The organism is Telluria sp. AZSoR62 (assembly GCF_058111565.1).
Window position 1 is genome coordinate 56,415 of the sequence record NZ_JBYTST010000005.1, and the last position, 226,150, is coordinate 282,564.

The following is a 226,150-nucleotide window of genomic DNA, read 5'->3' on the forward strand; positions in this document are numbered from 1 at the left end:
CCACGCCGACGATGCCGTCCCAGGCGCCACCAAGGTCGTGGTGGTAGTCTTCGCCGTCGTCGCGCAAGACCAGCACCGAGGCGACGTGTCAGGAAGTGTTAGATCGGCAGGAGGAAGGCTGCGCCCGGCCCGGTATTTATTCGAGCTCCGCCAGCACCTTCAGGTGCGCCACCACGCTGCGCCCCAGGGCCGACAGCGCATAGCCGCCCTCGAGGCAGCTGACGATGCGGCCCTGCGCATGCTGCCTGGCCACCTCCATCACCTGGCGCGTGATCCAGGCGTAATCGGCTTCGACCAGGCCGATGCCGCCCATGTCGTCCTCGCGGTGGCCGTCGAAGCCGGCCGACACGAAGATCATTTGCGGCCGGTGCGCATGCAGCGCGGGCAGCCAGTGCTCCAGCACCAGCGTGCGCACCGCTTCGCCGTCGCACAGCGCCGGCACCGGCACGTTGACGCTGGTGGCCGTGATCGGCTCCGGGTCGCAATACGGATAGAAGGGATGCTGGAACAGGCTGGCCATCAGCACGCGCGGATCGGTGCGGAAGGCGTCCGCCGTGCCGTTGCCGTGGTGGACGTCGAAGTCGACGATGGCCACGCGCTCGAGCCCGTGCACTTCCATCGCATGGCGCGCCGCGACCGCGACGTTATTGAAGAAGCAAAACCCCATCGGCTCGCTTGGCGTCGCGTGGTGGCCCGGCGGGCGCACCGAGCAGAACGCGTTGTCGACTTCGCCACGGATCACGGCGTCGGTCGCGGCCACCGCCGCGCCGGCCGCGCGCAGCGCCGCCTGGTAGCTGTGGTGGCACAGGATGGTGTCGCCGTCGAGCGGATAGTAGTCGCCTTCCGGCGGCACGTGGTCGCGCACCAGCGCCACCGCGCCAGGCGTGTGGTTGCGCAGGATGTCGGCCATGTCGGCCAGCGGCGCGCTGCGCTTTTCCAGCAGGCCGTCGATGCGGGCCAGGATCAGCTGGTCGTCGATTGCCTGCAGGCGCGCGGGCGACTCGGGGTGCCAGTCGCCCATCTCGTGCCGCAGGCAGTCGGGGTGGCTGTAGATTGCTGTGCTCATTGTGCGTGTTCCGTGCCTGCCTGTTCGTGCCGGACCGCGCATGCGCCATGCATGCGCGGCCGCGCCTGTTCACTCGCGCGCCCGTTCTCGCATAGAATCGATGCGAAGGCTTGTTGCCGACGGAGTATAAAGCTTGCCAATGGCGCTAATCTACCATGCCGGCGCCAGGCTTCGCGCGGCGCCCCGTATCGAATGAATCACCGGAACCCAACCATGTTCAATCAATTGCATGCCGCCGCGCGCCAGGTGTCCCAGGTCGTGGTCGGGAAAGACCAGCAGGTGCGCCTGGCCATCACCTGCCTGCTGGCCGGCGGCCACCTGCTGCTGGAAGACCTGCCCGGCGTGGGCAAGACCACGCTGGCGCATGCGCTGGCGATCTCGCTGGGCCTGAAGTTCAACCGCGTCCAGTTCACCAGCGACCTGCTGCCGGCCGACGTGGCCGGCATCTCGGTCTACGAGCGCGAAAAGAACGACTTCGTGTTCCACCCCGGCCCGATCTTTACCCAGGTGCTGCTGGCCGACGAAATCAACCGCGCCACGCCCAAGACGCAATCGGGCCTGCTGGAAGCCATGGAAGAACGCCAGGTCAGCGCCGACGGCGTCACCCGCGCCCTGCCCGAGCCCTTCTTCGTCATCGCCACCCAGAACCCGGCCAGCCAGGTCGGCACCTTCCCGCTGCCCGAATCGCAGCTCGACCGCTTCCTGATGTGCCTGTCGCTGGGCTATCCGGACGCCACCGCCGAGCGCGCCCTGCTGATGGGCGAAGACCGGCGCGCCATGCTGCGCAATCTGCAGCCGGCGATGCAGCCGACCGAACTGGCCCAGGCCCAGCGCGCGCTGAAAGAAATTCACGCATCGAGCTCGCTGGTCACCTACGTGCAGTCGCTGGCCCAGGCTTCGCGCCAGAACGGCCTGTTCGCCGAAGGCCTGTCGCCGCGCGCGGCCATCGCCCTGCTCCAGGCCGGCCGCGCCTGGGCGGCGCTCGAGGGACGCGACCACGTGATCCCGGAAGACATCCAGGCCGTGCTGGTGCCGGTCTGCGCCCACCGCCTGCGCCCGCTCAAGGCCGCACAGGGCATGGCGCTGGCCAGCCGCGACCTGGTGCTGCAGCTGCAGAAGTCGGTCGCGCTGTAGATGGCGGCGGAGCTGGGACAGTCCATGGGCGGCCTGCGCGGCTGGGCGCGCCGCACGACCGGCAAATGGCTGCCGCGCGGCGGCACGCTCGATACGGGCGAAGTGGTGCTGGGCCAGCACCGCATCTTCATCCTGCCTTCGCGCGCCGGGATCGGCTTTGCCGCACTGCTGCTGGTGCTGCTGATCGGCTCGATCAACTACACGCTCGGCCTGGGGTTTGCCCTGACCTTCCTGGCGCTGTCCTGCGCCCTGGTCGACATGGTCTTCACCTACCGTAACCTGGCCCACCTGGCGCTGCAGCAGGGCCGCGTGCCCGCGGTCTTCGCCGGCCAGGAAGCCCAGTTCGAACTGCACCTCGCCAACCGCAGCGCGCTGGCGCGCTATGGCGTCTGGATCGATTTCGCCGGCATGCGCGAGCCGCGCCACGTCGCCGACATCGCCGCCCACGGCAGCGCCGCGGTGCTCCTTGGCGTGCCCACCAGCGCGCGCGGCTGGCTGCAGGCGGAGCGCGTGGTGCTGTCCACGCGCTTCCCGCTCGGCCTGTTCCGCGCCTGGAGCTACTGGCGCCCGGCCGCGCGCGCCCTGGTGTATCCGCGTCCGGAAGAAGGCGCGCCGCCCCTGCCCTCGAGCGGCAGCGGCGCCGGCAGCGGACGCGTGGGCGGCAACGACGACTTCGCCGGCGTGCGCAATTACCAGCCGGGCGACTCGCCGCGCCAGCTGGCCTGGCGCCAGATCGCCCGGCTCGACCCGGCGCTGGGCGGCCAGCTCGTCACCAAGCATTTCGAAGGGGGCGTGAGCGACGAGCTGGTGCTCGACTTCGCCGCCCTCCCCGCCAACCTCGACCTGGAGCTGCGCCTGTCGCGCATGACGCGCTGGGTGCTGGACGCCGAGCAGCGCGCCCTGCCCTATGCCTTCCGCCTGGGCGCCACCCACTACGATGCCGCCGCCGGCGCGGCCCACCAGGCGGCCTGCCTGCGCGCGCTGGCACTGTACGGCGCCAGGGAAGCCGCATGAAGGCGCTGGCCGCATTCAAGGCGCTCCCGCGCGACAAGGCCGACACCCTGCTGCTGCTGGCCAGCGCGGTGCTGGTGCTGGCGCCGCACGCCGCCCACCTGCCGCTGTGGGTGTCGCTGCTGTGCGCGGCCACCCTGGTGTGGCGCGCCGCCGTCACGCTGCGCGGCAAGCGCATGCCCTCCACCCTTGTGCTGCTGCCGATCGCCGCCGCCGCGATGGCGGGGGTGCAGTTCAGCTACGGGACCATCCTCGGGCGCGACGCCGGCGTGGCCATGCTGGTGCTGCTGGTCGCCTTCAAGATGCTCGAGATGCACGCGCGCCGCGACCTGTACGTGGTGATCTTCCTGTGCTTCTTCCTGGTGCTGACCAACTTCTTCTACGCCCAGGGCATCGGCAGCGCACTCCTCATGGTGGCCGCGGTGCTGGCCCTGCTCACGACCCAGCTGTCGTTCCAGTTCACGGGCGCCGTGCCGCCGCTGCGCGCGCGCCTGGGGCTGGGCCTGAAGATGCTCTTGTTCGCCGCGCCGATCGCGGTGGCGCTGTTCGTGGTGTTCCCGCGCCTGGGCGGGCCGCTGTGGAGCATGCCGGGCAGCGGCGGCGGTGGCGGCAGCGGCAAGTCGGGCCTGTCGGAGCGCATGGCGCCGGGCTAGATGTCGAACCTGGCGATGTCGAACGAACCGGCCTTCCGGGTGCGCTTCCATGGCCGCGTGCCCGCCAAGGGGCAGCTCTACTGGCGCGGCCTGGTGCTGGACGCCTTCGACGGCGTGGCCTGGACCCGCGGCGGCTCGGTGCCCACCGGGGCCAGCGTGCCGCTGCGCGTGCGCGGCGAGCCGCAGCGCTACGACGTCACGCTGGAGCCGTCCGACACGCGCTGGCTGTTCACGCTCGAGATGCCGCGCCACCTGCCGCTGGTGCCGGGACACAAGGTCAGCGTCTCGCACCAGCTCGAGTTGAGCAGCAGCCGCCCGCTGGCGCAGCGCGCGCGCTACACGATGGTCTCCTATCCCGACTACACGCTCGACCGCGCCGATGTACTGGAGGACCCGAGCCAGTGGCTGCTGCTGCCCTATGGCTTCAATCCACGGGCGCTGGCCGCCGGCCTGGCGCTGCGCCGCGAACCCGAACCTGCGCGCCGCGTGAATGCCGTGCTGCGCCAGTTCCGCGAGCAGGCGTTCAGCTATACGCTCGAGCCGCCCCTGCTCGGGCGCCACTCGATCGACGAATTCCTGTATGGGACGCGTGCAGGCTTTTGCGAGCATTACTCGGGCGCCTTCGTGTTCCTGATGCGCGCGGCCGGCATCCCGGCGCGCGTGGTCACCGGCTACCAGGGCGGCGAGCTCAATCCGATCGACGGCTACGTGACGGTGCGCCAGTCCGACGCCCACGCCTGGGCCGAAGTCTGGATGCAGGGGCGCGGCTGGGTGCGGGTGGACCCGACCGCCGCCGTGGCGCCGGAACGGGTGCGGCGCGGCCTGGCGTCGGCGGTACCGGCGCCGGCGCCCTTCGGCATCGACGCCTTGCGCGGCCTGTCGATGTTCGACCTCGGGCGCGATTCGGTGCTGGGACGCCTGCGCGATGCGATCGGCGCGGTCAACAATGGCTGGAACCAGTGGGTGCTGAACTACACCCCTGAGCGCCAGCGCGGCGTGATCAAGAGCCTGCAGGCCGGCCTGGGCGGCTGGCGTTTTATCGCCCTGATAACGTTTGCCCTGATAGTGTTGCTTTTGGGCAGATTTTTGCTTCGCCGCCGGGAAATTGATCCTATCGAAGCGGTATACTCTTCCCTATGCAAGCGCCTAGCCCACCTGGGCCTGGCCCGTGCAGCGGACGAAGGGCCCACCTCTTATGCGGCCCGGATCGCGGCCACCGGGCAGCTGGCGCCGCCATCACGTGAAGCCGCCGCCGAGTTCTTGCGCCGCTACAGCGCATGGCGTTATGCGCCACCCCAGCCCCAGGCCAACCTGCGGCTGGCCGCTACCTTGAAGAGCCTATTGTCGCAAGTTAGATGAAATCCATTGTTCCCCTGTTTGCCGCGCTGGCGCTGGCCTTTGCCCCGATCGGGCAAGCCGATGCCGGCGTGAAGGATCCGCACGCTCGTAGCGCGCAAGCCAAGGCCAAGGCCGCCAAGACCACCGCCAAGGCCAAGCGAGCGAAAGCCGGCCGGCAGGTCTCGGTCAAGTCGAGCCGCATCATCAAGGCTGCGCCTGCCGCCGCCGTGATCGACTACGACGGCGAGCACAGCAATTTCCTCGAATGGCAGGCCATGCGCGCGTTCATCGACGAGATGGTCAGCCAGCACGGCTTCGAGCGCGCCTACCTGGAGTCGCTGTTCGGCCAGGCCCGCTTCATCGATTCGGCGGTGCAGCTGGTCAAGCCCATGCCGCCGGGTAAGCCGAAGAACTGGCAGGTCTACAGCAGCCGCTTCATCGAGCCGATCCGCATCAAGGCCGGCGTGCGTTTCTGGAACGAGCACGCCGCCACCCTTGCGCGCGCCGAAGCCGCCTATGGCGTACCGGCCGAAATCATCGTCGGCATCATCGGCGTCGAGACCATCTATGGCCGCGACACCGGCAAGTTCCGCGTGCTCGATACGCTGGCCACGCTCGCCTTCGGCTATCCGGACACCCCGAACCGCGCGAGCCGCATGCAGTTCTTCCGCAGCGAACTGGCGCAAACCCTGCTGTTCGCGCGCGAGCACAAGATCGACCCCTTCTCGCTGCTCGGTTCGTTTGCCGGCGCGGTCGGCATGCCGCAGTTCATGCCGGGCAGCATCCTAAAATTCGGCGTCGACTTCAATGGCGACGGCCAGATCGACCTGCGCAATTCGGCCGAGGATGCGATCGGCAGCGTCGCCAATTTCCTGGTCCAGCACGGCTGGAAAACGGAGTACCGCGACCCACCTGCCGTACCGGCCGACGTGTCGTCCAACCACGCCTGGGAAAAGCTGCTGGATCGCGGCCTTGCCGCCACCCTGCGTCCGGAAGAGCTGCGCGCAGCCGGCGTGACGGTGGCCTCGCCCCTGCCGGCCGAGCGCCTGTATGGCCTGGTCGACTTGCAAAACGGTGCCGAAGCGACCGAATACTGGGTCGCGAACGATAACTTCTTTGCCATCACCAAGTACAACCGCAGTTATTTCTATGCCATGTCGGTGATCGAGCTGGGCCGCGCAGTCAGGCAATCACGGGCCGATTAAGCCTTGCTTGGCGGGAAAGTTTGTATCGAGTTGTAACGCTCCAGCTTTGTTGCAGCCGCATTAACACACTACGCTCAGGTGCATACCCCCCGGGGGTATGTACCATTCTAGTCTCGATTCTCCCCAGAAACATCCCCGTCCCTTCCATACTCCCCGTTTTGTTGCAATCCTGTCAGGCTTTCCCATACTGTGCGGCATCAGCGCCCAGATGGTTCTACACTCACGCTTAATCAAAAAACAATTAATATTTCCGTGACTTTATGAGAGAATTGCATTGGGGCTATTGTTGCGTTATGACAACAATACTCAGGATAGCTGTCTGATTCTTGTTGCTAGTGAGTATCAGATTAAAATTAGTTGTACAATTGAATAGATAATTACGAAATACAAATTCGGAGTCGAGCGCCGCATGGGGGCTCCGTCCAACCCAAAATAGGATATTGAATCATGACAAACCAAGTCGGCATCGATATGAACAGCGATTCGGAGTCCGATGAACTCCTGCAATACAATCCGAACCGCCTGCTCGACACCCTGATCGAGAACCTGCGCCTGAAGAACGACGCAGCACTGTCGCGTGCCCTGGAAGTGGCGCCGCCGGTGATCTCGAAGATCCGCCACCACCGCCTGCCGGTCGGCGCTTCGCTGCTGATCCGCATGCACGAAGTCAGCGACCTGTCGATCCGCGACCTGCGTTACCTGATGGGCGACCGCCGCGCCAAGTTCCGCATCAGCGACAAGCAGTTCAAGCCGAAAGAAGGCGCATCGCCATCGAAAGAGGCGTGATCGCCGGCGGGGCCGGTTGACGGGCCACGGTCCGCTGCTTGCCCCGTCTGCCGTAGCTTGGCTATCGAAGATCGCGAGACGCATCCTGTGCTCGCGTGCATCGGCATCCCGGCTCCAGACAGCAAAAAAGCCATCCGTCGGATGGCTTTTTTATTGGCTGAGCGTGGCGTCAAGCGGGGAATACACCCGTCGACAGGTAGCGGTCGCCGCGGTCGCACACCACGAACACGATGGTCGCGTTCTCGACCGTCTGCGAGATGCGCAGCGCCACCTCGCAGGCGCCGGCCGCCGAGATGCCGCAGAAGATCCCCTCCTCGGCCGCCAGGCGGCGCGCCATCTGCTCGGCCGCGGCCTGGCTTACCGGCTCGACCTGGTCCACGCGCGCACGCTCGTAGATCTTCGGCAGGTAGGCTTCCGGCCACTTGCGGATGCCCGGGATCGACGAGCCTTCTTCAGGCTGGGCGCCGACGATGCGGATCGCTTCGTTCTGTGCCTTCAGGTAGCGCGACACGCCCATGATGGTGCCGGTCGTGCCCATGGCGCTCACGAAATGCGTGACGCGGCCGTCGGTGTCGCGCCAGATTTCCGGGCCGGTGCTCTCGTAGTGGGCGCGCGGGTTGTCCTGGTTGCCGAACTGGTCGAGGATGATGCCCTCGCCGTTCTTCTGCATCTGCTCGGCCATGTCGCGCGCGTATTCCATGCCGCCCGACTTGGGCGTGAGGATGATCTGCGCGCCGTAGGCGGCCATGCTCTGGCGGCGCTCGATCGACAGGTTGTCCGGCATCAGGAGCACCATCTTGTAGCCGCGGATCGCGGCCGCCATTGCGAGCGCGATGCCGGTGTTGCCGCTGGTCGCTTCGATCAGGGTGTCGCCCGGCTTGATCTGGCCGCGCTCTTCGGCGCCGCGCAGCATCGACATGGCGGCGCGGTCCTTCACCGAACCGGCCGGGTTGTTGCCCTCCAGCTTGCCAAGAATGACGTTGTTGCGTGCTTCGGCCTCCGCGCCGGGCAGGCGCACCAGGCGCACCAGCGGGGTATTGCCGATCGTGTCTTCGATGGTCTTGTAAGCCATTCCTTGCTCTCTCGCGATTTCCTAAACCGCTATTCTAATCCGGACGGCAGGGTGGCGTACGAGGCCGGCCTCTAGGGCGAGGCCGGCTTCCAGTGCTGCAGGCTTGCGCTGGATCAGCGCTGCGGCAGCGGGTAGGTGGCGACGCTGACGTTGCCGTCCTTGTCGACCGCCTGCACGCCGAAGAACACATTGTCCTTCGACAGGTCGACCGTGGCTTCCACCACGTTGCCGACCCACTTCGCACCCTGCCAGTTGGAGGCGGTGGTCTCGCGCCACACGATGCGGTAGCCTGCCAGGTCCGGCTCGGCATTGGCCTGCCAGACCAGGGTCGAATCGTTGGTCAGCTTGTCGGTGCGCAGCTTGACGTTCGTTGGTGCGGCCGGGGCCAGTGCCAGCGAGGCCAGCGCGGCCGCATTCACCTTGGTCACCTTGGCGATGTAGTCGTAGTCGTTGAACTGGACCAGGTCGCCGTAGACCTTGCCGTTTTCGGTGCGCAGGTCCTGGTGCTGGTGCGCGAAGTCCTCGGCCGGCTCGGTAAAGCGCAGCGCCGCATAGCCCTGTTCCAGGAACGGCATGTGGTCGCCCCCGCGCAGGTAGCGGTCGGCGCGGTGGATCACCGACACCTTGAAGCCCTTGACGTAGCGCTCGCCCTGCTCCTTGGTATGGCGGGCCAGCTGCCGCGAGAGCGAATCGCTGTCGCCGCCGGTGGCCACCAGCTGGCGCACGGCCTCGCTCATTTCCTTGGTGGCCGGAATGCTCTGCGAGAACAGGCGCACCTGCTTGTTGTCCACCTTGCCATTGTCGGCGCGCGAGCTGCCGATGATGTCGTTGGTGTACATGCCGGCGATGTTCAGGTTGTTCTTGCGCGCCTGCTCGGCCCAATGGCGCGCGCCCAGCAAGCCTTGCTCTTCGGCGGCCACCGCCATGAACACGATGGTGGCGTCGAACTTGTACTTGGCCATGACGCAGGCCAGCTCCATGGCGGCGGCGGTACCCGAGGCATCGTCGTTCGCGCCGGGCGCGTCGGCCGTGTAGTTCATGACGTCGGTCACGCGCGAGTCGTAGTGGCCGCTGGTGACATAGATGCGGTCCTTCGAGGCCGCCTGGGTGCCCGGCAGCGTGGCGACCACGTTGACGATCTCGGTCGGGCGCGAGATGCGCGCCGAGACCGGGGCGATGTGGCTGTCGAAGGCCACCTGCAGGGGCGTGCCGGCGCCGCAGCGTTCCAGCTCGGCCTTGATCCAGCGCCGCGCCGCGCCGATGCCGCGGGTCTCCGATTCGGTTTCCGACATCGTGTGGCGGGTGCCGAAGCTCACCAGCTTGGCGACATAGCCTTCGATGCGCTTGGGCGAGATCTCGGCGATGATCTTGTTGATCTGGGGTTGCTGGCGCTTGAGGTCGGGGGCGGGCGGCGCGGCCGGACCGGCCGGGGCGGCGACGGCCGGGGCGGCAACGGCGCCGAGTGCGGCGGCCAGCAGCGAGGAACGGGCGAAGGAAACGGTGCGTGCGTGAGGCATGACTACCTTTCTGATTGTGGGAGCGGACAGCGCCCATCTTCTCATGCGGTGTAGCCGCTGTCAGTCAATACAGGCGGCGCGTGCGCCGCCACGCATCCATGCAGGGCTAGACGGCGCTGCGGTTCCTGCCGCCGGCCTTGGCGCGGTACAGGGCGGCGTCGGCCAGGGCCACCATGGCGGCGCCGCTGCCGGTATCCGGTGGCACCGCGGCGTGGATGCCCAGGCTGATGGTGACCACGCCGCAGGGGGCATCGGGATGGACGATCGCGCAGGCCTGGACTTCGGCACGGATGGCCTCGGCCACCTCCTGCGCGCCGTCCAGGTCGGTGTCGGGCAGCAGCACCACGAATTCCTCGCCGCCGTAGCGCGCGGCCAGGTCGCCGCCGCGGCGCAGCACGCGTTCGATGGCATGCGCCACCGCGCGCAGCGTGGCGTCGCCGGCCTGGTGGCCATAACGGTCGTTGTACTTCTTGAACAGGTCCACGTCCAGCATGACCAGCGCCAGCGGTGCCTGGTTGCGCACGGCGCGCCCGAGCTCTCGCTCGAGCGCCTGTTCATAGTAGCGTCGGTTGAACAGTCCGGTCAGGCCGTCGATGTAAGCCATGGTCGTGAGCGCCTGGTTGGCCTTTTCCAGCCCGGACTTGGTCGCCATCAGTTCGCGTTCGAGCTGGTCGCGCAGCAGCACCTGGCGCACCACGCGCCGTCCCAGCGCGAACAGGCCGGCCACCAGCGTCAGCACGGCCACGCTGGCCAGCATGGCGGAATGCCACCAGCCCGCCAGCACGCTGTCCTGTTCCTGCACCACCGCGATACTGGCCGGATAGCCGCCGATGCGCGCATGGGTGCCGATATGCAGCTCCCCATGGATCAGCGCGTCGCGCTTGCCGTTCGGCCCGCGCTGGCTGGCCTGCCACTGGAACAGCGGGTCGGACGAGATGTTGCGCCCCAGCTCGGCTGTTTCCATGGGTGCGCGCAACAGCAGGGTGCCGTCGTCGAGCGTCATCAAGACCTCGCCGCCGGCGCCCAGGTCCAGGCTCTCGTACAGCTTGCGATAGTAATCGATCCGGATCGTGGCCAGCGCCACGCCGGCGAAGCTGCCGTCCGGATGGTCGATGCGGCGCGACACCGGCAGCACCCACAGGCCGCTGGTGCGTCCGATGACGGGTGCGCCGATGTGCACCCCGCGATCGGGCGTGTGCTGGTGATACTTGAAATAGGCGCGGTCGGCGTTGTTGCGGCCGTCGAAGTTGCGGCCCGCCGAATTAGCGATCCAGCGCCCGGTTTCGTCGTAGACGAACAGGCCCTGCAAGGCCGGGAGGTGGGCCATCTGCCTGGCCATCAGCAGCCGCAGGCGCTCGGCATTGCCCTCGCCCCAGCCTTCGCCCTCGATCCGGTCCACCAGCGCGACCAGCACGGTGTCGGCCACGCTGAAGGATGCATTGGCCTGGTTGGCCAGGGTCAGCGCGGTATTCGATACGGCGATCCGGGCGTTTGCCATCTGCAGCTGGCGGGTCTGGACGATGTTCCAGGCCAGCATCGCCAATGCACACAGGCAGGCCAGCAGCACCAGGCCGGCGGTGGCTGCGGCCAGCGGGCGGCGCTTGCGGTAGAGCGAGCCCACGCGCGAGCCATCCGCCGCGCGCGCCGGTGTGCCTGTATTGTCGCTAGCCGTCATGCCTGCCCGCCCCGTTCGTTTCGTCCATCCTGTATGACACCAGTTTATTGCATCAACACAATAGAATGTGCTTACGGGGCAAGATAGAATGCAGCGTTACAACAGTATTCGCCGGATGGCCGGGCTCAGGCCGCCAGCGCCAGCCGTGCCGACGCGCTGGCCGGCTGCCGCGCCGCATCGAGGCGGAACACGCTCACCACCTGCGCCAGCTGCTCGGCCTCGGCTTCCAGGGCGGCGGCCGACGCCGTCGCCTGCTGCACCAGCACGGCGTTCTGGCGCGTGGCTTCGTCCATCTGGCCGATCGCGTCGTTGACCTGGCCGATGCCGGTGCTCTGCTCGGCGCTGGCGTGGGTGATGTCGGCCATGATGTCGGTGACGCGGCGCACCGAGCTGACGATGTCGTCCATCGTGGTGCCGGCTTCGTCGACCAGGCGCGCGCCGGCGTCGACGCGCTCGACCGAGCTGCCGATCAGTTCCTTGATCTCCTTGGCCGCTGCCGCCGAACGCTGCGCGAGGCTGCGCACTTCGGTGGCGACGACGGCAAAGCCGCGGCCCTGCTCGCCGGCCCGGGCCGCTTCCACGGCGGCGTTCAGCGCCAGGATATTGGTCTGGAAGGCGATGCCGTCGATGACGCCGATGATATCGACGATCTTCTTGGACGACGCATTGATCGAGGCCATGGTCTCGACCACCTGCGACACCACGGCGCCGCCGCGCAGCGCCACTTCCGAGGCCGATTCGGCCAGGGCATTGGCCTGGCGCGCATTGTCGGCGTTCTGGCGCACGGTGGCGGTGAGCTGCTCGACCGAGGCGGCGGTCGCCTCGAGCGTGCCGGCCTGGCGTTCGGTACGGCCCGACAGGTCGCGGTTGCCGTTGGCGATCTCGGTCGACACGCTGGCGATGCTCAGGGTGCCGTTACGGACCTGCTCGACGATGCCTACCAGGCTGTCGCGCATGCCCTTCATGGCGAACAGCAGGCTGGCCTGGTCGCTCGGCGCGGTCTCGATCTTCACACCCAGGTCGCCGGCGGCGATGGCGCCGACGATCGAGGCGGCGTAGTCCGGCTGGCCGCCGAGCTGGCGCAGCAGGCCGCGTGCGATATACCAGGCGCCCAGTGCGCCGGCCGCGATGGCGCCCACGCACAGCAGCACCATCCAGCCGAAGAAGCCGGACGCCACGGCGCGCGCGCCGGCGGCGTCATCGTTGTTCAGTTTTTCCTGCAGGTCGATGAAGCGGTTGATGCTGGCCAGCCAGTCCACGAAGGCAGGCGCCGCCTGCTGCGCCAGCAGCGCATTGGCTTCCTGCACCTGGCCTGCGGCCTGCAGCGCGGTGACGCGCTCGATCAAGGGCTTGGTGCGGCGTTCCTGGTCCTTGATTGCGGCCAGTGCGTCCTTCTCGGCCGGCGAGATTCCCTCGAGCTCACGGAACAGCTTGTCCATCGGCCCTGCCGAACGCGCGTAGTTCTCGTCGAGCGTCTTGATCAGGGCAGCCGGCGCAGCGGCGGCGGCCGCGTCGGCCGCCAGCACCACGTCGCGCAGGGCGATGGCCCGGTCGTGCACGCTGCCGCGGAAATTGATGGCGTAGCGCTGCTTGACGTTGTTGACGTCGTTGATCCGGTTGAGCGTCTGGTCGATCTGCCCGACACGGCTGATTGCCAGGCCGGTGAGGACGATCATCAGGAAGAATACGGCGCCGTAGCCGATTGCGAGGCGGGCGCCGATAGTCAGGGACTTCTTTGTCATGGCAGGTTGGTTGTTCGTGAATGGGTTGGCCTGAGGTTTAAATAGTTTCCAGGCGGCAAGCAAGAGAATAGCACGAACGTGAAATTATTGACGAATTCGTCAACAAAGTTGTTCAAATCCAACATGCCTCCCAATTATCGGCAGATCGAATTGGGCTAAAGTGACGAAATTGAGCGCCTCTTACCCAAACATTGCGATATCCGCGGGCCCTGTCCATAAAAAAAACCCGCGTCTCCGCGGGTTCGGGTTTGCTTCGTACACGCTTACATCGCTGCCTTCTGCTCCGCCGGCTTGCCCTTGGCGTCGCTCTTGGCCGAGGTTTTCTCGGCCTTGGCCGCGGCCGGCTTGGCCGCCGCGCCTTCCTTGGCCTTGCCGTTGACCTGCAGGCCGGCTTCGGACAGCTTCATGGCCTTCTTGTCGCCGACGCCCTTCACGCGCTGCTGGAAATCGGCCCAGTCCTTGAACTCGCCCTTGGCGCGTTCGTCGAGGATCATTTTCGACATGCTCGGGCCCACGCCCTTGACGCCGTCCAGCGCGGCCGCGTCGGCCTTGTTCACGTCCACCTGGGCGAAGGCGAAGCTGGTCGAGGCGACCAGGGCGGCGACAGCAAGCATCAGTTTCTTGATCATTGAATGGTTCTCCGTTGGTTTTCGCAGGATGGACGACGACGCCGCCCATCCCTGCACTAACGAAGCTGCCCGGCCGCCGTTGACGGCCTGGGTTTGACCAGGCTCAACCGGGGAACAGTTCCTCGCGGGTGACGGTCGCCGTGCCCAGCTTGCCGACCACGATGCCGCCGGCGCGGTTGGCCGTGGCCAGCGCTTCGGCCAGCGGCGCGCCCGCGCCCAGCATCGCGGCCAGGGTGGCAATCACGGTGTCGCCCGCGCCGGACACGTCGAACACTTCGCGCGCGTCGGCGTGCACGTGCAGCACTTCGTTCGCGCTGTACAGGCTCATGCCCTCTTCCGAGCGCGTCAGCAGCAAGGCGTCCAGGCCCAGCTCCTTGCGCAGGCCCTGGGCTTTCTCAAGCAGCTGCGCCTCGGTCTTCCAGGTGCCGACCACGCGCTGCAGCTCCGAGCGGTTCGGGGTCAGGATGGTGGCGCCCTGGTAGGGCGAGAAATCGTCGCCCTTGGGGTCGACCAGCACGATCTTGCCGGCCGCGCGCGCGGCCTTGACCATCTCGGCCACGTTCACCAGCGCGCCCTTGTTGTAGTCGGACATGATGATCACGTCGTAGTCGGGCAGCAGGGCCTTGAACTGGTCGAGCTTGTCGCGCAGGATGGTTTCGGTCGGGGCGTCCTCGAAGTCGATGCGCACCATCTGCTGCTGGCGGCCGATCACGCGCAGCTTGATGATGGTGGAGATCGCGTCGTCGCGTTTCAGGTAGCTGTGGATCGCGGCGCCCTTGAGGAGCTTCTCGACTTCGTCGCCCGCCTCGTCGTTGCCGGTCACGCCCAGCAGGCCCGTATGGGCGCCCAGCGCGGCGGCATTGCGCGCCACGTTGGCCGCGCCGCCCAGGCGCTCTTCGCGACGCTCGATGCGCACCACCGGCACCGGGGCTTCCGGCGAAATGCGCGAGACCTCGCCGAACCAGTAGCGGTCGAGCATGACGTCGCCGACCACCAGCAGGCGGACGCTCGAGAGTTGCGGGGCCGCCTGCTGGCGGAAGCTGTCAGCCGCCAGCAGGCGGCTCGGGGTCAGGTCGGTCATAAAGTCATTCAGGATGCGGCAAGCCGCATCAGTTCATCACGTTGAGTTCTTCGGTACGGCGCGGCGGGTAGGTCTCCCAGCGGCTGCAGCCCGGGCACTGCCAGTAGAACTGGCGCGCCTTGAAGCCGCAGTGGCTGCACTGGTAGCGCGCCAGCTTCTGGGTATAGCGCTGCACCAGGTTCTTCACCATCGACAGCTCTTCCCAGACGTGGGCCGGGGCGTCCATCAGGCGCGCTTCCAGCAGCTTGTCCAGGCCGAGCAGGGTCGGGTTGCGGCGCAGTTCCTCGATCACCAGGCCCTTGGCCGCTTCCACGCCGTCGAGTTCGATCACGGCCTTGAACACCACTTCGATCAGATCGATCGAGGATGCTTCGGCCAGGTAGGCGCGCAGCAGGTTGACGCCTTCCTGCGGGCGGCCGACCTTGCGGTAGCCGTCCATCAGGCGTGCGGCCACCAGGGCCACGTGCGGCACGCTCTGGTGCTCCACGCGGCGCCAGGTCATGATCGCGGCCTCCACGTCGCCCTGGGCCAGCTGGGCGTCGCCATACAGGATGGTGGCGCGCACGCTCGAGCGGTCGACCTGCAGGGCCTTGTCGAGCAGCTGCATGGCTTCGAACGGCTGCAGGTGCACGATGGCGTCCTGGGCCAGCTCGCAATAGAACTGGGAGATCTCTTTCTGGCGCGCGCCGGCGCCCGACTCCTGCAGGCCGACGGCAACGTCGATCGCGCGGCGCCATTCCTTTTCGCGCTGGTAGATTTCCAGCAGCGCGCGCCGCGCCGGCACCGCATAGGTGGTGTCGACCAGCAGGTTGAAGGTCTCTTCGGCGCGGTCGAGCAGGCCGGCCTTCAGGTAGTCCATGCCGAGTTCGTACTGGGCCTGGGCCTTCTGCTCGGCCGGCAGGTCGGGACGCGAGAGCAGGTTCTGGTGGACCCGGATGGCGCGCTCGGTCTCGCCGCGGCGGCGGAACAGGTTGCCGAGGGCGAAGTGCATGTCGGCCGATTCCGGGTCGAGCTTGACGATCTCGATGAAGGAGTCGATCGCCTTGTCCGGCTGGTCGTTGAGCAGGTGGTTCAGGCCCTTGAAATAGCCGCGCGGCAGGGAGCGCGATTCGGACACGATCTCATTGATGTCGACGCGGGCGGCGATCCAGCCCAGGCCGAAGAAAAAGGGGATGCCAAGCAGCATCCAGATTTCGAATTCCATATGTTCTTATTCTTTGTGGCGAGTAAGCAGGCTTACAGCGCCGGGTTCACGGCATCCGGCTGCGGCTGGGCGGCGCCGGTGCCGGCGGCGCTTTGCAGGGCCTGGATGGTGTTCTTGTGCTGCGAGGTCTGGCGGCGCTGGCGGAACACGGTCGGGGTCAGGGCCAGGATGCCGAGGGCTGCGCCGGCAATGAAGAAGGCCAGCAGCATCAGCACGAGCGGGCCGCGCAATTCATAGTTGAGGAAGAAATGCAGGTCGACTTCCTGGGTGTTCTTCAGGGCGAAGCCGAAGAACAGCACGAACAGGATGAAGCCGGCGATGGTCGAAACGAATTTCATCGGGAATGGCCGCTGGTTGAGTGCGCAATGGCGCAGTGTCGCATATCCAACATGATATTTCAAAAGGCGAGCTGGTGCCGGGCGGATGAGCCGATACGCAGGCACAAAAAAAACGGCATCCCCGAGGGGACGCCGTTCTTGCCTGCCAGCTCGCAGACGATTTCAGTCTTCGATGATCGGTTGCCCGACCATGGCGTCCACCCGCTCGCGCAACTGCTTGCCCGGCTTGAAGTGCGGCACCCGTTTTTCGGGCACCATCACCTTGTCGCCGGACTTCGGGTTGCGGCCGATGCGCGGAGGCCGGCTGTTCAGCGCGAAGCTGCCGAAACCACGGATCTCGATGCGCTGCCCGGTCGCCAGGGCGTTGGTCATCGCATCGAGGATGGTCTTGACGGCGAACTCCGCGTCTTTCGCCACCAGCTGGGAATAACGCTCAGCCAGTCGGTTGATCAGCTCGGACTTGGTCATCTGGTCGCCTCAAGGACTATTAGTTCTTGTTGTCGAACTTGGCCTTCAGCAGTGCGCCCAGGCTGGTGGTGCCGGTGGCAGCGCTGTTGTCGTTGGCCAGCTTGCTCATTGCTTCCTGGGTCTCGACATTGTCTTTCGCCTTGATCGACAGCTGGATGCTGCGAGCCTTGCGATCGATGTTGATGACCAGAGCTTCGACCTTGTCGCCCACTTTCAGGTGGGTGCCAGCGTCTTCCACGCGGTCACGCGAGATTTCCGAAGCGCGCAGGTAGCCTTCGACTTCATCGCTCAGGGCGATCACGGCGCCTTTTGGCTCAACCGATTTCACGGTGCCGGTGACCAGGGTGCCCTTGTCGTTCAGCGACGAGAAGTTGTTGAACGGGTCGCCTTCCAGCTGCTTCACGCCCAGCGAGACACGCTCGCGCTCGACGTCGATTGCCAGGACCACGGCTTCCAGCTCGTCGCCCTTCTTGAAGCGACGCACGGCTTCTTCGCCGGCTTCGGTCCACGACAGGTCCGACAGGTGGACCAGGCCATCGATGTTGCCTGGCAGGCCGATGAAGACGCCGAAGTCGGTGATCGACTTGATCGAACCCTTGACCTTGTCGCCCTTCTTGTGGGTGACGCCGAAGTCGTCCCATGGGTTCGCCTTGCACTGCTTCATGCCCAGCGAAATACGGCGACGCTCTTCGTCGATTTCCAGGACCATGACTTCCACTTCGTCGCCCAGCTGGACAACCTTGTTTGGAGCCACGTTCTTGTTGGTCCAGTCCATCTCCGACACGTGCACCAGGCCTTCGATGCCCTGCTCGACTTCGACGAACGCGCCGTAGTCGGTGAGGTTGGTGACTTTACCGAACAGGCGGGTGCTCTGTGGGTAACGACGCGACAGGCCGGTCCAAGGATCGTCGCCCAGCTGCTTGACACCCAGCGAGACGCGGTTCTTTTCCTGGTCGTACTTGAGGACCTTGGCGGTGATTTCCTGGCCAACCGACAGCACTTCCGACGGGTGACGCACGCGACGCCATGCCAGGTCGGTGATGTGCAGCAGGCCGTCGATGCCACCCAGGTCCACGAACGCGCCGTAGTCGGTGATGTTCTTGACGACGCCGGTAACCACGGTGCCTTCTTTCAGGGTTTCCATCAGCTTCTGGCGCTCTTCGCCCATCGAAGCTTCGATGACGGCGCGGCGCGACAGCACGACGTTGTTACGCTTGCGGTCGAGCTTGATGACCTTGAATTCCAGGGTCTTGCCTTCGAACGGGGTGGTGTCCTTGACCGGACGGGTGTCGACCAGCGAACCCGGCAGGAATGCGCGGATGCCGTTGGTCAGGACGGTCAGGCCGCCCTTGACTTTACCGTTGACGGTACCGGTGACGATCTCGCCCGATTCCATTGCTTTTTCCAGGGCCAGCCACGATGCCAGGCGCTTGGCCTTGTCGCGCGACAGGATGGTATCGCCGAAACCATTTTCCAGCGATTCGATGGCCACGGAAACGAAATCGCCAACAGCGACTTCCAGTTCGCCCTGGTCATTCTTGAATTCTTCGATTGGGATGAAGGCTTCCGACTTCAGGCCAGCGTTGACGATCACGAAGTTGTGATCCAGACGAACGACTTCAGCGGAGATGACTTCGCCCGAACGCATGTCTTGACGCGACAGCGATTCTTCAAACAGGGCGGCAAAGCTTTCCATACCGGTTGCTTCGGTGGTTGCAGTAGACATAAAGGTTATTACTCGAGTGAGCCCAGCAGGCCGGCGATAATGCGGACTGAACTGGGGTTAGGTTGAAACACACCTGCGAGCACGGAATTGTGTTCGCAGGCACCCTACGCGGACGATGTGCTGTGGTTGGGGGTGATGTGCCAGGAGCATGAACTTCCGCCACCTGTCATATTCGCCACCTGCCCCGGCACGTCGTCCCGGCGCAAGCCGGGACCCAAGTTACTGTGCGTTTCCCGCGGCGATGACTCGAGCCAACGATGACGCAACAAGCTTGGATTCCGGCCTTCGCCGGAATGACGGTCTGAAAGCTAGCTACTCTTTCAAACCGCCATTTCAGAACTTTTCAAGACAAAACTACGCATCCGCATACCACGCCAGGACCTGCTCGACTGCTTCCGCAGCCGTCATGTTCGAGGTATCGAGGAGATGCGCATCTGCCGCGGGGACCAGCGGGGCGACTGCGCGATGCGTGTCGCGCTCGTCTCGCGCCTGCAAATCCGCCAGCAGATCGTCCATATTAGCAGAAATTCCTTTGTCAATCAATTGCTTATACCTGCGCTCGGCACGTGCCTTGACGCTTGCGGTCAAGAAAACTTTTAACTTCGCGCCGGGAAAGATGACGGTGCCCATGTCGCGCCCGTCGGCCACCAGGCCGGGAGCTTCCCGGAAGCCCAGCTGCAGTGCGAACAGCGCCTGGCGCACGGTCGGCAGCGCGGCGATTTTCGATGCCATGTTGCCAACTTCCTCGGCGCGGATGGCCGCCGTCACGTTCTCGTTGTTCAGGAAGATGTCGCCGCCGTTGAAGCGCGCGGGCAGGTGCTCGGCCAGCTTGGCGATGCCGTGCTCGTCGCGCAGCTCCAGGCCGCGGCGCAGCGCCTGCAGGGCGGTCAGGCGGTACAGGGCGCCCGAATCGAGCAGGTGAAAGCTCAGGCGCTCGGCGACTTTCGATGCGACCGTGCCCTTGCCCGAAGCAGTGGGCCCGTCGATGGCGATGACAGGAATAGGATTGTTCGGCATAGGGAGGGTGTGTTGTGGGCGGCAGGCCGCCCACAGGTTAATGGAATTAAAACAACTCGTTCTTGGCGATGCCGGCGAAGGCTTCGAAATATTCCGGGAAGGTCTTGGCCACGCACTTCGGGTCGTTGATGCGCATCGCGTTGCCGCGCCGCGCCTTGCCGTCCAGCGAAGCGAGCGAGAAGCACATCGCCATCCGGTGGTCGTCATAGGTGTCGATGGTGGCCGGCTTCAACTGCTCGGGCGGGGTGATGCGGATGTAGTCCGGCCCCTCCTCCACCTCGGCGCCCACCTTGCGCAGCTCGGTCGCCATCGCGGCCAGGCGGTCGGTTTCCTTCACGCGCCAGCTGGCGATATTGCGCAGCGTGCTCGGGCCGTCCGCATACAGCGCGGCCACGGCAATCGTCATCGCGGCATCGGGAATATGGTTGAAGTCGGCGTCGATGGCTTTCAGGACGCCATTCGAGCGCGCCTCGATCCAGTTCTCGCCGCGGGTGACAATCGCGCCCATGCGCTCGAGCGCATCGGCAAAGCGCACGTCGCCCTGGATGCTGTGCTCGCCCACGCCTTCGACCCGCACCGGCCCGCCGCCGATCGCGCCGGCCGCCAGAAAGTACGACGCCGACGAGGCGTCGCCCTCGACGTGGATGCTGCCCGGCGAGGTGTAGCGCTGGCCCGGATGAACCGTAAACGAGGCCCAGCCGTTCTGCTCCACCGTCACGCCGAAGCGGCGCATCAGGTTCAGGGTGATCTCGATATAGGGCTTGGAAATGAGCTCGCCCACCACGTCGATCGACACCGCGTGGGTCGTGGCCATCAGGGGCGCGGCCATCAAGAGCGCGGTCAGGAACTGGCTCGACACATTGCCGCGCACCGCCATGCGGTGGGCCGTGATGTGGCCGCGGCGGATGCGCAGCGGCGGGAAGCCCGCTTCGCCGGTGTACTCGATCTGGGCGCCCACTTCGTTCAGGGCTTCCACCAGATCCTTGATGGGCCGTTCGTGCATGCGCGAGACGCCATGCAGGGTGTAGTCGCCGCCGATCACGGCCAGGGCCGCGGTGAGCGGCCGGATCGCGGTGCCGGCATTGCCCATGAAGAGGTCCGCCTCGTGCACCGGCAGCACCCCGCCGTTGCCATGCACAATCACGGTGCGCTCGTCGACCTCGTCCCATTTGATGCCCAGCGAGCGCAGCGCGCCCAGCATCACCATGGTGTCATCCGAGGCCAGCAGGTCGTGGATCGTGGTCGTGCCTTCGGATAGCGCCGCCAGCAGCAGCGTGCGGTTCGAAATGCTCTTGGAGCCCGGCAGGCGCACCGATCCTTCGACGTGGATGACCGGCTCCAGGTCGATATGTTCGGGGTAGTGTTTAGACTGCGTCATTCTGTGTCCTGATGGTGCGGCGGGGGCGAGCCGGCCTCGATCGCCTCGATCCATTCGCGCCGCGCGCGCTGCGCGTTGGCGTAAACGGCTTCGAGACCGGGACCGTCGGCGGCTGCTAGGGTAGCCCGCAATGTCGTTAATTGTGCCAGATAAGCATCGAGCTCGTGGAGCAAGGCGTCGCGGTTGGCCAGGCTGATGTCGCGCCACATCTCGGGCGAGGACCCCGCGATGCGCGTGAAGTCGCGAAAGCCGCTGGCGGCATACTGGAACAGCATGCCGGCGTGCGGTTTGCCAGCGATGTCGTCCACCAGCGCATAGGCCAGCAAATGCGGCAGGTGGCTCACCGCCGCGAACACGCGGTCGTGGTCCTGGGGACTCAAGGTATGGACGAGCGAGCCGCACAGGCGCCAGGCGCCGGCGACGCGCTCGACATCGGCGGCGGCGTTTTCCGGCAAGGGCGTAAGCACGGTCTTCTTGCCGCGGTACAGGCCCGCCATTGCCGCATCGGGGCCGTTCGACTCGCTGCCGGCGATCGGGTGGCCCGGCACGAACTGGCGCACGCGCTCGCCCAGCGCCGTGCGCGCCGCCGCCACCACGTCGCACTTGGTGCTGCCGGCGTCGGTGATGAGTGTCGATGGCTCGAGGTAAGGCAGGAGCGAATCCAGGATGGCGCCGGTCTGCCCCACCGGTGCTGCCAGCAGCACCAGGTCGGCGCCGCGCATGGCTTGCTCGGCACTAGCGCAGACTTCATCGACGATGCCCAGTTCCAGGGCCCGCGCCATCGCCTCCGGCGACCGCCCCAGGCCAGCAACGGTGCGCACCGCGCCGGCCTGTTTCAGCGCCAGCGCGAACGAGCCGCCGATCAGGCCGACGCCGACGATGACGAGCCGTTCGATCATCAAGCCTGCGCGCTCGCGCCTGTCAGCGCTCGCTTCAGCGCTGCGATGAAGGTGGCGTTTTCCTGCGGCAGGCCGATCGAGATGCGCAGCCATTGCGGCAGGCCGTAGTTGCCGACCGGGCGCACGATCACGCCCTGCTTGAGCAGCGCCAGGTTCACGCGCGCGCCGGCGGCATCGTCGCTGCCGACCTTCACCAGCACGAAGTTGCCGAACGAGGGCACGTATTCCAGGCCCAGCTCCTCGAAAGCGGCGACCATCTGCCGGTAGCCCTCGGCATTGTTGCGGGCGCCCTTGTCCAGGAATGCCTTGTCGTTGAGCGCGGCGATCGCGGCGGCCTGCGCCAGCGAGTTCACGTTGAAGGGCTGGCGGATGCGGTTCATCAGGTCGGTCACCGTAGGCTGGGCGATGGCGAAACCCACGCGCAGGCCGGCCAGGCCATAAGCTTTCGAGAAGGTGCGCGACACCACCAGGTTCGGATACTTGCGCACCCAGCTGCTGGACTCGAACTGGTGTTCCGGCGCCAGGTATTCGTTATAGGCTTCGTCCAGCACCACGACCACGTTGGCCGGTACCTTGTCCAGGAAGGCTTCGATCTGCGCAGCCGAAATAAAGGTGCCGGTCGGGTTGTTCGGGTTGGCGACGTAGACCAGGCGGGTGTCGGATTCGATTGCCGCGGCCATCGCATCCAGGTCGTGGCCGTATTGCTTGGCCGGGACCACGATCGCGCGTCCGCCCACGCCTTGCGTGGCCAGCGCATACACGGCAAACGAATACTGCGAGTACACCACCGACTCGCCTTTTTGCACAAAGGCGTGGGCGGCGATTTCAAGGATGTCGTTGCTGCCGTTGCCCAGGGTGATCCATTCGGCTGGCACGTCGTAGCGGGCCGACAGCGCGGCCTTGAGCTCGAAGCCGTTGGCGTCCGGGTAGCGGCCGAGGTCGGCGGCCGCCTGCGCCATCGCGGCGCGGCTCGATTCGGGCACGCCGAACGGGTTCTCGTTCGAGGCCAGCTTGACGATATTGGCTTCGTCGAGGCCGAACTCGCGGGCCACTTCAGCGATGGGTTTGCCGGCCTGGTAAGGGGCGATGGCGCGAACGTAATCTGGACCGAATTGGGACATGGGATTCTCGAAAAATAGTAAAAGGGTTCAGAGGCTTTGCGGGTAGGAGCCCAGCACCTTGAAGAAGGCGGCATTGTCTTTCAGCTCGGCCAGGGCGCGCGCGACTGGCGCGTCGATCACATGGCCTTCGATGTCGACATAAAAATAGTATTCCCAGGTGCCGATGCGCGCCGGGCGCGACTCGAAACGCGTCATCGACACGCCGTGTCTCGCCAGCGGCGCCAGCAGGTTGTAGACGGCGCCGGCCTTGTTCGGCACGGCCAGCACGACCGAGGTATGGTCGCGGCCCGACGGGCCGGTCTGCAGGCTCCCGATCACGGCGAAGCGGGTGCGGTTGTGCGGGTCGTCCTGGATATGCGCCTGCACTACCCCCAACTGGTACTGCTCGCCCGCCATCTCGCTGGCGATCGCGGCAACCGTCGGATCCTTGCTCGCCAAAATCGCGGCTTCCGCATTGGACGCCACGGCGCGGCGTTCGATGCCGGGATGGTGCAGGTTGAGCCAGACCTGGCACTGGGCCAGCGCCTGCGAGTGCGCGCAGACGACCGTCACGCCATCCATCGAGCCGGTTTTCGTCATCAGGCTGTGGTGGACGGGGATGGAAATCTCGCCGCTGATGACGGTGGTGGTGGCCAGCATCAGGTCCAGCGTGCGGTTGATCGCGCCTTCGGACGAATTCTCGACCGGGACCACGCCGAAGTCGGCAGTGCCCGCCTCGGTGGCGCGGAAGACTTCGTCGATCGACACGCAGGGCAGCGTCTCGATGGCGGTGCCGAACTGCTGGAACACGGCCTGCTCGCTGAAGGTGCCGGACGGGCCGAGATACGCCACCGTGACGCGCTTTTCCAGCGCGCGGCAGGCCGACATGATCTCGCGGAAGATGGTCTGGACGTCCTGGTCCTTCAGCGGACCCGGGTTGCGCTCGGCCACGCCGCGCAGCACCTGGGCTTCGCGTTCGGGGCGGAACACCGGGGCATTGGTTTCGGCCTTGACGTGGCCGACCTCTTGCGCGACGCGGCCGCGCCGGCTCAAGAGGTCCAGGATTTGCGCGTCGATCGCATCGATCTGTTCGCGCAGGGGGGTGAGTTTTTCGGACATGTGGTTCAACCAGAAATCGGGCGTTGAGTGATGCGCGGCGGCGCAGGCGTTCGTCGAACGCGCGGCCGGCATTGCCGGCCGCCCTGCTGCCTTATCGTCCCGCGAATTCGTTCAAATAATCGACGAGGGCTTGCACCCCCTCGAGCGGCATCGCGTTGTAGATCGATGCCCGCATGCCGCCGACGGACTTGTGGCCCTTCAGTTGCAGCAGCCCGCGCGCCTTCGCGCCGGCCAGGAATGGGTCGTTCAGGGATTCGTCGCGCAGGAAGAACGGTATGTTCATGCGCGAACGGTATTCCGGCGCCACGCGATTCTGGTAAAAATCGTCGGCGTCCAGCGCCGCGTACAGCAGGCGCGCTTTCTCGATATTGATCTGTTCCATCGCCGCCACCCCGCCCTGGCGCTTCAGGTGGGCGAACACCAGCCCGGCGATATAGATCGCATAGGTCGGCGGCGTGTTGAACATCGACTCGTGCTCGGCCACCGTCTTGTAGTGGAAGGCCGAGGGGCAGTCCGGCAGCGCGTCGTCCAGCAGGTTGTCGCGCACGATCACGATGGTCAGGCCGGCCGGGCCGATGTTCTTCTGGGCGCCGGCGTAGATCACGCCGTATTGCGAGACGTCGATTTGCCGCGACAGGATGTGCGAGGACATGTCGGCCACGATCGGCAGGCGCGGATCGACCCTGGGCACGAAGTTGTACTCGACGCCGTCGATGGTCTCGTTGGTGCAGATGTGCAGGTAGGCCGCGCCGGGGGTCAGGCGCCAGCTTTCCTGCGGCGGCACCGCGGTGAAACCGCCCGCTTCGCCGGAAGCGGCGATGTTGACGTTGGCGTAGCGCTTCGCTTCCTTGATCGACTTGCCCGACCAGGTGCCGGTATGGACGAAGTCGATGGTGGCTGGCTGGCCGCAGCAGCCGGCCAGGTTCATCGGGACGATGGCGTTCTGCGCCAGTCCCCCGCCCTGCATGAACAGGATCTTGTAGTTGGCCGGGACCGCGAGCAGTTCGCGCAGGTCGGCCTCGGCCTGCTGGTAGATCGAGACGAATTCCGGACCGCGGTGGCTCATCTCCATCACCGACATGCCGCTGCCGTGCCAGTCGAGCATCTCGGCAGCGGCTTGTTGCAGCACTTCCTTCGGAAGCACGGCCGGGCCGGCCGAGAAGTTAAAGATCTGCGTGGGTTGGGCCATGCGGCGGTCCTTTTCTTAGGCGTTACGGTTTCTGTGCGTCCTGCATCACATCTTGCATCAACTTGCCCAGGCGCGGGGTGACGACACGCTGGCCGATGGCCATGCCTTCGGCCGAAAGCTTGGGGGCCAGCGTCATCATCTTGCGGCCTACCGGGGTCTGGTAGAAGGCGGTCAGCTGCTTGATCTCGGCAATCGTGTAGTTGTTGGCGTAGAGCGGCACCATTTCGGTGATCATCTCGTCGATCAGGGCCGGGTCGCTGAAAATCTTGCTTACTGCCTGGGACACGCCAGGGAGCATCTTCTCGACTTTGGCCGCGGCGTCCTTCTTCTGCTCGGCGCCCAGCTTGGGGTCGGCCTGGATCATGGCGATCGCCTGCTGGCGCATGATGGCCGGCATGGCCTTCTGCATCTCGGCGGCCATGGCGTTCATGTTCTTGCGCATCTCCATCGCCTCGAGCATGGCCTTCACGGCAGCGGTGGCCTGCGGGTCGGCGCCGGGCGCGGCCAGGGCGAACGATGGGAGGACTGCGAAAGCGGCACTGGCAGCCAGGGCGAGGACAAGCTTCTTCATTGGATTGGTGCGGGCCGGTACGCCCTGTATGAGGTCATGCGCGGCAGGCTTACCAGGCCTGGCGATAAAAAAACGGGCCGCGTCGATGCGGCCCGTCTTGATGCTGTTACTCAGGCGCCTGTTCGAGCTCGACCTCTTCGAGGTCGGTCTCGACGATGCGCTGCAGGCCGGACAGCTTGGTGCCGTCTTCCACGGCGATCAGGGTCACGCCCTGGGTCGCGCGGCCCATCTCGCGGATCTCCGACACACGGGTGCGGATCAACACGCCGCCGGTCGTGATCAGCATGATCTCGTCCGTGGTATCGACCAGCGTGGCGGCGACCACCTTGCCGTTACGCTCGGAGGTCTGGATCGCGATCATGCCCTTGGTGCCGCGGCCGTGGCGGGTGTACTCCGTGATCGGGGTACGCTTGCCGAAGCCGTTCTCGGTTGCCGTGAGCACCGACTGCTGCTCGTTCTCGGCCACCAGCAGCGCGATGACCTGCTGCCCTTCTTCCAGGTTCATGCCGCGCACGCCGCGCGCGGTACGGCCCATCGGGCGCACGTCGTTCTCGTCGAAGCGCACTGCCTTGCCGCCGTCCGAGAACAGCATCACGTCGTGCTGGCCGTCGGTGAGGGCCGCGCCGATCAGGAAGTCGCCTTCGTCCAGGTCGACGGCGATGATGCCGGCCTTGCGCGGGTTGGAGAAGTCGCGCAGCGGCGTCTTCTTGACCGTGCCGAGCGAGGTCGACATGAACACGTAGTGGTCTTCCGGGAAGGTCCGGTTCACGCCCGACAGCGGCAGGATGACCGTGATCTTCTCGTTGTCCTGCAGCGGGAACATGTTGACGATTGGTTTACCGCGCGAGTTGCGCGAGCCCTGCGGCACTTCCCATACCTTCAGCCAGTACATGCGGCCGCGGTTGCTGAAGCACAGCATGTAGTCGTGGGTGTTGGCGATGAACAGCTGGTCGATCCAGTCTTCGTCCTTGGTCGCCATCGCCTGCTTGCCACGGCCGCCGCGCTTCTGGGCGCGGTATTCGGCGATCGGCTGCGACTTCATGTAGCCGGTGTGCGAGAGCGTGACCACCATGTCCTGCGGGGTGATCAGGTCTTCGGTTTCCAGGTCGCTGGCATTGTGCTCGATGACCGAACGGCGGGTGTCCTTGCCGTTCTCGGCGTAGTCGCTCTTGATCTGCACCATCTCGTCGCTGATGATCGTCGTGACGCGCTCGGGGCGGGCCAGGATGTCCAGCAGGTCGGCGATGTGGGTCATCACTTCCTTGTACTCGTTGACGATCTTGTCCTGCTCCAGACCCGTCAGGCGCTGCAGGCGCATCTGCAGGATTTCCTGGGCCTGCTCGTCGGACAGCTTGTACAGGCCATCCGGCTGCATGCCGTAGTGCTTCGGCAGGTGCTCGGGACGGAAGGCCTCGATGCCGCCGGCGCCGGCGGTCTCGGTGCGGCCCAGCATCTCGCGCACCAGGGACGAATCCCAGGCCTGCTGCATCAGCTCTACTTTTGCTACCGGCGGGGTCGGCGCGGCCTTGATGATGGCGATGAAGTCGTCGATGTTGGCCAGCGCGACGGCCAGGCCTTCGAGCATGTGGCCGCGCTCGCGCGCCTTGCGCAGCTCGAACACGGTGCGGCGGGTGACCACTTCGCGGCGGTGCGACAGGAAGCACTCGAGCATCTGCTTGAGGTTCAGCAGCTTCGGCTGGCCATTGACCAGCGCCACCATGTTCATGCCGAAGGTGTCCTGGAGCTGGGTCTGCTTGTACAGGTTGTTCAGCACCACTTCCGGCACTTCGCCGCGTTTCAGTTCGATGACCACGCGCATGCCGGACTTGTCCGACTCGTCGCGGATGTCGCTGATGCCCTCGAGCTTCTTGTCGCGCACGTTCTCGGCGATGCGCTCGAGCAGCGACTTCTTGTTCACCTGGTACGGCAGCTCGTCGATGATGATCGCGATGCGGCCGCCATCCTTGCCATATTCCTCGAAGTGGGTCTTGGCGCGCATCACCACGCGGCCGCGGCCGGTGCGGTAACCGTCGCGCACGCCCGAGACGCCGTAGATGATGCCGGCGGTCGGGAAGTCCGGCGCCGGGATGATCTCGATCAGCTCGTCGATCGTGCAGTCCGGGTTGCGCAGCAGGTGCTGGGCGCCGTTGATGATCTCGGACAGGTTGTGCGGCGGGATATTGGTCGCCATGCCCACAGCGATGCCCGACGAACCGTTGATCAGGAGGTTGGGGATCTTGGTCGGCAGGACGGTCGGCTCTTTTTCCTTGCCGTCGTAGTTCGGCTGGAAGTCGACCGTGTCCTTGTCGATGTCGGCCAGCAGTTCGCTGGCGATCTTATCCAGGCGGCACTCGGTGTAGCGCATCGCCGCGGCGCTGTCGCCGTCGATCGAGCCGAAGTTGCCCTGCCCGTCCACCAGCGTGTAGCGCAGCGAGAAGTCCTGGGCCATGCGCACCAGCGTGTCGTAGATCGACGCGTCGCCGTGCGGGTGGTACTTACCCATGGTATCGCCAACCACGCGCGCGCACTTCACATACGGGCGGTTGAAGTTGTAATTGCTCTCGTGCATGGAGTACAGCACGCGGCGGTGCACCGGCTTGAGGCCGTCGCGCACGTCCGGCAAGGCTCGCCCCACGATCACGCTCATCGCGTAGTCGAGGTAGCTCTTGCGCATTTCTTCTTCTAAGGAAATGGGAACTGTTTCTTTTGCGAATTGATCCATTGGGCGGGTCGACTGCTTTCAGGCTGATGGTTATGTTTACTAACTCGTGATTCTACCATGCACCTCTTATTGCCAGCACAATTCCTCTACAACTGGAGGGAGCCAGGCGAGCCTTCCAGTATTGTCGATACGGACATAGTGCTTTTGACCCAATGTTGCGGTAAAACAACGTGCTAGAGAAATATGCATGAAGTTTGATTTAGGTGCAGTCGTACGATTTTGGTCCGTGTGGCAAAATGGACAGGAAATTAATTGTTTGTTTCACAATGCGAAACTGACCACAGCTGTGGCGTGTTAGTATCTTGACCACAACGCCCCGCTGCATAACGCATTGCCGCACGGAATTCACCGAAAGGAAAAGAATATGAATAAACTGGCAACCCTCCTGCTGCTCGCCTCGGCCCTGGCAGGCAACGCGTTTGCACAAAGCGCGCCGCCGTACGCTCCGCTGACCACCGACATCAAGGCCCGCACCCCGCACAGTGCCTATGTCCAGGACAGCCGCGGCGTGATTGCCCGCAATCCTTTTGGCCTGTGCTGGCGTACCGGCTACTGGACCCCGGCCGATGCCGTGCCGGGCTGCGACGCGCCGATCTGCGTGCCGCCAGAAAAGCTGGAAAACGGCAAGTGCGTCGCCCCACCGCCACCGCCGCCACCTGCCGTCGTCGAGCAGGCGCCTGCCCCGGCACCTGCACCGGCGCCAGTGCCGACCTCGGAAAAAGTGTCGTACTCGGCTGACGCCTTCTTCGATTTCGACAAGGCCGTGCTCAAGCCAGCCGGCAAGGCGGCACTGGACGACCTGAGCGCGAAGCTGGGCGACATGAACCTGGAAGTCATCATTGCCGTCGGCCACACCGACTCGATCGGCACCGACGCCTATAACCAGAAGCTGTCGATCCGCCGCGCTGAAGCCGTCAAGACTTACCTGAAGGGCAAGGGCGTGGAAGAAAACCGCATCTACACCGAAGGCAAGGGCGAAAAGCAGCCGGAAGCCAGCAACAAGACCGCGAGCGGCCGCGCCAAGAACCGCCGTGTGGAGATCGAAGTCGTCGGTACCCGTACCGTCAACAAGTAATCCCGGCAGCTGTGCCACAAGCCCCGCTTCGGCGGGGTTTTTTTTCGCGGATCGGTCCCGATCTTGTCCGGAAAGCAGCGACAAATTTTCCGTGCGCCATCTCGTCACGCCCCGCATTTCCAGTATGATCCGCCTATGACTACGAACGCAGACCCTTTAGAAATCCAGAAATTCAGCGAGCTGGCCCACCGCTGGTGGGACCCGACGTCCGAATTCCGTCCGTTACATGAAATCAACCCGCTGCGCCTGGAGTGGATCAATGCGCGCGCCCCGCTGCTGGGCAAGAACGTGATCGACATCGGCTGCGGCGGCGGCGTGCTGTCCGAAGCGATGGCGCGCAAGGGCGCCAAGGTCACCGGCATCGACCTGTCGAAAAAGGCTTTGAAGGTCGCCGACCTGCACAGCCTGGAGTCCGGCGTCGAGGTGCGCTACAAGCACATCGCGGCCGAAGAAATGGCCGATGCAGAAGCCGGCCAGTTCGACGTCGTCACCTGCATGGAAATGCTCGAGCACGTGCCGGACCCGGCCTCGATCGTGCAGGCCTGCGCCAAGCTGGTCAAACCCGGCGGCCACGTGTTCTTCTCGACCCTGAACCGCAATCCGAAGTCCTACCTGTTTGCCGTCATCGGCGCGGAATACATCCTGCGCATGCTGCCGCGTGGCACCCACGATTATGGCAAGTTCATCACGCCGGCCGAGCTGTCGCAATACGCGCGCCTGGCCGGGCTGCAGGTCGACGGCCTGAAAGGCCTGACCTACAATCCGCTCACCAAGATCTATTCGCTCAACAACGACACCGATGTGAACTACATGGTGGCGTGCAGCAAACCTCTCTGATCCGGTTTCTCCCATGACTCTCCCGACCGTCCTGCCGGCACCGCGTGCCATCCTGTTCGACCTCGATGGCACGCTGGCCGACACCGCGCCCGACCTCGCGGCCGCCGTCAACTGGCTGCGTACCGAACGCGGCCTGGAGCCTACCCCGTATGCGGTGTTGCGCCCCACGGCCTCGGCCGGCGCGCGCGGCATGATCGGCGCCGCCTTTGGCCTGGGCCCGGGCGACGAGGGCTATGAAGAGCTGCGCCTGCAGTGGTTCGACCGCTACCAGGACCACATGGCCGTGCACAGCAGCTTGTTCGGCGGCATTGTCGAGCTGCTGCAGGGCATCGAGCAGGCCGGCATGGCCTGGGGCGTGGTCACCAACAAGCCGGCGCGCTTTACCGATCCCCTGATCCCGCAGATCGGCCTGGCGCACGCCGGCTGCATCGTCTCGGGCGACACCACGCCGCGCGCCAAGCCGCACCCGGATCCCCTGCTCGAAGGCGCGCGCCGCCTCGGCGTCGATCCGCAGCATTGCTGGTACGTGGGCGACGACAAGCGCGACATCGAAGCAGGCCAGGCCGCGGGCATGGTCACGGTCGCTTGCAACTGGGGCTATTGCGGCAGCATCGAACCGTCCACCTGGGGCGCCGACTACCTGCTCGACACCCCGACAGACCTGCTGCAAACCCTGCGCACCGTGGTGGAAACCGCACGCCTGGCCGAGAACGCGGCCTGATTCTCCGAGCGGGCCGCCCGGCTCGCTTACATCTCATTACGATTGATACAGGGTTCGGTCTATCTCCGGGTCGAGCCTGCAAGTAATCTACTCCCATACGACAACACATTGTCTTCTAGGAGCAGAGCATGGAAACCACCGCACGCCTCAACCGCATTCATCCCCTGATGGCCGCCGCCGCCGCATCGGTCGTGATCGTCAGCCTGACCGGCGCCGCCGCCATCACCGGCCTGCTGCCGACCTCGAACAGCGCCCCCGATACCCAGGCAGCCCAGGCCGCCCTGGCAGCGAACCAGGCTTACAACTACCAGCAGCCAGGCATGGTCCCGATGACCAACGCCCAGGGCCAGGTGGTGATGGTGCCGGCAGCAGCCGTGCAAGGCCAGGTGGGCGCCCCGCTGGCAGCCCATCAGGTGACGCCTCAGATGGCGATGCAACTGGCCGCGGGCAACCAACCCTACCCGCAGATGGCGATGCCGCTGGCAGGCCAGCAGGTCGCCTACACGCAGCCGGCAGCCCAGCCAGCGCCGGTGGTGGTGAAGGAAGTGATCAAGGAAAAGCCGGTGGTGCGCGTGGTCGAGAAGACCCGCGTGGTGCACCATCACCACACTCCGAAGGCCAGCCGCGCCAGCGAGCCGCGCTACTATGCGCAGCAGCCTGCCCCGGCGCCAAGCCAGCCTAACTACATCGGCATCGGCACCGGCGCCGTGATCGGCGGCCTGATCGGCAACCAGGTCGGCGGCGGCAACGGCAAGAAGCTCGCCACCGTGGCCGGCATCATCGGCGGCGGCTACCTCGGCAACGAGATCGCCAACCGCAACCGCTAAGCGGCACTGCCCTTCCCCCAAAAACCGCAGGCGCGATCAGCCTGCGGTTTTTTTTCGGAAAATGCAGACGATGATGTCGCTCGGGAAGATGCGCAGCACGGGAATCGCGCACAGGATGGCAAGGTATTGCACCCACAGCGACAGCGGCGACACGTTGCCCGCGCAGCTCAGGCGCTCGCGCAAGCCCTTGGCGCGCAGGGCCGGCAGCTCGGCGCTGTCGACCAGTTTGAAACCGCGGCCCGCGACCAGTTGCGACAGGTTGTGCGGGCTGAAGTAATGTACATGGGGCGACGGCAGGTCTTTCTGCCACAGGCGCTCGAAGGGCGTGCGCCAGCCCATACGGGCGATGACTTTTGACAACTGGTAAAAAAATCCGCGGCTGCTGGGCAGGTTGAGGATCAGGATGCCCTCGTCGTCCAGCCGCTGACGGCAGGCCTCGAGGGCGCTGCCGATGTCCGGGATGTGTTCGATGACGTCGTTGAAGACGATCACGTCGAAACGTTCGTCGTCGCGCAAGACATCCGGGAAGAAGCCGGCCCTTACCGGCAGGCCACGCGCCGCGGCGCGCGAACCGACCACCGCGTCGGGCTCGACGCCGAGCACGTCGAAATCCTCGCGCGCGGTTTCCAGGAACCAGCCATGGGCGCTGCCCACATCGAGCAGCCGCTTCGCGCCTGGGTGCGCATGGCGCTTGGCATACTGGACGATCGCCCGGAAATTCTCGAGCCGCAGGGCTTTCAGACCCGCTTCGCGTTCGGCCTCGTTGACCTCGGGACCGGTGTGTTCGTTGATCGCTACAGAGAGCGCCGCGCTTTCATAGCGGCAGGCTGGACAGGTCGCATGCCAGGCCGCGAGCCCTGCCGTTTGACGATTACCGCAGACGATACAGACCATTGCCATTCCTTGTCGAAAGAACACATGCAGACCGTGTAACCCGACCATGATATGGCAGTTTTGACATGCTTTGAGCATAACTTCGGACCACTTGACATCCGCCGCGATATGCGCCGAAGCGCTGCATGCGCAGACAAATTGGAGTACAATGGAAGTTCGTTGGGGGCGACCTGGTTTCGACGTGGGTTGCGAAGCAGCGCAGGGCATACCGAGGACTGGTTACCTCGTAAATACATCCAGAAAATCAATAACTGCAAACGATAACTCGTACGCACTCGCAGCTTAATTGCTGCTAGCTCTACAACACCTCGCCCCTGGGGTGGCCGCAAGGCAGTAGAGTCATTTACAGGGGCTCGCAGTAGGCTGGGTTACTTAGTCGACTGTTAAATAATAGGTAACTCGCTTGTACAAAGGGTGCACATCCCCGTTGTCCAGGTTAAATTAATTGATAGTGCTAAGTATGTAGAACTGTCTGTAGAGTGCTTGCGGACGCGGGTTCGATTCCCGCCGCCTCCACCAACGTATCCAAAAAAACCGCCTCGGCGGTTTTTTTTCGCCTGCGCAAATGGCGGCGGGGATCGAACCCGCGGGACGCGGGGGATTTCCGGGAATTCGGGGAGCACTGCTCCCCGCCGGAAATCCGACTTGCGCTTGCAAGCGCAAGGCTCTCCGATTCGCCTGACCAGGGGCAAGCGCGCAGCGCTTGCCTTCCCCCCACGTATCCAAAAAAACCGCCTCGGCGGTTTTGTTCGCCCACGCCCACTGCGGCGCGAGGAAACTGCGAGACGCTGCGGATTCGCGTGCGCTAGCCTCGCGCCTCGCAGTGAAGCGCTCATGTTGGAAGCACAGAACCTACACCCTGCCGATGCCGCCCTGCCATCCGGCAGGAGTTCAACCGACACGCAAAACAACCACCAGAAATCAACGCTTCCTTGATCACCAACGGTGTCACTCGACATTTCCCCAAAGCCGTCAAAGGTGCTGTCCCTGCCCTCCACTACATTAAGCATCTCATCCAGGTAGAGAGGAGCTGCGCATGAACATCGTCGGATGGATCCGCACGGGCGACCAGGCAGCCTGCGGCGGTACGGTGGCCGAGGGCGAACCGACGTTCACGCATGAGGGACGAGCCTTCTCCTTCCAGGGCGCGAAAATGTCCTGCCAAAAAAACTGTGTGATTGCCGAAGGATTTTCTGGCTCGATACTCACCAACTCTCGCTGTCGGGTCCTGCACGGCATGAAGACCGCGGCAGGCTGCCCCCTTCTCTCTACCCTCAACGGCCGGGACGGCATCAGCCAGGCATCCGGCGAAGCGCCGCCCGTGCGATTTGTAAAGAACGAGTCAGGGGAATGGGCAGGCAAGACCAATGAAGGATACGACCAGCATTTCCTGCTACGTGACCAGCAAACTGATGAACCTCTGCCGAATCGTCATTACCGTCTCACTTTCAATGGGCAAACGATCGAAGGAAAAACTGACGCGGACGGAAAAACCGCCAAGGTCGCAGCCGATGACCCATCCGAAGTGTCGATCGAAATAATGCCCGAGGGATACAGCGGAGCAGCTGTATGAGACCCGGGCCGGTTTCATATACCACGGCGAAAGCTGCGATGACATTGAAATCTGACACTACGCCCATCACGATCAAGGTTAATAAGCCGCGAGGAACAATCTATTGGGGCGGAGCAGGATTGGATGGCCCATATATTTCCGATCAGCTTGCTGCGTTACAAACTGTCGGCATTCAACATGTTTTTCGAGGAACCAGAACTTATAGCATGCCGGTCGACTCCATACGTTCAGGCCTGAGCGTCCGGTACCGGGATAGCCCGATCGACGAAGACTGGCATATTCACGGAATGGAAGATAATGCTGCTTCGCAGTTCAATATGGTAGGCTATTCCTACGGAAGTCTGGTCGCCGCCCAGACGGCTCAGTTTTATGCCCACAACGGGCATATCGTCGACCATTTGATTCTCGTTGCTAGCCCAATCGATAGAGAGTTTCTGGAACTCTTAAAGAAGCAAAGAAATATCAAAAAGATTGTCGTCAAAGACCTCAAGGAGCATGGAGACCCAATATACGCGGGAATCCCACAGGTTCCGCTTTTGCTTTCTGTACCCCTCCTCTACCGCCAGATGAGGAAAACCAAGAATAGCGGCGAGGGAACCGGTCATTTCTACTACGCGAGCCCAAGTACAGATGGATCGAGAAGAAGGCTCGATCTAGCGAAATTCATCTACAGCCACGGACTCAGATGAATACGAAGTTTGCACTAAAGGCAGTTGGCATAGCCTTGGCCTCCGTGAGCTTCGTGCTGCAATTTTACGTCGTATTGGTTGTCGTATCCGAGCTGTTTACCTTTGGAAGTGTAGGTTTTCCTTCAGGGCTCGCATACGGCGCAAGTCTGCCATTCTCATTGACTACTTATTTAAGCGCGTGGGCAATCATGTATAGCGCGCGTATTGAAATTGCCCTGAAAAAAATTCACGCAATATTCTTTGGCTCGCACGTTTTTATATGGCTTTGCATGTTTTCCTTTCCCGGCACATTTGCTCCGCAATAAAGCACCCATTCGGCACCACGAGGTTTTCCGTGAAAAGCTGCAGCTTGCTTGATATATCAACCTGATAAATGCGGCTCTTGCCGAATGCAACTCGGGAGGATTCTTGCGCAAGACAATATTCAGCTTCGTGAGGCTATCGATTACAGCCCGAATGATCAGACACATGTTGATCATAGGGCTAGTCGCGCCAATGCTGTTCATCAGTCTAGGATGTCAAACCCGCGCGCTGTATTTCGTCGCGCATGACAGCTTGCAACCGGCAAAGTCCATTTTGGCGCCGTGTTCGCATTCATCGCAAGCCTGCCCCTATCCGTACCGGCATATCTCGTTGCGAGCGCGGTTGTTCACCACACCAGAGCTGCTTTTCCCCAAATTCAACATCTCGTCGGCTTGACGCTATCTGCTCAGTTCTGTACCGAAAGTTCATCTTAGAAAGTGTTTCGTAACTGAAAACAGCAAACGCGCACCACAAACAACATGGCGTCCGGTTTCCCAAGACGCCATTGACACGACTGACAGAGCGGCAGCCTACGACGTCGGCCCCGGATCCGACCCCGCCAGCTGCATCACCATCAACTCCTTCATCAGCGCATCGTTAAACGCCGGAATGTCGGCCGGCTTGCGGCTCGTGATCAGCTTGCCGTCCACCACCACTTCGTCATCGGTCCACTCGGCCCCCGCGTTGACGAAGTCATCCTTGATTTCCGGATAGCTGGTCAGGTGCTTGGATTCGGCAATGCCGGCATCGATCAGCAGCCAGGGACCGTGGCAGATCGCGGCGATCGTCTTGTCCGCCTCGTCGAAGGCCTTCACAAAAGCGATCGCTTCCGGCATCTGGCGCAATCGCTTGGGGTTTTCCTCGCCGCCCGGCAGCAGCAGCGCGTCGAAGTCGGCAGGGTCGGCCTGCGCGAGGCTCAGCTCCACCCTGAACCGGTCGCCCTGCTGGTCGTGGTTCATGCCCTGGACTTCCTCGCCGGCCTGCTTCGGCGAAATCAGGGTGACCTGCACGCCCTTCTGCTCGAGGAAACTGCGCGGGCCGGTGTATTCGACCTGCTCGACGCCATCGGTCATCAGGACCGCCACGCGCCGTCCCTTCAGGTCTTTTTCGCTCACCAGGTCTGCTTCTTCACCCATATATCCTCCTGTCGGTGTCATTCAATCGTTAGAAACGATTGTAGGTCGCCCGCCTTGCAGGCGTCGCGCGCAAGACTCCGAAAAGGGGACTACAGCAGGTAGCAGACGTCGTCGCGGTCGCGCCGATTGGCACGGGTGCTCAGGAAGCCGTCCAGGCCAAGGCGCATGCTGCCGTCCAGGCTGGCCCCAGCGACGTCCTCGCGCCGCAACACCACCTGCAGCTCCCGGTAAGGGATGTCGATGGCGAAGCGGTCGAGCATGGCGGCAATCCCGCGCGCGCCGCTCGCACCCGGCAAGAAGCGCTGGAACACGGCCCTGGGCAGCGGCCCCACCCGAATCCGGATGCCGAGCTCGGGCCGCGGCAGCCGGTCGCCGAGGGTGGCGCCGATGCCGGCTTCGCAGTTGTTCTTTCCTAGTTGGCTGCGCTCGCCCGGGCCGAGCACGTCCCAGCGGCCGGTGAACTGCTCCACCGTCACCGGCACCTGCAGGTAGTCGCCCAGCACGCCCGCGATCAGGCCGGCCGAGACCACGCGGCTGCGCAGCTGGGCGGCAAAATAGGCCAGGCTCTCGAAGGAGAGCCAGGCTTCGGGTTCGCCGTGGCCGGCGACGCCGCCCAGTGCGGCCAGCTGGGCCAGGAAGCGGTCGCGATTGTGCTCGTCCGGCCCGCCGCGCACACGGTACTTGCACCAGGCGCGGTAGAACAGCGCCACCTGCCGGTTCGAGAAGGCGTCGTAGAAGGCGCGCGGGCCTTCGTCGTGGGTTGCATGCTCCCACTCGCCAATGCGCTCGGTATAGTGCAGCGGCAGCGTGCCGTTCACGCCGAGCAGGCCCATGACCGCGGTGCGCAGGCGTACGCGCGTGGCGCCATCTTCCGGCGCGTCGAGGCTGAGCCGCTCGATTTCGCTGGAGGGAAAGGCGAGCGACAAGCTGTTCTCGAAACGGATGCTGGACTCCAGCGAGCCGCCTCCTCCATGGCGCCTCAGCCAGCGCGCCAGCAGCTTGACCGCCTGGAACAGCTCGACCTGCCAGGGTTCCTCGAGCAGGCGCTCGATCACACCAGGGTCAGGCTGCCGTTGCGGGGATCGCATCGCAGGAGTTCCCTGTCGGACTGGCTTGAGCGCACCACCAGCCGGGTGAAGCTGTTGATGTGCACATACAGGCCGAAGAAGCGGTTCACCACTTCGGCAAACACCACCAGGCTGGCGCCGGCAAAGGCTTCCTCGTCGACCGTCATGCGCACCTCGAGGCCGTGCACCAGCGTGGCGCCGATCTTGTTGCGGATCCAGGCGGTGGACGGCAGGGTCTGCAACGCCGTAATGCCGGCGATCTGGCGCTGGGTCGCGGCCGAGCGCGAGACGTCGTACAGCGTCAGCACTTCGCGCAGCGCGTCCAGGTCGCCCAGCGAGCGGTGGTTCAGGGCCAGCTGCGCCACGAGGCGCCAGTGCGCGCCGCCGGACGAGGGAAAGCGGTGCGGCGGCGTGGGTTTGCGCAGCAGGTGGATCGGCAGGCCGCAAGTCGCCGTCTCGCTCATCAGGTCGCCCCCCGGCGCGCCTACCCCGGTGGTGGTCGCGTGCAAGCCATTGGTGCAGGTCAGGTCGATCGAGGCGACGCATTGTTCGTCCGCCGTCAGCGAAAAGCCGGCATCGGTAAAACCGATCTTCATGCGGTGGCGGTGCAGGCCGCGGTCGTCGCGCCGCGCGAACCAGTAGCGCTCGCGCAGCTCGCCGCCTTCGCCATGGCGCAAGCCGTAATACGGGCGGTACTCCAGCGACTGCACCCTGCCCTCGCTGGTTCGCAGCACCTTGACGGCGTCGATGCTGTAGACCTCGACGTCTTCTTCGTGGCGGCCCGGAACGACGTCGTACATGGCCGTGCGGTGGGTAATGCGCACCGGCATGGCGGCCTGCTGGAACAGGTTGACCACCGGGGCGCAGCCGGGCGCCAGGTGCGGCGCGCCCAGGGTGCCGAGCAGGCGCGCGGCGCCCGTGTCGCCGTGCAGGCCGTTGACGACCAGGTGCAGGGTGAAGCGGTGCGCCGCCGGCGGCAGCATGGGCGCGAGCTTGCCCAAATCGATGTCGATGAAGTGGAATTTTTCCGGGAAGGCGAAGTATTCGCTCAGCAGCCGGTAGGCGCCATGCTCGCTCTGGCGCAGCGGCACCAGGGCGTCGTCGTCGCCGAAGCCGCCCAGCGCCAGCGGCATGCGCTCGAGCGGACGCCATGCGCCGCCGTCGCCCGCCTCCAGGTAGCTGGCGCCGACCCGCATGAACAGGGTGTCGAGCAGCGCGGCCGCCAGCAGCGGGTCGGCGTCGAGATACAGGCGCAGGCGCGGCATGCCTTGCTGGTGCAGCAGCCGCACCGGCGCCGCGCTATCGATGGTGAGCGCGACTTGCCCGGTGGCGCGCGCCGGCAGGCGCACGTTGGCGGGCGCATGCACCACCGGCTCGTAGCGGGCGCGCGTCACGCTCAGCGGCGCCAGCGTGACCGGGCTGGCGGTGCGGAAGCGGCAGGCCGTGCCCTTGCCGTGCAGGGCGCTCATCTCGGTACCGCGCGGGACCGCATGCACCCCGTCCCCCTTGCCGGACCCATGCAGCCCCGGCTCCATGCCCACGTGCGCGATCGAGCACGAGGGTATGCCCTGCAGGAAGTAGGGATACAGGCTGCCCAGCAGGGCTTCGGTGAATTCCGGATAGTCGTCGTCGAGCTTTTTCGCCGTGCGCGCATTGAGCAGGGCGCAGGCCTGGATCAGGCGGCGGATATGCGGGTCTTCGCTGCCGTCGGCGCCCATGCCGAGCTCATTGGCCAGGCGCGGATACTGGTTCGCCAGCTCGCGCCCGACCGTATTCAGGTAGACCAGTTCACGCTCGTAATACGGCAGCAGTTCTTCCATGGTGCGCTCCTGTCGAGTCTCCTAAGGTCGTGCAGTTTTGCGCTAGCGTTCTTGTTTATGCTCAAGAACAGATGAGCAATTGATTTATCCTCTGTGCATGGCGCCAAGGCAGGTGCGCCCGGCACCCGCTCGACGGACGCCCGAACTTGCCGCTTAGTCAGTAAAATGACGGGCTCCAGATCCCGTCCCCTGCCTCCATGACCGCCGCCATGTCCCCCGCCACCGCCGCCACGCCGGTCCGTACCGAAATCGCCACACTGTGGCGCCTGTCCTGGCCGATGCTGGTCGGCCAGCTCGCGACCGTGGGCATGGGCGTGGCCGACGTGGCCATGACCGGGCACGTCAGCGCCGAGGAACTGGCCGCGGTCTCGCTCGGCACCTCGGTGTGGTCGATCGTGCTGGTCACCGTCATGGGCACGATGATGGCGATTAACACCGTCGTCGCCCACGAGATCGGCGCGGCGCGCCACGACCAGATCCCGCATTCGGTGCGCCAGTCGCTGTGGAAAGGCGTGATCGTCGGGCTGGTGGCCTGCCTGTTCGCCAACCTGTGCACCCTGCTGTTCGACCACGTCGGCCTGGACCAGCACGTGGCCGACCGCGCCGCGCTGTTCCTGCACGTGATCAGCCTGGGCATGCCGGCCTTTGCCTGCTACCGCGCGCTGTACGGCTACACCACCAGCATCAACCAGACCCTGCCGATCATGTGGATCGCCATCTTCGGCCTGCTGTTCAACGTCGCCTCGAACTGGCTGCTGGTGTACGGCAACTGGGGCTTCCCGGCACTGGGCGCGGTGGGATGCGCGGTCTCCACTGCCGTGGGCATGTGGCTGATGCTCGCCGCCATGGTGTTCTGGGTGCGCTATTCCCCGGCCTACCGCCTCACCTACCCTTTCACCGGCTGGGAAGGCCCGCACTGGCCCGAGATCGGCCACATGCTGCGCCTGGGCGTGCCGATCGGCGTCACCTATTTCGCCGAAGTCAGCGCCTTTGCCCTGATCAGCCTGCTGGTGGCGCGCTTCGGCGTGGTGGCCGTGTCCTCGCACCAGGTGGCGCTGAATTTCGCTTCGCTGGTGTTCATGGTGCCGCTCAGTTTTTCGATCGGCATGATGACGCGGGTCGGCCAGGCCATGGGCGAAGGCAATCCCGAGCGCGCCCGCTTTGCCGGCTGGGTGGGCGTGGGCATGTCGGTGGCCTTCGGGGCGCTGTCGGCGCTGTGCATCGCGCTGTTCCGGTGGGAGATCGCGGCGGCGTATACCTCGGACCCGGCGGTGCAGGCGGCCTGCGCCCACCTGCTGCTGTTCGCGGCCTTGTTCCAGCTCTCCGACGCCACCCAGGTGGCGACGGCCTCGGCCATCCGCGGCTACCAGGTGACGCGCCCGCCGATGCTCATCCAGCTGGTCGCTTTCTGGGGCGTGTCGCTGCCGCTGGGCTGCATCCTGGGGCTGGCGCCGCAGTGGTTCCCCTGGATCCCGGCAGCGCCCATGGAAACCACCGGATTCTGGATCGGCCTGGTCGTGGCTTTGACCATTGCCGCGGTGCTGCTGACCTGGGCCTTCGAGAAGATCGCACGCCAGCGCATCCGCGAGGGGGCGGCGCTGAAAGTCCCCGCGTAATTACAGCTTTTCGAGGGGGACTCTGGTATCGTTCCGCAGTTGTAGCAAATTAACTTATACCAGAGACACTCATGCGCCCTCTCCTGCTCCTCCTGGCCGCGCTCGCGGCCGCTCCCGCATCGGCCGAACGCCTGACGCTGGACCGTATCTACGGCGACCCGGCCCTGGCCGGCGCCAGCGTGAAGAACCTGCGCGTGTCGCCCGACGGCGAACGCGTCACCTTCCTGCGCGGCCGTGCCGACAACCAGTACCAGCAGGACCTGTGGGAATACAACATGAAGACCAAGCGCACCCAGCGCCTGGTCGACTCCAAGCGCCTGGTGCCGAACGAAGAGCTGTCGCTGGAAGAGAAGGCACGGCGCGAGCGCGCCCGCACCGCCGGCCTGTCGGGCATCATCGCCTATTACTGGTCGCCGGACGGCAAGCAGCTCCTGGTGCCGATCGGCGGCGACCTGTTCCTGGTCGATGCCGCCAAGCCGGATGCGCCGCGCAAGGTCGCCTCGGGCAACGTCACCGACCCGAAGATTTCGCCAAAGGGCCGCTACGTCTCGTTTGTCCGCAACCAGAACCTGGTGGTGATCGATTTGCAGACCGGCGCCGAGCGCCAGCTGACCACGGACGGCAAGGGCACCATCCACAACGGCGAAGCCGAATTCGTCGCACAGGAAGAGATGGACCAGCACACCGGCTACTACTGGGCGCCGGACGACTCCGCGATTGCCTACCGCCGCTATGACGAAGCCCCGGTGCCGGTCGCGCGCCGCTTCGAGATCTTTGCCGACCGCACCGAGGTGATCGACCAGCACTACCCTGCCGCGGGAGATCCGAACGTGCTGATCGAGCTGATGGTGGTCAACCCGGCCACCGGCCAGCAACGCAAGGTGGACCTCGGCGCGGAGAAAGACATCTACCTGGTGCGCGCCGACTTCAGCGCGGACGCAAAAACCCTGGTGTACCAGCGCCAGACCCGCGACCAGAAGCGCCTGGACCTCGTCGCCGTCGACGTCGATACCCTGGCCCAGCGCCCACTGCTCACCGAAACCTCGAAGACCTGGGTCGAGATCAACAACGACCTGCGCTTCCTGAAGAACAAGAAGGCCTTCATCTGGGCGTCCGAGCGCAGCGGCCGCAAGCACCTCTACGTGTACGGGCTGGACGGCAAGCTGCAGTACCCGCTGTCGCAAGGCGAATGGGGCGTGGACAACATCCTGGCCGTCGACGAAGCGGCGGGCCGCGTCTACATCTCGTCGGGCAAGGACGCGATGATCGACAAGCAGACCTATGCACTCAAGCTCGACGGCAGCAATGCCGGCAACCCGGCCCGCATCACGGCCGGCGACGGCTGGCACGAGGCCGCCTTTGCAGGCAATGGCAAGATCTTTGTCGACACCTACTCGAACCCGACGACCCCGCCCCAGGTGTCGATCCGCCGCGCCGACGGCACGATGGTGCAATGGCTGGAAAAGAACGAGCTCAACGCTACCCACCCCTACGCCAAGCACATCGCCGACCACCTGCCGACCGAATACGGCACGATGAAGGCCAAGGATGGCCAGACGCTGCACTACTCGATCATCAAGCCGGCCAATTTCAACGCGACCAAGCGCTACCCGGTCTTCCTGTTCACCTACGGCGGCCCGCACTCGCAGCGTGTGACCCGCGCCTGGGGCAATTACTTTGACCAGTACATGGCGCAGCAGGGCTTCGTGGTGTTCCGCCTGGATAACCGTGGCTCCGGCCGCCGCGAGCGCGCCTTTACCGATGCGCTCTACAACAATCTCGGCAAGGTCGAGGTCGAAGACCAGGTGGCGGGCGTCGACTGGCTGGCCCAGCAGAGCTTTGTCGATCCGAAGCGCATCGGCGTATTCGGCTGGAGCTACGGCGGCTACATGACCCTGCGCCTGCTGGCGGCCGCCTCCGACAAGATCGCGATGGGCGTCTCGGTGGCCCCGGTCACCGACTGGGCGCTGTACGACACCCACTACACCGAACGCTACGTCGGCGGCACGCCGAAATCGGACCCGGAAGCCTACAAGCGCAGCGGCGTGTTCGCCCACCTGGACGGCATGAAGTCGCCCCTGCTGCTGATCCACGGCATGGCCGACGACAACGTCCTGTTCACCAACACCACCCGCCTGATCGACGAGCTGGTCAAGCGCAACGTGCGGTTCGAGCTGATGACCTATCCGGGCGCCAAGCACGGCATCTCGGGCAAGGTCAACCAGCGCCACGTGTACGGCATGATCGAGAACTTCTTCAAGAAGAACCTGGGCGGCGTGCAGGCAAAATAAGCCGCCTGCAACGGTCCAGCACGAAGCAGCCGCGCGCAGTCCGCGGCTGTTTTTTTGCCTTTACTCCGTCTTTCCATGCTGCCGATCCGATTCACCCGCCTGCTGCACGCCTTGCTCGACCGGGACGAGCGCGCGAGCGCGCCGCGCCTGGCGCCGGTGGCCGCCAGCCTGCCGCGCCCGGAAGGCGAGCGTCGTTACCTGATCGCCACGCCGGACGCGCCTGCCACGGCCGGGCGCGCCCTGGTGGTGGTGCTGCACGGCGCCGGCGCGTCGCCCGAGCAGGTGCTCGGACAGGCGTTTCCCGCCTCGCCCCTGTCGCTCTGGCTGGACATCGCCGCACGCGAGGAGCTGGTGGTGCTGGCGCCCGCGGCGGGCAAGGCCGGCTGGAGCGATTGTTTCGCCAGCCCCGCGCGCGTGGCCAGGCAGGACGACGTCGCCTTCATCGGCGCGCTGATCGACCTGGCCATTGCCTGCCATGGGGTCGATCCGGCACGCGTCTACCTGATCGGGGTCTCGCGCGGCGGCCACATGGCTTACCGCGTGGCCGCCGAACTGCCGCACAAGCTGGCGGCATTCTCGGCGGTACTGGCCTCGATGCCGCCACCCGGATGCGGCCCCAGGCCCGCCACTCCCCTGTCGGCCCAGATCGTCGGGGCGACGCGCGACCCCTTGATGCCGTATGGCGGCGGCAAATATGTTTATACCCTGTGGTTTGCCGATCCGGTCGGCAGCATCGAGGACAGCGCCAGGCAATGGCGCGCGCTGGCCGGCCTGCCGGACGTCGCGCAAGTCCATCCGGTCGCCAAGGCCAATGGCTGGGACAAGACCCGCGCCACCCGTTTCGTCTGGGGAGCGGCGCCTACCGGTATTCAGGTGGAATTGATCAGGATCGAAGGCGGCGGCCACGTGGAGCCGAGCCGGCGCAGGCGCTATCCCGGCTTCGTCCAGGCGCTGGTGGGCCGGCAGAATGCCGATGTGGAAGTCGCGGAAGCCGCGTGGGAATTTTTCAAGGACAAGCGCTCGGGAACGAACGCCTGACCCATCAGGCGAAACAGCCGCCTCATGGCGGCTGTTTCTCATTACGCCGATAAACCGGCGTTATGGACGGCGGGTCGTCGTCGTGGTCGTGGTGCGGCCGTCGGTCGCATCGTCCAGCGCCTCGCGCACGTCACCCAGTTTCTTCTGGGTCTTGCCTTCGACCTGGTTTGCCAGGCCCTTGGCTTCCTGCTCCGGGCTGTCGATCGCATCGCCGAACTCTTCCTGAATCTTGCCGCCGATGTCCTTCAGCTTGCCCGCAACTTGGTCCTTGTTCATGGTCTTCTCCTTAAGAAAACATGCCCGGATGGCCATGCATTGAGTTCAGAATAGACCGGACTGTCCTGGCCTTCTGTACGCGTCCGCACACAGCACGGCAACGCCTCCCGCGCGACATTTTGCCTTGGTGAATGCTAATCTTTTGTCAACGCGGCGCTGCTGCTTAACAAGGGTTTGCCATGACCAGCCAGGAACAAGAACTCTCCGCCGATCCACCCCAGGTCAAGCGCCGCGTCGCGCGCCGCATGACGATGATTAGCGGCATCGCCGTGCTGTTCGTCGCAGGCGTCGCCGCCATCGTGCTCGCAGCCGACGCCCTGTTGCTGGTGTTCGCCTGCATCCTGTGCGCCATCCTGCTGTACAAGCTCAGTGAAGTGCTGGCGCAGCGCCTGGGTATCAACCGCAAACTCGCGCTGGGCATCGTCGTGCTGCTGCTGGCCGCGGTCATCGGCCTCGGAGGCTGGGCCATGGCGCCCCGGATCGCCGAACAATCCAGCAAGCTGGCCAAGGAAGTGCCGGCGGCAGTCGAACGCCTGCAAAGCGAAGTGCAACAGCATCCCCTGCTCAAGCGCGTAGTGGCGGAACTGCCGCCGCCCGAGCAGATCGTCAAGCAGATGGGCAACATGGTGCCGAATGCGGGCCTGTTCTTCGGCGGCGTCGTCGGCGCCCTGGGCAATGTCATCATCATCCTGTTCGTCGGCATCTACTTCGCCACCTCGCCGCAGCTCTACACCAACGGCTTCATCCGCCTGATTCCGCAAAGCCGGCGTGCGCGTGCGCGCCAGGTCCAGAAGGAACTGGGCCATACGCTGTCGAGCTGGCTGATGGGAAAAGCCGCGTCGATGCTGATCGTCGGCGTCGTGACCTCGGTCGGCCTGAGCCTGCTGGGGGTGCCGCTGGCCCTGATCCTGGGCATCATCGCCGGCCTGCTCGATTTCATCCCCTACCTCGGCCCGATCATGGCCGGCATCCCGGCCGTGCTACTGGCGCTGTCGATCAGTCCCGACCTGGCCCTGTACACCGTGCTGCTGTTCGTCGGCATCCAGCTGGTGGAAGGCTATGTGCTGCAGCCCATGATCGAAGCCCGAGCGGTGGACTTGCCGCCGGCGCTGGTGATCGTGATGCAGCTGGTGTTCGGCACCCTGTTCGGCTTTGCCGGCGTGGCGCTGGCCACGCCGCTGGCGGCGGGCCTGGCGGTGCTGGTCGAGATGCTGTACATCGAGGACATACTGGGCGACCATTCCAGGAAAAAGCACCAGCCCGGCTGAGTGCCGTCACATGAAAAAGCCGCGCAGTGCGCGGCTTTTTCATGTGGAACCGGGAAGCTTAGCGGTTGCCCTTGACGATGTCTTTCACATCGCCGACCTTTTCCTGCACCTTGCCCTCGGCCTGGTTGGAGACGCCTTCGCGCTGGGCCTGGCGGTTGCCGGTGGCTTCGCCGACCTTTTGCTGCAGCTTGCCGCCGACATCCTTCGCCTTGCCTTTGACTTGATCCTTGTTCATTGCTTCACCTCAGGTGGTTGTGAACCGAGAGCCCACCTTAGGCCTGAACGCCGGCGCGCTCTGTTCGCGAATTAACGGAGCGGCTTGCGCCAGACACTGGCCAGCCAGGGCTGCTGTTCGCGCGGCAAGCCGGGCGGGCGATAGTAATGGTGCAGCGGAACAAAGCCTGCCGCGACCAGGAAGCCTTCCCAGGCGGGGTAGTCGTGATAGCTGCCGTAGCGCGGGCCGTTCCAGCCTTCGCGGTTGTCGCCGCGCGGGTTCGAGCTGAACAGGACGCCGCCGGGTTTCAGCGTGGCATGCAGGTTCGCGAGCACGCCCGGCAGCTCGGCGCTGGGAACGTGGAACAGCGAGGCATTGGCAAAAATGCCGTCGAACATGGCTTGCGGCAGGTCCAGGTGCAGGAAATCCTGGCACCAGGTTTCGCAGCCGCTATAGGCGCGTGCCATCTCCGCAAAACGTTCGCTGCCATCGAGGCCAATGGCCTTGTGGCCGCGTTCGGTAAACGTCTTGAGGTCGCGGCCCGGGCCGCAGCCGAGGTCGAGAATCGTGAACGGCGCCTGCGCTTCGATGGCGCCGAGCAGCGCCTCGATGTTCTGCACCACGTCGTGGTCGATCGTGCCGGCGAAGAAGGCCTCGGCATTGCGGTTGTAGTGCTCCAGCGTGCGGTGGGAGATGTCGTCGGGGGTCATGATGGCGCCGATAAGGAATACGGCATTATCGGCGCTAAATGCCGCACGCGCTGCAGGGCGGGCGAACCTGCGGCTCTCCCGCCCTGCCCCGGCTTACCAGACCCGCACGCGCTGTTCCGGCGCCAGGTAGAGCTTCTGCCCCGGCTGCACATCGAAGGCCTTGTACCAGGCGTCCAGGTTGCGCACGGTATAGGTGCGGTACTGGCCCGGTGCGTGGCCATCGGTCAGCACCACGCGGCGCATCGAGGCTTCGCGCATCTTGGTGCGCCAGGCGTGGGCGAAGCCGGTGAAGAAGGCGCGATCGGCTTCCACGCCCGTGCCTTTGCCGCTCGGCGAGACCTTGAACGCGTCATATGCGGCGGCCAGGCCGGCCAGGTCGGACAGGTTCTCGCTGAGCGTGAGCTGGCCATTCACGGCCAGGTCGTCGAAGGGTTTGTAGGTGTTGTACTGCTCCACCAGCTTCTGCGACGCTTTCTTGAAATGGGCCAGGTCTTCCTTGGTCCACCAGTCGCGCAGGCGGCCCTGGGCGTCGAACTGGGCGCCCATGTCGTCGAAGCTGTGGCTGATCTCGTGGCCGATCACGGCGCCGATCGCACCATAGTTCTGCGCATCCGGCGCTTTCGGGTCATAGAACGGCGGCTGCAGGATCGCGGCCGGGAAGTTCAGCGCATTCTGCAGCGGCAGGTTGACGGCATTGACCAGCTGCGGCGGCATCGCCCACTCGGTCTTGCTCGGTTTTTTCCCGAGCTTGGCCAGCTGCTGGGTCGTGTGGAATTCCTGGGCGCGCATCACGTTGCCCAGCGCATCCTGGTTCGAGACCTGCAGGCCCGCATACGATTTCCAGGTGTCCGGATAGCCCACGCCGACATACATCGTGCGGACTTTTTCCTTGGCCTGGGCGCGGGTGGAAGGCGCCATCCAGTCGAGCTTGTCGATGCGGCGGGTGAAGGCGTCCTTGATGTTGGCGACCATCTTCTGGATACGCGCCTTGTTCTCGGCCGGGAAGTACTTGGCGACATACAGCTTGCCGACGGCGTCGTCCATCGCGCCATTGGTGGCGGCCAGCGCCCGCTTCCAGCGCGGCGACTGCTGCGGCGAGCCGGTCAGGCCCTTGCCGTAGAACTCGAAGCGCAGGTCGGAATAGGCCTTCGGCAGCGTGCCGGCGTACTGGTTCAGGCTGTGGAAAGCCAGGTAATCCTTCCAGGTGCCCAGGTCGGTGGCGGCGACCTGTTCGGCGGCGCCCTTGAGCGCGCCCGGATGGTAGGCAATGAAGCGGTCCTGCTTGTCCAGGCGCGCGCCCTTCATGAAGGCGGCCCAGTCCATGCCTGGCGCCTTGGCGGCGAAGTCCTTCATGGCCCAGGGGTTGTTGGCCTTCTGGATGTCGCTGGATTCCTCGCGGGTGGCGTGGCTTTCGGCCAGCTCGGACTCGAGCGCGAAGATTTTCGCGGCGCGCTGCCCGGCGTTGTCATATCCGGCCAGCTTGAGCATCGACGCGATGTATTGCTGGTATTTGCCGCGCAGCTCGGCCATCTTCGGGCTGGCGTCGAGGTAGTAGGCGCGGTCCGGCAGGCCGATGCCGCCCTGCAGGATGTAGGGCACGTTGCGCGACGGGTCGGTCAACCCCTGGTTGATCCACATGCCGAACAGGTTCGGGGTGCTGAAATTGGTCGCGTTGAGCGGGTCGACGTCGGCGCGCAGGAATTCGCCCAGCACCTGCGCCAGGTTTGAGCGGTCCTTGATCGCGTCGATCTTCGCCAGGCGCGGCTTGAGCGAGGCCAGGCCGGCAGCCTCGATCGCGCTTTCGTTCATGTAGGCAGCGTAGAAATCGGCCACCTTGCGCGCCTCGGCGCTGGCCGCCTTGTTCGCGCCCGCTTCTTCGATCAGCTTGACGATGCGGCCGTTGCTCTCGTCGGCCAGCGCCGTCATCGAGCCCCAGGAGCCGCGGTCCGCCGGAATCTCGGTCTTGGCCATCCACTCGCCATTGGCCCAGGCGTAGAAGTCGTCGCCCGGCAGCATGACGGCGGCGGCCGGCCTGGCGGCTTGCCCGGCCGGCGTGGCCTGCCCGGCGGCCTGGGCAGGAAGGCAGGCAAGCGCGGCGCCGCACAGGGCGAGCGTGACGGCGGTCTTGATTGGAGTCCAGCTGGTCTTCATAGCTTCCCTTCAGTGAATGATGGCGACTTAGTTGTGGTGCAAATATTGTAGGGCGGCGCGTACCTGCGGCAGCAGGCGCGCCTTCTGGGCCGCCCGCACGCGCACGCCATTGCCGACGCGCTCGGCTTCGACCACGCCATCGGGACCGAAGTTCTTGCGCATATAGGCTTCCATCATCTCGGCATGCGCCGGGTTGCTGGAGGACGCGACGATGCTGGCGAACACGGCGTTGCGGCCCAGGGATTCCATATTGTTCAGCAGCGCTTCGCGGTTGGCGACGGCAAAGTTCCAGGTCTGGTCCGGATGCTCGTTGGCGACGCCGCCCACGATATACGGCACCAGGTCCGGCGGGGTCTGGGGCGAGAGCAGCGACTGCAGCGTGCGCGCCGCCAGGGCCGGGTCTTGCGCGGCGGCCATTGCGCGGCCGTAGCGGTTGCGCTCCTCGCTGGTGGGGGCATTCGCCGCGCGGGCGGCCAGGATGTCGTAGGTAGCCGAATCGGCATAGCGCCCGGCGGTGGCGGTGACGAAGTCGATCATCGAAGGCGGCACCGCGGCCGGGTCTTGCAGGAGCCGCGCAAAGCGCGCCCGGCCCTGCTGGATCGCCGCCGGGTCGCCGGCGCGCGCCAGCGAGGTCGCCAGCATCCCGCGCAGCTGGGCGTCCTCAAGCGTTTCGCCCGGCTTTTCTTCCCAGCCGAGCTGCTCGAACTTCGGGCGCGCCAGGTCGATGAAGAAGCGCCGGATCAGGGCGCGTTCCGGCTCGCCGCGCGCCAGCGAGTCCAGCGTGCGCAGGTGCGACAGGATCGCTTCCCACACCGCCAGGCGCGGCTCCTCGCCGTAGCGGCGCACCAGGTTCAGGTAGCCGTCCAGGCCCATGCGGCCGTTCGAGGCCAGGCTCCAGGTGTCGGCCAGCAGGCGCAAGCGCGTGCTGTCGCGCAGGCGCGGGGCCTGCTCGGCCAGCGCGCGGAAGCTCGTTGGGTCGTAATGCAGGCGGAAATAGCCCACGCTGTAAGGATCGACCACCAGCGCGCCCTCGCAGCTGGCCTGGGTCAGCGTGGTGCTGGGGCCGGACAGCAGCGTGTACCAGGCCTTGCCGTTGACGGTGCCGACCTGCAGCGGCACGTTCCACAGGCGCTTTTCGACGGGCGGCTCGTCCAGGCGGTACTGTTCCTGCGACAGCGTGACCTTGCGCTTGCCGTCCTCGCAGACCTGCTCCACTTTAATTAAAGGGAAGCCCGGCTGGGTGGTCCAGTCCGAGGCCAGTTTGGCCACTGGTTTGCCGGAAGCTTTTTCCAGCGCCGCCCACAGGTCGGCTGAGGTCGTATTCGAATACTGGTGCCTGGCCATATAGGCGCGCATGCCCTTGCGGAAGGAGTCTTCGCCCAGGTAGGCCTCGAGCATGCGCAGGAAGGCTTCGCCCTTTTCGTAGGTAATGGCATCGAAAGCCGCCGCGGCCTGCGCTTCGGTGTCGATCGGCGTCTGGATCGCGTGCGTGGTCTTGCGTGCATCCAGGTTCATCACGTATTCGCGCTCGGCCACGCTGTCCAGGTAGGGACGCCATTCCGGATGGAAGTGCTGGGTCGCCTTGGACGCCATCCAGGAAGCAAAGCCTTCGTTGAGCCACAGGTTGTCCCACCAGGCCATGGTGACCAGGTTGCCGAACCACTGGTGCGCGACCTCGTGGGCGTTGATGTTGAAGGTGAATTTCTTGACCTTTTCCGGGCTTTTCTTCGGGTCGTACAGCAGGGTCGGCTCGTTGTAGACCACCGCGCCCCAGTTTTCCATGGCGCCATTGAAGCCGCCGGGAATCGCGATCTGGTCGAGTTTCGGCAGCGGATACGGGATGCCGAAGTAGTTATTGAAGTAATGCAGCAAATCGCGCGTGGCCGCCAGCGGGAACACGGCCGAGCCGAGCTTGCCCTCGGTGGTGACGATGCCGATGTCGACGCCGTCCTGCTTGCCGGCGAGGCGCTCCAGCTCGCCCGCCACCAGCACCACCAGGTAGCTCGGCATCTTCGGGGTCGTGCCGAAGGAAATGCGTTGCACGCCGCCCGCGAGTTTTTCCTGCTTCTCGATCGGGGTATTCGAATACGCCTTGAAATGGCCCGGCACGTCGACCGTCAGCTTGAAGCGGGCGCGGAAGGCCGGCTCGTCCCAGGTCGGCAGCATGCGGCGCGCGTCGCTCGGGGCCATGGTGGTGGCGATCAGCTTCTTGTCCGCCCCGCCCGCCTTGTAGTTGACGTAGAACAGGCCGCGCCCTTCGCGGTTGATCTGGCCGCGAAAACGCATGGCCAGCTCGTACTTACCCGGCGCGAGCGGCGTGGACAGGTCGAAGCGCAGGGTTTGCTGCGCCTTGTCCAGCACCGGGTTCAAGGCGAGCTTGCCGATGCCCCTGCCGGACAGGCTGGCCGCGTCGATCTCCAGGTTGTCCGCGTTGAGCATGATGGTCGAGGTCGGGCTCAGGACCTCGATCTCCACCGTTTGCTGGCCGCGGAAGCTGTTGCCGGCGACGTCGGGCATGATATGGGCGTCATAGTGCAGCGGAATCACGTCCTTGGGCAGCTTGCCCGGCGTGGCCGCGAACGAAAACGGCGCCTCGGCCTGGGCCGTGGCCGCGGTCAGCGCGAACGCGGCCGCCGCGGCGCGCGCCACTAGCATGTCTCTCATAGAGTTCTCTCTCGAATCTGTTTTTATTTGATGTCGGCCTCGCGCCCTGGCGCAAGAACCCAGCCTGCAGGGTAAGCATGCCGGCTGCGCCCTGCCCCTGGAATGCGACAGACTGCATAAAACGCGGCCAAACTGCTGAATTCAAGGAATGGCGATGGGCATTCTGGCCCATGCACCCGCGATTGACCATGCATGACTGACAACATTCATGGCCCGCGAAAAATATTTTAATTATTTTCGAAGAAAACCCTCAAGTTCCCGACAGCCCATCCGTAAATGCCTTAGATAGCCGGTAATCCAGCCGGCGAACCTTGCCTCGGTGCTAACATGAAATCGAACGACGTTCTCTCGATGTACGAAAACCTCGCCGGCCTGACGGGCCAGATGAAGCATGCGGCGCAGGCAGGCGAATGGACCGCTTTCGACAAGCTGAACGTCCAGGCAAGCGTGGCCGCAGGCGCCGCGATCTGCGGCGTGCCGGCCCTGGACGGCGCCAAGCGCCAGCGCAAGATCGATTTGATCAAGCAGCTGATGGCCAACGACCGCGCGATCCGCGACGTGACCGAGCCTTGGATGGGCCAGCTGGATCGCGCGATGTGCGCGCATTGATCGGTACGGAATACAGCTCAAGGCACCTGCGGGTGCTTTTTTATTGCCTCTAGCGGCCGATATTTGAATTGCCGTCCCCCGTAGCGTGGGCAGGTTTCCTGCCCACGCGGCGATAGTTTGCGCTTGCATCATCCGGCGCGAGAACGGAGCCCTGAACGAGCACCGCGTGGCCAAGGAACTTGCCACCCTACTCTTCGAGGTTACTCAGCTTCCCCAGGCAGCGCCGCTGGAAACTGTTCAAGCCCTCCGCCACCAGCGCATCGTCCTCCGACAGCATCCCCGCATCGATCAGGATCCGCAGCTTGGCGATATGGTCGCCCTGCGCCAACGCCTGGGCCAGGCTCGATCCGCCCGGATCGCCCGCCAGCGCAATCGCATCGGTCACGCCGTTCGGGAAATCCCAGTGCGTGGCGATCACGGCCGACAATTGCCGGCTGCGCGCCAGCAGCTCCATGCCGAAGGCCGGCGATCTGGGCACCTTGCCGTTCTGGCAGACCCGGTCGGCCAGCCGGAAGGCCACGATCAGCCCCACATCCTGCATCAGCCCGGCCAGGCAGGACTCGAAGATATCGGCCGTCAGCCCCGGCGCCATCAGGCTGGCCGCCACCGCGCATTTCTCGGAATGGTTCCAGACCAGCGGCGCCGCGCGCCGTGCGAAGCCGGCTTCCTGCATCCGGATCACCGGACGGAAGGCAACGCGCGCCAGCAGCATGCGCAGGCCGTTCTGCCCCAGCAGCATGATGGCGGCGTCCAGGGTCTTGATCGGGGTAATCGGGCGGTAATAGGCGCTGTTTGCTTCGCGCAGCACGTCGGCCACCAGCACCACGTCTTCTGCCACCTGGCGCGACAATTCGCCGGTGGTCACGCTCTCGTCGCGCAGGCTGCGCAGCAGCTTGGGGATCAGTTCGGGCACCCGCGGCACCAGCTCGGCGGCCACGGCCGGGTTCTGCGCCACGCTGCGCACCTGTTCCAGGATCAATTGTTCGGTCTCCGCAGGCGCGTCGAACCCGGCCGGGCCCAGCAGCCAGCGGTAATACAGTTCGTCGGCCTGGGCGGCGTCGGGCGGCGCGTCCGGCGCGGCGGCGTCGGGCTGCGCGGCGGCTATCTCGGCGGCGGCCTGGCTATCGGCGCTGCCCATCAAACGATTGATCCAGTTTTTCATAATGTGCGGCTATTCTTGTACCCGCGATTGTAGCGCCGATCAGTGCGCAGCAGGCTGGCCGTCATGCGCTTTGCATGGCATAACAAGACGCCGGAAATGACAAAAGCGCCCGCAGGCGCTTTCGTTCGCACCCGGGCAGCCGCCCGGGCGAGGAATTCGGGAGAGCGAGCACCAGGTATCTCCTGGCGTCGCCTCTTGCCGGTTGCATCCGGCGTTCGCTGCCTTGGCCGGCTCACGAACTGCTTCCGGACACAGGCGTTTCTTCAACGTTTGCCTGCTTTCCGCGCCACGCTATCGGTGGTGGCTGCGCCAGGCCTCTGTGCCGTTTGTGATCTAAACGACCACATTTTTAGTATAACGCAAATCTCAAACTTGTGTAGACGAGTCGTGCGCAGCCGCGCGCGCGGCCGGCGCGGGCGTCCTGGACGCCTTGCCCAGGCTGCCCAGCCGCGCTTTCAGGCGCGCGCCAAGGGGAACGGTCGGCTCGGCGCGGCGCGGGACAGGCTTGCGCTTGCCTGCCTTCTTGCGGCGCGCCAGCGCGAAGAGGCCCGCCAGCAGGGCCAGCACGCCGGCAATGGCGCCGCCCACCAGCAGCCAGGGCGTGTCCGCCTCGGGCGGCGGCGGCTCCAGCTTTTTCTTCTTCAGCTTGTAGGGCCTGACTGGCTGCACGGGCGCAGCCGCCGCCGTGCCCATCGCGGCCTGCAGCTGCTTGACCTTGCCCTCGAGCTGGCCGAGCTGCTCGTGCAGCTTCGCATTCTTCACGCCCAGGGCGGCGCAGGCGTTCTGCTCGGGCTGGACTTGGGCGACGCAGGCGGCCGGCGCCGGCGTGGGTGCTGGCGCCGGCTTCGGCGCCGCAGGCGGCGCCGGCTTGGGCGGCGGCGCCACCAACGTCGGCTTGGGACGGCTCGGTGCAGGCGCGGGCTTGTTGGCCGGCATCGGCTCCGCCAAGACGGCCTTGGCCGGGACCGGCTTTGCCACGACAGGCGGCGCAAGCGCCACGACCGGCAGCGGCGGGGGCGCCGGTTGCGGATCCGGGGACAGCCACAAGGTGGCCAGGCGCACGCCACGCTGCGACCCGTCGCCCAGCTCCAGATAAAGGTGCAGGTGGGCCGAGTCGACCGGCTTCAGGGAAGTCACATGCAGGAATTGCTTGCCATCGCGCCGCATGACGGAGAACGTGAGCGTGGACAGCACCGGCGGCATCGCGATATGCGCGCCGTGGTAGACGTTCGGGCTGGCCAGGCGGACTTGTACCGGCGTGGCGGCGTCTTCCAGCATGGTGAGCTCGATGTCGGCCACCAGCGGCTGGCCGATGAACGAGCCCACGCGCGGCTCACCGAGCTCGGCCGCCGAAGCGGCGCCGGCCAGCAGCGCGCAACTCAATAACAAGGGAAGGCGAAACGCCATAAGTAGGTGCAAAAATGAAGCCTGTTCGTCATTAACGGACATTGCGATAAACTCTTTAATCCCAGCCTTGCATTCGACAGGACATGCGCATGAACAACAGGATTGAAAAGGACAGTTTCGGACCGATCGAGGTTCCCGCGGATCGCCTGTGGGGCGCCCAGACCCAGCGTTCCCTGCACCATTTCCACATCTCGACCGAGCGCATGGCGCCGGAACTGGTCGCCGCCCTGGCCCAAGTCAAGCGCGCCGCCGCCGCCGTCAACCGTTCGCTGGGCAAGCTGCCCGCCGACAAGGCTGACGCCATCATCCGCGCCGCCGACGAAGTGCTGGCCGGCCAGCACCCGCAGGAATTCCCGCTGGCCGTCTGGCAGACCGGCTCCGGCACCCAGAGCAACATGAACATGAACGAGGTGCTGGCCAACCGCGGCTCCGAGCTCCTCAAGGGCGAGCGCGGCGAGCAGCGCCTGCTGCACCCGAACGACCACGTCAACATGGGGCAATCGTCGAACGACATCTTCCCCACCGCCATGCACGTGGCGGCCGGCATGGCGGTGGCGAAAGACGTGCTGCCGGCGCTCATGCAGCTGCGCGCGACGCTGCTGCGCAAGTCGCGCGACTTCGAGGACATCGTCAAGATCGGCCGCACCCACCTGCAGGACGCGACACCGCTCACGCTCGGCCAGGAGTTTTCCGGCTATGTCGCCCAGCTGGAATTTGCGGAAAGCGCGATCCGCGCCACCCTGCCCGGCCTGCTGGCGCTGGCGGCCGGCGGCACGGCGGTGGGCACCGGCCTGAACGCGCATCCGGACTTCGCGCCGCGCATTGCCGCAGAACTGGCTTCGCTCACGGGCCTGGCCTTCAAGACGGCGCCGAACAAGTTCATGGCGCTGGCCGGGCACGACGCGCTGGTATCCAGCCACGGCGCCCTGAAGACCCTGGCCACGGCCTTGATGAAAATCGCCAACGACGTGCGCTGGATGGCGTCGGGGCCGCGCTCGGGCCTGGGCGAAATCACGATTCCCGAAAACGAGCCGGGCAGCTCGATCATGCCGGGCAAGGTCAATCCCACCCAGTGCGAGGCGCTGACCATGCTGTGCTGCCAGGTGTTCGGCAACGACGTGGCCATCACGGTGGGCGGCTCGCAGGGCAATTTCGAGCTGAACGTGTTCAAGCCAATGATCGCGCACAACTTCCTGCAAAGCGCGCGCCTGCTGGCGGACGGCATGCGCTCCTTCGACACCCATTGCGCCCAGGGCATCGAGCCCAACCACGAGCGCATCGCCGAGCTGATGGAAAAATCGCTGATGCTGGTGACCGCACTGGCGCCACACATCGGGTATGATCGCGCCGCGCAAATCGCCAAGACCGCGTCGCACGAAGGCCTGACCCTGCGCCAGGCCGCGCTGCAGTCCGGTTTCGTGAACGAGCAGCAATTCGACCAATGGATCGTGCCGATCGACATGACCCGGCCCGACGCGGTCGAATAAGGTCCCATCACCCGAGGAAAACATGCAAAAAATAGTGTTCGATTTGACCGAGGAGTTCGTCGAGGTCAACCAACTGCTCAAGCTGGTCGGCCTGGTCGACAGCGGCGGCGCCGGCAAGCACCTGGTCGCCGGCGGCGGCGTGAAGGTCGACGGCAAGAAGGAATTGCGCAAGACCGCCAAGATCCGCGCCGGCCAGACCGTGACCCTGGGCGACGTCCAGATCCGTGTGCAATAACTGCGCATGAATGGCGGGCTTATGTTTGCGCGCTAACAAACAGAACGGGGCTTCCTTGTTTATATTTTAGCCATCAGGTATCGACCAATATCAACGGCTAAAGGTGAAGCGATGGAAACCCCGAACCGCTGCGCGCAGTCGCAGTCGCAGGAACAACTCATTGGAGACTTGCGTCTGGTGATCGAAAACGCGGAAGAACTGCTCAAGAACACCGATCACTACACGAGCGTGCTGTACCAGACCGCGCGCGCCAAGCTGGCGCTGGCCCTGGAAGCCGCGAACGAAGAACTGGCGCGTTTCGAAGACGCCCAGCTCGAGCGCATGATGGCCGCTACCCGCGCCGCCAACGAGCGCTACCAGGACTATTCGGGAGAACAGCGCATCCTGCGCGCTTTCCACTAAGCTTCGCTGTCCAGCACGATTGCGGCCACCAGGCCGCGCCTGAACCAGGCTTGCAGCATGGCGCCGATGTCCGGAGCGCCACCCTCGCCGCAGGCCAGCATGGCGTCGATCGCGTCGCCGAAGCTGGCGTCCGCCGCCAGCCGCTCTAGGGCAGCAGCTTCCGGCTCGCCCAGTTCCACCACTTCCACTGTCCAGCGCGGCCGCGCCACGAGGGCCACGCACGGCGCATCCACTGTCGACGGCAGGGCCGGCCCGCCGCCCTGGTGCGCGTGCCAGAGCGGCGCGGTCGCCCACGGGCTGCGCAGCACGCTCAAGGAAGGATGCAGGGTGAAGCGGGCCGCTTCCAGGTCTTGCGGCGACATGCTAGCCAGGGCATCGATGCCAAGCGGCGCCAGGTCCGGCGCCAGGTAGGCGCGGTGTACCGCCCATTCCAGCCGCGCCATGTCCGGCAGATAGGGAAACGGCGCGGCCGGGGCGAAACCGTCGAGGAAATCCGCGAAGCGCTGTCCGAAGCCGGCCAGGTCAGGGTCGAGCGAGGGGAAAGCCTTGCCATAGGCGCGCGCCAGGCCTGCGAAGAATGCGTCGCCGACGAGCTGGCGCACGACCGGATAGGCGTCCGCCAGCGCACGCTCCCAGCCGGCGCCCAGGTTGCCGCGGTAGAGGGCCAGGCGCCCTGCCCCGCCGTCGTTCAGCAGCGGCGCCAGGCCGGCGTCCTGCTCGCGGTCGAACAGCGCGTTGCCGAACTGCTGCTGGGCATGGGCCAGTGCCTCGTTCGCCCCGGCGGTGTGGCCGGCGCCTTGCGCCACGAAAGGCGTCGTGTGGGCCGGCGGGTAGCCGCCGCCGATCCGGTCGGCCTTGGCGGCCTCGCCAAGAAGGACTTCGAGCGGCGGGATGTCGGCGTCCCATTCCACCAATGTCGGCAGGCGGCCGAAGCGCTGCAGCGCGGCGCGGTACAGCTCCCAGACGGCGTCGCTGACGGCCGCGCCATGGTGGTCGACCAGCGCCAGCGGCGTTTCCAGGTGGCCGGCGAGGTGGAGCTCGCCGACGCAACCCACGGGCAGCAGGGCGATCGCGGCCAGCGCGTCTTCGCCATGGTTGTGCTGGTTGACGTAGAGATTGTTCACATCCAGCAGGATGGCGCAGCCGGTGCGGCGCGCCAGTTCGGCCAGGAAGGCGGCTTCGCTCATCGCATCGGCGCGGAAGCGTACATAGGTCGAGACGTTTTCGACCAGCAGCCGGCGCCCCAGCACGTCCTGCACCCGCGCCACGCGCCCGGCCACCAAGTCAAGGGCGGCCTGGTCGAGCGTGAGGGGCAGCAGGTCGTTGAGCTGGCGGTCGGCCAGCGCGCCCCAGCTCAGGTGTTCGGAGACGAGGAAAGGATCGACGGCGTCGACCAGCGCGCGCACGCGCGCCAGGTGGGCGCCGGAAAAACCGCGCGCCGAGCCGAGCCCGAGCCCCACGCCATGCAGGCTGATGGGATAGTCGCGGCGCAGTTGCGTCAGGACGTGCCAGTCCCAGCCGGCGCGCGCCAGGTAGTTTTCGCTGTGGACTTCGATGAAGCCGACCGCCGGGCGTCCTTCGAGGAAGGCGCGGTAGTGCGGCGTGCGCAGCCCCACGCCGGCCTGGACAGCCGCGTCCGGGGCGCGCATGGATTACTTCTTCGGCTGCGGCGCGGCTGGTTCAGCCTTGGCCGGCTGGGCCTTGCCCGGCTCCAGCGAACCGCCGAGCTTGGTGCACGTACCCTTGGCGACATACTTCCATTCGTTCGGGTCGTTGTCGGTCTTGGCAGCGGCCGAGCAGCCGTGGGTGGCGGTGCCGCAGTCATTCTGGCCGGCCTTGGCCACGCCGTAGCAGGCTTCCTGGTCGGCTTTCGGCGTACCCATCTCCTGGGCGGCGGCTTGGGTGGCGCACACGCTGGCAAGGGCGGCGGCGATCAGGGCGTGACGATGGGTCATGGAACGGCTCCGGTACTGGGCTGAAAGCCGACAGTATTTATCAGGCGGGGGAAAGATGCAAGGCAGGGAGTGATGCTGATTGTTACACGCCAACCTGCGGGCTGCGGGGCCGGATCCCCTGTTTCTCAAGGGATCCAGGTCCGGCAAGCCGCTTTCAGGCCGTCGTATTGATCTTGTTGCCCAAGTGCGCCGGCAATTTCGCCGACTGCACCTGCGGCAGCGCGTTCAGCAACTGGGTGGCGGTCGCTTCCTGGATCTGCTGCGCCTTCTTGAAGACGGCCAGGCTCACTTCCTGGCGGTTGCCGGTTTCGGCGATGCTGGTGGACAGCTTGGCAATGCTCGACACATCCATATCATTCTCCCATTGAGGCATATCCACCGTTATCGGCGCTTCCAACAGGAACTTTAGGGAAATCGCGCATCCATGTGCTCAGCCACTCCAGGACTTGACCAGGGTCATTCAGGTCCAGCCAGGCCCGCCCCTCCAGCCCCTCCGGCCGGCCCACGTCGGACACGACCGCCACGATATCCGCGTCGTCCGGGTAGAGCGCGGCCTTGCCCAGCAGCGGCCGGTACACCTCGAGCTTGGGAAAGCGCTCCCATTTATAGCCTTCCACCAGGGTCAGGTCGGCGGGCGCCAGCCGGGCCAGGTGCTCGGCCAGCGAGGGTTCGGCTACGCCGCGCAGCTCGCGCAGGATGGCGACGCGGTAGGGAGAAGCAATCATCACCTCGGCCGCGCCGGCCATGCGCAGGCGCGCGCTGTCCTTGCGCGGCGGTTCCAGCTCGATGTCGTGGTGGCTGTGCTTGACGATGTTCACGCGCAGGCCCTGCCCCGCCAACCGGCCCACCAGGTGTTCCAGCAAGGAGGTCTTGCCGCTGCCCGACCAGCCGACCACGCCCAGCACCGGGCCAGGGAAGCTAGTAAGCGACACGGTAGCGGTAGCCACGGAAATTCATGATCGCCGCCTTCGGCAGCAGGCGCTCCAGCACCAGGCCGGGCGCGACTTCCTCGCCTTCGCGGCGCAGCATCTTGTCGACCAGGAGCAGGCGTTCGGCCGGATTGGGCGAATAGATATAGCCGCCGAAGGCCACTTTCGGCAGCTCGCGCTGCACGGCTTCCGGCAGCGACTGCACCGGGCCGACGCTGTCGTCCGCACCCGGCGGGGCAGCGGGCGGCGCAGCTGGCGCACGCGGCGCCTCGGGCACGGGTTCGACGGCTTCCACCCGGCGTGGCTCGGGCTCGGCGACCGGGATCACGGGTTCTGGCTTGGCGCGCACCGGCGCTTCCTTCGCCCTGGCAGGCGCCGGCTCCACGACCGGTTCGGGTGGCGGCGCCACGGCAACCGGCGCCGGCGGCGGCACGACGATCGCAGGCGCCGGTGCAGGCGCGCTGGCCACCTGCACCGGCGCAGCAGCCGGCGGCTGGCGCAGCAGGAACAGCGCCCCCGCCGCCACGACCAGCGCACCTGCCCCCAGCCCGACCAGCAGCGGCTTGCGGCTGCTGGCCGGCGGCGGCGCATACGAAGGACTGGGCGCGTGGATGGTCGGGGCGTTGCCTAGCTGGCGCTCGGCCTGTGCCTTCTTGAGGGCTTCGAGGATATAGGACATGGCTAGTTTCCGGTGCCGGCGACGGCGATCAGGCGCGGTTCTGGCACGCCGGTGAGCTGGTTCAGGCGCATGTAGGTGCGCGGTCCGGCCACCCCGTCCGCCTTCAGGTTCTGCGCGGCCTGGAAGCGCCGCAGCCATTCGCGCGAACCGGCGTCGAGCGCACGTCCGGCCTGCGGGGCCGGCGCCCGGTTCAGCTGCGCCAGGCGCGCGGCCAGCCAGTCGGCGTCCGGGCCGCGGTCGCCCTCGGCCACCTGCTCGCGAAAACCGCGCGGCATGCGCCAGAAGGTCGTGTACTCGCCGCCGAAACGGGCGACGAAGTTCGCCAGGTCGACGCGCTCGCGGCGCGCGCCGGCGCTCAGGGTCACGCTGTTCGCGTCGATGGCCGACAGCACCGCGTAGCTGGTACGCGGACCGTCGTGCAGGGTGACCACGGCCGGCCGGTCGAGCAGGCGCAGCTCGTACAGGCCGCCGTGGCCCGCGTGGCAGCGCAGGCTGTAGCGCGGCGCCGCCTCGCACGGCGCGTCGCCTTCCAGGGCCTGGCCCCAGAGTGCGGCCAGTTCGCGCAGCGCCTGGGATTGGCTGGCCTGCGCCGGCGGCGCCGTTGCCGTTGCCGTTGCCGTTGCCGTTGCCGCTGCCGGCGCGGCTGCCCGTGCGGCGACGGCCGGCGCCGCATCGCGCGTCACATCGCGCGTCGCATCGCGCGTCGCATCGCGCGCGGGCATGGCCTGCCAGGCGGCAGCGCTCAAGGCCACCGCCGCCAGCACCCCGCCCGCCACCAGCGGCAGGCGCAGGCGGCGCACACGCGCTTCGTCCGCAAACACTTCGGCGGCGGCTTTGTCCAGGATGGGACGCGTCACCTGCGGGCTGTTCTCGACATAGGCGCCGAGCAGCGCGCGGTCGCACAGCAGGTTGATACGGCGCGGCACCCCATGGGTCAGCGCGTGGATCGCTGGCGTGAGCGCGGGAGGGAATGGCGTGCCGACGGCGCCGGCCACTGCCAGCCGGTGCGCGACATAGGCGCCCGTCTCCGGCACAGACAATGGCCCCAGGTGGTAGCGCGCGATCACGCGCTGGGCCAGCTGCTCCAGTTCCGGGAGAGCCAGCATGGTGCGCAGCTCGGGCTGGCCGATCAGGATGATCTGCAGCAGCTTGCGCTCGCTGGTTTCCAGGTTGGTCAAGAGGCGCAGTTGTTCCAGCACCTCGGCCGACAAATTCTGGGCCTCGTCGATCACCAGCACGCTGTTCAGGCCCTGGGCATGGGAATCGAGCAGGTAGCGGTTGATGGCATCGACATAGCCCTTCAGTCCCAGCGGCGTGCTGGCGGCGGGAAGCGCGATGCGGAACTCGTCGCACACGCTCAGCAGCAGTTCCTCGACGCTCAGGCGCGGATTGAAGATATAGGCGAGCCGGCAGTTCCCGGGGATCTGCTCGATGAAGGAGCGGCACACGGTGGTCTTGCCGGCGCCGATTTCGCCGGTGAGCAGCACGAAGCCGCCGCCGCTGCCGATCCCGTACAGCAGGTGGGCCAGCGCCTCGCGGTGGCGCTCGCTCATGAACAGGTAGCGCGGGTCGGGCGCTATCGAGAACGGCGCGCCCTTCAGCTGGAAATAGTGGTTATACATGCGTGACTAGCGAACCGGCGGCGATTTGAACTTCGCGCAGTATATTTTGCTTTTGTCATTCATGTAAGCGATCGTGCTGCCCAGCTTTGAACCGCGCAAGGGAAAGGCCGTCGCATCCTGCGGCTTGAAGACGATGCCCTGGGCCGTGCGGATGCCCTGCTCCAGCTCTTCCGGCGTGCTGTCGGTGACCGCGGCGATGAACACCAGCGCGCTGCTGTCGTCGCTGACCATGACTTCCTTGACGTCCGCGCCCCATAGCGTGGCCTCGAGCTTGAACCAGTAGGCCCCGCCCTCGCGCTTGTAGGCGGGACCAAAGGCGGTCGTGAGGTAGTCGTGGAAATAGCGGTTGTCGAGGTGGCTGCGGCACAGCAGCGCATTGCCGATCACCGGCCCGAAGGTCGAGGGCATGGCCTGCGCCACCCCGCAGCCGCAGGCCAGCATGATGCAGGCGGCAAGCGCCCGGCGCCGGGTGGCCATGAGGGAATCAGAGCTTCGAGAGCCAGGCGCGGTTGGCCGCGATCTTGGCCTTGACCGCGGCAGGCAGCGCTTCGAAGCAGCCCGGGTGCTGCTTGAGCGCATGCTCGCGCACTTCCTTCTGCATGCCGTTGACGATGAAGACGTAGACGGCCGCCCCCTCGCCGTTCGTGCGGGTGCCCATATAGCGGATCACTGGAATTCTCCTTGCATGGCCCCATTATGACACCGCCCGGCCCGCTCCCGCCACCCGGCAGGCCCCGGGCCGCTCACGGAGCGCTGCTGCGAATCGCCCGGTAGGCGTCACTGTTGCGGTCGAGCCACGTTTTGACCAGCGCCCGGTTGTCGTGCGCCCAGGGATGGAAGGATGGCGAGAAGTACTGCAGCACGGGCCCGGCCATGTGCCAGGCCAGGCCGCGCCGCCCGAACCACATGCGCGCGGCGCTCAGCCAGGTGCCGGGCCGCCACAAGGCGCCGTCGCGGTGCAGGTTGTGCGCGGTCTGGATGAAGTTATCGAACCAGAACACCAGGCTCACCTGCACGAACCACAGCACCCGGCGCCAGTAGCCGCCGCCCGCGGCGCGATAGACGTCGAAGGCCACGCCCTTGTGCTCGAGCTCCTCGACCGCATGCCATTCCCACAGGCGGCGCAGCGCCGGCTCGGCATCCGCGATCCACTGCGGGTGACGCAGGACGCCGTCGGCCAGCATGGCGGTGTAGTGCTCGAAGGCGCAGGTGACGGCCACCCGGCTGCGCACGTCCAGGCGCGACACCCGCGCGACGCGCCATAGGATGCGTTTTTCGGTGACGAAGGCCAGGTTCTGGCGCGCCAGCTCGGCGTTGTACTGGATGTGGACGTGGCGGTGGGTCGCTTCCTGGCCGACGAAATCCTTCACTTCGGCGCATAGCACGGGATCCATGAGGCGCTCTTCCGGCACCGCGCGCAGGCTGTCGATGAACATCTGCTCGCCGATCGGGAAGGTCATCGACAGCGCATTGAACCACTGGCTGCGGTAAGCGTCGCCACCCAACCAGCGGCGGCCGAAGCCCCGGGCCAGGTCGACATCGAGCTTGCGGACGGTGAGTGATGACATGGCGGCTCCCCGGTGGAAGATTCGCCGACTATAGCACCACTGCTGCATTGAAAATACCGGCCCACACAACGAAAAACCGGCCTCGGGGGCCGGTTTTTTTCAGATCATGCAGGGTGCTTAGAAATTGACCTTGAACTGGGCGCCGAGGGTGCGCGGCTCGTTCAGGATGCCGGTCAGGTTGTCGAAGTCGATCGCGCCGACTACCTGCACGCGGTCGGTGATGTTGCGGGCAAAGGCCGACACTTCGTACTTCCCGTCGTTCCACTTGTAGCCCAGGCGCAGGCCGCCCTCGACCAGCGAACGGGCCTTGTACTCCTTGGCTTCGTATAGGAACATGTTGTAGGTCGTGCGGTAGGCCCAGTCGGTGTTGGCGAAGAAGTCGCCTTCGCCCACCGGCACCGTGTACGACAAGCTGAAGTTGGCCTGCCACTTCGGTGCGCGCGGCAGCGGGTTGCCGTCGATGCGCACGGTGCCGGCGAACGGGCCGACCGGATCGGTCACCGTGCAGCCGGCGCGCCCGCCGGTGTTGGCGAAGTTGCCGCACTGCTGGACGAACAGGGCGCCGTCCTTGATCTCGGTGTCGTTGTAGCTCACGCCGGAAGAGAAGCGCAGGCCGTCGGCCAGCACCGCCTGGAAGTCCAGTTCCACGCCTTGCCCCGTGACCTTGTCGGCATTGATCAACTGGTTCATGTTGACCACGCCACTGCCGGCGGTGAGCTGCTTGTCCTTGACGCGGTACTGGAACACGCTGGCCGACACGCGCGCGCGGCGGTCGAACAGCTCCTGCTTGATGCCGGCCTCGTAGGACAGCACTTTTTCGGCGTCGGCGAAGGACGGGCGGTCCGCCAGGCCGTTCAAGCGGCCCTGCATGCTCGGTGCGCGGTAGCCGGTGGCCACGCGCGCGAACAGGTTGGTGTCGGCATTGAGCGAATAGGTGCCGCTCAGGTCCCAGCTGACGTTGGTCGAGTCGTTGTTGATGATGAAGGGACCGGCCGTGGTGGCTTCGACGCGGCGCGCCGAGAAGTCCTTCTTGTCGCTGGTGTAGCGCAGGCCGCCGCGCAGTTTCAGCTTATCCGAGACGGTGTAGTTCAGCGAGCCGAAGGCGGCCCAGGATTCGGTCGACTGGTTCTGGGTCGCGAAGAAGGGGTTCTGCGGATTGCCGGGCGCGAGCGAATCGAAGCTGATGCTGTCGATCTGGATGTCTTCGTTGAAGTAGAACAGGCCGCCGATCCACTGCAGCGGGCCGGTGCCGTTGGACTCGGCGCGGAATTCCTGGGTGAACTGGCGGTGGAACGGCAGCAGGTCGGCCGTCTCGACCACGAAGGGAATGTAGCCCGGGCCCATCGGCTGCGCATACACGGCGCCGTAGCCGCCGTCGACGTCGGCGCGGCTGTAGAAGTCGGCCGACTCGTAGCCGGTGATCGAATGCAGGGTGATGGCGTCGCCGTTCCAGCGCAGGCGCATGTTGGCGCCCTTGGTCTTCAGGGTCTGCTTGTTGACGCCGTCGGTCGGATAGGAGCCGTAGTCGAAGCCGTCGACCAGGTCGTTGGTGCCGGCCTTGATGATGTTGGCGCGGAACAGGGTGGCGTTGTTGTCCAGGTCGCGCATGTGGACGTTGAACAGCGCGCTGAACTGCTTGTTCGGCTGGACCAGCACCTGGATGCGGCCGGCGTTGTCGTGGTAGCCCTCGAAGTCGCGGGTACCGGTCGGGCGCGGGTTGTGCACGCGGTCGTCGCGGTTCTGCGACTGCAGCGAAATGCGCGCGGCCACGGTGTCGCTGAATGGCAGGTTGAACACGCCTTCGGCGTTCTTGGCGCCGTAGTTGCCCAGGCCCAGGCTTAAATAGCCTTCGCGCTTGAACACCGGCTTGACCGAGTCGAACTTGATCACGCCGGCCGGCGAATTGCGGCCGAACAGGGTGCCCTGCGGGCCGCGCAGCACTTCGATCTGCTCGGTGTCGAATACCGGGAAGCCCTTGAGCATTGGGCTTTCCTGCACGATGTCGTCGACCACCAGGCCGACCGGCTGCGAGGCGTTCAGGTCGAAGTCGGTATTGCCCTGGCCGCGGATGTAAAAGCGCGGGAACGAGCGGCCGTAGTCGGATTCGACGTTCAGGCTGGGCGAGCGGCCGGACAGGAAGCGGATGTCCTGGCCGCCGGCGACCAGGGTGTCGAGCTTGTCGCCGCTGAGGGTGGTGATCGCCATCGGAACCTCGCGGATGTTCTCGGCGCGGCGCTGGGCCGTCACGATCACCACGTCGAGCCGCTGGCCGCCCTGCGCGGGCGCGGCTTGCGCTGCCGGTGCGTCCTGGGCGGCGGCGGCTTCCTGGGCCAGGGCCGCCTCAAGCGGGAAGGCACTGGCGATGGCCAGGCACATCAGGGTGCGGCAACGTGGGAAAGCGGGACGGTTCATGGAATTCCTTTGGTAGCGTGGACGGGAAGCGCAACAACAAATTTGTAAATACTCAACTATAACAAGCTGTCCAGATGACATTCAAGCAAACTTGCTAGACGACACACCCTAACAAGAGGGCTTGACAGCGCCGTCCGGCCACGGCCCATCCGCCGAATCCGCATCCCAGTGCCCGTTTTTGCGCGTTCGTCGTTTTACCCGGGCGGCAAGCGAAAGCTTGTCATATCGTTCAGCCTCCCCTTGGCTTCCACTGATCACCAGACCATGACGACCGCCCTCAAGCCCGCCCTCCTCGCCGCGGCCATCGCCGCCGGCTTCCTCGCCACCCAGCCCAGCCACGCCGAGTCGCCACGCGGCGACGTCGTGGCGCAGCAGCGCACCGTGGCCGCCTTCAGCGCCATCGAGCTGTCCGGCCCCTTCGACGTCGTGGTGCGCGCCCAGGGCCGCCAGGCGGTCGAGGTCTCGGGCGAGCGCAAGCAGCTGGACGAGGTCGAGACCTTCGTGCGCGGCGACACCCTGGTGGTGCGCCCGGTCCAGCGCAACGGTTTCCACTTCAGCTGGGGCAAGCGCGAGACGCCCACCGTCAGCATCACGGCCGCGCAACTGAAAAGCCTGAAGATGTCCGGCAGCGGCGACGTCGAGCTGGCCCAGCTCTCGGGCGAGCGCTTCTCGCTCAGCGTGGACGGCCCGGGCGACCTGCAGGCCGCCGGCGCGGTGCGCGACCTGGCGGTGCGCTCGACCGGCAGCGGCGACGTCGACCTGCATCGCCTGAAGGCGGCCAATGTCGAACTGGCCCAGTCGGGACCGGGCGACGTGCGCCTGGCCGGCGTCGGCAACGAGCTGGTGGCCAGCCTCACCGGATCGGGCGACCTGGAGGCCGACGGCCTGCGCCTGGCGCGCCTGAACGCGCGCATGAGCGGCCCCGGGAGCATGAAACTGTCGGGCAGCGCGCGCGAACTGCGCGCCGAGGTCGAAGGCTCGGGCGACTTCGAGGCCTGCGCGCTGGCGGTCGATGCCGCCTCCACCGTCCAGCGCGGCCCGGGCAGCGCCTGCGTGGCCGGCGCCATCAAGCGTTTCGACGCGGAAGTGAGCGGCTCGGGCGAGCTGCAGGTCAGCGGCTTGCAGGCCGCCTCGGCCAGCGTGCGCCTCGGCGGCCCCGGTGGGGCGACGCTGGGCGGCGCCATCGGCGAACTCACCGCCGAAGTCACCGGCTCGGGCGACCTCGATGCGGGCGAGCTGAAGGTCAAGCGCGCGACCGTCAAATCCCGCGGCCCGGGCGGCATCGAACTGGCCCATGTGTCGGATACGCTCGACGCGGACCTGCGCGGCTCGGGCGGGCTGGAAGCAAAGATGGACGGCAAGCGGCTCCTGCTCAAGATGAGCGGGCCTGGCACGGCCCGCATCGAGGGCAAGGTGGAGCTGGTCAAGGCCCAGCTGAGCGGCTCGGGCGGACTGGAAGGACGCGGCTTGACGGCCGGCCGTGCCGAGATCGCGGTCAGCGGCGCGGGCAATGCGGCGGTGAATGTCGTGGGCCGCAATGCGCGCCGCGAGGATGAAGGGCAACTGCTGCTGGTGGATCGGGGCGGGAGCAGGCACCAGTCGCAGTAGAGGAATCGACGCGCAGCGTAGCGTGGGCAAGTTTCTTGCCCACGCGTTGAGCTGAAGAATGAACACGCGCACGGCTATTTTGCCGCTGGTTGAACGCTTGGGCAGAATCTGCCCACCCTACGAGCTACCGCAATTCTGACCACTCGACAATACCAATTTCGATACCACCAAAAACATTTGCATAATCAAGCGCTTATGCAAATTTCCTATGCCATTCAGGGCGGATGGGCACAGGATGTTTGCATACCACTTAAATACCTGTTGACAGGCTGGAGCCGCCTGCCTATAGTGCGCTGACCCTCCCCGGCAGAACACACCCAACATGATCGACTATCTCATCGGCGTCGACGGCGGCGGCACCGGCACGCGCGTGCGCCTGGCCAGCCTGGACGGCGCCGAACTGGCGCAGGCCAGCGGCGGCCCGTCCGCCCTCTCGCGCGGCATCGACAACGCCTGGACCACCATCGACGGCGTGCTCCGGCAAGCCTTCGCCGCCATCGGCATCCCCACCATTCCCACGCACGCCTGCGCCATCGGCCTGGGCCTGGCGGGCGTGCACAACAAGGAATGGGCCGCGCAGTTCGTCGCCGCCAGTCCCGGCTACGCCGCGCTGGCCCTGGACACCGACGGCTTCACCACCCTGATGGGCGCGCACGGCGGCCGGCCCGGCGCCATCGTCGCCATCGGCACCGGCAGCGTCGGCGAAGCCATGCTGCAGGACGGCACCAAGGTCGAAGTCGGCGGCTGGGGCTTCCCGGCCGGGGACGAAGCCAGCGGCGCCTGGATGGGCCTGCGCGCCCTGAACCACATCGAGCAGGTGCTCGACGGCCGTGTCAAAGGCCGCGCCTTTGCGCGCGAGGTCATCGCCTTTTGCGGCGGCTCGCGCGACGCGGTGCAGGTCTGGATCGGCAAGGCCAACCCGGCCGCGTATGCCAGCCTGGCGCGCTTCGTCGTGGCGCATGGCGAGAGCGACCCGGTGGCGCGCGCCGTCCTCGAACACGCCGGCCAGGAAGTGGCCAGCATCGCCATGGCGCTCGACCGCAGCGGCACCTTGCCGCTGGCCCTGTGCGGCGGCCTGGGCGAGGTGCTGCGCGCCTGGCTGCCCCCTGCCATCCTGGCGCGCTGCGTCCCGGCCCAGGGCGATTCCGCCGCCGGCGCGCTGCGCATGATCCGGCGCCACCTTGAAGGAGCAGCACAATGAAGCGCAACATCCTCACCCCCGGCGGCTGGATCCACGGCGAACTGCGCCACGGCGAGCGCATCGACGGCATCGACGGCGCCGAGGCCGACCCCGCATCCAACGGCGACGACTACATCCTGCCCGGCTTCATCGACGTGCACGTGCACGGCGGCGGCGGCCGCGACATGATGGAAGGCGGCGACGCGCCGCACGTCATCGCCGCCATGCACGCCAAGCACGGCACCACCGCCCTGCTGGCCACCACCATGACCGCGCCCGTCGAAGACATCGAGCGCGCCCTGGGCGCCATCGGCGCGGCATGCAAGGCGCGCGGCAGGAACGAGGCGCGCATCCTGGGCGTGCACCTGGAAGGCCCGTACATCAACTCGGGCAAGCTGGGCGCCCAGCCGCCCTTCGCGCGCGAAGCCTCGCTCGACGAAGTGAACCGTTTCAATGAACAGGCGCCGATGCGCCTGATCACGGTGGCGCCCGAGATCGAGGGCCACATGGAGCTGCTGCGCGCGATGGCCGATGCCGGCATCCGGGTGCAGATCGGCCATACCAACGGCTCGTATGAAACCGGCGTGCAGGCGCTCGAACACGGCGCGGTCGGCTTCACCCATCTGTTCAACGCCATGCCCGGCCTGCACCACCGCGATCCCGGCATGGTCGGCGCGGCGCTGGCCCATGCCGAATACGCCGAGATCATCCCCGACCTGCTGCACGTGCACCCGGGCGCGATCAAGACCGCGCTGCGCTGCATCCCGAAGCTGTTCTGCGTGACCGATTCCACCGCCGCCGCCGGCATGCCGGACGGCGAATACATGCTGGGCCGCCAGGTGGTCCACAAGTGCATGGGCGGCGTGCGCCTGGCCGACGGCACCCTGGCCGGCAGCACCCTGACCATGGACCAGGCCTTGCGCAACCTGGTCAAGATCGGCCTGCCGCTGTTTGAAGCCAGCCGGCGCGTGTCGACCAATGCCGCCGACTACCTCGGCGAGACCCAGCGCGGGCGCCTGGCGCCCGGCTGCCATGCCGATTTCGTGGTGCTCGACCGCGACCTGAACATCAAAGCCGTCTATATCGAAGGAGTAGCACTGTGACCCCGACCACCTCGCTCATGTACCAGGAAGCCCTGTCCGCCGGCGACTGCATCGCCCAGCAACTGGCCCAGGATGTCGACCGCTACACGGAACTGGGCCGCAGCCTGCGCGCGACGAATTTCCACAGCGTGGTGACGGTCGCGCGCGGCAGCTCCGACCACGCCTCGAGCTACCTGGCCTACCTGATCATGGCGCGCATGGGCCGCCTGGTGACCTCGCTGCCGATGTCGCTGGTCACCCTGTACAAGTCGCCGCTGGTCACGCGCGACACGCTGGCCGTGTCGATCTCGCAGTCGGGCCAGAGCCCGGACGTCGTCGAGCCGATCCAGTACTTCCGCGCCGGCGGCGCCACTACGGTGGCGCTGGTCAACGACGACCGCTCGCCGCTTGCCGACGCAGCCGAATGGACCATGCCGCTGCACGCCGGCAAGGAGCAGAGCGTGGCCGCCACCAAGAGCTTCATCGCCAGCATGGTCGCCGGCGCGCGCCTGGTGGCCGAATGGCAGGACGACGCCGAACTGCGCGCCGGCATTGCCGCCCTGCCCGACTCGCTGCGGCTTGCTGCGCAAAGCGACTGGTCCGCCGCCATCGACGTGCTGGCCCCGGCCCGTAACATCATGGTAGTCGGCCGCGGCATCAGCTTCCCGGTGGCGCTGGAAGCCAGCCTGAAATTCAAGGAAACCTCGGCCCTGCAGGCCGAAGCGTTTTCCGGCGCCGAGATCAAGCATGGCCCGATGGCGCTGATCGAGGAAGGCTACCCGCTCCTGATCTTCGCTACCCGCGGCCCGGCGCAGGCCGGCCTGGTGGCGCTGGCCGAGGAAATGCGCGGCCGCGGCGCGCACGTGCTGCTGGCAGCACCCGAGGACGTCGCCAGCCGCGACCTGCTGCTGCCTACCGCCGCCATCCCCGACCTCGATCCGATCGTCGCGATCCAGGCCTTCTACATGATGGCCGCGAAACTGTCGAAAGCACGCGGCCTCGACCCGGACCGCCCGCGCCACCTGAGCAAAGTCACCAGGACGAATTAAGCTTATGAGCGACTACCTCGACCTGGCCGGCCAGCTGATGATGGTGCGCCTGTTCGGCACCGAACTCGATGCCGATACCGGCGCCTTCCTGCGCCAGCACAAGATCCGCGGCGCCTGCCTGTTCCGCCAGAACATGCTCGATGCCGGCCAGCTGGCGCGCTTCACGGCCGGCTTGCGCGAGGCGATGGGCGCGCAAGCGCTGATCGCGCTCGACCAGGAAGGCGGCGCCGTGGTGCGTTCGACCTGGGTGCCGGCGCCGCCGAGCGCGATGGCGCTGGGCGCGGCCAACGATCCGGCGCTGGCGCGCGAGGTCGGCGCAGCGGTGGCGCGCGCGGTGCGCGCCCTCGGCTTCAACTGGAATTTCGCGCCGGTGCTGGACCTGAACAACAACCCGCACAATCCCGTTATCGCCGAGCGCTCCTTCGGCGCCGACCCGGAAACGGCCACCCGCATCGCCCTGGCCTGGATGGAAGGCAGCGAGCGCGAAGGCGTGGCCTGCTGCGTCAAGCACTTCCCCGGCCACGGCGACACCCACGTCGATTCGCACCGCGATTTGCCGACCGTCGACAAGCCATTGGCGGAACTGGAACGCTTCGAGTTCGCGCCTTTCCGCATCGCCGCGCCCAAGGCGCGCGCGGTGATGACCGCCCACATCGTCTACCCCGCGCTCGACCCGCAGTTCCCGGCCACGATGTCGCGCCCCATCCTCACCGGCATCCTGCGCGAGCGTTTCGCTTACCAGGGCGTGATCATCACCGACGGCATGGACATGCATGCGATCGCCCACCGCTACAGCGCCGGCCAGGCGGCCGTGAATGCACTGGTGGCCGGCGCCGACATGGTGATGGCGATCGGCTCGCGCGAGACCCAGCTGGAAACCGTGCAGGCAATCGCGGCCGCGATCCGCGACGGGCTGCTGCCGCTGCACGAAGTGGAAGCACGCCTGGCGCGCTTGTCCAGCCTGGCGGCGAGCTTTCCCGCCGGCCCGGTGACGTACGCCACCGACAGCGACGACCGCGCCCTGATGGCGCGCGCCTGGCGCGCCGGCCTCACCGCCCTGGGCCAGCCGCAGCGTCCCGCGCGCGGCAGCAAGATCCGGCTGGTGGCGCGGGCCGACGTGGTCAGCGACGGCGTGTCGGAATCCGGCGTGCCGGCGGCCAGCGTGGCCGCAAGCCTTGGCCGCCTCTACGACGTCGAGCTGGTGACCTTTGCGGACGCCGAGACCTTCGACTGGAGCGCGCTGGCGCAGGACGGCCGCTTCACGATCCTGGCCTCGACCTCGCGCCGCCGCTACGGACCGCAGGCGCGCGCGACCTGGCGCCCCGACCTGCACCTGGCGCTGTGGAACCCCTACCAGGCGCTCGACTTCGACGCCCCCGCCCTGCTCACCTATGGCTTTGCGGCGCCCGCCGTGGAGGCGGCGGTGGACTGGCTGGCCGGCGAGCTGGACGCCCGCGGCCGCTGCCCGGTGCCCGGCTTCGAGGGCTGAGCCGGCGCAAGACGGTAACGCTATGTAACCGCACGGGCGTGCCTGGCCGCCCTGCGGCACAATTGCCGAGCCTGAGAATGGCGCTTTATGGGACAATGCACCCTTTGCCGAGATTGGCATTTTCGCCATTGTTGGCGTGTATGCATTTCTCATCATTATCGACTTGATTGAAGGATACTCCATGGCCCAATTCCGTCTTGCCCGCCTCTGCCTGATGCTCGCCGCTATCGGCGTCTCCGCCCCGGCGCTTGTTACCAGTGCCCACGCGCAGCAAAAGACCGATGCGCCTGCTGCCGCGGCAGCCCCGGCGAAGGACACCGTCCGTCCGGAACTCTTCAAGCTGCTCGATCCGGCCGCCATCAAGCCCCTGATGGACGCCAAGAACTACACCGAAGTGCAGAGCCGCATCACCCAGGCCGAAGCCTTCCCGAACCAGACCCCGTACGAGCAGTACGTCGTCAACCGCATGAAGCTGTCGCTGGGCTCGACCACCAACAACAACGCCATGGCGATGCCGGCGCTGGAAGCCGTGATCAACTCGGGCCGCCTGAACGCGACCGAGAAGACCGACTTCATGCAGGCCCTGGCCAACATGCACTACAACGCCAAGGACTACCCGAAGGCGATCGAGTGGTTCACCCGCTACGAGAAAGAAAGCCCAACGCCTGAGAAAGTGCGCGGCGCCAAGATTCGCGCGCAATACCTGGGCGGCGACTTCGCCGCGGCCAAGACCCAGCTGCTGCCGATGGTCAACGAGATGGAAAAGGCCGGCCAGAAGCCGTCCGAGGAAGACCTGCGCCTGCTGGCGTCGGCCGCCATCAAGATGAAGGACGACGCCGCCTACCTGGTCGGCCTCGAGAAGCTGGCCCGCTACTACCCGAACGACGACTTCTGGACCGACCTGCTCAACCGCGGCGTCGCTCGCCAGAAGGGCTTCGACGCCCAGACCAACATGATCAACGTGTACCGCCTGGAATTCGCGGCCGTGAAGCAGATGGCGGCGGAAGAATACGTCGACCTGGCCGAGCTGTCGCTGCGCGACGGCTTCCCGACCGAAGCCAAGAAGGTCATGGAAGCCGGCTACGCCGCCGGCGTGCTGGGCAAGGGCGCCAACGCGAAGTCCCACGCCGCGCTGCGCGACAAGGCCAACAAGGGCGCCGCCGACGATGCACGCAATATCGCCGCCGGCGAAGCGGGCGCGTCCAAGGCCAAGACCGGCGCGGGCCTGGTCAACCTGGGCTGGGCCTATGCCACGATGGACCAGGCCGACAAGGGCATCGGTTTCATCCAGCAGGGTATCGCCAAGGGCGGCCTGAAGAACGCCGAAGAAGCCAAGCTACGCCTGGGCATGGCACAGGTTCGCGCCGGCAAGAAAGCCGAAGCGATCCAGACCTTCGAGAGCGTCAAGGGCGGCGCCGGCGCCGGCGACCTGGCCAAGTACTGGGTCATGCTGCTGAGCCAGCAGGGCGGCGCGGCAACCGCGGCCAAGTAAGCCTTTTGCACCTTCCTGAAAAGCCGGACGCTGTCCGGCTTTTTTTCGTCCACGGTTTGTCCCGCCCTCGCATGCTTCCAAGAGCATATGTGCGCGCGCGAACATCCGCCCTCCGCGGCCCGCCCGATAATCCACAAACTGATCGCGGTAAATGTGGAGATGGCATGACAACGGTACGCAAGGGGCAAGCGCCCGCCAAGCTGGGGCGCAACGAATTCCACCTGCGCTTTCGCCAGTCCTTCCACGACCCGGCTTTCGACAAGCTCGCGCCCGAGCTCGAGGCGATCGAGCAGGTGGCCTGGGAAGCCTATGCCGAAGGCCGCAAGGCGCCGCGCACCGTGAAAGCCGGTCCGGGCTTCGCCGATCCCGGCTATGACCTGTCGATCGAGTGGAAGGAGGCGCGCGACCGCCTGCTGGCCGCCGAGCGGCACCAGAAAGACCCGGCCTCGCGCAACCGCGTCCTGATCATCAACGGCTCGGCGCGCAACGATGGCACCTGTCCCGGCGAAGTGTCCAAGACCTGGCGCATGGCCACGCTCGCGCGCGACACCTTGATGGCCGAGGGCTTCGAGGCCGACCTGCTCGACCTGAGCCTGCTCAATTCCGACTACGACCGCCACATCCACCCCTGCAAGGGCTGCGTGTCGACTGCCATGCCGCTGTGCCACTGGCCCTGCAGCTGCTACCCGAACCACGCCGAGCGGCAGGTCAATGACTGGATGAACGAGATCTACGAGCGCTGGGTGCTGGCCCACGGCGTCATCATCGTCACCCCGGTCTACTGGTACCAGGCGCCGGGCGTACTCAAGCTGATGATCGACCGCCTGGTCTGCGCCGACGGCGGCAACCCGGACCCGACCTCCACCCACGGCAAGAAGGCCGAGCAGGCCAAGGAGATCGAGCTGGCCGGCTGGGACTACCCCAAGCACCTGGCCGGCCGCGCCTACGGCCTGATGGTGCACGGCGACGTGGCCGGCATCGAAGGCACGCGCCGCTCGCTGGCCGACTGGCTGTCGTGGATGGGCCTGATCGACGCCGGCAGTTTCGCCCAGCTCGACCGCTACATCGGTTATTACGAGTCGTATGCCGAGAGCCACGACACGCTGGACCGCGACACGGCGGTGCAGGAAGAAATGCGCAACGTGGCGCGCGCGGTGGGCGCGGCCGTAAACGAAATCCGCGCCGGCCGGGTGGCCGTGGTCGAGCATCCGCTCAAGAATCCGCGCCCCAAATGAGCCGCGCCGCGGTGGTATGATGCGGCCGACCTGAACTCCATGGGGCCCGCATGATCGATCTCGCCGCACTGATGCAGTCCGCCGCAGGCGGCGGCAAGCTTCCGCTGTACCAGCAGCTGCAGCAGGCGCTGCGCCAGGCCATCGGCGATGGGCTGTTCGGCGCCGCCTCGGCGCTGCCGGCCGAGCGCCAGCTGGCAGAGGAACTGGGGATCTCGCGCATTACCGTGCGCAAGGCGATCGATGCGCTGGTCGAGGAAGGCCTGCTGGTACGGCGCGCCGGCGCGGGCAACTTCATCAACACCCGCATCGAAAAGAACTTCGCCCGCCTGAGTTCATTTTCCGAAGACATGCGCGCCCGTGGGCGGGTGCCGCGCAACGAGTGGCTCAAGCGCTCGGAAGGCCTGGTCACGCCCGAGGAAGCCCTGCGCCTGCGGCTCTCGCCCGGCACCGCCGTCTACCGTTTCAACCGCATCCGCTACGCCGACGACATGCCGATGTGCCTGGAATACGCGACCATCGCGGCCTTTGCCCTGGACTCGCTCGATGCGGTCGGCGACTCGATGTACGAGGCTTTGGCGGCAAGCGGCAACCGGCCGGTGCGGGCGCTGCAACGGCTGTCGGCGTTGCTGCTCAATGCGGAACAGGCGGCGCTGCTGCAGACGCGCGAGGGCGATGCGGGCTTGTGCGTGGAACGGCTGGGCTTTGCCCGGGATGGGCGGGCGGTGGAATTGTGCCGCTCGTACTTCAGGGGGGATATGTATGACTTCGTGGCGGAACTGAATGCGGGATAGAGGCTAAGGTGATGCGTGCCCACGACCGATGATCCGTCGTCCCGGCGCAGGCCGGGACCCCAGGTTCACACCGCCGTAAACCCGCCATCCACTACCAGCTCGTGCCCGTTGACGTAGGACGCCCCGTCCGAACACAGCCACAGCGCGGCAGCCGCAATCTCCGCCGTCTCGGCAAAGCGCCCCATCGGGTGCGCCGCCTTGAGCTTCTTTTCGCTGCTCGGGTCGCGCTCGACGGCGCGCACCAGCATCGGGGTCTTCACCGCGGACGGGCACAGCGAATTGATGCGGATGCCCGAGCGCGCATATTCCGCCGCAGCGCTCTTGGTCAGCCCCACCACCGCATGCTTGCTGGCCGCGTACACCGCGCGGTTGGGAGCGCCCACCAGGCCGGAGACCGAGGCCACGTTGACGATGGCGCCGCCGCCCTGCTTGAGCATCTGGCGCAGCTGGTATTTCATGCACAGCCAGACGCCCTTGACGTTGGCGCCCATGATGCGGTCGAACTGGTCTTCCTCGCCCTCTGCCAGCGGCGCACCCTCTTCGTCGAGGGCGGCGTTGTTGACCGCGATGTCGAGGCGCCCGTAGTAGCTGACAGCCTTGTCGACCAGCGCCTCGACCTCGCCCGCGCGGGTGATGTCGCCGCGCACGAACAAGGCCTTGCCGCCGGATTCGACGATCATGGCGGCGGTGGCATGGCCGCCGTCGATGGCGGTATCGGCCACCACGACGTGGGCGCCGGCGCGGCCGAAGGCCAGTGCGGTGGCGCGGCCGATGCCGCTGGCCGCGCCCGTGACGAGTGCGACCTTGCCGGCAAACTGGAGAGTCTGCGCCGGCTGGGTTTTGGATGTGCCTTTCATGATGCTCCTGATGCCTTGCAACGCATGCTTCTTAAAGGAAACATTTTAACGCAGCATCAGGGCGCTGTCACAATTGGACGCGTGCAGTGTTGCTTCTAGGGCGCAGTCCTGGCGGGCGCTTCGGCCTTGCCCCCCGCCTTGGCCTGGTCGCCGGCCATCACCACGGTCAGCTTGGCAGGATTGACCGCCTTGCGGAAGGCCGCATTGAGCTGCGCCAGCGTGACCGCCGCCAGCTTGCGGTCGAGCGCCGCCGACCATTCGAAGGTACGGCCGCGGTACAGGTAGCTGGTCCAGCCCGAGGCCACCACGCCGTCGTTGGTGCGGTTCTGCAGGCGCTGCTGCAGCAGGCCCGACTTGGCGTCCGCCAGCTCGGCGGCCGTGAAGCCGTCCTTCACCGCGCGCGCCAGTTCCTCCCGCACCGCCCCGTCGAGCTTGCGCAGGTTCTGCGGCGCGGCGATCGCGCTGATCATGAAGACGCCGGCGCGGTCGAAATCGCCGCCCGACAGCTCCGAGCCGCCGCCGTAGGACAGGCCGTCCTTCTGGCGGATGCGGTCCATCAGGCGCGACTTCAGGCCGCCCTCCCCGAAGATGTAATTGGCCAGCATCAGGGCCGGGTAGTCCGGGTCTTCCAGGTTCAGGTCGAGGTTCATGCGCGCGATGTAGAAGCCGTTTTCCTTGTCCGGCGTGTCGAGCATTTTGGTGGCGGCCGCCACCTCCGCGTGCTTGCCGAGGATCGGCGCCACGTTGGCCGGCGCGGTCCACTTGCCAAACAGCGCATCGACCAGCGGCACGACCACCTTCGGGTCGAAGTCGCCGACCACCGCCAGCTCGGCCGGGCTGGAATTGTGGAACTCGCGGTGGTGCCTGGGCAGGTCTTCCAGGCGCACGGCCTGGATCTCGGCGATGTCTTCTTCCAGCGTGTTGGCGTGGCGGATGTCGCCGCGCGGGTACTGCTCGAAGTGCACGCCCAGCGCGCGCGCGGCCACGCTCTGCGGCTCGGCGCGGCCCGCTTCCAGGCCGACCAGCATCTGCTTGCGCAGCTGCTCGAATTCCGAAGCCGGGAAAGCCGGTTCCTTGAGCACGTGGGCGGCCAGCTTGATCGCCTCGACCAGGTGCTCGCGCGTGGTCTGGAAGTGATTCGGGCTGCCGGTCATCTTGAGCTTCTCGAACGCGTCGGCCAGTTCGGCGCGGCTGTACTTCGTGGTGCCCCGCATCAGCATGGCCGAGGTCAGGCCGGCGATGGCGCTCTTGCCGAACAAGTTCTTCTCGTCGCCAAAATGCTGGCGCAGGCTCACCGTCACGGTCTCGCCGCGGTTCTTCTTCGGCAGCAGGGCCAGTTTCACGCCGCCCGCGCTCGTCAGGGTCGTGCGCTTCATGATGTTGGCCTGGCTCGGGTCGAAGTCTTCCGACACCAGGCTGCTCGCCGCCGGCTTGAAGTCCTTCATCACCGTCTCGACCGAGGGCGCGGCCTCCACCAGTGCGCGCTGCGGCGCGTCTTCCGGCACGAAGCTGCCGACGATGCGGTTGCTGCGCATGAAGTAACGGCCGCTGCTGGCCGCGACTTCCTTGGCTTTCACGGCCTTGAGGCGCTCGCGGCCCAGGAAGTACAGGCGCCAGTCGCCCAGCGCGATCACTTCGGACAGCGCGACGCCGACCGCCTGCGGGTCGTTCAGGCTGCGCTCGATCGTGTTCAGGTAGGAGCGGCGCACACGCTCCATTTCGTCCTGCGTCGGCGGCTGCTTGGCCAGGCCCTCGACCGCCTCGATGAGGGAGTCGCGCACCGGCTCGAGCGGCTCGCTCTTCTTGACCACGGCCCCGAAGAATTGCAGGCCGGGCGCATAACCGGTCTGGCCGAAGCTGAAGACCTGGCTGGCCTTGCCCGACTCTACCAGCAGCTTGTGCAGGCGGCCGTTGGGCGCGTCGCCCAGCACTTCGGAGGCAAAGCCCAGCCCTTCCGCATCCTTGTGCAGGTCCGAAGGAATCTTGTAGCCCACCGCGACGATCTGCACGTCGCCCTGGCGCCGCACCGCGAAACTGCGCTCGCCGTCCTGGGTCGGCTCCACGGTCCAGAACTGGGGCAGCGCGCGCTTCGGTTTGGGGATGGCGCCGAACAGGCGGTTGATGGTGGCCAGCGTGGCAGTGGCGTCGAACTTGCCCGCGACCAGCAGGGTTGCGTTGTCCGGCTGGTAGTAGGTCCGGTAGAAGGCCTGCAGGTTGCCGATCCTGACGTTCTCGATGTCGCTGCGGTTGCCGATGGTCGAGCGGCCGTAGCTGTGCCAGTCGTAGGCCACGCTCTGCATGCGCTTGAACAGCACGTTGCCGGGCGAATTCTCGCTGCTTTCGAACTCGTTGCGCACCACGGTCATTTCAGAGGCAAGGTCTTTCTGCGCGACCGGCGAATTGACCATGCGGTCCGCCTCCATCTGCAGCGCCCAGTCCAGGTTCTCTTTCGAGGCCTGGAACACTTCGTAATAGTTGGTGCGGTCGAGCGAGGTGGTGCCGTTGAACTCCATGCCGCGTCGCGAGAACTGGCTGGTGATGTCCGGGTTTTTCTTCGTGCCCTTGAACAGCAGGTGCTCGAGCAGGTGGGCCATGCCGGTCTCGCCGTAGTTCTCGTGGCGCGAGCCGACCAGGTAAGTCATGTTGACGGTGACGGTCGGGCGCGAGGTATCCGGGAACAGCAGCACCTTCAGGCCGTTGGCCAGGCGGTATTCGGTGATGCCCTCGACCGAGGGGCCGAGCGTGACGCCCCTGGGCAGCGGCGCAGCGTTAGGTGCCGCGGCGGCCCTGGCCGGGGCGTCCCCTTGCGGTGCGCTCCAGGCGGGGCCCGGTGCGACGCACAGCAGGCTGGCGGCCACGGCCTGCGCAGCCAGGCCGCGTTTGACGGTCATCAGCTTGATCGGTTTCATGGTGTCCTGTCATGTTGGCAGGACACTGCCGTCCCGCATGTTTTTGAACATGCAGGATGGTAACAGACAGAAATCCTACTGCCGGGCCCTGCGTTCGTGTGCTTGTTGATATGGGCTAATACGGGACAATTCTCCCATCTCTTCGGCCAGGAATTCCAGCAAATCGTCTGCGCTGACGATCCCCGACAGGCTGCCCAGGGCGTCGATCACGGGCACGCGCCGGATGCCGCGCAGGCGCATGCGCTCGATGGTCTCGTAGACGTCGTCGGTCTCGCGGGCAGTGAGCAGGTCGTCGGTCATGATGTCGCCCACCTGCAGGCTGGCCGGATCGAGCCCGGGTGCGATAACGGACACCACGATGTCGCGGTCGGTCAGGATGCCGACCGGGATGCTGGCGCCGTTGACCTGGTCGACCACGATCACGTCGCCCACATGGTGGCGGCGCATCATCAGGGCCGCGCCCTGGACGGTTTCATCGCGGGCGCAAAAAGTTGCCTGGCTGGTGCAGATTTCGCCGATGTGCATGATGCTCTCCCCTGCCTTGCGCGAGAACTGGCGCGCAAAGCAAAACTGGCGCTATGACTTTCATCATAGCGCCAGTTCGACATTCTAAAAGGGCAGGATCTGGACGACGTCAGGCGCCAGGCTTCTTTTCGCCCGGCGGCGGCACGAAACAGGCGTCCGCCACTTGCAAGTCATTGTCCTTGGCGAAATTCAGCACGAAGTGATAAGCCAGCGGCTCGACCTTCTGCAGTTCGCGGCTGACGACCACGGCCTTCGTGCCGCCCACCATCGTCGGGTGGACCCAGGGGGAAAATTGCAGGTGGGCATTGGGACCGGCCTTGCCAGGCGCAAAGCACGACATGACACCGCACAGGCGCTCGGCCCAGTCGCTGGGACGAAATTGCCTGCCGTTGCTCGTGATGCCCAGGATAAAAAACTCGTCTTTGAGTCCTTTATCCGCGGTCTGCGGTAACTCGGCCATAGTGCTGCTTGCTGAAACAAGAATACTGCGTGGATGAGGACAACTTCAGCGCAGTATTATATCTTATAGAAGACTCACGGACGAGGCAGTGAGCACTTATGGATCACCCGAGCCACACCACGCTCGACAGCAGGAGCAGCAGGATCATCCACAGGATCAGCGCCCGCCACACCAGCCCGACGGTGCTTTGCATCGCGCGCAGGTTCGGTTCCTCGCCAGGCAGCAACTCCGATTCGCTGTCGCCCAGGTCCACGGTGGCCGCATCCAGCGGCAGCAGCTGGGGCGCATTCTCGTTCGGCGTACCCAGGCGCACGCCCATCGCGCCCCCGCCCGCCGCCAGGATGATGCCGCGCGATTCGTCGGCCCAGCGGCGCGCGAAATTACGCCAGGCATAGATCGCGTCCTCGAAATTGCCGACCACGGCAAAGGCCACCGCCGTCAGGCGCACCGGCAGCCAGTCGATCCAGTAGAAGGCTCTCGCTGCGAACTGGCCGAAGGCTTCGTTGCGCATGTGGTCCGGTTCGTTCCAGGCGCGCGCCAGGTATTCCGACACCCGGTACATCACGGCGCCGGCCGGCCCGAGGGGCATCAGGAACCAGAAGAATACGCCGAATACGTTGCGGTGGGTGGTCACCAGCGCCTTTTCGACGGCCACGCGGGTGATTTCGGTGGCATCCATCCCGACCGTGTCGCTACGGGTCCACTCGGCCAGCAACTGGCGCGCCGTGGCTTCGTCGCCCGTGTTCAGGGCCAGCTGGATCGAGGTGAAATAGTGGCTGTAGTGGCGAAAACCAAGGGTCAGGTAGACGATCAGGACATTCCAGGCAAACGCCAGCAGCACCAGGTTGTAGTACATGAAGACCCAGTACACCAGCCAGGTCGGCAGCATCAGCGCCAGCATCATCAGGATCCAGCCCATGCGTCCATTTTTCTGTTCGCCCGCATTGAACCAGCGCTCGATGCGCATCGCGAAGCCCTTGATGCCACCGTAGACCTGGTTGTCGGCGCGCAGCGGCTTGAGCTGCTCGATGATCAGCGCGACGAGAATGGAGAAAAATGTCATTCAGGAATCCTTTTTTGTTCTGGCAATACTCTGCTGCCGCTACGATAGCGGAGAAGTGGGCCGGAATCAAATTCGGGGGTGGAAGAAAGCTTCGGTCGGAGCAGAGAAATCCATGTGCTCTGCGAACAACGAACTTCGGGGTCAGGTCTGACATTCAGACACGGGCTCAACTGGAATAAGGCTGGGCTCGTGTCCGAATGTCAGACCTGACCCCGATTTTGGGGGGGCGCGATCACGCCCTCAGGAAATGAAACAAATTCCGCAACATTGCTGCCGTTGCCCCCCAAATGAAATAGTCCTCGTAGGGCATTGCATAGAAGGTGCGCCTGCCCGCCCCTTCCGGCAGCTCCACCGAGCGCCGCTCGTGGTGCGCGCCGGCCATCAGGAAGCTGAGGGGCACCTCGAAAATCTCGGCCACCTCGCCTGGATCGGCATTGAGCTCGAATGGCGGCATCACCAGGGCCACCACTGGCGTCACGCGGTAGGCGCTGATGGTGACATGGTCGGGCAGCACGCCGACGATCTCGATGTGGCGGCGGTGCAGGCCAATTTCTTCCTCGGTTTCGCGCAGCGCGGTCTCGATCGGGGACGAGTCGAGCTCTTCGGCGCGGCCGCCGGGAAAGCTGACCTGGCCGGCGTGGCTGCTCAAGTGGTCGGTGCGCTTGGTCAGCAGCACGCTCAAGCCTTCGGGACGGTCGACCAGGGCCACCAGCACAGCGGCGCGGCGCAGGCGCAGCGGCGGCGCCATCAGCGCTTCGTCGGACGGTTCCGGGTCCCAGGGCAGCGTGCGGGCAAAGCGTGCGCGCACGGCGTGCGCGCTCAGCTGCGCAGGCGCCAAGGCGGCTTCGCCGGCGAAGCCGTCGACGGGCAGCGCCATGGGATCGAACAGGGGCTTGCTCACATCACACTCCTCGGGCTGACAACGAAAAAAGGCATCCTTGCGGATGCCTTTTCCTGAACACAGACGCGATTACTCTGCTGCTGGTGCAGCTTTGACTTTGCGCTGTGGCAGCTTTTCTTTGATACGTGCCGACTTGCCCGAACGCTCGCGCAGGTAGTACAGCTTCGCACGGCGGACGTCACCACGACGCTTCACTTCGATCGAAGCGATCAGCGGCGAATACAGCTGGAACGTACGCTCGACGCCTTCGCCCGACGAGATCTTGCGAACGATGAAGTTCGAGTTCAGGCCGCGGTTACGACGCGAAATGACGACGCCTTCGTATGCCTGGGCGCGCTTGCGGTTGCCTTCGACGACGTTGACGCTGACGACAACGGTGTCGCCCGGTGCGAAATCAGGGATGCTGCGGCCGAGGCGCGCGATCTCTTCTTGCTCGAGTTGCTGAATCAGATTCATTTTTATGACTCCATTAACCATCTTGCCGGCGCGTATTGATAAACTGCGACGCCCGGTAGAGGATGGGGTTGAACGCGCGGGCACAATGCCCGCATTACATGCACACAAGGTACATTCTTACTCGGCAGGCTGGCCCAGCCCTGCCAAAAACTGTTCGTCGAGCTTGCTCAAGAGGCCGGCGCCGCGCGCCTTGCCGATGAGTTCAGGCCGTTTCTTCAGGGTCGCTTCCAGCATGCGATGGCGGCGCCATTTCATGATTTCTGCGTGGTTGCCGCCCATCAAAACCGGCGGCACCGCTTCGCCCTCATAGACTTCCGGGCGCGTGTAATGCGGCGAATCGAGCAGGCCGTTGACGAAGCTGTCTTCGACTGCCGAGGCATCGTCGCCCAGCACGCCAGGCAATTGCCGCACTACTGCATCCATCAGCGCCATTGCCGGCAATTCGCCGCCCGACAGCACGAAGTCGCCCAGCGAAATCTCTTCGTCGACGCAGCGGTCGAGCAAACGCTGGTCCACGCCTTCGTAGCGTCCGCACAGCACGACCAGTCCCGGCTCATCCTTCAGCGCCATCACGCGCTCGTGCGTCAGCGGTTTGCCCTGCGGCGACATGAACACCACGCGCGGGCTAGGCAAGCCGAGTTCGACCTGGCGCGCCTTGGCGGCAGCGATCGCGGCTTCGAGCGGTTTTGCCAGCATCACCATCCCGGGTCCGCCGCCGTAGGGGCGGTCATCCACGGTGCGGTGGCGGTCCTGGGTGAAATCGCGGGGATTCCAGACCTGCAGGGCCCAGCGCTGCTGCTCGATGCCGCGCCGGGTTACACCCGACTGCGTCAATGCGGCAAACATTTCTGGAAATAAGCTCACGACGTCAAACTGCATCGGGACCTCGCTTCACATGGGACGGGTCAATAATCCAGACCCCAGTCCACGGTAATCAGTTTCGCGCCCAGGTCGACGGTCTTGACGAACTGGTCCACAAACGGCACAAGGCGCTCCGGCACTTTCGCATCGGGCGCTGCGTCTGGAAGCGGCACAGGGGCAATACGCAGAATCGACTGCGCGCCATTGTGCATCATGTCGGCGACCTTGCCGAGCGCTTCGCCTTCGAGGTTCACCACATCCAGGCCGATCAGGTCGGACCAGTACCACTCGTCTTCCTCGAGCTGCGGGAATTCGCTGCGCGCCACCGACACCGCTGCACCCTTGAGTGCCTCGGCCTCGTTGCGGTCGCGCAAGCCGACCAGGGTGACGACCACGTCGCCACCATGCATCTTCGCGTTCCGTGCGGTGACGGAATGCAGTGCCGGCTTGTCGATCCACCAGGTCTTGATGCTCAGCAGCGCATCGGCGTCGGTCGAGAATGGGGTCACGCGCAGGCCACCCACGATTCCGAACGCACCGGACACATAGCCAACCTGGACCAGGTCGCCGGGGACTTCCACCCCGGATGCTGCCGAATCGGTCAAACCGGTAAAACTTGCTTAGGCTGCAGGCTGGTTTGCGACCAGGCGAGCAACGGTTGGCGACAGTTGTGCGCCAACGCCTTGCCAGTGAGCCAGGCGGTCAGCTGCGATACGCAGGCCGACTTCGGCGCCCGATGCCATCGGGTTGTAGAAACCGATGCGCTCGATGAAACGGCCGTCGCGACGGTTACGCGAATCGGTTGCAACGATGTTGTAGAACGGGCGCTTTTTTGCGCCGCCACGAGCCAAACGGATAACGACCATAATAATTCCAAAAAGTTGTACTGGACGGAGAAAGCCGACGATTATAGCGCGCATCACCGCGGAGCAGCAAGCGTTAATGACAACCCGGCGCGCAACCCCGGCGAATTGAGCATTATCGCTGATTTCGCGCCACAAGGCCACCGTTGGCCGCCCTTCCACCCTTCGTCAGTCCTCGCCCATCAGTATCCTGAGCATGCGCGCCGGATTGGCGAGGAAATCGCGGGTGACGCGGTAGTGCTGCGTATCTTCATAGGCCACGCGGCGGATCCCGTGCTCGCCGCATTCATAGATGAAGGCGTTGGGATAGGCCATCAGGATAGGCGAATGGGTGGCGATGACGAACTGGCTGTGCTGCTCGACCAGGTCGTGCAGGCGGCTGAGCAAGGCCAGTTGGCGCTGCGGCGACAGGGCCGCCTCGGGCTCGTCCAGCACGTAAAAGCCATCCCTGCCGAAGCGGTTCATGAACAGGCTCAGGAAGGCCTCGCCATGCGACTGGTCGTGCAAGGCTTTGCCGCCATAGTGTTCACCGACGCCAAGGCGCTCGATTTCACTGGCGACATTGTAGAAGCTCTCGGCACGCAAGAAGAAACCATTGCGCGGGCGCTCGATGCCGCGGACCAGCCGCAGGTGCTCGTGGAGGCTGGAATGGGATGCGCGGGTGGCGAAGTTGAAGTTCCGGCTGCCGCCTTCCGCGTTGAACCCCATGCCGACGGCGATGGATTCGAGCAGCGTGGACTTGCCGGAACCGTTTTCGCCGACCAGGAACGTCACGCCCGGATGCAGCGCCAGGCGCCCTAGCGCCCGCACGGCCGGCAGGGTGAAGGGAAAATCCTGCGGTCCGGCCAGGGCCGATGGCTTGAGCTGGATTTCCGACAGGTAGGCACGCGATATCATCATGGTGGAGCAATCCTGGGCGGCGGCCGCAGGAGACGCGTGCCTTCCTTGCCATTTTGCACCATACTCGTGACTTCCTGAACTTTTGGCAACGCACATGGCTGTCCGACACAAGAACAAGACCTTCGCTACCCTGCTCGCCCTGCTGCTGGGCGGCTTCGGCATCCATCGCTTCTACCTGAAAGGCCCGGTCGACCGGCTCGGCCTGCTGCACCTGTGCAGCGTGCCGGTGACCGGCATCCTGTGGGGCGCGGTGCATCCGCACCCTTTCTATGTGGTGCTGCCTATCCTGCTGTCGTATGTCATCGGCTTCGTCGAGGGACTGGTCATCGGCCTGACGCCGGACGAGACCTGGGATGCCCAGCACAACCATGGCAGCGGCAAGGCGTCGGGCTCGAACTGGTTCCTGGCCCTGCTGCTGGTGCTGACGGTGGGCGTGGGCGCGATCGCGCTGATCGGGATGATCGCGCGCGTGTTCGACCTGGTGTACACAGGCGGGTCGTACGGCTGACGCGCCACCGTTGACGCTGCGCCCGTACGCAGCTTGACTACCCAACAAGAAAGGCAGCCCCAAGGCTGCCTTTCTCTTGACGCCTGACGCAGCTTAGAACTGCTCGACGTCCAGCGCCAGCACGCCCGGCGCGCCTTCCACGATCGCGGTACGCAGGCCGGGGGCCGTCGACAGCCAGTGGTCGGCAAAGAAGCGGCTGGTGGCGATCTTCGCGCGCAGGAAGGACGCATCGCCCTCGCCTGCTTCCAGCTTCTTCGAGGCCACCAGGGCTGCGCGCGCCATCTGCCAGCCGCCCAGCACGATGCCGGCCAGCTTCAGGTACAGCACGCTGCCCGCGAACACGCCGCGCACGTCGAGCTTGATGTTGGCGACCATGTAGTCCACGACTTCTTCCAGCGCGGTGCTGCCCAGCGCCAGCTGGCGGCGGATCGCCGCGAAGTCCTCGCCCTGCAATTCGCCGAGCTGCGCTTCGACCGCGCGCACCTGGGCGATCAGGCCCTTGGCCACGGCGCCGCCGTCGCGCACGGTCTTGCGGCCGACCAGGTCGTTGGCCTGGATCGCGGTCGTGCCTTCGTAGATGGTGAGGATCTTGGCGTCGCGGTAGTGCTGGGCCGCGCCGGTCTCTTCGATGAAGCCCATGCCGCCATGGACCTGCACGCCGTCGCGCGCGACGTTCTCGCTCATCTCGGTGGACCAGCCCTTGATGATCGGGACCAGGTATTCGTACACCGCCAGGTTGGCCTTGCGCGTGGCCTCGATCGCATGGTTGTGCGCGATGTCCGAATGGGCCGCGCCGACATAGGCCAGCGCACGCGCGGCTTCCGTCTGCGAACGCATCGACATCAGCATGCGGCGCACGTCCGGGTGGTTGATGATGGCCACCGGACCGGGCGAGCCGGCGACTTCGCGCGACTGCACGCGGTCCTTGGCGAAAGCGACTGCCTGCTGGTAGGCGCGGTCGGCCAGGCCGACACCCTGCATGCCCACGCCGAAGCGGGCCGCGTTCATCATGATGAACATGTACTCGAGGCCGCGGTTTTCCTCGCCCACCAGGGTGCCGATGGCGCCGCCGTGGTCGCCGAACTGCAGCACCGCCGTTGGCGAAGCCTTGATGCCCAGCTTGTGTTCGATCGAGACGCAGTGCGCATCGTTGCGCGCGCCCAGCGAGCCGTCCGCGTTGACCAGGAATTTCGGCACGATGAACAGCGAGATGCCCTTCACGCCCGCCGGTGCATCGGGGGTGCGCGCCAGCACGAGGTGGATGATGTTCTCCGCCATGTCGTGCTCGCCGTAGGTGATGAAGATCTTGGTGCCGAAGACTTTGTACGTGCCGTCTCCCTGCGGCTCGGCGCGGGTGCGCACGGCGGCCAGGTCGGAACCGGCCTGGGGCTCGGTCAGGTTCATGGTGCCGGTCCACTTGCCACTGATGAGGGGCTCGAGGAACAGCGCCTTTTGTTCATCGGAGCCGGCAGTCAGCAGCGCTTCGATGGCGCCGTCGGTGAGCAGCGGGGCCAGCGCGAACGACAGGTTCGCCGCGTGCAGCATCTCGATGCAGGGCGTGGCCACCAGCTTCGGCAAGCCCTGGCCGCCGAATTCGCCAGGGTGCTGGATGCCCTGCCAGCCACCTTCGCCGAAGGCCCGGAAAGCATCCCGGAAGCCCTTCGAGGTGGTGACGCTGCCGTCTTTCCAAAAGCTCGGCTCCTTGTCGCCCGCGTGGTTCAGCGGGGCCACGACTTCGCCGCAGAACTTCGCGCTTTCTTCCAGCACGGCGCTCACGGTATCTTCCGTCGCGTCTTCGCAGCCGGGCAGCTGGTTGATCTCGGCCAGGTTCGCCAGTTCGTTCAGGACGAACTGCATGTCTTTCAGCGGGGCTTGGTAGCTCAAGGTTGTCTCCTGATGAAGGATGTGATTCTCAATATACGAACGTCGCTCCCGCTTGCACGGGAGCGACGTGGGGTCATGCGCTTGCGGTGGCGGCAGTCACTGCGGCCACCATCGGGAATTAACCCAGTTCCTGCACCAGCTGGGGGACGACTTCGAACAGATCGCCCACCAGGCCGTAGTCGGCCACCGAGAAGATCGGCGCTTCCGGATCCTTGTTGATCGCGACGATGGTCTTCGAGTCCTTCATGCCGGCCAGATGCTGGATCGCGCCCGAGATGCCCACTGCGATGTACAGGGTCGGGGCGACGATCTTGCCGGTCTGGCCAACCTGCCAGTCGTTCGGCACGAAGCCCGCGTCGACCGCGGCGCGCGAAGCGCCCATGGCCGCGCCCAGCTTGTCGGCCAGCGGCTCGAGGATCTTGAAGTTGTCGGCCGAACCGATGCCGCGCCCGCCCGAGACGATGATCTTGGCGGCGGTCAGTTCCGGACGATCGGACTTGGCCAGCTCGCGGCCGACGAACGCCGACTTGCCGAAGTCGCCCACGGCTGCGACCTGCTCGATCGCAGCCGAACCACCGGCAGCCGCGCTGTCGAAAGCGGTGCCGCGCACGGTGATGACCTTGACGCTGTCGCTCGACTGCACGGTGGCGATGGCGTTACCCGCGTAGATCGGGCGCTCGAAGGTGTCCGGGGACTCGACCTTGGTGATTTCCGAGATCTGGGCCACGTCCAGCTTGGCGGCCACGCGCGGCAGGATGTTCTTGCCGTAGGCGGTAGCAGGGGCCAGGATGTGCGAATAGCTGCCGGCGATCGCCAGCACCTGCTCGGCCACGTTCTCGGCCAGGCCATCGGCGAAATGCGGCGCATCGGCGACCAGCACCTTGGCCACGCCCGCGATCTGCGCGGCGGCTTCGGCGGCGGCGCCGCAGTTCGAACCTGCGACCAGGATGTGGACTTCGCCGCCGCATTGAAGCGCCGCGGTCACGGTGTGGTGGGTAGCGCCCTTGAGGGAGCCGTTGTCGTGTTCTGCAATGACGAGTGCGACCATGTTATTTCCTTGTATTGGGTAGGTGCTGAACACCGATCAGATGACTTTTGCCTCAAGGCGCAGCTTCTGCACCAGGGTCGCCACGTCCGGCACCTTGACGCCGGCCGAGCGCTTGGCCGGCTCGACGACCTTCAGGGTCTTCAGGCGCGGCGCGACGTCGACGCCCAGGTCTTCCGGCTTGACGGTTTCCAGCGGCTTCTTCTTCGCCTTCATGATGTTCGGCAGCGTCACGTAGCGCGGCTCGTTCAGGCGCAGGTCGGTGGTGATGATCGCCGGCAGGGAGAGGGCAATGGTCTCCAGGCCGCCATCCACTTCGCGGGTCACGGTGACCTTGCCGTCTTCCAGCACGACCTTCGATGCGAAGGTCGCCTGCGGCCAGCCCAGCAGGGCGGCCAGCATCTGGCCGGTCTGGTTCGAATCGTCGTCGATCGCCTGCTTGCCCAGGATGATCAGCTGCGGCTGCTCTTTATCCGCCAGCGCCTTCATGATCTTGGCCACGGCCAGCGGCTCGGTCTCGCCATTGGTCTCGACCAGGATGCCGCGGTCGGCGCCGATCGCCATGCCGGTACGCAGGGTTTCCTGGCACTGGGCCACGCCCACCGACACCGCCACCACTTCGGTGACCTTGCCCGATTCCTTCAGGCGCGTGGCTTCTTCAAGCGCGATCTCGTCGAACGGGTTCATCGACATCTTGACGTTGGCGATATCCACGCCGCTGCCGTCGGATTTGACGCGGACCTTGACGTTATAGTCGACCACGCGTTTGACGGGTACCAGGACTTTCATAGGGTGCCTTTAGAAAATAGAATGGGGACAGACGAAATGGGCTAGATTATATGAGAAATTCAGCTTCAGGTCGAAATTAAAGCACGATCGTGCGATTCCTGCCTAGAGGTTTTCTCCTAAACCTGCGTGGGCGCAAGCGCCAGCCGCCGCTGCCCACGCACTTGCCGCCTCACAGCGCGGCGCGCACATCCGCTTCGGCGCGCGCCCAGCTGCCGGCCAGGTCTTGCTGGACGGCGCGGGCATCGGCCTGTTTGCCCTGCGCCTCCAGCGCTTTGCCCAGGCCGTGCAGGGCCCAGCCGCTGGCCGGATGGCGGGCCAGGTCGGCGCGGAAGCTCTGCTCGGCCTCAAGGAAGCGGCGCGCCCGCAGCTGCATGCCACCCAGGCGCAGGCGCGGCCCGCTGGCCAGCATCGGCGGCTCGGCGCGGCCGGCGTCGAGCCCCGCTTCCACGGCTTGGGCCTGCAGCGCCAGCGCTGCATCGATGCGCCCTTCCGTGAACGCCAGTTCGGCCGCCAATTCCCTGGCTGCGCTGCCGGCCAGGCTGCGCATCATGCGCGCGATATAGTCCTTGCCCGTGTGCTTGGCCAGAAGCGCGTCGGCCTGCGGCTGCACCCGCGCCAGCGCGGCCCGGCTGCCGGCGGCGTCGCCCTTGCGCGCCATGGCGATTCCGCGCGCGGACTCGCCCAGCACCAGGCCCAGGCCCTTGTCGCCGCTCGGCAGCGGCTCGAGCAGCACGGCGTCCCAGCGCTGCAGGTGCAGCAGGGTCAATATCGGCAGGCTGCGCACGTATTCCGAATATTCACTGCTTCCCTTGGCGCGGCCGGCGCTGGCGCGTGCGGTCTCCAGGGCCAGCTGGGCGCGTCCTTCCATCAGCGCGCCATACCACTGGAAATGGCCGTTATGGCCGCGCCAGTCGAAGGCGACGCCGAAGCCCTGGCGCGCCAGGTCCGCGATCAGGGTTTCGTCGGCGGCCACCGCCAGCTGGTTCACGCGCGTGGCATCGGCATAGCGGCCTACGTGGGCATAGGTGTGCGAAGGCATGTGCAGCAGGTGCGGCGACTTCGGGGCGAGGCGCCCGAGCCGGTCCGCCGCCGGTACCGCGCGCACCGCCACCGGCACCGCGTCCACCGCATGGATCATGTAGTGGTTCAGGCCCACGTGCTCGGGCGTGCGCGCCAGCGCCGCTTCGATGCGGTCGGCCACCTGCCCTACCCGGCCGGTCGGCTTGCCGGTGTCCTCGTTCCACCAATCGCGTTCGCTGGCCACCAGTTCGGCTTCCGCATACAGCGTGAGCACGTCGGGATCCAGCGGGTACTGGTCGGCCAGCTCGCGCAGGCGGGCGGCGTAGGCGATGTCGAGCGGGTCGGCCGGCTCGCCGCGCCCGCCGGGTGCGCGGCAGATCTCGGCGGCCGGCAGCGCCTTGGCACGCGACGAGGCATGGCCGTAGCGCAGCGCCAGCGATTCGACCAGGGCGCGGTCGCGGGGCGATGCGCCCTCGAGATTGTCGAGCGCGTGGCCGACGTGGCGCACCGCCTCGGCCAGGTCGCCGCGCCTGGGGTTGTTGATGTTCGGGCCCAGCTGCCAGGCGACCGCCCAGGCGCACATGCCGCAGGCCGGGTCTTGCGCCAGCGCGGCCTTGAAGGCGCGGATCGCTTCCGGCCGGTTGAAGGCATAGGCCTGGGCCATGCCTTGCGCGAACAGCGTGCGCGCCGCTTCATTGGCGCGGGAGGGCTGGAAGGTGGCGGCGCCGTAGCCATCGAGCACCGGCGCCCTGGCGCTCTTGTCCACGGCCGTGGGCGCGATGCTGCATGCGCCGACAAGCGTCATTGCCAGCGCAATCGTGCCGAGGCGCTTGGCGTGAATCATTGGGAAAGATGTGCGCATGAGGGAACCCGGTAGCGGATCGATAAAGCGGCGCAACGCCGGCCAATTATCAATTTTGCCACAGGAGTCATGCGGGAAGAAGCTTTTTGGCGCCTGGTGGGGGCGCCGCTGCGAACCAAGGCGTCCGCAGCGTCCGGGTCTTACTTGCGGCGCATCAGGAAGGTGAACTCGCCGTTTTCGTGGGTATGCGCCAGCAGGGCGTTACCGGTTTGCTTGGCGAAGGCCTGGAAGTCGCGGACCGAGCCGGTGTCGGTGGCGACGATGCGCAGCACCTGGCCGCTCTCCATCTCGGCGAGCGCTTTCTTGGCTTTCAGGATCGGCAGCGGACAATTGAGCCCGCGCGCATCCAGGTCTCTCTGGAATTCCATGGTGTCGATATCGATAATGGTGACGCTCATCGCTTTGCCCTACTCCGTGGGTGGTGCCTGGATCTCGAATACTACTCCAATTTCGGCGGTATGACGCAGCGCACCAAAATAGTCACATATTGTTGCAGGCCTGCAACCGAATGTCAAATCAACCATGCTTGTGCACTTTTTTACAACACTATCCGGTTAACTGGTACTGCCGTGGTGCAGAAGTCGATTATATGCGGCATGGGTAGGCGAAAGGCAAGCGAGCTGATCTTTAGCGCTTGCCGGGGCGATCCTGCTGGAAAGAAGTGGCCCTGCATACAACAAGATTGTTAGCAATACTGCACCGCGCAAATCCGTATCCTGCCCGCATTGGCTGGCATGCGGCATCGACAGGCGCAAAAAAGCCGCCCGGAGGCGGCTTTTTTAAACACCGGGAAACCAGGATCAGGCGCGTTCGCCCACCCAGCCCGCCACGCCGGCCAGTGCCGCCGCCAGGTTGGTCGGATCGGTACCGCCCGCCTGCGCCATGTCCGGACGGCCGCCGCCCTTGCCGCCGACCTGCTGGGCAACAAAGTTCACCAGCTCGCCGGCCTTGACCTTGCCGGTAGCATCCTTGGTCACGCCCGCGATCAGGCTGACCTTACCCTCAAGCACACTGGCCAGCACGATGGCCGCGGTGCCCAGCTTGTCCTTGAGCTTGTCCATGGTCTCGCGCAACGCCGTGACGTCGGCGCCATCCATCGTTGCAGCCAGCACCTTGATGCCGTTGACGTCGATGGCCTGGGCCACCAGCTCGTCGCCCTGGCCCGACGCCAGCTTCGACTTCAGCGCGGCGACTTCCTTTTCCAGCGACTTGACCTGGTCCTGCACCTGGGCGATGCGCAAGCCCAGCTCGTCCGGGCTGGTCTTGAGCGCGCCGGCGGCTTCCTGCAGCTTGCGGTTGATCGACTGCACGAGCGCCAGCGCGCCCTCGCCGGTCACGGCTTCGACGCGGCGGATGCCGGCGGCGACGCCGCCTTCGGCCACGATCTTGAACAGGCCGATGTCGCCGGTGCGGGTCACGTGCACGCCGCCGCACAGCTCTTTCGAGCTGCCGATGTCCAGCACGCGCACGGTGTCGCCGTACTTCTCGCCGAACAGCGCCATGGCGCCGTGCTTGACCGCATCGTCGAAGGACATGTTGTGCGATTGCGTAGCGTGGTTCTCGAGGATCTCGCGGTTGACGATGGTCTCGACCTTGGCGATTTCCTCGGCCGTCAGCGGCGCGCCGTGGCTGAAGTCGAAGCGGGTCTTGTCGGCGTCGACCAGCGAGCCTTTCTGCTGCACGTGGCTGCCCAGCACTTCGCGCAGGGCCTTGTGCATCAGGTGGGTCGCCGAGTGGTTGCGGATGGTGCGCGCGCGCTTATTGGTGTCGACCTGCGCGTCGACGGTGTCGCCCACTTTCAACGACCCTTCGCGCAGCACGCCATGGTGGCCGAAGACGTCGACCTGGATCTTGAGCGTGTCTTCGACCTCGAAGACGTTGGCGCCATTGCCGATGACGCCCTGGTCGCCCACCTGGCCGCCGGATTCGGCGTAGAACGGGGTGGTATCGAGCACCACGATGCCGTCCTGGCCGGCCTTGAGTTCCTGGACCGACACGCCGTCGGCATACAGCGCCAGCACGTGCGTGTTGTGGGCCAGCGATTCGTAGCCGACGAACTTGGTCTTCTCGCCCGTGTAGTCGACCTTGGCGGCCATCTTGAACTTGCCGGCGGCGCGCGCGGTTTTCTTCTGCTGCTCCATCGCGGCGGTAAAGCCTTCTTCGTCGAGCACGATGCCACGCTCGCGGCAGATGTCGGCCGTGAGATCCAGCGGGAAGCCATAGGTGTCGTACAGGGTGAAGGCGGTGCCGCCATCGAGCCTGTTCGCATCCTTGGCCAGCTGGGCTTCCAGGATCTTCATGCCGTTTTCCAGCGTCTCGCCGAAACGCTCTTCCTCGGTCTTGAGGGTCTGGGCCACGCGTGCCGCCGCCTCGTGCAGTTCCGGATAGGCAGTGCCCATCTCGGCATCGAGATCGGCCACCAGCTTGTGGAAGAAGGGCTTGGTCTGGCCCAGCTTGTGGCCGTGGCGCAGGGCGCGGCGGATGATGCGGCGCAGGACGTAGCCGTGGCCTTCGCTGCTCGGGATGATGCCGTCGACGATCATGAACGAGGCCGCGCGGATGTGGTCGGCGATGACCTTCAGCGAGTTGTTGTCCAGGTCCTGCGCGCCGGTTTCGCGCGCGGCGGCCTTGATCAATGCCTGGAACAGGTCGATCTCGTAGTTGCTGTGCACGTGCTGCAGCACGGCGGCCAGGCGCTCCATGCCCATGCCGGTGTCGATCGACGGTTTCGGCAGCGGAGTGAGGGTGCCCGACTCGTCGCGGTTGAACTGCATGAACACCAGGTTCCAGATCTCGATGAAGCGGTCGCCGTCTTCCTCGGCCGAGCCCGGAGGGCCGCCCCAGATGTCGGCGCCGTGGTCGTAGAACACCTCGGTGCACGGGCCGCAAGGGCCGGTGTCGGCCATCTGCCAGAAGTTGTCCGACGCGTAGCGCGCGCCCTTGTTGTCGCCGATGCGGATGATGCGCTCTTTCGGCACGCCGATCTCGTTGGCCCAGATGTCGTAGGCTTCGTCGTCCTCGAAATAGACGGTGACGGTCAGCTTCTCCGGCGGCAGCAGGTAGACCTTGGTCAGCAGCTCCCAGCAGTAATTGATGGCGTCGCGCTTGAAATAGTCGCCGAAGCTGAAGTTACCCAGCATCTCGAAGAAGGTGTGGTGGCGCGCGGTGTAGCCGACGTTTTCCAGGTCGTTGTGCTTGCCGCCGGCGCGCACGCAGCGCTGCACGGAGGTCGCGCGCGAGTACGGGCGCGTATCCAGGCCCAGGAACACATCCTTGAACTGCACCATTCCGCTGTTGGTCAGCAGCATGGTCGGGTCGTTGCCCGGCACCAGCGGGCTGGAACGGACAATGGCGTGGCCTTTGGACTCGAAGAACTTGAGGAACTTTTCGCGGATTTCGGAGGATTTCATGTCGTATGGGCGTGAGGAGGCAGCATGCTGTATAAAAAATCGATTATAGCGTAGCTGTACACCGGCTTATCGGTCCGGGCGATATTTACGGTTGACGGGCAAGGCGATGCGGTGGTGGGATGCGAGCCTGGTCGCGAACCCGCGACCTCTACGACGTCAGCGCAAGAGCGACAGCACCGCCCGCGGCATGCTGTTGGCCTGCGCCAGCATCGCCGATGCCGCCTGCTGCAGGATCTGCGCGCGCGTCAGGCCGGCCGCGGTGCTGGCGTAGTCCACGCCCTCGATCCGGTCCTTGGCCGCCGCCAGGTTCGCGGAATTGGTCTGCAGGCCGTTGGCGGCCATGTCGAGGCGGTTGCTGGCCGCGCCCACGTTCACCCGCTGCTTGTTGACGAAGTCCAGGGCCTGGTCCACGTGCAGCAGCGAGACGGCGGCGTTCTTCAGGTCGAGCTCGCCCAGCCCGAGCGCGCCGGCGTTCATCGACGAGAACTGCAGTTCGATCAGGTCGCCCATGCTCTCGCTGGCCTGGATCTGCACCCGCTTGACGCCCGTATTGCCGCCCAGTTCGGGATAGATCACCTGGAAGCTGGCCAGTCCGTCCTTGGCCCCATTGGTGCCGGTATCGGGCACCACGTCCCTGGCATTGCGCGCGGCGGTGCCGTCGGCATCGAGCCCGCCGATCGCGCCGGTGTCGGCGTTCCACAGGTCCATCCGGTTGGTGATGAAGTCCGCGCCGTTGGCCCCGAAGTCCGCCAGGAAGTCGGCCGTGCTGGCCACCGCGCCGCCGGTCACGGCGTTGAGCGCCGCGTCCAGGTTGGCCGACTGGTTCTGCTGCAGGTATTGCATGACGCCCTTGATGCCGCCCTCCACGCCCAGGCCCTTGAGCTTGTCGTGCATGTAGCGGCTGGCGACATAGCCGCCCTCATAGGTGAAGCCGCCGCCGGCGATCACGCCGACGATGCCGGCCGCGGTCGAGCCGCCGGCAATGGCGCCGCGCACCCGCTCGTCGGCGCCGTGGATCAGTTCCGCCGTGCCTTCGCGGAACCACTGGGGCAGCGAGAAATAATTCATCGAGCGTCCCATGATGGCGTGCGCCATCTCGTGCGCCACGATGCGGTCGCTGTAGAACGGCGCCCCGCCGCCGTCGGGCGTGGCGGCAGTGCCGAAATCGGCCATGTCCAGGTTCAGGCTCAGGTTGCCGAACTTGCCGCTGCCCGACACCGTGCCCGAGACCGAGGCCAGCACGCCGGCGCCGCCGTCGGTGCCGTCGAGGTTCACGGTAAGCGTGACGCCGTCGGCGCTCAAGCCGTAGTACTGCTTGATCATCTCTTCGCTGGATGACAACCAGCCGGTTTTCAGGCCGTCGAGCACCGTGCGCTTGCGCTCGTCGCCGCCGATGCTGGTGCGGTCCTGGGCGAACACTTCGCTGCCGTTGAACTTGGTCTGCTCGCCCACGCCGTTGATGTGGTTCAGGATCTGCACCGCTTCCTGCTGCAGGGCCGCGCGGTCGGTGTCCGAATACGACCCGTTGGCCGAGGCCACCGCCAGCTCGCGCAGGCGCTGCAGGTTCTCGACCACGTTGGCCATCGCACCTTCGGCCACCTGCAGCAGCGAGGTGCCGTCGCTCAGGTTGCGCATCGCCTGGCTCATTCCGCGCTGGCCGGCCGTCATGCGCGCGGCGATCGCCTGGCCGGCCGCGTCGTCGCTCGCATTGTTGATGCGCGAGCCCGAGCTCAGGCGCGCAATGAGCTGCGCCTGGGTCGCGGTGTTCGTCTGCAGCGCACGCTGCGTATTGAGCGATTGGACGTTGGTATTGATCGATAGTGACATGGTGGCCTTCACCCGGAGGGTGGTTGCATGTCATTAACGACAATCGGTTGTGCTACTTGAGGCCCGGTGTGATTATTTTTTTGCAAAGATCATTGATGCAGGCCGAACTCCGGCCCGATCAGGTCGACCCGGTCGGTGCAGAAGGCCTCGACGCCCCACTCCAGCAGCTCGCCTGCCCGGACCGGGTCGTTGACGGTATAGCAGAACAGGCCGAAACCGGCGTCGCGCACGGCCTTGGCCAGTTCCGGGGTCAGGTGCTTGTGGTTGGTATGGATGGCGACCGCCCCGACCGAGCGCGCCAGCGGCTCCCAGCCCGGCGGCAACTCGCTCATCAGGCAGGCACGCGGCAGCTCGGGGGCGGCCTGCTGCGCCGCTTCCAGGGCGGCCAGGCTGAACGAGGACAGCAAGGGCATCCGCGCCCGGTCGCCGGCCGCGATCTCGTCCGCGAACGCTTCGCGGGCGATGCGCGCCACCTCCTCGCCGGTCTCGGCGTCGAAGCCGCGCGCCGGCTTGATCTCGATGTTCATCCAGATCCCCTGCGCCTTGCAGTAGCGGACGAAGTCGGCAAACAGGGGCACCGGCTCGCCGCGGTAGTCGGGACCGAACCAGCTGCCGGCATCCATCCGCGCCAGCTCGGCCGCGTCGTAGTCGAAGACATGGCCGGCGCCGGTGACGGTGCGGCCAAGATAAGGGTCGTGCATCACCACCGGCACGCCGTCGCGCGCCAGCATGACGTCGAATTCCACCGCCCGGAAGCCATAGTCCATGCCGCGCCGCAGGCCGGCGAAGGTGTTCTCGGGGGCGAGCGTGCCGCCGCCGCGATGGGACAGGATCCGGGGATAAGGCCACATGGTGCGCTCCTGCGGAGGGATTTCAGGTGACTGCACCGGCAAGCTTACCCCGGCGAACACCTGGATGTCTACATGGAAACGAAGCACGCCTTTCGGGCAGCCACCGTTGAATACCGAACAGAGAAGCGGGCGCCATCGCGCCTACTCTCGATGTTCACCCATGTACAAGCAGGAGAACGAGATGGCATTTGATCTAGGCAACCTACTGACGCAATACCTGGGCGGCGCTGCCGGCGCAAACCAGAACCAGGCAGCAGACGATTTCGACCGCGTGGCGCAAAACGCGCCGCGCGACGTGCTGGCGACCGGCGTGACCGGGGCCCTGCGCTCCGACCAGACCCCGCCCTTCCCGCAGATGGTGAGCCAGATGTTCGGCCAGAGCAACCCGAACCAGCGCGCCGGCATGCTCAACCAGCTGCTTTCCACCCTCGGACCGGGCGTGCTGGCCTCGCTCGGCGGCGGCGCCCTCGGCAACCTCTTCGGCGGCCGTACCCCGACCCAGGTCACCCCCGAGCAGGCCGAGCAGGTCTCGCCGGAAGACGTGCGCGTACTGGCCGAGAAGGCCGAGCAGCAAAACCCGAGCATCGTCGACCGCATGGGCGACTTCTATGCCGACAACCCGACCCTGGTCAAGGCTATCGGCGGCGCCGCACTCGCCATTGCCCTCGGCCACATGGCGCAGAACATGCGCCGCTGATCGCTTCACCTTTCCATCCACCACAACCAACGAGGACCACCATGGGCATCCTGAGCAATATCTTCAGCAAGATCTTCCCGAAGTCGCACGCCGCCAACAAGGGCCCGGCCGCAACGGCCCCGGCGCCGAGCGCACCGCAGGCCCAGCCGCAAGCGCAGCCGCAAGTGCAGCAGCCGGCTCCAGCGCCCGCCGCCATGGACCAGGTGGACGTCGAGGAGATCCTGAGCGCCAAGCAGCAGGCTTCCGGCCAGCAGCTGAACTGGCGCAGCTCGATCGTCGACCTGCTCAAGCTGCTCGACCTGGACAGCAGCCTGCAGGCGCGCAAGGAACTGGCCGCCGAGCTGCACTACAGCGGCGACACCGGCGACTCGGCCTCGATGAACATCTGGCTGCACAAGCAGGTCATGAACAAGCTGGCCGCCAATGGCGGCAAGGTGCCGGCCGACCTGCACGACTGAGTTCACGCAAGCAGCGGTGGTACTTCGCTGGCCGGCTGGATTCAGTCGGCCAGTGTCGCATTGGCCGCCGTGCCGCAGGCAAAGCAAAAGCGCGCGAACGCATTCTTGCGGGTCGTGCAGCAGCTGCAGCGGTCGAACAGGCCGATGCCGCAGTGCGGGCAGTAATCGACCTTGGCGTCCTTCAGGTCGGCCTGGCGTTCGCAGCCCGGGCAGACGCCCTTGCCCAGCCTGGCCATGGCGGCGTCGTAGCGCAGGCCCTGGCGGCGCTGCGCATCCGGCAAGGCCTCGATTTCCTTCTGCCGGGCCAGGTAGCGCTGCAGCGACAGGATCGCGTAGCGTCCCACCAGACCCGTGACGGCAATGCCGACCAGGTAGCGCACATAGCCGCCGTAGCTGGGCAGGTAGGGCACGAGTTCGACGAAGAAGGTGAATACGGCGAAGATGATGAAGCCCCAGACGAAGGGCCAGTAGGTGCCCTTGCGCTTGCGCACGAACAGCCAGCCCGCCAGCACCAGCAAGGGCAGCGTCAGGGCCAGGCGGTACAGGAAGACCCGCAATTCCTTGGCGATGGAGGCGTCGATCAAGGCTTCGCGCGCCGGCGTTTCGATCTTCTCCCAGCGCGCTTCCACCGCCTGCAGCGCATGGTCCGCGTCGAGCACGACCTGCTGCTGGGCTTGCACGGCGGCGAGCGCCGCGCGTTCGTCCGCCTCGAGCTTGTCGAGACCGCGCGTGCGTGCTATCAGTTCCGGGTCCTGGCCGGGCTGGGCCGTGGCGCGCCGGGTCGCCAGCCAGTTGTCGAAGGTTGCGTGCGCCGAGCGGGTATGCGAGCGCGCCACCTCGTGTCGTTGCTGCGCCTGTTCCAGGGCCAGCCGGGCGGCGCCGCGCTTGTCCTTTGCCGCCCCTTCCTCGGCGCGCACCGCCGCCGTCTGCGCCGGATCCATGAATTGCTCGACCGTGAGTTCGGCTTCGACTTCCCACAGGTTGCGCACCAGGGCGCTGCCCAGCCCGATCAGGAAGGCGGCGAAGGCGAACGCGACCAGCCACAGGGTGCGTTGCAGCCATTTTTCGGTAAGACGCAGGCCTTTGCTCATGGAGATGCTCCCCAATGACGATAAAGGCTGCAGATTGCCATCAGGGGAAATTGCGGGCCAGCATAAAACGCAAGGGGATGCGTGGTGCTACTTCGGGTAGCGGTGGCTGATACCAGGTCGGGGCCGGTGGCGGTGCCGCTTGAACGCGTGGGCAGGAAGACCTGCCCATCCTACGGTTCAGTGGCCAATCAGCGGTACGAGCTTACTTTAGAAGTACGACAGCCCCAGCGCCTTGCGCACCTCGTCCGTCGTCGCGGCCGCCACTTCGCGTGCGCGCATCGTGCCTTCCTTCAGGATCTGCAGCACCTGGCCGCGGTCCTTGGCGAACTCCTCGCGGCGTGCGCGGATCGGCGCCAGCATCTCCTGCAGGATGCCCTCGAGGCGCTTCTTGACGATGCTGTCGCCCAACCCGCCGCGCTGGTAATGCGCCTTCATTTCGGCCAGGCCTTCCTTGTCGGTGTCGAAGGCATCCAGGTAGATGAAGGCCACGTTGCCCTCGATGTGGCCGGGGTCGGACACCTTCAGGTGCAGCGGGTCGGTATAGACCTGCTTGACCGCGGCGCGGATCTCGTCTTCGCTGGCGCCCAGGTTGATGGTATTGCCCAGCGACTTGCTCATCTTGGCGCGGCCGTCGATGCCCGGCAGGCGGCCCACTTCCGGCACGATCGCCTTGCACTCGACCAAAATTTCCTGGTTCACGTTGCGGTTGAACTTGCGCACGATTTCATTGCACTGCTCGATCATCGGGATCTGGTCTTCGCCGACCGGCACCACGGTGGCCTTGAAGGCGGTGATGTCGGCCGCCTGGCTGGCAGGATAGGTCAGGAAGCCGGCCGGGATGTCGCGCTCGAAGCCGCGCAGGATGATCTCCGCCTTGACGGTCGGATTGCGCTCCAGGCGGGCCACGGTGACCAGGTTCAGGTAGTAGAAGGTGAGCTCGGTCAGCTCGGGAATCTGCGACTGGATCAGGATGGTGGTACGGGCCGGATCGATGCCGCATGCGAGGTAATCGAGCGCCACCTCGACAACGTTCCGGTGTACCTTACCAATGTCATCCATGTTGTCGGTCAGCGCCTGGGCGTCCGCCAGCATCACGAACTGCTTGTAGGTGTCCTGGTAAGCGACGCGGTTGCGCAGGCTGCCCACGAAGTGGCCGAGGTGCAGCGGGCCGGTAGGCCGGTCGCCGGTCAGGATGACAGGCGCGGGCTTATCGGGGACTACGGAGGGGGTTTGCGAGCTCATCGTGTTCCTTTGGCTTGTTCTTGATAAAGCCCCGATCGTCCTGCGCCCAAAAAGAAAACGCCACCCGGATCGAGGCGGCGTTACTTGAAATGCACATCATTCCCGTGGCCGCGCGCTGTCAGCGGCGCCACCAGGTCGGAAGAAGACGATGTGCTTTCGGAAAATTCATGGACTGCATGGTTGCAGGTTGACGCTCGGCTGTCAACCGCTTCCGGTCCGTGACCCGGCAGGCGCGGCTCCCCTCTTGCAATTTTTACCCGGGATGCGCACCTGCAGTTTTTTTGTTGCAATAAGATTAATAAAGTGGTGAATTTGATGGATAAAAAAGAGAGCATGAACAGCCAAGCCCGCCCACTCGAACTCTGGGGCGGCCTCGAATGTACGGTCAACCGCGTGCGCGACGAGTATTTCAGCCAGTTGGACCGCAATGGCCATGCCGGCCGCGCCTGCGACATCGACCGCTTCGCCTCCACCGGCATCAAGGCCATCCGCTATCCCGTGCTATGGGAACGTACCGCACCTGATGGGCTCGCCAAGGCCGACTGGAGCTGGCCCGACGAGCGCCTGCCGGCGCTGCGCGAAGCCGGCGTCAACCCGATCGTCGGCCTGGTGCACCACGGCAGCGGTCCGCGCCACACCAGCCTGGTCGACCCGGCCTTTGCCGAACAGCTGGCCGAATACGCCGGCGCCGTCGCCGCGCGCTATCCCTGGGTCGAGCTCTACACCCCGGTCAACGAGCCCTGCACCACCGCCCGCTTCGCCGGCCTGTACGGGGTCTGGTACCCGCACGGCCGCGACGACCGCAGCTTCATCGAAGCGCTGCTGGTGCAGTGCCGCGCCGTCGTGCTGTCGATGCGCGCGATCCGCGCCGTGAACCCGAACGCCAAGCTGGTGCAGACCGACGACCTCGGCAAGACCTACGGCACCCCGGAGATGCTCGACGTCGCCGAGTTCTACAACGAGCGCCGCTGGCTGGCCTGGGACCTGCTGTGCGGCATGGTCGGCCCCGAGCACGCCCTCTGGCCCTACCTGCTCAAGACCGGCATCGACGCGGCCGAATTCCTGTGGTTCCGCGAGAACCCCTGCCCGCCCGACCTCATCGGGGTCAACTACTACGTGACCTCCGAGCGCTGGCTCGACCACCGCCCGGAGCGCTTCCCGGCCCATCACCGCGGCGTGGCCGACGGCATCCCCTGCGCCGACATCGAAGCCTCGCGCGTGCTGGCCACGCCCACCCCGGGCATCGCCCCGCTGCTGCGCGAAGTCTGGGACCGCTACCGCATCCCGCTGGCGATCACCGAAGCCCACATCGACGCCAACCGCGAAGACCAGCTGCGCTGGCTGCTCGAGATCTGGGAAGCGGCCCAGCAGTCGCAACAGAACGGCGTGGACGTGCGCGCGGTCACGGTCTGGTCGCTGCTCGGCTCCTTCGACTGGAACAGCCTGGTCACCCAGAACAAGGGCTATTACGAACCCGGCCCCTTCGACGTGCGATCGCCGTTGCCGCGCCCGACCGCGCTGGCCAGGATGATGCAGGAGATTGCATCGGGCCAGCCGCTGTCGCACCCGGTGCTGCGCGGCCAGGGCTGGTGGCGCCGTCCGGGACGCTTCCTCTGCCATCCGCCGGTCGCCACCCCGAGCGCCCTCACCTCGATTTCCGCCGACGGCCACCGCCTGGTGGGAACGAGTGCGGCGCCGATCCTGATCCTGGGCGCCACCGGCACCCTGGGACGCGCCTTTGCCCGCGTCTGCCGCAAGCGCAACATCGCCTTCCGCCTGCTCTCGCGCCAGGACATGGACATCGCCGACAGCGCGTCGGTCGAGCGCGCCCTGGCGCACTACCAGCCCTGGGCCGTCATCAACACCGCCGGCTATGTGCGCGTCGACGATGCCGAGCACGATGCCGAACGGTGCTTCCGCGAAAACACCGTCGGCCCGGCCATCCTGGCCGCCGCCTGCGCGCGCCACGGCGTGCACCTGACCAGCTTCTCGAGCGACCTGGTGTTCGACGGCCGGCAAGACCGCCCCTACGTGGAGTCCGACCCGGTCGCCCCGCTGGGCGTCTACGGCCGCAGCAAGGCCGACGCGGAAAGCGCGGTGCTCGACAAGCACCCCGGCGCGCTGATGGTGCGCACCAGCGCCTTCTTCGGCCCCTGGGACCAGTACAACTTCGTCACCGTCGCACTCGGTGCGCTGGAGCGCGGCGAGTCCTTCACCGCCTCGAACGACCTCACCATCACGCCCACCTACGTGCCCGACCTGGTGCATGCCTGCCTGGACCTGGCGATCGACCGCGAGGCCGGGATCTGGCACCTGGCCAACGGCGGCGCCCTGAGCTGGGCCGAGCTGGCCCTGAAGGCGGCCGAGCGTGCGGGCGTGGATGCCAGCCGGCTGGAGGCGCGCCCCATCGCATTTGCGGCAGCGCGTCCCGCCTACTGCGCGCTCACCAGCGAACGCGGCATCCTGCTGCCGCGCCTGGACCAGGCCCTCGACCGCTATCTGGAACTGCGCAACGTGGACGATCCGGAAATCGAGGAGCTGCAGCAGACGGCCGAAAGCCGCCAGCCGGTGGCCAGCGGGCACCGGCAGCAGGAAGAGACGCCACCGGAGGCGGTGCAGGCGGGGAATTGCTGATGCGTTAGCGGCTCCCAGCTCAACTGGGGGAAGCGATGCCACTGGCATTGCTCCCCCCAAGTTCGCCGCACCGGCACGCGCTTCGCAGCCCGGCCCCCAAACAGCACGCTACAATCGCCCCACCTCCACTCCCCGGCCCCAACCGTGCAAGAGCAACACGCCTTCCCCTTCCTGCGCGAGATCCTCCTGTTCCTGGTCCTCTCGGGCATCCTCATTCCGCTTCTCCAGCGCCTGCGCATCAACCAGGTGGTCGGCTTCCTGGCCGTCGGCACCCTGGCCGGTCCCTTCGGCCTGGGCCTGCTCGCCGATGAGGTCCCGTGGCTGGCCTTCCTCACCTTCCCGCGTGGCGAAGGCATCTCGATGCTGGCCGAGATCGGCGTGCTGTTCCTGATGTTCATGATCGGCCTCGAACTCTCCGCCGCGCGCCTGTGGGCCATGCGGCGCTGGGTGTTCGGGGCCGGCACCGCGCAGGTAGCAGCCAGCGCCATCCTGATTTGCGGCGCCCTGCTCCTCTTCAGCGGGCTCGCTACCCAGACCGCCGTCATCGTCGGCCTGCTGCTGTCGCTCTCCTCCACCGCGGTCGTGATGCAGCTGCTCGCCCAGCAGCAGGCTACCGGCACCCCGCTCGGCCAGGCCACCTTCGCCATCCTGATGCTGCAGGACCTGGCGGTGGTGCCGATCCTGCTGCTGATCGGCGCCCTGGGCCACAACGGCGGCGACGGTGTCGCCATGCTGGCGCTCACCACGCTGGCAAAGGCCGCAGCAGCCATCGCCCTGATCTACCTGGTGGGCGGGCGCGTCGTCCACAAGCTGTTCCGCTCCTTTGCAGAGCACCGCCAGCCGGACGTGTTCATGGCGCTGATCCTGCTCAGCACCTTCGGCATCGCCGGCCTGTCCGCCGCGGCCGGCCTGTCGATGGCGCTGGGTGCGATGATCGCCGGCCTGCTGCTGGCCGAGACCGAGTTCAAGCACGAAGTCGAGCTGATGGTCGAACCCTTCAAGGGCCTGCTCATGGGCCTGTTCTTCATGACGGTCGGGATGAGCATCGATACCCGCCAGGTGCTGGAAGCGCCGCTCCTGCTGGCCGCATGCGTGGCCAGCCTGGTCCTGATCAAGGCAGTGGTGGTGGCCGTGCTGCTGCGGCTTGGCGGCCTGAAATGGGGCCGCGCCCTTGAAGGCGGCCTGCTGCTGGGCCAGGGCGGCGAGTTCGCCTTCGTGGCGGTCGGCTACGCCGTCACCTCGCAGGTGCTCGACCCCGTGCTGGGTGCGCGCGTCATGCTGGTAGTGGGACTAAGCTTGTTCATCACGCCGATGCTGGCGCGCCTGGGCCATGCGATCGGTGAGCGCAGCGACACGGCCGCGGACGAACTGGCGGCCAGCCAGGACGATCAACAGCTGGCGTCGGCGCGCGGGCGCATCATCATCGCCGGCTTCGGGCGCGTGGGCCAGCAACTGGCCAAGCTGCTGGGCGAGCAGAACATCCCGTTCGTGGCCTTCGAATGCGACGCCAAGCTGGTGTCCAGGCTGCATGCCAAAGGCAAGCCGGTCTACTTCGGCAACGCCTCGCGCCCCGAACTGCTGCGCCGCGTGCATGCCGACGAGGCGCCGGCCATCGTGCTGACCATGGACCATCCGGCGTCGAGCATGCAGGCCGTGCGCGGCATCCGGCGCGAGTTCCCGCATGTGCCCCTGTTCGTGCGCTCGCGCGACGAGAAGCACGCGCGCGCCCTGCGCCTGGCCGGGGCCAGCGTCGTGGTGCCGGAGACGCTGGAAGCGAGCCTGCAGCTGTCGGCCTTCGTGCTGGAGGCGATGGGGCTGGACGAGCGCCTGGTGGACGGCATCGTCGACCACGAGCGCGACCTGTTCGCGGCCAAGCTGATGGAACCCGAGCCGCGCGCCTGAGCGGCGCCGGCGGCGCAACCCATGAACCAATTCCTTATTCATGCTTGATCTGGTCAACACCCTCGCGCGCAACCTACTGCTGCCTCCCACCAGCCTGTTCCTGCTCATCCTGGTCGGGCTGGCGCTGTGGCGGCCCTGGCCGCGCCTCGGGCGCCTGGCCGCCGGCACCGGCCTGGCCGCGCTGGCCTTCCTGTCCAGTACCATGGGAGCGGGCTTGCTGGTCGCGCCGCTGGAACGGCAGAGCGAGCCGCTGCGCCAGCCGGAACGCGCCGGCGCGCAGGCCATCGTCGTGCTCTCGGCCGGACGCCTGCGCGACGCCCCCGAATATGGCGATCGCGACATTCCCGATTACGTGGCCCTGGCGCGCTTGCGCTACGCTGCGCACCTGCAGCGGCGCACCGGTTTGCCGGTGCTGGTCAGCGGCGGCCACGCGGGCAGGCGTGCCGCCCCCGACGCCCGCAGCCGCGCCTACACCCTGGCCGACGCCATGGCGACTGCGCTGCGCGGGGATTTCGGCGTGCCGGTCCGATGGATCGAGTCGCGCTCGCGCGACACCGGCGAGAACGCGGCCTTCAGCGCCGCGCTGCTGCGCAAGGATGGGGTCACGCGCATCCTCCTGGTGACGGACGCGATGCACATGCCGCGCGCCCGCGCCGTCTTCGAGCGCGCCGGACTCCAGGTCACCGCTGCGCCGACCATGTTCCTGAGCCGGCAAGCGCCGGGGCCCTGGTCCTGGCTGCCGAGCGCCGAAGGCATGCGCCGCAGCTGGTACGCCACCTACGAAATGATGGGCAATGCCAGGGATCGCCTGCGCGGGGCTGATGCCTCCGCTCGGCAAGCCGGCCCTTAGCAGGGTTCACAGGCCGGCGCGCTCGGCCGCCCGGCAGCCCCACCATGCCGCTTCCTCGAACACCGACAGGCCGGACAAGTCCGCATGCGCGAACAGGATCGGCCCGTCGGCTTCGCGCAGCGCGGCCAGCCCGGCGTTGCTCCGGAAGCCAGGCGCCGGTACCGCCATCGCATGCGCGCGCAGCGTGATGTCGGCCTGCTGCACGCAAGGTGCGAAGGCCCAGCCATAGGCTTGCCGCAGATCGGCGCTGGCCAGTTCCAGCAGCTCGGCGGGACGCGCCGCCTGCATCCAGCGCCGCGCGTCCAGCGGGGTGCGGCCGGACAAGGCCGTGTAGGCCGTGAACACGGTTTTCTCGGGCGGGCGCGACCGGATGTCCTGGTGAGTCGAGACGACATAGCCAAGCCCCCTGCCCCCGTACACCACGTTGTCCCAGGCCAGCTGCGTTCCCGGCAGCTCGCGCGGAAAGTCGCGCATCAGGAAGTTCGACACCATCCACGGCGCGTAGTCGGGCAGGTGCGTGCGCGCATCGAAGCCGTAGCGGCCAATGTCGTCGATCACGCGGCTGGCCACGAACAGCGGCATCGCGCAAATCGCGCGGCGTGCGCGGACCAGGAAGCTGCGCGGCTTGCCGTCGACCAGCGTGAAGCACAAGACTTCGACCCTGCCGTCCACCTCGCGCACGGAAGCCGCCGTCCCCGCACGGCGGCGCGGTCCCGCGCGCGCGGCCAAGGCCTCGGCCAGCGGCGCCAGCCCGCCCTGCCAGGTCAGCAGCGCGTTCTCGTCGGCGTTCGCGGCCTGGCCCCAGCGCCCGGCGAAATAATGCAGGCCCGCCCAGGCCGAGACGCGCTCCAGCCCGGCGCCGTAGTCGTCGCGGCAGCAGTAGTCGAGGTACCAGCGCAGGCTGGCCGAGCGGTAGCCCTGGTCGCCCAGCCACTGCGCAAAGCTGATCCGGTCGAGCAGCGCGAATTGCGGATCGCTCGACGAACGCACCAGCGGGAACACGAAGGCGCGCAGGCCATCGCTGCCGCGCCGATGGCGCAGGCGCGCCATCTCGTCGAAGAACAGCTTGTGCTCGGCCGCGTCGGCCGCGCTGGTGGGAATCAAGCCTTCCTGCCACTCGCCGTCCACCAGCAGCCGCTCGTCCAGCCCGTGCAGGATGAAACGCTCGTCGTAGTAGGGTTGCTCGCCGTCCGCGCCGCGCAAGATGATTTTCAGATCTGCCAGCATCTCGCGCACGTGGGTCGACTCGGGACCGGGCAGCGGCAGGTAGTGGCCGCCCGTCGGGCAGGCCAGCTCGCCGTACTGGCTGCCGGCCGCATTGCCGAAGGCTTCCGGTCCGTCCAGCAGCAGGTAGTCATCGTGGCCGAGCCGCCCCAGCTTCCATGCGGCGCTCAGGCCCGCGATGCCGGAGCCGAGGATCGCGACATCGGTGTCGATCACTTCGGACGGCGCCGGCAGCGCGCCACGCTCGCGCAGGAAGTGGCCCTCCGCCCGGCCTGGCGTATGCACCGCCGGCGTGATTTCCTGGGCATAGCGAAAGCCCGCCGCGGACGCCAGCCCCGCGGCGCCAGCGCCCGCCGCCGTCATCAGGAAGGACCGCCGGTCCATCAGCGGATCACCTGCTGCCAGTCCTCTTCGAATGCGCGCACCAGCGACTGGGTATCGAGCCGGTTGGGCGGCATCTGGCGGCGCGGCATGTCTGGCGGGAAGTCGAACATGGCGCGCGTGGTGTCGCCAGTCAGGTAGCGCATCGGCAGCCGGTAGCTCGAAGGCGGCGCGAAGCGTCCCTGGGGCGAGGCCATGATGAAGCCCCACTCTCCGAACGAGGGCACGTAGAGGTGGTAGGGCCAGGTCTGCAGCCCGACTTCGCGCAAGGTCGCGTCGATGGTCCAGTAGGCGTTCGGGGCGAAGAAGGGTGAGGTGGACTGCACCACGATCAGGCCGTTGGCCGCGACATGCTTGCGCAGGACGCCATAGAACGGCACCGAATACAGCTTGCCGAGGGCGAAGCTGGACGGATCGGGAAAGTCGACGATCACCGCGTCGTACATGCCGGCCTCTTTCTTCAGCCAGATCGCGGCGTCGGCATTGACCACCTTCACGCGCTTGTCCTTCAGCGCGCCGGCATTGAGTTTCACCAGTTCGGCGCGGGTGGCAAAGGCTTGCGTCATGGCGGGGTCCAGGTCGACCAGGGTCACCTCTTCCACCTGCGGGTAGCGCAGCACTTCGCGCAGCGCCAGGCCGTCGCCGCCGCCCAGCACCAGCACGCGCTTCGCCCACGGCAGCGACTGCATCGCCGGGTGCACCAGCGCTTCGTGGTAGCGGTATTCGTCGCGCGAGGAGAACTGCAGGTTGCCGTTGATGTGCAGGCGCAGGTCGTCCTTCCAGCGCGTGATCACCAGGCGCTGGTACGGAGTGGTGGTGGAGTACACGACCTCGTCGCCGAACAGGCCATGCTCGCCCCACTCCACCATGCGGTCCGAGAAACCGAAGCCCAGCACCAGCGCGAACAGCACGGCGCTGGCGCGGATCGCCTTGCCGCGCAGGTGTTCCAGCTCGGCGCGGAACACGTACAGGGTCCACATCGCCACGCCCACATTGAGCATCCCGAACAGGAAGCCGGTACGCACCAGGCCCAGATGGGGCGCCAGCACCAGCGGGAACAGCAGCGACACGGCCAGCGCGCCCAGGTAGTCGAAGGTCAGCACGCGGCTGACGATCTCGGCGAACTCCGTGCGGCGCTCGTTCAGGGCGCGCATCACCAGCGGCACTTCCATGCCGACCATGCAGCCGATCAGGAACACGGTCACGTACAGCACCGTGCGGAACGGCGCCGGCATCCAGGTGAAGGTCATGAACAGCACCGCCGCCGAGACGCCGCCGATCAGGCCCACCGCCAGCTCGATGTCGATGAAGCGCGACAGCACGTCTTCGTCGCGCACATACTTGGAGAAATGCGCGCCCACGCCCATGGCGAACAGGTAGCAGCCGATGATGGTGGAGAATTGCAGCACCGAATCGCCCAGCAGGTAGCTGGACAGGGCCCCGGCGATCAGTTCGTAGGCGAGGCCGCAGGAGGCGACGACAAATACCGACAGTATAAGAATTCTTTTGGTCATGAAACGGCTTTTGTTCTAAGATCGCGCTGTGCTGCCATCCTGTCTATTTTTCTCTGGAGAATGTCGTGCCCGCCATCCTAAACTATGTGCTGCATCTTGCGACGGCAATTGCGCTGGTGCTCGCTTTTTTTGTGGTCTACACGCGGGTCACGCCTTACGACGAGATTTTGCTGATCCGCCAGGGCAATGCCGCCGCCGCGGTCTCGCTGGGCGGCACCCTGCTGGGCTTTTCGGTGACCATCGCCTCGGCCCTGATGCACACCGACGACTACTACGAATTCTGCGGCTGGGCGGGCCTGGCCATGCTCATCCAGGTGCTGGTTTTTGTCATCGCCACCCGCCTGCTGCGCATGTCCAAGGACCAGATCGAGGCCAACAACACGGGCTTCGGCATCCTGCTCGGCGCCATCTCGCTGTCGATCGGCCTGGTCAACGCCGGCAGCATCTCCTGATACCAGCAGTTACCCATCGCGCATAAAGAGGACCCATCATGTCTATCGGCTCATTCATCAAGAAGCAGTTTCTCGACGTCCTGCAGTGGAACGAGGAAGGCGAAGGCGTCCTCGCCTGGCGCTACCCGATGGAAGACTTCGAAATCCAGAACGGCGCCACCCTGGTGGTGCGCGAGTCGCAAGTCGCCGTGTTCGTGGACGAAGGCCGGATCGCCGACGTGTTCGGCCCCGGCACGCATCGCCTCACCACCTCTACCCTGCCGGTGCTGACCAACCTGAAGAACTGGGACAAGCTGTTTGCCTCGCCCTTCAAGTCGGACGTCTACTTCTTCAGTACGCGGGTGCAGACCGGCCGCAAATGGGGCACGCCGCAGCCGGTGACGATCCGCGACAAGGATTTCGACATGATCCGGGTACGCGCCTTCGGCATGTACTCCTATCGCATCGCGGACCCACGCCTGTTCTTCACCGAGATCAGCGGCACCCGCGCCTTCTATACGCGCGACGAGGTCGAAGACCAGCTGCGCGGCCTGATGCTGGCCACCATGGCCAATTCGCTGGGCGCGTCGAAAATCGCTTTCCTGGACATGGCCGCCAACCAGACCCTGATGGCGCAGCAGATCCGCGGCGACCTCGAAACGGCCTTTGCGCGCTACGGCATCGGGCTCGATGAATTCAACGTCGCCAGCGTCAGCCTGCCGGAAGAACTGCAGGCGGCCCTGGACGAGCGCATCTCGGCCGGCATGAAGGCCAGTCTGGGCGCCGACAAGATGGGCGGCTTCACCCAGTTCCAGGTCGCCAGCAGCATCCCGCTGGCGGCCCAGAACGAGGGCGGCATCGCCGGCATCGGCGCCGGCGCCGGTGCGGGCATCGCCATCGGCCAGGCCATGGCCCAGGGCATGACCGGCGCCTTCGCCCAGCCGCAGCCGGCCGCCGTGCCGGTGGGGGCCGAATCGATCGAAGACCGCCTGGGCAAGCTCAAGGGCCTGCTGGACAAGGGCCTGATCTCGCAGGGCGACTACGACAGCACGAAGGCCGAGCTGCTCAAAAAATTGATCGGATAAGCAGCGCCGATGCAGAACGTTTCCTGTCCTTCCTGCGGCGCACCGGTCCAGTTCCGCTCGCACGCCTCCGTCATGGCGGTGTGCGAGTTCTGCCGCGCCACCGTGGTCAAGGACGCCGGTTCGGTCAAGGACCTCGGCAAGATGTCCGAGGTGCTTGAAGACTATTCGCGCATCCGGATCGGCACCTCGGGCGTGCAGGCCGGCCGCAGCTTCACCGTGATCGGCCGCATCCAGCTGAGCTTCGACGCGGGCATGTGGAACGAGTGGTACCTGCTGTTCGACGATGGAACGGACGGCTGGCTGGGCGACGCCTCGAACCAGTACGTGCTGACCACCAGACGCGAACTGGCGCCGGGCTGGCCGGCTTTCGAGGCGATCAAGGTCACCCGCCAGTACGACGTCGGCTTCGGCCCCTATGTGGCGGCGGACAAGCGCATTGCAACATGCACGGGCGGCCAGGGCGAGCTGCCGTTCCGGGTCGGCCAGGGCTGGCAAGCGCGCGTGGCCGACTTCCGGCGCGGCCCGAGTTTCGCCACCCTCGACTATTCCGACGGCGACACGCCGGTGCTCTACGCGGGCAACGCCGTCACACTGGAAGGCCTGAAATGCCAGCTGCTGCGCGACGACGAGCAGATCAAGGCCAGCGCCGGCAAGTACCGCGGCAAGGTGGAGTCGCTGGCCTGCCCCTCGTGCGGCACGGCGATCGCCTACCTGCCCGGCATTGCCGCCAATTGCGTCTGCCCGGCCTGCAGCACGCGCCTGGACGCCAGCACTCCGGCGCTGCACGTGCTCGAAAAGGGATCGGATACCGCCCCGGCGCCGTTCACGCTGTCCCTCGGCGTCAAGGGCAGGATCGGCGGCAATGAATACCGCATCATCGGCGCCATGCGCCGCGCCGACCATGAGGGCGAAGCGTGGTCCGAATACCTGCTGTTCAGTAGCAAGGACGGCTTCCTCTGGCTGGTCGAAACGGTCGACGGCTGGTCGCGCTCCCAGGTGATGGACGACTGGCCCACGCCGCCGCTGCCGTCCATGAACCAGGTCCAGGTGGACAAGGTGAGCTACCAGCGCACCTGGGTGTACCAGGCGCGCGTGCTGTACGCGGCCGGCGCCTTCAACTGGCGCGTGAAGGCCGGCGACATGGTCCATGTGGCCGAGTACGAGCATGGCGCGTCCAGCCTGGCGGCCGAATACACGAACGAGGAGCTGAGCTGGTCGCGCTCTTCGCCCGTGGCCGAAGACCAGGTGCGCAGCTGGTTCGGCTTGCCCGCCCCGTCGGCGGCCAAGGCGTCCAAAGCGGCGGGCCCGTCGAAAAGCGACATCGCCTGGAAGGCCCTGCTCTGGATCCTGGGCCTGAACTTCATCCCGCTGGTCTTCAATTTCGGCATGACGATCTTCCTGATCCTGCTTGGACTGCTGGCCCTGTTCATGCCGATGCTGATCGCACCCGACAAGAAATGAGTCCGACCGCATGAACCGCAACTTCATTCTCTACGCCGTCCTCGTCACGTTGCTCACGACCGTCATCTGCTGGACCAGCATGGCGTCAAGCGCCCGCACGGGCGGGGGTAACAGCTGGCGCAGCCATGGCAGCGGCAGCGGCGGCAGCTATTCTGGCGGCAGCCACAAATGACGGTACACCGCCCCGCCGGGATCCACCTGCTGGCCGACCTGGCCGGCATCGATGCCGCCCTGCTGACCGATCCGGCCGCGATCGACGCCCTGCTGCGCGCAGCGGCGCAGGCCGCCGGCGCCAGCATCCTGCACAGCCACTTCCACGCCTTCGGGCCTGGCATGGGAGTAACCGGCGTGCTGCTGCTGGCCGAATCGCATATCTCGATCCATACCTGGCCCGAGCACGGCTTTGCGGCGGCCGACATCTTCATGTGCGGCGACGCCCAGCCCGAGCGCGCGCTCGACGTGATCGCCGCCGCCCTCAAGCCAGGCGCGCGCTCCGTGCAAACCATCGCGCGCGGACAGCTATAATCCGCGCTCGTCCCAGACTACTCCAGCAGGAACACCATGACGCATACCCCTTCCGCTGCGCTGCCGAAGGCGCTCGGCCATATCCGCGTGCTCGATCTGTCGCGCGTGCTCGCCGGGCCGTGGTGCTCGCAGAACCTGGCCGACCTCGGCGCCGACGTGATCAAGATCGAACGTCCCGGCAACGGCGACGACACGCGCGCCTGGGGCCCGCCGTATGCGAAAGATGAAGAAGGCCGCGACACCAGCGAAGCGGCCTACTACCTCTCGGCAAACCGCGGCAAGCGCTCGGTGACGGTGGACATCGCCAGTCCCGAGGGCCAGCAGCTGCTGCGCGAACTGGTGCGCCATTGCGACGTGGTGCTGGAGAACTTCAAGGTCGGGCACCTGAAGCGCTATGGCCTCGACTACGACAGCCTGCAGGCCATCAAGCCCGACCTGGTCTACTGCTCGATCACCGGCTTCGGCCAGGACGGCCCCTACGCCCACCGCGCCGGCTACGATTTCCTGATCCAGGGCATGGGCGGCCTGATGTCGGTCACCGGCGAGCGCGACGACCTGCCCGGCGGCGGCCCGCAAAAGGCCGGCGTGGCCCTGACCGACCTGATGACCGGCATGTACGCCACGGTGGCGGTGCTGGCGGCACTGACCCACCGCGACCGCACGGGCCAGGGCCAGCACATCGACATGGCCCTGCTCGACACGCAGGTGGCAATGCTGGCCAACATGGGCAGCAATTACCTCAACAGCGGCAAGCCGCCCAAGCGCTGGGGCAATGCGCACGCCAACATCGTGCCCTACCAGACCTTCGCCTGCGCGGATGGCCACATCATCGTCGCCACCGGCAACGATGGCCAGTACCAGAAGTTCGTCGAGGCCGGCGGCCGGCCGGAGCTGGCCAGCGACCCGCGCTTCGCCACCAATCCGCTGCGCGTGCAGAACCGCGACCTCCTGGTGCCGATGCTGGCCGAGATGGTGAAACAGCGCGGCCGCGACGAGTGGATCGACTTGCTGGAGTCGGTCGGCGTGCCCTGCGGGCCGATCAACGATATCAAGGACGTCTTCGCCAACCCGCAGGTGCAAGCGCGCGAAGTCGCCTTCGAGCTGCCGCACCCGACCGCGGGCAAGGTGACACTGGTGCGCAACCCGATCAGGATGTCGGCGACGCCCGCCACCAGCGACAAGGCGCCGCCGCTGCTGGGCCAGCACACCGACGAGGTGCTGAAAGATGTGCTGGGCCTGGGAGCGGCGGAGATTGCCGCATTGCGCGGCAAGGGAATCGTGTAAGGATCAGTGCAGCTGGTGCTTCAGGTCCGACAGCACGTCATGCACCCGGGTCACCACCGACGCCACCTGCGGCGACGGCTGTGAGCTACGCACCATGCGCTTGGCATCGTCGCCCATCTCTTCCAGGCGGTCGATGCATTCGATGATGCGGCTCTGGTCGTTCGAGCGCATCACGCGTTCCGCGGCCGGCAGCTCGTGGGCCAGCTTCTGGATGCAATCGCGAATGTCGTCGGGCGCGCCCTGGTCGTTGCGGGTGACTTCTTCGGCTTGGTTGATGGTTTGCTGGATCTGGCTGAAGCGTTGTTGGATTTCGGCAGGCTGTAGCATGGTGACCTCCTGAAAATGATGCGGCAAGGCCGCTGGACGTAATCACTTTAGACCTCTGCACGGCGATTTCAAGCAAGCATTTCAGCGGTGCGCGCGTCAAAGATGGGTCAGCGGTCGCAGATGTTTCAAGCGGTAAATCAGCCTCAAAATAGATGCCGATCAAACACGGCGGGTGGGAAACTGGCGCACACCTGCGCCTGCAGGGCTTGCCGGAAACAGGGGGTGACTACAATTGCTGAGTTGACCTTCGCCCACCCAACTCCCGAGACGCCATGACTGCCCCCGCCGGCGCGCTGCGCCATGCGACACCTCGCCGCCTCCGTCATCTCCTCGTGCGCTGCCTGCTTGCCGCATGCGCCGTCTCCTTGCCCGGCGCCGCCCTGCCAGCGCGCGCCGCCAGCTCCGCCGACGTCGTCAACGTCATCCTGACCTCGCGCTTCCTCGAACTGGAACGCTGCGATAACCTGGGCTTGATCAACATCGCTCTGCTGCAAGGCCTGCACCGCGGCGTCGGCGTCAACCAGCGCCCGGAACTCTCGGCTGCGCAGGTGCGCGAGATCGCCACCCGCTATGTCGAGATCAACGAGCAGCTGTGCGAGGCAGTCACTCCCCTGTTCGCCAAGCACGAGGCCTGGGCGCACAACTACGACAAGTACGCGCGCTCGAACCTGGCCAATCGAGCCTGGGACGCGTTCCTGGCCGACCCGCACGCGGTGCGGTGGGCGGCGCTCAGCGCCCGCTTCCGCACCGAATTGATCATGCTGAACAAGGCCATCGACCTCGTGCTGGCCTTGCGCCCCGATGGCTTCAACCCGGACTCGAAGCAGATGCGCGGCCTGCTGCTGCCGGAAAAGCGCAAGCTGCTCGACGACATCCGCCGGGTGTCGCTCACGGACGACGAAGCCAAGGTCAGGCTGATGCTGGCCACCTCGCGCGACCAGCCGATGTTCCGCGACATGCTGCCGGCGCGCTTCGACCTCGATAGCCTGGCCGCCATCGAAGCGAAAACACGCCGGATCGGCCTGCAGTTCGTGGATGCCTACCAGGTCCATTTCGACGAGCTGTACAACCCTGGCACGCGCATGCTGCTGTTCACGGTCGACAACAAGCCTGCTGGAGCGCAGCTCGATTCCACCGTGCGGTCGGCCACCATGCAGATCAAGGCCCTGGCCTCGAAGTACCGCTAGCATCCCCATTTCCCCTCTGCGACCACACGTGCATCTGGACGCTGGCAGCGACTATCTGTATAAGTTGCACCTTGTCCATATAACACCTGAGGGGAATCTTTTGGCTCGCACGCACCGCCCGATATCGCGCATCGCCCTGTTCTGCCTGGCCGTGCTCGGCGCCTCCGGCGCCCTGGCCGCCGACACGATCATCACCGCCGACCGCCTGCTGGACGTGCGCGCGGGACGGATGATCCGCAATCCCGAAATCCTGGTCCGCGACGGCAAGATCGTCAGCGTCAAGGCGGATGCAGCGCCCGCCCAGGGTGAGGCCAGCGGTACGACCCGCATTGCCCTGCCGGGCATGACCCTGGTCCCGGGCCTGATCGACATGCACGTGCACCTCGATTCGGACCCGACCTATGGCGGCTACACCAACCTCGAATACAACGACCGCTTCTGGTCGGCCCTGAGCGTGGTCCATGCGGGCAAGACGCTGGACGCGGGCTTCACCACGGTGCGCAACCTGGGCGCCTCGGACTGGAACGACGTCGGCCTGGGCCAGGCGATTGCCGCCGGCAAGGTGCGCGGCCCGCGCATCGTGCCGGCCGCATGGTCATTCGGCCCGACTGGCAGCCACTGCGACTCCACCTATTTCCCGCCCTCGATGGAAGAGAAAGGCCCGTACAACGCCGACGGTCCCGACGAAGTGCGGCGCTCGATCCGCGCGCTGCGCAAGTACGGCGCCCAGGTCATCAAGATCTGCGCCACCGGCGGCGTCTTCTCGCGCAATACGGAACCCGGCCAGCAGCAGATGAACCTGGCCGAGATGCGCGCCGCGGTCGAGGAAGCCCACCAGTGGGGCCTGCAGATCGCGGCCCACGCCCACGGCGCGGCCGGCATCAAGGACGCGATCCGGGCCGGCGTGAACACGATCGAGCACGCCAGCCTGATCGACGACGAAGGCATCGCTTTGGCGAAGAAGCATGGCGCCTGGCTGTCGATGGATATCTACAATGGCGACTACACGGCGGCGGAAGGCAAGAAGAACGGCGTGCTGGAAGATAACCTGCGCAAGGACCGCGAAGTCACCGACCTGCAGCGCCGGAATTTCAGGAAAGCGCATGCGGCCGGCGTGAAGATGGTCTACGGGACCGACGCGGGCGTGCATCCCCATGGCGGCAATGGCAAGCAGTTCGCGGTAATGGTGAAATACGGCATGACGCCGCTGCAGGCGATCCAGGCGGCCACCATCAACGCTTCCGAAGCCCTGGCGCGCAAGGACGTCGGCGTGCTCGAGGCGGGACGCTTCGCCGACATGGTGGCGGTGCCGGGCGACCCGACGGCCAATGTGCAGCTGCTGGAAGCCCCGGCGGTCGTGATCCAGGGCGGCGTGGTGGTCAAGCGCGCCGCGCCGTAAGACGCTTGCTTCCAGCTATCCCGGTGGCGCCGCCGGCGCCACCGGTGCTGCCGGCGCCAGTGAACGCAGCCGCAGCGCAATCCCCATCGCCACCCCGAGCAGCGCCCCTAACACGGCCACCACGCCGGGCCAGCCCCAGGATGCCCACACATAGCCGGTGCACCAGCCGATCACGCTCGATCCCACGTAATAACTGAAGAGATAGATGCCCGAGGCCAGCGCCTGCGGGGCCCGCGCGCGCCTGCCTACCCAGCTGCTGGCCACCGAATGCGAGGCAAAGAAGCCGAAGGTGGCCAGCCCGGTGCCCAGCACCACCGCCACGACCGAATCGTGCAGGGTCACCAGCAGCCCGGCGACCATCACCCCCAGCACCAGCCACAGCACGTTGCGCCGGCCCAGGCGGTCGGCCAGTTTACCCGCCCACATCGAGCTGACGATGCCCAGCAAATAGAGCAGCGAGACGGCGCCGACCGCGCTCTGGCTCAAGTTGAAAGGGGGCGCCAGCAGCCGGTAGCCGATGTAGTTGTACAGGCTGACAAATACGCCCATCAGCAGGAAGGGCAGCACGAACAGCCAGGGCAGCCCTTCGTCGCCCAGGTGGGTGCGCAGCCCGTCCAGGAAGCCCGGCCCGGGTGCGCGCCTGGCGCCCCCATGGCGCGAAGGCGGCAGGCTGCGCGAGAACTCCCAGGCCGCATACAGCCCGGCCACGCCCAGCAGGCCGACCGCGATGCGCCAGGACGTGTAATCGCTGATGAAGGAGGACAGCACGCGCCCGCTCATACCCCCAAACGCGCTGCCGCTGATGTACATGCCCATCGACAGGCCGAGCGACGTGCCTTCGATCTCGTCGCCGAGATACGCCATCGCCACCGCGGGCAGCCCGCCCAGCACGAGGCCGAGCAATGCGCGCGCGGCGACCAGCTGGGCATAGTCGACCGCGAAGGCGGACAGCAAGGTCAGCACGGCGCCGCCGAGCATCGAGGCAATCATGATCTGCTTGCGGCCGATGCGGTCGGCAACGAACCCCGATGCGAGCAGCGCCACCGCCAGGGTGGCGGTGGATACCGACAGCGCCAGGCTGCTTTGTGCGGGGGTGAGGGAAAAGTCGCGCGCCAGCAGCGGCATCAAGGGCTGGACGCAGTACAGCAGAGCGAAGACGGAAAAGCCTCCGAAGGCCATCGCGCGGTTGATGCGGCGGAAGTCTGCACTCCCGAGCGCGATCGGACCACGCGCGTCCGTCATCGCCGGCTCGTCACGGCAGGTCCGCGTCGAGTTCGGAACCGGCGTAGTTTTCCAGTTCCCCGAACAGCTGCCTGATGGTCGCCTTGGTCCCGATGTGCTGCAGCACCGTGCACTGCTCGCGGTAGGTCGCGATGCGCTCGGCGATCACGCTTTGATGCACCGGCGGGATGCGCGCCATCAGCTCGGCCCAGCCGGCTTCGAAGTCGGGCTTGTTGCGGCGGACCGATTTCACGAAGCGCTCGAATTCGCGCTGGCCGGTGCGCGCCGTGATACGCCCGCCCGCTTCCACCGCAAAGATGATCGCCAGCGCGATCACGCCTTCGGCGTTCAGGTCCGGGTCGTTGATCGGGCCCTCGTAGTGATGGCGGCGCAGCCACTGGGCCGCGCGCACGATGGCCTGCACGCCCTGGCGCTCCTTGAGCTGGGCGACGTAGCGCTCGTAGCCGGACCAGGTTTCGCCCGGGTCGGCCGTGCACAGGTCGACGAACAACTCCTTGAGGCGGCGCTGCGCGTACACCGGATCGGTGTCGTACTCGCCCACGAGGGTATCCTCGGGCATGGCGGCCAGCTCGCGCACCATGCGGAAACCCGACTGGAACACGGCTTCGGCCCCTTCCTCGATCAGGATGTCGAGCGCATCCAGGTCGTCGTCGCTGTCGACTTCGTGCTCCAGGCCCAGCGACACGCCGCCCACGGTGAGCAGCAGCGCGCGCTGGATGCCTTCGGCGGTGCGGTCGTTGGTGAACTTCTCGGCCACCATCGCCGTGATGCCGCACAGTTCGTCGGCCAGCGCCTCGGCTTCGTCGGGCGTGGCCTCGATCGGCAGCAGCCGGATGGCGCGCACCAGGCGCGGCAGCTTCTCGATGACGAGTGCGGGCAGCATGCTCGGCGAGGCCCCGCTCACGAGAAGATGTCCGTGCCCATGCTCCTGCGCGTGCCACGGCGCGGCATGCTGCGCACCGACGGCACCTGCTTGCGCAGGCGGTAGAGCAGTTCGCGCGTATTGCGCTGCATGAAGGGCGACTCTTCGTCCGGATCGTCCGGCAGCTCCATGTCGGCCATCTCGGCGCTGTGGCGGAATTCCGGGAACAGCTCGAGCAGCGAACGCTCCCAGCCGTCTTCGCTGGCCTTGGCCAGGTCGATCGCCAGCGGCACGATGTCGCTGTCGCCGCTGGTCTGGCCGGTGACGTAGCGCCCTTTCGACAGGATCTCGCCGGCCACTTCCAGGATCTCGCGGGGGGCCAGCGACCACATGATCGCGAACACGGTGGCGCCGTGGTCGGTGGCGGATGCCTCGCGCAGCAGTTCGTGGCGGCGCTCTTCGTCGTCGTTGGCGTAGACGATGCCATGCACGTGGTTGAACAGGTTCTCGGCGATGCGCTCGGGATCGTCCTCGATCATGTTGTCGGGCCAGGTGGCGGCGATATAGGCCAGGCTATCGGCCCATGCCTTGGGCGGCACCAGCATGGTCGCGAGCGAGGTCTTGCCGCCGTCGAAGCCGGCCAGGTGCAGCGCGGTCACTTGCGGCGGCAGGGTCGACAGGACCTCGGCCACGGCATAGTCGCCGTGCTCGTCGGCGGCCTTCGAGAAGGCTTCCTCGGCGTGGTCGAGCGAGCCGGCCAGCACCAGTTCGCTGACCTGGCGGGTCAGCGCCGGCAGGTTGCTGCCTTGCTTGGTTTCCTCGCTCATTCGCGCTCTCCTCCGTCCGGATCGAACAGCTGGGTGAAGTCGTCGGTCGCGGCGCTGTCGTCCATGTCGTCGTCGCCCTCGTCGCCCTCGCCGAGGCGGTCGAAGTCGCGGTCCTCGTCTTCCCAGCGCGCCTGGTTCTTGTACAGGAAGGCGGTGATGATGGCCTGGCGCGCCAGCTCGGGGTAATTGGCGGTCATGGCGGCATACATGGCGCCGCCCTGCTCGCCGTCGCACTCGGCCATGGCGAACACGCGCGCCGGGTCGGTGCCTTCGTAGTCGGCCGCTTCGCGCAGCAGGCCTTTCGGGTCCTTGAACTTGATACAGTCAACGAGCGCGAAGGCCATCAGGTTGACGTCGTCCAGGCCCGAGCCGCTGGCGTATTCCGACACCAGGGCGCTGACCATCATGTTGTAGTTCTTCTTGTTGGGCGGGTCGCCCAGCGTGCCCTCGATCTGCCCGTCCAGTTCGCGCGACTGGAACGAGAATTCGGGATGTACGTTTTTCATGGTGTGTCCTGTTGATTCATTGGTTGGAGCCGGGCAAGGCCGGCGCCGGCCGGCGGCTGCGCCTCAAGGCTGGATCGTCACGCCGTTGAGCGCGAACACCGAGCGCCACAGCTCGAAGGCCTCGGCCTCGGCATCGAGCACGATGCGGTGGTTGACGCTCTGGTTGTACTCGGCGCGCTTGATTGGGTCGGACAGCACCTCGTAGGCCTTCGAGACGGCCTTGAAGCGCGCCTCGGCGCCCGGCGCCTGGTTGCGGTCCGGGTGATAGCGCATCGCCAGGGAGCGGTAGACCTTCTTGATCTCGTCGTCGCCTGCATTCGGGGCAACGCCGAGGATCGCGTATAAATTTTCCAACTGAAACTCTCCCGGCCATGGCCGCTAGCAATGCCGTACTTGCCGCAACTCCGGCAAAAACGAGATTATCCTATAGAAAACGATAACGTGGCGAAGCTGCCCACGGGAGCTTAGTGATGGACCGGTTTGCCGGGGTGCGGCTGGATCGGGCGCGCCGGCGGCAGCGGAGGCAGCGGCATGCCGGCCAGGGCCAGCAGCCAGGCGCGGACCAGGTCCGGATGGGTGGCGAGGGTTTTCATGATGGGGCCTTGCGGATGAACTGGGTTGCCCCCAGTATGTCCCGGGCCAGGCCGCCTGACCGTGCGCTCCACCACATAGGAGGCCCCCTGCCGCGCCGTACGGTAAAATGTTCGCTACTTCCCCATCCAGAAACTTTTTCATGAGCAACGATAAGAACAAACCGGCGGTGACCAACGCGCCGACGCCTCCGTCAAACTTTCTGCGCGCCATCATCGACAATGACCTCGCGGCCGGCACCCATGCGCGCGACGGTATGCCGCAAGTCATCACCCGTTTTCCGCCGGAGCCCAACGGCTACCTGCACATCGGCCACGCCAAGTCGATCTGCCTGAACTTCGGCCTGGCGCGCGACTACGCCGGCCGCTGCCACCTGCGCTTCGACGATACCAACCCGGAAAAGGAAGACCAGGAATACGTCGACACCATCATGGACAGCGTGAAATGGCTGGGCTTTTCGTGGGAACAGGGCGGCGAAGAATTCCTGCACTACGCCAGCGACTATTTCGACAAGCTGTACGCGATCGCCGAATACATGATCGAGCAGGGCTTGGCTTACGTGGACAGCCAGAGCGCCGAAGACATGGCGAAGAACCGCGGCAACTTCGGCACGCCGGGCACGAATTCGCCCTTCCGCAACCGCCCGGTCGCCGAATCGCTCCAGCTGTTCCGCGACATGAAGGCCGGCAAGTTCAAGGACGGCGAACACATCCTGCGCGCGAAGATGAGCGAGGACGCGATGGCCTCGCCCAACATGACCAACCGCGATCCGGCCCTGTACCGCATCCGCCATGCGCACCATCACCGCACGGGCGACGACTGGTGCATCTACCCGATGTACGACTACACCCATCCGCTGTCGGACGCGCTGGAGTCGATCACCCATTCGATCTGCACCCTCGAATTCCAGGACCACCGCCCGTTCTACGACTGGCTGATCGCCACCGCCACCGAAGGCGGCTTCTTCACGCCGCCGGTGCCGCGCCAGTACGAGATGTCGCGCCTGAACCTGACCTATGTGGTCATGTCCAAGCGCAAGCTGCGCCAGCTGGTCGATGAAGGCATCGTATCGGGCTGGGACGATCCGCGCATGCCGACCATCGTCGGCCTGCGCCGCCGCGGCTATACGCCGGAATCGATCCAGCTGTTCTGCGAGCGCATCGGCGTGTCCAAATCCGACGGCTGGATCGACATGGGCACGCTGGAAGGCGCGCTGCGCGACGACCTCGACCCGAAAGCGCCGCGCGCGATCGCCGTCCTGCGTCCGCTCAAGCTGATCGTGGACAACTTCCCCGAAGGCGAAGCGCACGACTGCAGTTCGCCGGTCCACCCGCACCATCCCGAGATGGGCGTGCGCAGCTTCCCGTTCACGCGCGAACTGTGGATCGAGCAGGAAGACTTCATGGAAACCCCAACCAAGGGCTATTTCCGCTTCACCCCGCCCGTGGGCGACCAGCCGGGCAGCCGCGTGCGCCTGAAATACGGCTATGTGGTCGAGTGCACCGGTTTCGAAAAAGATGCCGAAGGCAAGGTCACGGCCGTGCACGTGAACTACTTCCCGGATTCGAAATCGGGCACGCCGGGCGCGGACAACTACAAGGTCAAGGGCAACATCACCTGGGTCAGCGCGGCTTCGGCTTTGGAAGCGGAAGTGCGCCTGTACGACCGCCTGTTCCTCGACGCCCAGCCGGACGCCGGCGGCAAGGACTTCAAGGCCCTGCTCAACCCGAAGGCGCTGGAAACCGTTACCGCCTACCTCGAGCCTGGCATGGCGGCGGCCCAGCCGGAGCAGCGTTTCCAGTTCGAGCGCCACGGCTATTTCGTCGCCGACCAGGTCGATTCAACGCCGGGCAAGCCGGTGTTCAACCGCGTGACCACGCTCAAGGACAGCTGGGCGAAATAATCGCTTCAGCAGCAACCACCGACTGCCGCAAACCTGGGCCCTGGCGCGAGCCGGGGCCCAGGTTTTGCGCGCAGTCCAGGCTTCCCCCCTCTCTCCTCTGCATGGAAATCTTTCCGATTACCCAACACCCGTTGGTTTTTTGGTAAACCTATCTGTCCTGATAGGTACTTCGTCGCCTAAACCCGCTTAGCGTATGAATGTTTGTCGCATAAAGACGACGACTTCATCTTTGCAAGCGAGGCCACGCGTCATGTCTTCCCGCCGTCACCCTGCCACCCTGGCCAGGCTGCCAACGACCCTGTTCATCGGGGCGCTGCTGTCCTTGACCATTGGCGCCGGGCTTTACCTCGCTACCGCGGAAGCGATCGAAAGCGATACCCAGACGCGTTTCCGCGGCATGGCGCGCGCCGCCCAGTACACGATCGACGCCCGCATCAAGAGCTATTCCGACGTCCTGCGCGGCGCGGCCGGCCTGTTCCGGGCCAACCCGGATGCCGGCGCCGACGAATTCCGCCACTATGTCGAGCAGCTCGACACGCGCCGCAACTTCCCCGGCATCGAAGTCATGAACTACGCGCGCACCGTCGGTCCCGAGGGCCTGGCGGCGATCGACGAAGACCTGCGGCAGCGCCTGCGCCGGCATGGCGTGCCGGAACCGGCCGAGCGGCTGCGCCCGGTGCCGGGCCGCGACAGCTATACGATCATCGTCTACATCGAGCCGAGCACCCGCCAGTCGCTCGACAAGCTGGGCCTGGACCTGGAAGCGCGCAGCTATACGCGCAGCACGCTGGCCGCGGCGCGCGACAACAATTCGATGAGCGCTTCGGGCACCCGGGTCAACATGCTGCCCGGTCCCAACCAGAACGGCCTGGCGATGCGCCTGCCGGTCTACCGCGCCGACCTGCCCGCGCGTACGGTGGCGCAGCGCCGCGCGGCCTATATCGGCTCGGCCGGCATCGGCTTCGGCGTGGCCAAGCTGGTCACCGGGGTGCTCGACGAATTCCCGGTCAAGGGCGCACGCCTGGTGCTGGTCGACCTGACCGAGGTGCCGCCGGAACCGGGCGAGACGCCCCCCAGCGCCATCCTGTACGACAGCCACGCGACGCTGCGCCACCCGAATCCGGCGCCGGCCGCGCAGGACAGTTCGGTGCTGCGCGCCAGCCTGCCGATCGAGTTCAACCAGCGCCAGTGGCGCGCCGACTTCAGCATCGCCAAGGCCGCGCTGTACACGCGCTTCGACGTGTATTACCCGTGGCTGGCCGCGCTCGCGGGCACGCTGTCCACCGCCCTGCTCTACGCGCTGTTCCAGACCATGGCCTCGTCGCGCCGCAGCGCCCTGCGCATGGCCGAGGACATGACGCGCGAGCTGCGCGCCAGCCAGGCCAAGCTGCAGGCCACCAACGAGAAGCTGCGCCTGCTGGCCGCGCACGCGGAGCAGATCAAGGAGGGTGAGCGCAAACGCATTGCGCGCGAGATCCACGACGAGCTGGCGCAGAACCTGCTGGCGCTGAAGATCGAAGCCGAGATCCTGGCCAACCGCACGCGCGGGCGCCATGGCCGCCTGCACGAGCGCGCCGACGCGACGGTGCGCCAGATCGACCTCACCATCCGCAGCGTGCGCCAGATCATCAACGACCTGCGCCCGAACGTGCTCGACCTGGGCCTGAATGCGGCGGTGGACTGGCAGGTGGCGGACTTCGCGCGCCGCACCGGCATCGAATGCGAATTGGTGGAAGACGAAGCCGAGCACCACCTGGACGATCACTGCGCCACGGCGCTGTTCCGCATCCTGCAGGAGTCGCTCAACAACGTGGCGCGCCACGCGCGCGCGAGCAAGGTGCGGATCGACCTGCACGAGCACGTGGGGATGCTGACCATGACGATCCGCGACAACGGCGTCGGCATGCAGCCGGGCAGCCGCAACCGTAACGGCTCGTTCGGGCTGGTCGGGATCGAGGAGCGCGTCAACATCCTGGGCGGCAGCTTCTCGATCAGCAGCGGGCCCGATACCGGCACCACCATCGTCGTCACGATCCCGATCCATGGCGACGAACAGGGCATGCGCGACCTGGCGCGCGACAGCGATTTCACGCTGTCCGCGCTGGCATGAACGCGTGGCCGAAGAAGCTTGTGGAGACTGTTGTAGCGTTTCTGCACAGCAGTTTCTTGCTTGAGCGAACTCAACATTAAACATGACCGCACGCAGGACAATTCTTATCACTGCCACCGGTCAAGATGAAAGCCTTGGCTTCCGATTAATCCGCACAGTCAAGCAGGAGGGATCTTCTGAAGCACCGCTCCACCACTAGGGATAATTAGAAATGCCTTGATAAACATATCAAAACAAAAGGTGAACAATCATGTCGACTACCGAATTCGCAGCATTTGAAACGCTCGATCTTGCCCCGATCAAAATGAAGCTGATGCACCTGGAATCCGGCGAAGGCTGGTCCATGATGCGGGCCAGCGCAGTCGAAGCGGAATACCGCCGCTTCCTGTTCCTGATGAAGAAATACCCGGATGCCGGCGCATCCCCAACCGTCGACGTGGACACCTTCTGGCACTACCACATCCTCGACACCATGAAATACGCCCGCGATTGCCAGCAGGTGTTCGGCTACTTCCTGCACCACTATCCGTACGTCGGGATGGGCGCGGGCGCCGAAGAGGGCGAACAGGTGCAGGCCGGCGAGCGCATGCGCACCATCTACGAAGCGGAGTTCGGCGCCGTCGCCGCCAACCAGCCGGCCTGGTGCGCTGCCCCCGGCAAGCCACTGCAGGGCGCGCTCGACGCCAGTGCCTGGTGCGCCGCGCCGGGCAAGCCGGCCGCAGCCTGGTGCGCCGCTCCCGGCGAGAAACTGCAAGCCGCCGCTTGGTGCGCAGCCCCGGGCAAGAAGCTGGAAAGCGCCAACGACGCGGCATGGTGCGCGGCGCCCGGCAAGCAGCAGGGTGCAAACGACGCCGCCTGGTGCGCGGCGCCTGGCAAGCAAGCGCAGGGCATAGCCACCGCATGGTGCGCGGCGCCGGGCAAGCAGCTGGCCATGCGCAGCGCCGTGGCCGGCGCATGGTGCGCGGCGCCCGGCAAGAAACTGCATGCGCAGTTCGAAGCGACCGCCTGGTGCGCGGCGCCGGGCAAGAAGCTGGCCGCGAAGATCGATGCCAGCGCCTGGTGCGCAGCGCCGGGCAAGCAGCTCGACGCTTCGGCCGATGCCTGGTGCGCAGCGCCCGGCAAAGCCTGCGGCGCAAGCGCCAACGAAGCAACGGCCTAGTGCGCCGCACCGGGCAAGCCGCTGCCCTTCGCTGCCTGAACCGGCCTGTCCTGCCGGCCGGTGCAGCGACCCAGGTCGCGGCGCCGGCTTTGTTTATTTCTTCTTCTTGCCCGGTACGACCTTGGCCTGGCCGCTCGCCTCGAACAGCGCGCGCGCATCCAAATGGGCCTGGTCGATGGTGCGCATCTCGGGCTTGTCGTCGTGCGGCACGAAGAATTCCTTGTCCTGCGCGACCACCACGATCTTGATCGCGGCAGCTTCGGTGATTCCGTATTTTTCGACGATCAGCGTGGTGACTTCGTCGAGGTATTCTTCATAGGTCATGCTTGGGTACTCCTTCAGTGTCCTTTTCGGTCCGCGATTGTACCGGAGAAGGTCCGCAGCGCCGCCGCCACGTCGGGATAGCGCAGCCGCATGCGCAGCTCGCGCTTGAGGCGCGTATTGTCCAGCCGGCGCGACTCGGACATATACGACAGCAGCGTGGGCGTGACCACCTCCTGGAGTGCGGCGCGCGCCAGCCGCGGCGGGCGCTGCATGCCGAAGGCGTCGGCCACCGCATCGAAATAGTCGGCCATCTTCATGCGCGTGTCGTCCACCGCATGCAGCACGCGCCCGCCGCGCGCGCGAAACAGGGCCTGGACGGCGATGCGCGCCAGGTCGTCGGCGTGGATATGGTTGGTGTAGACGTCGTCTTCCGGCCGCAAAGCGGGCGTGCCCAGCTCCAGGCGCTTCAGGGGCAGGCGGTCGGCGGCATAGATGCCGGGCGCGCGCAGGATGGCCAGGCGCGCGCCGTTGACCAGCGCCCAGGCCCGCAGCACGCGTTCGGCATCCACGCGGCGCCACGCGCGCCCATTCTTCGGCGCCACCGGGCGCGATTCGCGCACCAGTTCGCCGCCGCAGTCGCCGTACACGCCGCTGGTGCTGACATAGGCCAGGCGCGCGGCCGGCCCGAGCGCCGCGACCAGGTGGCGCGTGCGGCGGTCTTCCATGCCGTCCGGCTGGGGCGGGGCCAGGTGCAGCACCCAGTCGGCCAGGCCGCGCAGCCGTCCCAGGGTCTCCGGGCGGTCGAGGTCCGCCACGATGGGCACGGCGCCGGCGGCGCGAAGTATGGCGCGGCGCTCGGGCTGGCTGGTGAGGGCGAACACGCGCCAGCGCCCGCGCACGAGCGGCAGCACGCGCATGCCGACGTCGCCGCAGCCGACGATGAGCAGGCGCGGGCGGTTGAATGCAGCAGAGCGGATCATGGGAAGCGAAGGAAAGTCCAGGGCGCCACAATGTAGCACGGCGTGTGGCGCCGCGTGCAGCAGGACGCCCTGCCCGGCTGGCGTGGCGCGGCGTAGGGACCGTCGGTGTAGAATACCGCCCTGTCGCACCACCCATTTTCCCGATCACCGCCTGCCCGCGCGGGCCTTAACCATAGCCACCGCATGACCTTCCAGATCACCGTCCAGCCTAGCGGCCACCAGTTCACCTGCGAGGCCGATGAAACCGTTCTCTCCGCCGCCATCCGCGCCGGCATCGGCCTGCCGTACGGCTGCAAGAACGGCGCCTGCGGTTCCTGCAAGGGCAAGGTGCTCGACGGCGCCGTGCAGCACAAGCCGCACCAGCAGCGCGCCCTGGGCGAGGTCGAGAAAACCGCCGGCATGTCGCTGTTCTGCTGCGCCGTGCCGGAAGGCGATTTGGTGATCGAGGCGCGCGAAGTGGGCGGCAGCTCGGAATACCCGATCCGCAAGATGCCGACCCGCGTCGCCGGCATCCGCAAGGCGGCGCCGGACGTGGCCATCGTCACGCTGCAGCTGCCGGCCAACGAGGCGCTGGCCTACCGCGCCGGCCAGTACGTGGAATTCCTGCTCAAGGACGGCAAGCGCCGCGCCTACAGCATCGCCTGCGCGCCCTCGTTCAGCGGCCCGCTCGAGCTGCATATCCGGCATCTGGCCGGCGGCCTGTTCACCGACCACGTCTTCGGCGCCATGAAGGAACGCGACATCCTGCGCTTCGAAGGCCCGCTCGGCACCTTCTTCCTGCGCGAGGAATCGGACAAGCCGATCGTGCTGCTGGCCTCGGGCACCGGCTTCGCGCCGGTCAAGGCGCTGGTCGAGCACCTGATGCACCTGAAGTCGACGCGCCCCGTGCGCCTGTACTGGGGCGGGCGCCGGCCGCAAGACCTGTACATGGACGAATTGTGCCGCGCCTGGGAAACCACCCTGCCCGACTTCCAGTACGTGCCGGTGATCTCGGATGCGCTGCCGGAAGACGCGTGGCAGGGCCGCACCGGCTACGTGCATGCGGCCGTGATGCAGGACCTGCCGGACCTATCAAGCCACCAGGTCTATGCCTGCGGCGCGCCCGTCATGGTCGATTCCGCGCGGCGCGACTACGTGGCGCAGTGCGCCCTGCCGGAAGAGGAGTTCTTTGCCGATGCCTTCACCACCGAAGCGGACCTGGCGCAGCCCTGAAAAGAAGAGCAGGATAGCAATCTGATCGGCCTTGCAACCTGGCAGGGCGACCCCACGTGTCATAACGGGACGCGGCAAAATGCACGCCGCATGTAAGATGTAGTTGTTATGACAACAGGAGCGATCTTATGCAAATCAACGTAAACACCGACAACACCATCGAAAAACACCAGGGCCTGGACGAACACGTGGAATCCGTGGTCCAGAGCTCGATCGGCCGTTTCGGCGAGCAGGTCACCCGCGTGGACGTGCACCTGAGCAATGAGAACAAGGAAAAGCATGCCGACGGCGGCAACTATTGCATGATGGAAGCGCGCGTCAGCGGCTACCAGCCGATCGTCGTCCATGAGCACTCGGTGGAATTGCACCAGTCGATCAAGAATGCCGGCGGCAAGCTGGCCCGCGCCCTCGACAGCGCCCTCGGCCGCCTGGCGGACAAGAACAAGCATGCCCCGGCCGCGGTTGCCGTTGGCGAAGACATCGATCCGCTGTCCGACAAGCACCTGACCGACGAGTAATCCCGTTTCACGCGCACGCCCGGCTCCTGGGCGTGCGTTTCGTCACCCTGCTCCGCCTTCCACCATCGCCCTCAGTTCGCGCAGATAGCGCAAACCTGCCAGCGCCCGGCTGCCGTACCACGACATCATTTCACCATCGACCAGGAAGACCGGGATGCCGAGCTGCTTCTCGAGTGCATCGGCGTGCGCTTCCGTGAACCGGTAGGGCTCGGTGGACAGCAGGACCGCATCGAGCTGGCCGGCCAGCGCCTCGGACCAGTCGAAGCGCGGGTAGCGCGCCGCGCCCAGGTCCGGCACGCTCCAGCCCAGTTCCGCCAGCATGGCGGCGATATAGGTGTGACTGGACACGCTCATCCACGGATCCTGCCAGATGCAGTACAGCACCGTGCGCGTCGGGGCCGGGGGCAAGGCGCGCAAGGCCGCGTATTCCTGCTCGAAGGCGGCGCACCAGCTTTCCGCCGCTTCCTCCCGGCCGAAGATTCCGCCCATCAGCCGCGCCAGCGCCAGGTTGTCGCGCGGAACCAAGGGATGCGTGACCACGATGTTGGGCACGAACCCGGCCAGTTTTTCCACCGTCGGCTTCTCGTTCTCGTCGATGTTCACGACCAGATGGGTCGGTGCGAGCTTGCGGATCTTCTCGATGTTCACATCCTTGGTGCCGCCGATCTTCGGGATGGCTTCCACCGCCGCGCGCGGATGGATGCAAAAGCCGGTGCGGCCGGCCAGCTGTCCGGCCAGGCCCAGATCGCACAGCAGCTCGGTAATCGAGGGGACCAGGGACACGATGCGGGCGCCCGCCGCAGGCAGGTGCTGGTGGCCGACGGCGTCGACCAGGTGGGGTGAAGAAAAAGTCGTCATGGCCGCCATTGGACCACTGTTGTTTATGGAACGCCAGTCCGCGCTCATCTATTGCAATGGGTTATCATTCCAGGACGTAATGACATTTCTTCCCCGAGACCCCGTGAACCCGATCGGCACCTTTGGTGCATCGCGCTACGCCGTGCGCGACCTCCAATTATTCCGCGACGCCGACGACCCGGCCGTAACAAAGGCGCTCGCCCCTTGTGCGATCGTGCACCTGGCCGCCGGCCAGCAGGTCGAGGACGGCTTGCGCGCACGCCTGTATATCGTGCTGTCGGGCTCGCTGGAAGTGGCGCCGGATGCGCATAGCGGCCATGAAGACAGTGGGATCACGCGGGTATTGCCGGGCGAAAGCGTGGGCGAGCAGGCCGTGCTGGACGACGCCGTGAACCTGGCGGCGATGACCGCGCTCGAGGATTGCGAACTGCTGGTGATCGAGCCCGAACTGGTGTGGCAATTGATAGACCGCTCGAACGTTCTGGCGCGCAACCTGCTGCGCCTGCTGTCCTTCCGGGTGCGCGCCGCCAATGTCCTGTTGCGCCGGCGCCAGAAGCTCGGCGAGTTCTACCGCCAGCTCTCGCTCAACGACGCCCTGACCGGCCTCTACAACCGCGCCTGGCTCAATGAAATGCTGCCCAAGCTCGCCGCCCGCGCCCACCAGGACGGCAGCCCGCTGTCGGTCATCATGATCGACCTCGACCATTTCAAGCGCTTCAACGACACCCACGGCCACGTTGCCGGCGACGCGGCCCTGTCGAGCGCCGCCAGCGTGATCCGCGATTCGCTGCGCCCCTCCGACTTTGCTGTGCGTTATGGCGGCGAAGAATTGATGGCGGTCTTGCCCGATACCCACCTGGGCCTGGCGGAGATGGTGGCCGAGCGCCTGGCCGAGCGCCTGCGCGCGGCCATGGTCTTCCCCGACATGCGCCTGCCGATGCCCCATATCACTGGCTCCTTCGGCGTGGCCACGCTGGCCGACAGCGGCGACGAGCACGCGCTGGTGGCGGCCGCCGATGCCGCCCTCTACCGCGCCAAGGAAGCCGGACGCGACCGCGTCAGCGTCTGAAGCCGTATCCAGCGCAAAGGGGCTGTCCCGACGGCTGACGGCGCGCCGATTCTGTGCCACCATGGCGCCTGCCCGCCGCCGTCGCGGCGAAAACCATAACAATACATGAGCACGCATACCTTCCTCTGGCACGACTATGAAACCTTCGGCGCGGTCCCGCGCCGCGACCGCCCGGCCCAGTTCGCCGCCATCCGCACCGACGCCGAGCTCAACGAGATCGGCGAGCCGCTCATGCTGTACTGCCAGCCGGCGCCGGACTTTTTGCCGGACCCGCAATCCTGCCTCATCACCGGTATCACGCCCCAGGATTGCCTGGAGCGCGGCGTGCCCGAGCACGAGTTCGCCCGCAAGATCGAGGCCGCCTTCAGCGAGCCCGGCACCATCGGCGTGGGCTACAACACGATCCGCTTCGACGACGAGGTCACGCGCCACCTGTTCTGGCGCAACCTGATCGACCCCTACGCGCGCGAGTGGCAGAACGGCTGCGGCCGCTGGGACCTGCTGGACGTGGTGCGCATGGTGTATGCGCTGCGCCCGGACGGCATCGAATGGCCATCGCGCGAAGACGGCAAGCCCAGCTTCCGGCTGGAGCACCTGACCACCGCCAACGGCCTGGTGCACGAGGCGGCGCACGACGCGCTGTCGGACGTGCGCGCCACCATCGCGCTGGCGCGCCTGATCCGGCAAAAGCAGCCGAAGCTGTTCGACTTCTGCCTCGAGCTGCGCCGCAAGGATCGGGTCGCCGCCGAGATGGGCCTGCACCTGGAGCCGAGCCAGCGCCAGCCTTTCCTGCACGTGTCCGGCATGTTCCCGGTCGAATACGGCTGCCTGGGCCTGGTCTGGCCGCTGGCCCAGCACCCGACCAACAAGAACGAGATCCTGGTATGGGACTGCCGCCACGATCCGTCCGAACTGTTCACGCTCGACGTCGAGACCATCCGCCTGCGCATGTTCACCCGCAGCGCCGACCTGCCCGAGGGCGTGACGCGCCTGCCGATCAAGAGCGTGCACCTGAACAAGTCGCCCATGCTGGTCGGGAACCTCAAGACCCTGCAGCCTGCCGCGGCCGCCCGCTGGGACATCGACCTCGAGCGCGGCCGCGCCCATGCGGCGCTGGCGGCGAACGGACGCAACATGACGGCGATCTGGGCCCAGGTATTCCAGAAACCGGCCCCGACCCTCGATGTGGACGTGGACGAAGACCTGTATGGCGGTTTCGTGGGCAACGGCGACCGCCGCAAGCTCGAATCGCTGCGCCACGAGAAACCGGCGGCCCTGGCCGGGATGCGTCCCTCGTTCGAGGACGAGCGCCTGGGCGAACTGTTCTTCCGCTACCGCGCACGCAACTTCCCGCAGACCTTGTCGCCCGAGGAAGCGCAGCAATGGGAAGAGCAGCGCGCGGCGCGCCTGTTCGACGGCGCGGGCGGTGCGCGCACGGTGGACCAGCTGTTCGGGGAAATCGATGCGCTGTCGGAGACGGCGGACGAACGCGCCGAGGCCATCCTGGGCGCGTTGTATGACTATGTGGAGTTGATTGCGCCGGAGCGGTATTGAGGCCGTTCGCGCTGCGCTCCGGTACGCTAGCGGCGGCTCAAGGAACGCGGATCCCGGCCTGCGCCGGGATCCGAGTTACCAGCAAACCACCTGCCCGGTTCACCCCCGCGCCGCATTGATCGCGTCGCGCGTCTCCCGCGCCACCCGCCGCGCCGCCGCCGCAAAATCTTCCCCCTCCTGCGGCGCCGCATACAGGATCGCCCGCGACGAATTGATCATCATCCCGGTTCCGCCGGCAGTGCGCCCGGCCTTGACGGTCGCTTCCACATCCCCGCCCTGCGCGCCCACGCCCGGGATCAGCAAAGGCATGTCCCCCACCAGCTTGCGCACCTCGGCGATTTCTTCCGGGAAGGTCGCGCCCACCACCAGCGCCAGCTGGCCGTTGCGGTTCCACTTGTCCGCGACCAGCTGCGCCACGTGCTGGTACAGCGGGCGGCCGCCCACGTCGAGGAATTGCAGGTCCGAGCCGCCGGCGTTCGAAGTGCGGCACAGCACGATCACGCCGCGGTCCGCCCACTCCAGGTAAGGCTCGACCGAATCGAAGCCCATGTAGGGATTGACCGTCACCGCGTCCGCCCCATAGCGCTCGAAGGCTTCGCGCGCGTACTGGTGGGCGGTGGCGCCGATGTCGCCGCGCTTGGCGTCGAGCACCAGCGGGATGTGCGGATAGTTCGTGCGCAGGTAGCTGCAGATTTCCTCGAGCTGGTCCTCGGCGCCGAGCGCCGCGAAGTACGCGATCTGCGGCTTGAAGGCGCAGGCCAGGTCGGCGGTGGCGTCGATGATGGCCCTGCAGAACTGAACGATGCCGTCCGGCTGCCCCTGCAAGTGGGCGGGAAAACGCACCAGGTCGGGGTCGAGCCCGACGCACAGCAGCGAATCGTTGCGGGTCCATGCGGCGGACAGTTTGTCGATGAAATTCACTCTAGGCCCCTTGTCGGTCGGTTATTGCAAACCCAATATTGTACCTGCCGGCCTCGGGGACCGTCCCGCGAGCCGTTGATGCGCCAGAAGATCTTTACATCATGTATATTTTGATTATTCGACAACTTGCCGCGGATTATCAATCATGACCTTTACTCTCTTCTCTCGTTGGACCCGTACCCTGGTGCTGGCCATCCTTACCGGCTCGCTCCTGTCGGGCTGCGGCTATAACGCCTTCCAGACCAAGGACGAGGCCACCAAGGCGGCCTGGGGCGAAGTGGTCAACCAGTACCAGCGCCGCGCCGACCTGATCCCCAACCTGGTGAACGTCGTCAAGGGCTATGCCAACCACGAGCGCGAAACGCTCGAGGCCGTAACCCGTGCGCGCGCCGCCGCCACCAGCTTCCAGATCACCCCGGAAGTGCTGAACGACCCGGCTGCTTTCCAGAAGTTCCAGCAGGTGCAGGGCGAACTGTCCGGCGCACTGTCGCGCCTGATGATGGTCTCGGAAAAATATCCCGACCTGAAGGCCGATGCCCGCTTCGGCGAGCTGCAGTCGCAGCTGGAAGGCACGGAAAACCGCATCACCGTGGCGCGCCAGCGCTATATCGCCGCCGTGCAGGACTATAACGTCACGGTGCGCCAGTTCCCGAACAACCTGACCGCCATGATCTTCGGCTACGAGACCAAGCCGTCGTTCACGGTCGAGAACGAAAAAGCGATCTCGACTGCCCCGACCGTCGACTTCGGCAAATAATGTTCAGCGCGCTTTTCCAGGGCTCCTTCCTGCGCCCGCTCTGGGCCTTGCTGCTGGCCGTCGCGCTGGCCAGCCCGGCCCTGGCCCAGCTCAAGCCGGTGCCGGCCCTGAGCGGCCGCGTGGTCGACGAAGCCGGCATGCTCGACGCCGCCCAGCGCGAGCGGCTCACGGCGGTGCTGGCCGATTACGAAGCCCGCACGGGCAGCCAGATCGCCGTGCTGCTGGTCAAGTCGACCGAGCCGGAAGCGATCGAGCAGTACAGCATCCGCGTGACCGACGCGTGGAAGCTGGGGCGCAAGGGCGTCGACGACGGCGTGCTCCTGATGGTTGCGCGCGACAACCCCAGCGCGCTGCGCAGGCTGCGCATCGAGGCTGGACGCGGGGTGCAGGGCGTTCTGACGGATGCGCAATCGAAACGCATCCTGCAAAACGTGATCGCCCCGCATTTTCGCCAGAACCAGTATTACGAAGGACTAGTCGCTGGCGTCGGCGCCATCGCCACGCTGCTGAACAAGGAAGCCTTCCCGGCTCCGGCACAGCGCCAGGTGCCGCCGAGCCAGCTCCAGCAGGATAACGGAGGAGGAGGTTTTTCGATGTTTGGCATACTCGCACTGGTGATGGGTTTTTTTCTGGTGAGGTCGATCTTCCGGCCGCGCCGCAGCAGGCTGTCCCCGAATCATTGGGGCCGCAGCAGTAGTGGCCTGGGCAATGTCGCGACCGGCATCATCCTGGGTAATGTCCTGGGCGGCATGGGCCGCGGCGGCGGCTTCAGCGGTGGCGGTGGCGGATTCGGTGGCGGCGGCTTTTCCGGCGGTGGCGGCAGTTTTGATGGCGGCGGCGCCTCGGGAGATTGGTAATGGGTATCGGACAACGATTCAGCCGCGCATGGCGCCACCTCACCAGCAGCAAGGCGGAAGCCACCCGTGCCTTCCCTGAAACGACGCTGGGCGCGATCAGCGAAGCGATCACGGCCGGCGAACAGACCCACCGCGGCGAAGTGCGCCTGATCGTCGAAAAGGCGCTACCCTTCGACGAGGCCTGGGACGGCGTGACCAACCGCCAGCGCGCGCTGGCGCTGTTTGCCGACTATGGCGTGTGGGATACCGAAGACAATTGCGGCGTGCTCATCTACGTCAACCTGGCCGAGCACAAGGTGGACATCGTGGCCGACCGCGGCATCGACCGCAAGATCGACAGCGCCACCTGGCAGGCGGTGTGCCGCACCATGACCGACGGCTTCAAGGCAGGCCAGTTCCATGACGCCACGCTGGCGGCCATCAAGCAGGTGAACGAACTGCTGCGGCAGCACTTCCCGGCCAATGGCTCGCGCGCGAATGAACTGCCGGACAAGCCGCTGATGCTGTAAGCCCTCTGCCCCTTGCCGCCCACCGCGCCATGCTTGCCAGGCGCCGGATGGGCGCAATGCGGCCGCCCAGATTGCTTTCTGTTCTATCATTCTTCCTGTCCGCGCTGCCCTGGCCTCCCCGGCATGGGCCAACGCGCATTTCCAAGGAGAGAAGAATGCCTTCCCCGTTTTCCGTACGCCGGCTCGATGCGCGCGAGGCGGCAAGCTGCAGCGCGCAACTGTCCGACCTGCTGCTCGACTGCGTCGAAGGCGGCGCCTCGGTCAGTTTCATGCTGCCGATGCAGCGCGACACCGCCTTGCGCTTCTGGCAGGACGTGGCCGATGGCGTGGCCCGCGGCGAGCGCACGCTGCTGGTGGCCGAGGACGAGCACGGCATCGCCGGCAGCGTCCAGCTGCTCACCGCGATGCCCGAGAACCAGCCGCACCGCGCCGACGTCGCCAAGCTGCTGGTGCACCGGCGCGCCCGCAAAGGCGGCATCGGCCAGCGCCTGGTCCAGGCGGTGGAAGACGCGGCGCGTGCGCAAGGCAAGAGCGTGCTGGTGCTCGACACCGCCGATGCGGGCGCCGCGCGCCTGTACGAGCGTGCGGGCTGGCAGCGGGTGGGCATGGTGCCGGACTATGCCCTGATGCCGGACGGCGAATTGTGCGCGACCACCTTCTACTACAAGCATGTCGGCCATGCGCCCAACTGACAGGAAGACCATGGACCAGCCAGCCGCCTTGATCCTCGTCGACATGCAACAGGGCATGCGCTTCGATAGCCTGCCGGCACGTAACAACCCGGACGCGGAAGACCATATCGCCCGCCTGCTGGCCGCCTGGCGCGGCGGCGGGCATCCGGTCGTGTGCGTGCGCCACATCAGCCGCTCGCCCTCGTCGGTGTTCGCTCCCGGGCAGGCGGGGGTCGAATTCCAGGCGCGTTTCCAGCCCCTGGCGCAGGAACACGTGGTCGAGAAGAATGTGCCGGACGCGTTCGTGAATACCGGACTGGAACGCTGGCTGCATGCGCGCGGCATCCGCCGGGTCGTGATCGTCGGCGTGAGCACGAATAATTCGGTCGAAGCCAGCGCCCGCACGGCCGGCAACCTGGGCTTTGCCACTACCGTGGTAGCGGACGCCACCTTCGCCTTCGAGAAGCAGGATTTCGGCGGAACATGGCGCAGCGCCGATGACGTGCACCTGATGGCGCTGGCGAATCTGCACGGTGAATATGCCGAGGTGCGCAGCACGGAAGATGTCCTGCGCGACCTGGCTTCCTGAACACGGATCGGCGGCGCCAGCCGCACGTGCGGCCGCGCTTGCCTACCCTGCTCCGCGCCCCGCAGAGGCATGTTCCGCCATCACCTCGACGACCCAGTCGATGAAGGCCCGCAAGGCCTTGCTGATGTGCCGGTTCTGCGGATAGGCGATGTAGAGCGGCATCGGGTCGCTCTGCCATTGTTCGAACAGCGGCAACAATCTTCCGGCGGCCACGTGCTCGCGCGCCATGTAGTCGGGCAGCCACAACACACCCAGGCCCGCCAGCCCAGCCGCCAGGTAGGCGTTGCCGTCGTCGATCGACAGGATGTGCCGCCCCTGCAAGCTCAGCTCGGTGTCGCCATGGCGCAGCACGTAAGGAAAGCCGTTGCCGCTGCCGGACCAGCGGAAACGCACGATCCGGTGCTGCGTGCCGTCCAGGTCTTGCGGGTGCCGCGGGGTGCCGGCGGCGGCGAGATAGGCAGGCGAGGCATACACGCCGAGCTTGAGTTCGGCCACACGGCGCGCCGTGAGCGACAGGTCGGTAATGGCGCCGCCGCGCACCACGCAGTCGATCTTGTCGGTGACCAGGTCGACCTTGCGGTCGCTGGCGCCCATGTCGAACTGGATGTCGGGGTAGCGCGCGTGGAAGCGCGGCAAGGCCGGCACTAGGATCAGCGTGGCGAGCGGACTGGGCACGTCCACGCGCAACTGTCCCCGCGGCGCCGACGACGTGCCGGGCAGGCTCGTCTCGGCCTCGTCCAGCTCGGCCAGCACCCCGGTGATGCGCTCGTAATACACGGCGCCGTCGGCCGTGACATTGACCTTGCGCGTGGTGCGGTTCAGCAGCTTGACCCGCAGGCGCGTTTCCAGTTCCTGGATCAGCTGGGTCACGCTGGCCCGGTTCAGGTGCAGGGTCTCGGCCGCCTTGGTAAAGCTGCCCGCTTCGACCACCCGTACGAATGCCCGCATCGCATCCAGTTTATCCATGCTCGTCTCTCCCGTAATTGTTTGGATTGTACAAACAATCTTGATGGAACTTGCTGGTTTATCGCAGCAAGCGGCGGGACTAAGCTGTTCCTTGCCGCCTGACCGGGCGGATCAACCAAGGGAGCAGACGATGACAACACGCGATGTGGTATTTCCCCCGGGCCGCCAGGCCCTCTATGAACAGAACCGGTATTCGCCCGCCGTGCGCGCGGGCGGCCTGCTGTTCGTCTCCGGACAGGTCGGCAGCCGCGAGGACGGTTCCCCCGAACCCGGCCTGGAAGCGCAGGTCCGGCGCGCATTCGAGAACCTCAACGCCATCCTTGCCGCCGCCGGCTGCAGTTTCGCTGATGTCCAGGACGTGAACCTCTTCATCGTGAATCCGGAGTCGACTTTCCAGACTATCTGGGACCTCGTGCTGAAGGAATACTGGGGCGAGGCGCCCTACCCCACGGTGACGGCGGTCGGCGTGACCTGGCTGTACGGTTTTCAGTTCGAAATCAAGGTCGTGGCCAGGCTGCCAGCCTGAGGTCGTAGGGGCAATTTGCCCGGCAGCTGAGTAAAAGCTGCAGGCGTGGCCGCAAGCTCGCTACAATTGCCGCTTTGCCCAAGAAGAAAGCCTGCCATGAGACTAGCCAACAAAACCGCGATCGTCACCGGCGCCAGCCAGGGCATCGGCCTGGCCTGCGCCCAGCGCCTGGTGCAGGAAGGCGCGCGCGTGATGCTCGTCGATATCCGCCCGGAAGGCGCCGCCGCCGCCGCCGAACTGGGCGAGGCTGCGCGCTTCTACCAGGCCGACGTCGGCATCAAGACCGAAGTCGACGCCATGATCGCCGCCACGCTGGCTGCCTTCGGTCAGGTCGATATCCTGATCAACAATGCCGGCGTGACCCATGCGGCCGATTTCCTCGACCTGGAAGAGGAGGATTTCGACCGCGTGTTGCGGATTAACCTGAAATCGATGTTCCTGTGCAGCCAGGCGGCCGCCCGCGAGATGGTGAAACGCCAGAGCGGCTGCATCATCAATATGTCGAGCGTCAACGCCGAGCTCACCATCGCGAACCAGGTGCCGTATGTGGTGTCCAAGGGCGGCGTCAACCAGCTCACGCGCGTGAGCGCCATCAGCCTGGCCCAGCACGGCATCCGCGTGAATGCCATCGGCCCCGGCACGATCCTGACGGAACTGGCCAAAAAAGCCGTGCTCGGCAGCCCGGAAGCACGCCACACCATCCTGTCGCGCACGCCGCTGGGCCGCTGCGGCGAGCCGGAAGAGATCGCCTCGATCGCCGCCTTCCTGGCCAGCAGCGATGCCTCGTACATGACCGGCCAGACCCTGTATGCCGACGGCGGACGCATGGCGCTGAACTACACGGTTCCGGTACGCGAATAAACGCCGCCGGCTGAGGAATCAACAGGAGATATGCGAAATATCAATGTCTGGTATCAGAATATGCAATTGGACATATATTTGGCGACGCAACATAATCGCCCCTGTCTCCACTATTCTCCTCCAAGAAAATAGTTTTAAGCCCGCCTCGAGCGGGCTTTTTTTTGCCCGTTAGAAAATACCGCTGCAAGTCCGGGCGGCGCGCATCCTGCGCGACCTTGTTGAGATCACGCTCTAGCAGAAGGGTTCGCCAGCCGCCGCTCACGTTTGATCCAGGTCACGGCCTGGTCACAATAAGCCCATATACTTTGAATCAACTGCGATACACGCAACCGATATGCGTGATCCCAGCAGGTGTGCTGCACCCGCTGCAACACACCAACCGAACACGCGTCTCTTGGCCAGATCTTGGGTTGTGCCCGTCAGCTCCTGACGGGCATTTTTTTCGCACGTACAACATACCAATATAAATGCGGCCAAGGGGCTTGAAGCTGCGCCAGATTTGGCTATGATGAAGCTCCCGCCCTGCTTTTTCTCATCCGTAGGGCGCCGGACAACACGATAACGGGAGCCTGTCCATGAGTTTACGTGCATCCGAGACCTATACGCATCCCCCAGAGCCAGTCAGGTGCCGCCGCCACGAGGTCGACGGCAACCTGGTGCTCGTCGAACTCAATCCCCTGGCCGTCATCGACCAGCCCGATGATGCGAGCATGCCGCTGGATTTGCTGACCTTCGGCAGCGTGCGCGAGATCTGCCCCAAATGCCAGCACACCCATCTCAAGCTCGTGCTGCGCCAGACCTGTGTGCGCACGGCACACCTCTTCTGCGCCGATTGCGAAAGCTGTTTCGACGCGCACTACACCAACGGCACGCCGGCGCTGACGATCTGATCAGCAGGACGGGTGTGGCCGGATAGCCGGGCGGCATGGTATCGTTGGCGTTTGCCAACACGCTGAACGCATGCCCGCCATCCTGTCCCGTCTGCTGCTCGACCCCCGCCTGCGCAGCGCCCGCATCAAGCTTGCCCTGGTGGTGTATGCAGGCGTGCTGGTCGCCGGCTCCATCCCCGGAGCGCGCGCCGAGATCGGCGAATACGCGACGGGCGTCGTGCTGCATGGCCTGACCTATGCCTTCCTCACCCTGCTGTGGTTCCTCGGCAGCACGGGAAGCGGCCCGGTGCGCGCCGCCAAGGCCGTGCTGGCGATCGCCCTGATGGGCGCCGGCGACGAGCTGGTGCAAAGCTTCCTGCCCTACCGCTCGGGCGACATACGCGACTGGATGGTGGACGTCACTGCCGCCCTGCTGACCAGCACCCTGCTGGCCATGGTCCTGCCGCAGCGCGACCCGGCACGCCCGCGCTGACAACCGGTTTCCGGAAAAATCCGCCGGCCTCATGGCCTTGTTGATACAGCTCAGGTTTAACCCGGTTCAGCTGGAACGCTGACGCGCTTCCCGCCTCTTACCAGAGGTGGCACGCTGCATCGTCACGCATCCCACTGAACATCCATTACAAGGAGTTAATCATGAAGCAAAAACACCAGAGCGTGATCCTGGCGGGCTTGCTGGCTGTGGCGCTGGGCCTCTCCGGGTGCGCCGGCACGGGCGACAGGAGCGGCGATTCGTCTACCAGCAGCGGCATGTCAGGCAGCACCGGCGGCGCAAGCGGCACCGGCACTTCCAGCAGCGCTACCGATACCTCCGGCACCAGCTCGGGCGCCAGCGGCAGCTCGGGCACCTCCGGCACCTCCGGCAGCTCGGGCAGCTCGGGCACGACCGGCAGCACCGGCTCGACCGGCTGGGACCAGTCGGGTACCTCGGGCGCCAGCGGCAGCACCGGCAGCACGGGCAGCACCGGCAGCACCGGCAGCATGGGAAGCACCGGCGCGCAGACCGGCGTTGCCACCAGCGCCAGCGCCAGCCCGAACAGCACCGTGCTGGCCATCGAGGTGATCCCGCGCGCCAGCGGCAGTGCAGGCAGCTCGGGCAGCTCGGGCAGCACCGGTGCGAGCGGCACGTCCGGCGCCTCCGGCAGCGCCAACGCCTACCGCGTGACCGTGCGCATGGACGACGGCAGCACCCAGGTGGTCACCCAGAACACCACGCCCGACTTCCGCAGCGGCGACCGCGTGAACGTGACCAGCGGCGTCATCCAGCGCTGATTCCGCCAGCCCAGGCATGCAGCATGCGGGGCCTGGCAGCGGCCGTGCCATGCCGGCTGCCTGCCGGGCTCACGCCGCCTGCCGGGGTTGTTCACCGATCCTCGCACGCCAAAAAAAACGCGCACCATGCGGTGCGCGTTCTTGCGATTCAGTCGAAGGCGCATCCCCGGCGGGGTGCGCCTTCGCAGCCCGCAGCGCTGCTGCGCTCAGGGCATGCCTGTCCCGCCCGGCAAGCCATCGCCTTCCGTCTCGATATCCTTCTTGCGCAGCGGCACGTTGCGCGTGGCGGCGCTGATCACGTCCAGCGGCAGCTTCGGCGTGCGGTCTGCATTGAGCAGGCCGTTCGCTTCCTGGAAGGTATCGGTGAACTGCGTGTAGCAGAAGCCGCTGAACATGAAGGTTTCGTTCACCACCTGCAGCAGCCTGCGGTAGAGCGACGAATAGCTCTCGGCGGTATGCGCGCGCGAATAGCCCCAGGTCGTCTTGTCCGCATCCGGATCCTGCTTCGGATCGTAGGCGATGCCGCCGAACTCGGTGAGCACGATCGGCTGGCCGCGGTGCGGGAAGCCGTCCAGCGTCAGGATACGGCCGCCGGGACGCCGCTGGTCGAACAGGGTACGCACCGGATCGGTGACCGCATAGCGCGCCTGCACCTTTTCCGGATCGCAGTCGTAGTCGTGGATGCCGAGGATGTCGGTGGCCGACGCTTCCCAGCCGTCATTGCCGATCACCGGCCGCGTCGAATCGAGCGTGCGCGTCAGGTGGTACAGCGCCTCGACGGCATTGCGATGCGCCTGGGTCAGGGTCAGGTTCGGCACGCCCCAGGACTCGTTGAAGGCCACCCACACGATGATGCAGGGGTGGCTGTAGTCGCGCTGGATCGCCTCGGTCCATTCGCGCACCATGCGCGTGATGGCCCGCGAGCTGAAGCGGTAGGCCGACGGCATTTCTTCCCATACCAGCAGGCCCAGCCTGTCGGCCCAGTACAGGAAGCGCGGGTCCTCGATCTTCTGGTGCTTGCGCACGCCGTTGAAGCCCATCAGCTTGACCAGTTCCACGTCGCGCTTGAGGTGCGCGTCCGAGGGGGCCGTCATGAAGGATTCGGGCCAGTAGCCCTGGTCGAGCACCAGGCGCAGCTGGTAAGGCCTCCCATTGAGCATGAAGCGGTCGCGGTTGATCGAGACCGAGCGCAGCGCCGTGTACGAGCGGATGCGGTCCAGGATCTGGTCGCCGCAGCGCAGCGTGACCTCGGCGTCGAGCAGCGTCGGGCGCTCCGGACTCCACAGGATTTCGTTGCGGGAATCGTCGATGCCGGGATCGGACAGTGCGATCTTGCGGTTGGCTTCGCCGCCCAGCAGCTTGTAGTAATCGTCTGCCAGCAATTGCTCGCCGTGCCAGATCTTGACCTCGACGAACAGGTCTTGGTGGGTATGGCCGGCGGCAAACACTTCGCAGCCGATTTCATAGGTTTCGAAGATCGGGGTCCAGCGCAGCGAGGCGATATAGGTGTCTTCCACCTGCTCGACCCAGACCGTCTGCCAGATGCCGGTGGTACGCGGATACCAGATCGAGTGCGGCTCGAGCAGCCAGTCCTGCTTGCCGCGCGGCTTGGCCAGGTCGGCCGGGTCGTCTTCGACGAAGATGGTCACGACCTGCCTGCCGTTGTCGTTCATGGCGCCGGTGATGTCGGCCTGGAAGGGCGTGTGGCCGCCCTCGTGCTCGACCACCAGGCGGCCGTTGACCCAGACGCGGGCGCTGTAGTCGACCGCGCCGAAATGCAGGATGGTCCGCTTGTCGTTCGGGGCGAGGTCGAACTCGCGCTCGTACCAGACCGCGCGGTGGAAGCCCGTGTCCTGGATGCCGCTCAGTTCCGTTTCGACCGCGAAGGGGACATTGATCTCATGGGTCCACTCGGGTGCGTTGTCCGGCAGCCGGTAGGCCAGCTCGTCGTCGAAGCAGAAGCGCCATTGTCCGTTGAGGTTGATCCAGTTGTCGCGCACCAGCTGGGGACGGGGGTATTCAAACTGACTCATTGTTGTCCTTTCTGTTCAGTCGGGACCGGAACCAGGATCCGGCCCTCTCGTCCATGTTTGTTGTAGGCCGCCAGCGCGGCGGCGGCCGCTTGTTGCGCCTGCCCTGCGCGGCACAATGCCACGCAGGCGCCGCCGAATCCGGCGCCGGTCAGGCGCGCCCCGAGCACGCCGCTCTGCGCGCGCAAAGCCTCGCACAGATCGTCCAGCTCGGGGATCGAGACTTCGTAATCGTCGCGCAGGCTGAAGTGCGAGGCGTTCATCAGTTCGCCGAAGCGCTCTGCGCTCACGCCGCGCGCCGCTTCGAGCACCCGCAGGTTTTCCTGCACCACGTGGCGGGCGCGCTCGCGCATCGGCGACGGCAGGTCCTCCACGGTCGCAGGGTCGGTCACGTCGCGCAGCGCCTGCACGCCCAGCTTACGCGAAGCTTCCTCGCACTCGGCGCGCCGTTCGTTGTACTTGCTGGCGGCGAGCTTGCGCGCGATGCCCGAATCGACCACGATCAATTCGGTCCCGGGCGGCATCTTCACCAGGCGGTGTTCGAGCGTGCGTGCATCGATGAACAGCATGCTGGTCTCGTCGGCCAGGCTCGACGCCATCTGGTCCATGATCCCGCAGTTCACGTGCGCATACTCGATCTCGGCGCGCTGGGCGATCTGCGCCAGCTTCACGTCGTCGAGTTCGAAGCCGAGCAGCGCGCGCATGGCGCGCAGGGTCGCCACCTCGAGCGCCGCCGACGAGGACAGTCCCGAGCCTACCGGCAGATTGGTATCGACATAGATGCGCAGCGGCGGCACCTCGATGCCCTCCGCCTGCACCAGCCGGATGCAGCCTTCGATATAGCTGCCGAAGCCCTGCGGCGCATTGCCCTCGTAGGCGAAGGTGACGGTGTTGTCGAAGGTCGGCGAGTAGAAATGGAAATGGTCGTCGCCGCTGCGGCTCATCGCCACCAGCGTGCGCTGCGGGGTTGCGACCGGCAGCATGTAGCCGTCGTTGTAGTCGGTATGTTCGCCCAGCAGGTTGACGCGCCCGGGGGCCGACGCGTTCACTTCCGGCGCGCCGCCGAAGAAGGTGTCGGTATTGAGCATGTTTTACGCCTCCAGCCAAAGGGGCCGCTTGCGGCCATGTACGTCCGCCGCCGGCCAGCCGGGGTCGAACGTGAGATTCTCGAGCCCTTCCGGGCCGAGCAGGAAAGTGTCTTCGATCTTGACGCCCGCGAAGCTCGGGTTGAATGCAAAGGCCATGCCTTGTTCGAGCAAGGTGGCGGTGCTCGGGCTGGCCACGATCTCGCGCGCCCGGTAGCCGGTGATGCCGCCCTGGTGGTGCTCGCGGATCGCCGCCTCGCGGTCGGCGTGCTTGTAGGCCGCGTCGAGCGCGTGATACACGGACGACAGCGACATCCCCGGCCTGACTGCCGCCAGGCCGGTGGCCTCGACTTCCATCAGCGCGCGCTGCTCGTCCTCGGGCGCTGCGCCGAAGGTAACGAAACGCGTCAGGTTGGCATACAGGCCGTGGCGGCGCGCGCAGAACACCAGCATCGCATGCTGGCCGATCGAGTCGTGCGACGGCACCGGATGGCGCCAGGCCGGCAGGCGCCGCTCGCCGGCCACCAGCACCAGCGCCGGGTGGATGCCGCGCCGCCAGAGTGCATGCGCACCGGCGCCGGCCAGCTGGAATTCGGTCCAGTCGGGGCGCGCCTGGCGCAGCGTCTCGCTCATCGCTTCGGCCGCTTCGCGTCCGAGCAGGCGGTAGCGTTCGCGCTCGCCCGCGTCCAGCACCAGGCGCCGCTGGCGCAGCGCGTTCGGCAGCGGCTGCTCGTTCGATGCCGTACCGGCCTCCGGGCGGTCCGACAGGATCGCCCGGCCCGCCGCCGCGTTGAGCACATAGCGCTCGCGCAGCTCGGGCTCGGTCCAGGGCTCGGCGTGGAAGGTAAAGCCATCGGGGACTTCCTCGGCGCGCAGGCGCTCGGCCTCGATGGCATCGGTCAGGATGCAGGCTTCGTCATGCGTGACCAGAACTTCGGCCACGCCATGGTCGGTCGTGTGCAGCACGGCGCTGGAGCCGCCCGCGGTGATCCAGGCGAACCAGTCGACGCCGCGCAGGCGCAGCGCACCGGCATCGGCCGCCGCCAGGTGCGAGCGCAGCAGCGCCAGCTTGTCCGCGACCTCGGCCGCGCGCGATGGACTTGAAGTCATCCGTGCTCCTCCACCAGTTCGTCCAGGCTCACTTCCACCTGCTGCAGTTCGTAGGCGGTGGTCTCGGGCAGCACGTCCATCGCGAACATGCCCGCCGCCAGCTCGGTGCCGGCCAGGTATTTCAGGCGATCCTTGGTGCGGTACGGCGGATAGAACTGGGCATGCAGCTGGGTCTCGGGATGGGCGCCGCCGTCGGTGGGCGCCTGGTACCAGGCCATCAGGTAGGGGAAAGGCCGGTTCCACAGCGTCTCGAACTTGAGCAGCACGGTCTTGAGCGCACGCGCCAGGCCGGCGCGCTGCGCCGGCGTGAGCGCGGCGAAATCCTTGCACGGCGCGGTCGGCATCACCCACACCTCGTAGGGGTAGCGCGCGCAGGCCGGCACGAAGGCGATCGCATGCTCGTCCTGGTAGAGCACGCGCTTGCCGTCGGCTGCTTCCTCGCGCGCCATGTTGCACAGCAGGCTGCTGCCGTGCTGGAGAAAATATTCGCGCTCCTGGGCCAGCATGCGCGCCGGCACCGCCGGCACAAAGGGATAGGCATATACCTGGCCGTGCGGATGGTGCAGGGTCACGCCGACCTCGGCGCCGCGGTTCTCGAAAGGCAGCACGTAATGGATGTGCGGCTGGGTGCCGATGCGCCGGGTACGGTCGCCCCAGACCGCCAGCAGCAGCTCGATGCGCGACAGCGGCAGCGCGGCCAGCGCCGCATCGGCCTGCTGGGTGAACACCACCACTTCGCAATGGCCGTTCGCAGGCGCGCTCGGCACCGTTACCGTGGGCGGGTCATGCGACTCCAGCGCCAGCGAAGGGAAGCGGTTGTCGAACACGGCGATCTCGTAGTCGCCGGCCGGCATCTCGGTCGGATGCGCCGGGTCCTTCATGGGCGCCAGCGGGTTGTACTGGGGCGGCGGCTGGTAGGTGCGGTTCTGGCGGAAGGCGGCGTAGGTCACCCACTCGCCGCGCAGCGGATGCCAGCGCAGGTGCGGGTTGGCATGCTGGGGTTCGGCAAACGGGCTGGGTGCGGTAATACCGTCCGGAATCGGCTGGTTGCTGTAGAGCGTAATGTTGCGTCCGTCCGGCTTCTTGAGATCTTTGCTGTGCATGGCATCCAAAAATGTCGGCAATCGGCGCGAGCGAGCACCAGCCATAGCCGGTTCGCCCACGTTGTAAAACCGATCCTAACATGGTGAATTCGCCACATTTTCCTGAAGGTATTGACGCATTTTCCGCGCGTCAACGACACCAGGGTGCAGCCCCGCAGCGCCCTGCGCAAGCCGCCCTTTGCCTCCTAGGGAAAGGGCATATTCGGCCTTCGGGAACAGACCCTCATGTCAGCCCAGTCCTACAACAGGACCAGAATTTTTGCTAGGTTTTGGCGAGCAATACGCCTACGAACCGGGAGTGGGAATGGCAGAGTGAAAACAGCCATATCGGGTAGGTGCCCGCGCAGCTTCGTGCCCGGGATGCGCCGCAGCATCCGGGCGACGAACGAAAAAATGCCGCCCGGCTTGCGCGGGGCGGCTTTGCCGCGGATGCGGCCTGTTCATGTCGAGCGGGTAATCAGGCGGCCTTGCGGCGGCGCTTGAGGCCCAGGCCCATCAGGCCCAGGCCAATCAGCGCCAGCGATGCCGGTTCCGGCACGTCGACGCGCACGTTGTCGAGCAGGCCGTCGTTGCTGATCGAATTGTTGGTACTGACGTCGGCAAAGCGTACGATGCTCGAGGCGCCGGTCGCGACGAAATTGAAGCGGTACGTGTTGAGCAGGCCGGCCACGTTGTTGTCGGTCACGAAGCCGCTGACCAGCGACTTGTTGGTGCCGGTCTCGAACACACCGTAGTTCATGCTCTGCGCCCATGGGCTGGTCGAACCGTAGTCGAAGCTCAAGGTGTAGGCCTGGCCGGCCACGGTAGCGAAGGTCTGCCACAGCATGCCGTTCGCGTAACGGTCGCCGCCGTTGAAGGCCACGGCATAGGTGCCGTTCTGGGCCACGCTGCCACCGCCCCAATAGAAGCCGCTCTGGGTCTGGGTGGCGAAGGCGGCGTTGCCCGAGATGCCCCAGTTGGCGCTGCCGCTTTCGAAGTTGCCGTTCTTGAGGACGTTGGCGTTGGCCGAACCGGCGACGGCGGCGAGGGCGAACAGGGCGGTGGCGAGCGTGAGTTTCATGGGGCAATCCTGGTAGGTTGGTGTTAGCCCTTACTGAGCAATTGTCATGCCAGCAGGAAAAACTGCCGCCGAATCAAGCGCTTATGATTTCTCATCAGTAAATTATAGTGCCTGATGTAAAGATTTCCGACAGTAATTATTTATTGCGATTGAACAATTTGCTAATGTGCTGGACGTAAAAAATGCCGCCGGACTCACGCCAGGCGGCATCGATCCGTTGCGCGCGCCCTATTTCGCCAGCTCCACCAGCACCGCCGTGTACATTTGCAAGTTCAGCAGCAACTGCTTCTCGGTGATGAACTCGTGCTCCGAGTGGCCCGTATACACCTTGCCCGGCATGCCCGGGCCAAAGCTCACCGCGCCCGGGAACAGGCGCGAGTTGGTGCCGCCGCCGATCGCCACCGGCTTCGGGTCTTTCATGCCGGTGAAGTAAGAGAACACGCCCATCAGCGTCGGCAGGTGCGGTGCGCTCCTCTGGATCCACGGCTCGTTGATGCGGACCAGGACGTTCGCCAGCGGCAGCTGGCGGCTCTGCCACTGTGCCAGCGCGGCGTTGACTTCCGCCGTCAGCTGCTCGGTACTCTTGCCCTGCGGGCGGCGCAGGTTGATCGACACCTCGATGCCGTCCTCGCGCTGGCGCAGCACGGTCGGGGCAAAGGTCATCGGTCCCATGAAGCCGTCGCGGTAGGCGATGTTGCCGAACTTCTCGCCATGGATGCCGGTGCCGACCATCTCGTTGAGGAAGTTCACCACCCCGCCCGCGGTCGTGTTGGCCCAGGGACGCACGGCCAGCGCATCGGCCAGCATGCTCACCGCGTTGATGCCGTCTTCCGGCTTGGACGAGTGGGCCGAGACGCCCTTGGCCTTCACGGCCAGGTTCGTGCCTTCCCAGCTGAAGCTGTACTGCATGCCTTCCTGCTTCGCGCCGCGCGCGCGCACCTGCTTTTCGATCTCGGGCGTCGCGTTGGCGATGACGGCGCTCGCATCTTCCGGAATCTGGCTGCCGAAGAAGCCGCCGGCAAACTGCGCCAGGTGCGGCTCGCCCTCGGCCGGGATGGCCGCGCCCTGCTTCGGGATCGTCACCGCCACCGTGCCCGACCCTTTCTCGGCCGTCACCGCCGGGTATTCGGCGTCCAGCGTGATGTTTACCTGCGGCGGCTGGTGGGTCTTGAGGAATTCGGTCAGCGGGCCCCAGTCGGACTCCTCGCCCATGTAGACATACAGCTCGATGCGCTTGGACAGCGGCACGGCGCGGTCGCGGATCGATTTCATCGCATACAGGGCGGTGGCGATCGGGCCCTTGTCGTCTTCGGCGCCGCGCGCCAGCAGCTTGCCCGGCTCGCTGGTGCGGTCCAGCACGAAGGGCGACTTCTTCCACTTGCCGGCGTCGACCGGCTGCACGTCGCCGTGGGTGATCACGCCCACGCGCTCCTCGCCCTTGCCCAGGCCGATGACCACGGTCCAGCCATGGTCGGTGTAGTCCAGGCCCAGGCGCGTCGCTTCCGCCCTCAGGGCTTCCTTGAAGGCGATGTGGACCGGGTTCCTGTCGGACGGGACGGCCTTGTCGGCCACCGTGTTGTAGCTCACCAGCTTGGCCAGGGTATCGAGCAGGTCCCTGCGGTAGGTGGTCACCGCGTACTTGGCGGTCTTGACGGCGGCCTCGCTCGGCGGCCTGGCCGCGGCGCTTGCCGGCGCCAGGCTGGCAGTGGCGAAAGAGGCCAGCAGCAGGCTGGCAAGCAGGGTTTTCTTGATCATGGGCGCCGCCTCGGGTTGTGTAAGCGCGGGTGCTCAGCGCTGGTTGCAAAAGCGCAAGAAGTCTAGCACAGGCGTGTGCGCGCGCGCCGTCGCGATCGGGTATGGTGAAGGCCATCCGATCCCACCATGAGCATGCCCCCATGACCGCAAAAACCGTCCGCCGGGTGCACCCGGCAATGCGCGACGACATCGGCGACCTGGTCACCCAGCGTCCCCTGCCCTCGCACCACCTCGAGCAGATCGATCCCTTCCTGTTCCTGAACCACCACGGCCCGCAGACCTACCCGCCGCACAACCGCGGCCTGCCTTTCGGGCCGCACCCGCACCGCGGCTTCGAGACCGTCACCTTCATCCTGGAAGGCATGCTGGCCCACCGCGACAACGCCGGCCACGAAAGCATCATCCACGCCGGCGGCGTGCAATGGATGACGGCCGGGCGCGGCATCGTGCATGCGGAAGTCTCGCCGCGCGCTTTCCTGGCGACCGGCGGGCCGATCGAGATCCTGCAGCTGTGGGTCAACCTGCCCTCGCGCCTGAAGATGAGCGAGCCGGCCTATACCGGCCTGCAGTGCGAGGATATCCCGGCCCTGCAGCTCGACGGCGGCAAGGTGACGATGAACCTGATTGCGGGGGAGTGGGAAGGAAGGACGGGGCCGGTACAGTCGCTGACCGGCGTGTTCATGAGCACGCTGCAGATGCGCGCCGGAGGCAGCATCCGCTTCACGGACCTGGAACAGCGCAACGTGTTCCTGTACGTGGCGCGCGGCATGGTGCAGGTGGGCGACCATGCGGACCTGGTCAGCCAGATGCACCTGGTCGAGCTGGACGAAGCCGGCGGCGCCCTGGAGATCCGGGCCGAGAGCGATGCCCTGCTGGTGTTCGGCCATGCGGAGCCGATCCGCGAGCCGGTGGTGGCGCACGGCCCGTTCGTCATGACGACCCGCGAGGAGATCGCGCAGGCCGTCCAGGACTACCAGGCCGGGCGCTTCGGATCAGCGCTGGGCTAGGGCCAGCTGGCGGCGGCCGTTGGCGGTGCTGATGCGCACCGTGTCCACCACGCGGCGGCGTTCTTCGAAGGCGAAGCGCACGTCCTTGTTCATCGCCACGAAGCGGCCCTTGCCGATGTGGACGATCTCGACCGGGCCGTCGCCCAGGTCGGCGTACACCGTCTTTTGCCTGCCGGTGATCTTGCCGGTGACTTCCAGCACGCGGCCGTCGTCCAGCTCGTAGCGGCCCATCATGCGATCGAACATGAAGGGCGCCATCTGGGTGGGCGCGGCCTGCGCGCCCACCACGGTGACGCGTTCGGTGCCAGCGCCTTGCGGGGCGGCGCTTGCGCTGAAGGTGATGAAGGTGGCGGCGGCAGCCAGCAGCAGTTTGGTACGCATGATCGGTCTTCCTTTCAAGGGCGATTGAGGTCGGACCGGTGCGGCGACATACTGCTGTGCGCGCGGTCCACGATATCGGGTTTCGCCAGCATTTATATGGGTTTGTCTGGCGATGGGAGAAGTGTAGCGAAGCGCCGCGCGCGCTCAAGCGACATGTGCCGAAACGTCGGAAAGGCGGGACGAACTGCATAAAACCGGGGATAGTCGGGGGGTGCATATATGCGCGCCGGCGACACGTCTGCATTGGGTGCAGATGTCTCGAAAACGGTGTCTGCATGCCGTGCAAAGCGGGTGCGGAACGTGCGGCGCACGGAGGTGCATATGCCGTACATTAAGACTTTATTCCAACGCAGACCAGCCCATGCAACCGACTCCCCTCGCCGCCACCACGCGCGGCTATCCCGGCCTCGAGAACGTCGTCGAGAACGTCCACCTCGGATCGGTGGCCGTCGTCGACGTCCAGGGCCGCCTCCTGTACTCTGCCGGCGATCCGCACTACCCCACCTTCACGCGCTCGGCCCTGAAACCCTTCCAGGCCCTGCCCTTCATGCTGTCGGACGGCCCGGCGCGCTTCGGCTTGAGCCGCGACGAACTGGCGCTGCTGTGCGCCAGCCACTCGGGCGAGGACATGCACCTGCAAGGCGTGCAGTCCATCCTCGGCAAGATCGGACTGGACGCCGGCCACCTCGAATGCGGCTGCGCCACGCCGCTGTTCTACGAGTTCACCGGGCAGCGCGCGCCGGACCAGGAATGGACGCCGCTGCACCACAACTGTTCGGGCAAGCACAGCGGCTTCCTGGCCTGGTGCCGCCTGCACGGGGCGCCCACCGCCGGCTATGTCGAGCGCAGCCACCCGCTGCAGCAGGCGATCCGCGCTACGCTCGCCGACGCGGTCGGCATGCCGGCCGACGCCATGCCGACCGGGATCGACGGCTGCTCGGCGCCGAACTACGCGATGCCCTTGTCGCGCCTGGCGCATTTGTATGCACGCCTCGGCCAGGGCAAGCAAGACCCGCTACTCGGCGGCGCGATGGGCGACCTGTATGACGCGATGACGGCGCGCCCGGACCTGGTCTCGGGCACGGCGCGCACCGATTTGTCCTGGATGACGGCGGGCGGCGGCGACTGGGTCGCCAAGGTGGGCGCCGATGCGGTGCAGACCATCGGCATCCGCTCGGCGGGCCTGGGCATCGCCATCAAGATCGCCGATGGCAACAGCCGCGCCCTGCACCCGGCCGTCTACAGCGTGCTGGAACAACTCGGCCTGCTCGACGATGCGCGCCGTGCGGAGCTCGAGCAGTACCGCCAGCCGCCCATCCGCAACGCCCGCGGCGCGGTCGCGGGCGACATCCGCACCCTGTTCACGCTCAAGGCGGAACGCTGAGCGACGCCGCTCAAGCGGCCAGCCGGCGCAGCATGGCCGCGATGGCCGCGATCACGGTGTCGTCGGACCAGTAGTTGTTGTGGGCCAGCGGGTTCCAGCTGCGCAGCAGCAGGCCGGCCACGCCGCCGCCGGCATTGATGGCGCGGTCTTCCACCAGGGCGCGATAGCCGGCGGACAAGGGCTGCAGCGGCCAGCCCAGGATGTCGTCCGGGTCGTAGAAGTTGATCCACTTGAACAGCGACGTCGGCGGCGCGATCGGGATGATATGCATCTCCTTGTGCGCGGCGACGAAAATCGGGATGTTGCAGCCGGTCGTGACCAGCCCTGCGCAGGTGCCGGCGGCAAGGAAGGTCTTTTCGCTGGCGGTCAGGGCGCGCCCGAGTGCCCCGGTGGCCCAGGCGTCGATGTTGCGCCAGATGCCGGCGCTGACCGGCCGGCCCGCCTGCGCCTTTTGCGCATCGTAGATGTAGCTCGACAGTACCTGGCCGCCCAGCGACTGCGCCACGAACACCACCGGCATCGTGGGCCGGATCGCATGGGCCGACAGCAGGGTCTTGGCGATTTCTCCCTGCGCCAGCTCGTAGACCGAGCCCGGGATCTCCTTGCGGTTCTCCAGCCCGGCCGCGTCGCCGAAGCCGAACAGCACGAACTTGCGCAGGTCGGGATAGCGCACCGCGCTGCCCGTCCGGGTGCGGTCCCAGACGACGAGCTGGTTATCCTGCAGGATCTTCTGGTAATACACGGAGCGCATCACCACCGCGCCCGCGACGGCGCCCAGCTGCCCGCGCAGGCGCTCCATCAGAGCGTCGGCATAGGTCGGCGGGGTTTCCCCCATCCCGTGCACCGCGATCATCGCCACTTCGGCCATGGCAGCCTCCCCGAATGGCCGCATCGTGATCTGCGCGCGGCCCTTGTTTGATATGGCTAGCCTACCAGTTTTCGGGGCTGTGCATGCGCTCGCTCAGCGGCTCGCTTACCATGGGGTTTTCAGAGCGCCACGCCCCCATGCCGGAAGTCCTGTTCAGCCGCTACCGCGACATCATTCGCACCCTCGACCTGGCGCAGGTGGCCACGCCCGCCGGCATTCCCGCGGCATTCCTGCTTGCCCGCGAAGGCCGCTACAGCGCCCATTACATCCCCTTCGAGTCGGTCAATACGGCGGCGCGCGTGGTGGTCGTCGGCATCGCGCCCGGCTTCGTGCAGTGGAAGAACGCCTTGCGCGAGGCGCAGCGGCAGCTGGCGCTGGGCGCCGGCGACGAGGACGTGTTGCGTGCGGCGCGCCTGGCGGGCGCCTTCAGCGGCGCGATCCGGCCCAATTTCGTGGCCCTGCTGGACGCGATCGGGGTGCAGCGCTGGCTGGGCATCGCCGGCTGCGCCACGCTGTTCGGCGAGGACGCGCACCTGGTGCAGGTGAGCGCCGTGCTGCGGCATCCGATTTTTGTCGACGGCAAGAACTACAGCGGCTCGCCCTCGATGGCGCGCCACCCCTTCCTGCGCGAACTGGTGCTGCGCTGGTTTGCGCAGGAAGCCAGGCTGCTGCCGGACGCGTTGTATGTGCCGATGGGAGGCAGTGTGGGCGAGACGCTGGACTGGCTGGCGGCGGAGGGCGTGATCCGAAGCGATCACACTCTGCATGGACTGCCGCATCCGTCGGGGGCGAATGCGGAGCGGGTGGCGTATTTCCTGGGGCGGAAGGAAAAGGCGATGCTGTCCGCGAAGACGAATGGGGCGCAGATCGATGCGGCGCGCGAGGCCCTCTTGAAGCAAATGGACGCACTGTCCGCTGGGCGCTAACCCGTAGGGTGGGCAGGGTAATTCAGGCCGGTGGCCTGAATTACAAATGCCCACGCGTTCAGCCAGCTTATGAATAGCCGCGTCGTCTGCTCACCCGTGATTTGAACGCGTGGGCAGAATCCGCCCCCCTACGAGATGGACAACGCGAACTCCGTGACGCCTTCGACACCACCGCGCACCTGGTCGCCGCGATTGAGCGCCGCCACCCCTGCCGGCGTCCCCGTATAGATGAGGTCTCCCGCCTCGAGCCGAACCAGCCGCGACAAGTGGCTGATCACATCCGCAATCGGCCAGATCATCTCGTCCAGCTTGCCCTCCTGACGCAGCGCCCCGTTCACCTCGAGCCAGATCCGCGCATCCTGCGGGTGCCCCAGCTGTGCCGCCGGAATGAGCGGGCTGCAAGGCGCCGACGCATCGAAGCCCTTGGCCATGTCCCACGGCCGCCCGGCATCCTTGGCCACGGCCTGCAAGTCGCGCCGCGTCAGGTCCAGCCCCACGCCATAGCCCCACACCAGCGCCATCGCGTCCTCGGACGCGATATCGACGCCGCCCGCGCCCAGCGCCACCACCAGCTCCACCTCATGGTGCAGGTCTTGCGTGGCCGGCGGATACGGCACCGCGCCGCTGGCGGGCACCACCGCGTCGGCAGGCTTGGTGAAGAAGAAAGGCGGCTCGCGGCTTGGGTCGCTGCCCATTTCGCGCGCGTGGGCGCCGTAGTTGCGGCCGACGCAGAACACGCGGCGGATCGGGAAACGGGCCTCCTGGCCCGCCACGGCCAGCGAAGGCAGGGCGGGTGCGGGAATGACGTGATTGTGCATGCTGATCCTTTCATGGACGGGACAGGTCCATGATAACCGCGCAGCGCGAGCCCTGTCAGGCAGCGCCGGCAGGCGCCTCGAGACGCGCCGCGGCGGCGCCGACCGATTCGAGGACCCGCACCAGCGCCGTCATGTCGACCGGCTTGACCAGGTGGTGGGCGAAGCCGGCGGCGATCGCCCGCTCGCGGTCCTTGGCCTGGCCGTAGCCGGTGATCGCCACCAGCACGGTGCCGCTCGTTTCCGGCATCGCGCGCAGCTGCTGGGCCAGCTGGTAGCCATCGACGTCGGGCAGGCCGATATCGACCAGCATGGCGTCCGGGCGCTCGGCGCGGGCCCGGCGCAGGCCGGAGCGCGCGTCGTACTCGACCGCCGTGTGATAGCCCTGCACCGTCAGGAGCGTGGCCAGGCTGTCGGCGGCGTCGGCATTGTCGTCCACCAGCACCAGGCGCAACGGCCGTGCCAGCGGCGCCTCCGGACAGGCTCGCTGCGGCGCGGTAGCCGGGCTGCCTGCATCCGGCGCCGCATCGACACAGGGCAGCGCCAGCGTGAAGCGGCTGCCCTGCCCCACGCCCTCGCTATGGGCGCCCACTTCGCCTTCGTGCAGCTCGACCAGGCGCTTGACCAGGGTCAGGCCCAGTCCCAGCCCGCCCTGCGAGCGCGCCAGCGTGCGCGCGCCCTGCGTGAACAGGTCGAACACGTTCGGCACCAGTTCGGCCGGCATGCCGGAACCATTGTCGCTGACGGTGAGCAGCATGCGGCCGTCCAGCGCTTCCAGCCTCAGCGCGATGCGCCCCGCTTTTTGCGTGTACTTGGCGGCGTTGTTCAGGATGTTGGCCACGCTCTGCACCAGGCGGGTCTGGTCGCCGCGCACATGCACCGGCGTCGACGGCAGCGCCACCTCGACCTGGTGGCCCTTTTCAAGAATCAGGGGACGGGCCTGGTCGAGCGCGCCGGAGACGATGTCGCGGAAGTCCACCACGCCCAGCTTGAGCTTGACCAGCCCGCGCGTGACGCGCGAGACGTCCAGCAGGTCGTCGATCAGGCGGCTCATGTGGCGCACCTGGCGGCTGATGATGGTGCTGGTCTGGCAGATGCGCGGCTCGTCCTTGAACTGCATCGACAGCAGGCTGGCCGAGCTGCTGATCGGCGCCAGCGGGTTGCGCAGCTCGTGCGCCAGCATGGCCAGGAATTCGTCCTTGGTGTGGGACAGGCGCTCGGCCTGCACGCGCGCCGCGCGCTCGCTCTGCAGCAGCGCGTCGCGCTCGAGCGCCGACTTCTGCGCCACCTCGTACAGGCGCGCATTGTCCATCGCGATCGCCGCCTGGGCCGCCACGCCGGCGATGATGCGTTCGGTGCGCTCGGTGAACACGCCCGGTTCCGGATGGCCGAACACCAGGCCGCCCAGCACCATGCCGGAGCGCGACACCACCGGCACCGCCAGGTAGCTGCGCACCGCCAGGCGCCCCATCGGCATGCCGCCGTCCGCCAGCGCCGCGTAGCGCGGATCGCGCGCGATGTCGCTGCTGCGCACTGGTCTTTCGCAGTCGAAGCCGGGATGGAAGATGCCGTCCGGGCCCGGCCAGCCGGGCTGCTCGAATTCCTCGCGCGAGGCGCCCGAGAGCGTGTACAGGTGCAGGCGCTCGCCATGCTCGTCCTGCGCGTGATAGAAGAAGCCGCCAAAGCGGGCGCCCGCCAGCTCGGTGCCGGCATCGGTGATCGCCTGCAGCAGGGTCTCGAGGTCGAGTGTCGACACCAGCGCCTGGCCGGTACGGTTGAGCATCTCGAGCACGCGCTTTTCGTCGCGCAGCGATTCTTCCACGCGCGCGCGGCGCACCACTTCGCGGGTGTGGCGCGCCACGTCCTCGGCGAGCGCGACCTCCTGGTCGGTCCAGCGGCGCGCCTTCTGTTCATGCAGGTAGAAGATCGCGGCCAGGTGTCCTTCCTCGATCAGGGGCACGATCACCATCGAGCGCGCGCCGATGCTGGCATAGCCTTCGGCATAAGGCGCGGCGCGTTCGTCGAGCGCGATGTCGTCCAGGCGCAGGGTGCGGCCCTTGCGCAGCTGCGAGATGATCGCCGGTCCGAAACTCTCCAACGGGCGCGACTGTCCGGCCAGGCTGGCGATGCTGCCGTCGGTCCAGTCGCGGTCGACGCTGACGGTGCCGGCGGCGATGTCGATCTCGCCGTAGCCAACCCGCCCCACGCCGAGGAATTCGCCTGCCAGGCTGCTGGCCGCTTCCATGATGGCTGCGGTATCCACCAGCGGACGCAGGGTCTCGCCCAGTTTCAGCTGGAAGTCGTGGCGCTGCTCGGCCAGCACGCGCGAGGTGGTGTCGGACAGCACGAAGTACACGCCGATCACATTGCCGTCGTGGCGCACGGGCGTGACCGAGGCCGATACATAGCAGCGCTCGACCTGGCCGTTGCGGACCGGGTACATCAAGGCGTTTTCGAAGTGGACCGGCTGGCCGCCCAGCGCCGCCATCACATAGGGCTGGACCTGGGGCCACAGCTCGGGGCGCACCAGGGGGAAAGGCTGACCCATCGCATTCGGGTGCTTGTTGCCAAGCAATTCGGCATAGGCGTCGTTGTAGAACAGGCGCAGTTCCGGTCCCCATGCAATGAACATGGGAAAATGCGAAGCGACGATCAGGTCGGCGATGGCCTGCATGCCTTCGGGCCAATTGTCCGGCTGGACGGAAGAGAAGACCGGCCAGGGACGCTCGGCGCCCGGAACGGGCAAGGCCACGTCCGCTTCCGGCAAGGAAGAAAGACTGCTTTGGATACTCATCAGGATTCCCGGTTGATGTCCGTACGGCTTCCGGTCGCGGGTAGGGGAAACCCGTCGCCTCATTTTGTTGTCTTGCCGCAAACTTTTGTATTCGGGCGATTATAGCGAGCAAAATTGAAGAGCCGCGCCCGTTACACTTCAGCGCGCTGTCAAGACGGATGGGCCAGCTTGCGATGCAGGCGGCGCTGTGCCAGCCAGACGGCGCCGGCCACCAGCGGCACCAGCGCGCCCAGCGCCAGGTCCGGATCGAGCGGCAGCCCGAGCGCCTTGGCGCCCTTGCCGGCATAGCCCAGCAGGCCCACCAGGTAGTAGGAAATCGCGGCCACCGACAGCCCTTCCACCGCCAGCTGCAGGCGCAGCTGCTGCGCGGCGCGCGCGTTCATCGATTGCAGGATCTGGCGGTTCTGCCGTTCCTGCACGATGCCCACCCGCGTGCGCAGCAGGTCGTTGGTGGCGGCGATGCGCCGGCCCAGCGCCTCCTGGCGCGCGGCGGTGGATTCGCAGGTATTCATGGCCGGCGCCAGGCGGCGGTCCATGAACTCCTCGACCGTGGGCGTGCCTTCGATGCGCTGCTCGCGCAATTCCTCGATGCGGGCGCGCACCAGCCGAAAGTAGGCGCGCGAGGCGGTGAAGCGGTAGCCGTTGTCCAGCGCCAGCTTGTCCATGCGCGCCGCCAGGCGCGTGATGCGCTCGAGCAGGCGCTGCTCGCCGCCCTCCTCCCCGCCCGCGGCATCGAGCGCCACCATGGCGCCGGCCACCTCGGCCAGTTCGGCCTCGATGCCGTCCAGTTCCGCGCCGACCGAGCGCGCCGCGGGAAGCCCGAGCAGCGCCATCATGCGGTAGGTCTCGATCTCCAGCACGCGCTGCACCAGGCGCCCGGCCTGCAGGTGGCGCATGCCCATGTCGCGGATGACAAAGCGGCTGAAGCCATCGGCCTGGATGGCGAAGTCGCTCCACAGCTGCGCGCCCTGCATCACCTGCGAGCCGGCCAGCAGGCTGCGCTCGAACACGGCAGGCAGGCCGCCGGCGTCCAGCGCGCCGTCGACCAGCACCACATGCGCGGCCGCCATCAGCCGGCCGGCCAGGCCGTGCAGCCAGGCGGCCGGGATGTGGGCCAGCGAGACGTGGGCAAAGGCGCCGGCAAGCGTGGCGTCCTGCGGCAGGGGCGCGGTAAAGGTGTAGGAAGCGAATTCGGTATGGCATTCCCACTTCAGGCGCAGGTGGCCGAAGTCATGGAAGAAGTGGCTGGCGCCGTCGACCGGCGCCGGCACGCCGAAGTGGGCGCACAGGCTCCCCAGGAGCGCGTGCTGGTCGCCGCGCCAGACGGCGAGATGGGTGATCGCTTCCGGGCCGCTGAGCCGCAGGAAGGGGCGCGAATGCAGTTCGGCGGCCAGCGGCACGCGCAGCGGGTGGCTCAGTGCGACGAGGTCGTGCTTCATGCGGGCCTCCGCCCTGAGGCCCGCCCTGTCAGTAGATCTCGGCCGCAGCCAGCCGCACCTGCTTGAGCAGCAGGTCCGCACCGGGCGCCAGCAGGTGGTCTTGCTGGCGGATGATGCCGAAGGCGTCCATCTTGCAGGGCAGTTCGATCGGCAGGATGCGCATCACGTTGAGCGACGCGTAATACTGCGCCACTTCCTGCGGCATCACGTGCAGGGAATCGGTCTGCTGCAAGAGCGCCGTGATGAACAGCAGCGCGGTGGTGTCGACCACGTTGCTCGGGGGCTGCATGCCGGCGCGGCGGAACATCATGTCGAAGCGGTGGCGCAGGATGCTGCCCGGCGGCGGCAGGATCCAGGGACGGTCCGCGATGTCTTCCAGCGCCAGCGATTTCTTGTCCAGCAGCGGATGGCCGGGACGCACCACGGCGCATGCCAGCTCCTCGGTCAGCTCCTCGTACACCAGCCCCGTCGAATCTTCCTTTTCCAGGATGCGGCCGATCATGAAGTCCAGCGTGCCGTGCTGGAGCTTGTCGAGCAGGACGTTGCTGGGCTCGAGGTGCACGCCGATGCGCAACAGCGGCGCCTGTTCCTTGATGCGCGCGATCGCCCGCGGCAGCAGGGCCATCGCCGGCGACATGATCACGCCCACTTCCACCTGGCCCGACAGGCCGGCGCGCAGCGCCAGGATGTCGTCGTGCGCCAGGGCCAGGCTGGTGAGGGCCATGCGCGCGTGGCGGATCATCGTCTCGCCGTAGATGGTCGGCTCCATCCCGCGCGGCAGGCGGTCGAACAGGCGCACGTCCAGCATCTCTTCCAGGTCCTTGATCTGCTTGGACGCCGCCGGCTGGGTCATGTGCAGCTCGTCGGCCGCGCGGTGGATGTTGCGGTAGTCGTCCAGCGCGATGAGCAGCAGGAGCTGGCGCGTCTTGAGGCGCGCCTTCAAAAACCAGTTCGGGTTCGATGTATCCATCAGAAAATAATATCATTTGCGATATCGCTTCGGAAGGAATACTGCTCAGTGGTTATCACTTGCAGCCCGGCGAAGGGTTGGCGGCCGGGCCTTCGGCCGTCTGCGCGACCGGCAGGATCTTCCCGTCCGCGCCATAGCGCAGCTCTTCGACCGCGGCCGAGCGCCGGAACTCGCCGCCCGTCGGCAGCTTGCCGTTGTGGTAGAAGATGTAGGACTTGCCGTTGAACTCCACGATGGCCTGGTGGATGGTCTTGACGTTGCTGTTCTTCTCCATGATCACGCCCCCGAACGACCACGGGCCGGTGGCCGTCGGGCCGGTCATGACCACCGTCTCTTCCGGGAAGTGGCGCGAGTACGAAAGGTAATAGGTGCCCTTGTGCTTGTGCAGGTAGGCCGCTTCGGTAAAGGCTTCCAGGCCGACGGTGTGGATCGGGCCGTCGATCTCCATCATGTTGGACTTGAGCTTTGCGTACTTCATGACCGTGTTGCCCCAGTAGAGGTAGGCCTGGCCGTCGTCGTCGACGAAGACCGCCGGGTCGATGTCGTCCCACCCGATCATGGTTTCGCGGGTCATGTCGTTGGTGATGATGGCGCTGCCGCGCACATCGACGAAGGGGCCGGTCGGACTGCTTGACACCGCCACGCCGATGGCCTTGCCCGGCTTGGTCTTGTGCTCCACCGTCGAGTAGAAGTAGTACTTGCCATTGCGCTTGACGATGTCGGAGGCCCACGCGGAATCCTTGGCCCACTTGAAGGTGCCGACGTTCAGCGGGGAGCCGTGATCCGTCCACTTCTTCATGTCGCAGCTGGAGTAGACGCGCCACTCGTTCATCACGTAGTCCTTGCCGCCTTCGGGGGCGTCGTCCTTGCCGACATAGAGGTAGACGCGGCCCTTGTCCACCAGCGCGGCCGGGTCGGCGGTGAAGATGTCGGTAACGATCGGGTTGGCGGCCTGGGCGAATGCCGAGGCGACGAGTCCGAAGGCGAATACGCAGCGCTTGATCATGAGGTCTCCTAATATATCTATTTGTATTTATAAGCTTTACTTCTGGCGCGCGCCCATCAGGCGCTGCACCACGCAGAACACGAACAGCAGCGCCCCGATGACGATCTTGGTCCACCACGAGCTGAGGGTGCCGTCGAAGGCGATCAGGGTCTGGATGGTGCCCAGCACCAGCACCCCCGACAGCGCGCCCAGCACATAGCCGTAGCCGCCCGTGAGCAGCGTGCCGCCGATGACCACCGCCGCGATCGCATCGAGCTCGGTGCCCTGGGCATGCAGGCCGTAGCCCGACAGCATGTAGAACGAGAACAGCAGGCCGGCCAGCGCCGCGCAAAAGCCGCTGAAGGCATACACCAGGATCTTGGTGCGGCCCACGGCCAGGCCCATCATCGCCGCCGACTGCTCGTTGCCGCCCACGGCATACACCGCGCGCCCGAAGGACGAGTAGTGCGCCATCCATACGGCGAGCGCCAGCATCAGGAGCGCAATCAGGGCGCCGGGCGAGAGGAAGCCGCCAAGGAAAGGCAACTGGGTCTGCGACATCGCCACGAACAGCGGATTGTCGATGGTGATCGACTCGATGCTGATCAGGTAGCAAAGCCCGCGCGCCAGGAACATGCCGGCCAGGGTCACGATGAAGGGCTGCAGGCGGAAGAAGTGGATGATCGCGCCCATGGCGCCGCCAAAGGCGGCTCCTCCCAGCAGCACGGTCGCGATCACCAATACGGGCGGCCAGTGCGCCACCTGCAGCAGCCAGGCCGCGACCATGGTGGCGAGGGCCAGCACCGCCCCCACCGACAGGTCGATGCCGCCGGACAGGATGACCACGCCCATGCCGACCGCGATCACCAGCAGGAAGGCATTGTCGATCAGGAGGTTGAGCATCACCTGCAGCGACAGGAAGCCGTCGTAGGCCTGGCCGCCGATGACCAGCATCGCCAGCAGCAGGATCACGGTGGCCATCGAGGTGAACCAGGGGGCTGCGCTCAGGTTCTTCATGCTGCCCTCCTCTTCCACAGGCTCTTGAACTGGTCGGACTGCGAGATGCAGACCAGGAAGACCACGACCGACTTGACGACCATGTTGACCTCGGGCGGCACGCCCAGCGAATAGATGGTGGTGGTGAGCGTCTGGATGATGAGCGCACCGATGATGCTGCCGACCAGCGAGAACTTGCCGCCGGCAAGCGAAGTGCCGCCAAGCGTCACGGCCAGGATCGCGTCCAGTTCCAGCATCAGGCCCGCATTGTTGGCATCCGCGCTTTTGACGTTGGAGCTGATCATCAGGCCCGCCATGCCGGCGCAAGCGCTTGAAAACACGTAGACGAAGACCACCAGCGCCGCGGTGCGGATGCCGGCCAGGCGCGCCGCCACCGGGTTGATGCCGACTGCCTGGATGAACAGGCCCAGGGCCGTATGGCGCATCAGGAAGGCGGTGACGGCAAACACTGCCACCACCACGAACAGCGCGAAGGGCAAGCCGAACAGATAGCCGCTGCCGAGGAAGAAGTAAGGCTGGTAGTAGACCGTGACGATCTGGCCGTCGGTCAGCAACTGGGCCAGGCCGCGCCCGGCCACCATCAGGATCAGGGTGGCGACGATGGGCTGCAGGCCCAGGCCCGCGACCAGTGCGCCATTCCACAGGCCGCACAGCAGCGCCGCGCCCAGCGCGGCCAGCATCGCCAGCAGCATCGGCGTCTGCGCGACGTATTCCGGCACGCCGTTATTGATCACCATGGTGCCGCCCACCAGCATCGAGGCGACCGTGCCGGACAACGCGACCACGGCGCCGACCGAGATGTCGATGCCGCGGGTGGCGATGACCAGGGTCATGCCGATCGCCGCCAGCATCAGGGGCGCCGCGCGGTTGACGATGTCGACCAGGCCGCCATACAGGTGGCCATCGCGAATCTCGAGGTGGAAGAAACCGGGGATCAGGGCGAAGTCGATCATCAGCAGTACTGCCAGCGCCGCCAGGGGCCGGAACAGCGGGTGCTGGAAGATCGACGGTGTGTCCGCTTTGACGGGCTGGAGTACCGTGTCCTTGACAGAGGCGTTCATGCGCACTGCTCCCCGGCGATCACGTGCAGCACGGTGCTGTCGTCGAGTTCACCGCGCGCGTGCTCGCCGCAGGCCTTGCGGTCGCGCATGACGACGATGCGGTCGCTCACACGCAGCACTTCTGGCAGTTCGGACGAGATGAAGAGTATCGACATGCCCTTGCGGCACAGGGTGGTGACGTAGTCCATGATTTCCTGCTTGGCGCGCACGTCGATGCCGCGCGTCGGTTCGTCGAGGATCATCAGCTTTGGCTCGGTGGCCAGCCAGCGCGCCAGCAAGACCTTTTGCTGGTTGCCGCCGGAGAGCGAACCGATCGGCGTCTCGATGCTCGCCGTCTTGATTCCCAGCTGTTTCACGTAATAGCTGGCCAGCTCCTGCTGGCGGCGCATCGGAATCGCGCGCAGCAGGCCCTGGCGCGCCTGCAGCGCCAGGATCAGGTTCTCGCGCACCGACAGCGACACGATCGCGCCCTCGTGTTTGCGGTCTTCCGAGCAGAAGCCGATGCCTTCGCCAATCGCATCGCGCGGGGTGGCGAAGCTTTTTTGCTTCCCGTCGATCTCGATGGAGCCGCTGTCGGCCTTGTCCGCGCCGAACAGCAGGCGCGCGGTTTCGGTGCGGCCCGAACCGAGCAGACCGGCCAGTCCCAGCAGCTCGCCCTTGCGGATGGTGAGGTCGATCGGCTGCAGGACGCCCCTGCGCGCCAGGGCCCTGGTACGCAGGAAGGTCTCGCCTTTGGCCTGGCTCGTGGCGCCGGGGCTGCCCGCCTGTTCGGCTGCTTCCGCGGGTGCGCCGATCATCTTGTTGACGAGTGCCAGGCGCGACAGCTCGCTGCACAGGTACTCGCCTTCGCGCTCGCCGTTGCGCATCACGGTGATGCGGTCCGAGATGGCATAGGTCTGGTCGAGGAAATGGGTGACGAACAGGATCGCCATGCCCTGATCACGCAGGGAGCGCAGCACCGAGAACAGCAGCTGGACTTCGTTCTCGTCCAGGCTGGAGGTCGGCTCATCCAGGATGAGCACTTTCGCCGAGATGTTGAGGGCACGGGCGATCGCCACCATCTGCTGGATGGCCAGCGGATAGGTCGACAGCGGCTGGGCGACGTCGATATCGATCTGCAGCCGCGCCAGCAGCTCGGTCGCCTGCCTGCGCATGCCGCGCCAATCGATCATGCCAAGGCGGCGCGGATAGCGTCCGATGAAGATGTTCTCCGCGACTGACAGGTTCGGGCACAGGTTCACTTCCTGGTAGACGGTGCTGATGCCCAGGTTCTGCGCATCCTGGGTGGACGCCGGCGCGATCGCCTTTCCGTCCAGGACCATGCTGCCGCGCTCGGGATGGTAGACGCCGGTGAGCACCTTGATCAGGGTCGACTTGCCGGCACCGTTCTGGCCCATCAGCGTGTGGACTTCGCCGGAATACAGGCGCAAGCCCGCGTCTAGCAGCGCCTTCACGCCCGGGAATTGCTTGTGGATGCCGGTCACTTCCAGGACCGGCACCGCCGTGGTGGAGGCGTGCATGGCCGCCTCAGTATTGACGGCTCGTGAATTCCTTGGCCGCTACTTCAGCTGGGAATACACCCTCGTTCACGGTAATGCGCTTCGGTACCGGCTTGCCTGCCTTGACCAGCTGCGCCGTCTGGATCAGCTGCGGCCCGAGCAGCGGATTGCACTCGACGGTCACGTTGAGCTTCCCCTGGAGCATGGCCTCGAACGCACCCTTTACGCCGTCGATCGATACTACGAGGATGTCCTTGCCCGGCTTGAAGCCTGCTTCCTCGATGGCCTGGATCGCACCGATGGCCATGTCGTCGTTGTGCGCGTACAGCACGTTGATGTTCTTGCCCTCGGACTTCAGGAAGGCTTCCATCACCTCCTTGCCCTTGGCGCGGGTGAAGTCGCCGGTCTGCGAGCGCAGGATCTTCAGCTTCGGATGGTCCTTGATGACTTCCGCGAAGCCGGCCTTGCGGTCCAGCGCAGGCGCCGAGCCGACGGTGCCCTGCAGCTCGACGATGTTATAGCTGCGGGCCGGGTTCTTCTTCTGGTGCTCGACCAGCCAACGCGCGGCGCGGCGGCCTTCTTCCACGAAATCGGAACCGATGAAGCTCACGTACAGCGACGGGTCGCTGACCTTGACCGCGCGGTCGGTCAGGATCACCGGGATCTTCGCAGCCTTCGCCTCGCGCAGTACGGTGTCCCAGCCCGATTCGACGACCGGCGAGAACGCGATCACATCGACGCGCTGGGCGATGAAGGAGCGGATCGCCTTGACCTGGTTTTCCTGGCGCTGCTGGGCGTCGGCGAACTTCAGGTTGACGCGGGCCATCCTGGCAGCGTCCTTGATCGAGGCGGTGTTGGCGGTGCGCCATTCGCTTTCGGCGCCGACCTGAGAGAAGCCGATCGTGAGCGGTTTTTGGGCGTGGGCGGGGATGGCGGCGGCGAGCAGCAAGCTTGCAGCCGCGCCCAGCAGGGTTCTGCGGGTGAGGGTCATTACCTTGTCTCCGGTATTGTTGTTTCACAATCCTAGGACAAAGTGCGATGCTGATCCAATCACATTTGCGCGCTTACTGATATCTGAATCGATATGGACTGAATGTGCTTTAATTCGGTGCCCGTCGAACGGTCACTTGTCCATCGTTTCCCGAGACGACGATCTCTCGGATGGAGTCGCTTGGGCCGGCACAATCACCCGTTTCCAGCTCCGTCTGTGGCAAGATCGTCCGTTTGTCGAGAGCGATTGCTACCTCGCCACGCACGATGCCCCCGCACAGCCCGTTCAGGTTGACATTCATTGGTACGGGCCGGAGAGTAACAATGTAGGTTCCCCCACTCAGTCGACAGCTGCGTTGGACACTCATCAATTCTTCCACACGGTCTGCATCGCCATCAGGTCTTTTGCTATATCGAATGAGCGACCAAAATACAGTGGCAGTCGTATCGCTGGCGGATACTGCGCCGTAGCGTACCGTCAGGCGATCCTTGCCCTGATCGCAATCGACCCATGCGGCATCTTTCATGACGTCGGCATGCGCTGCCATGGGGAAATGCAGTCCCACCATGGCAGCTGCCATAGCGCACAAGCTGTGAGCTGATGAAAGGGCCATGTTTCACGCCTGAATAATCGATGAGATTGAGGGACTGTAGCTGATATCGGAGCGATCCGCCTCCGTCGTCCCACTGACGATTCATTGGCGTGGATTGCGCCGGTCCCCACGGCCCTTATCGCATGAGCCGCACGCCATACAGGCCCCCTGCGACGGAGTCCGGGTTGGCAACGAACTTCACGACCAGCTTGCGAGACCGCCCTTGGGCGAGCGCCGCCGGCAGCGGATAGTCGACCTGATAGAACTCTTGCATGCCATCGCCAGCGAGTGAGACGTTTGCGACGAGAACGCCGTTAATTTCAATGTCGAATTGCCTACCGGCATCGGCCTTGGCAAACGTCAGGCGCAGCAGCCTCGCCTTCCCTTTCGGGTCGTTCAGCTCGTAGCTGAACCACTTGGTCGCATGCCGCCAGTGACGGCCGCTGTTCACGCCCGCTTCACTACCTTCGCCCTTGAAGAAGTGATCCGACTCCGGTTGTTGCTCACCAGGCGCCACCTGATCGATCGTGCGCGCATCCAGCGCCAGGCGTTCCGCCTCGCGCGCCGCATTCTCCGCCCGCATGCGCTCGAAGTTGGCGGGCGTCGAATGCTGCCAATACATCGTGTAACGCGAATCGTGCAGCCGGAAGAACGGTACGAATTCGGTCGCCGATCCGGCCGCACCACGCACCAGCCCCGGTGCGGCGAATGTGAGCGGCTTGCCCTTTACCGGCTTGAAGCGCCGCAGGAAGTCGATTGAATCGCTGACCAGCATCGGCGCCGCCTCCAGCGGACAGACCGGTCCCTGCGCGATATGCCCCATGCGCGACTCGTCGGCGAGGAAGTTCAGCTTCTCGTCGCCGAGCTGGCGCGTCTTCGCGGCCAGCACGATCGGGCCGTGCAGCACGGCGTAATAGTTGGACTTGTCCGGCATCTGCTCCAGGCGCGTCTTCATCGGTAGCTGCACGTCAACAATGTCCCCCTTTTGCCATGCGCGCGCGACAGTCACATAGCCTCCCGGTAGGGCATCGACCTTCACGCCTTTGCCGTTGACCTTTACCACCAGCTTTCCGGCCGCGACCCAGCCCGGATAACGGATCATCATCGTGAACATGGCCGGCGCATCGACAGTCAAGCGCGTGCTACCCTGGTCCGGGAAGCGCGTCGCCTGCGTGACGCGCACATTCTTCTCGCGCCAGTGCAACGTCGATGGAATGAACAGGTTGACGAACAGCGCATCGCCCTCGTGCGCGTAGATGAATTCACCGTATTTGGCATGGCTCTCGATGCCGGAGCCGACGCAGCACCACATGCCCTTGTCCACCTGCGAATACACGCGGTAGTGGTTCGGCCGCATCGGCGTGAAGTAGACGAAGCCGCCGCCCGGGCGCTGCGAGGACAGGATGTGGTTGTACAGCGCGCGCTCGACGTAGTCGCCGTAACTGCCCTTCTGTTCGGATTCGAACAGCATCTGGGTCAGCTTGATCATGTTGTAGGTGTTGCAGGTCTCCGGTCCCTCGACCTCGTTGATCATCGGGCCGAAGTCTTTCTCGTCGTGGAAGTGCTCCTTGACGCTGTTGCCCCCAAACGCCACCGTGCGGCGGTCAACCACCGTCTGCCAGAAGAAGCGCGCGGCGTCCTGCATCGCCTGCCGTCCCGTCATGCCGCCGATGCGCTGGAAGCCGATCACCTTCGGGATCTGGGTGTTGGCGTGCAGGCCGGTGAGCTTGTCCTGCCCTTTCGCCAGCGGCTGCAGCACCGCCTGGTGCGAAAAGCGCAGCGCCAGCTCGAGGTATTTGCGCTCGCCCGTCATTTCCGCCACGTCGGCGAACATCTCGTTCATGCCGCCGTGCTCGCTGCGCAGCATCTGTTCCATCTGTTCAGGGCTCAGGCGTGCGGTAAGGCGCAGCGCCCAGTCGGACAACGCGATGAGCATCGCGCGCGCGTCCTCGTTGCCGGCGTACTTGTACGCGTCGCGCAGGCCGGCGTAGACCTTGTGCAGGTTGTACCAGGGGACCCACTTGCCGTTGACCGAGAAGTTGTCGGCTTCGAGCTTGCCCGCTGCGACGTCGCGCCAAGCCTGGCGCCCGCCGGGAATGCCTCCCAGGTAGCCATCACCGTTAGCGGCTTGCGCGCGCTTGAGCTCCGCCACGAAGTAGTTCAGTCGCCGCAGGGTTTCCGCGTCGCCGGTCGACGCGTACATGAGCGCCAGCGCCGACAGGTAGTGGCCGCCCATGTGGCCGTCCAGTCCGGTCGACTCCCAGTTGCCGTAGCTCGGCTGGCGAGGCTTAAGGCCTGCCTCGCGCAGGAAAGGCGCCAGTAGCCGGTCCGGCTCCATCGCCATCATGTAATTCAGGTCGGTGGTCTGGGCATCCAGGAAGGGGCCGGCCGTCAAGCGTACATCGGCAAGGGGGAAGAGCTCGGCCGCCTGCGCGCACGCGCCGGCGACGAGCAGCACGAGGGCGGCGAGTCGGGTTGTCATCTGGCGTGGGTGCTCTGGTAGCGATTCAGCTCGAGCGCATCGACGATCGGCCAGCCGTCCTTGTCCCACTTCATGTCCAGCACCTTGAGCTTCTGCTTGTACTTGTCGGCGGTCTCGTAGGCGTGCAGCACCATGTAGTCCTTGCCATCGAAGGTATAGGCGCTGTTGTGCCCCAATGCTTTCCAATCGCCGGTTCCCTGGATGACGAGCGAGCCGCCGCCCTTGGCCATGTCCACGCCATTGCGGTCGAGGTAAGGCCCGGTCACGCGCTTTGAACGGCCGACGACTACCTTGTAGGTACTGTCCTTGGCCTTGCAGCACAGGTCCCAGGACGCGAACAGGTAATACCAGTCGTGCTTCTTCATGATGAAGGGCGCCTCGATCTGCGCCGGGCCGGCTTCCTCGTCGGGCACATAAGCGGGACGGTCGCGCCGGGCGATCGTGTGCCACTCCTGCGGCTCGGCCAGTTTGGTGCGGCTGGCATCGAGCTTCACAATCTTGAGGCCGCCCCAGAACGAACCGAAGGACATCCAGGGCGTACCCTTCTCGTCGTCGATCACGTGCGAATCGATGGCGTTCCACAAGTCGCGGCCCGGGACCGACTGCAGCACCATACCCTGGTCTTCCCATTTGTACTTGGGCGAACGCGGGTCAAGGGTGGCGTTGGTGGTCACGCCGATGCCCGAGGTGTTCTTGCCGAAGCCGGAAACCGAGTAGTAGAGGTAGTACTTGCCGGCGTGCTGGTAGATGTCCGGCGCCCAGATGTGGTCGTTGAAGGTCGGCGCAGCTTTACGTGCCCAGGACGGCTCGCCCGCGAACACGCGGCCTTCCGGCTTCCAGGTCTTCATGTCGGTCGAGCTGTAGAAGGTGATGCCGGGGCCGGTGCTGAAGAGGTAGTACTTGTTGCCTTCCTTGGCCATGACCGGGTCGTGCACGCTGACCTGGGCGGCGAATGCAGGAAGCGCGACTGCCAGCGCGAGCGCAGCGGCGGATAAACGGGAGAGTAAAGACATCGCGGTATCCAGAATGATCGTTCGATTGTGTCCACGCCGGCATGCGCCGGCGTGGACAAATGGTACAGCAGCCTGCTTATGCCTCGACGGCCACCACCACGACCGACTTCGCCGGCACCTTCAAGGTCAGCTTGCCGTTCGCAGCCTTGGCGCTGTACGCCGCCGGCTTGACCGCCTGCGGCTTGTCAAAGGTGTTATGCGCGTCCATGGCCTCGGAGGTGAGCACCTGCCCGGTCGCACCGGACACCGACTGCCCCTTCAGGTCCACGACCACGTCGCTGGCCTGGCGCGGGTTGGTGTTGACCAGCGCCACGTATACCTTGCCGTCCTTGCCGCGCGCGCTCGATGCACTGATGCCCGGGATGCTCTTGTTGTTCGCGGAGTACGACACGTCGTTGTTGACCGCGGTCGGCAGCGAAGTCGCATCCTGGAACGGCACATACATCTTGTACGCGTGATAGGTTGGCGTGAGCAGCATCTTGTCCTTGTCGGTGATGATCATCGCCTGCAGCACGTTGACCATCTGCGCGATGTTCGTCATCCGCACCCGTTCGGCGTGCGCATGGAAGATGTTGAAGTTCAAGGCCGCCACGACCGCGTCGCGCAGGGTATTACGCTGGAACAGGAAGCCCGGGTTGGTGCCCGGCTCCACGTCGTACCAGGTGCCCCATTCGTCGACATAGAACCCAATCTTCTTCTCGGGGTCGTTCTTGTCGAGGATGGCGACGTTGTTCCTGATGAAGCCGTCCATGCGCAGGGTCTGCTGCAGGGTCGAGAACCATTCGTCCTCACCAAAGCCGGTGGCGGCGCCCTTCTTCTCCCACACGCCGGTGGGCAGCGTGTAGTAGTGGAAGCTGATGCCGTCGGTGCCCTTCGCCGCTTCCTTACTCAACACCTCGGTCCACTTGGTGTCGGCGTCGTTGCCGCCGCTGGCCACCATCTTCGGGCGCGCATTCGGCGGCGTCTTGAGGAAGGTGGCGTAGTGGTTGTACAGGTGGGCGTAGTATTCCGGCTTCATGTTGCCGCCGCAGCCCCAGGCTTCGTTGCCGATGCCGAAATAGGCCACCTTGTAGGGCTCCTTGCGGCCGTTCTTGCGGCGCTGCTCGGCCAGGGTGCTCTTCGTGTCCGAGGTCATGTACTCGAGCCACTCGGCCATCTCCTGGGGCGTGCCGGAGCCGAGGTTGCCGTTGATGTAGGCTTCGGTGCCCAGGATCTCGACCAGGTCGAAGAACTCGTGGGTGCCGACGGCATTGTCCTCGGCCACGCCGCCCCAGTGGGTGTTGACCTTCACCGGGCGCTTGTTGCGCGCGCCGATACCGTCGCGCCAGTGGTATTCGTCGGCAAAGCAGCCGCCCGGCCAGCGCACCAGCGGCACCTTCAGTTCCTTCAGTGCGCCGACCACGTCGTTGCGCCAGCCGCGGGTGTTCGGGATCTTCGAGTTCTGGCCGACCCACAGGCCTTCATAGATGCCGGTGCCGAGGTGTTCGGCGAACTGGCCATACACGTTCTTGTTGATGACCGGACCGGGCCTGGTGGCGTCGATGGTGACGCTCACCTGCGCAAAGCCGGACGCCGATGCGGCGAGCATGGCCAGCGCGAGGATGGTGGGCTTGAGTGCTTTCACTGCTGTCTCCTGGTTTATTTGAATTATTTGAAAACGGCGACGAAGCCGCCGTGCGCTTTGATGCTGATCTTGTGCTTGCCGGCCTTGAGTGCGGACTGCACGAACGCGCGCTCGCCCGCACCGTCGGAAATCACGTTGCCTGGACGGTTCTTGAGGAAGGACAGGTCCAGCTCGAGCGATTTGTCCGCATCTTCGGCGTTGATGCCCGCGACATACCAGGCCTGCCCTGCCCTGCGTGCGATGACGACGTGCTTGCCCGGATAGCCGTCGACGAAGCGGGTTTCGTCCCAGCTGCGCGGCAGCTCCCGCAGGAAGCCCTTCACATAGGCTGGCACGGTGGCCATGCCTTCCGGCGTTTCCGCGAAATGCTGGATCCCCGACAGGAACAGCACCGATTCGGCCAGCTCGAAGCCGTTGCGGGTCTTGCGCTGGATGGTCGGGATGTCGTGGAAGGCGGTCGGGGTGAAATCCATCGGGTCGAACAGGTTGCGCGTGAAGGGCAGCATGGCGGCGTGGCGGGCCACCGCGTCCTGGTCCACTTGGGTGAAAGTGGTGAATTCGAAACCGCGCACCGCTTCGGCCGTCATCAGGTTCGGATAGGTACGCGACCAGCCGCGCGGCAGGGTCGCGCCATGGAAGTTCACCGACAGGCCGGCCCTGGCTGCATCGTTCAAGATATCGACGTAATAGGCGATCATCGACTGGCCGTCGCCGGCGAAGAAGTCGATCTTGACGCCCTTGATGCCCATCTCGCGCAATTTGGCGAATTCCTTGATGCGCTGCTCGCGGTTCAGGAGTGCACCCTTCGGGCTGTACTCGGTCTTGTTCCATTCGCCGGACGAGTTGTACCAGACCAGGATGCCGATCTTCTTCTTCGCGCCATAGGCCACCAGCTCGCGCATCTTCGCGTCGCCGATCTTGCGGTCCCAGTCGGCGTCGACCAGCGTGTAGTCCCAGTGCATGTCGGCGGCGTGGTCGACGAACTTCTTCTGCACGTCGAAGACGGTGCCATCGTCTTTCAACAGCGCCCAGCTCCACGAGGCGTGGCCGGGCTGGATCTTCGCCTTGTCGAAGGCGATGGCGGGCGCGGCCAGATCGGTGCCCAGGGTCGATTCGACGAGGGTAGCAAGCGAGCCCAAGGCGATGACGCGCCATGGCGTGACCATGTCGCCCCGGCTTTCGGCCAGCAGCGCGCCGCCGGTGAACACTTCGGGTGCGGCCGGCGTGCCGAGCTTGTAGCGGCCGTTGGGCGATTCGGCTTCCAGACGCGAGGCGTGGAAGCTGCCGTCCATGTTGGCTTCGGTCAGGGCCACCCAGGTATCCCCGGTGCGAAAGAGTGCGGGGAAGACCCAGCCGGCTTCTGTTGGCGCCCTGACGCCGACGGCGATCTCGCGCTCGTAGTGCTCTTCGTAGGCGGGGTTGGTGTTCATCCAGCCGGTCTGGGCGACCGACATCGGCTGCAGCCAGGCCTTGGCGGATCTATCGAAGCTGAAGGCCGTGGCTTCGGCCATGAATTTCTTGTGCGGCAGCGACTTGTCGCGCACGAGGTAGCGGAAGGCGACGCCGTCGTTCGAAGCGCGGAAGGCCAGGTCCATCGTTTGGCCTTGGGCGTTACGGACGGTGATCACCTGTTCGTTGGCGGCGTAGCTGATCCTGCGCTTCTTGCCGGTGGCCAGTTCGTAGCTGTCGCGTACCGGCTTGATGGCCGACGTCCTGGCGATCGACAGCCTGGTCGTCAAGTCCGCGCCATCCAACGTCAAGCCGAGCGGCGATGGGAGGATGACGGGTGTGCCGCTTCGGGCGATGGCGTAGGTGAGCGCGCCGCCAGGGGCGACGCTGACCGATACCGAGATGTGTCCATCGGGGCTGGTCAGGGGGGCGGCTTGTGCTGTGGTGCTCAGTGCGGCAACAAGCACCAGGGTCGTACGGGCGAATGCGGTCATGGCGAGGTCCTTTCAGCCGGCGCAGGCGGGAACCCAGGTTTCGCGAGTGGCGACGAACTTGGGTCCCGGCCTGCGCCGGGACGACGTGCTGAAGTGAGGGGTGACAGGAGGCGTGGCGGCGCTCAGCCGCGACACATCAGGTCCAGCCGGCGTCGACGACGAAATCCTGCGCCGTGCACATCTTGCTGTCGTCGGCGCCGAGGAACAGCACCATGGCCGCGATATCGTCCGGCATCAGCTTGCCCGGCAGGCACTGGGCCTTCTTGATCTCGCGTTCGGCGTCGGCATCGACCCACAGGTCGATCTGGCGCTGGGTCATGACCCAGCCCGGCGTGACGGTGTTGACGCGCACACCGAATGGGCCCAGGTCGCGCGCCAGGCTGCGGGTGAGCCCGATGACGGATGCCTTGGTGGTGGCGTAGACCGGGTAGCCGGCGCCCTTGGCATGCCAGGACATGGAAGAGAAGTTGATGATGGAGCCGCCGCCCTTTTTCTTCATGCCCGGCAGGACTGCCTGCGCGGTGAAGAACATCGGGCGCTGGTTGATGGCGATGCGTTCGTTCCAGTAGTCGAGCGAGACCTGCTCGATGTCGTGGCGCTGGTCGTTGGCTGCGTTATTGACCAGCACATCGAAGTCGCCCAGCTGCTGGGCCAGCTCGGCCATCGTGCGCTGCAGCGTCGGGATGTCGGTGATGTCGCAATAGCGGAACACCGGCGCCGTGTGCCCGGCCTTGCCAAGGCGTTCGCACAGCGTTTCGCTGGCCTCCCTGGCGATATCCACGAACGCCACGACCGCCCCCTGCTCCACGAACGCTTGCACGATCGCTTCGCCGATGCCGGTGCCGCCGCCCGTCACGAATACCCGCTTGCCCTGCAGGCTGGGGTAGTTTGCCAACTGTGTCATACCCGTCTCCATCTGTTCTTATTGTGATACCGGCTTACTCTTTGGTCAATGCACCGTCTTTGCGGCGCCAGATGCCCAGAGGATTGCCGCTCTGCAGCGGCTCGGGCAGCAGCGCCTCCGGCAGGTTCTGGTAGCACACCGGGCGCAGGAAGCGCTGGATCGCGCCGGTGCCCACCGAGGTGCTGCGGCCGTCGGCGGTGGCCGGGAACGGGCCGCCGTGGACCATCGCGGTCGAGACTTCGACTCCGGTCGGGAAACCGTTGGCCAGGATGCGGCCGACCTTGCGCTCCAGCACCGGCAGCAGCGCCCTGGCGGCGTCGTAGTCGCCCTCGTCGATCTGCAGCGTGGCGGTCAGCTGGCCTTCGAGCAGTTCCGCTACCTCGCGCAGTTGCTCGGTGCTCTGGCAGACCACCAGCACCGAGGCCGGGCCGAAGACTTCGGCATGCAGTTCGTGGCGCGACAGGAAGTGCTCGGCGCTGGTGCGGAACAGCGCGGCGCCGCCCTTGCCTTCATCGTGTTCGACGCGCGCCAGCGTGGTGATCGCGTCGTGCGTGTGCAGCGCGTGCACGCTCTTGCGGTAGCTGTCGGCGATGCCCTGGTTGAGCATCACGGCAGCCTGGGTCGCGGCCAGTGCCTCGGTGGCGGCGGCGCAGAACGCATCCAGGCCGGGGCCGTCGACCGCGAGCACCAGGCCCGGGTTGGTGCAGAACTGGCCCACGCCCATCGTCAGCGAGGCGGCAAACCCCTTGCCGATGTCGGCGGCGCGGCTGGCCAGCGCATGCGGCATGATGAACAGCGGGTTAATGCTGCTCATCTCGGCGTAGACGGGAATCGGCTGCTTGCGCGCGGCAGCGACGGCCATCAGGGCGGTGCCGCCCGAACGCGAGCCGGTAAAGCCCACTGCCTGGATCGCTGGATGCCCGACCAGCGCCTGGCCGATGCCGTTGCCGGTGCCGGTCAGCAGCGCGAACACGCCGGCCGGCAGCTCGCACAGCTGGACGGCCTTGGTGACGGCGCGTGCGACCAGTTCCGAGGTGCCGGGATGGGCCGAGTGGGCTTTCAGGACCACCGGGCAGCCTGCGGCAAAGGCGGAGGCGGTGTCGCCGCCGGCGACCGAGAAGGCCAGCGGGAAGTTCGATGCGGCGAAGACCGCGACCGGGCCGACGCCCATCAGCTTGTAGCGCAGATCGGGGCGTGGCGGGGTGCGTTCGGGCAGCGCCGTGTCCATGCGGGCATCGACCCACGAGCCTTCGCGCAGCAGTTCGGCGAACATGCGCAACTGGCCCACGGTGCGGCCGCGCTCGCCTTCCAGGCGCATGCGCGGCAGGCCGGATTCCGCCATCGCGCGCTCGATCAGCTCGTCGCCGATGGCCAGGATCTGCTCGGCCACCGTATCGAGGAAGGTGGCGCGCTGCTGGTCGGTGGTGGCGCGGAAGATGTCGAAGGCTTCGCCCGCCAGGGTACAGGCGCGGTCGATCTGGCCTGCATCGACCATGTGGAAGGATGGCTCGAGGTAGTCGCGTTTGGTCGGGTCCCAGGCCTTGAAGGAACCTGCGGCGCCGCGCTCCTGCACGCCGCCGATGATGGCTTCGCCGGTAATGGTCATAGGGTTTTCACTTTCGCAAATTGGGTGGCATGGACCGCCAGGCGGTTGCGCAGGGCCGGGCCGAACTGCGGCGATTCGACTTCGAAGCTCTCGCCCGCTTCCACGGTGATGCTGTCGGCAAAGCTCAGCGTGGCGGTGCCGAAGAAGTGGATGTGGACGTCGCCCGGGCGCTTGAACAGGCCGTACTTGAAATGGTGGTGCTCGAGGTTTTCGATGGTGTGCGACATGTTCTGCTCGCCGCTGACGAACGCCTTCTCCCAGCGCACCTGGCCATCCTTGCCGATGATGCGCGAGGTGCCCGCCACATGGCTCGGGAGCTCGCCCACCAGCAAGGCCGGGCCGAGGCCGCAGTTGCGCAGCTTGGAATGGGCCAGGAACAGGTAGTTCTGGCGTTCGGTGACGTGGTCGGAGAACTCGTTGCCGATCGCGTAGCCGAGGCGGTAAGGCTGGCCGTCGTCGCCGATCAGGTAGAGGCCCGCGATTTCCGGTTCCTCGCCGCCATCGAGCGAGAAGTCCGGCATCTCGAGCTCCTGGCTTGTTGCGCGCACGATCGAGCCGTCGCCCTTGTAGAACCATTCAGGCTGCACGCCGGCGCTGCCCGATGCCGGCTTGCCGCCTTCGACGCCCATGCGGAACATCTTCATGGAGTCGCTCAAGGAGTCCACGTCGCCGCCGATCTTCTTGTGCATGGCGTCGCGCGTATCGGCGCTGCCCAGGTGGGTCAGGCCGGTGCCGGTGACGTAGCAGTGGGCGCTGTCCGGGTGGTCGAGCGGCGGCAGGATACGGCCGGCTTGTGCGACGTCGTCGTAGTGGTAGTGCTCCTGGCTGGCAGCACTGTCGGCCAGCTGGGCCAGGCCGGTGCCGGTCGCAATCGCGGCGCGCGCCAGGTCGCGCGTCGCGGCGTAGCCGTTGACGACGCGGATGGTGTTGTCGTGCAGGATGCCGACGCGGCGTTCTTGCGATTCGGTGATGAATTGAATGAGCAGCATGGCTCGGTCTCCGGTATAGATATTTGAATGACGGCGCGAGCGTTCAGGCGGTGGTTGAACGCGTGGGCGGCGAAGCCGCACCACCCTACGGTGTTCGACGAATCCGGCGCAACATGAATAGCCGCATCTCGTAGGGTGGGCAGGTCTCCTGCCCACGCGTTCAACCCACCTCAGATCAGTGAGAATGCTTGGGCACCGCCGACCCACGGCATCCCACGAGGAAGTCGAAATCGCAGCCTTCATCGGCCTGCAGCACGTGGTCGAGGTAGAGGCGCTGGTAGCCGCTGTGCTGGACAGGCTTGTTGTTCTCCGCCCGATCCGCCAGCCGCGCCTGGATCTCTGCATCCGACAGCTCCAGGTTCAGCCCACCGCCCGCGCAATCGAGCACGATCCAGTCGCCATCCTTGACGATACCCAGCGGGCCGCCGGCCATCGCTTCCGGCGCCACGTGCAGCACGACGGTGCCGTAGGCGGTGCCGCTCATGCGGGCGTCCGAGATGCGCACCATGTCGGTGATGCCCTGGGCCAGCAGCTTGGGCGGCAGGCCCATGTTGCCCACTTCGGCCATGCCGGGATAACCCTTCGGCCCGCAGTTCTTCATCACCAGGATCGAATTCGCATCGACGTCCAGGTCCGGGTCTAGGATGCGGGCCTTGTAGTGGTCGAAGTCCTCGAACACGACGGCGCGGCCGCGGTGCTGCATCAGGTGCGGCGAGGCAGCCGAGGGTTTGAGCACGGCACCGCGCGGCGCCAGGTTGCCCCGCAGGATGCGGATGCCGCCGTCTTCGATCAGCGGGGTGTCCAGCTGGCGGATCACTTCGTCGTTGTAGATCGGCGCGTCCTTGCAGTTGTCCCACAGCGTGTTGCCGTTGACGGTCAGCGCGTCCTTGTGCGCCAGCAGGCCGCCCTCGCCCATGCGGCGGATTACGCCCGGCAGGCCGCCTGCGTAATAGAACTCCTCCATCAGGTATTTACCCGACGGGAGCAGGTCGACGATGGTCGGGGTGCCCTTGCCGATCGTGGTCCAGTCTTCCAGTTCGAGCGGCACGCCCATGCGGCCGGCGATCGCCTTCAGGTGGATCACGGCATTGGTCGAGCCGCCGATGGCGGCATTGACGCGGATGGCGTTCTCGAAGTTCTCGCGCTTGAGAATTTTTGATAGCTTGAGGTCTTCGTGGACCATCTCGACGATGCGGATGCCCGACATGTGGGCCAGCACGTAGCGGCGCGCGTCCACGGCGGGAATCGCGGCATTGTGCGGCAGCGAGGTGCCCAGCGACTCGGCCATGCAGGCCATGGTCGATGCGGTGCCCATCGTGTTGCAGGTGCCGGCCGAACGCGAGTGGCCCGCTTCGGCCGAGAGGAAATCGTGCATCGAGATCTGGCCGGCCTTGGCCTGCTCGTGCAGCTGCCAGACGGCGGTGCCGGAACCGATGTCCTTGCCGTTCAGTTTACCGTTGAGCATCGGGCCGCCGGTGACGACGATGGTCGGCAGGTCGACGCTGGCCGCGCCCATCAGCAGCGCCGGGGTGGTCTTGTCGCAGCCGACCAGCAGCACGACGGCGTCCATCGGGTTGCCGCGGATGGATTCTTCGACGTCCATGCTGGCCAGGTTCCGGGTCAGCATCGCGGTCGGGCGCAGGTTCGATTCGCCGCTCGAGAACACCGGGAATTCGACCGGGAAGCCGCCGGCCTCGAAGATGCCGCGCTTGACGTGCTCGGCGATCTTGCGGAAGTGGGCGTTGCAGGGGGTCAGTTCGGACCAGGTGTTGCAGATGCCGATGATCGGCTTGCCCTGGAATTCATGGTCGGGGATGCCCTGGTTCTTCATCCAGCTCCGGTACATGAAGCCGTTCTTGTCCTGGGTCCCGAACCACGCGGCCGAGCGCAGCTCGGTTTTCTTCTTCGTCTCGGACATCAAAACATCTCCTCGTTATCTCCGCCACGGGAGGCTGTGTGCCCCCTCTCATGTCGTGTTGTTCAGCGATGAGGAAGTCTAGAATGCTGTCAGATAACTTTCCAATCAATTATTTCGCGATAGTGATACCGTTTTTGGTATCGTCGGGTGGCAGCGAAGCCGCGTACTCTAGGAATGCAAAAAGCGCGATTCAGGCAGGCCTTGCACGTCGAGGGACTGGCTGAACACCGCTCCCGACAACGGTGCGGCGGCGCGGTCGTTGGCCGTCATCCCCAGATGCGCTGTGGTGACATAGAGCGTCGACATGCCAGGCCCGCCAAACGCCGGACAACTCGGCTGCGGGGCGTCCACCTCCAGCACGCGGTCGAGCCGCCCATCCGGCGCGAAGCGCATCACCTTCCCCGCTCCCCAGCGCGTCGTCCACAGATAGCCTTGCGCGTCGATGCAGGAGCCATCCGGCTCGCCGGGCGCCGCATCCGACGCGATGAACACGCGCGACGCCCCCACCTCCCCGCTGCACGGGTTGTAGTCGCACACGCGGATTTCCTTCGCCGCCGAATCGGCGAAATACATGCGCCGCCCATCGGGACTGAAGCAGATGCTGTTGGCGATCGCAGCCTTCGGAAGCGGCAGGCGCTCCAGACTCAGGTCGAGGTTCAGCCGATAGAAACTCCCTAGCGCCGGCTTCGGGTTCTCGTCCTGGTTGAACATGCCGAACACGAAGCGCCCCTGGCGGTCGCAGCGACCATCGTTCAGCCGGGTCGACGCGATATCGGCTTCCACGTCGACGATGCGCTTGACCGCCCCGGTCGAGAAGGTGAAGAACGCCAGGCCCGAGGCCAGCCCCAGCAGCAGGCGGTCGTCGCTGCCGGTCAGGGCAAAGCAGCACAGCCGCTCCGGCATCGGCCAACTGCGCGTGGCGCCGGTGGCGGGCGAATGGGCCCACAGGGTGGAGGCCGGGATGTCGGTCCACAGCAGGCGGCCGCTGCGTTCGCACCACAGCACGCATTCGCCCAGCTCGTGCCGGCCGTCGATGAACAGGTCCATCATGGGCTTAGTTCACGACCGAGAACCGGAAGCGCGACTCGGTCTGGTAGACCTCGCCCGGGCGCAGGATCGTGTTGGGGAACTGCGGCTGGTTCGGCGAATCCGGGAAGTGCTGCGGCTCCAGGCAGAAGCCGCCGCGGTGCGGGTAGCTGCGGCACTTGCCCTGCAAGGAGCCGTCGAGGAAGTTCCCGCTGTAGAACTGCACACCGGGTTCTTCGGTGAACAGCTCGAGCACCCTGCCAGATTCCGGCTCGCAGACGTGGGCGGCGCGCGTCATGGCTTTGCCGGCTGGCTTGTTCAGTGCGAAGCAGTGGTCGTAGCCCAGGCCGTGGCGCAGCTGCTTGTCCGGCTGCTCGATGCGCTCGCCGATCGGGCGCGGGGTGCGGAAGTCGAAGGGCGTGCCGGTGACCGGCGCCAGCGCGCCGAGCGGGATCGATTCTGCGTCGATGGCCACAAACGCGTCGGCGTCGATGCTCAGGACGTGGCCCAGGATGTCGCCCTGGCCCGCCAGGTTGAAGTAGCTGTGCTGGGTCAGGTTGACCGGCGTGGCCTTGTCCGTCACCGCGTGGAAGCGCACCACCAGCTCGTTGGTATCCAGGAGCGTATAGACCACGGTGGCATCGAGGTTGCCCGGATAGCCCTGCTCGCCGTCGGCGCTGCGGTAGGTCAGCTGCAGGCTGTCGCCGTCGACGATGGCGTCCCACTTGACCTTGTCGAAGCCGGGGGCGCCGCCGTGCAGGTGGTTGTTGCCGTTATTCGTCGGCAGGGTGAATTCCTGGCCGTCGAGGGTGAATCTGCCTTTGCCGATGCGGTTGCCGTAGCGGCCGATCAGGGCGCCAAAATACGGGCTGTCGTCCTGGTAAGGTTCGAGCTGGTCGAAGCCCAGCACCACGTCGGCCAGGCGGCCGTGGCGGTCGGGGGCATGCAGCTCGGTGATGATGCCGCCGAAATCGATGATCTTTGCCACCAGGCCGTTCGCATTGGTGAGCGTGAACTGGGTGATGGTCTCGCCATCCGGCAGTTGGCTGAACGGCGCTTGCGTGATCCGTGTTTGCACGTTGTTCGTCCTTGGTGAGTCCTAGTAGGTGGACGGCCTGCCGAACACGGGCATGCCGGCGTCGTCCCAGCGCAGCGGCTTCACGAACGTGTGGCGATCCGGATTCCAGAGCGGATCGCCGACGATTTCGGTGTAGGTGCGCGCATGGTAGACCAGCATGACGGTGTCGCTGTCTTCGGCATAGGTGAAGCTGTTGTGTCCGGGGCCGTAGATGCCATGATCGTAGCAGGTTGACAAAACAGGCTCGCGCGATTTGGTCCAGGCTTTCGGATCGAGCAGGTCGGCATCCTCGTCGGCCCACAGCAGGCCCATCGCGTAGTTCTCGTCGGTGGCGCTGGCCGAGTAGCTGATAAAGATCCTGCCGTTGCGGCGCACGACCGAAGGACCCTCGTTGACCCAGAAGCCGCGCGTCTCCCAGTCGTATTCGGGCTTGCTCAGCATGATCGGTTCGCCCTCGATCTGCCACGGGGTCTTCATGGGGGCGATGTACAGGTTCGAGTTGCCTTCGATTTCATGGTCCTTCTGCGCCCACAGGTAGTACAGCCGGCCCTTGTGGGTGAAGGTGGTGGCGTCCAGGCAGAAGCTGTCGATGCCGGTGTCGACCTGGCCCATGAACTCCCATTCGCCCTCGAGCGGGTTGGCGTTCTGGTTGCGGATCGCATACATGCGGTGCTGGAACAGCTTGTGCTTGATCTCGCGGCTGGGGGCGGCGGCGAAATAGACATACCAGGCGCCCTGGTTGAAGTGCAGCTCGGGGGCCCAGATCAATTCTGAGTACGGGCCAGTGTCGGGCTTGGTCCAGGCGGTGACCGTGCCGGCCGTGGCCAGGGCCGCGATGGTGGGGGCGCGGCGCAGCTCGATGCGGTCGTACTGGGGGACCGAGGCGGTGAAGTAGTAAAAGCCGTCGGTGTGCTTGTAGATGTAGGGGTCGGCGCGTTGTTCGATCAGGGGTTTCAGGACGGTAGCTTGCATGATATTCGGCGAGTCACAGGGTGGTTGAACGCGTGGGCATTTGTAATTCAGGCCACCGGCCTGAGTTACAAATGCCCACCCTACGGGTTATTAGCTGACCACGTAGCCGTGGGTACGCATATCAGCCTTGACAGTGTCGTAATACTGGTCGCTGATCCGGTACTTGAACATCAGCATCCCCATCAACAGGTGGAAGAAGCCCGGAATCACCGACAGCATCAGGGCGATGCCCTGCAGCGCCAGCGCGGACTGGGCCTGGTTGGGCTGGTACTGGAAATAATCGAGCAGGATGCCGACCATGCCGCCGGCAACGGCCATGCCGGCCTTCTGGCAGACCGAGATGCCGCCGAACGCAAAGCCCGAGACGCGCTTGCCGGTCTTGACCTGGCCGTAGTCGATGGTCTCGGCGATCGCCGACCAGAACACCGGTGCGTGCAGGTCCACCACGAGCGACAGGATGAAGTACAGGACAAACGCCAGCACGATGTCGCCCGGCGTCACGAGTACATAGATCATCAGGCTGATCACAGCCACGGCAATCTGCGAATTGCGGAACAGCTTGACCTTGCAATAGAACTTGGTGGTCCAGGTGGAGACCACCATGGCGATGATGGCCGCGGCCACGCCAGTGGACAGGAAGGCCGAGACCATGGCGGTGTCCCCGCCCAGGTAGTATTTGGCGTAGTAGATCGCCACCGAACCGCGGATCACGTAGCCGACCGTGCCGGTCACGCACACGCCGCACAAAATCAGCCACTGGTCGTTTTTCAGGAGCACGCGCACCTGGTCCATCAGGGGCTGCTTTTCCACCTTGTGGATGACGCGCTCGGTGGTGGTGAAGAAGCACAGCAGGAACAGCAGCACGCCCATCGCCGCCATCACCGCCATCGCGGCCTGGTAGCCGGTGGCCGGGTTATCGGCATCCCACCAGCTGGCCAGCACCGGCACGATGATGGTCACCATGAAGGCTCCGATCTTGGCGAAGAACAGGCGGTAGCCGTTGGCCGACAGGCGTTCCTGCGGGTCCGAGGTCAGGCCGCTGATCAGGGAGATATAGGGAATCCCCACGCCTGCCGTCATGATGGTCATGAGGATGTAGGTCGAATAGGCCCAGACCAGTTTGGCGTCGTAGTTCCAGTCGGGCGTGGTGAACACCAGGAACACGGACAGGCCATAGGGCAGCGCCAGGAACAGCAGGTAGGGACGGTAGCGCCCCCAGCGAGAAAGGAAGGCATCGGTCATCTGCCCCATCGCCAGGTCGGCAATCGCGCCGACGATCTTCACCGCCACGAACAGCATGGCCAGGTCGCTGGTCTTGAGGCCGTAGATGTCGGTATAGAAGAAGGTGATGATCAACATCATCGACGAGATCACCACATTGAGCGCCATGTCGCCGGCGCCGAAACCCGCTTTTTCGAGGGTCGAGAGTTGTTGAGTGTGCATGCTGCGCCTTCCCTTGAACGAACCGGGGGCACTGCCGGAAGAATGACCCTGCAGCGCCCCGCTTTTACTTCACCACCTGCCTGCCAACCGGCTTAATTACGCCACCTGAGCGACAACCCGACCACGCGATCATACCGGCGCACGTCGCGCGGCAGTTCCGGCACGCTGTGGTAGTCGTGGTAGGCCTGGTCCAGCAGGTTGCTGCCGTCGAGCGTGATAGTGAGGTTGTCGGTCAGCTTGTACGAGATCGAGGCGTCCAGGGTCTTGAGCGGATCGACCACGATGTTGTACGGCGTGCCGCGGTAAGCATACTCGGCGGTGAACTTGTCGCGCCAGCTGTAGGCCAGGCGGCCCGACCACTTGCCGTATTCGTACAGTCCCACCAGGTTGGCGGAGCGGCGCGACATGCCGGCGAAGGTGTTGATCGTGCCATCCGCCTCGGCCAGGCCGCCGTCCATGAAGGTAACGTTGGTCTGCACGCCCAGGCCGCTCATCCAGCCCGGCAGGAACGTGAAGAACTGCTGGTAGGCGAATTCCGCGCCCTTCAGGTTGCCCGACACCGCGTTGTACGGGCGGCTGACGTTATAGGTCACGCCATCGAAGGTCTCCGGACGCGCCGTGCGGCGCAGGTAGTTCTCGTACTTGTGGTGGAACAGCGTGCCGGTGACCGAGCCGGCCGGCGCGAAATACCACTCCAGGGCCACGTCGACGTTGCGCGCCTCCTGCGGCTTGAGGTTCGGGTTGCCGGCGGTGCCCGTGGCCAGCGTGGTGGTGGTCGATGGGAACAGCACCAGGCCCGGGTTGAAGTCGCCGAACGGGGCGCGCTCGATGGCCTTGCTGGCCGACAGGCGGCCGATCAGGTCCTGGCGGAAGTGGGCGCGCATCGACAGGCTGGGCAGCACGTCGCTGGTCGACGAGGACACGGTGGTCGGCGAGACCACGCCATTATTCGAGGAGAAGCCGCTGATGTTCTGCTTGGTCTTCACGTAGCGCGCACCGATGGTACCGTCGACCGGGATGGGGCCGGCGTCGAAGCCGAAGTTCAGCTTGGCGTAGATGGCGTGGGTCTTCTCGCGGTCGGCGTAATAGGACAACGGATCGTCCGGACGCGCGCTCGTCTCGCCGCGAATGGCCTGGCGCACGGCGCCGGTGTTATCGAGCAGGAAGTCCCGGCACGGCGCGTAGAACTGGTTCATGCCGTAGTTGCCGCCGGTCTCGGGGCTGACGCAGTTCAGGCCAGGGATGCTGGTGACCTTGATGGCGTTCGGCGTGAAGCGGTTCGGCGCGTCCGAGTAGCCGTTCAGTTCATGCACATACGAGGCGAAGCGCTCGGCGACACGGGCGCCCGCGCTGACTTCCTTGATGAAGCCGTCCGCTTCCGGCGTCCAGCTCACGTCGCCGCGCCAGTCGGTGGCGGCGCCGCGCGAGCGGTTGTGGTTGTCGAACAGCGCGAACATGGTCCACGGCGCCGGGTCGGTCATGTCCACGCCCGGATAGGTCAGGAAACCGCCGCCGTCGCGCACGCTGGCGGAGATCGGCTTGGCGACGTCGCGCACCGTGTCCAGGATCGGGTTGAGCTGGCTGTATTTGGAGACGGTGCGTACCAGTTCGGTGCTGGCGCGCACGCCCGGCATGATCTTCCAGATGGCGCCGATGGCGCCCTGGTGGGTCTCGGAATCGTCGCGCCGCGCCTGGGTCGAGCTCAGGGTGAAGGTGTTGACGTTTGGGTTGCTGATCGATTCCAGGTAGTTGGTGCCCGCGCGCGGGGTCACGGTCGATGCCGGATTGTTGATCGGCAGGCCGCCCACGAAGAAGATGCTCTGCGAATCGTGGTCGATCTTGGTCGAGAAGCCTTCGGCATAGACTTCGAGCTCCTTGCTGGGTCGCCACTGGGCCGACAGGTTTCCTGCCAGGCGCTCGCGGTCGCCGCTGCCCATTACCCGGCCCATGGCATCGGCGCCGATGATGCCGCGGTCGATCGTCATCGGCGCGCCCACGAAGGCCGTCTCGTCATGGTAGCGGCCGCGCTGGTAGGACAGGCCGCCGAGCAGGCCGATCTCGCCGATGCCGGTGCTCCAGCGGTTCGACAGCATGCCCGAGACGTTCGGGTCGATCTTGTCGGCCTTGTCGCGGTGCTCGGCGCGCGCATTGAAGGCCGCCTGCGCGCCCTTGAAGTCGAACGGGCGGTTGGTGCGCACGTCGATCACGCCGGAAGTGCCGCCCTCCACCATGTCGGCGCCCTGCGATTTATAGACATCCACGCGCTGCAGCATGGCCACCGGCACGTCGGCCAGGAACAGGCTGCGGCCGGCCGCGGTGAACATCTCGCGCCCGTTGTACAGGGTGGTGATGCCGCCCAGGCCGCGGATGACGACATTGCCGGCTTCGCCGTTCTGGCGGATCACCTGCACGCCGGGCACGCGGCCCAGGATCTCGGCGACGTTCTTGTCCGGGAACTTGCCGATGTCGTCGGCGACGATGGAGTCGACCACCTGCTCGGCATTGCGCTTGATGGTTTGCGCGCTCTGGGCCGCCTGGCGGGTGCCGGTGACGAGGACGACGGCTTCGTTGCCGTTGTCCTTGCCGCCCGTGTCGGCGACCGGGGCCGGGACGGCCGGCGCCTCGACTGCCGCGAGTTCCTGGGCGCCGACGGTGGCGCTGCTGATCAGGCCGGCGCCGGCAAGTGCTGCGACGGTGACGCGCAGGACGAAGATATGACGGGAACTGGCCGTGGCACGGCCGGAGGAAGTGCGTTTCATACGTCTCCTATGTCGTTTTTGTCGTGGCCGCTGTGTCGCGGCTTTGCTCTTATTACAAGCTCGACATTGATGGTAGGCGTTGAAGCGAGATCATTCCAATCAATTTTTCCGCCGTTCCGATACCAAATTCTGTATCAGCGAATTGTACTTGTGCAGATGGGCAAGATTGTGGAAACCACCGATAGCGTGTGATTGACGCAACATGTAAAGTGTTTGTGCAGCAATATTTGCGCTAGATCATGCTGTTTTTTGACCACACAAACATGTCAATCGGAAATCATGTAAGGATAGTGCAAATGTTTATTGGCATCATTTTCACGGTGCTGGTAACGTAACTGTCTACCAAACCTGCTTTATTGCTAACAGACAGCGCCTGCACTGTTCCTATTTGTAAGAACGACACCAACTACTGGAGACACGAAATGAAGAAGACTTGCCTGGCCCTCGCCCTGTTGTCCGTCCTGCCGCTGGTTGCCCAAGCGCAGACCAGCGTCACGATCTACGGCATCGCCGATGCATCGGTCGGTATCGAAGACACGGATGCACCGGGCACCGACAGCCGCACCGTGATCAGCTCGGGCACCCAGTCGACCAGCCGCATCGGCTTCCGCGGTACCGAAGACCTGGGCAACGGCCTCAAGGCGCTGTTCAACATCGAGGCCGGTTACGCGATCGACACCGGCGCCCAAGACGCCGCCGGCCTGTTCCAGCGCCGCGCCGTGGTCGGCCTGCAGGGCTCGTTCGGCACCGTGACCGTTGGCCGTGAATACAGCCCCATCGCCGCAGTCGTGCAGTCCAGCGACCCGCTGGGCCATGGCTTCTACGGCTCCAACCTGGGCAGCTTCGGCACCGGCCGCGCGACCCGCCGCCTGGCCAACTCGGTCAACTACAAGAGCGAAGCGCTGAGCGGCTTCACGGTGCAGGCCGCCTACAGCGCGGGCGAGCGCCAGAACGACAACCCGTCGGGCAACCTGGTCGGCGTGTCGGTCGAATACAAGAACGGTCCGCTGAACCTGGGCCTGGGCTACCACCAGGTCGAGAACCTTGCCGCCGGCGACGACGAGGAATTCGCCTTCGGCGCAGGCTACAACTTCGGCGCCTTCGACGTGCGCGGCTCCTACGTGATGGCCGACCCGGAGGGCCCGCTGCCCGAGTTCAAGTTCACCACCGTGGGCGCCTCGTTCACCAGCGGCGCCAGCAAGTTCTTCGCGTCGGTGCACCAGCAGCGCGTCGACACCGGCGGGCGCGGCAACGGCTTCTCGCTGGCCTACCAGTACACCCTGTCCAAGCGCACCAACCTGTACAGCAGCTACGGCCGCGTGCGCAACAACAACCTGGGCAACTTCGGCCTGACCTCGGCAGGCGGCACCTTTGCCCCGCCGCCAACCGCCTTCGGCGCCGATCCGTCGGTGTTCAACGTAGGCGTGCGCCACTCGTTCTAAGCGCTGCGGCGTAAAAAAAACGGCAAGCCTTCGGGCTTGCCGTTTTTGTTTGTGCGGGACGATGGCTACGTCCGCCCCGTCCTGCAGGGCGCCTTATGCCGGCAGGGCCTGCAAGGCGCGCTGCGCGCTGCGCATGACCGGCTGCGCGCCTGCCTGCGCAGCTTCGGCCGCTTCGACCTTGAACACCGCCATGGCGTTCGTCAGCATGGTCGCCTGGTCCTTCATGGCTTCCGCGGCGGCTGCCGCCTGCTCCACCAGCGCCGCATTCTGCTGGGTCACGTTGTCCATCTCGGCCACGGCCTGGTTGATCTGCTCGATGCCGGCGGTCTGCTCCTGGCTGGCGGAGGTGATCTCGCCCATGATATCGGTCACGCGGCGCACGCTGTCGACGATTTCCTGCATCGTCGAGCCGGCTTCCGCCACCAGCTTGCTGCCGCTGGCGACCTTGCCGGTCGAGTCGTCGATCAGGCCCTTGATCTCTTTCGCCGCTGCCGCGGAACGCTGCGCGAGGTTGCGCACTTCGGACGCGACCACCGCAAAGCCGCGTCCCTGCTCGCCGGCGCGCGCCGCTTCGACCGCGGCGTTGAGCGCCAGGATGTTGGTCTGGAAGGCGATGCTGTCGATGACGCCGATGATGTCGCTGATCTTGCCGGCCGAGGCATCGATCTCGCCCATGGTGCCGACCACCTGGCTGATGACCGCGCCGCCGCGCTGGGCCACCTGCGATGCCGCATCGGCCAGCACGTTGGCCTGGCGGGCATTGTCGGCGTTCTGCTTGACGGTCGAGGTCAGTTCTTCCATCGACGAGGCGGTTTCCTCGAGCGAGCTGGCCTGCTGTTCGGTACGGCTGGACAGGTCCTGGTTGCCCGCCGCGACTTCGTTGGCGGCCACCGTGATGGCGCCGGTGCCGGTGCGCACCGTGCCGACCGTGCGCGCCAGGTTCTCGTTCATGGTCTTGAGCGCCTGCAGCAGCTGGCCCATTTCGTCGCGCGTGGTGACCTCGATGCGGCTGGTCAGGTCGCCGGCGGCGACCGTGTTGGCGACCTCGAGCGCGCGCTGCACCGGACGCGTGATCGAGCGGGTGATCCACCAGGCGACCGCGCCGGCCAGGCCGACGACGGCCGCGCCCACCAGCCACATCAGGCGGGTGGTAGTTTCGTAGGTACGCTGGGCCTCCGCGGCCTTTTCCATGGCGATCGACTTCTGCAGCTCGGTCTGCTGGTGCACGGCCTTCTTCAGGTCGACCAGCAAGGGACGCAGTTCCTCGACCAGATACTGGTTCGCTTCCTCGACCAGGCCCTCGTTGACCAGTTTGATGATCTTTTCCTGGCCGACGATATAGGTGCTGATGTGCTTTTGCTTGGTTGCCAGCAGCTGGCGTGCGGTCGGGTGCTGCAGGGTCTTGTCCAGCTCGCCCAGCAGGCGGTCGATCGCTTTGCGCGAACTGAGGATTTCCTCGGCCTGGCGGTTGCGGTCGGAGCGCTCTTCATTGAGCAGCATGTTGCGCAGTGCAATGGCGATGTCGTTGATTTCGTTGAGCAGCAGGGTCGTCGCTTCGATCCGCGGCATGCGGTTATTGACGATCTCGTCGGTGCCGCTATTGACGCGGCCCAGCATGACGGTGCTCGACACGATCATGCACACGAGCATGGTGCAGACCAGTCCAAAGCCGAAGCCGAGACGTTTGCCGATGTTAAGGTTCGCAAAATTCATGTGTGTTCTCCTGGATGGGGGGCGCCTCGGCCCGTCCGATGAAGGTTTATGCCGCCTGTTTCGGGCTGGCGATCAGGCCGAGCTTTTCCGAGCTCATCAGCTGGTCGATGTCGAGCAGGATCAGCATGCGTTCGCCGACCGTGCCCAGGCCGGTGATGTAGTCGCCGTCCGCAGCCGAGCCCATCTCGGGCGCCGGGCGGATCTGCTCGTCGAGCAGGGTGACGACGTCGGAAACGCTGTCCACTACCATGCCGATCACGTGGTTCTTGATGTTCAGGACGATCACGACAGTGAACTGGTCGTAGACCGGCTCGCCCAGGTTGAACAGGATGCGCATGTCCACGATCGGCACGATCGAACCGCGCAGGTTCTGGATGCCCTTGATGCAGGCCGGGGCGCTGGGCAGCAGGGTCGGCTCTTCGTAGCCGCGGATTTCCTGCACCTTGAGGATGCTGATAGCGTACTCTTCCTTCGCAAGGCGGAAGGACAATACTTCGTTGTCGAGGGTTGCTGCGTCCATGTGGGATTCCTGTCGTTCGGGTGAGGCGAGAGCGTAATTGCCCTAATGCAAGATACGATACCTTCAATCCGGTGCGGATTCGATGGCGAAGTTGCAAAACCGGGCAAAATTCCCTGTTTTTAGTACAGCTTATAGCGCGGCTGCAACGGAATTGACCCGTAGCATGTTCTTTGTCTCCTCAGGGAGAGGCGATTTATTTCACGACCCCTGTTTCCGCGGGCATGCCGCTCGGCGTGCCCAAAACAACAGCACCCCGACACGAGCCGGTGCGCTTGGGCAATATCACGTAGAATCCGTCAATTCCCCTGTCTTCCGGACGACCGCGTGACCGGCACTTCCCCCTCTTCTCTCCCGGCCCACAGGCCATTGCGCGCCTACCTGTTATGGCTGGTGCTGGCAACCCTGCTGCCCGGCGTGGTCGGCGCGTCCCTGCTGTTCGTCCACCAGTACCAGAAGGCCCGCGCCCAGTTCGAGAAGAACACCATGCAGACCGTGCGCGCGCTGGTGCACACGGTCGACAACAGGCTGATACAGGGCCAGTCGATCGCCCAGACCCTGTCGACCCTCGATGCGCTTGAAACGGGCGACTACGCACGGGTGCACCGCCAGGCTCGCCAGGCCCTGGTGCTGGCCGGCGGCGGCATGAACATGGTGCTGCGCGACCGCAGCGGCCAGCAGCTCGTCAACACCGCAGCCGACTACGGCACGCCGCTGCCGCTCGACCGCACGCCCGAGCTCGAGCAGGTATTCGCCACCGGCAGGCCGGCCGTTTCGGACGTGTTCATCGGCCCACTGCTCAAGCAGCCTACCGCCCGGGTCGACGTGCCGGTGCAGATGGGCGGCGAGGTGCGCTATGTGCTGAGCATTGGCATGCACCCGGCCTACTTCCAGGGCATCCTTTCGCCGAAATCGATCCCCGAAGGCGCGGTAGCGTCGCTGTTCGACCGCCAGGGCATCATTTTCGCGCGCAATATCAATCACGCCCAGTCGGTCGGCAAGCCGGTCAACCCGCTGCTGCGCAATGCGGCCGCGCGCGCCAGCGAGGGAACGATCGATTCGCGTTCGCGCGAAGGTACGCCGCTGGTGTCTTCCTTCTCGCGCTCGGCCCTTACCGGCTGGGGCATCGCGATCGGCATCCCGCGCGCCGTCCTGCGCGCCGAACTGCTTGGACAGCTGGCCATGATGGTGGGCGGCACGCTGGTACTGTTCGCGATCGGGCTGTGCCTGGCCTGGCTGATCGGCGGGCGGATGGCGCGCTCGCTGCAGGCGCTCACCGGCCCGGCCCTGGCGCTCGGCAAGGGCGACGGCGCGCAACGCGTGCCGCTGGACGAAGTCTATGTGCGCGAAGCGGCGGACCTTGCGGCGGCCATCGGCAACGCCGCCGCCCTGCTCGAAGAGCGCTCGCGCGAACTGGCGGCCAAGGAAACGGCATTGCGCGACACCCACATGCAGGCGCGCTTCGGCACCTGGCACTGGACCATCGGCAGCGAGGCCATCGAGATGTCCGACTCGGTGGTCCACATCTTCGGCCGCCAGCTGCCGCCCTTTGCCCAGCAGCGCGGCTCGGTACTGAGCGAAGAGTCGTGGCTGCAGGTCCAGCGCCTGACGGGCGAACTGGTGCGCATCGGCGGCAACGGCAAGCTGCAGCTGCACGCCACCCACGCCGACGGCCACCGCATCTGGCTCGACTACCGCTGCGAGAGCGTGCACGGCGCGGACGGGCGCGTGGTGGCGCTGCGCGGCTCGATGCAGGACGTGACCGAGCGCGTGCGCGCCGAAGAAGCGCTGCGCCACGCCGACCAGCGCAAGAACGAATTCCTCGCCATGCTCGCGCACGAACTGCGCAACCCGCTGGCCCCGATCACTTCCGGCGCGCAGCTGCTCGGCCAGGACGCGCTCGACCCGGCGCGGACCAAACAGATCAGCGCCATCATCGCGCGCCAGGCGCGCCACATGGCCGGGCTGGTGGACGACCTGCTGGATGTCTCGCGCGTGACCCGCGGACTGGTGGAACTGGCCAAGGAACGCATCGACATCAACGCGGTGGTGCTGGACGCGGCCGAGCAGGTCCAGGCGCTGGTGCGCGACAAGGGCCACCGTCTCGAGGTCCGCACCCTGCCCCAGCCCTGCCACGTCTTCGGCGACCGCAAGCGGCTGGTGCAGGTGGTGGGCAACCTGCTGCACAACGCGGCCAAGTTCACCGACCGCGGCGGCGAGATTGCCGTCACCCTGGCCGCCGGCAGCGAGCTGGTGGTGCTGGAAGTGCGCGACAACGGCATCGGCATGCTGCCGGCCGAACTCGAACGCGCCTTCGACATGTTCGTACAGGGCGAGCGCACCCCGGACCGCTCGCTCGGCGGCCTGGGCATCGGCCTGGCGCTGGTGCGCAGCCTGGTGGAGCTGCATGGCGGCAGCGTCGGCGTGGCCAGCAGCGGCCAGGGATCGGGAACGGTCTTCACGGTGCGCCTGCCCCGCTGCACCGAGCGCGCCACGGCGAGCCAGGAGGCCGCAGCCACGGCGCCGCGGCAGGACGCGAACCTGAAGGTGCTGGTGGTGGACGACAACGTCGATGCGGCCCAGGTGCTGGCGATGTATGTCGGCGCCCAGGGCCACGAAGTGCAGGTCGAGCACGACTCGCGGGCGGCGCTGGCGCTGGCCCCCGGCTTCGCGCCGAACGTATGCCTGCTCGACATCGGGCTGCCCGACATGGACGGCTACGAACTGGCGCGCCGCCTGCGCCGCGATCCGGCCACCGCCCAGGCAGTGCTGGTGGCGGTGACCGGCTACGGCCAGGAACAGGACCGCCGCAACAGCGCGCAAGCCGGCTTCGACCACCATCTGGTCAAGCCGGTGGACATAGCCAGCCTTGAAAAGATCCTGGCGGGCGTGGCCAACGCGTGACCGCGCCTAGCGCTTGACGCTGCCGAAGGGTTCGCCCTTCTTCCATGCCGGCATGCCGGGGGCGTTGGCCACCGCATAGCCCAGGTTCAGCGTGAACTGCGCCTGCTGCACCATGCCCGACAAGTCCCAGTCGGCGCGGTACTCGTCGGTCACCTGGTGGTAGTCCTTCTTGAAGCCGACCATCTTCTGGCTCGAGGCGCCATGCTGGTGCGCGAACTCGAAATGGCCGTCGCCCGAGAACACCGCCGATCCGACATTAAATGCCGGCACGCCCGCCTTGGCGAAGTTGAAGTGGTCGGCGCGGAAGTAGGCGCCCGACAGGTCGGGAATGGTCGGGGCAAGCTTCAGGCCCATGCCTTTTGCCACAAGCGCCGCGGTCTCGTACAAGGTGCTGCGCTCCGCGCCCGGCACGCCGATATCCTTGGTCTTGCCGACGAAATTCAGGCTGTCGAGATTCAGGTCGGCCGCGGTCTTGGCCAGCGGCACCACCGGGCTCTTCACATAGGCGGCGCTGCCCAGCAGGCCCTGCTCTTCGGCGGCCGGCCACAGGAAGACCTGGGTGCGGCGCGCCGGCTTCTTGACCGCCTCGGCCGCCATCGCCAGCAGCGCGGCGGTGCCGGAGGCGTTGTCGATGGCGCCGTTGTAGATGCGGTCTTTCCGGTCGCCTGCCGGGCCTTCGTCCATGCCCATGTGGTCCCAGTGCGAGGAGTACACCACCGCCTGGTCCTTGAGCTTCGGGTCGGTCCCCGGAATGAGCCCGACGACGTTGAACTGCTCGACCTGGCGGATGCCGGATTTCAGTTCCACATGGGTGGCGATCTTCAGGTCCACCGGACGGAAGTCGCGGCTTTCGGCCTGGGCGCGCAGCGTGTCGAGGTTGAAGCCGGCGGCTGCAAACAGTTCGCGCGCCGTGTCTTCGTGCAGCCAGCCTTCGACCGGATTGCCGGCGCCCGCCAGGTGGAAGCGCTCGTGCGAGAAGCCGTTGGCCGGCACGCTCCACGGATACGATGACGACGGCAGCGTATGGATCAGGAGCGCGCCGGCGGCGCCCTTGCGCACCGCTTCCTCGAACTTGTAGAGCCAGCGGCCATACCAGGTATAGGCCTTGCCCGCGAAGCGGTTCGGCTCCTGCGCGGTAGGCTGGGGGTCGTTGACCATCATGACCAGGATCTTGCCCTTCACATCCACATCCTTGTAGTCGTCCCACTTTTCTTCAAGCGCGGACACGCCATAGCCGACGAACAGCAGTGGCGCATCGAACGCCACGCTGGTACGCCCGCTGGCGGTGCCGAACACGATGCCCTTGCCGATCTCGGGCTTGAATTGCTTGCCGCCGGCCTGGAAGCGCACGCTGCTGCCCGGCAGCAGCCGGGTGCCGCGGATATCGACCTTCTGGCGGTAGCCGCCGCCGGGGATCTCCTTCAGGCCGATGATCGCGGCCTGGGTTTCGAGGTAGCGCACCGCCAGGTCGCCGCCGCGCTGGCCGGTGCCGCGGCCTTCGAACAGATCGTCGGCCAGGAAGGCCAGGTGGCCGCGCAGCACCGGCTCGGACACCGCCGGCGCCTGGGCGAAGGCAGTACCGGACAGGGTGATGGCAGCAGCGAGGGCGAGAGGGGAAAGTCGCATCGAAGATTCCGTATCAAGGTGGGCCGGCTTGGCAGGCTGCCATCTTAACCCAGCCTACATGGACCGGGCGGTCCCCATTGCCGCAGGCCGGGACCCAAGCCTATACTTGGCATCTACCCAACAGGAAGCGTCCATGACCATCACCCGCCGTACCGCGGTCGCCGTGCTTGCCGCCCTGCCCCTTACTGCCCACGCAGCACCCGCCACCAGGGAGTCCACCATGTACGGTTTGATCGGAAAAATGCGCGCCCAGCCGGGACAACGCGATGCCTTGATCGCCATCCTGCTCGAAGGAACCGCGGCGATGCCGGGTTGCCTCGGCTACGTGATCGCCAAGGACAAGCTGGATGCGGACGCGCTCTGGGTCACCGAAACCTGGGACAGCCAGGCCAGCCACAAGGCCTCGCTGGCCCTGCCACAGGTCCAGGCGGCGATCGCCAAGGGACGGCCGCTGATCGCGGGCTTCGGCGAGCGCTTCGAGACCGAACCGGTGGGCGGGCACGGCCTGAGCAAGCCGCGCTAGGGGTTCAGGCCGCGGTGGGCGCGCCGGCGAAGGGCCGTGCGTCGACCGGCAGGTCGATCACGAAGGCCGTGCCCTCTTCGGCGGAGCTGGACATCAGCACGCTGCCGCCATGGGCCTCGGCCACGCGCCGTACATACGGCAGGCCCACGCCCCAGCCCTCGCCCAGGTCCTGGTTGCCGGCGCGGCGGTAGAGCTGGAAGATGCTCTCGCTATCCTCGGGCGCGATCGGCGCGCCCTGGTTATGCACCATCACCTGCACCCGCTCGATCGTGGTCGACACGATCAAGCGGATGGCCGCGTCGCGCGCGCCGTACTTGATCGCATTGTTGACCAGGTTCTCGATGGTCCGCTGCAGCGCTTCGCGGCACCACCAGCCTTCGATCGGGTCGGCCTCGATCTGGACCTCGACCGGGTGGAAGATCTCGGCCGACTGCGCCACCTCGCGCACCAGCGCCACCATGTCCATCCGCACGAGGTTCAAGCGCACCGGGCCGGTCTTGCAAAAGGCAATCCCGTCGAGCAGTTCGCGCGTCATGCCGTCCATGCGCTGGGTGCTCGCGACGATCTTCTCGGCATAGCGGCGCACGGCGGTGTCGCTGGAAGTATGGTTGATCATCTCGGCCGCCATCTGGGCGGTGGACAGGGGCGTACGGAGGTCGTGCGCCATCGAGGCCACGAACTGCTCGCGCAGCGCGGCCTGCACCACGATGAAGGCATTCGCGCTCTCGCGGATGGTGGCGTCGATGTGGGCCGACAGGGTGGCGCGCTGGCCCTCGTCCAGTAGAACGCCATGGGCGTCGAGCTCGCGGAACATCACGTCGCGGAAGATCTGCAACTCGTGGATGACGGCGGTGGCGTCGTACATCGTCAGGCGGGCGCGCTCGCCGCCATGCTCGCTGGCGACCGCGCCCAGGTCGGAGACCACGCGCGCCGAAAAGCCGGGGGAGAGCAGCGCGGCCAGGGTGTCGAAATAGGCCGGGAGCGTATTCTCGAGGATGGGCAGCGGCAGGTCTCTCGCCTGCGGCACCTGGCCGCGCACTTCCTTCATCCAGGCGTCGATGAGCGGCGTGCGCAGCGCCACCATCGCACGCGTGATGGGCGCCAGCTCGGGATCGTCGGGGGACAGGTGCCCGGTGAGGTTTGCATTCATTACCGGTGAGGACCCTGGTCGCGTTGGCAAAAAAGAACGAGACTGGAGTCTACACGAGGGTTTTTCGGGGCGGCGCGTGAATGCGGGAGGGATAGGTAGAAGCCTATCCTATAAATATTGCCGCGACATAAGATTAGCTCATACGCCGTAGGGTGGGCAGGTTTCCTGCCCACGCGTTCCCATGACGCGTGAAGGCCCGCTCACGCCCATCCTACGATTTCAGGTACTGCATGTACTTCGCGACGCCGGCCGCGACATCCGTGAACGGCTCGGTGTACCCCGCCTCGCGCAGCGCCCCGATATCGGCCTGCGTGAAACTCTGGTATTTGCCTTTGAGCTTGTCCGGGAACGGCAGGTATTCGAGCAAGCCCTTGTCCACGATCTGCTCCAGGGTCATCGGCGCCCCGCCCTCGTTGGCCAGCGCATTGACCGTGGCCACCGCCAGGTCGTTGAACGGCTGCGCGCGGCCGGTGCCCAGGTTGAACACGCCGCGCTTGTCGGGGTGATCGAGGAAGAACAGGTTCACCTTCACCACATCCTCGATGTAGACGAAGTCGCGCTTCTGGGTGCCGGCTTCGTAGCCATCGTTGGCGCCGAACAGCTTGACCTTGCCCTCTTTCTGGAACTGGTGGTACTGGTGGAAAGGCACCGAGGCCATCGTGCCCTTGTGGCTTTCGAGCGGGCCGTAGACGTTGAAGTAGCGCAGGCCGACGACCTGGCTGCCGCTGTCCATGCCCGCTTGCATCCAGTAACGGCGCATGTACTGGTCGAACAGGAATTTCGAATAGCCGTAGACGTTCAGCGGGCGCTCGTGCTCGCGCGCTTCCTTGAACACCGTGCCGCCGCCGTACACCGCCGCCGACGAGGCGTAGATGAAGGGGATGCCTTCGCGCTGGCAGAACTCGAACAGTGCGATGGTGTAGTCGTAGTTATTCTTCATCATGTAGACGCCGTCGGTCTCCATGGTGTTCGAGCAGGCGCCCTGGTGCAGCACGGCCGTGAACTTGCCGTCGAATTCGCCGGCCTTCAGGCGCACCAGGAAGTCCTGCTTGTCGGCGTAGTCGGCCAGTTCGGCGTCGACGATGTTCAGGAATTTATCCGGACGCGACATGTTATCGACCGCGAATACGCTGAAGGGCTTGCGCCTGGAGAGCGCGTGCACCAGGTTGGCTCCGATGAAGCCTGCTGCGCCTGTGACCAGTATCATTTTCTACCTCGTTTCAATGTGCGTTTCAGGCTGCGGCCAGCATCGGCTGCAGCGGCTGCCAGACGTCGCTTGGCAGGAGTTGTTTCATGCAGTTCTGGTGGCCCAGCGGGCATTCGCGCTGCTGGCAGGGAGAACATTCGATGTGCAGCCACAGCACCTTGGCCAGTTCGGAATGCGGCGGCGTGTGGCGCGGGTCGGTCGGGCCGTAGATCGCCACCACCGGGCGGCGCAGGGCGGCGCCGATGTGCATCAGGCCCGAGTCGTTGGTCACCACCACGGCCGCGCGCGCTATCAGCGCGATCGCTTCTTCCAGCTTCGTCGACCCGGCCAGGTTGTGCGCGCTGGGGACAAGCGCGGTGATCTCGTCGCAGACCGCGCGGTCCTTGGGGGAGCCGAGCAGCAGGATCTGTGCATCCGGGCGATTGGCCAGGATCGTTTGCGCCAGCTCCGCGAAATACGATGCCGGCCAGCGCTTGGCCGGGCCGAATTCGGCGCCCGGCGCAAAGGCGACATAGGTCCCTGCCGGCAGGCCGAGGCGCGCGATGGCGGCGTCCGCCAGTTCGGGCGCGACGATCATCTCGGGCTCGGGCAGCTTCGCGGGACGCGCCAGGTGGCGCACAGGCGCGTCGGCCAGCGCCGCATAGAACTGGGCCATGGGACGCGGCGCGGCCTTGTCGTCGTGGTGCATCACGTTGACCAGGCCATAGCGCATCTCGCCCTTGTAGCCGACCCGCCGCTTGATCCCGGCCAGCCAGGGAATCAGGGCGAACTTGAGGGTATTGGGCAGCACGTAGGAATCCGCATAGCCGCGTGCCTTGAGGATTTTCGCAAAGGCGCGGCGCTCGGCCCACTGCAGCGAGCCATGCTTGAAGGGCGACTCGAGCACCGTGTCCACCTCGCGCATGGCGCGCCATACCGGGGCCACCCAGGTCGGGGCCAGCACGTCGATCGGGCGGTCGGGGTGGAGCTCGCGCAGGCGGCGCAGCAGCGGCTGCGCCATGACGGCGTCGCCGATCCAGTTGGGGGAAATGACAAGCGTGCGCAAGATGGTCCTTCGTCGGGATGGTGCGGGACCCGGGCGTCGCCAGGTCCCTGCATTCGTAATCCCGGATTATAGCAACCAGAGCGCCGGCCTTCCCGTGCCGGGCACGCCCTTGTCAGGAAGGCTCGGCGCCGGCGGTTTCCCTGACCCGGCCGTGCAGGGCCTCGCGCCAGCTGTTGCCGACGTTCGCGCACACGAAACGGCACATCGACGCCGCCTGCTGCTGGAGCATGCGCTGGTGGTTCGCCTGCAGGAATTTGCCGAGTGCTTCGTACAGGTCCCACATCACCTCTTCGGTATCGTGCGAACCGAGCTTGGCGGGAATGATGGTGTCCGGGTCGATCATGGCTTCGCGCAGGGCCGCCAGGAGTTCGGCCACCGGCATCCGGCGCCACATCGCGGCCAGGCGCGGGACGTTGTGGAAGATGTGGCGGAAGTAGATGCGGTTGGTCGAATAGGCGTCCCAATAGGCCTTGCCGCGCTCGGTCTCGCTCAGGAAAGCCTCGAAGCGCCCGAGCAGGGTCTCGTCAGGCGAGCGCACGCTGTCCTTCCTGGTCAGCACCGACACGCCCAGGCTGTTGGTGACGCGGTCGATCGGCGCGGCGATCGCGATGCGGTTGGTGTCGGACGACTTGCCCCACAGGAGGCCGACCACGAGGTTGTTGTCCTCGTCGATACGGTGCACGATGGCCGAGCCGGAATCGCCATGGTCGACGAAATCGTGGCCGCTGCCGCAAATGAACAGCATGTCCTGGAACTGCTCGAGGTTGGCGGCCAGCCCGCTGTAGTGCGTCGAGGTGATGCTGCCGGAGGTCAGGCCCGTGGACACGCCGCGCTTGGCGACGGCAAACGGCAGGTCGTCCTTGCTCAGCTCATGGGTGCCGGTGACGGCGCCGATCTCGCGGATGTAGGCCAGGCCGGTGTCGTTGTAGTAATCCAGGCTGACGATGGCGGCATCGACGTCCGAGCTGTCGAAGATATCGACCGTGGCGCCGATCTCGTCGCACTTGACCTTGGCCGGCTGGTAGACGGTGGTGCCGACGTTGCCCAGCACGTGGGCCGCCGACAGCGCATACAGGCTGCCGTCGGGCTTTTTCACCATGCAGCCGAGCGTGCCGAAGAAATAGCCGACGCTGAGCTTGGTGCCGCCGACCAGCGGCCGGTACTTGCCGTTGTCCTCGTACATGGCGCGCCGCTCGGCGGTGGCGTCGCAGCGGATGATGGGGGCGTGCTCGATGACGTCGGTAGGGAAACCGTCGACCTCGACCGGGATCTGCTCGTCCTGCGGGATGGACGCTAAACTTCGCTTTCGGCTCAGGTGCACGCAGATCGCCAACTCGCCGGTCGGCTTGCCCTGCACGCGTTTCACGCCGATGCTCGTTCCGTGTACACCCGGAATCAGCATCGCGGCGGCGTGAAAATACTCCTTCGCCTGCTTCATCTGCTCGAAGCTCATGTCGTCCATCGTCGCTCTCCCCCTAGAAAGTAACGCAACATTAAATGGCTCAAGGCCAATAAAGTGTCAATTTAGCACTAAGTTATTGCTGAGTCACCGGGTATTTACGATGCGTGCATAGAAACGGGTGGCGTGCGGCAGATAGCGGGGGTGACGATGAACATGGCCGCTTCAAGGCGGCCATGGTTGGTGAGTGCTTACAGCCGCTTCAACGGCAGCTGCCGACTTCCTTCAGCATCCTGAACTGGGCGTCCAGCATGATCGGATTCGGATCGTGTCCGGTGCGCGGCAGCATGACAAACTCCTTACGCGGCGCCTGGATGCTGTCGAAATAGCGCCTGGCTTGGGCCGGCATCGTCACCAGGTCCTGCTCGCCCTGCAGCATGAAGACCGGGACGGCGAAGTCGGTGCCGAGCTTGTACAGGTCGACTTTCGATGCGATGCCGTCGCCCTTGTAGCCGACGAATTGCAGCCAGGAGTAATCCTCGCCGGCCGTGTAGTCGGCTTCGTATTGCGCCGTCGTGTAGCCGGGCGACGGCTTCCACCAGGACTTCGGCGCCGGCTCCGTGCCAAGCGCTTCGTATTTGCGCGTGACGCGGCGCAGGATGCCGGTGTTGCGCGGGGTGGTCCAGGGCGGCGGGCCGAGGGCTTCCAGTTTGCCTGTGGCGTCCTGGTCGTTCGCGGCGCGGGCGAGCGCCAGCGTGGCGTTGTAGCTGTCCTGGTCGCCGAAGCGCCCGACCAGCTGCCCGGTGCCGACATAGCCGCAGTACAGCTCGGGCCAGGCTTTCACCATGTGCACGGCGAGCATCGAGCCCCAGGAGCCGCCCATCAGGATCACCTTGCGCTTGCCGAACAGCTTGGCCACTTCACGGGCAAGTTCGTTGCCGTCGTCGCGCAGGCGTTCGACCACCAGCGGCTCGTCCTCGCCCGGGCGATTGCGGGCGTAGGTCATGCCGGCGCCGCGCTGGTCCCATTGCACCAGGGTGAAGTCTTTTTCCCAGGATTGGTACATCTGGTCGGCGTAGGGCGTGGATGGATTGCCGGGGCCGCCGTGCACGATCAGGACCAGCGGGTTGGCGCAGTTGCTGCCCTTGATGCGCACCCACTGGTCGATGCCGCCGATGCGCAGGTAGCCTTTGGCGTCGATGGATTTGCCGGGGCTGGTGCAGACGGTTTTAGTGAAGGTGGGCGTGGCGGGGGATGCGGCTTGAGCGGGGGCGGTGCAGAGGGTGAGCAGGATGGAGAGGGCTAGGGTTCTCGTGGTTATCATGGCGCTCGTTGGTGTGTTGGTAAAGAAACATCTTGGAGAGTACAACACAAGGACCTGGAACAGTGCGTGGAAATTCACGGCGCTTGTTTTGCTGGCGTTTCTGTTCGTTCTCCCCTCCGAGGGTGAGGCAGCGTGTCATCATTTCGGGCAGCTATGGTTTTTTGCGGAACGAGACTGTTTCGTGATGCACGTACCTGCTGGGCGTGCTGTATATCGGTGCTGCCCCAGACTGAATTATCGGAGGCGCATGTTGCGCTTCGCTGCCATGCGGCACTCCGACGGCACGACATTACGCTGATTTGGCGCGGCGCCTGTCCCAAAGATGGGTTTGCTTTGTGAAGGAATGATCATGCGTCCCCTATCCTTGATTTTCTCCGCATCCCTGCTCTCGCTTGCCACTGGCAATGATCTGAATGCATTTTTTGCAGCGAAAGGCGCTGCAGATACATGCTTGTATTGCGCGCATGACAGTTGGACTTTGTTCTCTGATGATAATCCTCCGCCTGATGTTGCTGTCTCTACTCTGGACGAGGATGTAGTAATTAGAGCGTCGCACGAGGACGACTTAGCACCGTTATCAATCAATTCAGCTCTAGTTACCTCAGATAAAAAGCGGACTGATCGAGCTATGCAAGCCGTTCCACTAGTTTGCGCTAACTGCGGGTTTGTCCGGTTATTGGATTGGCGCACATTGCACCACTTGATGGCCGAACGTAATCAAGCTGTAGAGAGCAACGACAAGCATGAGTAATTTTCGCTCGTCAGTAGGGTTGAACACATCAAGGCTAAGTTCAGTAGAGCATTGCCTATGCCTGACCCAGTTGACAAAGAGGTGTTGCGACCCAATCACAAGCCTATGACAGATTTCACTCGCCATGAGCTTGATGCTCGCTTTAAAGAGAACGAAGCCAAATTGCGGTAGGCAAGGCTGAGGTAGACGCGCGCTTGGCGAACTTCGACATGAGCATCAAGACAGGTTTTGCCGAGTTGCGTGCAGAATTTGCCGAAATGCGCGCTGAGATGGCAAAACAGACAGGTGAAATGTGCACCGAAATGGCAAATGTTCGCACTGACTCGCATAAAGCAACTACTGAGGTTACCAGGTGGGTCGTTGGCTTCGGCATTGCGATCCTTGGCGCAATTTTTGCGTTCGGTCGGATGTCGGATAAACCCGCAGTCCCCCCGGCTCAACCGGTTGCGCAACAGCCGCCGATAGTCCTTGTAGTTCCCGCTGGCAGCACAGTTCTTTCTGCACCCCAGTCGCCAGCCGCGACGCCCCTGCCGCCGCCGCCGGCAAAATAAAGCATTAAGTAAAGCTAATTCCTCAAGCCCGCTAGTCGGGGCTTTTGTTTCCATCCTCGCAGCTCGCTCTTACGGCCTTTGCTCAAAGGAGGGGGGTTACAAGGAACGGTGGCAGATCCGATGTCGCGACACGACTTAGACGCTAGACGCAGAACGTCTGACACGCTGCCGGCGTGTACGCATCGCGCGCCCTCGGCGCGCGGGGCTGTCGCCGTTGGCGACAGCAAAGTGGCGATTCGGAGAGGGCTGGGCAAGCATGCCCAGCCCTTCGAATCCCCCGCGCAGGGCCCGCAGGGGCCCTGCTTCTCTCCGCCATGAAACAAAAAAAATGGCCACCCGAGGGTGGCCATTTTCTTTTGTATTCCTGGCGGAGAGAGGGGGATTCGAACCCCCGGTAGGCTATGAACCAAGTTAGCTTAAGCCGATATTCCGTATAAAAACAGTAGCTTACAACCTATGACTGCGCTATTGGTCAACGCTCCTACCGCCAATCTTCCGGCGGCAGTTAGCCACTTAAGCTCCGCAATAGCGCACCTGACCGCTGCAATTATGTCATTGGGAACTGTTTCTGCTTAAGCTCAAGGAAGGACCTTCTAGCCCGAAGGATAGTCTCGGTTACTGTTTGCATCTGCTCCGAACGCATTTCAAGTGGGTCCACATGCTCATCCTCAAAATGTAGTCCAGTAATAGCTTTTTTGAGGTCTAAAACTGCATTGCGACATATTTTCAGTTCGCCTTGATCGTTACAAACCTTAGTCAGTAGCGACGTACGAATCGATAAATCTTGCAGCGACATTTTTATCGAGTCTTCCGCCTCCTCACTTCGCTTGCTCGTGTGATAAGTCTTTGCAGCTTCGAAAATTTTAACTGCATCTTCATTTAACCCATCTGCAGTTTTTGCGATCATCTCACGACGGGCTTTATCGATATCTCGCTTAGATGATTGACGGTGAACAATTATCCAGCCGGCGATTAGACCAAAAATTTGAAGAAGTATTTGTCCAGTACTCATTATGGTTTTCTGTTTTGGGCTTCTCTTATATAACCTTCGACTTCATCTACCAACGTCGGATCTGCAGACTTTAAATGCAAAATCTGCATTATTTTCGCGGCTGGGACATTGAGAGAACGAATTAAACCTCCAAATGCTTCTTCCAAAAATGACGACCCATAGCCAATGGTGCCGTCTAACTCAACTACTATCTCTTGCCCCTCCCTGATCGCCGGTTCAAGAAACTTCTCTCTAAACGCCTCACCACTCGTGTTTCCTTTCAGCTTCGATCTCCCGGATGGGAATCTAGTGAAATCGCGAGCGATATTTACAATAATCATGATTTTCCTCCGTCTAGCGGCAACTTCCACCACAAAATGGTTCCACCTATGTCTGTCCCAATTCCGCCACTCTGGCGGGAAATCAACTCCGAGTTTTCATATTCGTACTTCATCCATCCAGTATTGCTCAACACCACCAGCGATCCATCACCGTGTTTCTGTAGCAACGATAAAACGTCTCGGGACCCTTTTCCTCTATGACTTTCGTGCGTACCTGAACGGCCATATTCCATTGCCGTCGCAATTGCTGTCGCATCGCGGTTGTAACCCTTTAGCTGTACTGCCCAATTAGCGATAAACATCTCAGGAATAGTCTCTTCAATTGTCGCGCGGTAACCACAACCTAGATCGCAAACGGCCAAGGTGAAGATTCCATCTTTGATCTGAGAGAACATCCACCACTTCGTATCGTCAAGACCCTGAAAACCATCTGCACGTGGCTTTTTATATGCATGATCAATGGAATTTGCTACAGCCTCATTCACGCTACGCCAAAGACCGCCAACCTCAAGTTGCTTAGCATGTTCCTTGTTAACACGCTCCGCGATTGCCTCGACAACAGAACCATATATCTCTCCACTCTGGGTAGCCCCCTTCGTCGCCTTCCAATAAACCACATCGTCGCGCTCTGGAATTACATCTGAGCGATCGCCGGTTAAGTTAAACATACCAATTTGCTTCATAACTTCCCGAGGGCGGCGTCTAAATGGCTCTACAAGAGTAATTGGCTTGTCATGTTCAGATAAAGCAATGATCCTATCCAACTCAGCAAAAAGAAGAATGGCCCCTGGCACATGAAAGTATTCGGTGTAGGTGAACTTCAACCTAACTTTTCTTCTCTCGCTTAGCACGGCCCTAGAGACTGCACGCAAGAACGAGACAACCTCAATTCCATGGCCCTTTGTCAAGTTGAAGTCACGTGGTGCAAATATTACATCGCCTGGCTTGATATATCTTGCCAGTTGACTCTTCCGAACTGAGCCTTGCCTCCTGACCTTAGAAGTTTCCCTATACCTTTTTATTCGCAACTGTCGGTTTCTTTCTTCCTCTGACAATCTCTTCAATGCGTATCCCCTGGACTGCAGCTATGCAGATCTCTAGTCATATTTTGTTGTACGTTCACAATACGGTCTTGTTTCCTCTCAACCGCATTACGTTACCTATGTCAGGATGAGTGGCGAAAATACAACCACACACAGGCACTATTCTATAGTAAGCATGACGGCCAACGGGCTGAACTCGAGCGAACCCGGGGTATAGACGAAACCTACAAAAGGTTAATGGAAATCAACGGTTATCCATGGCGCCGCTCGCCGCACCATGAGCAGGGCAAGAGCGAGCGGCGCGGTGGGTAACCAGGCCCCGTACGCACGACAAGGGTTGTTGAAAACCCCTTCAAGGTCTATTCTGTTAACTTCGAGGAGTGAAGATGGCAAGAAAAGACAAATACCCGACCCCACCTGTCCAGAACATACATCCACCTGAACGCGCGACGGAGCTTGTTCGCATTGCGAATGACGCCTTGAATCGATTCTCGGGTACGGCAGATGAACTAGAGAAGGCACTTGGTATGTTGATGCTGGGGGACTACATGGGTTGGAGGGTCCTTGTCATCATCCACAACAAGCGAACGATCAGAAAGTACGAAGAGATCCTAGGGATCTCTGTTCGTGAGTTCTTCCCAGAGGAGGGACCCGTCGCAATGCGCTCACTGGGCTATAGCATTGCTACAGAGCTGGGCAACTTCTGGAAGGTCGTCAGCGGCGACATCTCCGTCGAGGACAGACGCGAACTCGCAGGAACGAATGGCAACAAGGGGTAATCAATACCCTTGATAAGGGGTAACCAATACCCATAGCATAGGGGACATGAATACCCCTATGCACTCATATCCCTTTTCGGGACAAACAGTACCGGGCTCGGCAGCGGCCGCCGCTGCGGACGCAAACGAGCCCGGTGCGCAGTTCCCCCCGTCTGGTAATACGGGGGGAAAGTTTCCACCCGAAGATCCAGGGACGACTCACCCGTATGCCGCGATCACGGATTACCTGAACTGCACATTCGCGTTCGGAGAGTTCGTAGACGCGCTACCGAAATTCGTCCGCCAGCTCATAAGCGTCCTCGGTGCGAAGTTTGGTCCCGTCGTTGAACGTACTGGCAAGGGACACATAGGGTATAAGAAGTCCTTCGTGTTCGGCAGCACCTCGGCGCTGTTTGCTTATGGTGGTCAACGCGGTACGGCGCTCATTAGCTTACCTGGCGAAGCCTGTTCAATCATCCGTGATTGGCCTGCGCTCTTATCCTTCCTCTCTTCGCTGCCCTCGTCCCGCATCACACGTTGGGACGGTGCTGTCGACGACTTTACCGGCTTCCACTCTGTCGACTACGCGGTCGCATGCTATTGGCGTGGCGACTTCAACGCAGGAGGCAAAGCGCCTTCGTGCAACCAGAACGGCAACTGGATACAGCCAGACGGTTCAGGGCGGACGTTCTACGTTGGTAAGCGTAAGAATGGCAAGATGCTTCGCGTTTATGAAAAGGGAATGCAGCTGGGGCAGCGCTGGCATCCGTGGGTTCGATGGGAGGTCGAGCTTCACAACGTCGACCGGGTGATTCCTTGGGAAGTTTTGCTTGAGCCGGCGCGCTACGTTGTCGGGAGCTACCCGAAGGCGCTTTACTGGGTGCAGGAGGAAATGTGCAGGATCCGAACTATCCAAAATCAGACTCAGCTTAGCTACGAGCATTTGGTCGAGTATGCAAGCCGCGCATATGGTCCGCTGCTGAACGTGATGAGGGATGTCGAAGGCACCTCGGACGCTGTTTTAGAACGGCTGTATCGAATCGGAACGCCGCGTCGTCTACAACACCCGCTTGTCGATTCGCCGAGCGACTTCATCACGCCAGATGGCACGGAGAAAGACGAGGTGAAGGCATGACTGCGCTTCAATCCATGTTCTTGTCCAAGGAAGAGCTACAGGCCTTAACCAACCGCGTCCAGTACGCCGCCCAGGTGCGTACCCTACGCGGGATGGGGATACAGCACTGCGTGCGGCCTGATGGCTCTGTCGCGGTCATGCGCGGCCATATCGAGACGCTTTTCGGGGTCCAGGCCCGGAACGCTACACGAGCGCCTATTGAACCAAATTGGGGAGCACTACATGCCGCGTCAACGTAGACCAGAAAACAAGGGGCTTCCATCGCGGTGGAGATTCGATCATGGCGCGTACTACTACCAGGTTCCGATCGGTGCCGAAGGCGCATGGGACGGTAAGCGTTCATTTAGGCTGGGGAAGACGCTACCGGAAGCGTACCGCGCCTGGGCTGACCGCATTGGCAGCGTCGATCAAGCAGGCACGATTGGTGCACTGCTGGACCGTTATGCGCTCGAAGTGATTCCAACCAAAGGGGTATCGACACAAGCTCACAACCGAGTGGCGATCAAACCGCTGCGTGCCGTATTCGCTGACGTTCGCCTGCATGATTTAAAGCCGAGGCATGTCTACTTGTATGTGGAAAAGCGAGTGGCTAAAACAGCTGCACGACGCGAAATCGAGATCCTCTCGCACGCCTTTACGAAGGCCGTCGAGTGGGGGTACATCGACCGCCATCCGTTCAAAGGCGAGATCCGATTGACCGGCGAGAAGCCTCGGGAACGGTACGTGGAGGACTGGGAGATTGTGGAGTGCCTTTCCCTATCTTCACGCCGCACCGCTGGAAGTATCAAGGCCGTTCAAGCATACATCCGTCTCAAACTATTGACGGGCATGCGCCGCGGCGATCTTCTGCGTCTCTCAGTGTTTGACCTTAAGGATGACGAGATCCACGTCACGCCGCGAAAAACACTTGGGACGACCGGGAAACGGCTGATCATTCGATGGTCTGATGAGCTGCGCGAAGCGGTGCAGCTGGCGAAAGATGTCAGTCCCAGCAGTCAAACCGCTTACCTCTTCTGCACGCGAATTGGCGAATGCTACTTCGATGAAGATAGTGGGCGGGCTGGTGGATGGGACTCGATGTGGCGTGGATTTATGACGCGGCTGTTGTTGGAAACTAAGGTGGTCGTTCGTTTCACCGAGCACGATCTACGTGCGAAATGCGCTAGTGATGCGAAGTCACTTGAGCATGCGCGAAGCTTGCTCGCACACGCCGACAGCCGCCTGACTGATCGGGTCTATCGCAGGAAGCCTGAAATGGTCGACCCGCTGCGCTGACGGGTGCAGGCGGTTGCGACCTCCCTGCTGTTCAGCTATCATCAAACGAGGCCGGATCGAGGCCTGGCAGCCCACCTTGCGCACCCGGACGGGACGATCACCTTCACCTTTTTCAGAGATCCTCTTTTATTGCGGGATCCAGTAGTGGGCGCTGGACTTACCGCATGAAGGAGTTTCTCATGCATACGGAACACGTTTTTTCTTCAGTCGCCTTCGGCAAGTGGAGACAACAAGCACGCGACTTAAAGCGGTCGGGTGACATGTCGCACCACCAAGCACTAGACCTCATTGCTAGAGCAAATCGCTTCAAGGATTGGCATCATGTCGTCACGGAGGCCAAGCTCAATCGCATCAGCGAAACAGCTTTTCGGTCAGGCCTTGTAGTCGCATATGACATCAAGGACGCGATGCAAAGCTGGGTTCCGGACGACTCATTTGTTGACGATTCACGGGCCTACCTCTTTTGTCAAAATGACGTGCTTGCCTGGTATCGGCGGGGCGATGAGGAGGCCGAAGGCGAGGAGAAACGTGCCATTCCAAGCGATCCGGCTGAATACATGGAAGATTTTGAAGAGTGGTGTATGAACGTCCATTTCTTCAGATACGTTGGCCCGAGTTTGCCCTCTACACCGACAAAGGTCCTGCCACTGTTGAACGAGCGATGCTTCTTCGCTCCGATATTTTTCTGGCATGGTGGGAGGTTCATCGACCCTTGGCGGGACCTGGCTGTTAACGATGTCCTGGACATGAGCGGACAGACCGAGCCAACCATAAGCAATTCGATAAGATAGACTGCGCTTCTAAACCTTCGAACCAGCCTCCGCAAGTTTCGTATGCGCGAGGTTCCATTGTTGTGCCAGCGCTGCGCCTGACGGCCATTGGGCCAAATCCAGCGGAAGCATCAAGGAAGCTCCGGTTAGGACGCGGTACGTCGCGTCTGTAATTTCGGGGCTCACCCACACCGTCCGAGTCTTGGGATCCACTGCAATCAGCCCCAGGTCCCACAGAGTGTGAATGTCTGCGCGAAGCAGTAAGCCGTTCGTAATCGAGTTCGTCTCTGGCCCTAGGTACGGCGTGATGTGTGCGGCCTCTAGTAGAGGCGTCACTGAACAGCCAGTAATCGCACAGTGCCCACCATAGGCGGCAATCAGGGTCTTCCGGAACTTTTGCTGCCCTCGCCGCCGTACGATTTCACGCAAGACTCGTTCGCGTGCGTCCTCATGGCTTTTCGGAACAAACGGTTCACTTAACGCGGACTCGATTTTGGCTACCTGCTGTCGGTGTGGCCCATACTCAGCCTGCTTCTTTTCAGGAAGAGCGCCAACAGCTTGGAGGTATTTTTGATAGTTGCTGAGTGCGGCTGCGTACATCCCGTTACCGGTCTCATTCCGGTCAAGGAATTCGGGGGTTCGCCTCAACTGCTCAGAAATGGCAATGAATTCTGAAAGGTCGGGAATTTCTGCTATCGGCTTTGTCGTGAGCCCGTGACTGTGGGCCCAGTTGGTCAAGCGTCCCTTGATTGCGCCCTGGTAACTGGTGGCAGATTTCTCAGATAGCCCGGTCGATTTCATCCATTCGATAAAGTCCATACGCTTGCCCAAAAGATATTGAACAAGCAAGATAGCATCGAACTGAATAGCGCACATCAAATCTATAGCGCAAATGCAAAGGGCCGCTCGAAAGCGGCCCTAGTAGAATCTTGGCGGAGAGACGGGGATTCGAACCCCGGGTAGGCTATGAACCTACACACGCTTTCCAGGCGTGCGACTTAAACCACTCATCCATCTCTCCTGATGGTGCTCGTGTCTCCACGAAGCCGCCTATTATATCAAGGATTCTCTTCTATACAAGACTGTTCCGGCATCGCGGTCAGACCGCAGCTTCGGCCGGCCAGCGCCGGCGCCAGGGGCGCAGGACGTGGCGCACGGGGTTGAGCTGGGTGCCGACCTCGTCTTCGCCGAGCAGTCCGCGCCGCTTCAAGTGGCGCAAGGCGGCTTGTACGGCCGACTTGGACAGCCCTGTTTTTACGGCGATTGTTTGCAGGCTGGCCGGCACCGCGTCGCGGCCCAGGGCTTGCGCGCTATACAAAAGATGAAGATAGACGACGAAAGCGGCCGGACGGCGGTCGTGCCCGACCAGGTCGGGCATCAGGACCTCGAACACATAGGCGTCGAGCGGAGACTGGCGGGTAGTCATGAATACTATAGTGATGAAAAATACGGGTCAGCGCGAGTCTGCCACGATAATGGAGGCGATGACAACAACGGTAGGCCACCCATGATCACCCAACTGAAATTCGTCAGCATCCCGGTCTCCGACCAGGACCGCGCCCTCGCCTTCTACACCGAACAGCTCGGCTTCGACATCGCGACCGACCAGCCCATGGGCCCGGGCAAGCGCTGGATCGAGCTGCGCATCGGCAGCTCCGGCACCCGCGTCGTGCTGTTCACGCCGGATGGCCAGGAAGACCGGATCGGCAGCTTCTTCAATGGCTCCTTCGCCTGCGACAACGTCGAGGCGACCTACCGCCAGCTCAGCGGGCGCGGCGTCGAGTTCGTCGATCCGCCGACCACCCAGCCCTGGGGTTCGTATGCGAAGTTCCGCGACCCGGACGGGAATACCTTCGTGCTGTCGTCTTCCTGATACGCGCCCCCAAGCGCCATGCATAAAATGCCGCCACCAAGGCGGCATTGCCGTTTCTGGCGGCGGATTTTGTGGTTTGACGCAGGCGGCAACGGCAGCAGGATGGTATCGTTGCCCGGATTACACTCCTTGCCATGAGCCGCCGTGAAACGCAAAGCCCTGTACTACCTCATCTTCACCGTTGCCGCAGCCGGCGCCGCCGCCGGCAGCTGGATCGTCAGCCTCCAGTCCCCGTCTTCGCCGGCGCCTGCCGCGGCCAGCAAGCCTGCACTGGACACCAGCGCCATCGCGGCCGACATGCAGGCGATGCTGGCTGCCTACCGCAAGATCATCGTGCTGACCCAGGATGAAGCGGGGCTGACGCCGGAGCAGCGGGCCCAGGCCAACCGGGTCGGGCAGGAGCTGTTCCACGAGAACCAGGCGCGGGTCGGCAAGGTCGACGCTGCGCTGGCCCAGCTGGTCGCGTCGAACAATCCGGCCCGCTTCGACGCCCTGTCTAGCTTGCTCGATTACGTGGAATCGGGCGAGGGCCTGTATGACGCGGACCGCCTGGCCTTCCGCGAGCTGATGCAGTCGCTGCTGGCGCAGGTGGCCAGGGATTCGTCGCTGCCGGCAATCAAGCTGCACAAGCGCATTTCGGAAGACCTGGATACGCTGGCGGAAATCGAGCGCAATTACGAGAAGGAGATCCGCGCGGTGTTCGGGCGTTTCGAATCGCGGGCGATCAATCTCAAGCGCGAGAAATGGGAAAGCTATGTCGCCTACCTGAAGACCCTGTACCAGCGCGAACGCATCCTGAAAGATTACGGCTTCGTGGCGCCCTACCCGGCCAAGCCGGAAACGCCATCGACGGCATCGCAGGCCAAGCCGGAAGATGGCGAAATCTTCGGCAGGACACTGCCGAAGAAGACCGTGGTGCTCACTTTTGATGACGGTCCGCACCGCCGCTACAGCGAAGAGATCGCGGCCATCCTCAAGCAGTACAACGCGCCCGCGATCTTCTTCAGCGTGGGACGCAATATCGGTGCGCTCGATGCGCAGGGCAAGGCCAAGTTGAATAGCGGCGCGGACGTGATGCGCCGGCTGAAGCAGTCGGGCTATGTGCTGGCCAACCACAGCTTTTCGCATGCGCAGTTGTCAAAGAAATCGGGCGAAGGCTTGCGGGCGGAAATCATGAATACGGATACCCTGCTCAAGGCGGTCGACCCGCAGCGCTCCAGCCTGTTCCGCTTTCCCTACGGCGCGCGCAACCGCGAAGGCATGCAGGCGCTGGAAGCGGCACACCTGAAGTCGGTGATGTGGAATATCGATTCGCTCGACTGGGCCGACCCGGTGCCCTCCTCCATCGCAGACCGCGTCCTGCGCACCGTCGACAAGGAAGGCCGCGGCATCATCCTGTTCCACGACATCCGCGAGCGCACCGTGAAGGCGCTGCCGGCCATCCTCGACCGGCTGGTGGCGGACGGCTACCAGTTCGCAGGCTGGGATGGCGAATCCTTCAAGGTATCCGGCGCCACCGCGCCGGCTCCGGTGCAGCGCTCGGCGGCGGCGGGCTACGCCAATTCGTGGGCCATCGTGGTCGGGATCGACAAGTACCAGAAATGGCCGCAGCTCCAGTATGCGGTGCGCGACGCGGAAGGCGTGAGCCAGATGCTGGTGCAGAAGTTCGGGTTTGCGCCCGAACGCGTGATCACGCTCAAGAACGAAGCGGCGACCCGCACCGGCATCCTGGCCGCTTTCCACGACAAGCTCGCGCACGGCAACCTGCAGCCAAACGACCGCATCTTCGTCTTCTTCGCCGGGCATGGCGCCACGCGCAAGCTCAGCTCCGGGCGCGACCTGGGCTATATCGTCCCGGTCGATGCCGACCCGAACAACCTGGCGACCGACGCCATTCCGATGACGGAAATCCAGAACATCGCGGAAAGCCTGCCAGCCAAGCATGCGCTATTCGTGATGGACGCCTGCTACAGCGGCCTGGGCCTGACGCGCGGCGCGGCCAATGCTTCCTTCCTACGCGATAACGCCAAGCGCCTGGGACGCCAGATGCTCACGGCCGGCGGTGCCGACCAACTGGTGTCCGATGGCGGGCCGAACGGGCACTCGGTGTTTACCTGGACGCTGCTGCAGGGGCTGGGCGGCAAGGCGGACCTGAATGGCGACAGCCTGATCACCGGTACCGAGCTGGCGGCCTATGTGGCGCCGGCGGTGTCGAGCGTGTCGCAGCAGACGCCGGCCTTCGGCAGCCTGCCGGGCTCGGAAGGCGGCGAGTTCGTGTTCGAACTGCCGGAGGAAAGCGAGTTCCTCAATACCGGCACGGCCCAGCTGTCGAACGATGCGATTGCGCTCAACACCAAGCTCGACGCGCAGGCTTCGGCGCCGGCTGCGACGGTGGTGGTCAAGGATTTGCAGGGTGGCGAGACGCGGATTACGGCGCCGGCGGCGGTGCCTGGGTCGCAGCGCCAGCAGGCGCAGCGGGCCAACGACCAGGGGCTGCTGTTGTACAAGGAGAAGCAGTATGCGCAGGCGGAGGCGCAGTTCACCGAAGCGCTCAAGCTGCGGCCGAACTTCGCGCTGGCGGCGAACAACCTGGGCTTCGTGTTCTACAAGCAGGACAAGTATGCCGAGGCGGCGCGCTGGTTCGAGAATGCGGTGAAGATGGACCCGTCGCGGGCGATCGCGTACCGGAACCTGGGCGACGCGCATGCGCGGGCTGGCGACAAGGCGAAAGCCAAGGCAGCGTACAAGACCTATGCCGAGCTGGCGCCCGGCGGGGCCGGGGCGGAGTATGCGAAGCAGCAGATGGAGAAGCTGTAAGCGCGCGGAATGTGTAGGATGGGCGGGTTTTCCCGCCCACGCGGTCAAGCCACGGTAATGCTGCCCGCGCTGTTCAACGGCTGACGATCACCGCGTGGGCAAGAAACTTGCCCACCCTACGAAAAGCGCTTATGCCGATTCTTTCAGCTGATCCAGGATCGCCGGATTCTCCAGCGTCGACACATCCTGGGTGATCGCCTCGCCCTTGGCCAGCACCCGCAGCAGGCGGCGCATGATCTTGCCGGAGCGGGTCTTCGGCAGGTTGTCGCCGAAGCGGATTTCCTTCGGCTTGGCGATCGGGCCGATTTCCTTGCCGACCCAGTTGCGCAGGTCGGCGGCCAGCTTCTTGGCATCCTCGCCGCTCGGGCGCGCCTGTTTCAGCACCACGAAGGCGCAGATCGACTCGCCCGTGGTCTCGTCCGGCTTGCCCACCACCGCGGCTTCCGCCACCAGCGGATGGCCCACCAGGGCCGATTCGATTTCCATCGTGCCCATGCGGTGGCCCGAGACGTTCAGCACGTCGTCGATGCGGCCGGTGATGGTGAAGTAAGCGGTGTCCTTGTTGCGGATCGCGCCGTCGCCGGCCAGGTAGTATTTGCCGCCGAGTTCTTCGGGGAAGTAGCTGGTGCGGAAGCGCTCCGGGTTGTTCCAGATGGTGCGGATCATCGACGGCCACGGACGCTTGACCACCAGGATGCCGCCCTGCCCGTTCGGCACGTCGGCGCCGGATTCGTCCACGATCGCGGTCATGATGCCCGGCAGCGGCAGCGTGCACGAGCCCGGCACCAGCGGCGTCGCTCCCGGCAGCGGGGTGATCATGTGGCCGCCGGTTTCGGTCTGCCAGAAGGTGTCGACGATCGGGCAGCGCTCTTCGCCGACGTTCTTGTAATACCACATCCAGGCTTCCGGATTGATCGGCTCGCCGACCGAACCGAGCAGGCGCAGGCTGGCCCGGTCGAAGTTCTTCGGGTGCACCTTCTCGTCGACATCCGAGGCCTTGATGAGCGAACGGATCGCGGTCGGGGCGGTGTAGAAGATCGAGACCTTGTGCTTGGCGATGGTTTCCCAGAACCGGCCGGCGTGCGGATAGGTCGGCACGCCTTCGAACACGATTTCGGTTGCGCCGACGGCCAGCGGGCCGTAGGCGATATAGGTGTGGCCGGTGACCCAGCCGATGTCGGCCGTGCACCAGAACACATCGTCGGGCTTGATGTCGAAGGTCCACTTCATGGTCAGCGCCGCCCACAGCAGGAAGCCGCCGGTGGAGTGCTGGACGCCTTTCGGCGTGCCGGTGGAGCCCGAGGTGTAGAGGATGAACAGCGGGTGTTCGGCGTCGACCCATTCCGGCTCGCATTGGGCGCTCTGGTTGTCGACCAGGTCGTGCAGCCAGATGTCGCGGCCTTCCTGGAAGGCGATGTTGCCGCCGGTGCGCTTGTAGACGATGACGTCGCGGATGGTGGTGATGCCGCCCAGCGCCAGCGCCTCGTCGACAATGGCCTTCAATGGCAGCGACTTACCGCCGCGCAGTTGTTCGTCGGCGGTGATGACGGCCACGGCGCCGGCGTCGATGATGCGTTCCTGCAGCGACTTGGCCGAGAAGCCGCCGAACACCACCGAGTGGGTGGCGCCGATGCGGGCGCAGGCCTGCATGGCGGCCACGCCTTCGAGCGACATCGACATGTAGATGATGACGCGGTCGCCCTTCTTGATGCCGCGCGACTTCAGGCCGTTGGCGAACTTGCAGACGCGCTCGTGCAGCTCGCGGTAGCTGGCGCGGGTGACCGCGCCGTCGTCCGCCTCGAAGATGATGGCGGTCTTGTCGGCGTTGCCATTGGTCAGATTGCGGTCGAGACAGTTATACGAGGCATTGAGCTGGCCGTCGCCGAACCATTGATAGAAAGGCGCATTCGATTCGTCCAGCGTCCTGGTAAATGGCTTGTGCCAGTCGATGTTCTCGCGGGCCAGACGCGCCCAGAAACCTTCGTAATCGCTCGCGGCCTCGGCACAGAGCTTTTCGTAGGCTTGCATGCCGGAGATCGTCGCCTTGGCTGCGAACTCGGCTGGCGGCTGGAAGACGCGGTTCTCCTGCAAGGTGAATTCTTCGTGGGTGATCTCGTTCTCGGCCATGCTAGTCTCCTCGTTGGTTTTTACCGGACACCTTAGGTCGGCTCGCTTACTCTGCCCTTACATAGGCGGCAGCCGCGACTTCTTCTGGAATGCCATTCTACCAACGGTGTCGTAATCAGGCGATGGAACCCGCAGCGGTGCGCGGGCGGGTGTAAAATGCTCGGCTGTATTTGCCCAGCATCCCAGGAGTCGACACCCCGATGGCCCAGATTATCCCGCCGAACGAATTTAAAAAGCTCACCCCGCTGAACAGCCTGATTTTCGCCAGCCGCTGGCTGCAGTTGCCCTTGTACCTGGGCCTGATCCTGGCCCAATGCGTCTACGTATTCCACTTCTGGGTCGAACTGAAAGACCTGATCGGCGCGGCCATGGGCAACACGGCGTCGCTTGCCCACATTCTCGATGCCGTCACCGTGCCGGGCGCGCCGCGCCCCATCAAGCTGACCGAAACCACCATCATGCTGGTCGTGCTGGGCTTGATCGACGTGGTGATGATCTCGAACCTGTTGATCATGGTGATCATCGGCGGCTACGAAACCTTCGTCTCGCGCATGCACCTGGAGGGCCACCCGGACCAGCCGGAATGGCTGTCGCACGTGAACGCCTCGGTGCTGAAAACCAAGCTGGCGATGGCGATCATCGGCATTTCGTCGATTCACTTGCTCAAGACATTCATCAATGCGGCCAACTACCCGAATACGGACACCATCATGTGGCAGACCGTCATTCATTGCGCCTTCCTGGTGTCTGCGATTGCCATCGCCTACACCGACCGCATCGTCATGACCACGCACGCCAAACACTAATTACCCCTGATCGAGAACTTCCATGACCACCGTTATCACCCAAAGCGACCTCATCGAATCGGTCGCGGCAGCCCTCCAGTACATCAGCTACTACCATCCGGCCGACTATATCCAGCATCTGGCGCGCGCGTATGAGACCGAGCAAAGTCCGGCGGCGAAGGACGCCATCGCGCAGATCCTGACGAACTCGCGCATGTGCGCGGAAGGCAAGCGCCCGATCTGCCAGGACACCGGCATCGTCAACGTGTTCCTCAAGATCGGCATGGGGGTGCGCTTCGAGGGCTTCACCGGCACCGTCACCGACGCCGTCAACGAAGGCGTGCGCCGTGCCTACGCGTTCGAAGACAACAAGCTGCGCGCCTCGATCGTGGCCGATCCTCACTTCGAGCGCAAGAACACCAAGGACAACACCCCGGCCGTCGTGCACATGGAACTGGTCGAGGGCGACACCGTCGACGTGAAAGTCGCGGCCAAGGGCGGCGGCTCCGAGAACAAGACCAAGTTCGTCATGCTCAACCCATCCGACTCGCTGGTGGACTGGGTCATGAAGACCGTGCCGCTGATGGGCGCCGGCTGGTGCCCGCCCGGCATGCTGGGCATCGGCATCGGCGGCACCGCCGAGAAGGCGATGCTGATGGCGAAAGAGTCGCTGATGGAAGACATCGACATGTACGAGCTCAAGCTGCGCGGCCCTCGGAACAAGACGGAAGAACTGCGTATCGAGCTGTGCGACAAGATCAACGCGCTGGGCATCGGCGCGCAAGGCCTGGGCGGCCTGACCACCGTGCTCGACGTGAAGATCAACATGTACCCGACCCACGCGGCCTCCAAGCCGGTGGCGATGATCCCGAACTGCGCCGCCACCCGCCACGCCCACTTCGTGCTGGACGGCTCCGGCCCGGCCTACATCGAACCGCCGGCGCTGTCGACCTGGCCCGACGTGCAGTGGATGCCGGACACGCAGAAGTCCAAGCGCGTCGACCTGAACACGCTCACCAAGGACGAAGTCGCGTCGTGGACGCCGGGCCAGACCCTCTTGCTTAACGGCAAGATGCTGACCGGCCGCGATGCCGCGCACAAGCGCATCCAGGACATGCTGGCCAAGGGCGAGCCGCTGCCGGTGGACTTCACCAACCGCGTGATCTACTACGTCGGCCCGGTCGACCCGGTGGGCAGCGAAGTCGTCGGTCCGGCAGGCCCGACCACCGCGACCCGCATGGACAAGTTCACCGACATGATGCTGGAAAAGACCGGCCTGATCTCGATGATCGGCAAGGCCGAGCGCGGCCCGATGGCGATCGAGTCGATCCAGAAGCACAAGTCGGCCTACCTGATGGCGGTCGGCGGCTCGGCCTACCTGGTGTCGAAGGCGATCAAGTCCGCGAAAGTCGTCGGTTTCGAGGACCTGGGCATGGAAGCGATCTACGAGTTCGACGTCACCGACATGCCGGTCACCGTGGCGGTGGATTCGACCGGCACCTCGGTGCACAACACCGGCCCGAAGGAATGGGCCGCCAAGATCGAGTCGCTCAAGGGCATTCCCGTCAACGCGCTGTGATGGACCCGCGGGCCTGCGCAAGCTTGCCCGCATCCTGGCCATGACCACCCCTTCCCTCTTCCCTGACGCCCCGGTCGGCATCTTCGACTCGGGCGTCGGCGGCCTCTCGGTGCTGCGCCATGTCCAGGCGCAGCTGCCGCACGAGCATCTCCTGTATTTCGCCGACACCGCCTTCGCGCCCTATGGCGACAAGCCCGAGCAGGTCGTCATCGAGCGCGTGCTCGCCGTCGCCGGCTACCTGGTGGCGCAGGGCGTCAAGGCGCTGGTCGTCGCGTGCAACACCGCCACCGTGGCGGCGGTGCGCGTGCTGCGCGGACAGTATCCAAACATGCCCATCGTCGGCGTCGAGCCGGGCCTGAAACCGGGCGCGGCGGCCACCCGCAATGGCCTGGTGGGCGTGCTCGCCACGGAACGCACTTTGTCCGGCGAAAAATTCCTGCTGCTGCGCGACCAGATCCACGAAGCCACGGGCGCGCGTTTCCTGCTGCAGCCCTGCGTCGGGCTGGCCGACCAGATCGAATTCGGCGAGCGCGACTCGCAGGCGCTCGAGGCGATGCTGGAGCGCTTCATCGCGCCGCTGCTGGCGCAAGGAGCCGATACCCTCGTGCTCGGCTGCACGCATTACCCGCTGGTGCAGGCGTCGATCGAGGCGGTGATCCTGCGCCATACGGAGAACCAGGTGGCGCTGATCGACACCGGCGACGCCGTGGCGCGCCAGCTTGCGCGCCTGCTGGGCACGGCCGGGCTGCTGCGTGCGGCAGCAAGCCAGCCTGCGCGCCTGGACGGATTTACCAGCGCCAGCGCGGTGGCCTTGAGCGCCGCCTTCACCACCCTGCTGGGGCAGGATCCGCCGGTGCACGAGGCCGAGATCGCCTTCCACGCCCCCGGCTCAGCCACACCGCACATTTAGATTTGCCAGTTCGCGAAGTTGTTTGTATAATCTTGTTCTGTCGCGGAAACAGCGCGATGGATGCAAGTCAGTGGTGGCTGTAGCTCAGTTGGTAGAGTCCAGGATTGTGATTCCTGTTGTCGTGGGTTCGAGCCCCATCAGCCACCCCAAGAATTCGGCAGTAAAACAAAGGCTTACTCAGCGATATGCGAGTAAGCCTTTTGTTTTTGCGCGCACGGTTTTCATGGCCGGCAATCAGATTGCGAACTGGAAAGCTTCCCAGACTTCGGGTACAGTCGTGCTCGCAATACACGCGCAGCTCCCGTCCACGTTGCCCAGCCGCCCATGAAACTCAACGCCCGCTTCTTCCTCTGGCTCGCCCTCGTCTTCCTTATCACCAATCTCCTCCACGAGTCGGCCCATTGGCTGATGGGCGCAGCCTTTGGTTTCGACATGCAGTTCGGGCTCAACATCGTGCGCTACCTGTCGCCTGCCCTGCCATGGCAGCGCGCGATGGCCGATATCGCCGGTCCCGCCGTGACCATTGTCCAGGCACTGCTCGCCTATGCCATCGTCAGGCGCAGCCGGTCGTCGACCGCTTTTGCCTTCCTGTATGCCGCCGCCTTCATGCGCATGGTGGCCGGCCTGGTCAGCGTGATGCATCCGAACGACGAAGCGCGCGTGAGCATGTTCCTGGGATGGGGCAAATGGACCTTGCCGGTGCTGGTGGCGGCGGGATTGATCACGCTGGCCATCAAGGGCAGCCGGCGTCTCGGCCTGGGCTGGAAAGACCAGCTTGCCTGCTATGTGGTGGCGTCGCTTGCCGTGTCCGCCATCGTCGGACTGGATCGCTTCGTTCTTTGATTCGAGGCAGCCCGGAAATGCAAAAAACCCGCCAATTGGCGGGTTCTTGTTATCGCTACGGCCTCGCCCATGCTATCTGCGTGGTGCGCGCCGCTTATTCCGCCCTGGCCTCGCCCACGCTATCTGCGTGGTGCGCGCCATATTGGGCGAAATAACATAATCAGGCTAGCTAATTAAATTGCGCGGATATTGCCGGCTTTTTCGCCTTTAGGTCCGGTCGAACGCTCGAACGAAACACGCTGGTTTTCGGCCAGGCTCTTGAAGCCTTCCGACTGGATGTCGCCGAAGTGGGCGAACAGGTCGCCACCGCCTGCGTCAGGCGTGATGAAGCCGAAGCCTTTGGAATCGTTGAACCATTTTACGGTGCCGGTTTGAGTAGTCATGTTTAATTTCCTTTAAGTTTGCATGGGCAAAAACGCCCGAGGCGCACAGACAACCAAGAGGGGGTGCAACAGGAGGAAATCAAACGGGACCGCCGAATGGCGAACAGGAGAGAAAGACCAACAATAACAACGACTTGATGTAGTGCAGGACAGAAGATACAGGGCTTTCGCCGATTCACCTAATTGTTTCGCTTTTTATTTCAGAGAGTGCACATTCTGCCTGGCTGCACGCTCGATACGTTCACCGTTAACCCTTCCATAAGCTGGCGACGGCGCGCCCTGCTCGACATTTCGACCTGCGATGGCTATTCTTCGGACTTCCAGCAATCCGGCGCCGCCAGCGGCCACCCCGATGACCCCAAGCGAGCAGGCCCCAACTCCGATTACCCACCTGCGCGCGAAGAAGCGCCCGGCGGTGCGCTACGCCATCCTGGTGCTGGTCCTGTTCTGCACCTTGCTGGTGGCGGCGCAGGCCTGGAGCGCCTGGAGCGCGCGCCAGAGCCGGTTGGCGGAGACGACTGCTGCGACCTCGAACATGGCGGGCGCGCTGGCGGCGCAGGCCGAAAGCACGATCCGGATCGTCGACACCGTCTTGTCCAGCGTGGTCGAGCAGGTCGAGCACGAGGGATTGTCGCCCGACTCGGCCGAGCGGCTGCGCGGCCACATGCGCAGCATGGTGGCCAGCACCAAGGAGCTGCACGGCCTGTTCGTGTATGGTCCGGACGGCGCCAGGCTGGTGAGCTCGCTAGGCCAACCCTTCACCGGCAGCAATGCCGACCGCGAATATATCCGGTACCACCGCGACAGCCAGGATCGCAGCCTGCACATCGGCCCGCCGATCCGCAGCCGCTCGACCGGGAAGTGGGTGCTGCCGATCTCGCGCCGGCTCAACCGGCCCGACGGCAGTTTCGCCGGGGTCGCGCTGGGCGCCATCCAGGTCGATTTCTTTGCCGACCTGTACGACCGTTTCGATGTGGGACAGGAAGGGGTGATCTTGCTGGCGCTCGACAACGGCATCGTCATCTACCGCCGTCCTTTCCTGGAAACGCTGATCCGCCAGGACGTCTCGGGCGGCCCCATCTTCCAGACCTACCGGAAGCAGGGACCGGTCGGCAGCGCCATGCTGCGCTCGCGGGTCGACGGCGTGGAGCGCCTGTACAGCTACCGGCATCTGGGCAGCCTGCCGCTGCTGGTGGCCACGGCCCAGGCCAAGGAAGAGATCCTGTCCGAATGGCAGCAATCGACCCTCTTGATGACAGGCGGGACCATCCTGGTGGTGCTGCTGCTGGTGGGCGTCGGGACGCGCCTGGTGCGCCAGATCATGATCCGCGACCAGCTCGAAGGCGAGTTGGTGCTTGCAAAGGAGCATCTGCAGGAGCGCAACCGGGAACTGACCGTGCTGGCCACGCGGGACGGGCTGACCGGCATTGCCAACCGCCGCCATTTCGAGGATGTCCTGCTGCTCGAGCTGGCCCGCGCTTCGCGTACCGGGGCGGCCTTGTCGCTCGTGCTGATCGACGTCGATTACTTCAAGAAATATAACGACCGCTATGGCCACGTGGTTGGCGACGCTTGCCTGCGCCAGGTGGCGGGCGTGCTGCGCGAAGGGCTGGCGCGGCCGACCGACCTGGTGGCGCGCTACGGTGGCGAAGAATTTGCCGTCGTGCTGCCGGGAACCGGGGCGATCGGCGCGCGCTACGTGGCCGAGCGCCTGCGGCTGGCCGTCCTCGATCTGGGCATTGTCCATCCGGACAATCCGGCCGGCACCGCCACCATCAGTGCCGGGGCGGCGACCTTCCATGCGGCGCCCGGCGAAGGCATCGAGCCCGACGTATTCGTGACCCGGGCCGACGCCCTGCTCTACCGCGCCAAGGACACCGGGCGCAACCGCGTGTGCAGCGACCTCGACGACGTCGAGTCGAGTGACGCGCCTTCGTTCTCCATATAAAAAAAGCCGCCTGCGGTGCAGGCGGCTTCTTCACTTCTCAAGCCTTAATAGCGGTTCGGGTTGTTCGGGCGGGCATCGTCGCGGTTGCGGACGCCGTCGCCGTCGCGGTCACGGTCGTAGCCGTTGCGCACGCCATCGCCGTCGCGGTCGCGGCGGGCGACGCGCTCGCCACGCTGCCAGCCGCCGCGCTCGAGGTACCAGCCGTTACGGTCCTGGCGCCACACGGGCTGGGCATAGACATAGCCGTTGCGCGAGCGTTCCCAGTGGCCGCGCTCCCAGACGTGGCGTCGGCCGTTCCAGGCCCAGTAGCCAGGAACCCAGTCGTAGCCGCGGCGTGCGGCCGGGATGGCTTCATTGCGCATCGCCGGCGGCGCCTTCTGGACGATGATGACTTCGGTGCGGCCTTGTGCCTGGGCCTGGACCGGTGCGAAGGCGGCGGTGCTGATCAGGACAGCTGCAGTAGCGGCAAGAATGCTCTTCATGGTGCTTCTCCTTCTCGGTTGTGTTGGATCTACTATAGCCAGCCTCAACCGCGCACGGGAGAAATGATAGATATTCTTACAATCGATACATGAGGCCATGAACTTGTAACGGCGAGTGTAATTACCTAACGGACACATCCACTAAAAAAACAGCCGGCGCATGGCCGGCTGATTTTTTTACGAATGGCAAAAAAGCGGATTAGTCCAGCTTCCAAGCGTAGTCGACCTTGGTCCAGGTAGCGGCTGGTGCGCCGTCCTTGGTGCCCGGCTTGAATTTGCACGACGACAGGCCTTTGAGGGCTGCCTTGTCCAGGTTCTTGAAACCGCTCGACTTTTCCAGCTTCGATTCGTTGACGGTGCCGTCAGCGCCGACCAGGAAGGATGCCGAGGTGGTGCCCTGCTCTTCGTTCATCAGCGAGGCTTTCGGGTATTCGACCGAGCACTTCTTCGGGTCGAACGAGGCCGGCACTTCAGCGGCGAAGGTGGCGCCGGTTGCGGCGGCGAGGGTCATTGCTGCGATCAGCTTCATGGTCAGGTTTTTCATATAATTTTCCAGTAAGGTTTTATCAAGGTTGGCAGTCTTACCTGCTTGCCGGCCGGGGCCGGCGCTTCGTCTCTCTTAGAATTCTTCCCACTCGTCGTTGCCGGCGGTGGTTGCTGCTTTCTTTGGCCTGGCGGCCGGTGCAGGAGCGTCTTGCGGCGCTGCTGCGGGTTTCTTCACGGCCGGCTTCTTCAGGGCCGGGGCCGGGCGCTTGGCTGCTGCCGGACGTACCGCCACGGCGGTGCTGGTGGCGGCCGGCGCCGGTGCGGCGGCCTGCTGCTGCTCGCCTTCGGTCAGCTTGAAGATGCTGACGACGCGGGTCAGTTCGCTTGCCTGGTCCTGCATGCTCTGCGCGGCGGCAGCGGCTTCCTCGACCAGGGCCGCATTCTGCTGGGTCATGCTGTCCATCTCGATGATCGACAGGTTCACCTGTTCGATACCGGCGCTCTGCTCGGCGCTGGCGTTGGCGATCTCGCTCATGATGTCGGTCACGCGCTTGACGCTCGCCACCACTTCGTCCATCGTCACGCCGGCCTGGCCGACCAGCTTGCTGCCGCGTTCGACCTTCTCGACGGAGTCGCCGATCAGGGTCTTGATTTCTTTCGCTGCCGCAGCAGAACGCTGGGCCAGGTTGCGCACTTCGGACGCCACCACCGCGAAGCCGCGGCCCTGTTCACCGGCACGGGCTGCTTCCACAGCGGCGTTCAGCGCCAGGATGTTGGTCTGGAAGGCGATGCCGTCGATCACGCCGATGATGTCGGCGATCTTGCTGGCCGAGGTGTTGATCTCGCCCATCGTGCCCACCACCTGCGACACCACTTCGCCACCCTTCAGTGCCACGTTCGAAGCGGTTGCCGCCAGGGCATTGGCTTCACGGGCATTGTCGGCGTTCTGCTTGACGGTCGAGGTCAGTTCTTCCATTGCCGAGGCGGTCTTTTCCAGCGAGCTGGCCTGCAGTTCGGTACGCGAGGACAGGTCGATGTTACCGGCGGCGATTTCACGCGAGGCGGTGCCGATGGTCTCGGTACCGCGGCGCACTTGCTCGACGATGCCGACCAGGCTGTTACGCATTTCTTTCATTTCCACCAGCAGGCTGCCGCGGTCCGACGCATCGGTCTCGATGGCGATCGACAGGTCGCCATGGGCGATGCTGCTGGCGATGCTGGCGGTGTAGGCTGGCTCGCCGCCGAGCTGCTGGCGCAGGCTGCGGCTGATCACCCAGGCTGCGGCAACGCCCATGGCAACGGCGGTCAGCAGCATGACGATCATGAAATTGCGGGCATTGGCGAAGGCGCTCTTGGCATCGGCCGCGGCTTGCGCATTCTGCTTTTCTTCAAACGCGGCCAGCTGGTCCAGCGCTTCGGTCCACTTCTTCTGCACCGGACGCACTTCGCGGATCATGACGCGGGTGGCGTCCATGGCGTTATTGGCCAGGTACAGCTCCGATGCCTTGGCAATGGCCGGCATGGCGGCGCCTTCGAATTCCTTGACCTTGGCCAGCAGCGCAATCTCATTAGCGCTGGCATGGCCGGCGAAGATCGCCGACAGCTTTTTCTGGGCTTCTTCGTACTTGCGGGTCTGTTCCTTGAACTTGACCATTTCCGGTTCCATGTCGGCCGGGTCGGTCATCAGGGTCAGCACGCGCAGCGCAGCGACGCGCTCGCCGACGTTGTTGCGCATGTCGGTCACGAGGGCGGTCGAGACGTTGTTGACGCTGACGACCTGGTCGAGGCGGTCCTGGATCTGCGACATGCGCAGGATGCCCACACCCGTGACGGCGATCAGCAACACCAGCACCAGCGCAAAGCCCAGTGCGAGGCGGGTACCGACCTTCAAGTTATTCAAAAAAGCCATTCGTGTTCTTCCCTGTTTGTGTGATCGAATTCGCGCGGATCGCTGCGCCGTGCGACGCGTCATGTGCGCTCTACAAACGCCACATGTTTCCGACAGGATAAATCAAAAATTCTGGCCGGCAACTTGAAATCGAAAAGCTGCCACCTCTTTGTTTCGGCTCAACAACAGAATTGATATTGATCAATGTACTGGGAGCGAGAGAAATTATGCGATTACTCTTGCCGTTCGGCAAGCTTTTCATGACTTGCCTATACAACCAGCATAAAATGTGTCGTTATTTGCCGACAGGAAACGAAAAAAGGCGTACCGAAGTACGCCTTTTGGGAGAGGGAAAGTGGCTTCAGGCCACGGCAGGCATGCGCGCAGCCGCTTCCAGCAGCAAGGCCGGATCTGCACCGGCCAGTTTTTTCGGATCGGACAACATCTGGCGGAAAGCCCTGGCGCCCGGCAGGCCGGTCATGATGCCGAGCATGTGGCGGGTAACGCTGTTGAGCTTGAGCCCGTGGCCGCCATGCAGGCGCAGCTGCTCGGCGATATACCGGACCATGGCTTCCAAC

At 65.3% G+C, this 226,150-nt stretch carries 204 protein-coding genes, 2 tRNA genes, 1 other RNA gene and 1 pseudogene (1 of these 208 running past the window's edge); 82 read left to right on the top strand and 126 right to left on the bottom strand.

Translation table 11 applies throughout. The features are described from left to right. Window positions 1-136 precede the first annotated feature (136 nt). Entirely contained in the window at window positions 137-1,066 is a 930-nt protein-coding gene (locus tag AC3XQU_RS09740) for a histone deacetylase family protein (protein WP_489873961.1), read from the bottom strand. Between the two features lie 213 nt (window positions 1,067-1,279). Between AC3XQU_RS09740 and AC3XQU_RS09745 the strand changes: the two genes are divergently transcribed. From AC3XQU_RS09745 to AC3XQU_RS09770, 6 genes and pseudogenes are all read left to right on the top strand, one after another. Then, a complete protein-coding gene (locus AC3XQU_RS09745) occupies window positions 1,280-2,200 on the top strand; it encodes an AAA family ATPase (protein ID WP_489873962.1) in 921 nt (306 codons plus the stop codon). A 24-nt stretch (window positions 2,201-2,224) separates the two neighbouring features. Continuing rightward, window positions 2,225-3,214 carry a DUF58 domain-containing protein gene (locus AC3XQU_RS09750; RefSeq protein WP_489873963.1) on the top strand — a complete coding sequence of 330 codons (990 nt, stop codon included), beginning with the start codon at window positions 2,225-2,227 and terminating at the stop codon, window positions 3,212-3,214. Further along, a pseudogene (locus AC3XQU_RS09755) lies at window positions 3,211-4,638 on the top strand (transglutaminase TgpA family protein); the annotation flags it as partial. The gene AC3XQU_RS09750 and the pseudogene AC3XQU_RS09755, both read left to right, overlap by 4 nt. A gap of 108 nt (window positions 4,639-4,746) precedes the next feature. Next, window positions 4,747-5,223, top strand: coding sequence for a DUF4129 domain-containing protein (locus AC3XQU_RS09760; RefSeq protein WP_489874180.1), 477 nt, complete (start codon window positions 4,747-4,749; stop codon window positions 5,221-5,223). Then, window positions 5,220-6,407 (top strand): lytic murein transglycosylase B, encoded by a 1,188-nt coding sequence (gene mltB / locus AC3XQU_RS09765; RefSeq protein WP_489873964.1) that lies wholly within the window; start codon window positions 5,220-5,222, stop codon window positions 6,405-6,407. Before AC3XQU_RS09760 ends, mltB begins: the two co-directional genes overlap by 4 nt. 447 nt (window positions 6,408-6,854) lie before the next feature. Continuing rightward, window positions 6,855-7,193 carry a hypothetical protein gene (locus tag AC3XQU_RS09770; RefSeq protein ID WP_171086272.1) on the top strand — a complete coding sequence of 113 codons (339 nt, stop codon included), beginning with the start codon at window positions 6,855-6,857 and terminating at the stop codon, window positions 7,191-7,193. 169 nt (window positions 7,194-7,362) lie between these two features. Here AC3XQU_RS09770 and cysM read toward each other — a convergent pair whose 3' ends face one another. From cysM to gyrA, 18 genes are all read right to left on the bottom strand, one after another. Continuing rightward, window positions 7,363-8,265 carry a cysteine synthase CysM gene (cysM, locus tag AC3XQU_RS09775; protein WP_489873965.1) on the bottom strand — a complete coding sequence of 301 codons (903 nt, stop codon included), beginning with the start codon at window positions 8,263-8,265 and terminating at the stop codon, window positions 7,363-7,365. A 113-nt stretch (window positions 8,266-8,378) separates the two neighbouring features. After that, window positions 8,379-9,782 (bottom strand): M20/M25/M40 family metallo-hydrolase, encoded by a 1,404-nt coding sequence (locus AC3XQU_RS09780; protein WP_489873966.1) that lies wholly within the window; start codon window positions 9,780-9,782, stop codon window positions 8,379-8,381. A gap of 106 nt (window positions 9,783-9,888) precedes the next feature. After that, complete coding sequence (locus AC3XQU_RS09785; RefSeq protein WP_489873967.1) at window positions 9,889-11,457, bottom strand: sensor domain-containing diguanylate cyclase; 1,569 nt, start codon at window positions 11,455-11,457, stop codon at window positions 9,889-9,891. A gap of 125 nt (window positions 11,458-11,582) precedes the next feature. Further along, complete coding sequence (locus AC3XQU_RS09790; protein ID WP_489873968.1) at window positions 11,583-13,199, bottom strand: methyl-accepting chemotaxis protein; 1,617 nt, start codon at window positions 13,197-13,199, stop codon at window positions 11,583-11,585. Between the two features lie 263 nt (window positions 13,200-13,462). Then, a complete protein-coding gene (locus AC3XQU_RS09795) occupies window positions 13,463-13,828 on the bottom strand; it encodes a ComEA family DNA-binding protein (protein WP_489873969.1) in 366 nt (121 codons plus the stop codon). A 103-nt stretch (window positions 13,829-13,931) separates the two neighbouring features. Next, entirely contained in the window at window positions 13,932-14,909 is a 978-nt protein-coding gene (gene rfaE1, locus AC3XQU_RS09800; protein ID WP_489873970.1) for a D-glycero-beta-D-manno-heptose-7-phosphate kinase, read from the bottom strand. A 28-nt stretch (window positions 14,910-14,937) separates the two neighbouring features. Continuing rightward, window positions 14,938-16,113 carry a lipopolysaccharide assembly protein LapB gene (gene lapB / locus AC3XQU_RS09805; protein WP_489873971.1) on the bottom strand — a complete coding sequence of 392 codons (1,176 nt, stop codon included), beginning with the start codon at window positions 16,111-16,113 and terminating at the stop codon, window positions 14,938-14,940. 32 nt (window positions 16,114-16,145) lie between these two features. Then, complete coding sequence (locus tag AC3XQU_RS09810; protein ID WP_171086261.1) at window positions 16,146-16,451, bottom strand: LapA family protein; 306 nt, start codon at window positions 16,449-16,451, stop codon at window positions 16,146-16,148. 162 nt (window positions 16,452-16,613) lie between these two features. Continuing rightward, window positions 16,614-16,919 carry an integration host factor subunit beta gene (locus AC3XQU_RS09815; RefSeq protein ID WP_027864826.1) on the bottom strand — a complete coding sequence of 102 codons (306 nt, stop codon included), beginning with the start codon at window positions 16,917-16,919 and terminating at the stop codon, window positions 16,614-16,616. A gap of 19 nt (window positions 16,920-16,938) precedes the next feature. Then, window positions 16,939-18,615 (bottom strand): 30S ribosomal protein S1, encoded by a 1,677-nt coding sequence (gene rpsA / locus AC3XQU_RS09820; RefSeq protein ID WP_489874181.1) that lies wholly within the window; start codon window positions 18,613-18,615, stop codon window positions 16,939-16,941. A gap of 384 nt (window positions 18,616-18,999) precedes the next feature. Next, the gene (cmk, locus tag AC3XQU_RS09825; RefSeq protein ID WP_489873972.1) at window positions 19,000-19,662 is read right to left on the bottom strand and encodes a (d)CMP kinase; all 663 of its coding nucleotides are present in this window, start codon (window positions 19,660-19,662) and stop codon (window positions 19,000-19,002) included. Window positions 19,663-19,708: 46 nt separating this feature from the next. Further along, complete coding sequence (aroA, locus tag AC3XQU_RS09830) at window positions 19,709-21,040, bottom strand: 3-phosphoshikimate 1-carboxyvinyltransferase (protein WP_489873973.1); 1,332 nt, start codon at window positions 21,038-21,040, stop codon at window positions 19,709-19,711. After that, the gene (locus AC3XQU_RS09835) at window positions 21,037-21,939 is read right to left on the bottom strand and encodes a prephenate dehydrogenase (RefSeq protein ID WP_489873974.1); all 903 of its coding nucleotides are present in this window, start codon (window positions 21,937-21,939) and stop codon (window positions 21,037-21,039) included. The genes aroA and AC3XQU_RS09835 overlap by 4 nt, the downstream gene beginning before the upstream one ends. Continuing rightward, entirely contained in the window at window positions 21,939-23,060 is a 1,122-nt protein-coding gene (gene hisC, locus AC3XQU_RS09840) for a histidinol-phosphate transaminase (protein WP_489873975.1), read from the bottom strand. Before hisC ends, AC3XQU_RS09835 begins: the two co-directional genes overlap by 1 nt. Window positions 23,061-23,087: 27 nt before the next feature. Then, complete coding sequence (pheA, locus tag AC3XQU_RS09845; RefSeq protein WP_489873976.1) at window positions 23,088-24,158, bottom strand: prephenate dehydratase; 1,071 nt, start codon at window positions 24,156-24,158, stop codon at window positions 23,088-23,090. A 91-nt stretch (window positions 24,159-24,249) separates the two neighbouring features. Further along, entirely contained in the window at window positions 24,250-25,347 is a 1,098-nt protein-coding gene (gene serC / locus AC3XQU_RS09850; protein ID WP_489873977.1) for a 3-phosphoserine/phosphohydroxythreonine transaminase, read from the bottom strand. Window positions 25,348-25,369: 22 nt separating this feature from the next. Next, window positions 25,370-25,918, bottom strand: a complete 549-nt coding sequence (locus tag AC3XQU_RS09855; protein WP_489873978.1) for a DUF2059 domain-containing protein — start codon at window positions 25,916-25,918, stop codon at window positions 25,370-25,372. 106 nt (window positions 25,919-26,024) lie between these two features. Then, window positions 26,025-28,640, bottom strand: a complete 2,616-nt coding sequence (gyrA, locus tag AC3XQU_RS09860; protein ID WP_489873979.1) for a DNA gyrase subunit A — start codon at window positions 28,638-28,640, stop codon at window positions 26,025-26,027. Between the two features lie 364 nt (window positions 28,641-29,004). Between gyrA and ompA the strand changes: the two genes are divergently transcribed. The 4 genes from ompA (at window position 29,005) to AC3XQU_RS09880 (ending at window position 32,100) form a co-directional block, all read left to right on the top strand. Continuing rightward, on the top strand, window positions 29,005-29,715 hold the full coding sequence (ompA, locus tag AC3XQU_RS09865; RefSeq protein WP_489873980.1) for an outer membrane protein OmpA: 711 nt from the start codon (window positions 29,005-29,007) through the stop codon (window positions 29,713-29,715). Between the two features lie 135 nt (window positions 29,716-29,850). Continuing rightward, window positions 29,851-30,552, top strand: coding sequence for a bifunctional 2-polyprenyl-6-hydroxyphenol methylase/3-demethylubiquinol 3-O-methyltransferase UbiG (ubiG, locus tag AC3XQU_RS09870; protein ID WP_489873981.1), 702 nt, complete (start codon window positions 29,851-29,853; stop codon window positions 30,550-30,552). Between the two features lie 13 nt (window positions 30,553-30,565). Continuing rightward, window positions 30,566-31,273, top strand: a complete 708-nt coding sequence (locus tag AC3XQU_RS09875; protein ID WP_489873982.1) for an HAD family hydrolase — start codon at window positions 30,566-30,568, stop codon at window positions 31,271-31,273. A gap of 128 nt (window positions 31,274-31,401) precedes the next feature. After that, complete coding sequence (locus AC3XQU_RS09880; protein WP_489873983.1) at window positions 31,402-32,100, top strand: glycine zipper 2TM domain-containing protein; 699 nt, start codon at window positions 31,402-31,404, stop codon at window positions 32,098-32,100. A 36-nt stretch (window positions 32,101-32,136) separates the two neighbouring features. Here AC3XQU_RS09880 and AC3XQU_RS09885 read toward each other — a convergent pair whose 3' ends face one another. Further along, the gene (locus AC3XQU_RS09885) at window positions 32,137-32,994 is read right to left on the bottom strand and encodes a class I SAM-dependent methyltransferase (protein WP_489873984.1); all 858 of its coding nucleotides are present in this window, start codon (window positions 32,992-32,994) and stop codon (window positions 32,137-32,139) included. A 161-nt stretch (window positions 32,995-33,155) separates the two neighbouring features. Between AC3XQU_RS09885 and ssrA the strand changes: the two genes are divergently transcribed. The 4 genes from ssrA (at window position 33,156) to AC3XQU_RS09905 (ending at window position 35,561) form a co-directional block, all read left to right on the top strand. Then, window positions 33,156-33,513: a transfer-messenger RNA gene (ssrA, locus tag AC3XQU_RS09890) on the top strand. Window positions 33,514-34,030: 517 nt separating this feature from the next. Next, window positions 34,031-34,567, top strand: a complete 537-nt coding sequence (locus tag AC3XQU_RS09895; protein WP_489873985.1) for a PAAR domain-containing protein — start codon at window positions 34,031-34,033, stop codon at window positions 34,565-34,567. A gap of 38 nt (window positions 34,568-34,605) precedes the next feature. After that, window positions 34,606-35,256: a hypothetical protein gene (locus AC3XQU_RS09900; RefSeq protein WP_489873986.1), complete on the top strand. Its 651-nt coding sequence runs from the start codon at window positions 34,606-34,608 to the stop codon at window positions 35,254-35,256. After that, on the top strand, window positions 35,253-35,561 hold the full coding sequence (locus AC3XQU_RS09905) for a hypothetical protein (protein ID WP_489873987.1): 309 nt from the start codon (window positions 35,253-35,255) through the stop codon (window positions 35,559-35,561). Before AC3XQU_RS09900 ends, AC3XQU_RS09905 begins: the two co-directional genes overlap by 4 nt. A 528-nt stretch (window positions 35,562-36,089) precedes the next feature. On the opposite strand, the gene AC3XQU_RS09910 is transcribed toward AC3XQU_RS09905, so the two are convergent. The 3 genes from AC3XQU_RS09910 to tssF form a co-directional block, all read right to left on the bottom strand. Continuing rightward, the gene (locus tag AC3XQU_RS09910; protein WP_489873988.1) at window positions 36,090-36,695 is read right to left on the bottom strand and encodes a type 1 glutamine amidotransferase domain-containing protein; all 606 of its coding nucleotides are present in this window, start codon (window positions 36,693-36,695) and stop codon (window positions 36,090-36,092) included. 89 nt (window positions 36,696-36,784) lie between these two features. Beyond that, a complete protein-coding gene (gene tssG / locus AC3XQU_RS09915; protein WP_489873989.1) occupies window positions 36,785-37,783 on the bottom strand; it encodes a type VI secretion system baseplate subunit TssG in 999 nt (332 codons plus the stop codon). Continuing rightward, on the bottom strand, window positions 37,747-39,582 hold the full coding sequence (gene tssF / locus AC3XQU_RS09920; protein ID WP_489873990.1) for a type VI secretion system baseplate subunit TssF: 1,836 nt from the start codon (window positions 39,580-39,582) through the stop codon (window positions 37,747-37,749). Before tssF ends, tssG begins: the two co-directional genes overlap by 37 nt. Before the next feature lie 209 nt (window positions 39,583-39,791). On the opposite strand from tssF, the gene AC3XQU_RS09925 reads away from it, so the two are divergent. The 3 genes from AC3XQU_RS09925 (at window position 39,792) to AC3XQU_RS09935 (ending at window position 44,527) form a co-directional block, all read left to right on the top strand. After that, window positions 39,792-41,198 carry an MATE family efflux transporter gene (locus AC3XQU_RS09925; protein ID WP_489873991.1) on the top strand — a complete coding sequence of 469 codons (1,407 nt, stop codon included), beginning with the start codon at window positions 39,792-39,794 and terminating at the stop codon, window positions 41,196-41,198. A 71-nt stretch (window positions 41,199-41,269) separates the two neighbouring features. After that, the gene (locus AC3XQU_RS09930) at window positions 41,270-43,489 is read left to right on the top strand and encodes a S9 family peptidase (protein ID WP_489873992.1); all 2,220 of its coding nucleotides are present in this window, start codon (window positions 41,270-41,272) and stop codon (window positions 43,487-43,489) included. Window positions 43,490-43,564: 75 nt separating this feature from the next. After that, window positions 43,565-44,527, top strand: a complete 963-nt coding sequence (locus AC3XQU_RS09935) for a CE1 family esterase (RefSeq protein ID WP_489873993.1) — start codon at window positions 43,565-43,567, stop codon at window positions 44,525-44,527. Window positions 44,528-44,587: 60 nt separating this feature from the next. Here the strand turns inward: AC3XQU_RS09935 and AC3XQU_RS09940 are convergent, their stop codons facing one another. Next, window positions 44,588-44,803: a CsbD family protein gene (locus tag AC3XQU_RS09940; protein ID WP_489873994.1), complete on the bottom strand. Its 216-nt coding sequence runs from the start codon at window positions 44,801-44,803 to the stop codon at window positions 44,588-44,590. Between the two features lie 179 nt (window positions 44,804-44,982). On the opposite strand from AC3XQU_RS09940, the gene AC3XQU_RS09945 reads away from it, so the two are divergent. After that, window positions 44,983-46,071, top strand: a complete 1,089-nt coding sequence (locus AC3XQU_RS09945) for an AI-2E family transporter (RefSeq protein WP_489873995.1) — start codon at window positions 44,983-44,985, stop codon at window positions 46,069-46,071. A 58-nt stretch (window positions 46,072-46,129) separates the two neighbouring features. On the opposite strand, the gene AC3XQU_RS09950 is transcribed toward AC3XQU_RS09945, so the two are convergent. The 4 genes from AC3XQU_RS09950 to AC3XQU_RS09965 all read right to left on the bottom strand — a co-directional run bounded on the left by AC3XQU_RS09950 (window position 46,130) and on the right by AC3XQU_RS09965 (window position 51,810). Next, window positions 46,130-46,306 (bottom strand): CsbD family protein, encoded by a 177-nt coding sequence (locus AC3XQU_RS09950; RefSeq protein WP_489873996.1) that lies wholly within the window; start codon window positions 46,304-46,306, stop codon window positions 46,130-46,132. Between the two features lie 71 nt (window positions 46,307-46,377). Continuing rightward, window positions 46,378-46,995, bottom strand: a complete 618-nt coding sequence (locus AC3XQU_RS09955) for a class I SAM-dependent methyltransferase (protein ID WP_489873997.1) — start codon at window positions 46,993-46,995, stop codon at window positions 46,378-46,380. Window positions 46,996-47,088: 93 nt separating this feature from the next. Beyond that, complete coding sequence (locus tag AC3XQU_RS09960; protein WP_489873998.1) at window positions 47,089-49,146, bottom strand: M13 family metallopeptidase; 2,058 nt, start codon at window positions 49,144-49,146, stop codon at window positions 47,089-47,091. Window positions 49,147-49,173: 27 nt separating this feature from the next. After that, window positions 49,174-51,810: a M1 family metallopeptidase gene (locus AC3XQU_RS09965; protein WP_489873999.1), complete on the bottom strand. Its 2,637-nt coding sequence runs from the start codon at window positions 51,808-51,810 to the stop codon at window positions 49,174-49,176. Window positions 51,811-52,137: 327 nt separating this feature from the next. On the opposite strand from AC3XQU_RS09965, the gene AC3XQU_RS09970 reads away from it, so the two are divergent. Beyond that, window positions 52,138-52,419 (top strand): flagellar protein FliT, encoded by a 282-nt coding sequence (locus tag AC3XQU_RS09970; protein WP_489874000.1) that lies wholly within the window; start codon window positions 52,138-52,140, stop codon window positions 52,417-52,419. Between the two features lie 187 nt (window positions 52,420-52,606). On the opposite strand, the gene AC3XQU_RS09975 is transcribed toward AC3XQU_RS09970, so the two are convergent. Beyond that, the gene (locus AC3XQU_RS09975) at window positions 52,607-53,581 is read right to left on the bottom strand and encodes an HDOD domain-containing protein (RefSeq protein ID WP_489874001.1); all 975 of its coding nucleotides are present in this window, start codon (window positions 53,579-53,581) and stop codon (window positions 52,607-52,609) included. A 366-nt stretch (window positions 53,582-53,947) separates the two neighbouring features. Next, entirely contained in the window at window positions 53,948-54,988 is a 1,041-nt protein-coding gene (locus AC3XQU_RS09980) for a type IV pilus assembly protein FimV (RefSeq protein WP_489874002.1), read from the bottom strand. Between the two features lie 89 nt (window positions 54,989-55,077). Here AC3XQU_RS09980 and fumC point away from each other — a divergent pair, with 89 nt between their 5' ends. The 3 genes from fumC (at window position 55,078) to AC3XQU_RS09995 (ending at window position 57,112) form a co-directional block, all read left to right on the top strand. After that, entirely contained in the window at window positions 55,078-56,475 is a 1,398-nt protein-coding gene (gene fumC, locus AC3XQU_RS09985; protein WP_489874003.1) for a class II fumarate hydratase, read from the top strand. 22 nt (window positions 56,476-56,497) lie between these two features. Next, complete coding sequence (locus AC3XQU_RS09990; protein ID WP_489874004.1) at window positions 56,498-56,710, top strand: RNA-binding S4 domain-containing protein; 213 nt, start codon at window positions 56,498-56,500, stop codon at window positions 56,708-56,710. Between the two features lie 111 nt (window positions 56,711-56,821). Beyond that, on the top strand, window positions 56,822-57,112 hold the full coding sequence (locus tag AC3XQU_RS09995; RefSeq protein ID WP_489874005.1) for a DUF883 family protein: 291 nt from the start codon (window positions 56,822-56,824) through the stop codon (window positions 57,110-57,112). On the opposite strand, the gene bufB is transcribed toward AC3XQU_RS09995, so the two are convergent. From bufB to AC3XQU_RS10045, 10 genes are all read right to left on the bottom strand, one after another. Beyond that, entirely contained in the window at window positions 57,109-58,761 is a 1,653-nt protein-coding gene (gene bufB / locus AC3XQU_RS10000; protein WP_489874006.1) for an MNIO family bufferin maturase, read from the bottom strand. The genes AC3XQU_RS09995 and bufB overlap by 4 nt on opposite strands. Window positions 58,762-58,764: 3 nt before the next feature. Then, window positions 58,765-59,067, bottom strand: a complete 303-nt coding sequence (locus tag AC3XQU_RS10005) for a BufA1 family periplasmic bufferin-type metallophore (protein WP_489874007.1) — start codon at window positions 59,065-59,067, stop codon at window positions 58,765-58,767. 154 nt (window positions 59,068-59,221) lie between these two features. Beyond that, the gene (locus AC3XQU_RS10010) at window positions 59,222-59,419 is read right to left on the bottom strand and encodes a YjfB family protein (protein WP_489874008.1); all 198 of its coding nucleotides are present in this window, start codon (window positions 59,417-59,419) and stop codon (window positions 59,222-59,224) included. 1 nt (window position 59,420) lies between these two features. Continuing rightward, window positions 59,421-60,014, bottom strand: a complete 594-nt coding sequence (mobB, locus tag AC3XQU_RS10015; RefSeq protein WP_489874009.1) for a molybdopterin-guanine dinucleotide biosynthesis protein B — start codon at window positions 60,012-60,014, stop codon at window positions 59,421-59,423. Beyond that, window positions 59,986-60,675, bottom strand: a complete 690-nt coding sequence (locus tag AC3XQU_RS10020) for a general secretion pathway protein GspB (RefSeq protein ID WP_489874010.1) — start codon at window positions 60,673-60,675, stop codon at window positions 59,986-59,988. The genes mobB and AC3XQU_RS10020 overlap by 29 nt, the downstream gene beginning before the upstream one ends. Before the next feature lie 2 nt (window positions 60,676-60,677). Next, window positions 60,678-62,297 carry an ExeA family protein gene (locus AC3XQU_RS10025; protein ID WP_489874011.1) on the bottom strand — a complete coding sequence of 540 codons (1,620 nt, stop codon included), beginning with the start codon at window positions 62,295-62,297 and terminating at the stop codon, window positions 60,678-60,680. Window positions 62,298-62,303: 6 nt separating this feature from the next. Further along, window positions 62,304-62,774, bottom strand: a complete 471-nt coding sequence (locus tag AC3XQU_RS10030; RefSeq protein WP_489874012.1) for a hypothetical protein — start codon at window positions 62,772-62,774, stop codon at window positions 62,304-62,306. A gap of 7 nt (window positions 62,775-62,781) precedes the next feature. Further along, complete coding sequence (locus tag AC3XQU_RS10035) at window positions 62,782-62,967, bottom strand: hypothetical protein (RefSeq protein WP_489874013.1); 186 nt, start codon at window positions 62,965-62,967, stop codon at window positions 62,782-62,784. A gap of 73 nt (window positions 62,968-63,040) precedes the next feature. Then, entirely contained in the window at window positions 63,041-63,865 is an 825-nt protein-coding gene (locus AC3XQU_RS10040) for a metal-dependent hydrolase (protein ID WP_489874014.1), read from the bottom strand. A gap of 117 nt (window positions 63,866-63,982) precedes the next feature. Continuing rightward, a complete protein-coding gene (locus tag AC3XQU_RS10045) occupies window positions 63,983-66,277 on the bottom strand; it encodes a TonB-dependent receptor (protein WP_489874015.1) in 2,295 nt (764 codons plus the stop codon). 264 nt (window positions 66,278-66,541) lie between these two features. On the opposite strand from AC3XQU_RS10045, the gene AC3XQU_RS10050 reads away from it, so the two are divergent. From AC3XQU_RS10050 to AC3XQU_RS10085, 8 genes are all read left to right on the top strand, one after another. Beyond that, a complete protein-coding gene (locus tag AC3XQU_RS10050; protein ID WP_489874016.1) occupies window positions 66,542-67,885 on the top strand; it encodes a GIN domain-containing protein in 1,344 nt (447 codons plus the stop codon). Between the two features lie 322 nt (window positions 67,886-68,207). Then, window positions 68,208-69,086, top strand: a complete 879-nt coding sequence (locus tag AC3XQU_RS10055) for a glucosamine kinase nucleotide-binding domain-containing protein (RefSeq protein ID WP_489874017.1) — start codon at window positions 68,208-68,210, stop codon at window positions 69,084-69,086. Then, on the top strand, window positions 69,083-70,168 hold the full coding sequence (gene nagA, locus AC3XQU_RS10060) for an N-acetylglucosamine-6-phosphate deacetylase (RefSeq protein WP_489874018.1): 1,086 nt from the start codon (window positions 69,083-69,085) through the stop codon (window positions 70,166-70,168). Before AC3XQU_RS10055 ends, nagA begins: the two co-directional genes overlap by 4 nt. Before the next feature lie 17 nt (window positions 70,169-70,185). Further along, the gene (locus AC3XQU_RS10065) at window positions 70,186-71,196 is read left to right on the top strand and encodes an SIS domain-containing protein (protein WP_489874182.1); all 1,011 of its coding nucleotides are present in this window, start codon (window positions 70,186-70,188) and stop codon (window positions 71,194-71,196) included. Between the two features lie 4 nt (window positions 71,197-71,200). Beyond that, window positions 71,201-72,685 carry a glycoside hydrolase family 3 protein gene (locus tag AC3XQU_RS10070; protein ID WP_489874019.1) on the top strand — a complete coding sequence of 495 codons (1,485 nt, stop codon included), beginning with the start codon at window positions 71,201-71,203 and terminating at the stop codon, window positions 72,683-72,685. Between the two features lie 181 nt (window positions 72,686-72,866). Next, complete coding sequence (locus AC3XQU_RS10075) at window positions 72,867-74,177, top strand: tetratricopeptide repeat protein (RefSeq protein WP_489874020.1); 1,311 nt, start codon at window positions 72,867-72,869, stop codon at window positions 74,175-74,177. 164 nt (window positions 74,178-74,341) lie between these two features. Next, window positions 74,342-75,412 (top strand): flavodoxin family protein, encoded by a 1,071-nt coding sequence (locus AC3XQU_RS10080; protein WP_489874021.1) that lies wholly within the window; start codon window positions 74,342-74,344, stop codon window positions 75,410-75,412. A 50-nt stretch (window positions 75,413-75,462) separates the two neighbouring features. Continuing rightward, the gene (locus AC3XQU_RS10085; RefSeq protein ID WP_489874022.1) at window positions 75,463-76,203 is read left to right on the top strand and encodes a GntR family transcriptional regulator; all 741 of its coding nucleotides are present in this window, start codon (window positions 75,463-75,465) and stop codon (window positions 76,201-76,203) included. Between the two features lie 65 nt (window positions 76,204-76,268). On the opposite strand, the gene AC3XQU_RS10090 is transcribed toward AC3XQU_RS10085, so the two are convergent. From AC3XQU_RS10090 to AC3XQU_RS10140, 11 genes are all read right to left on the bottom strand, one after another. Continuing rightward, window positions 76,269-77,060, bottom strand: a complete 792-nt coding sequence (locus tag AC3XQU_RS10090) for an SDR family oxidoreductase (RefSeq protein ID WP_489874023.1) — start codon at window positions 77,058-77,060, stop codon at window positions 76,269-76,271. Window positions 77,061-77,155: 95 nt separating this feature from the next. Continuing rightward, window positions 77,156-79,969, bottom strand: a complete 2,814-nt coding sequence (locus AC3XQU_RS10095; protein ID WP_489874024.1) for a M16 family metallopeptidase — start codon at window positions 79,967-79,969, stop codon at window positions 77,156-77,158. 75 nt (window positions 79,970-80,044) lie between these two features. Continuing rightward, on the bottom strand, window positions 80,045-80,494 hold the full coding sequence (locus AC3XQU_RS10100; protein ID WP_489874025.1) for a CBS domain-containing protein: 450 nt from the start codon (window positions 80,492-80,494) through the stop codon (window positions 80,045-80,047). A 109-nt stretch (window positions 80,495-80,603) separates the two neighbouring features. Next, entirely contained in the window at window positions 80,604-80,954 is a 351-nt protein-coding gene (locus AC3XQU_RS10105; protein ID WP_489874026.1) for a DUF3579 domain-containing protein, read from the bottom strand. Window positions 80,955-81,057: 103 nt separating this feature from the next. Next, a complete protein-coding gene (locus tag AC3XQU_RS10110) occupies window positions 81,058-82,017 on the bottom strand; it encodes a CobD/CbiB family protein (RefSeq protein WP_489874027.1) in 960 nt (319 codons plus the stop codon). A gap of 232 nt (window positions 82,018-82,249) precedes the next feature. Beyond that, window positions 82,250-82,918 (bottom strand): CoA pyrophosphatase, encoded by a 669-nt coding sequence (locus AC3XQU_RS10115; protein WP_489874028.1) that lies wholly within the window; start codon window positions 82,916-82,918, stop codon window positions 82,250-82,252. A gap of 69 nt (window positions 82,919-82,987) precedes the next feature. After that, complete coding sequence (gene rplS, locus AC3XQU_RS10120) at window positions 82,988-83,374, bottom strand: 50S ribosomal protein L19 (RefSeq protein WP_171086142.1); 387 nt, start codon at window positions 83,372-83,374, stop codon at window positions 82,988-82,990. 117 nt (window positions 83,375-83,491) lie between these two features. Further along, window positions 83,492-84,253 (bottom strand): tRNA (guanosine(37)-N1)-methyltransferase TrmD, encoded by a 762-nt coding sequence (trmD, locus tag AC3XQU_RS10125; protein ID WP_489874029.1) that lies wholly within the window; start codon window positions 84,251-84,253, stop codon window positions 83,492-83,494. Window positions 84,254-84,279: 26 nt separating this feature from the next. Beyond that, window positions 84,280-84,840: a ribosome maturation factor RimM gene (rimM, locus tag AC3XQU_RS10130; RefSeq protein WP_489874030.1), complete on the bottom strand. Its 561-nt coding sequence runs from the start codon at window positions 84,838-84,840 to the stop codon at window positions 84,280-84,282. Window positions 84,841-84,855: 15 nt separating this feature from the next. Continuing rightward, window positions 84,856-85,101 carry a 30S ribosomal protein S16 gene (gene rpsP / locus AC3XQU_RS10135; RefSeq protein ID WP_489874183.1) on the bottom strand — a complete coding sequence of 82 codons (246 nt, stop codon included), beginning with the start codon at window positions 85,099-85,101 and terminating at the stop codon, window positions 84,856-84,858. Between the two features lie 165 nt (window positions 85,102-85,266). Beyond that, window positions 85,267-85,995 (bottom strand): AAA family ATPase, encoded by a 729-nt coding sequence (locus AC3XQU_RS10140; protein ID WP_489874184.1) that lies wholly within the window; start codon window positions 85,993-85,995, stop codon window positions 85,267-85,269. A gap of 97 nt (window positions 85,996-86,092) precedes the next feature. Between AC3XQU_RS10140 and AC3XQU_RS10145 the strand changes: the two genes are divergently transcribed. Next, window positions 86,093-86,506: an NINE protein gene (locus tag AC3XQU_RS10145; RefSeq protein ID WP_489874031.1), complete on the top strand. Its 414-nt coding sequence runs from the start codon at window positions 86,093-86,095 to the stop codon at window positions 86,504-86,506. A 93-nt stretch (window positions 86,507-86,599) separates the two neighbouring features. Here AC3XQU_RS10145 and AC3XQU_RS10150 read toward each other — a convergent pair whose 3' ends face one another. The 8 genes from AC3XQU_RS10150 to ugpQ all read right to left on the bottom strand — a co-directional run bounded on the left by AC3XQU_RS10150 (window position 86,600) and on the right by ugpQ (window position 98,194). Beyond that, the gene (locus tag AC3XQU_RS10150; protein ID WP_489874032.1) at window positions 86,600-88,390 is read right to left on the bottom strand and encodes an acyl-CoA dehydrogenase; all 1,791 of its coding nucleotides are present in this window, start codon (window positions 88,388-88,390) and stop codon (window positions 86,600-86,602) included. A gap of 118 nt (window positions 88,391-88,508) precedes the next feature. Beyond that, entirely contained in the window at window positions 88,509-89,438 is a 930-nt protein-coding gene (locus AC3XQU_RS10155; protein ID WP_489874033.1) for an electron transfer flavoprotein subunit alpha/FixB family protein, read from the bottom strand. Window positions 89,439-89,474: 36 nt separating this feature from the next. Continuing rightward, window positions 89,475-90,224, bottom strand: a complete 750-nt coding sequence (locus tag AC3XQU_RS10160) for an electron transfer flavoprotein subunit beta/FixA family protein (RefSeq protein WP_489874034.1) — start codon at window positions 90,222-90,224, stop codon at window positions 89,475-89,477. A gap of 169 nt (window positions 90,225-90,393) precedes the next feature. Further along, the gene (locus tag AC3XQU_RS10165) at window positions 90,394-92,106 is read right to left on the bottom strand and encodes a hypothetical protein (protein WP_489874035.1); all 1,713 of its coding nucleotides are present in this window, start codon (window positions 92,104-92,106) and stop codon (window positions 90,394-90,396) included. Between the two features lie 140 nt (window positions 92,107-92,246). Then, the gene (locus tag AC3XQU_RS10170; protein WP_489874185.1) at window positions 92,247-92,474 is read right to left on the bottom strand and encodes a sulfurtransferase TusA family protein; all 228 of its coding nucleotides are present in this window, start codon (window positions 92,472-92,474) and stop codon (window positions 92,247-92,249) included. 432 nt (window positions 92,475-92,906) lie between these two features. After that, a complete protein-coding gene (alaS, locus tag AC3XQU_RS10175) occupies window positions 92,907-95,516 on the bottom strand; it encodes an alanine--tRNA ligase (RefSeq protein WP_489874036.1) in 2,610 nt (869 codons plus the stop codon). A 156-nt stretch (window positions 95,517-95,672) separates the two neighbouring features. Beyond that, entirely contained in the window at window positions 95,673-97,343 is a 1,671-nt protein-coding gene (locus AC3XQU_RS10180; RefSeq protein WP_489874037.1) for a flagellinolysin, read from the bottom strand. Window positions 97,344-97,432: 89 nt separating this feature from the next. Then, on the bottom strand, window positions 97,433-98,194 hold the full coding sequence (gene ugpQ / locus AC3XQU_RS10185) for a glycerophosphodiester phosphodiesterase (protein WP_489874038.1): 762 nt from the start codon (window positions 98,192-98,194) through the stop codon (window positions 97,433-97,435). A gap of 181 nt (window positions 98,195-98,375) precedes the next feature. On the opposite strand from ugpQ, the gene AC3XQU_RS10190 reads away from it, so the two are divergent. Both AC3XQU_RS10190 and AC3XQU_RS10195 read left to right on the top strand, forming a co-directional pair. Continuing rightward, entirely contained in the window at window positions 98,376-98,891 is a 516-nt protein-coding gene (locus tag AC3XQU_RS10190; RefSeq protein ID WP_489874039.1) for a hypothetical protein, read from the top strand. Window positions 98,892-98,932: 41 nt separating this feature from the next. Beyond that, window positions 98,933-99,349: a DUF3597 domain-containing protein gene (locus tag AC3XQU_RS10195; protein ID WP_489874040.1), complete on the top strand. Its 417-nt coding sequence runs from the start codon at window positions 98,933-98,935 to the stop codon at window positions 99,347-99,349. Between the two features lie 41 nt (window positions 99,350-99,390). On the opposite strand, the gene AC3XQU_RS10200 is transcribed toward AC3XQU_RS10195, so the two are convergent. Together AC3XQU_RS10200 and trpS are read right to left on the bottom strand one after the other, a co-directional pair. Next, window positions 99,391-100,440 (bottom strand): serine endopeptidase, encoded by a 1,050-nt coding sequence (locus tag AC3XQU_RS10200; protein WP_489874041.1) that lies wholly within the window; start codon window positions 100,438-100,440, stop codon window positions 99,391-99,393. Window positions 100,441-100,647: 207 nt separating this feature from the next. Next, window positions 100,648-101,682: a tryptophan--tRNA ligase gene (gene trpS / locus AC3XQU_RS10205; protein WP_489874042.1), complete on the bottom strand. Its 1,035-nt coding sequence runs from the start codon at window positions 101,680-101,682 to the stop codon at window positions 100,648-100,650. A gap of 333 nt (window positions 101,683-102,015) precedes the next feature. Between trpS and AC3XQU_RS10210 the strand changes: the two genes are divergently transcribed. The 3 genes from AC3XQU_RS10210 (at window position 102,016) to AC3XQU_RS10220 (ending at window position 107,068) form a co-directional block, all read left to right on the top strand. Then, window positions 102,016-104,316 (top strand): sugar nucleotide-binding protein, encoded by a 2,301-nt coding sequence (locus AC3XQU_RS10210; RefSeq protein ID WP_489874043.1) that lies wholly within the window; start codon window positions 102,016-102,018, stop codon window positions 104,314-104,316. Window positions 104,317-104,460: 144 nt separating this feature from the next. Next, window positions 104,461-106,218, top strand: coding sequence for a cation:proton antiporter domain-containing protein (locus AC3XQU_RS10215; protein ID WP_489874044.1), 1,758 nt, complete (start codon window positions 104,461-104,463; stop codon window positions 106,216-106,218). Between the two features lie 40 nt (window positions 106,219-106,258). After that, the gene (locus AC3XQU_RS10220; RefSeq protein WP_489874045.1) at window positions 106,259-107,068 is read left to right on the top strand and encodes a YdcF family protein; all 810 of its coding nucleotides are present in this window, start codon (window positions 106,259-106,261) and stop codon (window positions 107,066-107,068) included. A 6-nt stretch (window positions 107,069-107,074) separates the two neighbouring features. On the opposite strand, the gene AC3XQU_RS10225 is transcribed toward AC3XQU_RS10220, so the two are convergent. Then, window positions 107,075-108,676, bottom strand: coding sequence for an NAD(P)-binding protein (locus AC3XQU_RS10225; RefSeq protein WP_489874046.1), 1,602 nt, complete (start codon window positions 108,674-108,676; stop codon window positions 107,075-107,077). Next, entirely contained in the window at window positions 108,676-110,187 is a 1,512-nt protein-coding gene (locus AC3XQU_RS10230; protein WP_489874047.1) for a polyamine aminopropyltransferase, read from the bottom strand. Before AC3XQU_RS10230 ends, AC3XQU_RS10225 begins: the two co-directional genes overlap by 1 nt. Window positions 110,188-110,252: 65 nt before the next feature. Between AC3XQU_RS10230 and AC3XQU_RS10235 the strand changes: the two genes are divergently transcribed. The 6 genes from AC3XQU_RS10235 to AC3XQU_RS10260 are packed head-to-tail and all read left to right on the top strand — an operon-like array spanning window position 110,253 to window position 114,973. Further along, window positions 110,253-110,639: a DUF350 domain-containing protein gene (locus AC3XQU_RS10235; RefSeq protein ID WP_489874048.1), complete on the top strand. Its 387-nt coding sequence runs from the start codon at window positions 110,253-110,255 to the stop codon at window positions 110,637-110,639. Window positions 110,640-110,677: 38 nt separating this feature from the next. Continuing rightward, the gene (locus tag AC3XQU_RS10240) at window positions 110,678-111,703 is read left to right on the top strand and encodes an SPFH domain-containing protein (RefSeq protein WP_489874049.1); all 1,026 of its coding nucleotides are present in this window, start codon (window positions 110,678-110,680) and stop codon (window positions 111,701-111,703) included. Window positions 111,704-111,712: 9 nt separating this feature from the next. Then, complete coding sequence (locus tag AC3XQU_RS10245; protein WP_489874050.1) at window positions 111,713-113,164, top strand: DUF4178 domain-containing protein; 1,452 nt, start codon at window positions 111,713-111,715, stop codon at window positions 113,162-113,164. A gap of 10 nt (window positions 113,165-113,174) precedes the next feature. Beyond that, entirely contained in the window at window positions 113,175-113,336 is a 162-nt protein-coding gene (locus AC3XQU_RS10250; RefSeq protein ID WP_489874051.1) for a hypothetical protein, read from the top strand. Then, the gene (gene speD / locus AC3XQU_RS10255; protein ID WP_489874052.1) at window positions 113,333-113,689 is read left to right on the top strand and encodes an adenosylmethionine decarboxylase; all 357 of its coding nucleotides are present in this window, start codon (window positions 113,333-113,335) and stop codon (window positions 113,687-113,689) included. The genes AC3XQU_RS10250 and speD overlap by 4 nt, the downstream gene beginning before the upstream one ends. A 36-nt stretch (window positions 113,690-113,725) precedes the next feature. Then, window positions 113,726-114,973 carry a CaiB/BaiF CoA transferase family protein gene (locus AC3XQU_RS10260; RefSeq protein ID WP_489874053.1) on the top strand — a complete coding sequence of 416 codons (1,248 nt, stop codon included), beginning with the start codon at window positions 113,726-113,728 and terminating at the stop codon, window positions 114,971-114,973. A 3-nt stretch (window positions 114,974-114,976) separates the two neighbouring features. On the opposite strand, the gene AC3XQU_RS10265 is transcribed toward AC3XQU_RS10260, so the two are convergent. Then, complete coding sequence (locus AC3XQU_RS10265; protein ID WP_489874054.1) at window positions 114,977-115,300, bottom strand: hypothetical protein; 324 nt, start codon at window positions 115,298-115,300, stop codon at window positions 114,977-114,979. 272 nt (window positions 115,301-115,572) lie between these two features. On the opposite strand from AC3XQU_RS10265, the gene AC3XQU_RS10270 reads away from it, so the two are divergent. After that, window positions 115,573-116,487, top strand: coding sequence for a hypothetical protein (locus AC3XQU_RS10270; RefSeq protein WP_489874055.1), 915 nt, complete (start codon window positions 115,573-115,575; stop codon window positions 116,485-116,487). 100 nt (window positions 116,488-116,587) lie between these two features. Next, window positions 116,588-117,886 (top strand): Xaa-Pro dipeptidase, encoded by a 1,299-nt coding sequence (locus AC3XQU_RS10275; RefSeq protein ID WP_489874056.1) that lies wholly within the window; start codon window positions 116,588-116,590, stop codon window positions 117,884-117,886. A gap of 15 nt (window positions 117,887-117,901) precedes the next feature. Here the strand turns inward: AC3XQU_RS10275 and AC3XQU_RS10280 are convergent, their stop codons facing one another. From AC3XQU_RS10280 to AC3XQU_RS10305, 6 genes are all read right to left on the bottom strand, one after another. Further along, window positions 117,902-119,128, bottom strand: coding sequence for an MFS transporter (locus tag AC3XQU_RS10280; protein WP_489874057.1), 1,227 nt, complete (start codon window positions 119,126-119,128; stop codon window positions 117,902-117,904). A gap of 10 nt (window positions 119,129-119,138) precedes the next feature. Next, window positions 119,139-120,011 (bottom strand): hypothetical protein, encoded by an 873-nt coding sequence (locus AC3XQU_RS10285; RefSeq protein ID WP_489874186.1) that lies wholly within the window; start codon window positions 120,009-120,011, stop codon window positions 119,139-119,141. A 17-nt stretch (window positions 120,012-120,028) separates the two neighbouring features. Continuing rightward, window positions 120,029-120,817: a hypothetical protein gene (locus tag AC3XQU_RS10290; RefSeq protein WP_489874058.1), complete on the bottom strand. Its 789-nt coding sequence runs from the start codon at window positions 120,815-120,817 to the stop codon at window positions 120,029-120,031. After that, complete coding sequence (locus AC3XQU_RS10295) at window positions 120,814-121,323, bottom strand: hypothetical protein (protein ID WP_489874059.1); 510 nt, start codon at window positions 121,321-121,323, stop codon at window positions 120,814-120,816. The genes AC3XQU_RS10290 and AC3XQU_RS10295 overlap by 4 nt, the downstream gene beginning before the upstream one ends. Window positions 121,324-121,386: 63 nt before the next feature. Continuing rightward, window positions 121,387-121,677, bottom strand: coding sequence for a DnaJ domain-containing protein (locus AC3XQU_RS10300; protein ID WP_489874060.1), 291 nt, complete (start codon window positions 121,675-121,677; stop codon window positions 121,387-121,389). 110 nt (window positions 121,678-121,787) lie between these two features. Then, window positions 121,788-121,916: a hypothetical protein gene (locus AC3XQU_RS10305; protein ID WP_489874061.1), complete on the bottom strand. Its 129-nt coding sequence runs from the start codon at window positions 121,914-121,916 to the stop codon at window positions 121,788-121,790. Between the two features lie 140 nt (window positions 121,917-122,056). Between AC3XQU_RS10305 and AC3XQU_RS10310 the strand changes: the two genes are divergently transcribed. The 3 genes from AC3XQU_RS10310 to AC3XQU_RS10320 all read left to right on the top strand — a co-directional run bounded on the left by AC3XQU_RS10310 (window position 122,057) and on the right by AC3XQU_RS10320 (window position 127,086). Next, window positions 122,057-123,817: a glutamine--tRNA ligase/YqeY domain fusion protein gene (locus tag AC3XQU_RS10310; protein WP_489874062.1), complete on the top strand. Its 1,761-nt coding sequence runs from the start codon at window positions 122,057-122,059 to the stop codon at window positions 123,815-123,817. Window positions 123,818-124,067: 250 nt separating this feature from the next. Beyond that, on the top strand, window positions 124,068-125,927 hold the full coding sequence (locus AC3XQU_RS10315; protein ID WP_489874063.1) for a sensor histidine kinase: 1,860 nt from the start codon (window positions 124,068-124,070) through the stop codon (window positions 125,925-125,927). Window positions 125,928-126,177: 250 nt separating this feature from the next. After that, window positions 126,178-127,086, top strand: a complete 909-nt coding sequence (locus AC3XQU_RS10320; protein WP_489874064.1) for a glycine-rich domain-containing protein — start codon at window positions 126,178-126,180, stop codon at window positions 127,084-127,086. 93 nt (window positions 127,087-127,179) lie between these two features. On the opposite strand, the gene AC3XQU_RS10325 is transcribed toward AC3XQU_RS10320, so the two are convergent. Then, entirely contained in the window at window positions 127,180-127,410 is a 231-nt protein-coding gene (locus AC3XQU_RS10325; RefSeq protein ID WP_489874065.1) for a hypothetical protein, read from the bottom strand. Between the two features lie 14 nt (window positions 127,411-127,424). After that, window positions 127,425-128,330 carry a Rossmann-fold NAD(P)-binding domain-containing protein gene (locus AC3XQU_RS10330; protein ID WP_489874066.1) on the bottom strand — a complete coding sequence of 302 codons (906 nt, stop codon included), beginning with the start codon at window positions 128,328-128,330 and terminating at the stop codon, window positions 127,425-127,427. A 183-nt stretch (window positions 128,331-128,513) separates the two neighbouring features. On the opposite strand from AC3XQU_RS10330, the gene AC3XQU_RS10335 reads away from it, so the two are divergent. Together AC3XQU_RS10335 and AC3XQU_RS10340 are read left to right on the top strand one after the other, a co-directional pair. Then, the gene (locus AC3XQU_RS10335; RefSeq protein ID WP_489874067.1) at window positions 128,514-129,542 is read left to right on the top strand and encodes a CDP-6-deoxy-delta-3,4-glucoseen reductase; all 1,029 of its coding nucleotides are present in this window, start codon (window positions 128,514-128,516) and stop codon (window positions 129,540-129,542) included. A gap of 128 nt (window positions 129,543-129,670) precedes the next feature. Further along, window positions 129,671-130,060, top strand: a complete 390-nt coding sequence (locus tag AC3XQU_RS10340; protein ID WP_489874068.1) for an HPF/RaiA family ribosome-associated protein — start codon at window positions 129,671-129,673, stop codon at window positions 130,058-130,060. A 42-nt stretch (window positions 130,061-130,102) separates the two neighbouring features. On the opposite strand, the gene AC3XQU_RS10345 is transcribed toward AC3XQU_RS10340, so the two are convergent. Then, window positions 130,103-130,918: a helical backbone metal receptor gene (locus AC3XQU_RS10345; protein WP_489874069.1), complete on the bottom strand. Its 816-nt coding sequence runs from the start codon at window positions 130,916-130,918 to the stop codon at window positions 130,103-130,105. Window positions 130,919-131,021: 103 nt separating this feature from the next. Here AC3XQU_RS10345 and AC3XQU_RS10350 point away from each other — a divergent pair, with 103 nt between their 5' ends. After that, window positions 131,022-131,987: a GGDEF domain-containing protein gene (locus AC3XQU_RS10350; protein ID WP_489874187.1), complete on the top strand. Its 966-nt coding sequence runs from the start codon at window positions 131,022-131,024 to the stop codon at window positions 131,985-131,987. A 105-nt stretch (window positions 131,988-132,092) separates the two neighbouring features. Then, window positions 132,093-133,541: an exodeoxyribonuclease I gene (sbcB, locus tag AC3XQU_RS10355; RefSeq protein WP_489874070.1), complete on the top strand. Its 1,449-nt coding sequence runs from the start codon at window positions 132,093-132,095 to the stop codon at window positions 133,539-133,541. A 99-nt stretch (window positions 133,542-133,640) separates the two neighbouring features. Here the strand turns inward: sbcB and pyrF are convergent, their stop codons facing one another. After that, on the bottom strand, window positions 133,641-134,462 hold the full coding sequence (pyrF, locus tag AC3XQU_RS10360) for an orotidine-5'-phosphate decarboxylase (protein WP_489874071.1): 822 nt from the start codon (window positions 134,460-134,462) through the stop codon (window positions 133,641-133,643). Window positions 134,463-134,607: 145 nt separating this feature from the next. Between pyrF and AC3XQU_RS10365 the strand changes: the two genes are divergently transcribed. The 5 genes from AC3XQU_RS10365 to AC3XQU_RS10385 all read left to right on the top strand — a co-directional run bounded on the left by AC3XQU_RS10365 (window position 134,608) and on the right by AC3XQU_RS10385 (window position 137,845). Then, window positions 134,608-135,219, top strand: coding sequence for a LemA family protein (locus tag AC3XQU_RS10365; protein ID WP_489874072.1), 612 nt, complete (start codon window positions 134,608-134,610; stop codon window positions 135,217-135,219). Next, complete coding sequence (locus tag AC3XQU_RS10370) at window positions 135,219-136,076, top strand: TPM domain-containing protein (protein WP_489874073.1); 858 nt, start codon at window positions 135,219-135,221, stop codon at window positions 136,074-136,076. The genes AC3XQU_RS10365 and AC3XQU_RS10370 overlap by 1 nt, the downstream gene beginning before the upstream one ends. After that, on the top strand, window positions 136,076-136,585 hold the full coding sequence (locus AC3XQU_RS10375) for a TPM domain-containing protein (protein WP_489874074.1): 510 nt from the start codon (window positions 136,076-136,078) through the stop codon (window positions 136,583-136,585). The genes AC3XQU_RS10370 and AC3XQU_RS10375 overlap by 1 nt, the downstream gene beginning before the upstream one ends. A 155-nt stretch (window positions 136,586-136,740) precedes the next feature. Beyond that, complete coding sequence (locus AC3XQU_RS10380; protein WP_489874075.1) at window positions 136,741-137,277, top strand: GNAT family N-acetyltransferase; 537 nt, start codon at window positions 136,741-136,743, stop codon at window positions 137,275-137,277. 10 nt (window positions 137,278-137,287) lie between these two features. Next, window positions 137,288-137,845: a cysteine hydrolase family protein gene (locus AC3XQU_RS10385; RefSeq protein ID WP_489874076.1), complete on the top strand. Its 558-nt coding sequence runs from the start codon at window positions 137,288-137,290 to the stop codon at window positions 137,843-137,845. Between the two features lie 42 nt (window positions 137,846-137,887). Here the strand turns inward: AC3XQU_RS10385 and AC3XQU_RS10390 are convergent, their stop codons facing one another. Beyond that, a complete protein-coding gene (locus tag AC3XQU_RS10390) occupies window positions 137,888-138,811 on the bottom strand; it encodes a LysR family transcriptional regulator (RefSeq protein ID WP_489874077.1) in 924 nt (307 codons plus the stop codon). 130 nt (window positions 138,812-138,941) lie between these two features. On the opposite strand from AC3XQU_RS10390, the gene AC3XQU_RS10395 reads away from it, so the two are divergent. The 5 genes from AC3XQU_RS10395 (at window position 138,942) to AC3XQU_RS10415 (ending at window position 142,357) form a co-directional block, all read left to right on the top strand. After that, window positions 138,942-139,337, top strand: coding sequence for a RidA family protein (locus AC3XQU_RS10395; RefSeq protein WP_489874078.1), 396 nt, complete (start codon window positions 138,942-138,944; stop codon window positions 139,335-139,337). Window positions 139,338-139,433: 96 nt separating this feature from the next. Beyond that, the gene (locus AC3XQU_RS10400; protein ID WP_489874079.1) at window positions 139,434-140,198 is read left to right on the top strand and encodes an SDR family NAD(P)-dependent oxidoreductase; all 765 of its coding nucleotides are present in this window, start codon (window positions 139,434-139,436) and stop codon (window positions 140,196-140,198) included. A 575-nt stretch (window positions 140,199-140,773) separates the two neighbouring features. Further along, on the top strand, window positions 140,774-141,088 hold the full coding sequence (locus AC3XQU_RS10405; RefSeq protein ID WP_489874080.1) for a hypothetical protein: 315 nt from the start codon (window positions 140,774-140,776) through the stop codon (window positions 141,086-141,088). A gap of 70 nt (window positions 141,089-141,158) precedes the next feature. Continuing rightward, a complete protein-coding gene (locus tag AC3XQU_RS10410) occupies window positions 141,159-141,560 on the top strand; it encodes a VanZ family protein (protein WP_489874081.1) in 402 nt (133 codons plus the stop codon). Between the two features lie 161 nt (window positions 141,561-141,721). After that, window positions 141,722-142,357, top strand: a complete 636-nt coding sequence (locus tag AC3XQU_RS10415) for a hypothetical protein (RefSeq protein WP_489874082.1) — start codon at window positions 141,722-141,724, stop codon at window positions 142,355-142,357. Window positions 142,358-142,563: 206 nt separating this feature from the next. Here AC3XQU_RS10415 and AC3XQU_RS10420 read toward each other — a convergent pair whose 3' ends face one another. The 6 genes from AC3XQU_RS10420 to AC3XQU_RS10445 form a co-directional block, all read right to left on the bottom strand. Next, on the bottom strand, window positions 142,564-144,390 hold the full coding sequence (locus tag AC3XQU_RS10420; protein ID WP_489874083.1) for a glycoside hydrolase family 2 protein: 1,827 nt from the start codon (window positions 144,388-144,390) through the stop codon (window positions 142,564-142,566). After that, complete coding sequence (gene galK, locus AC3XQU_RS10425; protein ID WP_489874084.1) at window positions 144,387-145,475, bottom strand: galactokinase; 1,089 nt, start codon at window positions 145,473-145,475, stop codon at window positions 144,387-144,389. Before galK ends, AC3XQU_RS10420 begins: the two co-directional genes overlap by 4 nt. 3 nt (window positions 145,476-145,478) lie before the next feature. After that, a complete protein-coding gene (locus AC3XQU_RS10430; protein ID WP_489874085.1) occupies window positions 145,479-146,582 on the bottom strand; it encodes a M24 family metallopeptidase in 1,104 nt (367 codons plus the stop codon). Next, window positions 146,579-147,685: a galactose-1-phosphate uridylyltransferase gene (galT, locus tag AC3XQU_RS10435; protein WP_489874086.1), complete on the bottom strand. Its 1,107-nt coding sequence runs from the start codon at window positions 147,683-147,685 to the stop codon at window positions 146,579-146,581. The genes AC3XQU_RS10430 and galT overlap by 4 nt, the downstream gene beginning before the upstream one ends. A 457-nt stretch (window positions 147,686-148,142) precedes the next feature. Beyond that, window positions 148,143-148,745 (bottom strand): PEP-CTERM sorting domain-containing protein, encoded by a 603-nt coding sequence (locus AC3XQU_RS10440; RefSeq protein ID WP_489874087.1) that lies wholly within the window; start codon window positions 148,743-148,745, stop codon window positions 148,143-148,145. A 228-nt stretch (window positions 148,746-148,973) separates the two neighbouring features. Next, window positions 148,974-150,500, bottom strand: a complete 1,527-nt coding sequence (locus AC3XQU_RS10445) for a dipeptidase (protein ID WP_489874088.1) — start codon at window positions 150,498-150,500, stop codon at window positions 148,974-148,976. A 140-nt stretch (window positions 150,501-150,640) separates the two neighbouring features. Here AC3XQU_RS10445 and AC3XQU_RS10450 point away from each other — a divergent pair, with 140 nt between their 5' ends. Next, window positions 150,641-151,507 carry a pirin family protein gene (locus tag AC3XQU_RS10450; RefSeq protein WP_489874089.1) on the top strand — a complete coding sequence of 289 codons (867 nt, stop codon included), beginning with the start codon at window positions 150,641-150,643 and terminating at the stop codon, window positions 151,505-151,507. Here the strand turns inward: AC3XQU_RS10450 and AC3XQU_RS10455 are convergent. Beyond that, window positions 151,493-151,888, bottom strand: coding sequence for a hypothetical protein (locus AC3XQU_RS10455; protein WP_489874090.1), 396 nt, complete (start codon window positions 151,886-151,888; stop codon window positions 151,493-151,495). The genes AC3XQU_RS10450 and AC3XQU_RS10455 overlap by 15 nt on opposite strands. 361 nt (window positions 151,889-152,249) lie before the next feature. On the opposite strand from AC3XQU_RS10455, the gene AC3XQU_RS10460 reads away from it, so the two are divergent. Next, window positions 152,250-153,272, top strand: a complete 1,023-nt coding sequence (locus tag AC3XQU_RS10460) for an asparaginase (RefSeq protein ID WP_489874091.1) — start codon at window positions 152,250-152,252, stop codon at window positions 153,270-153,272. A 10-nt stretch (window positions 153,273-153,282) separates the two neighbouring features. Here the strand turns inward: AC3XQU_RS10460 and AC3XQU_RS10465 are convergent, their stop codons facing one another. Further along, the gene (locus AC3XQU_RS10465; protein ID WP_489874092.1) at window positions 153,283-154,164 is read right to left on the bottom strand and encodes a hypothetical protein; all 882 of its coding nucleotides are present in this window, start codon (window positions 154,162-154,164) and stop codon (window positions 153,283-153,285) included. 59 nt (window positions 154,165-154,223) lie between these two features. Between AC3XQU_RS10465 and AC3XQU_RS10470 the strand changes: the two genes are divergently transcribed. Continuing rightward, window positions 154,224-155,066, top strand: a complete 843-nt coding sequence (locus AC3XQU_RS10470) for a hypothetical protein (protein ID WP_489874093.1) — start codon at window positions 154,224-154,226, stop codon at window positions 155,064-155,066. 128 nt (window positions 155,067-155,194) lie between these two features. Here the strand turns inward: AC3XQU_RS10470 and AC3XQU_RS10475 are convergent, their stop codons facing one another. The 23 genes from AC3XQU_RS10475 to AC3XQU_RS10585 form a co-directional block, all read right to left on the bottom strand. Continuing rightward, on the bottom strand, window positions 155,195-155,884 hold the full coding sequence (locus AC3XQU_RS10475; RefSeq protein WP_489874094.1) for a fumarylacetoacetate hydrolase family protein: 690 nt from the start codon (window positions 155,882-155,884) through the stop codon (window positions 155,195-155,197). Between the two features lie 55 nt (window positions 155,885-155,939). After that, window positions 155,940-158,675, bottom strand: coding sequence for a GAF domain-containing protein (locus AC3XQU_RS10480; protein ID WP_489874095.1), 2,736 nt, complete (start codon window positions 158,673-158,675; stop codon window positions 155,940-155,942). Between the two features lie 149 nt (window positions 158,676-158,824). Continuing rightward, complete coding sequence (locus tag AC3XQU_RS10485; RefSeq protein ID WP_489874096.1) at window positions 158,825-160,114, bottom strand: DUF3422 family protein; 1,290 nt, start codon at window positions 160,112-160,114, stop codon at window positions 158,825-158,827. A 28-nt stretch (window positions 160,115-160,142) separates the two neighbouring features. Then, a complete protein-coding gene (locus AC3XQU_RS10490; RefSeq protein ID WP_489874097.1) occupies window positions 160,143-161,084 on the bottom strand; it encodes a LysR family transcriptional regulator in 942 nt (313 codons plus the stop codon). 55 nt (window positions 161,085-161,139) lie between these two features. After that, complete coding sequence (locus tag AC3XQU_RS10495) at window positions 161,140-162,090, bottom strand: glycoside hydrolase family 43 protein (protein ID WP_489874098.1); 951 nt, start codon at window positions 162,088-162,090, stop codon at window positions 161,140-161,142. Between the two features lie 36 nt (window positions 162,091-162,126). After that, window positions 162,127-163,086 (bottom strand): galactofuranose ABC transporter, permease protein YjfF, encoded by a 960-nt coding sequence (yjfF, locus tag AC3XQU_RS10500; RefSeq protein WP_489874099.1) that lies wholly within the window; start codon window positions 163,084-163,086, stop codon window positions 162,127-162,129. Beyond that, a complete protein-coding gene (locus AC3XQU_RS10505; RefSeq protein WP_489874100.1) occupies window positions 163,083-164,147 on the bottom strand; it encodes an ABC transporter permease in 1,065 nt (354 codons plus the stop codon). Before AC3XQU_RS10505 ends, yjfF begins: the two co-directional genes overlap by 4 nt. After that, window positions 164,144-165,667, bottom strand: coding sequence for a sugar ABC transporter ATP-binding protein (locus AC3XQU_RS10510; RefSeq protein WP_489874101.1), 1,524 nt, complete (start codon window positions 165,665-165,667; stop codon window positions 164,144-164,146). Before AC3XQU_RS10510 ends, AC3XQU_RS10505 begins: the two co-directional genes overlap by 4 nt. A 7-nt stretch (window positions 165,668-165,674) precedes the next feature. Beyond that, on the bottom strand, window positions 165,675-166,637 hold the full coding sequence (locus AC3XQU_RS10515; RefSeq protein ID WP_489874102.1) for an ABC transporter substrate-binding protein: 963 nt from the start codon (window positions 166,635-166,637) through the stop codon (window positions 165,675-165,677). Between the two features lie 109 nt (window positions 166,638-166,746). Further along, window positions 166,747-167,205 carry a hypothetical protein gene (locus AC3XQU_RS10520; RefSeq protein ID WP_489874103.1) on the bottom strand — a complete coding sequence of 153 codons (459 nt, stop codon included), beginning with the start codon at window positions 167,203-167,205 and terminating at the stop codon, window positions 166,747-166,749. A gap of 160 nt (window positions 167,206-167,365) precedes the next feature. Beyond that, window positions 167,366-169,711 (bottom strand): beta-L-arabinofuranosidase domain-containing protein, encoded by a 2,346-nt coding sequence (locus tag AC3XQU_RS10525; RefSeq protein ID WP_489874104.1) that lies wholly within the window; start codon window positions 169,709-169,711, stop codon window positions 167,366-167,368. Beyond that, window positions 169,708-170,724 (bottom strand): arabinan endo-1,5-alpha-L-arabinosidase, encoded by a 1,017-nt coding sequence (locus AC3XQU_RS10530; RefSeq protein ID WP_489874105.1) that lies wholly within the window; start codon window positions 170,722-170,724, stop codon window positions 169,708-169,710. Before AC3XQU_RS10530 ends, AC3XQU_RS10525 begins: the two co-directional genes overlap by 4 nt. Before the next feature lie 76 nt (window positions 170,725-170,800). Further along, on the bottom strand, window positions 170,801-172,348 hold the full coding sequence (locus AC3XQU_RS10535) for an alpha-N-arabinofuranosidase (protein WP_489874106.1): 1,548 nt from the start codon (window positions 172,346-172,348) through the stop codon (window positions 170,801-170,803). 23 nt (window positions 172,349-172,371) lie between these two features. Next, window positions 172,372-174,291 carry a glycoside hydrolase family 97 protein gene (locus AC3XQU_RS10540; RefSeq protein WP_489874107.1) on the bottom strand — a complete coding sequence of 640 codons (1,920 nt, stop codon included), beginning with the start codon at window positions 174,289-174,291 and terminating at the stop codon, window positions 172,372-172,374. 136 nt (window positions 174,292-174,427) lie between these two features. Beyond that, complete coding sequence (locus AC3XQU_RS10545) at window positions 174,428-175,195, bottom strand: SDR family NAD(P)-dependent oxidoreductase (protein ID WP_489874108.1); 768 nt, start codon at window positions 175,193-175,195, stop codon at window positions 174,428-174,430. A gap of 34 nt (window positions 175,196-175,229) precedes the next feature. Further along, window positions 175,230-176,801, bottom strand: a complete 1,572-nt coding sequence (locus AC3XQU_RS10550; protein ID WP_489874109.1) for an aldehyde dehydrogenase (NADP(+)) — start codon at window positions 176,799-176,801, stop codon at window positions 175,230-175,232. Then, window positions 176,798-177,790, bottom strand: a complete 993-nt coding sequence (gene araD1, locus AC3XQU_RS10555; protein ID WP_489874110.1) for an AraD1 family protein — start codon at window positions 177,788-177,790, stop codon at window positions 176,798-176,800. The genes AC3XQU_RS10550 and araD1 overlap by 4 nt, the downstream gene beginning before the upstream one ends. A 175-nt stretch (window positions 177,791-177,965) precedes the next feature. Then, a complete protein-coding gene (locus AC3XQU_RS10560; RefSeq protein ID WP_489874111.1) occupies window positions 177,966-179,708 on the bottom strand; it encodes an IlvD/Edd family dehydratase in 1,743 nt (580 codons plus the stop codon). Window positions 179,709-179,876: 168 nt separating this feature from the next. Beyond that, window positions 179,877-180,758, bottom strand: coding sequence for an SMP-30/gluconolactonase/LRE family protein (locus tag AC3XQU_RS10565; RefSeq protein WP_489874112.1), 882 nt, complete (start codon window positions 180,756-180,758; stop codon window positions 179,877-179,879). 4 nt (window positions 180,759-180,762) lie between these two features. After that, window positions 180,763-181,812 (bottom strand): aldose epimerase family protein, encoded by a 1,050-nt coding sequence (locus AC3XQU_RS10570; RefSeq protein WP_489874113.1) that lies wholly within the window; start codon window positions 181,810-181,812, stop codon window positions 180,763-180,765. Window positions 181,813-181,833: 21 nt separating this feature from the next. Further along, window positions 181,834-182,784 (bottom strand): glycoside hydrolase family 43 protein, encoded by a 951-nt coding sequence (locus AC3XQU_RS10575; protein ID WP_489874114.1) that lies wholly within the window; start codon window positions 182,782-182,784, stop codon window positions 181,834-181,836. Window positions 182,785-182,874: 90 nt separating this feature from the next. After that, complete coding sequence (locus tag AC3XQU_RS10580) at window positions 182,875-184,227, bottom strand: MFS transporter (RefSeq protein WP_489874115.1); 1,353 nt, start codon at window positions 184,225-184,227, stop codon at window positions 182,875-182,877. 92 nt (window positions 184,228-184,319) lie between these two features. Beyond that, entirely contained in the window at window positions 184,320-186,986 is a 2,667-nt protein-coding gene (locus tag AC3XQU_RS10585) for a TonB-dependent receptor (protein ID WP_489874116.1), read from the bottom strand. Between the two features lie 422 nt (window positions 186,987-187,408). Here AC3XQU_RS10585 and AC3XQU_RS10590 point away from each other — a divergent pair, with 422 nt between their 5' ends. Continuing rightward, on the top strand, window positions 187,409-188,428 hold the full coding sequence (locus tag AC3XQU_RS10590) for a porin (protein ID WP_489874117.1): 1,020 nt from the start codon (window positions 187,409-187,411) through the stop codon (window positions 188,426-188,428). Between the two features lie 93 nt (window positions 188,429-188,521). On the opposite strand, the gene AC3XQU_RS10595 is transcribed toward AC3XQU_RS10590, so the two are convergent. Continuing rightward, the gene (locus AC3XQU_RS10595) at window positions 188,522-190,141 is read right to left on the bottom strand and encodes a methyl-accepting chemotaxis protein (RefSeq protein ID WP_489874118.1); all 1,620 of its coding nucleotides are present in this window, start codon (window positions 190,139-190,141) and stop codon (window positions 188,522-188,524) included. Window positions 190,142-190,187: 46 nt separating this feature from the next. Next, window positions 190,188-190,661 carry a chemotaxis protein CheW gene (locus tag AC3XQU_RS10600; protein WP_489874119.1) on the bottom strand — a complete coding sequence of 158 codons (474 nt, stop codon included), beginning with the start codon at window positions 190,659-190,661 and terminating at the stop codon, window positions 190,188-190,190. Between the two features lie 324 nt (window positions 190,662-190,985). Here AC3XQU_RS10600 and AC3XQU_RS10605 point away from each other — a divergent pair, with 324 nt between their 5' ends. Beyond that, on the top strand, window positions 190,986-193,562 hold the full coding sequence (locus AC3XQU_RS10605) for a hybrid sensor histidine kinase/response regulator (RefSeq protein WP_489874120.1): 2,577 nt from the start codon (window positions 190,986-190,988) through the stop codon (window positions 193,560-193,562). 6 nt (window positions 193,563-193,568) lie between these two features. On the opposite strand, the gene AC3XQU_RS10610 is transcribed toward AC3XQU_RS10605, so the two are convergent. Next, complete coding sequence (locus AC3XQU_RS10610) at window positions 193,569-195,188, bottom strand: M28 family peptidase (RefSeq protein ID WP_489874121.1); 1,620 nt, start codon at window positions 195,186-195,188, stop codon at window positions 193,569-193,571. Window positions 195,189-195,321: 133 nt separating this feature from the next. Between AC3XQU_RS10610 and AC3XQU_RS10615 the strand changes: the two genes are divergently transcribed. Beyond that, the gene (locus AC3XQU_RS10615; RefSeq protein ID WP_489874122.1) at window positions 195,322-195,711 is read left to right on the top strand and encodes a putative quinol monooxygenase; all 390 of its coding nucleotides are present in this window, start codon (window positions 195,322-195,324) and stop codon (window positions 195,709-195,711) included. A gap of 4 nt (window positions 195,712-195,715) precedes the next feature. Here AC3XQU_RS10615 and AC3XQU_RS10620 read toward each other — a convergent pair whose 3' ends face one another. The 5 genes from AC3XQU_RS10620 to AC3XQU_RS10640 all read right to left on the bottom strand — a co-directional run bounded on the left by AC3XQU_RS10620 (window position 195,716) and on the right by AC3XQU_RS10640 (window position 201,836). Beyond that, entirely contained in the window at window positions 195,716-196,861 is a 1,146-nt protein-coding gene (locus AC3XQU_RS10620) for a sensor histidine kinase (RefSeq protein WP_489874123.1), read from the bottom strand. A 211-nt stretch (window positions 196,862-197,072) separates the two neighbouring features. Then, window positions 197,073-198,068: an ADP-glyceromanno-heptose 6-epimerase gene (gene rfaD, locus AC3XQU_RS10625; RefSeq protein ID WP_489874124.1), complete on the bottom strand. Its 996-nt coding sequence runs from the start codon at window positions 198,066-198,068 to the stop codon at window positions 197,073-197,075. A 25-nt stretch (window positions 198,069-198,093) separates the two neighbouring features. Then, a complete protein-coding gene (gene waaF, locus AC3XQU_RS10630) occupies window positions 198,094-199,116 on the bottom strand; it encodes a lipopolysaccharide heptosyltransferase II (protein ID WP_489874188.1) in 1,023 nt (340 codons plus the stop codon). 109 nt (window positions 199,117-199,225) lie between these two features. Next, on the bottom strand, window positions 199,226-200,575 hold the full coding sequence (locus AC3XQU_RS10635) for a chymotrypsin family serine protease (protein ID WP_489874125.1): 1,350 nt from the start codon (window positions 200,573-200,575) through the stop codon (window positions 199,226-199,228). Between the two features lie 199 nt (window positions 200,576-200,774). Then, entirely contained in the window at window positions 200,775-201,836 is a 1,062-nt protein-coding gene (locus tag AC3XQU_RS10640) for an alpha/beta fold hydrolase (RefSeq protein ID WP_489874126.1), read from the bottom strand. A 349-nt stretch (window positions 201,837-202,185) separates the two neighbouring features. Between AC3XQU_RS10640 and AC3XQU_RS10645 the strand changes: the two genes are divergently transcribed. Together AC3XQU_RS10645 and AC3XQU_RS10650 are read left to right on the top strand one after the other, a co-directional pair. Continuing rightward, on the top strand, window positions 202,186-202,587 hold the full coding sequence (locus tag AC3XQU_RS10645; RefSeq protein WP_489874127.1) for a hypothetical protein: 402 nt from the start codon (window positions 202,186-202,188) through the stop codon (window positions 202,585-202,587). Window positions 202,588-202,796: 209 nt separating this feature from the next. Beyond that, window positions 202,797-203,138: a hypothetical protein gene (locus AC3XQU_RS10650; RefSeq protein WP_489874128.1), complete on the top strand. Its 342-nt coding sequence runs from the start codon at window positions 202,797-202,799 to the stop codon at window positions 203,136-203,138. Between the two features lie 547 nt (window positions 203,139-203,685). Here the strand turns inward: AC3XQU_RS10650 and AC3XQU_RS10655 are convergent. Genes AC3XQU_RS10655 through AC3XQU_RS10665 form a run of 3 tightly spaced genes read right to left on the bottom strand, consistent with a single transcriptional unit; the run spans window position 203,686 to window position 205,294 of the window. Beyond that, window positions 203,686-204,150 carry a hypothetical protein gene (locus tag AC3XQU_RS10655; protein WP_489874129.1) on the bottom strand — a complete coding sequence of 155 codons (465 nt, stop codon included), beginning with the start codon at window positions 204,148-204,150 and terminating at the stop codon, window positions 203,686-203,688. Continuing rightward, window positions 204,150-204,470 (bottom strand): STAS-like domain-containing protein, encoded by a 321-nt coding sequence (locus AC3XQU_RS10660; RefSeq protein WP_489874130.1) that lies wholly within the window; start codon window positions 204,468-204,470, stop codon window positions 204,150-204,152. The genes AC3XQU_RS10655 and AC3XQU_RS10660 overlap by 1 nt, the downstream gene beginning before the upstream one ends. After that, on the bottom strand, window positions 204,467-205,294 hold the full coding sequence (locus AC3XQU_RS10665; protein ID WP_489874131.1) for a hypothetical protein: 828 nt from the start codon (window positions 205,292-205,294) through the stop codon (window positions 204,467-204,469). The genes AC3XQU_RS10660 and AC3XQU_RS10665 overlap by 4 nt, the downstream gene beginning before the upstream one ends. A 605-nt stretch (window positions 205,295-205,899) precedes the next feature. Here AC3XQU_RS10665 and AC3XQU_RS10670 point away from each other — a divergent pair. The 5 genes from AC3XQU_RS10670 (at window position 205,900) to AC3XQU_RS10690 (ending at window position 209,472) form a co-directional block, all read left to right on the top strand. Next, window positions 205,900-206,292, top strand: a complete 393-nt coding sequence (locus tag AC3XQU_RS10670; RefSeq protein ID WP_489874132.1) for a hypothetical protein — start codon at window positions 205,900-205,902, stop codon at window positions 206,290-206,292. 46 nt (window positions 206,293-206,338) lie between these two features. Next, window positions 206,339-207,406 carry a replication initiation factor domain-containing protein gene (locus tag AC3XQU_RS10675; protein WP_489874133.1) on the top strand — a complete coding sequence of 356 codons (1,068 nt, stop codon included), beginning with the start codon at window positions 206,339-206,341 and terminating at the stop codon, window positions 207,404-207,406. A 14-nt stretch (window positions 207,407-207,420) separates the two neighbouring features. Next, window positions 207,421-207,645 (top strand): DUF4224 domain-containing protein, encoded by a 225-nt coding sequence (locus AC3XQU_RS10680; RefSeq protein ID WP_489874189.1) that lies wholly within the window; start codon window positions 207,421-207,423, stop codon window positions 207,643-207,645. Next, window positions 207,605-208,681, top strand: a complete 1,077-nt coding sequence (locus AC3XQU_RS10685) for a tyrosine-type recombinase/integrase (RefSeq protein WP_489874134.1) — start codon at window positions 207,605-207,607, stop codon at window positions 208,679-208,681. Before AC3XQU_RS10680 ends, AC3XQU_RS10685 begins: the two co-directional genes overlap by 41 nt. Before the next feature lie 164 nt (window positions 208,682-208,845). Then, a complete protein-coding gene (locus AC3XQU_RS10690) occupies window positions 208,846-209,472 on the top strand; it encodes a hypothetical protein (RefSeq protein WP_489874135.1) in 627 nt (208 codons plus the stop codon). A gap of 9 nt (window positions 209,473-209,481) precedes the next feature. Here the strand turns inward: AC3XQU_RS10690 and AC3XQU_RS10695 are convergent, their stop codons facing one another. From AC3XQU_RS10695 to AC3XQU_RS10705, 3 genes are all read right to left on the bottom strand, one after another. Further along, the gene (locus AC3XQU_RS10695; RefSeq protein ID WP_489874136.1) at window positions 209,482-210,270 is read right to left on the bottom strand and encodes an HNH endonuclease; all 789 of its coding nucleotides are present in this window, start codon (window positions 210,268-210,270) and stop codon (window positions 209,482-209,484) included. Between the two features lie 111 nt (window positions 210,271-210,381). Then, window positions 210,382-210,472 (bottom strand) — tRNA-Ser (locus AC3XQU_RS10700). 78 nt (window positions 210,473-210,550) lie between these two features. Beyond that, complete coding sequence (locus AC3XQU_RS10705; protein WP_489874137.1) at window positions 210,551-210,877, bottom strand: helix-turn-helix domain-containing protein; 327 nt, start codon at window positions 210,875-210,877, stop codon at window positions 210,551-210,553. Between the two features lie 81 nt (window positions 210,878-210,958). Between AC3XQU_RS10705 and AC3XQU_RS10710 the strand changes: the two genes are divergently transcribed. Then, on the top strand, window positions 210,959-211,324 hold the full coding sequence (locus AC3XQU_RS10710) for a VOC family protein (RefSeq protein WP_489874138.1): 366 nt from the start codon (window positions 210,959-210,961) through the stop codon (window positions 211,322-211,324). A gap of 144 nt (window positions 211,325-211,468) precedes the next feature. Then, window positions 211,469-214,141 (top strand): polysaccharide deacetylase family protein, encoded by a 2,673-nt coding sequence (locus tag AC3XQU_RS10715; RefSeq protein ID WP_489874139.1) that lies wholly within the window; start codon window positions 211,469-211,471, stop codon window positions 214,139-214,141. 129 nt (window positions 214,142-214,270) lie between these two features. On the opposite strand, the gene acs is transcribed toward AC3XQU_RS10715, so the two are convergent. After that, window positions 214,271-216,268 (bottom strand): acetate--CoA ligase, encoded by a 1,998-nt coding sequence (gene acs / locus AC3XQU_RS10720; RefSeq protein WP_489874140.1) that lies wholly within the window; start codon window positions 216,266-216,268, stop codon window positions 214,271-214,273. Between the two features lie 200 nt (window positions 216,269-216,468). Between acs and AC3XQU_RS10725 the strand changes: the two genes are divergently transcribed. The 5 genes from AC3XQU_RS10725 to AC3XQU_RS10745 all read left to right on the top strand — a co-directional run bounded on the left by AC3XQU_RS10725 (window position 216,469) and on the right by AC3XQU_RS10745 (window position 220,385). Continuing rightward, entirely contained in the window at window positions 216,469-217,074 is a 606-nt protein-coding gene (locus AC3XQU_RS10725; protein ID WP_489874141.1) for a TIGR00645 family protein, read from the top strand. Window positions 217,075-217,096: 22 nt separating this feature from the next. Continuing rightward, a complete protein-coding gene (locus tag AC3XQU_RS10730) occupies window positions 217,097-218,632 on the top strand; it encodes a fumarate hydratase (protein WP_489874142.1) in 1,536 nt (511 codons plus the stop codon). 40 nt (window positions 218,633-218,672) lie between these two features. Beyond that, window positions 218,673-219,542, top strand: coding sequence for a glutamate racemase (gene murI / locus AC3XQU_RS10735; protein ID WP_489874143.1), 870 nt, complete (start codon window positions 218,673-218,675; stop codon window positions 219,540-219,542). A gap of 73 nt (window positions 219,543-219,615) precedes the next feature. Continuing rightward, window positions 219,616-219,691: transfer RNA gene (locus AC3XQU_RS10740), tRNA-His, on the top strand. A gap of 175 nt (window positions 219,692-219,866) precedes the next feature. After that, window positions 219,867-220,385, top strand: a complete 519-nt coding sequence (locus tag AC3XQU_RS10745) for a hypothetical protein (protein ID WP_489874144.1) — start codon at window positions 219,867-219,869, stop codon at window positions 220,383-220,385. Window positions 220,386-220,558: 173 nt separating this feature from the next. Here AC3XQU_RS10745 and AC3XQU_RS10750 read toward each other — a convergent pair whose 3' ends face one another. Then, window positions 220,559-220,768 (bottom strand): cold-shock protein, encoded by a 210-nt coding sequence (locus AC3XQU_RS10750; RefSeq protein ID WP_171085897.1) that lies wholly within the window; start codon window positions 220,766-220,768, stop codon window positions 220,559-220,561. A gap of 301 nt (window positions 220,769-221,069) precedes the next feature. On the opposite strand from AC3XQU_RS10750, the gene AC3XQU_RS10755 reads away from it, so the two are divergent. Next, a complete protein-coding gene (locus AC3XQU_RS10755) occupies window positions 221,070-222,716 on the top strand; it encodes a sensor domain-containing diguanylate cyclase (protein WP_489874145.1) in 1,647 nt (548 codons plus the stop codon). Between the two features lie 44 nt (window positions 222,717-222,760). Here the strand turns inward: AC3XQU_RS10755 and AC3XQU_RS10760 are convergent, their stop codons facing one another. The 4 genes from AC3XQU_RS10760 to dusA all read right to left on the bottom strand — a co-directional run. Beyond that, a complete protein-coding gene (locus tag AC3XQU_RS10760) occupies window positions 222,761-223,198 on the bottom strand; it encodes a YXWGXW repeat-containing protein (RefSeq protein WP_489874146.1) in 438 nt (145 codons plus the stop codon). 199 nt (window positions 223,199-223,397) lie between these two features. Next, entirely contained in the window at window positions 223,398-223,742 is a 345-nt protein-coding gene (locus AC3XQU_RS10765) for an energy transducer TonB (RefSeq protein WP_489874147.1), read from the bottom strand. 75 nt (window positions 223,743-223,817) lie between these two features. Continuing rightward, window positions 223,818-225,593 (bottom strand): methyl-accepting chemotaxis protein, encoded by a 1,776-nt coding sequence (locus tag AC3XQU_RS10770; RefSeq protein WP_489874148.1) that lies wholly within the window; start codon window positions 225,591-225,593, stop codon window positions 223,818-223,820. A 340-nt stretch (window positions 225,594-225,933) separates the two neighbouring features. Further along, window positions 225,934-226,150: the end of a tRNA dihydrouridine(20/20a) synthase DusA gene (gene dusA, locus AC3XQU_RS10775; RefSeq protein ID WP_489874149.1), read on the bottom strand. The gene runs 794 nt beyond the window's last position; 217 of the gene's 1,011 nt are visible here — the last part of the coding sequence; the start codon falls outside the window, past its right edge; its stop codon occupies window positions 225,934-225,936.

Excerpts from the sequence above, each read along its gene's own strand:
- AC3XQU_RS09740 (WP_489873961.1), bottom strand. The coding sequence starts at position 1,066 with ATGAGCACAGCAATCTACAGCCACCCCGACTGCCTGCGGCACGAGATG.
- AC3XQU_RS09745 (WP_489873962.1), top strand. The coding sequence starts at position 1,280 with ATGTTCAATCAATTGCATGCCGCCGCGCGCCAGGTGTCCCAGGTCGTG.
- AC3XQU_RS09750 (WP_489873963.1), top strand. The coding sequence starts at position 2,225 with ATGGGCGGCCTGCGCGGCTGGGCGCGCCGCACGACCGGCAAATGGCTG.
- AC3XQU_RS09760 (WP_489874180.1), top strand. The coding sequence starts at position 4,747 with ATGTTCGACCTCGGGCGCGATTCGGTGCTGGGACGCCTGCGCGATGCG.
- mltB (WP_489873964.1), top strand. The coding sequence starts at position 5,220 with ATGAAATCCATTGTTCCCCTGTTTGCCGCGCTGGCGCTGGCCTTTGCC.
- AC3XQU_RS09770 (WP_171086272.1), top strand. The coding sequence starts at position 6,855 with ATGACAAACCAAGTCGGCATCGATATGAACAGCGATTCGGAGTCCGAT.
- cysM (WP_489873965.1), bottom strand. The coding sequence starts at position 8,265 with ATGGCTTACAAGACCATCGAAGACACGATCGGCAATACCCCGCTGGTG.
- AC3XQU_RS09780 (WP_489873966.1), bottom strand. The coding sequence starts at position 9,782 with ATGCCTCACGCACGCACCGTTTCCTTCGCCCGTTCCTCGCTGCTGGCC.
- AC3XQU_RS09785 (WP_489873967.1), bottom strand. The coding sequence starts at position 11,457 with ATGACGGCTAGCGACAATACAGGCACACCGGCGCGCGCGGCGGATGGC.
- AC3XQU_RS09790 (WP_489873968.1), bottom strand. The coding sequence starts at position 13,199 with ATGACAAAGAAGTCCCTGACTATCGGCGCCCGCCTCGCAATCGGCTAC.
- AC3XQU_RS09795 (WP_489873969.1), bottom strand. The coding sequence starts at position 13,828 with ATGATCAAGAAACTGATGCTTGCTGTCGCCGCCCTGGTCGCCTCGACC.
- rfaE1 (WP_489873970.1), bottom strand. The coding sequence starts at position 14,909 with ATGACCGACCTGACCCCGAGCCGCCTGCTGGCGGCTGACAGCTTCCGC.
- lapB (WP_489873971.1), bottom strand. The coding sequence starts at position 16,113 with ATGGAATTCGAAATCTGGATGCTGCTTGGCATCCCCTTTTTCTTCGGC.
- AC3XQU_RS09810 (WP_171086261.1), bottom strand. The coding sequence starts at position 16,451 with ATGAAATTCGTTTCGACCATCGCCGGCTTCATCCTGTTCGTGCTGTTC.
- AC3XQU_RS09815 (WP_027864826.1), bottom strand. The coding sequence starts at position 16,919 with ATGACCAAGTCCGAGCTGATCAACCGACTGGCTGAGCGTTATTCCCAG.
- rpsA (WP_489874181.1), bottom strand. The coding sequence starts at position 18,615 with ATGGAAAGCTTTGCCGCCCTGTTTGAAGAATCGCTGTCGCGTCAAGAC.
- cmk (WP_489873972.1), bottom strand. The coding sequence starts at position 19,662 with ATGCCGAACAATCCTATTCCTGTCATCGCCATCGACGGGCCCACTGCT.
- aroA (WP_489873973.1), bottom strand. The coding sequence starts at position 21,040 with ATGACGCAGTCTAAACACTACCCCGAACATATCGACCTGGAGCCGGTC.
- AC3XQU_RS09835 (WP_489873974.1), bottom strand. The coding sequence starts at position 21,939 with ATGATCGAACGGCTCGTCATCGTCGGCGTCGGCCTGATCGGCGGCTCG.
- hisC (WP_489873975.1), bottom strand. The coding sequence starts at position 23,060 with ATGTCCCAATTCGGTCCAGATTACGTTCGCGCCATCGCCCCTTACCAG.
- pheA (WP_489873976.1), bottom strand. The coding sequence starts at position 24,158 with ATGTCCGAAAAACTCACCCCCCTGCGCGAACAGATCGATGCGATCGAC.
- serC (WP_489873977.1), bottom strand. The coding sequence starts at position 25,347 with ATGGCCCAACCCACGCAGATCTTTAACTTCTCGGCCGGCCCGGCCGTG.
- AC3XQU_RS09855 (WP_489873978.1), bottom strand. The coding sequence starts at position 25,918 with ATGAAGAAGCTTGTCCTCGCCCTGGCTGCCAGTGCCGCTTTCGCAGTC.
- gyrA (WP_489873979.1), bottom strand. The coding sequence starts at position 28,640 with ATGGATCAATTCGCAAAAGAAACAGTTCCCATTTCCTTAGAAGAAGAA.
- ompA (WP_489873980.1), top strand. The coding sequence starts at position 29,005 with ATGAATAAACTGGCAACCCTCCTGCTGCTCGCCTCGGCCCTGGCAGGC.
- ubiG (WP_489873981.1), top strand. The coding sequence starts at position 29,851 with ATGACTACGAACGCAGACCCTTTAGAAATCCAGAAATTCAGCGAGCTG.
- AC3XQU_RS09875 (WP_489873982.1), top strand. The coding sequence starts at position 30,566 with ATGACTCTCCCGACCGTCCTGCCGGCACCGCGTGCCATCCTGTTCGAC.
- AC3XQU_RS09880 (WP_489873983.1), top strand. The coding sequence starts at position 31,402 with ATGGAAACCACCGCACGCCTCAACCGCATTCATCCCCTGATGGCCGCC.
- AC3XQU_RS09885 (WP_489873984.1), bottom strand. The coding sequence starts at position 32,994 with ATGGTCTGTATCGTCTGCGGTAATCGTCAAACGGCAGGGCTCGCGGCC.
- AC3XQU_RS09895 (WP_489873985.1), top strand. The coding sequence starts at position 34,031 with ATGAACATCGTCGGATGGATCCGCACGGGCGACCAGGCAGCCTGCGGC.
- AC3XQU_RS09900 (WP_489873986.1), top strand. The coding sequence starts at position 34,606 with ATGACATTGAAATCTGACACTACGCCCATCACGATCAAGGTTAATAAG.
- AC3XQU_RS09905 (WP_489873987.1), top strand. The coding sequence starts at position 35,253 with ATGAATACGAAGTTTGCACTAAAGGCAGTTGGCATAGCCTTGGCCTCC.
- AC3XQU_RS09910 (WP_489873988.1), bottom strand. The coding sequence starts at position 36,695 with ATGGGTGAAGAAGCAGACCTGGTGAGCGAAAAAGACCTGAAGGGACGG.
- tssG (WP_489873989.1), bottom strand. The coding sequence starts at position 37,783 with ATGCGATCCCCGCAACGGCAGCCTGACCCTGGTGTGATCGAGCGCCTG.
- tssF (WP_489873990.1), bottom strand. The coding sequence starts at position 39,582 with ATGGAAGAACTGCTGCCGTATTACGAGCGTGAACTGGTCTACCTGAAT.
- AC3XQU_RS09925 (WP_489873991.1), top strand. The coding sequence starts at position 39,792 with ATGTCCCCCGCCACCGCCGCCACGCCGGTCCGTACCGAAATCGCCACA.
- AC3XQU_RS09930 (WP_489873992.1), top strand. The coding sequence starts at position 41,270 with ATGCGCCCTCTCCTGCTCCTCCTGGCCGCGCTCGCGGCCGCTCCCGCA.
- AC3XQU_RS09935 (WP_489873993.1), top strand. The coding sequence starts at position 43,565 with ATGCTGCCGATCCGATTCACCCGCCTGCTGCACGCCTTGCTCGACCGG.
- AC3XQU_RS09940 (WP_489873994.1), bottom strand. The coding sequence starts at position 44,803 with ATGAACAAGGACCAAGTTGCGGGCAAGCTGAAGGACATCGGCGGCAAG.
- AC3XQU_RS09945 (WP_489873995.1), top strand. The coding sequence starts at position 44,983 with ATGACCAGCCAGGAACAAGAACTCTCCGCCGATCCACCCCAGGTCAAG.
- AC3XQU_RS09950 (WP_489873996.1), bottom strand. The coding sequence starts at position 46,306 with ATGAACAAGGATCAAGTCAAAGGCAAGGCGAAGGATGTCGGCGGCAAG.
- AC3XQU_RS09955 (WP_489873997.1), bottom strand. The coding sequence starts at position 46,995 with ATGACCCCCGACGACATCTCCCACCGCACGCTGGAGCACTACAACCGC.
- AC3XQU_RS09960 (WP_489873998.1), bottom strand. The coding sequence starts at position 49,146 with ATGAAGACCAGCTGGACTCCAATCAAGACCGCCGTCACGCTCGCCCTG.
- AC3XQU_RS09965 (WP_489873999.1), bottom strand. The coding sequence starts at position 51,810 with ATGAGAGACATGCTAGTGGCGCGCGCCGCGGCGGCCGCGTTCGCGCTG.
- AC3XQU_RS09970 (WP_489874000.1), top strand. The coding sequence starts at position 52,138 with ATGAAATCGAACGACGTTCTCTCGATGTACGAAAACCTCGCCGGCCTG.
- AC3XQU_RS09975 (WP_489874001.1), bottom strand. The coding sequence starts at position 53,581 with ATGAAAAACTGGATCAATCGTTTGATGGGCAGCGCCGATAGCCAGGCC.
- AC3XQU_RS09980 (WP_489874002.1), bottom strand. The coding sequence starts at position 54,988 with ATGGCGTTTCGCCTTCCCTTGTTATTGAGTTGCGCGCTGCTGGCCGGC.
- fumC (WP_489874003.1), top strand. The coding sequence starts at position 55,078 with ATGAACAACAGGATTGAAAAGGACAGTTTCGGACCGATCGAGGTTCCC.
- AC3XQU_RS09990 (WP_489874004.1), top strand. The coding sequence starts at position 56,498 with ATGCAAAAAATAGTGTTCGATTTGACCGAGGAGTTCGTCGAGGTCAAC.
- AC3XQU_RS09995 (WP_489874005.1), top strand. The coding sequence starts at position 56,822 with ATGGAAACCCCGAACCGCTGCGCGCAGTCGCAGTCGCAGGAACAACTC.
- bufB (WP_489874006.1), bottom strand. The coding sequence starts at position 58,761 with ATGCGCGCCCCGGACGCGGCTGTCCAGGCCGGCGTGGGGCTGCGCACG.
- AC3XQU_RS10005 (WP_489874007.1), bottom strand. The coding sequence starts at position 59,067 with ATGACCCATCGTCACGCCCTGATCGCCGCCGCCCTTGCCAGCGTGTGC.
- AC3XQU_RS10010 (WP_489874008.1), bottom strand. The coding sequence starts at position 59,419 with ATGGATGTGTCGAGCATTGCCAAGCTGTCCACCAGCATCGCCGAAACC.
- AC3XQU_RS10020 (WP_489874010.1), bottom strand. The coding sequence starts at position 60,675 with ATGTCCTATATCCTCGAAGCCCTCAAGAAGGCACAGGCCGAGCGCCAG.
- AC3XQU_RS10025 (WP_489874011.1), bottom strand. The coding sequence starts at position 62,297 with ATGTATAACCACTATTTCCAGCTGAAGGGCGCGCCGTTCTCGATAGCG.
- AC3XQU_RS10030 (WP_489874012.1), bottom strand. The coding sequence starts at position 62,774 with ATGGCCACCCGGCGCCGGGCGCTTGCCGCCTGCATCATGCTGGCCTGC.
- AC3XQU_RS10040 (WP_489874014.1), bottom strand. The coding sequence starts at position 63,865 with ATGTCATCACTCACCGTCCGCAAGCTCGATGTCGACCTGGCCCGGGGC.
- AC3XQU_RS10045 (WP_489874015.1), bottom strand. The coding sequence starts at position 66,277 with ATGAACCGTCCCGCTTTCCCACGTTGCCGCACCCTGATGTGCCTGGCC.
- AC3XQU_RS10050 (WP_489874016.1), top strand. The coding sequence starts at position 66,542 with ATGACGACCGCCCTCAAGCCCGCCCTCCTCGCCGCGGCCATCGCCGCC.
- AC3XQU_RS10055 (WP_489874017.1), top strand. The coding sequence starts at position 68,208 with ATGATCGACTATCTCATCGGCGTCGACGGCGGCGGCACCGGCACGCGC.
- nagA (WP_489874018.1), top strand. The coding sequence starts at position 69,083 with ATGAAGCGCAACATCCTCACCCCCGGCGGCTGGATCCACGGCGAACTG.
- AC3XQU_RS10065 (WP_489874182.1), top strand. The coding sequence starts at position 70,186 with ATGTACCAGGAAGCCCTGTCCGCCGGCGACTGCATCGCCCAGCAACTG.
- AC3XQU_RS10070 (WP_489874019.1), top strand. The coding sequence starts at position 71,201 with ATGAGCGACTACCTCGACCTGGCCGGCCAGCTGATGATGGTGCGCCTG.
- AC3XQU_RS10075 (WP_489874020.1), top strand. The coding sequence starts at position 72,867 with ATGGCCCAATTCCGTCTTGCCCGCCTCTGCCTGATGCTCGCCGCTATC.
- AC3XQU_RS10080 (WP_489874021.1), top strand. The coding sequence starts at position 74,342 with ATGACAACGGTACGCAAGGGGCAAGCGCCCGCCAAGCTGGGGCGCAAC.
- AC3XQU_RS10085 (WP_489874022.1), top strand. The coding sequence starts at position 75,463 with ATGATCGATCTCGCCGCACTGATGCAGTCCGCCGCAGGCGGCGGCAAG.
- AC3XQU_RS10090 (WP_489874023.1), bottom strand. The coding sequence starts at position 77,060 with ATGAAAGGCACATCCAAAACCCAGCCGGCGCAGACTCTCCAGTTTGCC.
- AC3XQU_RS10095 (WP_489874024.1), bottom strand. The coding sequence starts at position 79,969 with ATGAAACCGATCAAGCTGATGACCGTCAAACGCGGCCTGGCTGCGCAG.
- AC3XQU_RS10100 (WP_489874025.1), bottom strand. The coding sequence starts at position 80,494 with ATGCACATCGGCGAAATCTGCACCAGCCAGGCAACTTTTTGCGCCCGC.
- AC3XQU_RS10105 (WP_489874026.1), bottom strand. The coding sequence starts at position 80,954 with ATGGCCGAGTTACCGCAGACCGCGGATAAAGGACTCAAAGACGAGTTT.
- AC3XQU_RS10110 (WP_489874027.1), bottom strand. The coding sequence starts at position 82,017 with ATGACATTTTTCTCCATTCTCGTCGCGCTGATCATCGAGCAGCTCAAG.
- rplS (WP_171086142.1), bottom strand. The coding sequence starts at position 83,374 with ATGAATCTGATTCAGCAACTCGAGCAAGAAGAGATCGCGCGCCTCGGC.
- trmD (WP_489874029.1), bottom strand. The coding sequence starts at position 84,253 with ATGCAGTTTGACGTCGTGAGCTTATTTCCAGAAATGTTTGCCGCATTG.
- rpsP (WP_489874183.1), bottom strand. The coding sequence starts at position 85,101 with ATGGTCGTTATCCGTTTGGCTCGTGGCGGCGCAAAAAAGCGCCCGTTC.
- AC3XQU_RS10140 (WP_489874184.1), bottom strand. The coding sequence starts at position 85,995 with ATGATATCGCGTGCCTACCTGTCGGAAATCCAGCTCAAGCCATCGGCC.
- AC3XQU_RS10145 (WP_489874031.1), top strand. The coding sequence starts at position 86,093 with ATGGCTGTCCGACACAAGAACAAGACCTTCGCTACCCTGCTCGCCCTG.
- AC3XQU_RS10155 (WP_489874033.1), bottom strand. The coding sequence starts at position 89,438 with ATGGTCGCACTCGTCATTGCAGAACACGACAACGGCTCCCTCAAGGGC.
- AC3XQU_RS10160 (WP_489874034.1), bottom strand. The coding sequence starts at position 90,224 with ATGAAAGTCCTGGTACCCGTCAAACGCGTGGTCGACTATAACGTCAAG.
- AC3XQU_RS10165 (WP_489874035.1), bottom strand. The coding sequence starts at position 92,106 with ATGCGCACATCTTTCCCAATGATTCACGCCAAGCGCCTCGGCACGATT.
- AC3XQU_RS10170 (WP_489874185.1), bottom strand. The coding sequence starts at position 92,474 with ATGGAATTCCAGAGAGACCTGGATGCGCGCGGGCTCAATTGTCCGCTG.
- alaS (WP_489874036.1), bottom strand. The coding sequence starts at position 95,516 with ATGAAATCCTCCGAAATCCGCGAAAAGTTCCTCAAGTTCTTCGAGTCC.
- AC3XQU_RS10180 (WP_489874037.1), bottom strand. The coding sequence starts at position 97,343 with ATGTCACTATCGATCAATACCAACGTCCAATCGCTCAATACGCAGCGT.
- ugpQ (WP_489874038.1), bottom strand. The coding sequence starts at position 98,194 with ATGTGGCCTTATCCCCGGATCCTGTCCCATCGCGGCGGCGGCACGCTC.
- AC3XQU_RS10190 (WP_489874039.1), top strand. The coding sequence starts at position 98,376 with ATGGCATTTGATCTAGGCAACCTACTGACGCAATACCTGGGCGGCGCT.
- AC3XQU_RS10195 (WP_489874040.1), top strand. The coding sequence starts at position 98,933 with ATGGGCATCCTGAGCAATATCTTCAGCAAGATCTTCCCGAAGTCGCAC.
- AC3XQU_RS10200 (WP_489874041.1), bottom strand. The coding sequence starts at position 100,440 with ATGAGCAAAGGCCTGCGTCTTACCGAAAAATGGCTGCAACGCACCCTG.
- trpS (WP_489874042.1), bottom strand. The coding sequence starts at position 101,682 with ATGAGCTCGCAAACCCCCTCCGTAGTCCCCGATAAGCCCGCGCCTGTC.
- AC3XQU_RS10210 (WP_489874043.1), top strand. The coding sequence starts at position 102,016 with ATGAACAGCCAAGCCCGCCCACTCGAACTCTGGGGCGGCCTCGAATGT.
- AC3XQU_RS10220 (WP_489874045.1), top strand. The coding sequence starts at position 106,259 with ATGCTTGATCTGGTCAACACCCTCGCGCGCAACCTACTGCTGCCTCCC.
- AC3XQU_RS10225 (WP_489874046.1), bottom strand. The coding sequence starts at position 108,676 with ATGGACCGGCGGTCCTTCCTGATGACGGCGGCGGGCGCTGGCGCCGCG.
- AC3XQU_RS10230 (WP_489874047.1), bottom strand. The coding sequence starts at position 110,187 with ATGACCAAAAGAATTCTTATACTGTCGGTATTTGTCGTCGCCTCCTGC.
- AC3XQU_RS10240 (WP_489874049.1), top strand. The coding sequence starts at position 110,678 with ATGTCTATCGGCTCATTCATCAAGAAGCAGTTTCTCGACGTCCTGCAG.
- AC3XQU_RS10245 (WP_489874050.1), top strand. The coding sequence starts at position 111,713 with ATGCAGAACGTTTCCTGTCCTTCCTGCGGCGCACCGGTCCAGTTCCGC.
- AC3XQU_RS10250 (WP_489874051.1), top strand. The coding sequence starts at position 113,175 with ATGAACCGCAACTTCATTCTCTACGCCGTCCTCGTCACGTTGCTCACG.
- speD (WP_489874052.1), top strand. The coding sequence starts at position 113,333 with ATGACGGTACACCGCCCCGCCGGGATCCACCTGCTGGCCGACCTGGCC.
- AC3XQU_RS10260 (WP_489874053.1), top strand. The coding sequence starts at position 113,726 with ATGACGCATACCCCTTCCGCTGCGCTGCCGAAGGCGCTCGGCCATATC.
- AC3XQU_RS10265 (WP_489874054.1), bottom strand. The coding sequence starts at position 115,300 with ATGCTACAGCCTGCCGAAATCCAACAACGCTTCAGCCAGATCCAGCAA.
- AC3XQU_RS10270 (WP_489874055.1), top strand. The coding sequence starts at position 115,573 with ATGACTGCCCCCGCCGGCGCGCTGCGCCATGCGACACCTCGCCGCCTC.
- AC3XQU_RS10280 (WP_489874057.1), bottom strand. The coding sequence starts at position 119,128 with ATGACGGACGCGCGTGGTCCGATCGCGCTCGGGAGTGCAGACTTCCGC.
- AC3XQU_RS10285 (WP_489874186.1), bottom strand. The coding sequence starts at position 120,011 with ATGCTGCCCGCACTCGTCATCGAGAAGCTGCCGCGCCTGGTGCGCGCC.
- AC3XQU_RS10290 (WP_489874058.1), bottom strand. The coding sequence starts at position 120,817 with ATGAGCGAGGAAACCAAGCAAGGCAGCAACCTGCCGGCGCTGACCCGC.
- AC3XQU_RS10295 (WP_489874059.1), bottom strand. The coding sequence starts at position 121,323 with ATGAAAAACGTACATCCCGAATTCTCGTTCCAGTCGCGCGAACTGGAC.
- AC3XQU_RS10305 (WP_489874061.1), bottom strand. The coding sequence starts at position 121,916 with ATGAAAACCCTCGCCACCCATCCGGACCTGGTCCGCGCCTGGCTGCTG.
- AC3XQU_RS10310 (WP_489874062.1), top strand. The coding sequence starts at position 122,057 with ATGAGCAACGATAAGAACAAACCGGCGGTGACCAACGCGCCGACGCCT.
- AC3XQU_RS10315 (WP_489874063.1), top strand. The coding sequence starts at position 124,068 with ATGTCTTCCCGCCGTCACCCTGCCACCCTGGCCAGGCTGCCAACGACC.
- AC3XQU_RS10320 (WP_489874064.1), top strand. The coding sequence starts at position 126,178 with ATGTCGACTACCGAATTCGCAGCATTTGAAACGCTCGATCTTGCCCCG.
- AC3XQU_RS10325 (WP_489874065.1), bottom strand. The coding sequence starts at position 127,410 with ATGACCTATGAAGAATACCTCGACGAAGTCACCACGCTGATCGTCGAA.
- AC3XQU_RS10330 (WP_489874066.1), bottom strand. The coding sequence starts at position 128,330 with ATGATCCGCTCTGCTGCATTCAACCGCCCGCGCCTGCTCATCGTCGGC.
- AC3XQU_RS10335 (WP_489874067.1), top strand. The coding sequence starts at position 128,514 with ATGACCTTCCAGATCACCGTCCAGCCTAGCGGCCACCAGTTCACCTGC.
- AC3XQU_RS10340 (WP_489874068.1), top strand. The coding sequence starts at position 129,671 with ATGCAAATCAACGTAAACACCGACAACACCATCGAAAAACACCAGGGC.
- AC3XQU_RS10345 (WP_489874069.1), bottom strand. The coding sequence starts at position 130,918 with ATGACGACTTTTTCTTCACCCCACCTGGTCGACGCCGTCGGCCACCAG.
- sbcB (WP_489874070.1), top strand. The coding sequence starts at position 132,093 with ATGAGCACGCATACCTTCCTCTGGCACGACTATGAAACCTTCGGCGCG.
- AC3XQU_RS10365 (WP_489874072.1), top strand. The coding sequence starts at position 134,608 with ATGACCTTTACTCTCTTCTCTCGTTGGACCCGTACCCTGGTGCTGGCC.
- AC3XQU_RS10370 (WP_489874073.1), top strand. The coding sequence starts at position 135,219 with ATGTTCAGCGCGCTTTTCCAGGGCTCCTTCCTGCGCCCGCTCTGGGCC.
- AC3XQU_RS10375 (WP_489874074.1), top strand. The coding sequence starts at position 136,076 with ATGGGTATCGGACAACGATTCAGCCGCGCATGGCGCCACCTCACCAGC.
- AC3XQU_RS10380 (WP_489874075.1), top strand. The coding sequence starts at position 136,741 with ATGCCTTCCCCGTTTTCCGTACGCCGGCTCGATGCGCGCGAGGCGGCA.
- AC3XQU_RS10385 (WP_489874076.1), top strand. The coding sequence starts at position 137,288 with ATGGACCAGCCAGCCGCCTTGATCCTCGTCGACATGCAACAGGGCATG.
- AC3XQU_RS10390 (WP_489874077.1), bottom strand. The coding sequence starts at position 138,811 with ATGGATAAACTGGATGCGATGCGGGCATTCGTACGGGTGGTCGAAGCG.
- AC3XQU_RS10395 (WP_489874078.1), top strand. The coding sequence starts at position 138,942 with ATGACAACACGCGATGTGGTATTTCCCCCGGGCCGCCAGGCCCTCTAT.
- AC3XQU_RS10400 (WP_489874079.1), top strand. The coding sequence starts at position 139,434 with ATGAGACTAGCCAACAAAACCGCGATCGTCACCGGCGCCAGCCAGGGC.
- AC3XQU_RS10405 (WP_489874080.1), top strand. The coding sequence starts at position 140,774 with ATGAGTTTACGTGCATCCGAGACCTATACGCATCCCCCAGAGCCAGTC.
- AC3XQU_RS10410 (WP_489874081.1), top strand. The coding sequence starts at position 141,159 with ATGCCCGCCATCCTGTCCCGTCTGCTGCTCGACCCCCGCCTGCGCAGC.
- AC3XQU_RS10415 (WP_489874082.1), top strand. The coding sequence starts at position 141,722 with ATGAAGCAAAAACACCAGAGCGTGATCCTGGCGGGCTTGCTGGCTGTG.
- AC3XQU_RS10420 (WP_489874083.1), bottom strand. The coding sequence starts at position 144,390 with ATGAGTCAGTTTGAATACCCCCGTCCCCAGCTGGTGCGCGACAACTGG.
- galK (WP_489874084.1), bottom strand. The coding sequence starts at position 145,475 with ATGCTCAATACCGACACCTTCTTCGGCGGCGCGCCGGAAGTGAACGCG.
- AC3XQU_RS10430 (WP_489874085.1), bottom strand. The coding sequence starts at position 146,582 with ATGACTTCAAGTCCATCGCGCGCGGCCGAGGTCGCGGACAAGCTGGCG.
- galT (WP_489874086.1), bottom strand. The coding sequence starts at position 147,685 with ATGCACAGCAAAGATCTCAAGAAGCCGGACGGACGCAACATTACGCTC.
- AC3XQU_RS10440 (WP_489874087.1), bottom strand. The coding sequence starts at position 148,745 with ATGAAACTCACGCTCGCCACCGCCCTGTTCGCCCTCGCCGCCGTCGCC.
- AC3XQU_RS10445 (WP_489874088.1), bottom strand. The coding sequence starts at position 150,500 with ATGATCAAGAAAACCCTGCTTGCCAGCCTGCTGCTGGCCTCTTTCGCC.
- AC3XQU_RS10450 (WP_489874089.1), top strand. The coding sequence starts at position 150,641 with ATGACCGCAAAAACCGTCCGCCGGGTGCACCCGGCAATGCGCGACGAC.
- AC3XQU_RS10455 (WP_489874090.1), bottom strand. The coding sequence starts at position 151,888 with ATGCGTACCAAACTGCTGCTGGCTGCCGCCGCCACCTTCATCACCTTC.
- AC3XQU_RS10460 (WP_489874091.1), top strand. The coding sequence starts at position 152,250 with ATGCAACCGACTCCCCTCGCCGCCACCACGCGCGGCTATCCCGGCCTC.
- AC3XQU_RS10465 (WP_489874092.1), bottom strand. The coding sequence starts at position 154,164 with ATGCGGCCATTCGGGGAGGCTGCCATGGCCGAAGTGGCGATGATCGCG.
- AC3XQU_RS10470 (WP_489874093.1), top strand. The coding sequence starts at position 154,224 with ATGCGCTCGCTCAGCGGCTCGCTTACCATGGGGTTTTCAGAGCGCCAC.
- AC3XQU_RS10475 (WP_489874094.1), bottom strand. The coding sequence starts at position 155,884 with ATGCACAATCACGTCATTCCCGCACCCGCCCTGCCTTCGCTGGCCGTG.
- AC3XQU_RS10480 (WP_489874095.1), bottom strand. The coding sequence starts at position 158,675 with ATGAGTATCCAAAGCAGTCTTTCTTCCTTGCCGGAAGCGGACGTGGCC.
- AC3XQU_RS10485 (WP_489874096.1), bottom strand. The coding sequence starts at position 160,114 with ATGAAGCACGACCTCGTCGCACTGAGCCACCCGCTGCGCGTGCCGCTG.
- AC3XQU_RS10490 (WP_489874097.1), bottom strand. The coding sequence starts at position 161,084 with ATGGATACATCGAACCCGAACTGGTTTTTGAAGGCGCGCCTCAAGACG.
- AC3XQU_RS10495 (WP_489874098.1), bottom strand. The coding sequence starts at position 162,090 with ATGATCAAGCGCTGCGTATTCGCCTTCGGACTCGTCGCCTCGGCATTC.
- yjfF (WP_489874099.1), bottom strand. The coding sequence starts at position 163,086 with ATGAAGAACCTGAGCGCAGCCCCCTGGTTCACCTCGATGGCCACCGTG.
- AC3XQU_RS10505 (WP_489874100.1), bottom strand. The coding sequence starts at position 164,147 with ATGAACGCCTCTGTCAAGGACACGGTACTCCAGCCCGTCAAAGCGGAC.
- AC3XQU_RS10510 (WP_489874101.1), bottom strand. The coding sequence starts at position 165,667 with ATGCACGCCTCCACCACGGCGGTGCCGGTCCTGGAAGTGACCGGCATC.
- AC3XQU_RS10515 (WP_489874102.1), bottom strand. The coding sequence starts at position 166,637 with ATGACCCTCACCCGCAGAACCCTGCTGGGCGCGGCTGCAAGCTTGCTG.
- AC3XQU_RS10520 (WP_489874103.1), bottom strand. The coding sequence starts at position 167,205 with ATGGTGGGACTGCATTTCCCCATGGCAGCGCATGCCGACGTCATGAAA.
- AC3XQU_RS10525 (WP_489874104.1), bottom strand. The coding sequence starts at position 169,711 with ATGACAACCCGACTCGCCGCCCTCGTGCTGCTCGTCGCCGGCGCGTGC.
- AC3XQU_RS10530 (WP_489874105.1), bottom strand. The coding sequence starts at position 170,724 with ATGTCTTTACTCTCCCGTTTATCCGCCGCTGCGCTCGCGCTGGCAGTC.
- AC3XQU_RS10540 (WP_489874107.1), bottom strand. The coding sequence starts at position 174,291 with ATGACCGCATTCGCCCGTACGACCCTGGTGCTTGTTGCCGCACTGAGC.
- AC3XQU_RS10545 (WP_489874108.1), bottom strand. The coding sequence starts at position 175,195 with ATGACACAGTTGGCAAACTACCCCAGCCTGCAGGGCAAGCGGGTATTC.
- AC3XQU_RS10550 (WP_489874109.1), bottom strand. The coding sequence starts at position 176,801 with ATGACCATTACCGGCGAAGCCATCATCGGCGGCGTGCAGGAGCGCGGC.
- araD1 (WP_489874110.1), bottom strand. The coding sequence starts at position 177,790 with ATGCTGCTCATTCAATTCATCACCGAATCGCAAGAACGCCGCGTCGGC.
- AC3XQU_RS10560 (WP_489874111.1), bottom strand. The coding sequence starts at position 179,708 with ATGTCCGAGACGAAGAAGAAAACCGAGCTGCGCTCGGCCGCGTGGTTC.
- AC3XQU_RS10565 (WP_489874112.1), bottom strand. The coding sequence starts at position 180,758 with ATGATGGACCTGTTCATCGACGGCCGGCACGAGCTGGGCGAATGCGTG.
- AC3XQU_RS10575 (WP_489874114.1), bottom strand. The coding sequence starts at position 182,784 with ATGCAAGCTACCGTCCTGAAACCCCTGATCGAACAACGCGCCGACCCC.
- AC3XQU_RS10580 (WP_489874115.1), bottom strand. The coding sequence starts at position 184,227 with ATGCACACTCAACAACTCTCGACCCTCGAAAAAGCGGGTTTCGGCGCC.
- AC3XQU_RS10585 (WP_489874116.1), bottom strand. The coding sequence starts at position 186,986 with ATGAAACGCACTTCCTCCGGCCGTGCCACGGCCAGTTCCCGTCATATC.
- AC3XQU_RS10590 (WP_489874117.1), top strand. The coding sequence starts at position 187,409 with ATGAAGAAGACTTGCCTGGCCCTCGCCCTGTTGTCCGTCCTGCCGCTG.
- AC3XQU_RS10595 (WP_489874118.1), bottom strand. The coding sequence starts at position 190,141 with ATGAATTTTGCGAACCTTAACATCGGCAAACGTCTCGGCTTCGGCTTT.
- AC3XQU_RS10600 (WP_489874119.1), bottom strand. The coding sequence starts at position 190,661 with ATGGACGCAGCAACCCTCGACAACGAAGTATTGTCCTTCCGCCTTGCG.
- AC3XQU_RS10610 (WP_489874121.1), bottom strand. The coding sequence starts at position 195,188 with ATGCGACTTTCCCCTCTCGCCCTCGCTGCTGCCATCACCCTGTCCGGT.
- AC3XQU_RS10615 (WP_489874122.1), top strand. The coding sequence starts at position 195,322 with ATGACCATCACCCGCCGTACCGCGGTCGCCGTGCTTGCCGCCCTGCCC.
- AC3XQU_RS10620 (WP_489874123.1), bottom strand. The coding sequence starts at position 196,861 with ATGAATGCAAACCTCACCGGGCACCTGTCCCCCGACGATCCCGAGCTG.
- rfaD (WP_489874124.1), bottom strand. The coding sequence starts at position 198,068 with ATGATACTGGTCACAGGCGCAGCAGGCTTCATCGGAGCCAACCTGGTG.
- AC3XQU_RS10635 (WP_489874125.1), bottom strand. The coding sequence starts at position 200,575 with ATGGACGACATGAGCTTCGAGCAGATGAAGCAGGCGAAGGAGTATTTT.
- AC3XQU_RS10640 (WP_489874126.1), bottom strand. The coding sequence starts at position 201,836 with ATGATAACCACGAGAACCCTAGCCCTCTCCATCCTGCTCACCCTCTGC.
- AC3XQU_RS10645 (WP_489874127.1), top strand. The coding sequence starts at position 202,186 with ATGCGTCCCCTATCCTTGATTTTCTCCGCATCCCTGCTCTCGCTTGCC.
- AC3XQU_RS10650 (WP_489874128.1), top strand. The coding sequence starts at position 202,797 with ATGAGCATCAAGACAGGTTTTGCCGAGTTGCGTGCAGAATTTGCCGAA.
- AC3XQU_RS10655 (WP_489874129.1), bottom strand. The coding sequence starts at position 204,150 with ATGAGTACTGGACAAATACTTCTTCAAATTTTTGGTCTAATCGCCGGC.
- AC3XQU_RS10660 (WP_489874130.1), bottom strand. The coding sequence starts at position 204,470 with ATGATTATTGTAAATATCGCTCGCGATTTCACTAGATTCCCATCCGGG.
- AC3XQU_RS10670 (WP_489874132.1), top strand. The coding sequence starts at position 205,900 with ATGGCAAGAAAAGACAAATACCCGACCCCACCTGTCCAGAACATACAT.
- AC3XQU_RS10675 (WP_489874133.1), top strand. The coding sequence starts at position 206,339 with ATGAATACCCCTATGCACTCATATCCCTTTTCGGGACAAACAGTACCG.
- AC3XQU_RS10680 (WP_489874189.1), top strand. The coding sequence starts at position 207,421 with ATGTTCTTGTCCAAGGAAGAGCTACAGGCCTTAACCAACCGCGTCCAG.
- AC3XQU_RS10690 (WP_489874135.1), top strand. The coding sequence starts at position 208,846 with ATGAAGGAGTTTCTCATGCATACGGAACACGTTTTTTCTTCAGTCGCC.
- AC3XQU_RS10695 (WP_489874136.1), bottom strand. The coding sequence starts at position 210,270 with ATGGACTTTATCGAATGGATGAAATCGACCGGGCTATCTGAGAAATCT.
- AC3XQU_RS10705 (WP_489874137.1), bottom strand. The coding sequence starts at position 210,877 with ATGACTACCCGCCAGTCTCCGCTCGACGCCTATGTGTTCGAGGTCCTG.
- AC3XQU_RS10710 (WP_489874138.1), top strand. The coding sequence starts at position 210,959 with ATGATCACCCAACTGAAATTCGTCAGCATCCCGGTCTCCGACCAGGAC.
- acs (WP_489874140.1), bottom strand. The coding sequence starts at position 216,268 with ATGGCCGAGAACGAGATCACCCACGAAGAATTCACCTTGCAGGAGAAC.
- AC3XQU_RS10725 (WP_489874141.1), top strand. The coding sequence starts at position 216,469 with ATGGCCCAGATTATCCCGCCGAACGAATTTAAAAAGCTCACCCCGCTG.
- AC3XQU_RS10730 (WP_489874142.1), top strand. The coding sequence starts at position 217,097 with ATGACCACCGTTATCACCCAAAGCGACCTCATCGAATCGGTCGCGGCA.
- murI (WP_489874143.1), top strand. The coding sequence starts at position 218,673 with ATGACCACCCCTTCCCTCTTCCCTGACGCCCCGGTCGGCATCTTCGAC.
- AC3XQU_RS10745 (WP_489874144.1), top strand. The coding sequence starts at position 219,867 with ATGAAACTCAACGCCCGCTTCTTCCTCTGGCTCGCCCTCGTCTTCCTT.
- AC3XQU_RS10750 (WP_171085897.1), bottom strand. The coding sequence starts at position 220,768 with ATGACTACTCAAACCGGCACCGTAAAATGGTTCAACGATTCCAAAGGC.
- AC3XQU_RS10755 (WP_489874145.1), top strand. The coding sequence starts at position 221,070 with ATGGCTATTCTTCGGACTTCCAGCAATCCGGCGCCGCCAGCGGCCACC.
- AC3XQU_RS10760 (WP_489874146.1), bottom strand. The coding sequence starts at position 223,198 with ATGAAGAGCATTCTTGCCGCTACTGCAGCTGTCCTGATCAGCACCGCC.
- AC3XQU_RS10765 (WP_489874147.1), bottom strand. The coding sequence starts at position 223,742 with ATGAAAAACCTGACCATGAAGCTGATCGCAGCAATGACCCTCGCCGCC.
- AC3XQU_RS10770 (WP_489874148.1), bottom strand. The coding sequence starts at position 225,593 with ATGGCTTTTTTGAATAACTTGAAGGTCGGTACCCGCCTCGCACTGGGC.